This window comes from Arthrobacter sp. 92, from assembly GCF_050260325.1.
Classification (GTDB): domain Bacteria; phylum Actinomycetota; class Actinomycetes; order Actinomycetales; family Micrococcaceae; genus Arthrobacter.
This window is the reverse complement of record NZ_CP189863.1, coordinates 1,875,606-2,106,291: the sequence shown is the minus strand read 5'-3', so window position 1 is coordinate 2,106,291 and position 230,686 is coordinate 1,875,606. Positions and strand designations below refer to the sequence as shown.

Annotated in this window: 186 protein-coding genes, 1 tRNA gene, 11 pseudogenes and 3 riboswitches (2 of these 201 only partly in view); of the genes and pseudogenes, 102 read left to right on the top strand and 96 right to left on the bottom strand. The window is 64.1% G+C overall.

The genetic code is table 11. The features are described from left to right. Nucleotides 1-546 carry the 5' portion of an IS21-like element helper ATPase IstB gene (istB, locus tag ACP4XC_RS09635; protein ID WP_427173932.1) on the bottom strand. Its footprint begins 243 nt before the window's first position, so only the first 546 of its 789 coding nucleotides appear in the window; it begins with the start codon at nt 544-546; its stop codon lies beyond the left edge, outside the window. Continuing rightward, complete coding sequence (gene istA, locus ACP4XC_RS09630) at nt 543-1,775, bottom strand: IS21 family transposase (protein ID WP_427170600.1); 1,233 nt, start codon at nt 1,773-1,775, stop codon at nt 543-545. Before istA (ACP4XC_RS09630) ends, istB (ACP4XC_RS09635) begins: the two co-directional genes overlap by 4 nt. Before the next feature lie 1,063 nt (nt 1,776-2,838). On the opposite strand from istA (ACP4XC_RS09630), the gene ACP4XC_RS09625 reads away from it, so the two are divergent. After that, a complete protein-coding gene (locus tag ACP4XC_RS09625) occupies nt 2,839-2,973 on the top strand; it encodes a hypothetical protein (RefSeq protein WP_427174711.1) in 135 nt (44 codons plus the stop codon). A gap of 652 nt (nt 2,974-3,625) precedes the next feature. Here ACP4XC_RS09625 and ACP4XC_RS09620 read toward each other — a convergent pair. After that, on the bottom strand, nt 3,626-4,300 hold the full coding sequence (locus ACP4XC_RS09620) for a SulP family inorganic anion transporter (RefSeq protein WP_427175073.1): 675 nt from the start codon (nt 4,298-4,300) through the stop codon (nt 3,626-3,628). A gap of 1,380 nt (nt 4,301-5,680) precedes the next feature. After that, a complete protein-coding gene (locus ACP4XC_RS09615; RefSeq protein WP_427174710.1) occupies nt 5,681-6,073 on the bottom strand; it encodes a nuclear transport factor 2 family protein in 393 nt (130 codons plus the stop codon). A gap of 922 nt (nt 6,074-6,995) precedes the next feature. Between ACP4XC_RS09615 and ACP4XC_RS09610 the strand changes: the two genes are divergently transcribed. The 8 genes from ACP4XC_RS09610 to ACP4XC_RS09575 all read left to right on the top strand — a co-directional run bounded on the left by ACP4XC_RS09610 (nt 6,996) and on the right by ACP4XC_RS09575 (nt 15,064). Then, nucleotides 6,996-7,451, top strand: a complete 456-nt coding sequence (locus ACP4XC_RS09610; RefSeq protein WP_427174708.1) for a hypothetical protein — start codon at nt 6,996-6,998, stop codon at nt 7,449-7,451. Nucleotides 7,452-7,532: 81 nt separating this feature from the next. Further along, nucleotides 7,533-8,669, top strand: coding sequence for a hypothetical protein (locus ACP4XC_RS09605; protein WP_427174707.1), 1,137 nt, complete (start codon nt 7,533-7,535; stop codon nt 8,667-8,669). Between the two features lies 1 nt (nt 8,670). Beyond that, nucleotides 8,671-9,180, top strand: a complete 510-nt coding sequence (locus ACP4XC_RS09600) for a hypothetical protein (protein WP_427174706.1) — start codon at nt 8,671-8,673, stop codon at nt 9,178-9,180. Then, nucleotides 9,177-11,354: a beta strand repeat-containing protein gene (locus tag ACP4XC_RS09595; protein ID WP_427174705.1), complete on the top strand. Its 2,178-nt coding sequence runs from the start codon at nt 9,177-9,179 to the stop codon at nt 11,352-11,354. The genes ACP4XC_RS09600 and ACP4XC_RS09595 overlap by 4 nt, the downstream gene beginning before the upstream one ends. 300 nt (nt 11,355-11,654) lie before the next feature. Further along, entirely contained in the window at nt 11,655-12,125 is a 471-nt protein-coding gene (locus ACP4XC_RS09590) for a hypothetical protein (protein ID WP_427174704.1), read from the top strand. A 380-nt stretch (nt 12,126-12,505) separates the two neighbouring features. Further along, entirely contained in the window at nt 12,506-12,724 is a 219-nt protein-coding gene (locus tag ACP4XC_RS09585; RefSeq protein ID WP_427174703.1) for a hypothetical protein, read from the top strand. 464 nt (nt 12,725-13,188) lie between these two features. Then, nucleotides 13,189-13,380 (top strand): hypothetical protein, encoded by a 192-nt coding sequence (locus ACP4XC_RS09580; protein WP_427174702.1) that lies wholly within the window; start codon nt 13,189-13,191, stop codon nt 13,378-13,380. A 901-nt stretch (nt 13,381-14,281) separates the two neighbouring features. After that, nucleotides 14,282-15,064, top strand: a complete 783-nt coding sequence (locus ACP4XC_RS09575) for a response regulator transcription factor (protein ID WP_427174701.1) — start codon at nt 14,282-14,284, stop codon at nt 15,062-15,064. A gap of 16 nt (nt 15,065-15,080) precedes the next feature. On the opposite strand, the gene ACP4XC_RS09570 is transcribed toward ACP4XC_RS09575, so the two are convergent. The 4 genes from ACP4XC_RS09570 to ACP4XC_RS09555 all read right to left on the bottom strand — a co-directional run bounded on the left by ACP4XC_RS09570 (nt 15,081) and on the right by ACP4XC_RS09555 (nt 19,415). Then, entirely contained in the window at nt 15,081-15,524 is a 444-nt protein-coding gene (locus tag ACP4XC_RS09570) for an Hpt domain-containing protein (RefSeq protein ID WP_427174700.1), read from the bottom strand. Nucleotides 15,525-16,117: 593 nt separating this feature from the next. Continuing rightward, entirely contained in the window at nt 16,118-17,527 is a 1,410-nt protein-coding gene (locus ACP4XC_RS09565) for a sensor domain-containing phosphodiesterase (protein WP_427174699.1), read from the bottom strand. Nucleotides 17,528-17,696: 169 nt separating this feature from the next. Further along, nucleotides 17,697-18,767 carry a hypothetical protein gene (locus ACP4XC_RS09560; protein ID WP_427174698.1) on the bottom strand — a complete coding sequence of 357 codons (1,071 nt, stop codon included), beginning with the start codon at nt 18,765-18,767 and terminating at the stop codon, nt 17,697-17,699. 132 nt (nt 18,768-18,899) lie between these two features. Then, a complete protein-coding gene (locus ACP4XC_RS09555; protein ID WP_427174697.1) occupies nt 18,900-19,415 on the bottom strand; it encodes a hypothetical protein in 516 nt (171 codons plus the stop codon). A 302-nt stretch (nt 19,416-19,717) separates the two neighbouring features. Between ACP4XC_RS09555 and ACP4XC_RS09550 the strand changes: the two genes are divergently transcribed. From ACP4XC_RS09550 to ACP4XC_RS09500, 11 genes are all read left to right on the top strand, one after another. Beyond that, entirely contained in the window at nt 19,718-19,960 is a 243-nt protein-coding gene (locus tag ACP4XC_RS09550) for a histone-like nucleoid-structuring protein Lsr2 (RefSeq protein WP_427174695.1), read from the top strand. Nucleotides 19,961-20,554: 594 nt separating this feature from the next. After that, complete coding sequence (locus ACP4XC_RS09545; protein ID WP_427174694.1) at nt 20,555-20,776, top strand: Flp family type IVb pilin; 222 nt, start codon at nt 20,555-20,557, stop codon at nt 20,774-20,776. 1,015 nt (nt 20,777-21,791) lie between these two features. Then, nucleotides 21,792-22,013, top strand: a complete 222-nt coding sequence (locus tag ACP4XC_RS09540; protein WP_427174692.1) for a Flp family type IVb pilin — start codon at nt 21,792-21,794, stop codon at nt 22,011-22,013. 116 nt (nt 22,014-22,129) lie between these two features. Then, nucleotides 22,130-22,504: a TadE/TadG family type IV pilus assembly protein gene (locus tag ACP4XC_RS09535; protein WP_427174691.1), complete on the top strand. Its 375-nt coding sequence runs from the start codon at nt 22,130-22,132 to the stop codon at nt 22,502-22,504. Further along, the gene (locus ACP4XC_RS09530) at nt 22,501-23,517 is read left to right on the top strand and encodes a pilus assembly protein TadG-related protein (protein ID WP_427174690.1); all 1,017 of its coding nucleotides are present in this window, start codon (nt 22,501-22,503) and stop codon (nt 23,515-23,517) included. Before ACP4XC_RS09535 ends, ACP4XC_RS09530 begins: the two co-directional genes overlap by 4 nt. Before the next feature lie 40 nt (nt 23,518-23,557). Next, entirely contained in the window at nt 23,558-24,328 is a 771-nt protein-coding gene (cpaB, locus tag ACP4XC_RS09525; RefSeq protein ID WP_427174688.1) for a Flp pilus assembly protein CpaB, read from the top strand. After that, the gene (locus ACP4XC_RS09520; RefSeq protein ID WP_427174686.1) at nt 24,325-25,518 is read left to right on the top strand and encodes an AAA family ATPase; all 1,194 of its coding nucleotides are present in this window, start codon (nt 24,325-24,327) and stop codon (nt 25,516-25,518) included. The genes cpaB and ACP4XC_RS09520 overlap by 4 nt, the downstream gene beginning before the upstream one ends. Before the next feature lie 252 nt (nt 25,519-25,770). Further along, a complete protein-coding gene (locus ACP4XC_RS09515; protein WP_427175072.1) occupies nt 25,771-27,042 on the top strand; it encodes a CpaF family protein in 1,272 nt (423 codons plus the stop codon). A 2-nt stretch (nt 27,043-27,044) separates the two neighbouring features. Further along, nucleotides 27,045-27,977, top strand: coding sequence for a type II secretion system F family protein (locus tag ACP4XC_RS09510; protein WP_427174685.1), 933 nt, complete (start codon nt 27,045-27,047; stop codon nt 27,975-27,977). Nucleotides 27,978-27,985: 8 nt separating this feature from the next. After that, the gene (locus ACP4XC_RS09505) at nt 27,986-28,873 is read left to right on the top strand and encodes a type II secretion system F family protein (protein WP_427174683.1); all 888 of its coding nucleotides are present in this window, start codon (nt 27,986-27,988) and stop codon (nt 28,871-28,873) included. A 105-nt stretch (nt 28,874-28,978) separates the two neighbouring features. Beyond that, nucleotides 28,979-29,443, top strand: coding sequence for an Hpt domain-containing protein (locus ACP4XC_RS09500; RefSeq protein WP_427174681.1), 465 nt, complete (start codon nt 28,979-28,981; stop codon nt 29,441-29,443). A 209-nt stretch (nt 29,444-29,652) separates the two neighbouring features. Here the strand turns inward: ACP4XC_RS09500 and ACP4XC_RS09495 are convergent, their stop codons facing one another. The 3 genes from ACP4XC_RS09495 to ACP4XC_RS09485 all read right to left on the bottom strand — a co-directional run bounded on the left by ACP4XC_RS09495 (nt 29,653) and on the right by ACP4XC_RS09485 (nt 35,775). Further along, nucleotides 29,653-31,449, bottom strand: coding sequence for a S8 family serine peptidase (locus ACP4XC_RS09495; protein ID WP_427174679.1), 1,797 nt, complete (start codon nt 31,447-31,449; stop codon nt 29,653-29,655). 536 nt (nt 31,450-31,985) lie between these two features. Then, complete coding sequence (locus ACP4XC_RS09490) at nt 31,986-34,439, bottom strand: sensor domain-containing protein (protein WP_427174677.1); 2,454 nt, start codon at nt 34,437-34,439, stop codon at nt 31,986-31,988. A 415-nt stretch (nt 34,440-34,854) separates the two neighbouring features. Further along, nucleotides 34,855-35,775, bottom strand: a complete 921-nt coding sequence (locus tag ACP4XC_RS09485; protein WP_427174676.1) for a TM2 domain-containing protein — start codon at nt 35,773-35,775, stop codon at nt 34,855-34,857. A gap of 465 nt (nt 35,776-36,240) precedes the next feature. Between ACP4XC_RS09485 and ACP4XC_RS09480 the strand changes: the two genes are divergently transcribed. The 15 genes and pseudogenes from ACP4XC_RS09480 to pdxS all read left to right on the top strand — a co-directional run bounded on the left by ACP4XC_RS09480 (nt 36,241) and on the right by pdxS (nt 53,652). Next, nucleotides 36,241-36,501 (top strand): DUF6282 family protein, encoded by a 261-nt coding sequence (locus ACP4XC_RS09480; RefSeq protein WP_427174674.1) that lies wholly within the window; start codon nt 36,241-36,243, stop codon nt 36,499-36,501. A 32-nt stretch (nt 36,502-36,533) separates the two neighbouring features. After that, a complete protein-coding gene (locus ACP4XC_RS09475; RefSeq protein ID WP_427175071.1) occupies nt 36,534-36,815 on the top strand; it encodes a hypothetical protein in 282 nt (93 codons plus the stop codon). Between the two features lie 342 nt (nt 36,816-37,157). After that, nucleotides 37,158-37,316, top strand: coding sequence for a hypothetical protein (locus ACP4XC_RS09470; RefSeq protein ID WP_427174673.1), 159 nt, complete (start codon nt 37,158-37,160; stop codon nt 37,314-37,316). A gap of 102 nt (nt 37,317-37,418) precedes the next feature. After that, nucleotides 37,419-38,714, top strand: a complete 1,296-nt coding sequence (locus ACP4XC_RS09465) for a Vps62-related protein (protein ID WP_427174672.1) — start codon at nt 37,419-37,421, stop codon at nt 38,712-38,714. A gap of 275 nt (nt 38,715-38,989) precedes the next feature. Next, nucleotides 38,990-40,111, top strand: coding sequence for an EAL domain-containing protein (locus ACP4XC_RS09460; RefSeq protein WP_427174670.1), 1,122 nt, complete (start codon nt 38,990-38,992; stop codon nt 40,109-40,111). Nucleotides 40,112-40,879: 768 nt separating this feature from the next. Further along, a riboswitch (glycine riboswitch) is annotated at nt 40,880-40,977 on the top strand. 1 nt (nt 40,978) lies between these two features. Continuing rightward, nucleotides 40,979-41,084, top strand: a riboswitch (glycine riboswitch). Nucleotides 41,085-41,122: 38 nt separating this feature from the next. Beyond that, nucleotides 41,123-43,987 (top strand): aminomethyl-transferring glycine dehydrogenase, encoded by a 2,865-nt coding sequence (gene gcvP / locus ACP4XC_RS09455; protein ID WP_427174669.1) that lies wholly within the window; start codon nt 41,123-41,125, stop codon nt 43,985-43,987. Between the two features lie 9 nt (nt 43,988-43,996). Further along, the gene (gene gcvT, locus ACP4XC_RS09450) at nt 43,997-45,145 is read left to right on the top strand and encodes a glycine cleavage system aminomethyltransferase GcvT (RefSeq protein WP_427174667.1); all 1,149 of its coding nucleotides are present in this window, start codon (nt 43,997-43,999) and stop codon (nt 45,143-45,145) included. Nucleotides 45,146-45,235: 90 nt separating this feature from the next. After that, nucleotides 45,236-45,619 (top strand): glycine cleavage system protein GcvH, encoded by a 384-nt coding sequence (gcvH, locus tag ACP4XC_RS09445; protein WP_427174666.1) that lies wholly within the window; start codon nt 45,236-45,238, stop codon nt 45,617-45,619. Continuing rightward, entirely contained in the window at nt 45,616-46,926 is a 1,311-nt protein-coding gene (gene glyA / locus ACP4XC_RS09440) for a serine hydroxymethyltransferase (RefSeq protein ID WP_427174664.1), read from the top strand. Before gcvH ends, glyA begins: the two co-directional genes overlap by 4 nt. Nucleotides 46,927-47,024: 98 nt before the next feature. Next, on the top strand, nt 47,025-48,422 hold the full coding sequence (locus tag ACP4XC_RS09435) for an L-serine ammonia-lyase (RefSeq protein ID WP_427174663.1): 1,398 nt from the start codon (nt 47,025-47,027) through the stop codon (nt 48,420-48,422). A 13-nt stretch (nt 48,423-48,435) separates the two neighbouring features. After that, nucleotides 48,436-49,443: a lipoyl synthase gene (gene lipA, locus ACP4XC_RS09430; RefSeq protein WP_427174661.1), complete on the top strand. Its 1,008-nt coding sequence runs from the start codon at nt 48,436-48,438 to the stop codon at nt 49,441-49,443. Nucleotides 49,444-49,477: 34 nt separating this feature from the next. Next, complete coding sequence (locus tag ACP4XC_RS09425) at nt 49,478-50,308, top strand: methylenetetrahydrofolate reductase (RefSeq protein WP_427174660.1); 831 nt, start codon at nt 49,478-49,480, stop codon at nt 50,306-50,308. Next, nucleotides 50,298-51,797, top strand: a complete 1,500-nt coding sequence (cycA, locus tag ACP4XC_RS09420) for a D-serine/D-alanine/glycine transporter (protein ID WP_427174659.1) — start codon at nt 50,298-50,300, stop codon at nt 51,795-51,797. Before ACP4XC_RS09425 ends, cycA begins: the two co-directional genes overlap by 11 nt. Then, nucleotides 51,798-52,651: pseudogene (gene purU / locus ACP4XC_RS09415) on the top strand (formyltetrahydrofolate deformylase). Between the two features lie 68 nt (nt 52,652-52,719). Continuing rightward, nucleotides 52,720-53,652, top strand: coding sequence for a pyridoxal 5'-phosphate synthase lyase subunit PdxS (gene pdxS, locus ACP4XC_RS09410; protein WP_427174658.1), 933 nt, complete (start codon nt 52,720-52,722; stop codon nt 53,650-53,652). 265 nt (nt 53,653-53,917) lie between these two features. On the opposite strand, the gene ACP4XC_RS09405 is transcribed toward pdxS, so the two are convergent. Further along, the gene (locus ACP4XC_RS09405; protein WP_427174657.1) at nt 53,918-55,405 is read right to left on the bottom strand and encodes a PucR family transcriptional regulator; all 1,488 of its coding nucleotides are present in this window, start codon (nt 55,403-55,405) and stop codon (nt 53,918-53,920) included. 219 nt (nt 55,406-55,624) lie between these two features. Here ACP4XC_RS09405 and speB point away from each other — a divergent pair, with 219 nt between their 5' ends. The 4 genes from speB to ACP4XC_RS09385 all read left to right on the top strand — a co-directional run bounded on the left by speB (nt 55,625) and on the right by ACP4XC_RS09385 (nt 60,937). Beyond that, nucleotides 55,625-56,626 carry an agmatinase gene (gene speB, locus ACP4XC_RS09400; RefSeq protein WP_427174656.1) on the top strand — a complete coding sequence of 334 codons (1,002 nt, stop codon included), beginning with the start codon at nt 55,625-55,627 and terminating at the stop codon, nt 56,624-56,626. Further along, on the top strand, nt 56,626-58,083 hold the full coding sequence (locus ACP4XC_RS09395) for a purine-cytosine permease family protein (RefSeq protein ID WP_427174655.1): 1,458 nt from the start codon (nt 56,626-56,628) through the stop codon (nt 58,081-58,083). The genes speB and ACP4XC_RS09395 overlap by 1 nt, the downstream gene beginning before the upstream one ends. A 96-nt stretch (nt 58,084-58,179) precedes the next feature. Further along, entirely contained in the window at nt 58,180-59,613 is a 1,434-nt protein-coding gene (locus ACP4XC_RS09390) for an aminobutyraldehyde dehydrogenase (protein ID WP_427175070.1), read from the top strand. Between the two features lie 28 nt (nt 59,614-59,641). Further along, nucleotides 59,642-60,937 carry a D-arabinono-1,4-lactone oxidase gene (locus tag ACP4XC_RS09385; protein ID WP_427174654.1) on the top strand — a complete coding sequence of 432 codons (1,296 nt, stop codon included), beginning with the start codon at nt 59,642-59,644 and terminating at the stop codon, nt 60,935-60,937. Between the two features lie 261 nt (nt 60,938-61,198). On the opposite strand, the gene ACP4XC_RS09380 is transcribed toward ACP4XC_RS09385, so the two are convergent. The 4 genes and pseudogenes from ACP4XC_RS09380 to ACP4XC_RS09365 all read right to left on the bottom strand — a co-directional run. Then, nucleotides 61,199-62,536: an FAD-binding oxidoreductase gene (locus tag ACP4XC_RS09380; protein WP_427175069.1), complete on the bottom strand. Its 1,338-nt coding sequence runs from the start codon at nt 62,534-62,536 to the stop codon at nt 61,199-61,201. Between the two features lie 720 nt (nt 62,537-63,256). Beyond that, nucleotides 63,257-63,769, bottom strand: a pseudogene (locus tag ACP4XC_RS09375) (transposase); the annotation flags it as partial. Between the two features lie 288 nt (nt 63,770-64,057). After that, a pseudogene (locus tag ACP4XC_RS09370) lies at nt 64,058-65,191 on the bottom strand (IS110 family transposase); the annotation flags it as partial. A gap of 238 nt (nt 65,192-65,429) precedes the next feature. Beyond that, a pseudogene (locus ACP4XC_RS09365) lies at nt 65,430-66,226 on the bottom strand (IS256 family transposase); the annotation flags it as partial. Between the two features lie 310 nt (nt 66,227-66,536). Here ACP4XC_RS09365 and egtA point away from each other — a divergent pair. Genes egtA through egtD form a run of 4 tightly spaced genes read left to right on the top strand, consistent with a single transcriptional unit; the run spans nt 66,537 to nt 70,919 of the window. Next, nucleotides 66,537-67,829 (top strand): ergothioneine biosynthesis glutamate--cysteine ligase EgtA, encoded by a 1,293-nt coding sequence (gene egtA / locus ACP4XC_RS09360; protein ID WP_427174653.1) that lies wholly within the window; start codon nt 66,537-66,539, stop codon nt 67,827-67,829. Then, nucleotides 67,819-69,168, top strand: coding sequence for an ergothioneine biosynthesis protein EgtB (egtB, locus tag ACP4XC_RS09355; RefSeq protein WP_427174652.1), 1,350 nt, complete (start codon nt 67,819-67,821; stop codon nt 69,166-69,168). Before egtA ends, egtB begins: the two co-directional genes overlap by 11 nt. Nucleotides 69,169-69,171: 3 nt before the next feature. Continuing rightward, nucleotides 69,172-69,936: an ergothioneine biosynthesis protein EgtC gene (gene egtC, locus ACP4XC_RS09350; RefSeq protein WP_427174650.1), complete on the top strand. Its 765-nt coding sequence runs from the start codon at nt 69,172-69,174 to the stop codon at nt 69,934-69,936. After that, entirely contained in the window at nt 69,933-70,919 is a 987-nt protein-coding gene (gene egtD, locus ACP4XC_RS09345) for an L-histidine N(alpha)-methyltransferase (RefSeq protein ID WP_427174648.1), read from the top strand. The genes egtC and egtD overlap by 4 nt, the downstream gene beginning before the upstream one ends. Here egtD and ACP4XC_RS09340 read toward each other — a convergent pair. From ACP4XC_RS09340 to ACP4XC_RS09305, 8 genes and pseudogenes are all read right to left on the bottom strand, one after another. Further along, nucleotides 70,916-71,515, bottom strand: a pseudogene (locus tag ACP4XC_RS09340) (IS481 family transposase); the annotation flags it as partial. The gene egtD and the pseudogene ACP4XC_RS09340 overlap by 4 nt on opposite strands. Nucleotides 71,516-71,539: 24 nt before the next feature. After that, nucleotides 71,540-72,157, bottom strand: a complete 618-nt coding sequence (locus ACP4XC_RS09335; RefSeq protein ID WP_427174647.1) for an ROK family protein — start codon at nt 72,155-72,157, stop codon at nt 71,540-71,542. A 223-nt stretch (nt 72,158-72,380) separates the two neighbouring features. Further along, nucleotides 72,381-73,340: a hypothetical protein gene (locus tag ACP4XC_RS09330; RefSeq protein ID WP_427174646.1), complete on the bottom strand. Its 960-nt coding sequence runs from the start codon at nt 73,338-73,340 to the stop codon at nt 72,381-72,383. 161 nt (nt 73,341-73,501) lie between these two features. Further along, complete coding sequence (locus tag ACP4XC_RS09325) at nt 73,502-73,996, bottom strand: GAF and ANTAR domain-containing protein (RefSeq protein WP_427175068.1); 495 nt, start codon at nt 73,994-73,996, stop codon at nt 73,502-73,504. 303 nt (nt 73,997-74,299) lie between these two features. Further along, nucleotides 74,300-74,785 carry a hypothetical protein gene (locus ACP4XC_RS09320; RefSeq protein WP_427174645.1) on the bottom strand — a complete coding sequence of 162 codons (486 nt, stop codon included), beginning with the start codon at nt 74,783-74,785 and terminating at the stop codon, nt 74,300-74,302. Between the two features lie 271 nt (nt 74,786-75,056). After that, nucleotides 75,057-76,244: an IS30 family transposase gene (locus ACP4XC_RS09315; RefSeq protein WP_427175067.1), complete on the bottom strand. Its 1,188-nt coding sequence runs from the start codon at nt 76,242-76,244 to the stop codon at nt 75,057-75,059. A gap of 155 nt (nt 76,245-76,399) precedes the next feature. Beyond that, entirely contained in the window at nt 76,400-76,831 is a 432-nt protein-coding gene (locus ACP4XC_RS09310; protein ID WP_427174644.1) for a chromate resistance protein ChrB domain-containing protein, read from the bottom strand. Next, nucleotides 76,828-77,340, bottom strand: a complete 513-nt coding sequence (locus tag ACP4XC_RS09305) for a Chromate resistance protein ChrB (RefSeq protein WP_427174643.1) — start codon at nt 77,338-77,340, stop codon at nt 76,828-76,830. The genes ACP4XC_RS09310 and ACP4XC_RS09305 overlap by 4 nt, the downstream gene beginning before the upstream one ends. An 88-nt stretch (nt 77,341-77,428) precedes the next feature. Between ACP4XC_RS09305 and ACP4XC_RS09300 the strand changes: the two genes are divergently transcribed. Genes ACP4XC_RS09300 through chrA form a run of 3 tightly spaced genes read left to right on the top strand, consistent with a single transcriptional unit; the run spans nt 77,429 to nt 80,039 of the window. Continuing rightward, nucleotides 77,429-77,761, top strand: a complete 333-nt coding sequence (locus ACP4XC_RS09300; RefSeq protein WP_427174642.1) for a hypothetical protein — start codon at nt 77,429-77,431, stop codon at nt 77,759-77,761. A 17-nt stretch (nt 77,762-77,778) separates the two neighbouring features. Next, the gene (locus ACP4XC_RS09295; RefSeq protein ID WP_427174641.1) at nt 77,779-78,810 is read left to right on the top strand and encodes a YncE family protein; all 1,032 of its coding nucleotides are present in this window, start codon (nt 77,779-77,781) and stop codon (nt 78,808-78,810) included. Then, nucleotides 78,807-80,039, top strand: a complete 1,233-nt coding sequence (gene chrA, locus ACP4XC_RS09290; protein ID WP_427174640.1) for a chromate efflux transporter — start codon at nt 78,807-78,809, stop codon at nt 80,037-80,039. Before ACP4XC_RS09295 ends, chrA begins: the two co-directional genes overlap by 4 nt. A gap of 33 nt (nt 80,040-80,072) precedes the next feature. Here the strand turns inward: chrA and ACP4XC_RS09285 are convergent, their stop codons facing one another. The 3 genes from ACP4XC_RS09285 to ACP4XC_RS09275 all read right to left on the bottom strand — a co-directional run bounded on the left by ACP4XC_RS09285 (nt 80,073) and on the right by ACP4XC_RS09275 (nt 82,909). After that, complete coding sequence (locus ACP4XC_RS09285; protein WP_427174638.1) at nt 80,073-80,432, bottom strand: ArsR/SmtB family transcription factor; 360 nt, start codon at nt 80,430-80,432, stop codon at nt 80,073-80,075. Nucleotides 80,433-80,436: 4 nt separating this feature from the next. Further along, the gene (locus ACP4XC_RS09280) at nt 80,437-81,453 is read right to left on the bottom strand and encodes an MFS transporter (RefSeq protein WP_427174637.1); all 1,017 of its coding nucleotides are present in this window, start codon (nt 81,451-81,453) and stop codon (nt 80,437-80,439) included. A 679-nt stretch (nt 81,454-82,132) separates the two neighbouring features. Next, nucleotides 82,133-82,909: an IS30 family transposase gene (locus tag ACP4XC_RS09275; protein ID WP_427174635.1), complete on the bottom strand. Its 777-nt coding sequence runs from the start codon at nt 82,907-82,909 to the stop codon at nt 82,133-82,135. A 114-nt stretch (nt 82,910-83,023) separates the two neighbouring features. On the opposite strand from ACP4XC_RS09275, the gene ACP4XC_RS09270 reads away from it, so the two are divergent. The 7 genes from ACP4XC_RS09270 (at nt 83,024) to ACP4XC_RS09240 (ending at nt 86,077) form a co-directional block, all read left to right on the top strand. Then, nucleotides 83,024-83,530: a hypothetical protein gene (locus tag ACP4XC_RS09270; protein ID WP_427174634.1), complete on the top strand. Its 507-nt coding sequence runs from the start codon at nt 83,024-83,026 to the stop codon at nt 83,528-83,530. Beyond that, complete coding sequence (locus tag ACP4XC_RS09265) at nt 83,527-83,850, top strand: hypothetical protein (protein WP_427174633.1); 324 nt, start codon at nt 83,527-83,529, stop codon at nt 83,848-83,850. Before ACP4XC_RS09270 ends, ACP4XC_RS09265 begins: the two co-directional genes overlap by 4 nt. Before the next feature lie 39 nt (nt 83,851-83,889). After that, entirely contained in the window at nt 83,890-84,378 is a 489-nt protein-coding gene (locus ACP4XC_RS09260) for a hypothetical protein (protein WP_427174631.1), read from the top strand. Nucleotides 84,379-84,394: 16 nt separating this feature from the next. Next, nucleotides 84,395-84,892, top strand: a complete 498-nt coding sequence (locus tag ACP4XC_RS09255) for a hypothetical protein (protein ID WP_427174629.1) — start codon at nt 84,395-84,397, stop codon at nt 84,890-84,892. Between the two features lie 60 nt (nt 84,893-84,952). Next, nucleotides 84,953-85,204 (top strand): hypothetical protein, encoded by a 252-nt coding sequence (locus ACP4XC_RS09250; protein WP_427174628.1) that lies wholly within the window; start codon nt 84,953-84,955, stop codon nt 85,202-85,204. A 48-nt stretch (nt 85,205-85,252) separates the two neighbouring features. Beyond that, nucleotides 85,253-85,585 carry a hypothetical protein gene (locus tag ACP4XC_RS09245; RefSeq protein WP_427174627.1) on the top strand — a complete coding sequence of 111 codons (333 nt, stop codon included), beginning with the start codon at nt 85,253-85,255 and terminating at the stop codon, nt 85,583-85,585. 180 nt (nt 85,586-85,765) lie between these two features. Further along, nucleotides 85,766-86,077 (top strand): hypothetical protein, encoded by a 312-nt coding sequence (locus ACP4XC_RS09240; RefSeq protein ID WP_427174626.1) that lies wholly within the window; start codon nt 85,766-85,768, stop codon nt 86,075-86,077. Between the two features lie 441 nt (nt 86,078-86,518). On the opposite strand, the gene ACP4XC_RS09235 is transcribed toward ACP4XC_RS09240, so the two are convergent. Further along, nucleotides 86,519-87,430, bottom strand: coding sequence for an undecaprenyl-diphosphate phosphatase (locus ACP4XC_RS09235; protein WP_427174624.1), 912 nt, complete (start codon nt 87,428-87,430; stop codon nt 86,519-86,521). A gap of 273 nt (nt 87,431-87,703) precedes the next feature. Between ACP4XC_RS09235 and ACP4XC_RS09230 the strand changes: the two genes are divergently transcribed. Then, nucleotides 87,704-88,351: a DedA family protein gene (locus ACP4XC_RS09230; protein ID WP_427174623.1), complete on the top strand. Its 648-nt coding sequence runs from the start codon at nt 87,704-87,706 to the stop codon at nt 88,349-88,351. A gap of 454 nt (nt 88,352-88,805) precedes the next feature. Here the strand turns inward: ACP4XC_RS09230 and ACP4XC_RS09225 are convergent, their stop codons facing one another. Then, nucleotides 88,806-89,462 (bottom strand): DUF1345 domain-containing protein, encoded by a 657-nt coding sequence (locus ACP4XC_RS09225; RefSeq protein ID WP_427174622.1) that lies wholly within the window; start codon nt 89,460-89,462, stop codon nt 88,806-88,808. A gap of 1,124 nt (nt 89,463-90,586) precedes the next feature. Here ACP4XC_RS09225 and ACP4XC_RS09220 point away from each other — a divergent pair. Continuing rightward, entirely contained in the window at nt 90,587-90,790 is a 204-nt protein-coding gene (locus ACP4XC_RS09220; protein WP_427174621.1) for an ANTAR domain-containing protein, read from the top strand. 43 nt (nt 90,791-90,833) lie between these two features. Here ACP4XC_RS09220 and ACP4XC_RS09215 read toward each other — a convergent pair whose 3' ends face one another. Together ACP4XC_RS09215 and ACP4XC_RS09210 are read right to left on the bottom strand one after the other, a co-directional pair. Next, nucleotides 90,834-91,112, bottom strand: a complete 279-nt coding sequence (locus ACP4XC_RS09215) for a hypothetical protein (protein WP_427174620.1) — start codon at nt 91,110-91,112, stop codon at nt 90,834-90,836. Continuing rightward, nucleotides 91,109-91,435, bottom strand: coding sequence for a hypothetical protein (locus ACP4XC_RS09210; protein ID WP_427174619.1), 327 nt, complete (start codon nt 91,433-91,435; stop codon nt 91,109-91,111). The genes ACP4XC_RS09215 and ACP4XC_RS09210 overlap by 4 nt, the downstream gene beginning before the upstream one ends. A gap of 225 nt (nt 91,436-91,660) precedes the next feature. Here ACP4XC_RS09210 and ACP4XC_RS09205 point away from each other — a divergent pair, with 225 nt between their 5' ends. The 4 genes from ACP4XC_RS09205 to ACP4XC_RS09190 all read left to right on the top strand — a co-directional run bounded on the left by ACP4XC_RS09205 (nt 91,661) and on the right by ACP4XC_RS09190 (nt 97,678). After that, nucleotides 91,661-92,146, top strand: coding sequence for an Hsp20/alpha crystallin family protein (locus ACP4XC_RS09205; RefSeq protein ID WP_427174617.1), 486 nt, complete (start codon nt 91,661-91,663; stop codon nt 92,144-92,146). A 769-nt stretch (nt 92,147-92,915) separates the two neighbouring features. Beyond that, nucleotides 92,916-95,711, top strand: a complete 2,796-nt coding sequence (locus ACP4XC_RS09200) for a cation-translocating P-type ATPase (protein ID WP_427174616.1) — start codon at nt 92,916-92,918, stop codon at nt 95,709-95,711. A gap of 376 nt (nt 95,712-96,087) precedes the next feature. After that, on the top strand, nt 96,088-96,444 hold the full coding sequence (locus ACP4XC_RS09195) for an SPW repeat protein (RefSeq protein WP_427174615.1): 357 nt from the start codon (nt 96,088-96,090) through the stop codon (nt 96,442-96,444). A 175-nt stretch (nt 96,445-96,619) separates the two neighbouring features. Then, on the top strand, nt 96,620-97,678 hold the full coding sequence (locus ACP4XC_RS09190) for a sodium:calcium antiporter (protein WP_427174614.1): 1,059 nt from the start codon (nt 96,620-96,622) through the stop codon (nt 97,676-97,678). A 235-nt stretch (nt 97,679-97,913) separates the two neighbouring features. Here ACP4XC_RS09190 and ACP4XC_RS09185 read toward each other — a convergent pair whose 3' ends face one another. Further along, nucleotides 97,914-98,678 (bottom strand): GAF and ANTAR domain-containing protein, encoded by a 765-nt coding sequence (locus ACP4XC_RS09185; protein ID WP_427174612.1) that lies wholly within the window; start codon nt 98,676-98,678, stop codon nt 97,914-97,916. A gap of 619 nt (nt 98,679-99,297) precedes the next feature. After that, entirely contained in the window at nt 99,298-99,873 is a 576-nt protein-coding gene (locus ACP4XC_RS09180) for a hypothetical protein (protein ID WP_427174611.1), read from the bottom strand. A 279-nt stretch (nt 99,874-100,152) separates the two neighbouring features. Here ACP4XC_RS09180 and ACP4XC_RS09175 point away from each other — a divergent pair, with 279 nt between their 5' ends. The 5 genes from ACP4XC_RS09175 to ACP4XC_RS09155 all read left to right on the top strand — a co-directional run bounded on the left by ACP4XC_RS09175 (nt 100,153) and on the right by ACP4XC_RS09155 (nt 104,204). Next, nucleotides 100,153-100,443: a twin-arginine translocase TatA/TatE family subunit gene (locus ACP4XC_RS09175; protein WP_427174610.1), complete on the top strand. Its 291-nt coding sequence runs from the start codon at nt 100,153-100,155 to the stop codon at nt 100,441-100,443. Nucleotides 100,444-100,537: 94 nt separating this feature from the next. Then, a complete protein-coding gene (gene tatC, locus ACP4XC_RS09170) occupies nt 100,538-101,332 on the top strand; it encodes a twin-arginine translocase subunit TatC (RefSeq protein WP_427175066.1) in 795 nt (264 codons plus the stop codon). 236 nt (nt 101,333-101,568) lie between these two features. Beyond that, nucleotides 101,569-103,095 carry an LCP family protein gene (locus ACP4XC_RS09165; protein ID WP_427174609.1) on the top strand — a complete coding sequence of 509 codons (1,527 nt, stop codon included), beginning with the start codon at nt 101,569-101,571 and terminating at the stop codon, nt 103,093-103,095. A 64-nt stretch (nt 103,096-103,159) separates the two neighbouring features. Next, nucleotides 103,160-103,528, top strand: a complete 369-nt coding sequence (locus tag ACP4XC_RS09160; RefSeq protein WP_427174608.1) for a hypothetical protein — start codon at nt 103,160-103,162, stop codon at nt 103,526-103,528. Beyond that, nucleotides 103,476-104,204, top strand: a complete 729-nt coding sequence (locus tag ACP4XC_RS09155; protein WP_427174607.1) for an MIP/aquaporin family protein — start codon at nt 103,476-103,478, stop codon at nt 104,202-104,204. The genes ACP4XC_RS09160 and ACP4XC_RS09155 overlap by 53 nt, the downstream gene beginning before the upstream one ends. A gap of 64 nt (nt 104,205-104,268) precedes the next feature. On the opposite strand, the gene ftsW is transcribed toward ACP4XC_RS09155, so the two are convergent. Beyond that, entirely contained in the window at nt 104,269-105,525 is a 1,257-nt protein-coding gene (ftsW, locus tag ACP4XC_RS09150) for a putative lipid II flippase FtsW (protein WP_427174606.1), read from the bottom strand. A 265-nt stretch (nt 105,526-105,790) separates the two neighbouring features. Between ftsW and ACP4XC_RS09145 the strand changes: the two genes are divergently transcribed. After that, nucleotides 105,791-107,167 (top strand): FtsW/RodA/SpoVE family cell cycle protein, encoded by a 1,377-nt coding sequence (locus tag ACP4XC_RS09145; RefSeq protein ID WP_427174605.1) that lies wholly within the window; start codon nt 105,791-105,793, stop codon nt 107,165-107,167. Between the two features lie 153 nt (nt 107,168-107,320). On the opposite strand, the gene ACP4XC_RS09140 is transcribed toward ACP4XC_RS09145, so the two are convergent. From ACP4XC_RS09140 to ACP4XC_RS09115, 6 genes are all read right to left on the bottom strand, one after another. Continuing rightward, the gene (locus ACP4XC_RS09140) at nt 107,321-107,698 is read right to left on the bottom strand and encodes a Sec-independent protein translocase TatB (RefSeq protein ID WP_427174604.1); all 378 of its coding nucleotides are present in this window, start codon (nt 107,696-107,698) and stop codon (nt 107,321-107,323) included. After that, entirely contained in the window at nt 107,685-108,302 is a 618-nt protein-coding gene (locus ACP4XC_RS09135; protein ID WP_427174603.1) for a hypothetical protein, read from the bottom strand. The genes ACP4XC_RS09140 and ACP4XC_RS09135 overlap by 14 nt, the downstream gene beginning before the upstream one ends. A 29-nt stretch (nt 108,303-108,331) precedes the next feature. Next, nucleotides 108,332-109,627 (bottom strand): magnesium transporter MgtE N-terminal domain-containing protein, encoded by a 1,296-nt coding sequence (locus tag ACP4XC_RS09130; protein WP_427174602.1) that lies wholly within the window; start codon nt 109,625-109,627, stop codon nt 108,332-108,334. Nucleotides 109,628-109,700: 73 nt separating this feature from the next. Beyond that, nucleotides 109,701-111,446 carry an Nramp family divalent metal transporter gene (locus ACP4XC_RS09125; RefSeq protein WP_427174601.1) on the bottom strand — a complete coding sequence of 582 codons (1,746 nt, stop codon included), beginning with the start codon at nt 111,444-111,446 and terminating at the stop codon, nt 109,701-109,703. Nucleotides 111,447-111,706: 260 nt separating this feature from the next. Next, a riboswitch (M-box (ykoK) riboswitch) is annotated at nt 111,707-111,877 on the bottom strand. Between the two features lie 300 nt (nt 111,878-112,177). Further along, nucleotides 112,178-112,804 (bottom strand): mechanosensitive ion channel family protein, encoded by a 627-nt coding sequence (locus ACP4XC_RS09120; protein ID WP_427175065.1) that lies wholly within the window; start codon nt 112,802-112,804, stop codon nt 112,178-112,180. Nucleotides 112,805-113,167: 363 nt separating this feature from the next. Then, the gene (locus tag ACP4XC_RS09115) at nt 113,168-113,701 is read right to left on the bottom strand and encodes a hypothetical protein (protein WP_427174600.1); all 534 of its coding nucleotides are present in this window, start codon (nt 113,699-113,701) and stop codon (nt 113,168-113,170) included. Between the two features lie 57 nt (nt 113,702-113,758). On the opposite strand from ACP4XC_RS09115, the gene ACP4XC_RS09110 reads away from it, so the two are divergent. Beyond that, nucleotides 113,759-114,037, top strand: a complete 279-nt coding sequence (locus tag ACP4XC_RS09110) for a hypothetical protein (protein ID WP_427174599.1) — start codon at nt 113,759-113,761, stop codon at nt 114,035-114,037. Nucleotides 114,038-114,416: 379 nt separating this feature from the next. On the opposite strand, the gene ACP4XC_RS09105 is transcribed toward ACP4XC_RS09110, so the two are convergent. The 5 genes from ACP4XC_RS09105 to ACP4XC_RS09085 form a co-directional block, all read right to left on the bottom strand. Continuing rightward, a complete protein-coding gene (locus ACP4XC_RS09105; protein WP_427174598.1) occupies nt 114,417-114,635 on the bottom strand; it encodes a GMC oxidoreductase in 219 nt (72 codons plus the stop codon). A gap of 269 nt (nt 114,636-114,904) precedes the next feature. Beyond that, nucleotides 114,905-115,663, bottom strand: coding sequence for a GTP cyclohydrolase II (locus tag ACP4XC_RS09100; protein ID WP_427174596.1), 759 nt, complete (start codon nt 115,661-115,663; stop codon nt 114,905-114,907). An 860-nt stretch (nt 115,664-116,523) separates the two neighbouring features. Continuing rightward, entirely contained in the window at nt 116,524-117,570 is a 1,047-nt protein-coding gene (locus tag ACP4XC_RS09095; protein ID WP_427174595.1) for an iron ABC transporter substrate-binding protein, read from the bottom strand. 926 nt (nt 117,571-118,496) lie between these two features. After that, nucleotides 118,497-118,904 carry a hypothetical protein gene (locus ACP4XC_RS09090; protein WP_427174594.1) on the bottom strand — a complete coding sequence of 136 codons (408 nt, stop codon included), beginning with the start codon at nt 118,902-118,904 and terminating at the stop codon, nt 118,497-118,499. Nucleotides 118,905-118,908: 4 nt separating this feature from the next. Next, nucleotides 118,909-119,415 (bottom strand): DUF2231 domain-containing protein, encoded by a 507-nt coding sequence (locus ACP4XC_RS09085; RefSeq protein ID WP_427174593.1) that lies wholly within the window; start codon nt 119,413-119,415, stop codon nt 118,909-118,911. Nucleotides 119,416-120,155: 740 nt separating this feature from the next. On the opposite strand from ACP4XC_RS09085, the gene istA (ACP4XC_RS09080) reads away from it, so the two are divergent. The 8 genes from istA (ACP4XC_RS09080) (at nt 120,156) to ACP4XC_RS09045 (ending at nt 130,063) form a co-directional block, all read left to right on the top strand. After that, a complete protein-coding gene (istA, locus tag ACP4XC_RS09080) occupies nt 120,156-121,679 on the top strand; it encodes an IS21 family transposase (RefSeq protein ID WP_427170799.1) in 1,524 nt (507 codons plus the stop codon). 28 nt (nt 121,680-121,707) lie between these two features. Then, nucleotides 121,708-122,481 carry an IS21-like element helper ATPase IstB gene (gene istB, locus ACP4XC_RS09075; protein ID WP_427170801.1) on the top strand — a complete coding sequence of 258 codons (774 nt, stop codon included), beginning with the start codon at nt 121,708-121,710 and terminating at the stop codon, nt 122,479-122,481. Between the two features lie 110 nt (nt 122,482-122,591). After that, entirely contained in the window at nt 122,592-122,861 is a 270-nt protein-coding gene (locus ACP4XC_RS09070) for a hypothetical protein (protein WP_427174592.1), read from the top strand. Beyond that, the gene (gene istB, locus ACP4XC_RS09065; protein ID WP_427174591.1) at nt 122,858-123,646 is read left to right on the top strand and encodes an IS21-like element helper ATPase IstB; all 789 of its coding nucleotides are present in this window, start codon (nt 122,858-122,860) and stop codon (nt 123,644-123,646) included. The genes ACP4XC_RS09070 and istB (ACP4XC_RS09065) overlap by 4 nt, the downstream gene beginning before the upstream one ends. A 741-nt stretch (nt 123,647-124,387) precedes the next feature. Then, the gene (locus tag ACP4XC_RS09060; protein WP_427175064.1) at nt 124,388-125,662 is read left to right on the top strand and encodes an IS30 family transposase; all 1,275 of its coding nucleotides are present in this window, start codon (nt 124,388-124,390) and stop codon (nt 125,660-125,662) included. 676 nt (nt 125,663-126,338) lie between these two features. Beyond that, nucleotides 126,339-127,829 carry a group II intron reverse transcriptase/maturase gene (gene ltrA, locus ACP4XC_RS09055; protein ID WP_427174590.1) on the top strand — a complete coding sequence of 497 codons (1,491 nt, stop codon included), beginning with the start codon at nt 126,339-126,341 and terminating at the stop codon, nt 127,827-127,829. 116 nt (nt 127,830-127,945) lie between these two features. After that, complete coding sequence (locus tag ACP4XC_RS09050) at nt 127,946-128,998, top strand: IS110 family transposase (RefSeq protein WP_427174588.1); 1,053 nt, start codon at nt 127,946-127,948, stop codon at nt 128,996-128,998. An 816-nt stretch (nt 128,999-129,814) separates the two neighbouring features. Further along, on the top strand, nt 129,815-130,063 hold the full coding sequence (locus tag ACP4XC_RS09045; RefSeq protein WP_427174587.1) for a hypothetical protein: 249 nt from the start codon (nt 129,815-129,817) through the stop codon (nt 130,061-130,063). A gap of 955 nt (nt 130,064-131,018) precedes the next feature. Here the strand turns inward: ACP4XC_RS09045 and ACP4XC_RS09040 are convergent. Continuing rightward, complete coding sequence (locus ACP4XC_RS09040) at nt 131,019-131,447, bottom strand: GlcG/HbpS family heme-binding protein (protein WP_427174586.1); 429 nt, start codon at nt 131,445-131,447, stop codon at nt 131,019-131,021. Next, nucleotides 131,444-133,633: a malate synthase G gene (locus tag ACP4XC_RS09035; protein ID WP_427174585.1), complete on the bottom strand. Its 2,190-nt coding sequence runs from the start codon at nt 133,631-133,633 to the stop codon at nt 131,444-131,446. Before ACP4XC_RS09035 ends, ACP4XC_RS09040 begins: the two co-directional genes overlap by 4 nt. A gap of 316 nt (nt 133,634-133,949) precedes the next feature. On the opposite strand from ACP4XC_RS09035, the gene ACP4XC_RS09030 reads away from it, so the two are divergent. Together ACP4XC_RS09030 and ACP4XC_RS09025 are read left to right on the top strand one after the other, a co-directional pair. After that, entirely contained in the window at nt 133,950-135,713 is a 1,764-nt protein-coding gene (locus tag ACP4XC_RS09030) for an L-lactate permease (protein ID WP_427174584.1), read from the top strand. Between the two features lie 58 nt (nt 135,714-135,771). Further along, nucleotides 135,772-137,154, top strand: a complete 1,383-nt coding sequence (locus tag ACP4XC_RS09025; protein WP_427174583.1) for an FAD-binding oxidoreductase — start codon at nt 135,772-135,774, stop codon at nt 137,152-137,154. A 792-nt stretch (nt 137,155-137,946) separates the two neighbouring features. Here the strand turns inward: ACP4XC_RS09025 and ACP4XC_RS09020 are convergent. Continuing rightward, complete coding sequence (locus ACP4XC_RS09020) at nt 137,947-138,288, bottom strand: hypothetical protein (RefSeq protein WP_427174581.1); 342 nt, start codon at nt 138,286-138,288, stop codon at nt 137,947-137,949. A gap of 652 nt (nt 138,289-138,940) precedes the next feature. Between ACP4XC_RS09020 and ACP4XC_RS09015 the strand changes: the two genes are divergently transcribed. The 9 genes from ACP4XC_RS09015 (at nt 138,941) to ACP4XC_RS08975 (ending at nt 150,819) form a co-directional block, all read left to right on the top strand. Continuing rightward, nucleotides 138,941-140,581 (top strand): sensor histidine kinase, encoded by a 1,641-nt coding sequence (locus tag ACP4XC_RS09015; protein WP_427174579.1) that lies wholly within the window; start codon nt 138,941-138,943, stop codon nt 140,579-140,581. Then, entirely contained in the window at nt 140,578-141,243 is a 666-nt protein-coding gene (locus tag ACP4XC_RS09010; RefSeq protein ID WP_427174578.1) for a response regulator transcription factor, read from the top strand. The genes ACP4XC_RS09015 and ACP4XC_RS09010 overlap by 4 nt, the downstream gene beginning before the upstream one ends. 115 nt (nt 141,244-141,358) lie before the next feature. Continuing rightward, on the top strand, nt 141,359-142,573 hold the full coding sequence (locus ACP4XC_RS09005; RefSeq protein ID WP_427174577.1) for a glycosyltransferase family protein: 1,215 nt from the start codon (nt 141,359-141,361) through the stop codon (nt 142,571-142,573). Beyond that, a complete protein-coding gene (locus tag ACP4XC_RS09000; protein ID WP_427174576.1) occupies nt 142,560-143,780 on the top strand; it encodes a glycosyltransferase family 4 protein in 1,221 nt (406 codons plus the stop codon). The genes ACP4XC_RS09005 and ACP4XC_RS09000 overlap by 14 nt, the downstream gene beginning before the upstream one ends. Further along, nucleotides 143,780-144,952, top strand: coding sequence for a glycosyltransferase family 4 protein (locus ACP4XC_RS08995; RefSeq protein WP_427174575.1), 1,173 nt, complete (start codon nt 143,780-143,782; stop codon nt 144,950-144,952). Before ACP4XC_RS09000 ends, ACP4XC_RS08995 begins: the two co-directional genes overlap by 1 nt. Nucleotides 144,953-145,095: 143 nt before the next feature. Next, nucleotides 145,096-146,832 carry an ABC transporter ATP-binding protein gene (locus tag ACP4XC_RS08990; protein WP_427174574.1) on the top strand — a complete coding sequence of 579 codons (1,737 nt, stop codon included), beginning with the start codon at nt 145,096-145,098 and terminating at the stop codon, nt 146,830-146,832. Continuing rightward, nucleotides 146,829-148,103 carry a phosphotransferase family protein gene (locus ACP4XC_RS08985; protein ID WP_427174573.1) on the top strand — a complete coding sequence of 425 codons (1,275 nt, stop codon included), beginning with the start codon at nt 146,829-146,831 and terminating at the stop codon, nt 148,101-148,103. Before ACP4XC_RS08990 ends, ACP4XC_RS08985 begins: the two co-directional genes overlap by 4 nt. After that, nucleotides 148,100-149,293, top strand: a complete 1,194-nt coding sequence (locus tag ACP4XC_RS08980; RefSeq protein WP_427174571.1) for a phosphotransferase — start codon at nt 148,100-148,102, stop codon at nt 149,291-149,293. Before ACP4XC_RS08985 ends, ACP4XC_RS08980 begins: the two co-directional genes overlap by 4 nt. A 53-nt stretch (nt 149,294-149,346) precedes the next feature. Further along, entirely contained in the window at nt 149,347-150,819 is a 1,473-nt protein-coding gene (locus ACP4XC_RS08975) for a UDP-glucose dehydrogenase family protein (RefSeq protein ID WP_427174570.1), read from the top strand. Between the two features lie 38 nt (nt 150,820-150,857). Here ACP4XC_RS08975 and ACP4XC_RS08970 read toward each other — a convergent pair whose 3' ends face one another. Continuing rightward, nucleotides 150,858-151,643 carry an alkaline phosphatase family protein gene (locus ACP4XC_RS08970; RefSeq protein WP_427174569.1) on the bottom strand — a complete coding sequence of 262 codons (786 nt, stop codon included), beginning with the start codon at nt 151,641-151,643 and terminating at the stop codon, nt 150,858-150,860. 445 nt (nt 151,644-152,088) lie between these two features. Here ACP4XC_RS08970 and ACP4XC_RS08965 point away from each other — a divergent pair, with 445 nt between their 5' ends. After that, complete coding sequence (locus ACP4XC_RS08965) at nt 152,089-152,874, top strand: polysaccharide deacetylase family protein (protein ID WP_427174568.1); 786 nt, start codon at nt 152,089-152,091, stop codon at nt 152,872-152,874. A gap of 839 nt (nt 152,875-153,713) precedes the next feature. Here ACP4XC_RS08965 and ACP4XC_RS08960 read toward each other — a convergent pair. The 3 genes from ACP4XC_RS08960 to ACP4XC_RS08950 form a co-directional block, all read right to left on the bottom strand. Further along, nucleotides 153,714-154,016, bottom strand: coding sequence for a cupredoxin domain-containing protein (locus ACP4XC_RS08960; protein ID WP_427174567.1), 303 nt, complete (start codon nt 154,014-154,016; stop codon nt 153,714-153,716). 346 nt (nt 154,017-154,362) lie between these two features. Next, nucleotides 154,363-155,469, bottom strand: coding sequence for a VIT1/CCC1 transporter family protein (locus ACP4XC_RS08955; RefSeq protein ID WP_427174566.1), 1,107 nt, complete (start codon nt 155,467-155,469; stop codon nt 154,363-154,365). A 348-nt stretch (nt 155,470-155,817) separates the two neighbouring features. Next, nucleotides 155,818-158,190, bottom strand: coding sequence for a heavy metal translocating P-type ATPase (locus ACP4XC_RS08950; RefSeq protein ID WP_427174565.1), 2,373 nt, complete (start codon nt 158,188-158,190; stop codon nt 155,818-155,820). A 176-nt stretch (nt 158,191-158,366) separates the two neighbouring features. On the opposite strand from ACP4XC_RS08950, the gene ACP4XC_RS08945 reads away from it, so the two are divergent. Both ACP4XC_RS08945 and ACP4XC_RS08940 read left to right on the top strand, forming a co-directional pair. Then, a complete protein-coding gene (locus ACP4XC_RS08945) occupies nt 158,367-159,443 on the top strand; it encodes a LacI family DNA-binding transcriptional regulator (RefSeq protein WP_427174563.1) in 1,077 nt (358 codons plus the stop codon). Between the two features lie 11 nt (nt 159,444-159,454). Beyond that, nucleotides 159,455-160,450, top strand: coding sequence for an aldo/keto reductase family protein (locus ACP4XC_RS08940; protein ID WP_427174562.1), 996 nt, complete (start codon nt 159,455-159,457; stop codon nt 160,448-160,450). Between the two features lie 668 nt (nt 160,451-161,118). On the opposite strand, the gene ACP4XC_RS08935 is transcribed toward ACP4XC_RS08940, so the two are convergent. The 4 genes and pseudogenes from ACP4XC_RS08935 to ACP4XC_RS08920 all read right to left on the bottom strand — a co-directional run. After that, nucleotides 161,119-162,471, bottom strand: coding sequence for an FAD-binding oxidoreductase (locus tag ACP4XC_RS08935; RefSeq protein WP_427175063.1), 1,353 nt, complete (start codon nt 162,469-162,471; stop codon nt 161,119-161,121). Nucleotides 162,472-163,191: 720 nt separating this feature from the next. Further along, a pseudogene (locus ACP4XC_RS08930) lies at nt 163,192-163,704 on the bottom strand (transposase); the annotation flags it as partial. A gap of 288 nt (nt 163,705-163,992) precedes the next feature. After that, nucleotides 163,993-165,126 (bottom strand): annotated as a pseudogene (locus ACP4XC_RS08925) (IS110 family transposase); the annotation flags it as partial. Nucleotides 165,127-165,364: 238 nt separating this feature from the next. Next, nucleotides 165,365-166,201: pseudogene (locus ACP4XC_RS08920) on the bottom strand (IS256 family transposase); the annotation flags it as partial. 104 nt (nt 166,202-166,305) lie between these two features. On the opposite strand from ACP4XC_RS08920, the gene ACP4XC_RS08915 reads away from it, so the two are divergent. Beyond that, nucleotides 166,306-166,740: a DUF4192 family protein gene (locus ACP4XC_RS08915; protein ID WP_427174561.1), complete on the top strand. Its 435-nt coding sequence runs from the start codon at nt 166,306-166,308 to the stop codon at nt 166,738-166,740. A gap of 1,128 nt (nt 166,741-167,868) precedes the next feature. Here ACP4XC_RS08915 and ACP4XC_RS08910 read toward each other — a convergent pair. After that, nucleotides 167,869-168,177: an antibiotic biosynthesis monooxygenase family protein gene (locus ACP4XC_RS08910; protein WP_427174558.1), complete on the bottom strand. Its 309-nt coding sequence runs from the start codon at nt 168,175-168,177 to the stop codon at nt 167,869-167,871. Nucleotides 168,178-168,736: 559 nt separating this feature from the next. Here ACP4XC_RS08910 and ACP4XC_RS08905 point away from each other — a divergent pair. After that, nucleotides 168,737-169,174, top strand: a complete 438-nt coding sequence (locus tag ACP4XC_RS08905) for a hypothetical protein (RefSeq protein WP_427174557.1) — start codon at nt 168,737-168,739, stop codon at nt 169,172-169,174. A gap of 511 nt (nt 169,175-169,685) precedes the next feature. Here the strand turns inward: ACP4XC_RS08905 and ACP4XC_RS08900 are convergent. The 7 genes from ACP4XC_RS08900 to ACP4XC_RS08870 all read right to left on the bottom strand — a co-directional run bounded on the left by ACP4XC_RS08900 (nt 169,686) and on the right by ACP4XC_RS08870 (nt 176,186). Then, nucleotides 169,686-170,264, bottom strand: coding sequence for an adenylate kinase (locus ACP4XC_RS08900; protein ID WP_427175062.1), 579 nt, complete (start codon nt 170,262-170,264; stop codon nt 169,686-169,688). Nucleotides 170,265-170,693: 429 nt separating this feature from the next. Beyond that, entirely contained in the window at nt 170,694-171,320 is a 627-nt protein-coding gene (locus ACP4XC_RS08895) for a UbiX family flavin prenyltransferase (RefSeq protein ID WP_427174554.1), read from the bottom strand. Beyond that, nucleotides 171,313-172,272 carry a LysR family transcriptional regulator gene (locus ACP4XC_RS08890; protein ID WP_427174553.1) on the bottom strand — a complete coding sequence of 320 codons (960 nt, stop codon included), beginning with the start codon at nt 172,270-172,272 and terminating at the stop codon, nt 171,313-171,315. The genes ACP4XC_RS08895 and ACP4XC_RS08890 overlap by 8 nt, the downstream gene beginning before the upstream one ends. 12 nt (nt 172,273-172,284) lie before the next feature. Then, nucleotides 172,285-173,730: a UbiD family decarboxylase gene (locus tag ACP4XC_RS08885; RefSeq protein ID WP_427174552.1), complete on the bottom strand. Its 1,446-nt coding sequence runs from the start codon at nt 173,728-173,730 to the stop codon at nt 172,285-172,287. Between the two features lie 160 nt (nt 173,731-173,890). Then, nucleotides 173,891-175,354, bottom strand: coding sequence for a sodium:solute symporter family protein (locus tag ACP4XC_RS08880; protein ID WP_427174550.1), 1,464 nt, complete (start codon nt 175,352-175,354; stop codon nt 173,891-173,893). 359 nt (nt 175,355-175,713) lie between these two features. Next, complete coding sequence (locus ACP4XC_RS08875) at nt 175,714-175,977, bottom strand: molybdenum cofactor biosynthesis protein MoaE (RefSeq protein ID WP_427174549.1); 264 nt, start codon at nt 175,975-175,977, stop codon at nt 175,714-175,716. Between the two features lie 29 nt (nt 175,978-176,006). Then, a complete protein-coding gene (locus ACP4XC_RS08870; RefSeq protein ID WP_427174548.1) occupies nt 176,007-176,186 on the bottom strand; it encodes a molybdenum cofactor biosynthesis protein MoaE in 180 nt (59 codons plus the stop codon). Between the two features lie 284 nt (nt 176,187-176,470). Between ACP4XC_RS08870 and moaA the strand changes: the two genes are divergently transcribed. Both moaA and ACP4XC_RS08860 read left to right on the top strand, forming a co-directional pair. After that, a complete protein-coding gene (gene moaA / locus ACP4XC_RS08865) occupies nt 176,471-177,541 on the top strand; it encodes a GTP 3',8-cyclase MoaA (RefSeq protein ID WP_427174547.1) in 1,071 nt (356 codons plus the stop codon). After that, nucleotides 177,542-177,835 carry a MoaD/ThiS family protein gene (locus tag ACP4XC_RS08860; RefSeq protein ID WP_427174546.1) on the top strand — a complete coding sequence of 98 codons (294 nt, stop codon included), beginning with the start codon at nt 177,542-177,544 and terminating at the stop codon, nt 177,833-177,835. It begins immediately after the preceding gene. A 198-nt stretch (nt 177,836-178,033) separates the two neighbouring features. Here the strand turns inward: ACP4XC_RS08860 and ACP4XC_RS08855 are convergent, their stop codons facing one another. The 7 genes and pseudogenes from ACP4XC_RS08855 to ACP4XC_RS08825 form a co-directional block, all read right to left on the bottom strand. Then, the gene (locus ACP4XC_RS08855; RefSeq protein ID WP_427174545.1) at nt 178,034-178,927 is read right to left on the bottom strand and encodes an alpha/beta hydrolase family protein; all 894 of its coding nucleotides are present in this window, start codon (nt 178,925-178,927) and stop codon (nt 178,034-178,036) included. 378 nt (nt 178,928-179,305) lie between these two features. Next, nucleotides 179,306-180,310, bottom strand: a pseudogene (locus ACP4XC_RS08850) (MFS transporter); the annotation flags it as partial. A 395-nt stretch (nt 180,311-180,705) separates the two neighbouring features. Next, nucleotides 180,706-181,941: a 2Fe-2S iron-sulfur cluster-binding protein gene (locus ACP4XC_RS08845; protein WP_427174544.1), complete on the bottom strand. Its 1,236-nt coding sequence runs from the start codon at nt 181,939-181,941 to the stop codon at nt 180,706-180,708. After that, nucleotides 181,938-182,831 carry an FAD binding domain-containing protein gene (locus ACP4XC_RS08840; RefSeq protein WP_427175061.1) on the bottom strand — a complete coding sequence of 298 codons (894 nt, stop codon included), beginning with the start codon at nt 182,829-182,831 and terminating at the stop codon, nt 181,938-181,940. Before ACP4XC_RS08840 ends, ACP4XC_RS08845 begins: the two co-directional genes overlap by 4 nt. 35 nt (nt 182,832-182,866) lie before the next feature. Then, nucleotides 182,867-183,646 carry an enoyl-CoA hydratase/isomerase family protein gene (locus ACP4XC_RS08835; protein WP_427174543.1) on the bottom strand — a complete coding sequence of 260 codons (780 nt, stop codon included), beginning with the start codon at nt 183,644-183,646 and terminating at the stop codon, nt 182,867-182,869. 2 nt (nt 183,647-183,648) lie between these two features. Continuing rightward, on the bottom strand, nt 183,649-186,057 hold the full coding sequence (locus ACP4XC_RS08830) for a xanthine dehydrogenase family protein molybdopterin-binding subunit (protein ID WP_427174542.1): 2,409 nt from the start codon (nt 186,055-186,057) through the stop codon (nt 183,649-183,651). Further along, nucleotides 186,054-187,610, bottom strand: coding sequence for a class I adenylate-forming enzyme family protein (locus ACP4XC_RS08825; protein WP_427174540.1), 1,557 nt, complete (start codon nt 187,608-187,610; stop codon nt 186,054-186,056). Before ACP4XC_RS08825 ends, ACP4XC_RS08830 begins: the two co-directional genes overlap by 4 nt. Before the next feature lie 95 nt (nt 187,611-187,705). On the opposite strand from ACP4XC_RS08825, the gene ACP4XC_RS08820 reads away from it, so the two are divergent. Together ACP4XC_RS08820 and ACP4XC_RS08815 are read left to right on the top strand one after the other, a co-directional pair. After that, the gene (locus ACP4XC_RS08820; protein ID WP_427174539.1) at nt 187,706-188,242 is read left to right on the top strand and encodes a PadR family transcriptional regulator; all 537 of its coding nucleotides are present in this window, start codon (nt 187,706-187,708) and stop codon (nt 188,240-188,242) included. Between the two features lie 151 nt (nt 188,243-188,393). Beyond that, nucleotides 188,394-189,542: an XdhC family protein gene (locus ACP4XC_RS08815; protein ID WP_427174537.1), complete on the top strand. Its 1,149-nt coding sequence runs from the start codon at nt 188,394-188,396 to the stop codon at nt 189,540-189,542. Nucleotides 189,543-190,440: 898 nt separating this feature from the next. Here the strand turns inward: ACP4XC_RS08815 and ACP4XC_RS08810 are convergent. The 5 genes from ACP4XC_RS08810 to ACP4XC_RS08790 all read right to left on the bottom strand — a co-directional run bounded on the left by ACP4XC_RS08810 (nt 190,441) and on the right by ACP4XC_RS08790 (nt 196,279). After that, complete coding sequence (locus ACP4XC_RS08810; protein WP_427174535.1) at nt 190,441-191,445, bottom strand: PDR/VanB family oxidoreductase; 1,005 nt, start codon at nt 191,443-191,445, stop codon at nt 190,441-190,443. Between the two features lie 47 nt (nt 191,446-191,492). After that, nucleotides 191,493-192,587 (bottom strand): aromatic ring-hydroxylating dioxygenase subunit alpha, encoded by a 1,095-nt coding sequence (locus tag ACP4XC_RS08805; protein WP_427174533.1) that lies wholly within the window; start codon nt 192,585-192,587, stop codon nt 191,493-191,495. 73 nt (nt 192,588-192,660) lie between these two features. Then, the gene (locus ACP4XC_RS08800) at nt 192,661-194,043 is read right to left on the bottom strand and encodes an aldehyde dehydrogenase family protein (RefSeq protein ID WP_427174532.1); all 1,383 of its coding nucleotides are present in this window, start codon (nt 194,041-194,043) and stop codon (nt 192,661-192,663) included. Beyond that, nucleotides 194,043-194,825, bottom strand: coding sequence for an SDR family NAD(P)-dependent oxidoreductase (locus ACP4XC_RS08795; protein WP_427174531.1), 783 nt, complete (start codon nt 194,823-194,825; stop codon nt 194,043-194,045). Before ACP4XC_RS08795 ends, ACP4XC_RS08800 begins: the two co-directional genes overlap by 1 nt. 53 nt (nt 194,826-194,878) lie before the next feature. Further along, complete coding sequence (locus tag ACP4XC_RS08790) at nt 194,879-196,279, bottom strand: MFS transporter (protein ID WP_427174530.1); 1,401 nt, start codon at nt 196,277-196,279, stop codon at nt 194,879-194,881. Between the two features lie 752 nt (nt 196,280-197,031). Between ACP4XC_RS08790 and ACP4XC_RS08785 the strand changes: the two genes are divergently transcribed. Then, entirely contained in the window at nt 197,032-197,172 is a 141-nt protein-coding gene (locus tag ACP4XC_RS08785; RefSeq protein WP_427170712.1) for a hypothetical protein, read from the top strand. A 561-nt stretch (nt 197,173-197,733) separates the two neighbouring features. Here the strand turns inward: ACP4XC_RS08785 and ACP4XC_RS08780 are convergent. After that, on the bottom strand, nt 197,734-198,213 hold the full coding sequence (locus ACP4XC_RS08780; protein ID WP_427174529.1) for a GNAT family N-acetyltransferase: 480 nt from the start codon (nt 198,211-198,213) through the stop codon (nt 197,734-197,736). Between the two features lie 956 nt (nt 198,214-199,169). Between ACP4XC_RS08780 and ACP4XC_RS08775 the strand changes: the two are divergent. The 3 genes and pseudogenes from ACP4XC_RS08775 to ACP4XC_RS08765 form a co-directional block, all read left to right on the top strand. Beyond that, nucleotides 199,170-200,315, top strand: a pseudogene (locus ACP4XC_RS08775) (IS3 family transposase). A gap of 188 nt (nt 200,316-200,503) precedes the next feature. Continuing rightward, the gene (locus tag ACP4XC_RS08770; RefSeq protein WP_427174526.1) at nt 200,504-201,283 is read left to right on the top strand and encodes an alpha/beta fold hydrolase; all 780 of its coding nucleotides are present in this window, start codon (nt 200,504-200,506) and stop codon (nt 201,281-201,283) included. Nucleotides 201,284-201,683: 400 nt separating this feature from the next. Further along, nucleotides 201,684-201,836, top strand: a pseudogene (locus ACP4XC_RS08765) (IS481 family transposase); the annotation flags it as partial. Nucleotides 201,837-203,044: 1,208 nt separating this feature from the next. On the opposite strand, the gene ACP4XC_RS08760 reads toward ACP4XC_RS08765, so the two are convergent. From ACP4XC_RS08760 to ACP4XC_RS08720, 9 genes are all read right to left on the bottom strand, one after another. Next, on the bottom strand, nt 203,045-204,367 hold the full coding sequence (locus tag ACP4XC_RS08760; protein ID WP_427173022.1) for an ISL3 family transposase: 1,323 nt from the start codon (nt 204,365-204,367) through the stop codon (nt 203,045-203,047). A gap of 235 nt (nt 204,368-204,602) precedes the next feature. Continuing rightward, entirely contained in the window at nt 204,603-205,718 is a 1,116-nt protein-coding gene (locus ACP4XC_RS08755; RefSeq protein WP_427174524.1) for a DUF2130 domain-containing protein, read from the bottom strand. A 7-nt stretch (nt 205,719-205,725) separates the two neighbouring features. After that, nucleotides 205,726-206,295, bottom strand: coding sequence for an RdgB/HAM1 family non-canonical purine NTP pyrophosphatase (gene rdgB, locus ACP4XC_RS08750; protein ID WP_427174523.1), 570 nt, complete (start codon nt 206,293-206,295; stop codon nt 205,726-205,728). A 6-nt stretch (nt 206,296-206,301) separates the two neighbouring features. Continuing rightward, nucleotides 206,302-206,871, bottom strand: a complete 570-nt coding sequence (locus tag ACP4XC_RS08745; protein ID WP_427174522.1) for an endonuclease V — start codon at nt 206,869-206,871, stop codon at nt 206,302-206,304. Nucleotides 206,872-206,974: 103 nt separating this feature from the next. Beyond that, nucleotides 206,975-208,285, bottom strand: a complete 1,311-nt coding sequence (locus tag ACP4XC_RS08740; RefSeq protein WP_427174521.1) for a hypothetical protein — start codon at nt 208,283-208,285, stop codon at nt 206,975-206,977. A gap of 1 nt (nt 208,286) precedes the next feature. Further along, nucleotides 208,287-208,961, bottom strand: coding sequence for a cytidylate kinase family protein (locus ACP4XC_RS08735; RefSeq protein WP_427174520.1), 675 nt, complete (start codon nt 208,959-208,961; stop codon nt 208,287-208,289). 827 nt (nt 208,962-209,788) lie between these two features. Beyond that, nucleotides 209,789-210,082 carry a hypothetical protein gene (locus ACP4XC_RS08730; RefSeq protein WP_427174519.1) on the bottom strand — a complete coding sequence of 98 codons (294 nt, stop codon included), beginning with the start codon at nt 210,080-210,082 and terminating at the stop codon, nt 209,789-209,791. 382 nt (nt 210,083-210,464) lie between these two features. Beyond that, nucleotides 210,465-210,722 (bottom strand): hypothetical protein, encoded by a 258-nt coding sequence (locus tag ACP4XC_RS08725; RefSeq protein ID WP_427174517.1) that lies wholly within the window; start codon nt 210,720-210,722, stop codon nt 210,465-210,467. Between the two features lie 19 nt (nt 210,723-210,741). Continuing rightward, a complete protein-coding gene (locus ACP4XC_RS08720; protein ID WP_427174516.1) occupies nt 210,742-211,173 on the bottom strand; it encodes a GrpB family protein in 432 nt (143 codons plus the stop codon). A gap of 1,553 nt (nt 211,174-212,726) precedes the next feature. Between ACP4XC_RS08720 and ACP4XC_RS08715 the strand changes: the two genes are divergently transcribed. From ACP4XC_RS08715 to ACP4XC_RS08705, 3 genes are all read left to right on the top strand, one after another. Further along, the gene (locus ACP4XC_RS08715; RefSeq protein ID WP_427174514.1) at nt 212,727-213,596 is read left to right on the top strand and encodes a hypothetical protein; all 870 of its coding nucleotides are present in this window, start codon (nt 212,727-212,729) and stop codon (nt 213,594-213,596) included. A gap of 195 nt (nt 213,597-213,791) precedes the next feature. Beyond that, nucleotides 213,792-213,962, top strand: coding sequence for a hypothetical protein (locus ACP4XC_RS08710; protein ID WP_427174512.1), 171 nt, complete (start codon nt 213,792-213,794; stop codon nt 213,960-213,962). A gap of 171 nt (nt 213,963-214,133) precedes the next feature. Then, the gene (locus ACP4XC_RS08705; RefSeq protein WP_427174511.1) at nt 214,134-214,613 is read left to right on the top strand and encodes a hypothetical protein; all 480 of its coding nucleotides are present in this window, start codon (nt 214,134-214,136) and stop codon (nt 214,611-214,613) included. Nucleotides 214,614-214,779: 166 nt separating this feature from the next. On the opposite strand, the gene ACP4XC_RS08700 is transcribed toward ACP4XC_RS08705, so the two are convergent. The 4 genes from ACP4XC_RS08700 to ACP4XC_RS08685 form a co-directional block, all read right to left on the bottom strand. Next, on the bottom strand, nt 214,780-217,086 hold the full coding sequence (locus tag ACP4XC_RS08700) for a S8 family peptidase (protein WP_427174510.1): 2,307 nt from the start codon (nt 217,084-217,086) through the stop codon (nt 214,780-214,782). Nucleotides 217,087-217,309: 223 nt separating this feature from the next. Beyond that, entirely contained in the window at nt 217,310-218,278 is a 969-nt protein-coding gene (locus tag ACP4XC_RS08695) for an AAA family ATPase (RefSeq protein ID WP_427174508.1), read from the bottom strand. A 372-nt stretch (nt 218,279-218,650) separates the two neighbouring features. After that, nucleotides 218,651-218,779, bottom strand: coding sequence for a hypothetical protein (locus ACP4XC_RS08690; protein WP_427174507.1), 129 nt, complete (start codon nt 218,777-218,779; stop codon nt 218,651-218,653). A gap of 492 nt (nt 218,780-219,271) precedes the next feature. After that, nucleotides 219,272-219,353: transfer RNA gene (locus tag ACP4XC_RS08685), tRNA-Leu, on the bottom strand. A 208-nt stretch (nt 219,354-219,561) separates the two neighbouring features. Between ACP4XC_RS08685 and ACP4XC_RS08680 the strand changes: the two genes are divergently transcribed. Beyond that, complete coding sequence (locus ACP4XC_RS08680) at nt 219,562-220,167, top strand: ANTAR domain-containing response regulator (RefSeq protein WP_427174506.1); 606 nt, start codon at nt 219,562-219,564, stop codon at nt 220,165-220,167. 181 nt (nt 220,168-220,348) lie between these two features. On the opposite strand, the gene pyk is transcribed toward ACP4XC_RS08680, so the two are convergent. The 6 genes from pyk to trpB all read right to left on the bottom strand — a co-directional run. Then, entirely contained in the window at nt 220,349-221,839 is a 1,491-nt protein-coding gene (gene pyk, locus ACP4XC_RS08675) for a pyruvate kinase (protein ID WP_427174505.1), read from the bottom strand. Nucleotides 221,840-221,911: 72 nt separating this feature from the next. Beyond that, nucleotides 221,912-223,369: a glutamate synthase subunit beta gene (locus ACP4XC_RS08670; protein WP_427174504.1), complete on the bottom strand. Its 1,458-nt coding sequence runs from the start codon at nt 223,367-223,369 to the stop codon at nt 221,912-221,914. Next, nucleotides 223,362-227,978: a glutamate synthase large subunit gene (gltB, locus tag ACP4XC_RS08665; RefSeq protein WP_427174503.1), complete on the bottom strand. Its 4,617-nt coding sequence runs from the start codon at nt 227,976-227,978 to the stop codon at nt 223,362-223,364. Before gltB ends, ACP4XC_RS08670 begins: the two co-directional genes overlap by 8 nt. Nucleotides 227,979-228,241: 263 nt before the next feature. Next, nucleotides 228,242-229,537: a prolipoprotein diacylglyceryl transferase gene (gene lgt, locus ACP4XC_RS08660; RefSeq protein ID WP_427174502.1), complete on the bottom strand. Its 1,296-nt coding sequence runs from the start codon at nt 229,535-229,537 to the stop codon at nt 228,242-228,244. Nucleotides 229,538-229,540: 3 nt separating this feature from the next. Next, on the bottom strand, nt 229,541-230,350 hold the full coding sequence (gene trpA / locus ACP4XC_RS08655) for a tryptophan synthase subunit alpha (protein ID WP_427174501.1): 810 nt from the start codon (nt 230,348-230,350) through the stop codon (nt 229,541-229,543). After that, nucleotides 230,347-230,686: the final stretch of a tryptophan synthase subunit beta gene (gene trpB, locus ACP4XC_RS08650; protein WP_427174500.1), read on the bottom strand. 980 nt of this gene lie beyond the right edge of the window; the window shows 340 of its 1,320 coding nt (coding positions 981-1,320); the start codon falls outside the window, past its right edge; the stop codon is at nt 230,347-230,349. The genes trpA and trpB overlap by 4 nt, the downstream gene beginning before the upstream one ends.

The following is a 230,686-nucleotide window of genomic DNA, read 5'->3' as shown; positions in this document are numbered from 1 at the left end:
GTCCTGTTCGAACGGGATATAGCCGACCTCGTCGACGATGATCAAACCGTAGCGCCGGAGCCGGATGAGTTCTGAGGGCAGACGGCCGGCCTGGTGCGCGCCCTGCAGCCGGGTCACCCATCCTGTTGCGGTGGCGAACAGGACGCGGTGGCCAAGCTGGGTGGCCCGCAGGCCGAGCGCGGTGGCCAGATGGGTTTTCCCGGTCCCTGGCGGTCCCAGGAGCACCACGTTGGAGGCCTCGGCCAGGAACGCGCCGGTCGCCAGGTGGGCGATCAGTTCCCGTTTCAGCCCGGGTTGGTGGTCGAAGTTGAAGTCCTCCAGTGACTTCCTGGCCGGGAATCCTGCAGCCCGGGCCCGGGTTTCCGCGCCGGAGGCTTCCCTGGCCGCAACTTCCCGGGAGAGCACGGCGGCCAGGTATTCCTCGTGGGACCAGCCGGCCTCGCGCGCCTGGTCGGCCAGGCGGGCCGCTGACTCGCGGATCCGCGGTGCCTTCATGGCCCGGGCGTAGTACTCGATCTGCCCGGAAATCTCCCTGTCCCCGGTCATGGGAGGACCTGCCCGTCTTCGAAGACCACACCGAACGCCCGGTCGTAGTCGGCCAGATCGCGGAGCTCGGCGTCCAGGCCGGATTCTTCCGGCGCCGCGGCGGCGTTCTGGAAGGCTGTCCGTTGCACCCTTGCCGCCTCGACGTGGGCCGGGTCGGTGATGGTCTGGCCCCTGCCCCAGGACCGCCGGTGAATCCCGGCGTCCCGTCCCTCGAAACTGATCCGCACCGTCTCCAGATCCGCATGGACCTCCACGAAACGTCCGATGGCCTGCGGGTTCACCGAGTAGTCGTTGGACGCGACCCGGACGTAGTAGTCCCGGGGCAGACGGACCCGGGAGGAGAATCCCGTCAGCGGTGGCACCGGCGGCAGCGCCAGCATCGCGGCCCGGTCGGCGCCGATCAGCTCCGCAGGACGTCCTCCGGTGTTCCGGACCAGCCGGCGGTTCGCCCCGGGCAGCCATCCACTGAGCTGGGCGTTGAAATCCTCCGGGGAGGCGAAGGTCCGGCCGGGCAGGAAGGAGGTTTCCAGGTAACCGTTGGCCCGCTCCACGATGCCTTTGCTCTCCGGATCATAGGGTTTGAGCTGCACGATCCTGGTCGCGAGGACCCCGGCGAACGCCGGGACGCCGGCCGCAAGCCGGCGGCCGCGGCCGATGCCCGTTTCGTTGTCCCAGACCAGCCGCCGCGGCACCGCGCCCAGGCCCTCCAGCAGTTCCCACATCCCCGCCAGCAGGTCCCCGGTAGTGCGGGATGGAATCATCCGGGCCATGATGAACCGCGAGTGTGAACAGACCATCACGAGCACGGGGAACACCCGCTCCCTGCCGGGCCCGCAGGGAATCCTTCCCTCCGGGAACACCAGGTCGCACTGGATCTGGTCTCCGGGCTCGTAACTGATCCGGTCGGCAGGATCCGCCGGTGCGTACTCGGGGCGGATCCGTGCCACGTTCTCCCGAAACCACGCCGGGGAACCGGACCAGCCCACCCGCTCGGCGATCACCGTCGCCGGCATCCTGGGATTGTCCTTCAACAGCGCCCGGATCTTCGGCTCGATGGCCCGGATCGCGGAGTCCCCGGCCGCCCGCTCATACTTCGGCGGACTCCCGGACGCCACCGCCTTCGCGATGGTATTCCGCGAGACACCCAGCCGAGCCGCTATCGACCTCATCGATTCACCCTCGGCCAGATGCAACCGCCGTATCAGTGCCCAATCTTCCACTGTGATCACCCATCCAATCGTTCGGACCGGGTGGCTCAGTTTTCAACCGTCAGAATGGCTCACTTTTCGACCGTCACCGACAGGCGGGCCAACTTTTGGGAAAGCCATGGCAGCAAAGCCCACCAGCTCCTGCAAATCGCCCTCGAGACCGGCCCCTCCTACCGACTGACCAGGCTCAGAGAGCTCATGATCAGCTCCGGATCAGTGGCCATGTCATGCCGTTCCCCCTGCAATCCTGCATGAACAGGCATCAGAGCGGAAACTCCGGACCGGCCGCAACCCTTGGTCGATCCAAAGAATAATCAGCAAATCATGTTGTACCCGGCCCTGGCCACCATGAAGTAGTGAACGCGAAAACCCAACGGAAGGACGAATGAGGATGAACCCCAAGAAGAGGCCCCGCAGGGCGGTACCCGGTCCGCCGTAGGCAGCCGCTCCCCTACACAACCACATAGGTTCATCTGGGGCCCCACACACCCGGAACATCAGATCAGAGGCGAGAGTGTGGACACTGTCCACACGAAAATAGCACCAAGAAGCCCCTGACCTGCGGAAACACTGTGCCCGAGGTGGGACTCGAACTGCATTCCCGCCCTTGCGAACACTGGGCTCCCGCGGAAACATGCGGAATCCGGGCCAGTCCGCCCCACATACGACCCGATCCGAAGCCCCAAGTGTGGACATTGTCCACACTTCCTTTTTGCCCGATTCCGAGCACCTCCGAGGAACAGCAGGGCGGCAAAGTCCAGGCCAAGGCACCATGTTCCTACCAGGCAAGGATGCATCAAATTCCATCATCCGATCCATATCCGGGACTGCCCCGGGTTTACTCGACTCCTTGCCCTGCCCCAGGGATTGGTTACCTCGTCAACAAGACCAGGGGCAGTCAGGAACCGACTTACAGGCAGTGTTGGTTCGGACCGATGGCATCGTTAGCCTTGGTTGCGAGACCAGCCTCGCAGAATTGCCGACGCTTCGCGGCCGAGGGTCGGATCGTTCGCGTACTGTGCAGCGAACGCTTTGCCTCGGTCTCGCCCAGCCGGTTGATCGGCCTAAGAAAGTAAGCGCGATCTTGGCCGAATTCAGGATCCTCTACGAGGGCCATCATTTGCTTGAGATGTTTGGAACGAGCGCAGGTGGGCAGCGCCGCCGCGAGACCGTCACGCTCGTCGCTGCCTTCAGGGGCGGCACGGAAAAGGGCTTCTAATTCGCTCCAGTATGGTTCCGCTGCCCGCGTCTCGCACATCCGGGCAATCCATCCGCGGGTCTCGCCGTCAAGTGCCAAAGAGCGAGTTCGAATAACCGTGAGTCCTCGGTTCTCCTCCCAGTTAGTTGGTCGTAGGTTTCAGTGATACCTGCTGCCGCCGCTTCGTTGAAGGGTTCCCTGTTTCGGCGTCGTTGTTCTGCACACGCTTCTACAAATTGGTTGTATGTCTGGAATCGGTCGCGTTGAAACCGGCGGCGCTTGCGCGTGCTCTCTAGTTGTCATCTTCCACGTCCTGAGCATCACAGGTCTATCGCCTTCGGACAAGCGACCCAGTCGCCGATGATCTGCGAGCTGTTGCCGTGGAGACTGCTCGGCCCAAGTGTCCGTTGAGGGATCCCGGTACGTGCTGAAGGGTGACAAATAGCGCTGCGAAAAGACCGCCATTTATCGCTGCGAGTCACACTCTCGGCCGGCTCATCCGGCCGTGGGTCAGTGTCTTGGAAAGCTGTACTTTTATCAGACGTGTGTGAAACCTGCCATGACGCAGGCCTTGCGTGGCGCACCGGATCGGGAAGGCCTCCGGGATCTGGCACAAACGGGCGACCTTCATGGTACCGCCGACGGCATGGGAGAATCCGTGGCTTGGGCCTGATCAGACGCCCAAATGACCGGTGAGGCGGCGGCGGAAGCCGGTGCTGCGCTCATCGAGACCTTCAATCGTCACCGTTGCGCCATGGTCGCGGTATTTCGTTTCCATGGAGTCGAGGGCGGCAACGCTTGAGGCGTCCCAGATCTGGGCCCGACTGAGATCGATGGTCACAGATGTCGGGTCGTCGGCGTAAGAGAACTGCTCGACGAGGTCATTGCTGCTCCCGAAAAACAGCGGCCCCACCACCTCATAGCGGACGCTCTCGCCGGCGCCTGCCAGGGTCCGGTCGACAGTGATGACGTGGGCCACTCGGCGTGCGAAGAGCACCATCGCGAGGATGACACCGACGAGGACGCCATAGGCGAGGTTCCCGGTTATGACGACAACGGCGACGGTGATGCCCATCACGAGTGTCTCCGGGACCGGCATCCTTTTCAGGGTGGACGGTTTTACGCTGTGCCAGTCGACGGTGGTGATAGCAACGACCATCATGACCGCGGCGAGGGCGACCATCGGGATCTGTCCCATAGTCGAGCTGAGCCCGGTTACCAAGGCCAGAAGAAGCCGCCCGGTCACGAGAGTCGAAATGCGGGTGCGGGCCTGGCCGGTCTTCACGTTTAGGACGGTTTGGCCGATCATTGCGCAGCCGGCGATGCCGCCGTAGAACCCGGCGAGGATGTTCGAGACGCCGAGCGCCCAGGACTCGCGGCCCTTGTGTGAGGGGTTTCGGTGATGTCGTCGACGAGTTTCGCGGTGAGGAGGGTTTCCATGAGGCCAACGAATGCCACGCTCAGCGCAGTCCGCAAAATCAGCTGGAAGGTTGCCAGGTCCATCGGAACGAGGAACGGGGTGATCCCAGGCATTTTGCCCGTCAGGGGGCCGTCACCGTCTCCCGGCCAACTTCCGGAGGGGCCGGACAGCCGGTGGATCGCCGGCTGCGTGTAGGCGTGTAGCTGTTGAGTTCAACTCCATGTGCCTGACTGTCGGTGGGTTTTGTTCCTGTTGTCAAATATTGATACTGGTGGGAACGTTGAACCATGAAGTTCAGGGGGTGGCTCCGGCCCGCCGGACGTGGAGAACACTGCTACTGCAACACCTGCGGGCAGCCGGCGGGCGCTTCCCTGTGCCGTTCTTGCCGGGAGCGCTCCGCGCTGCTGGACGGCGTACGACTCGCACTGGGTGCTGACGCTCTGGCCTGCGTCGGGGGGAGGCCAGAGCGTCACCGGACTGCCGAGCAGGGAGGCGGGATCCCTGAACGCGCGCAGCAACAGGAGGAATCAAGGTCATGCCTATCATCATCGTATGCAGCACCTGCGGCTCCGCCGTGGTGATGGCCCAATCAAGCACCGGCCCGTGGCAGCCCCACCTGCAGCACAGAGGCGTCCCGTCGCATTGCAGCAACCGAAACTGCGGCAACAGCTTCAAGGGCGCGAAGCTCGCTCCCCACTGGTACCACCAGATAACACTCAGTAGGAACCCGCGAAACTAACGGAAGATCCATTACCTGGCTTGCTCCCAGGCGGGAACCGTTCACATAGGTGCCGTGGAGTCCGCAATTGTCTGGGAGCAACCTCCACGGTTTCCCAATTGCGGAGCGGCCCCGCACGTACGCGGCACCCGCGCCGGCCCTCGGGCGGCCGACCTGAGGCGCGGCCTTGGCGGACGGCACACGCCAAGTACGTTCCCGATCCGATTGGACGAACCCGGTCTCAGGTCAGTAGGGTGGACGGGGCGTCTCCGCATTCCCCCATTTGCGGAGCCGCTGACCGTAAGAATTGCCCTCGCGCTTGAGTTGCCCCCAACTCGCGCGGGGGCTTTTCATCGTGACCGCCCCGCCGGTTCCAAAGTTTTGAGACTGGGGCCAGGCCCTACGGGGGATATCCCCGGCAGCGACGAAGGTCGTGTTCCCCTCCAGCCACGTTGGCGAACGCCCCCGGTCACAGGCCAAGCGGATCGCTGCGGCGATGCAATGGGACGCATCGCATTTGACTCATGGAAGGCCCGTGGACGCGGATACATTCCCCCACCACTATTGTCGGGTCTGGGTCATGCCGGAACTTAGGCCCAGAACTCGTCCGCTTTGGCCGTGTCCTCGAAGAACTCCCGGCCCTCGATGACCTTTCCGTCACGGACAACGAACACGATGGCCGTGGCCAGGTCCAGGGTCTTTCTGTTGCTTTCGGCCCGGCTTTGCTGGATCCCCACGGTATGGTCCTCTCCGCCGACGACGTCCCGGACGACCGCTTGGAAGGAACCCTGGGAACGGGCTCCCAGTTCGCCGAAATAGGCAAGGATGGCGTCGCGTCCCTGCTTCGTCCCGGACAGCACACCGCTTCCCGCGGCATACCAGACGGCGTCCTCCGCGAAGAGTAGTCCAAGAGTTTCCAGATCCCCCGCGTTGAAGGCCTCATACCCCCGCCGAACCAGTTCAGCGTTTTCTGTGGCTCCCATGTCGGACACCTCTCTGTCATCCTTTCCGGTCATGCTCGGACAGCATAAGGCTATTCCCGGCCCCGCCCCCCTGTCGATGGAAAAACCTCCGGACCCGGACCCCGGACGCGGTTCGCGAATGAAGAGACCGCACGCCGTGGTCCTGCCACGCTCAGCCTGGCAGCGACGACAGACCATCTCCGGCCGCGCGTAATTCGATAAGTTCGGTCGCGAGGGCAGGCGCCAGCTCTGCAAGGAAGACGCACCAAGGAACTCTCGAAGGAATAACCGTATCCACGCATTCCTCATCCGTGTCCGCACGCTCCCAAAGCCGGCCACCCGCAGGTGCAGCCACTGCTAAGGAACAGACCTGCGGGGCACGGATTGAGCCCGAGCCAAAGGTCCCTTCAGCCTGGATTCGGACCGGCCCCGGCCCACTGGCGGAAGCCGTCCCGTCGACCGAGGCCGGCGCTTCCGGTGCCTGCCCGCCATCCGGGCGCCTCTCAATTTGAGCAGGCAGGGCTCAACCAGTGTCACCGCTTACTGACCGCCGGCAAGGCCGAAAGCCGCCCGGGGAAAATATTGCCCGACCGCGGGCGGCCGGTCCCGACATGACACTACGGCTACTTGCTTTGGCCGAACGGGAGACGGAGACCTCTACGCGACGGCATGTCATCCAGCGGATTTACGTGTCTGCAGCGGGCTTGCAGGGACCCTGTGACAGAAGTCAATTAAATTGCCAGTCGTTAATCAAGTGAGTATCGATAAGAAGAATCAAGTAGTGAGCTCTACCAAGGCGGAGAAATTAGAGTACCGGCACGTGTTGTTGCGCCGGTATTTTCCCGCAAATATTGGGGTCATCGATCCACCGACCGGCGCCTGCAGGGCTGGGGCCATCCTGGGGGAACGCGTTTCCAGTCTCATTAACTCGAGGAGTCTTTCCATGCGCACAATGTCGAAGAAGAGCAAAGTGGCCGCAGTGGCGGCATCCGTGGCCCTGGTGGCTGTCGGCGGCGGAGCGGCCTACGCCTACTGGAGCACCACCGGCTCCGGCACAGGGTCCGCCACCACCTCAGCCGGCACCGCCCCGGTGGTTCTGCACGCGGCTTTCGCGCAGGGCCTTGCCCCGGGCGGTCAGGAGGACGTGACTTACACCGCGGATAACCCGAACTCCTCCAGCACCATGGTCGGATCGCTCGCCACGACGGTGACCACCAGTGACCCGGGCTGTCTCCCCGAATGGTTCATCTCCACGCCCCCGGCGACCAACACCGCCGTGGCCGCCAACGCCACGGCCACGGCGCTCGGCACCGGCACGCTCAGCTTCACCGACAACGCCAGCGTCAATCAGGATCCCTGCAAGAACGCGACGATCACCCTGACCGTCACCAGCAAGTAGGCCCGAACGGCCGGGGGGCCGGCTTCAACACCCGGTCCCCCCGGTTTCGCCGCCATCCAGAACACGCCGAAGGGGTACGAGGTGCAGAACCGATCCGGGCAGCCGCGGCTGTCCCTGCGGGCAGCCATCAAAGCACTGTTGATTGGGCTGGTCGTGATGCTGGTCCCCTCCGGCGCGCTGTACGCGGCCACTCAGAACCCCAAACCCGGCATCACTGTCCAAGTCTCCCCAGCAAGCCAATCCGTCCAGCAGGGCCAGGGGGCCGGATACATGGTTTCCGTGACGTCCACCGGCGGCTTCACCGGCACGGTGGGACTCGCCGTCGCCGGGCTGCCCGCCGGCGCGGCCGCCACGTTCTCACCGGCCGCGGTCACGCTGGGATCGGGCGGCACCTCGACGGCCGCCATGACCATCACCACCGCCCCGACCACTCCCGCGGGTGCCGTAACCCTGACGATCACCGGCACGGGCGGCAAGGTCAGCGGCAGCGTCACGGCCGGTCTGACCGTGAACTACAAGATGTCCACAGCATTTTCCCTCAGCGCCGCACCGGCCACCGTCACCGTCCCGCCCGGAGCCACCGCCGCCTACACCCTGGCGCTGACCCGGAACACCTTCGCCAGCCCGGTCACCCTCAGCGTCCTGGGCGGATTGCCGGCCGGCGCGACGGCGTCCTTCTCCCCCAACCCGGTCACCGGCGGCTCCGCCACGCTGCAGATCGCCACGACGGCCGGCGCCCCGGATGGAAGCTACAACCTCTACCTGGTCGGCTCCGCACCGGACGCCGCCGGCAGGATGCAGTACGCCTACGCGAACACCCAGCTGGTCCTGGACTCCACGAAAAGGCAGTTCACGCTCTCGGGAAACACGCCCGGCTCCCTGTCCCCCGGTGCATCCGCGGGTCTGGATCTGCAGATCACCAACCCCAACACCAAACCCCTGTCGCTGACCAACATCTCCGTTTCCCTGGCAGGGGTGACCCGGACCGCGGATGCCATCAGCCGGAACCTGCCCTGCACCGTGGCGGATTACACCCTCACCCAATACAGCGGCCCCTACCCGCTCACCGTGCCGCCCGGCACCAGCTCCCTCTCCGGACTCGGGGTCGCACCGTCCGGCCTTCCCCGCGTCGGGATGCTCGAGACCGGCACCAACCAGGACGGCTGCAAAGGCGCAACCCTCCAGCTCACGTACTCAGGATCAGGACAGGGGAACTGAGATGACCACCACCGGAACGACGGTCCGCGCCGGCCGCCGACCCCTGACAGCCGCCTCGCTGGCCGCCGCCCTCACCCTCACGCTCGGGGCCGGGGCCGCCTACGCCTACTTCACCAGCACCGGCACCGGCACCGGCTCCGCAACCGCAGCCACGATGCAGACCGTGACCGTGGACGCCTTCGTTTCCGGTGATAACCCGCAGTCGGCACTCATCCCCGGGGGAACGGCGGATGTCATTCTCCGGGTCACCAACCCCAACCCCTACCCGGTGCAGGTCTACAGCGTCTCCCCCAATGGTCCCGCCACCGCGGACACCTCACACCCGGACTGCACCACCACCGGTGTCACGTTCGCCGGGACTGGCTCCCCGCTCTCCCCGGCAACCTCTGTCCCGGCGAACTCGACAACGCTGCTCACCCTTCCCGGAACAGCGGCCATGGACCCAACCTCACACTCGGCCTGCCAGGGCGCCACCTTCCACCTCCCAGTCACCATGGCGGTCCGCAAATGAGCCACGAACCCCAGCCCAAGCCCACAGCAAACCGCGGCCCCCGGCGCCGCACGCGGCTGCCCTGGATCATGGGGATGGTCCTGGTGCTGCTGGGCACCGGCTCGGCCGCCTACGCCTTCTGGGAATCGGTGAGCAGCACCAACTACGCGGCCGCTGCCGCGGACACCGTCACTCCCGGAACCAAACCGGCCGTCACCGCCAACGGCACCGCCCTGGCCATCTCGTGGGCCGCAGGCTCCACCGCCGCCGGACACCCCGCCACCGGATACACGGTGACCCGGTACAACACGGCGACCGGCGGCACGGGAATCCCGGCCACCGGCGGCTGCGCCGGGACCGTCACGGGACTGACCTGCACCGAACAAAACGTTCAAGGCGGCATCTGGTACTACACCGTCACCCCGGCCATCGCGCTCTGGAAGGGGGCGGAAAGTCCCCGCAGCGACGGCGTAAGCAACGACACCACCGCCCCCGTAGCCACCGCCTTGATCGCACCTGCCCCCAACACGGCGGGCTGGAACAACACCAGCCCCGTCACCGTGACCATCAGCGCCCAGGACGGGCCCGCGGGCTCCGGCGTCGCCTCCATCACCTACACCATCGACTCCGGTACCCCGGTCACCGTCAACGCGGCAACGACCGCGTTCCCGGTCAGCGGCGACGGGACCCACACCGTGTCCTACTCCGCGACCGACAACGCCGGCAATGCCAGCACCACTCAGACCCAGACCGTGAAGATCGACACCGCGGCCCCGGCCGTCCCGGTTCTGAGCGTTCCGGCGTATGTCAACGCCGCCAACGCCTCAGCGGTCCCGGTCACAGGCAGCGCCGAACCCGGCGTAACCCTCTCCCTGACCATCCGGGACGCCGGCTCCGCCCACACCGTCACAACTCTCACAACCGCCTCCGCCGCCGGCTCCTGGTCCCTCAGCCCGAACCTGACCGCCCTCGCCGAGGGAACCATCACCTACTCGGCCACGGCGACGGACCCCGCCGGCAACACCGGCCCCGCCACCACGGCAACCGATACCAAAGACACCACTCCACCTGCGATCCAGATCTTGAGCGTCCCCGCGTACGTCAACACCGCCAACGTCACCGCCGTCCCGGTCACCGGCACCGCCGAGCCCGGAACCACCATCACCCTCACCGCCACAGACACCGTCCCCGCCCACACCGTCACCGCCGTAACAACAGCCTCCGGCACCGGCGCGTGGTCCTTCACCACCCTGAACCTCGCCGGCCCCGACCAGGGCACCCTGACCTACACGGCCACAGCGAAAGATGCCGCCGGGAACAATGGGACGCCCGCCACGGCCACGGACACCAAGGACACCATCGCCCCCGCAGCCCCCACGCTGACGACCCCGCAGACCTACGTCTACGGCGGAAACCTCACCAGCTTCCCCGTCAACGGCACGGCCGAGGCCGGCTCGTCCGTGACCCTCACCGTCACCGACCCGGGATCGGCCAATACTGTCTCCCGCACCGTCACCGCATCAGGGACCGGCGCCTGGACCCTGGGAGCGGATCTGAGCTCCCTGAACGACGGCGCGCTCACATTCAAGGCCGCCGCACGCGACGCCGCCGGAAACACCGGTCCGACCTACACCTCACCGGGTCCGAACATCAAGGATGTCGTTCCCCCCACGCTGAGCACCACCGCCAACGCCGTCAGACTTTTGAACGGCGGCACGGCCGGCACCGCCGACGCCGGGGACACTCTGACCATCCAGTATTCCGAGGCCATGGACGCCAGCAAGTTCTGCTCCACCTGGACCAATAACGGCCCCCAAACACTCAACGCCAACAACGACGTCTCCGTGACACTCAGTCACAGCGCCACCGCTAACACCCTGGCGGTGGCCAGCAAGACCTGCACGCTGAACATCGGGACCATATCGCTCGGGGCCACCGCCAACTACGCCGCGACCACCACACCCGTCGTCTTCGTCGGCGTCAACGCCAACGTGAGCACCGTCAGCTGGAACCCGGCCACAAATTCACTGATCATCAAACTCGGAGGCACGAAAAACGGCACCGGAACCCTCGGCACCGGCGCCACCGACTACCCCGCGTACACACCGCCGTCAGGGACCGCGCCCCTCACCGACCTCGCCGGCAACCCCCTCGGCGCCGCCACCTACACCTCCGGCATCAAAACCGGGTTCTGAGATGGCGACCCCGGCCACCGTCCGAGGACGCGTGGGAGACGAACCACACGTGAGGAGCCGAAAAGCGGCAACGAAGAAAGGAGCATCGCCGTGGGATTATTCGCCCGCCTGGCTCCGGCCATGACTGCCCGGGCAACGCCGGTCGCCGTGCGTCCAGCCTCCACGAGCCGTGGATTTAATGAAGCAATCGGTCATGCGGTCCCACGAAACGTGAGTGCCGGTCCAGACTGCTTTCAGCACGGCCGCCCGTCCGTAAGCACAATACGCAGCGCCGCGTTTATTATTCTCTGCTCGGCGGCCTTGACCGGGGGAAGCGCGCTGTCGGCCTCCGCATCGGACACCGTGGCCACAGTAGTGGTTCCGTCCGGTTCGCTTGAGCTCGGTTCCGGAACCACGGCTGTTGTCCTCGGCACGGTCACCCCGGGAACCTCTACGATGACTGCCCTGCCCGGCTTAACGGTCAAGGACAATCGCGCAGGCACCGCCGGATGGACCGCCTCGGTCGTGGTCACAGACTTCACGGGCAGGGCAACCGGAACGTCTCTTTCCGCAGCAGGCGCCACCTATGCACCGCTGCAGGCCTCCACCGCGGGAACCGCGACCGTAACGCCATCCTCTGCAACCGATCTCCGTGCACCCAAGGTCGTTCAGACAGCCACGGGCGTCTCCGGCAACAACAGCGCGACCTGGACAGCGAGCCTGATAGTTTCCGTGCCACCCGACACAATTGCGGACACCTACAACGCCACGCTGACATACTCCCTTTCATGACAATGCCAGCCGGGAGACGGCCCAAGGCGCGCATAATCCCGGAGGAATTTCAGCTCTCGAAGAGCCGCCCCCGGCAGTAGCAACCGGATCGGATGCTCACGCGCCGACAGCCCCGCCTCCCGGCCGATCGATGACGCACAGGATTTCCGGTGCAACAATCGCGGCAGCCCGTATACAGAGGACACCGAACCTTGAAAATGCCATGGTGGGGCGGGATTGGCCGCCTGGTGTGAGACTCGTTCCAATCCTCAATATGACTAAAAATCAAGATAACGTGACAACAAATGTCAACTATGATTGCGCTCAGGGGGATTTGCGAGAAGGTCAGGGCATGATTCCCCCGCTCTAAGCGGCACCATCTGGATGACAGGAATAAGCTCATGGCAGGAATCTTCGAACTCGTCGCAGCCGGAAACGGCGTGCGGATCCGCATTGTCAACGGCGCAGGGGAAGTCCTGGCCGTCTCGGAATCGTTGCGGGACACCGCCGCCGCCGTGGGCGGCGTCAGCGAGATCCGCGACCTCGCAGCCTCCGCTCATATCTCCGACAGGACCAGGACCCCGGCCGCCGAGATCAGTTCACGACGCGCGGATCCCTGAACCGGGCCGTTGTGGGCGAGCGGCTGATCCATCCGGCGAGAAGCCCTCCAGCTGCCCTGAGCGTGGCCAGAGCAGCGGATTCCAAGCAGATCGACGGAACCGTTGCCATTCGGAATCCACTTCGTTCAAAGTGTCCTTGAGCTGGCTGGGAAGCTGCCTCCCTGAACGCTGATTGGGATACGTTATGCATGGCGGGCTGCCGTCAGCTCCATTGAGGGAAGGAATGGTCGGGGATCATGATGACGTTGTGATTGACGGCTCCAAGGCCTCGGTGAAGCTGTCGGACGGGATCATATGCTTGCGCTGGGTCCGCGGCGCGGTGATTGAAGAGCGGGACGCACTCGCCGCACTGGCGGCGTTGAACCGACTGTGTGGTGGGAGGGCCTATCCGGTGTTGGTGGAGATGGCCGCGCCCGCATGGTTGAGTTGCAAGGCCCGCAAAAGTCCTTGGCCGACAATGCCCGGTGACACGTGTGGCGCTGCTCGGAGCTTCCCCGGTGGACCGGGTGATCGTGAACTTCTTCGTGGGAGAGCGCACTCCCCCTCGACCGACCCGTTTCTTCACCTCGCGCGAGGACGCCCTGGCCTGGCTGAGAAGCTCAGCCTTGGCGGAGGCCGACGCTGGTGCCGAGGGCATCCAGGACGGGAACCGGTGAGGTCCTTGGGGCGATGTCCTCACGAGTGCAGCACGCATACGAACGCGGCATCTTTCCTGGTCGGTGGCGCGGGCTGACCAAGTCAGATGCCGGGGGCTGCGCCAGATCGAATGTGCGTGCACTCATCGAGGTGGAGGCGGCACTGACTGACCGGCGCGGATTTCCGGCCAGGCGTCCGGAAAATCCGGCTGGCGCGCCGGTGTCCGGCGGCGCGTCTGTCCAGGGGGTCTATGGTCCCGACAGGGCGAGGATGACTACCACCGCGGTGGCGAGGGCCAAGACCGCCAGCATGAGGTAGGAACGCCATCTCGGGCCCTTGCGGTTCGGATTGATGTCAATGTAGGGCATGGCTGCTATTCCTCGGGGGGCGAAGCCACCGCTTTATTCCTCGTATGTCGCCGTATGACCAGATGAGTGCACAGCATGACTATCAGCAATGCGCCCAGGAAGATTGCGAGCGAGGTGACATAGCGGAGGAAATCCACGAGGGCCTTTCGGTGGGGGAACGCTCCGATCCTATCCGCGAAATTCCTCCATACACATTCAAGCTCAGGATGGGCCTATGAAAAGACTCAAGATTGGCTCAAAATTCAATATTGGCGCCCGGAGACCAGGAAAAGACATGGGCCCAGGTTCCGTTGTGTCTGCCGCTGGCCAGGGAATTCGACTCGGCGGGGTGGCCAGGGCGGACGGTACGGTCTTCCAATCGGAAGCGAGTGCGCCTTGATATTGGCCGGGGATTATGTTTACAAACTCGTCATTGGGATTGACTGTCTGCTCTCACATGTCAATAAAAGATATGCGATGCGCACTTTAGCGCGGTAGCTTGGAACGTGTGACAGTGTGAATTGCCGGATCGGTGCTGGGCTGATGCGGATTGTTCGGGCAAATAAGGGGGGCCATGAGCGATTTAGGCGTGGCTGTGGTAATCGAGGATGACGAGGACATGCGCGGACTTCTGCAGGCTGTTCTTGGTCAGGCCGGGTTTGACGTCCATACGGCGGCGGACGGACGTGAAGGTGTTGAAGTGGTGCGGAATAAGGGGGCGCATGTGGTGACCCTGGATCTGGGGTTGCCCGATATTGACGGGTTTGAGGTCCTGCGGAGGATCCGCCTGTTCAGTGACGCCTATGTTGTGATGTTAACCGGCAGGACGGAGGAGCCGGATATGCTGACCGCCCTTCATGGCGGAGCCGACGACTACATCACCAAACCGTTCCGGCCCCTGGAGCTACGGGCCAGAATAGGGGCGATGATGCGTCGCCCGCGGCCATCCGCCCTGGCCGCACACCCGCCCGCACTTCACCAAGTGGCGCAACGAGCGCTTCCCCGGGACGAGACCATCATCCGGCACAACGGACTGGCACTGAACTATCAGACACGGACCGCCGAGGTGGGCGGTGCGGCGATTGAGTTGACGCGCAGCGAGTTTGACCTGCTCCTTGAGTTACTTCGGGCAGGCGGGGCGGTCCGCTCCAGGGTCGAACTGGTTCGTGTGGTCAGGGGCGAGCATTACCCTGACGATGCCTACATCAGTGAATCCGATGAAAGATCCGTGGAGGTGCACATCGCCAACCTGCGCCGCAAACTTCGGGAAAACCCTGAGGCGCCCCGCTGGTTGCAGACGGTTCGCGGGGTTGGCTACCGGCTCGCACCGGACAGGGCGGCGGACACGCGCCACTAGCGGCCTGCCCAGCAGGTCAACGGCTTCCGGCCCCAGGCGGTGTGGCGGGGGAAATGTAGCTGGCCTGCAGCTCGTTCATGGTGGCAATGCCACTGCCGGCGACGAGGCTTAGCAGGGCGCCCGCCGCGTTGAGATTTCCGCTGCGGATGGTGGACTCTAACGTCGCGGTCTGGTGGGCAAGCCTGACTGCCCCGACCATGGAGGACGAGACTTTCAGGCTGATTGCGGCGTCAAGGGCGGCCTCCCGGTCCTGACGCTGCATCGATTCGACCAGATGACGGCGGCGTTTCTCCCACATGTTGGCGTATTCCCTGGCGAAATCCAAGGCGATGTCCGCACGGCCCAACTGTTCCTCCAAGTCGCGAAGGACTGCCGGATCAAACAAGGGCAGCTCTTCATCCCCGGACGCCGGGGCGGCGAACCAGTCTGCGTCGTGGACGCCGGGGCTTGATATGGACATTTATTAAGGCTACGTCGGTCTTTTAGCGAATGGTCAGTGTTCGGCTGATCCTGTGGAAACCTTGTGGCTTTCTTGAGACTGTGCCCCGGTGGGGCCCGCTAAAGAGGCAAGATCATGACACAACAGAGAGGAGGCATACCCCGCCGCGCGCCCGCTTACACCGGCGGGCTCCAATGTTGGCTCTGCCTCTCGAAGGTAACTTTGCGGGATGCGACCGGCGGGACTGCGGGTCCGGGACCTGACGGGCAGGCGGCACCGGCGACGATGACCAGGAACGGTGGGGACAAGGTGAGACCCGTCGTCGCGGCCATTTGGTCAAGACCTTATTTCCCCGGTTTTGGCGAGGTCTTTGGCCGTAGCCCGCGACCGCAGTTGAAGGATCAGGTGGGCGCCGATCATGAGGACCAGTGATAGGACCAGGAAGATCGCGAGAGAGACGCGACGTAGCGGAGAAGATCCATGAAGGGTGGACCCTTTCAGTTCGGGGGTAAACGATTCCGGCATGGGCGTGCCATCTCGGGTGCAGCTGCGGCCGCACGAGCCAGCGGCGCGCTGCGGGGATTCGGGGACGTCGGCGGTAATCGTGCGAAGGTTTATTCGGACGGGTCGCCCCCGGCGGCCCCGGCATACGGCGTCGCGATGTCATTCCGGGAGCGGCCGGGGTTCGCTGTGCCGGGGGAGGCAGTTTCTGCGGGCAGCCAGGTCGCCCAGTCTTTGGGTTGAATCGATGGCCGGCCCAGGAGGTAGCCCTGGGCTGCGGTCATTCCAAGTTCGGTAACGGCGGCGAGTTCGGCGTGGGTTTCGATGCCTTCGGCGACGAGGACGGCATTGATTTGTTTCGCGAATTCGACCATGACGGCGCCCAGGGCGTGCTGGCCGGTGTCGTCCTGGATTCCGGCGATGAGGCTTCGGTCCAGCTTGATGATGTCCGGGCGCAGGTGCAGGATGTGCCGCATGGATGCGAACCCGGATCCGGCGTCATCCACGGCGACGCGAAGGCCCTGGCGCCGCAGGGGTCCCAAGGCGGATCTGAGTGGCTCGTAGTCCTCAACGGAGAGCCGTTCGGTCAGTTCCAAGACGATCCTGTGCAGCGGCACGTTCGAACGGTCCAGCAGCACGGGTAGATATGGGTCCAGGCAGGAGGCAGGTGAAATGTTCAGGGCAACGTACAGGCAGGACGGCAGATCCGCGGCGGACTCGAGAGCCGTTTCCAGTGCCGCGAATTCCAGCTCTGTCCCGAGTCCGACAGCGGCGGCCTCTTCAAACCAGTAGTCCGCGCCGCTGCCGTTGTCGGTGACGAACCGTGACAGTGCCTCGACACCGGCGACGCGGCCGCTGCTCAGGTCGCGGACGGGCTGAAAGGCCGTCAGTAGCCGTTTGGCGCCGATGATCTCCCGGATACGCGCCCGGCTGTGTTGGGCGTCGGCTTCCCGGGCGGTCCGAGGCGCCAGAAGTCGGATGGTTCCTTCGAATCCCTCCGGTGTTCCGTCGTTGGCGCAGCGGACCCTGCCCGACACGTCGACCCAGACCGGCCTGCCGTCGCGGTGTCGGCAGCGGATGATGACTCCGGTCCACACGGCACCATCCGGACTTGGCGACGTGCTCAGGACGTCCTGCCGCGCCCGGGCCAGATCTTCGGCATCCATCACGAGGGCGCACGGTTCTCCGATCAATTCCCCGGGTCTATAGCCAAGGAGAGCGTGGCTTGCAGCGCTGGAGAAGGTGAAAAGGCCTTGCTGGTCGACCGCCCACAGCCATTCCCGGCTGGTGCGCAGAACGACGTCGATGAGATCGGCAGCATGTTCGGCCTGGAGTCTGTGGCGTCGCTGACCGCGGATGTAATGCAGGGTTCCCAGGGTGGCCGCGGCGACGAGCAGCAGCGCAAGACAGCCGACAAAAATCTGCAGCCCGGGATGGTGGAACATTGTCGAGGGAACGAGGACCAAGGCGGCCGCGGCGCTCAGTGCGAACACCACCTGGGCCATGAAAAGGCTCACCAGCACGCGGCGTCCCGCAGGCGTGTCTAATCCTTCCCCCGGGGGGTGTTGCGGTGATGACAGGGCGGTGGACATCCCGTATTCGGTGTGGGGGATACTGTCGATCCCGGTCGTACAGGTGTAGTCGGGAGATATTGGTGGGGGGGCCGGACGGTGTGAGCGGCGGGGGCCTCCCTTATCGTTGGGCACCGGTGTCCTGACGGCTGGCGCGGCGGGTGCCGGCGGCAGCGGGCGCGACTGCCGCCCGGCGACGAGTCCGGCTGCGACGGATCAGCAGGAGTGCGGCGGCAACGATGAGGAGGGCCACACAGGCGGCAGCAAGAAGGGGGAACCAGTGGCCGCTGTCGTCCTGGGCGGGGGTTACCGTTTCGCCGGGGCCTGCGTCGGGGAAGGTGACCGGGGCGGAAGCGTGGCGTTCGAGCAGGCCGCTCTTCAGGCTGATCTGGGCGGTCCAGGGACCGTTGGGGAGTTCGCGTGGCAGCCTGAAGGTGATGTTTTGGGCCTTGCCGGGTGCGATGGTGATCGCCTGCTGGATGGCGAAGGGGCCTGCGGAGAGTCCGCCCGGGCCGGCGGTCAGGCGGAGTTCACCGGTCGCGTCGACGGCGCGGCCGCCGGTGTTGGTGACCAGGGCATTAAGTTGGGGGGTTCCCTTCCCGTCACGGGAGGGGGTCAGTGAGGTGATGGTGAAGTCAGCGGGCTTGCCGTTGCCGGGCCCGACGGAGAGGTAGATCCGGATTCCGACCCGGTTGGCCTGAGCAACGGCGCCCTTGTCCGTGGCGCTGCGTACTTCGGCCCAGACGGCACCGTATTGCTCGCTTTCGGCCGCGTCAGCCGGGACTTTGATCGTCACGGGGATGTCCGCCGAGGCACCCGAGGCGAGGTCGACCTGCGGCCGGGTCACGCTCGTCCAGGTGCTGAGATCGTTCCTGGAGCCGGCTTCCTCACCAACGAAGGAACCGCCCTCGATGTGTGCCGCGCCGGAGTAGACGCGCACCGTTTGTGCGGACCCGGTGTTGTTTTCGATGCGGATACGGCGGGTGATTTCGGCCCCCGGTGCCAGCCGGTCGATGATATAGGTCCTCGCCCGGGGGTCATCCTGGGTGCTGGCCGGTATATCAAGGAGCCTGATGCCAATGCCGGCGGGCGCGGCTGGCGGTGTGGCCGTCGCACCCGGGACCACAGCCGTTGCGGCGGTCGCCGGAACCGTCTGGGAGTCCGCGAGCAGGATCATCAGGAACAGTGTCATCAGGAAACGCAAAGCGGGGACCTCGGTCTACTCGTAGACGTTCATTGTGCAGCCAGTGGGGGCATGGTTCCGGGGTGGCCGCCGTGCGGCAGGCACCCCGGAACCCGGGTGGTAATTTCGTAATGCAGGGGCTTAGAGGACCGAGTGGGTCAGGACTGCCGTGTAGGTGTCGGCCAGTGCGTCGCTGGGCGCGGTGACGCTAAGGACCGCGTCCCAGGTGGCCGTGTTGTTACCGACCACAGCGGTCGCGGACTGAACGGTCTTGGCAGTGGACAGATCCGCCTGCGTGGTCGGAACAACGGTGACGGTTCCGGTCTTTCCGGCGGTGGCGGGAGTGTAGGTTGCCGCCGTTGCAGGAATGATGTTGGTCGGCGTCGTTCCGGTGAAGTTGGTCAGGGAGACGTTGGCGGTCCAGTCGGCCGTGCCTGCGCGGGAGTCGGTGACGTTTACGCCGGTCAGGTTTGCTGATGCGGAGCCGCCAGGGGTGAGCGCGGTGAGGGCCGTGGATGCCGGAGCCGAGATGCCCAGGGATCCTGCCGCAACCTGAACCGTGGCGGTCGTGTCGGCGGCCGAAGCCGGAAGGGCAAGGGAGGCAATCAGAGCGGCGGAAGCGGCTGCTGCAAGTGAAACACGGGAAATGCTGCGCATGGGTTGAGACCTTTGCTGAGAGTGGATGTGTAAGAAAACCCCGGTTGATATCCCGCTGCGGCGCCTGCGACCGCGTTGCGATGTCTATGTCCGCAACAGGTTCCCCGGTGATTCGAAGCTAACAGCGGCTCATGCCCAATTTATCCATCTTATGGATAATCTGGGGAAAGATTCAGGTCCACATGGAGAAAGCTGCGTGGATCCTGTGGGAATTCTGTGACAAGGACTTCCCTTGGACGTTGCCCCGGGCGCTCAGGCGGCCGGTTCCTATCGTGACGGGTTTCCGCTGTTAGCCTCATGGGATGGCAATGCAGCGAATCACTTTCCTGGTGGACGACATCAATGGCTCCGACGCCGGCGAAACGGTTACCTTCGCCCTTGACGGGCTGTCCTATGAAATCGACCTGAACGGAGCACACGCCTCTGAGCTGCGTGCGGGCTTGCGCCCATACCTGGATGCCGGCCGTAAGATGGCGTCCGCGCGGACAAAGGTGCGCAGGGTCAGGCAAAGCGGAGGGAGCCCGGGCGCTCGAATCCAGGGTTGAGCCGCGCTGCCTCCCCCACCGGGAAGGACAGAAGGACCTTTAGGGCCCGCTCCTGATCCGTGGCTGATGGGGATGGGAAACCTGTCTGGCAGATCAATCGCTCCGCCGGGCTGACCGCGGGGTTTCGATCACGCACGCTGTCGCACCCACTCCGGATCCCCGGCCCGATCACGGTATCGGACCTACATCAAAAGAACAGTTGCGAATATTCACCCAAGGCTCCCTTCGCAGGGGAACGCACCCCAGGAAGGACTACCTCCTTGTGGCCGGACCGCTGCCCGTCTGGAAGGCGCGGCGCCCGGACTCGTTCCATGTTTTAGACCCTCGGAACGCGCCCGCCGCTCCTGCTTCTAAGTCCGAGATGCTGGAGTCTTAATGTTTCCCCTAGCACTAGCAATCCATCCGCGGCCGTGATGCGAATGCTGACCATTGACTCGAAGACGGCGCTTAACGCAGGTTTTCCGCAGGAAAAGCGCAGCATGCCTGAAGGCTTGGCACAGGAGACTCCTCATCCGGACCATGCCCCGTGCCCCGCTTGGTACTTTTTATGAAGTTGGTGAAGTGCCAGCCCTCAACTCGCTCAGGAGTTTCCACATGCTTTCTCTCTACACAAACTTTGCTGTCCGCCTCCGCTGCGATGAGAAAGGTGCCACGGCCGTTGAATACGGCATCATGGTCGCCTTGATCGCCGTCGTGATCATCATCGCCGTCACCGCCCTGGGCGGGACCCTTCACGACATGTTCGTCAGCGTGAAATGTTCGATGACCGCCGGCACCGTCACCGGAACCGGTGGGGCTGCGGTCTGTTCAAACTAGGACATTTGACTCCGGGGCTCCGTCCAGCCGCGACGCAGCCCCGGGTCAACGGCGCCGCGCACTAAGGGAACAACTTCTAAGCTTTTCCCGATGGACGGGACCGAGAAGTGCCCTTCGCGTTGTCAAAGGCTCGAGGACCCTGCCGGTCACGTATCGGCCTGCACTTCAGCCATGTCCCCGCTGACGAAATCGCAGCCCTGACGCGGTGGCGTCCTCATTCGAGAAATGAACCGAAACATCGGCTGAGCCCCAACCCTCTACCAGATTCTCTGCGGGCCTTCGACCGCTTCAAAGATCGACGACTGGAATCATCGCCTCGGCGAGAGTTGGGCATGAGGAGAGGCATGGCCGGCGTCTGCACCAGCGGGCCCTGGCCGGCCGCTCCAGGATCCTTCCGTATGGGAAGGGGAACCTGTCGCGGCTCTCCGATTTGGCATCCACGTATCAGAGAGGGCCAATCGACTCTTGGTGTCACCAGCCCGGAAGCACCAGGGTCCAAGGTCCCTCCCGCCGTCGGCGGACCTTAGCGAAAGGAGCCCCCGTCAAACGTTGAGTTATCGACGGTGTCAGATGCCGTCGCACCGAAGGACGTAGTGCACGGCGCCTCGCGGCCGTGGCTTCCACGCTAGCTCTCTCCGCGCCATCTCAATGGGGCGACCCGGCCCTGGCCTTCGACGCGTGCAAGCTGCTCGACGGAACACAGGGCGAAACATCAAAGGCAGACAGCCGTGCCGCAGTGCCCGCGGAGCAACATTTCGGTGCCGTATTTCTCTTTGAGGGCCTTGCCACCGTGGACAGGGCACGAATGCCCTGAGGAGATGGCACGATTTTCGCGGTCCGAAGCCCTCGTTTATGGCTTTCCGCAGTTTTAACGCAGGAAAATCGCAGCCTGCCAGAAGGCTTGACGCAGGTTATTCCGTTTCTGTAAATAACCCGGGTTTGCCTTGCTACTTTTTATGAAGCTGGTGAAGTACCAGCTCCCAACCGCTCCCTCAACTCGCTCAGGAGTTTCCAAATGCTTTCTCTTTACACAAACTTTGCTGTCCGCCTCCGCCGCGATGAGAAAGGTGCCACGGCCGTTGAATACGGCATCATGGTCGCCCTGATCGCCGTCGTGATCATCATCGCCGTCACCGCCCTGGGCGGAACCCTCCACGACATGTTCGTCAACGTGAAATGTTCGATGGTCCAGGGCACCGTCACCGGCGCCAGCGGCGCTGCCGTCTGCTCCAAGTAAGGCGATCGCCCTGAGCCTCGATCCGCGACGGGCAAGCCAACACGTGAACGGCGGCGGCAGATCAGCCGCCGCCGCCACGTTTCCATCCATCCATGTTTCCTTCGAAAGGCCACGTCATGTCCAGGGCATCGGAACGTGGTGCCGTGGCTGTCGAATTTGCGCTTCTGGCCCCCATTCTGGTGATGCTGCTTCTTGGCATCATGGAATTCGGACGGGCCTACAACGTGCAGGTTGCGCTGTCGAATGCGGGTCGTGAAGGTGTCCGCGTGATGGCGATCTCCAACGATCAGACGGCGGCGCGGACGGCAGCGAAGAACGCGGCCGTTTCGCTGAGTCCGGCTCTTGCGGACACGAATTTCACCTTCAGCGCCCCGGCTTGCACCGCTGGCGCGCAGATGACGGTCACCATCAACTACACGTTAAGCACCCTGACCGGGATTGCGGGGCCTTTCGCACTGCAGGGCGTCGGGACCATGGTGTGCGGAGGATGAGGTCCCGGAATGACGGCGAGTCCGGGGCTGTGGCGATCATCGTGGCGCTGGTCCTGGTCGTCTTGCTTGGCTTTGCCGCGATGGCGGTTGATGCCGGAATGCTCTATGCGGAAAAGGCCCAGGTGCAGAACGGTTCCGACGCCGCTGCTCTCGCCGTGGCCCAGAAATGCGCGGCGAACCCCGCCGACACAAACTGTTCCACTACCTCCGCGGTTGCGGCGGACGTGGCGAACAAGAACGCCAACGACGGACTAAACAACATCAAATCCATCGCCCTTGACCTGTCCAACCGGAAGGTCACGGTGTCCGTGGGCTCCCAGCAGTCGGGCGGATCAGCCAATACTGTTTCCCTGTTCTTCGCCCGCGCCCTTGGTATCCCGAGCACGCAGCTCTATACCAGTTCGACGGTGAAGTGGGGGAGCCCCGTGAAGGGCATTGCACCGTTTCCGATCACCGTTTCGATCTGCCAGGTACGCGGCCAAACCGGCGTCATGCAGCTCCTCCAGCTGCACGGGACCAGCACAGCCAATCCCAGCTGTAATTATGGTCCGTCCGGTGCCGCTGTTGACGGCGGGTTCGGCGGCCTCAAGCAGGACACCGGCGTCTGCGGGGCAACAATTGACATCTCGACAAGCGAGGCCGGCGGCGACACGGGCAACAATCCCCCGCCCTACTGCCAGGACACACTAAACGGCTGGGCGGCGAACATGACGGCAGGCAAGGACGTCATCGTGCTGCTGCCCATCTTCAACTCGGTTACCGGCACCGGAACCGGCGCCATCTTCGGCCTGACAACCTTCGCCGCGTTCAAGGTGGCCGGCTGGAAATTTGGCCCCACAGGCCTGCCCTACACATTCCGGAACCGGTCACCGGACGTGCCCGCCGCGTTGGAGTGCAGGGAACCGTGCCGCGGCATCATCGGCACGTTCGTCAAGTACGTTTCCCTGGCGAACGGCTACACCCTTGGACCAGTGAATCCGGACGGGGCCACCGTCGTCGCATTCAGCAGTTAGCCACGCAGCCCATGATTTTTGATCTATCCAGGAGCAGTCAGTGAAGTCACGTTTGTTGGCCGGTGTGTTGGCAGTCCTGCTGGCCGTCGTCGGGGCGGTGCTCGTTCTCACCTACGCCCAGGGCGCTGACCAGCGGGCCGTCCGCAACCTTGATCCGGTGGGAGTCCTCGTGGTGAACAAGGCAGTGCCGGCCGGGTCATCGATTGAGACGCTGAAGGCCGCCGTTGCGCTGCAGCAACTTCCGGGCACCGCTGTGGCAAAAACCGCTCTCAACACCCTCGATGGAGCCGCCGGAAAAGTCACGTCCGCGGACTTGCTCCCCGGCGAGCAGCTGCTTGCTGAACGCCTTGTCTCCCCCGAGGAATTGAAGACTTCCGGTTCCGTCGCCGTGCCTGCAGGTCTTCAGGAAATCTCCTTCCAGCTTGAGCCGCAGCGTGTAGTGGGCGGCCGGCTCGAGGCCGGTGACCATGTGGGCATCTTTGTCTCCATGAAAGGGGGCGGGATGGAAGCCAAACCGGACAAGGAAACGAGCCAGCTGTCCATCCACAAGGTGCTGGTCACCGCCGTGCAGCGCGCCCCGGATGCCGCAGCTGCAAAACCGACGCCTGCCGCGACCGATGGGCCCCAGACCAACCCGCGTGACGTAAACCTTCCCACCGGGACTCTGATGGTGACTGTCGCGGTGAACGACGTCAACGCCGACAAGATCGTGTTCGCATCCGAATTCGCCTCCCTCTGGCTGAGCAAGGAACCGCTGGATGCGCAGGACAGCGGACCCCGCATCATGGTCCGGCCGGATGTCTACAAATGAGCCGCTTCGTCCTGATCACTCCCGACACCGACTTCGACGGCCGCCTCCGCCGGGCGGTGGCGGGGGGCCTGCCGGGAAATGTCCACACCTTCTTCTCCAGCATTCTGCCCGCCGACCCCGGCGAGTTGTTCGCCGCGCTGGGCCAGGAACAGCCTGAAGTCCTGATCCTGGGCCCGGAAGTGGCGATGGAGGACGCGCTTCGCCTGGCAACGGTCTTTAACGTGCAGGCCCCGGAACTGAGCGTGATCCTGGTCAGCGACCCGGACCCGGATTTCCTCCTGCAGGCGATGCGGGCCGGTATCCGGGACATCATGAGCCCGGGGGCCGACGCGGCCCAGATCCGCGTCTTGCTCGAGCGGGCCTGTCAGTCCTTCGCCAGCCGGCACAGGACCCAGGAGCCCAAGCAGACCGACACCAAAAAAGGCCTGGTGATAGGGGTTTTCTCGCCCAAAGGCGGGGTGGGAAAAACGACCATCGCGACCAACATCGCCATCGGGTTGGGCAGGATCGCCCCGATGAGCGTGGTGATCGTGGACCTGGACCTGCAGTTCGGCGACGTCGCATCAGGGCTTTACCTGAAACCCGAGCACACGGTCATCGACGCCGTGTCATCCTCGGCCAGCCAGGACTCCCTGGTCCTGAAGGCCTTCCTGACAGTGCACCCCGGCAGCATCTATGCCCTCTGCGCTCCCAAGAGCCCGGCGGACGGGGACGAGATCACTCCCGGGCAAATAACCCGTCTTCTGGAGCAGCTGGCCGAAGAGTTCCAGTACGTCATCGTCGACACCGCTCCCGGGCTGCCAGAGGTGGGCCTGGCTGCCATGGAGCAATGCACGGACGTGGTGTGGGTCAGCGCCATGGACATCCCCAGCGTCCGCGGACTTCGTTCAGGACTTGAGATCCTGCGGCGGCTGGATTTGCTGCCCGAGACACGGCACGTGGTGCTGAACATGGCGGACCCCCGGTCCGGTCTCACAGTCCAGGACGTCGAGTCCACGATCGGTTCACCTGTGGATGTGAGCATCCCCCGTTCCCGTGCCGTGGCGCTGTCCACCAACCGCGGAATACCCGTCCTGCAGGAATCCCGGAAGGATCCCGCGATCAAGGGACTTCAGCGGCTGGTTGAACGCTTCGATCCCGCATGGCGCGCAAAAGCCCAACGAAAACTGCACCGAAGGGTAGTTCTCTAGATGAAACTTTCAGAACGGCTCCGCGCCTCGGAGGGGCGGACCGAAAACTCCACCCGGCCTCCCGCGACAGTGCCGCCTCCCTCCAGGCCCGCTTTCTCCGCGGCCGCGCGGACGAAGTCCGTTACTACGGGTCCCCCGGCCGTGCCCAAGTCGCCCAGCGTCCTCAAGCCGGTCTCCCCCGCCCTCCCGGGCCAACAGGCCGATCCCACCGTCTCCGCCAAAGTACAAAGGCCCGTTGACGTCTTCGCAGCCATGAAGCAACGGGCCGCGACGTCGCTGTTTGAACGCCTGGGCGCCCGGTTCAACGATTCGGCAGTCACCGAACTCGAGCTGCGGACCATTGCCCGGGACGAGCTCACCCGCATCATCGATGCCGAGCAGGTGCCCCTCTCCGCCGAGGAGCGCGCCAGACTCGTGCGGGACGTCGCCGATGACGTCCTCGGCTACGGGCCGCTCCAGCGTCTCCTGGACGACGAGGCGGTCACCGAAATCATGGTCAACCGTATGGACCAGATCTACGTCGAACGCAAAGGCCAGCTCACCCTGACAGATTCCCGTTTCAGTTCCGAGGAGCACCTCCGGAAAGTCATCGAACGCATTGTGTCCAAGGTGGGCCGGCGCATTGACGAGTCCTCTCCCCTGGTGGACGCACGCCTTGAAGATGGCTCCCGCGTCAATGCGGTGATTCCGCCCCTGGCCGTGGGCGGTTCTTCGCTGACCATCCGTAAGTTCAGCAAGGTTCCCCTCACGGTCCGCAATCTCATTGACTTCGGGACGCTGACGCCGGAGATGGCCGAACTCCTGGACGCATGTGTGAAGGCGAAGCTGAACATTATCGTCTCCGGCGGCACGGGGACGGGAAAGACCACTCTGTTGAATGTCCTGTCCTCCTTCCTGCCCGCCAATGAACGGATCGTCACCATCGAGGACGCCGTGGAGCTCCAGATCCAGCAGGAACACGTGGTGCGGCTGGAAAGCCGCCCTCCCAACACCGAGGGCAAGGGCGAGGTGACGATCCGTGAACTGCTGAGGAACTCGCTGCGTATGCGTCCGGACCGGATCGTGGTGGGCGAGGTCCGTGGTGGGGAATCGCTGGACATGCTGCAGGCCATGAACACCGGCCACGACGGCTCGCTGTCCACCGTTCACTCCAATTCACCCCGCGACGCCGTGGCCCGCCTTGAGACGCTGGTGCTGATGGCGGGGATGGACCTTCCCCTGCGGGCCATCCGCGAGCAGATTGCCTCCGCCGTGAACCTGATCGTCCAGATCTCCCGCCTGCGCGACGGCAGCCGCCGCATCACGCACGTCACCGAGGTACAGGGCATGGAGGGCGATATCGTCACGCTCCAGGATGCGTTCGTGTTCGACTACTCGGCCGGGGTGGACGCCCATGGTCGCTTCCTCGGCACCCCGGTGCCCACGGGCATCCGCCCCCGGTTCATCGACCGTTTCGAGGATCTGGGTATCCACGTCTCCCCAGGCGTTTTCGGCGCAACCCCGGCGCGGAACCAGAAAGCCTAATCATGATGCTCTCCGCCGGAATGGGCCTGCTGCTGGCCGCGGCCCTCCTGACGGGGGTCGCGCTGTTCATGCCGCGGTCCCCGAAAATCGCCCTGGACCGCCGCCAGCCCTACCGCGAAGAGTCCGATTCCCAACTGGCCCGTTTTGCCGGGTCGGCCGTCGGAATCATCGAAGGCTTCCTGTCCCGAAGGAATATCCGCCTCTTCAGCCGGGACGCCCTCGAAAACGCCGGACTCCGCTTCAGCCAGGCTGACTTCCTCATCCTCGTGATGGCCGGCGGCAGCGTCGGAGCACTGATCGGACTGCTGGTCGGCGGCCTGGGGCTGGCCCTGCTCATGCTCATACTGGCCCCGGCCGCCGCGCATTTCACCCTGGGCTTCCTGGCCGGTAAGAGGCGCGGAAAATTCTCCGACCAACTCGGGGACACCCTTCAACTGCTCTCCGGCAGCCTCCGGGCCGGACACAGCATCCTCCGCGCCATCGAGGCGGCATCCTCGGAATCACAGACTCCAACCTCAGAGGAGATGCGCAGGGTGATCACCGAGACCAGCCTGGGCAAAGACCTCCTCACCTCGCTGAACGACACCGCAACGCGCATGCAAAGCGAGGACTTCGTCTGGATAGCCCAGGCGATCCAGATCAACCGCGAAGTGGGCGGAAACCTGGCGGAAGTCCTGGACCAGGTGAACGAAACCATCCGGGAACGCAATGAAATCAAGGGCCACATCCGGTCACTGGCCGCGGAAGGAAAATTCTCCGCCTACATCCTGATCGCCATGCCCTTCGGCATCGTCATCATGCTCACTATCGTCAACCCCGGATACATGGATCCCATGTTCAACCATCCCCTCGGCTGGGTCATGATGGGCGCCTCCGCAGTCATGATGACCATCGGCAGCCTGTGGATGCGCAAAATCATCGACCTGAAGTTCTGACCCGGCACATGGAACTCATCCCGCTCATCTCCCCGTTTCTCGTGGCCCTCCCCATCGGATACCTCACCTGGTCCTTGCTCTCGACAGACCGGAAAGGCCGCACGGCTGTCCAGGAACTCCTGAGCACCGGCCGCGAGGCAGTCGAGGTCGCTGACGTTCAACAGGACGGATTCCTGGCCCTGATCGGATACCGCCTTACCCCACCGGCCTACGTCAAAAAGCTCGACAGGCTGTTGTCTCTGGCCGGCAGACCCCCGTCACTCCCCCTGGGCCGGGTGCTGGCGGCAAAGCCCGTGCTCGGGCTGATCGGGGTGTTGTTGGGTTTCTACATTGGCAGCATGGGAACCACACCGGTCATGAAACTGGTCGGGGTGTTCGTCGCGGTCCTCGGGTACCTCATTCCGGATCTGCTGCTGTACAGCAAAGGCCTTGAACGGCAGAAAGCCATGCAGCTGGAGCTGGCCAACACCTTGGATCAGATGCTGATCTCCGTCGAGGCCGGGCTCGGCTTCGAGGGGGCCATGGCCCGCGCCGGGGAGAACGGCAACGGCCCGCTCGCGGAGGAACTGGTCCGCACCCTTCAGGACATGCAGGTAGGCCGCAGCCGACGGGAGTCTTACCTTGCCCTGGCCGAGCGCACCAGCCTGCCCGAGCTCCGCAGCTTCGTCCAAGCCGTGGTGCAGGCGGACACCTACGGCATCGCCATCAGCCGCGTCCTGCGCGTCCAGGCCAAAGTCATGAGAGTCAAACGCCGCCAACGCGCCGAAGAGAAAGCCATGAAACTTCCCGTTTCCATACTGTTTCCGCTGCTCTTCTTCATCTTTCCGGTTCTTTTCATCGCCATCCTCGGTCCCGCCGCCATCAATGCCATCGATACGTTCAGCGGCGGCAAATGAGCACGCCAGCCGCTGTCGAATCCTTTCCGCAGGGACACCCAAGGTTTCCCGCAGGATCTGCACATCACCGGCCCGCGACGCACCGACAGAACGTAGCCTGACATCATGTCCGATAGAGTCCCAAACCCGCCTGGCGGTGCGAACCACCTCAACGCCCCCGACCCCGACGAAACGACTGCGGGGGTCGCGGCCGCACGTACCGGAGATGATCTTCCCTTGATGGATCCACGCGTCTTGGCAGATCTGGAACTAAAAGTGGGAGGACCCGTGGTCGCCCAACGTTTTGCCCGGGACTATGCGGAAATGTGGGAGGACCGGTACCGGCGGCTGGCCGACGCGTTCAAGGCCAGCGACCGCGACACCGCTCTGGAAGCCGTCATCAGCCTCAAGACCTCTGCGGCCATGATCGGTGGACTGCGTCTGGCGCGCCTGGCGGAGGATTTGGAACACATCATCCGAAACGGGGAACTCAGCGACGGCCACCAACTCGTCGCCATGGTGGCTGACCGCGGCATCAGGACGGTACAGGAGCTGCAGGAGACGTATATCGTCCACGACCGGCGGCCCTGAGTCCCGGAACCCCCGGGCTGCTGGCTAGCCGCCAAACAGCAGCCCGTCGTCCGATCGAAATGCTAGAGGCGCAGACTGCCCAACGCAAGCGCATCCGCCCGGAATCGTGACGGGCCTGCAGAGGGCAGCGAAATGGAGGTCCCGCCGGTCAGCGGGCGCCGTCGAAGGCTTCTACACACCCAATGACCCCCGTCAGCATAAGGTCAGCCTTACATGTAGGTGATGACGGTGCCGGCACCGGCGGACCAGGTGATGCGTCCGCCTTGGTAGTCCTGGGCCACACCGGCGCCGGAGGCGTACTCATTGGTGATCGGATAGCCCAAGCGGCCGTTCTCCCAGCCCTGCGATGCATATGCCGCGCGGATGGCGCCCGCGTTGGCGTGGGCCCCCGAACCGGCGGACCAGTAGATGACGCCGAACTGGAAGTTCTGGTACACGCCTCCGTTCTTCAGCCCGGTGATCTCATTGCTGGTGGGGTAGCCGAGGAAGCCGTTCTCCCAGTTGAGCCCCGCCCAGGCCGCGTCAATGGCTCCCTTGGTGATGTGGGCTCCGGTGGCCGGGGACCAGTGGATCACGCCGCCCTGGAACGTCTGGTAGACGCCCCCGTTCTTCAGGTTCCCGATTTCATTGCTGGTGGGGTAGCCGAGTCCGCCATTCTCCCAGTTTTGCGCCGCCCAGGCCGCATCGACGGCTCCCTTGGTGACATGGGCTCCGGTGGCCGGGGACCAGTGGATGACTCCGCCCTGAAACGTTTGGTAGCACCCTCCGCCGGCCAGGCCGCAGGTCACGGCCCCCGTAGCGGTGCCGATCTCCGGGGACGCGGCCGCCGCGGCGGATATTGCCGATGAGGCGCCTGCGGGAAGACCCGACCCGGGATTCGAAAACAGCAATCGGTTCGGCGTGCCCGCCCCGGCGGCGGTGACCACCCCCGCGGTCGCATCGGAGTCCAGCTTGGACGCCACCGCCGAGGGGGTCATTGTCTGGTCTTCGGAGAGCAGGACCGCCGCAGCCCCCGCGGCGTGGGGTGCGGCCATGGACGTTCCGCTCATGGTGGCGGTTGCGGTGCCCGAGGTGTACCAGGCGGAAGTAATTCCAACACCCGGTGCGTACATGTCGACGCAGGAGCCGAAATCAGAGAAGGAGGCCTGCCGGTCCGAGGTGTCGGTGGCGGCCACGGTAATCGCCTCCGGGACTCTGGCAGGGGAACCGTTGCAGGCATCCACGGCTGAATTGCCGGCAGAGACCGTCGTGGTGACGCCGTCGGCGATAAGGCTTTGCACGGCGGAGTCAACCATGGCACTGGCGGACCCGCCAAGGCTCATATTGGCCACGGCGGGTGTCCCGGCAGCGTGGTTCGAGGCCACCCAGTCCAGGCCCGCGACCACATCCGAGGTGTAGGCGGAGCCCGTGCAGTCCAGCACACGAACGGGAATGATGGTGGCGGCTTTGGCCACACCGTAGGTCTTGCCCGCGATGATGCCGGCCACGTGGGTGCCGTGGCCGTTGCAGTCAGTTGTCCCGTTTCCGTCGGCGATGGCGGACCATCCCGCCGCAACGCGTCCGCCAAATTCCGTATGGGTTGCCAGCACTCCCGTATCGATCACGTAGGCGTTCACCCCGGCACCGGAAGCCGGGGAGGTGTAGGAGCCCGAGAGCGGCAACGCGCGCTGGTCGATCCGGTCCAATCCCCAGGGCGACGGCTGTTCCGTGTCTGTTGCAGTCATCTTCGTATCAAGTTCGACGGCGGCAACCTGTGCCGAGTTCTTAAGCTCGTTGGCTTGGGCTTCAGTCGCGGTCACCACGGCTCCGCGCAACGCTTTCGAGAATGTCCGTCCGATGGCGAGATTCCGGGACTGCAGTCCTTTCAGCCCCGCCGCGGCGTCGGTTTGATCGGCATACTTCACGATATAGCGCGCTGTTTCACCTCTTTCCACACCGTCCACAGCGTGCGCGGGGGCCGGCGAAGCGTTCCCGGCGGCCACCCCGGCGGAGGTCACCGCCAGCATGGTCAGCAGCAGGAGCAGGGCGGGGCGTCGAACAAATGAGGAAAGAATTTCGGGGTTCCTTCGGAGTCAGGACCATCGGGTGAGGACCGGAATCTGGCTGAATCAGTTTATTTCCGGCCGGCCCAGGACCGCTGAATGCTGCCCTAATCCTGCGCCAAAACTTGGACTTCGGGGTAAACCTGCGCCAATTGTGGGCCCCAGCCATCCTTTGACGCAGGGCGGTGGTGGACGGGAACTCCACGGGATCTTCAGCGCGTCGGATCCTCAGAGGCAGGAGACGGAACTGCAACCCTTTTCGATTACCCGTGGCGTGCGAGATCTGCTCCGTGTCGACAATGCTGCCCTCCCGGAATTCCCGGAGCCGCTACAGGTGAGTCCTGTGGACCAGTACTCCGGCATCCCGGCGCGGCGGACTTTCGAACCCGCGGCGGGTCCTGCCGCGGTTTGATCGGGGGCAAAGGCAAAGCATTCTGTTGGACGCCAGGGTTGCTGCGGCTGGCCCTCGCGTAGCCGGTGGTCCTACCGTGCCTCCGTTGTCAGTTCCGCCCATGGAGAGCTGGGCTTCCGTGCAGCCAGACCGGGATGCGCTCAGGGGGCAGGGGTTTGCTCCAAAAGTAGCCTTGGGCGTGGCGCACGCCCAGCCGGCGCAGTTCGGCGAGCTGGCCGCTGGTTTCCACGCCTTCCGCGATGACGTCGAGGTTCAGGCTCTCGGCCATGCCCAGGACGAGCTCGATGATGGTCGCCCCGTGCGGGTCGCTTCCGAGTTCCTCCACGAAGGTCCGGTCAATTTTCAGGGTCCGGGCTGAAAGCCACTTGAGGTAGCTCAGCGATGAGTAGCCGGTGCCGAAGTCGTCGATGGAGAGCCCGACCCCGAGCGCGGAGAGCCGCTGCAGGGTTTCTTTGGGAAGATCGGGCTGATCCATCAGGATGGTTTCGGTAATTTCCAGGTTGACTGCGGCCGGGTCGATGCCCGAACCGGTGATGGCCGACTCAACGACCAGGGGGAAGTCTCCGGCCACGAGTTGGCGTCCTGAAATGTTCACAGCGGCGGAAACGTTCTCCGCACCGGGGAGTGCCCGCCGCCATTGCTGGATCTGGCGCAGTGCATCGTGGAGCACCCAGGTGCCGATGGGGACGATGAGGCCTGTTTCCTCGGCTATGGGAATGAAGGTGTCGGGCATGATCAGACCGAGTTCGCTATGGTGCCACCGCAGCAATGCCTCGAAACCCACGGTGGCCTCCGTGGCGACGTCGATGATCGGCTGGTAGTTCAGGCATAGCTCGCCGCGGTCCAGGGCGAGCCTCAGATCCGATTCCAGGTCCAGGCGTCCGGTCGCGCTCCCGGTCATTCGCGCATCGTAAACCGCGGACGAATCCCCGCCCGCGGCCTTGGCCCGGTACATGGCCGCGTCCGCCCCGCGCAGCATTGATTCGGCCGTATCGTGGAGCCGCGCCAGGGCGATGCCGACGCTGACGTTGAGGTAAATCTGCCGCCCTTCGACCTCGAATGGGTCCCGGGTGCATGCCCTGATCCGCTCGGCGAGCGTCCTCGCCCCGCGCATCAGCAGGTTCTCGCAGACCACGACGAACTCATCGCCGCCGAACCTGCCCACCGTGTCGCGGTCCCTGACGGCGCTCCTGAGCCGTTCCCCCAGGATCGTCAGAATCGTGTCGCCGGCTCCGTGTCCGATGCCGTCATTGATCAGTTTGAACCGGTCGATGTCCACGAACATCACCACCGGATGCGCCTCCCGGTCCAGGAGGCCCTGGAGGACCTCGGTGATCAGGTACCTGTTGGGCAGACCCGTTAATGCATCATGGCGGGCCTGGTGCTCCAGTACTTCTGCGGCGTTCTTGCGCTCGGTGATGTCCAGCACCGTGTCCAGGAATCGACGGGATTGCCCGTCGGTGCTGGTCACGCTCCGAATCCGGGAATGCAGCCACCGCTGTTCCCCGTCAGGCCTGATGATCCGGTACTCGAAATCCGCGGATTCCAGCCCATCCTCCAGGTTCTTCCAGATGTGGCGGACGAGATCGCGGTCCTCCGGATGCGTCAGCTCGGGCATTGAGTCACGGGTGGCCGGGTGGCCCGGAGGCAGGCCGAGGATCCGGCAATACTCTTCCGAGTACCACGTTTCCCCGGTGACGGGGGTGTGTTCAATGCTTCCGACGTGGGCCATCTCCTGGGCGGCCAGGAGACGTGCGCGCTCTGCCGCCGCCTCCGCTTTCAGCCGCTGGATCTCCGTGATGTCCCGTGCAATGGCGGATGCTCCGACCTGCGCCCCGTCCTGGCCGTACACCGGGGAGACCGTCAGTTCCACGTCGATCACCGACCCGTCCTTGCACCGCCACCGCGTCACCAGCCCGGTCACGAACGTACCCTGCCCGGTGCGGGCCATGACTTCATCGCCGAAGTCCACCGCGTCACCGGTGGCCAGAAGGCGGTAGCTTTGCCCGACCGCTTCCGGGGAACTCCAGCCGAACATCCGGGCGGCGCCGGCATTCCAGCTGGTGATCCTCCCGCCCAGGTCCGCACCAATGATGGCATCCCCTGAGGATTCCACCATCGCGGAGAGCCGGCGCAGGATGGCCTCGCCGTGCTTACGGTCGGTGATGTCCTTGGAGATCGCCACCACGGCCACGGGCACCGTATGCCGCCCACGGATGGGGCTGACCGTGGCATGTACCGGGAACTCCCTGCCCGTACGGTCACGCATCCAGAACTCACCGGCCCAGTCCCCGCCATTGGCCAGCCGGTGCGCTATCTCCCGCCCCGTCGCACCCTGCCCCTGCGCCTCGGGGGCAGCGAAAATGCCCAGATCCGCGATCTTCACACCCAGCACTTCGGCCGGGCTGAACCCGTACAGGCGTTCGGACGCGCGGTTCCAGTACGTGATCCGCCACTCACCATCCATACCAATGACGGACTGCCCGATCTCATCCAGCAGCAACGACTGCATGACCAGATCATCATGATGTTCCTCAGCCATTGATCCCCCCGACAGGCCAGCCTCCGCACAACGCTGTGTCCGAAGCTAATCAGTGGACTGACTATTCCGCAAGCGCACACTCTCACGGCGCCAAGCATCCCCACGGTGACCTGCCGCGGGCGGAGGATTTCCAGTTCTGCACGGTCGGTCGAGGTGTGCGACCTCCGGGTCCGGTCAGGGCTGCAACGTCCCCGATCATCGCGGCCACGAGTTTCGTGCCCTGCTTGGGTCAGGCGTGCGTGACGTTGCATGTTGCAGGGCTTTCTGGCAGGTCAAGATCGTTCATGGCTCGGTGCACGGCGGCGACCATACCGAATTTCTCTGTTGTTCGTTCTGGCCGCCAATCCGGGGTGCAAGTAGGGCCCCCAACGCTCAACGCGCTGGAGGCCCTGATTAGGCGGATTAGGCGCCGCTATTAGCCCGCGTTGACCTGGAAGCGAGCAGCCTCCTGCAACATCGTGTTCGTGATGATAACCGTGTCAGCACCAGAAGCGATGTCAAACGCGACAGCGCCGCGGGTCTTATCGCCCGGCAGAACCGTGCTGGCACCCAAAGGACCCTCGACACTGATGTCAGTGTTCGACTGGTGGCCGGCGGCATCCTTCGCCTCAAAGTACATCGGGTTCGAGGAAGTCTTGCCCGACTGGGTCTCCCACAGGACGTCCAGGACCAGGTAGCCGCCGTTCTTCGGGGTGGAGTACTGGCTGATCGACTTCTTGTACACAGCAGACTCAATCGTGACCTTCGCGACGTTCCCGTTGCCCATGTCCACAGTCATAGCCTCGCCGATCTTGCCAGCAGCGGCAGCGGCCGGAGCGGCAGAAGCGGCCGCCGGAGCGGCAGCAGAAGCGACAATCGGGGCAGGTGCCGGAGTAGCAGAAGAAGTCGAAGAGGAACCGCCGGTGGACACCTTGATAATGAGGCCCAGGACGAAGAGCGCAACAGTCACAATGAGAGCGATCTTCTTGTGCTGCTCATAGCCCGCGAGCTTGTTGCCCGCCTTGTCGGTCTGCTTGTTCGTCAGCAGGAGAATCAGGTCGATCAAGGTCCAGATCCCCAGGCCGCCGAAGGTGACCAGCTTCAGGATACCGGTGCCGATCTTGCCCAGGTAGAAACGGTCCACGCCGAGTCCACCCAGCAAGAGGGACAGCAGCCAGGCCGTCAGGAACGACCTGCTTCCCGTCTGCGGGCCGTTCTGTGCGGCGCTCGGGAAGCCGGACGGTGCTCCCGGGTAGGCACCAGCTGTTCCCTGGTAACCAGCGCCCTGAGAGGAGGCGTGAGCAGGAGGAGCCTCCGGGTAGGAAGGGGGGCCTGCAGGAGGGTTGTTCTGACTCATTGAGTTCCTTTCACGGGCGTCCGTCATCGGACGCTAAGAATGTGTGGGTGATGTCCCGTGGGGGCCGGGGCCGTAACGAAAGCCTGACGGGTCTCGCGGCCTGAGCTTCTCTGCTGCCGATGGCAGTACGCGCTATGGCATGCTCATGTGTTGACCGCTTCCCCCAAGAAAACTAGCGCGGAGCTGTCGCCGCTTCTCAGAGGCTACACAGAGCCGGTCCTGGCGGCAACGGCGGCGCGCGCAGGGTTTCTATGTGACGCAAGCCGGGGAAAGGGGTCCAAGGGGATGCATGAGATGCTGCGTGGCTCAGGGGACCGGGAATGGTGCGGTGCCCAAGGCAACGAACTGTTAAACGAACAGGTAGATGATCATCCTGCACTCCGCGAGGGCCTCCGTCGGAGTCGCGACGACTGCCGAGGACCTCATGGGGACACCCGGTGAGCGTCCATCGCCGTCGCTGTGTTGGTGACCTGCAACCGGCGCCGCGTCTTTTCCGACGACCGCATCCCCGAACTCCTCGTGGGCGCCGTCGACCTCCACGTCCACCCCGCACCATCACCGTTCCCGCGCAACATCGGCATCCGCGGCGTCGCCTTCCAGGCCCACGCCGCCGGCTTCCGCGCCATCCTGGTCAAGTCCCACCACCACAGCATGGTCACCGACATCGCCGCCGTCGACGATGCCATCGACGGCCTCCCGATCCGGTCCACAGCGGTGTGGCACTGAACAACTCCGTCGGCGGCATCAACCCCTACGCCATGGAACTCAGTCTCCAGATGGGCGGCCGGATGGTCTGGACCGCAGCGGCAGTCGCTGCCGCTGCCGCTGCGGCGGGAAAGATAATCTCAGTCCCAAGGCTGATGCCGGTGAGCTCGTGGTTTCATCGGTCCCTTCTCCCGCTCCGGACTCGCGGCAGTTCCCTCACCGCGTCGAAGTGGTGGCGGCAGGCAGAACGTTTCCAGTCCTGCTCTTGTCCTGCTCTTGACAGGTTTCGGGCTTCCGGAGCACAGTGGTCTTGCACACCACGTATCAGATGGTGACCGTTCATGGCAGGGGGCTACAGAACGGTTCTTCAGGCACAGCTCTCACGCGCTGAATTTGTGCCATATACGGCAGACCGGAACCACAGGACCGGCGGCATCGCCGCGGCCACGCTTCCGATCCACATTCTTATCCGGGCGGTTGCGAAGAGGGCTCATTCCCGGTGGTCATGCGTTGGCTGCAGCATCTTCTGAGATCAACCGCATTACCCTGCCCTGCCTCGGGCCGGGGGTGCCCGACGGGGACTTCTGGTCCGCCCGGATAAGGTCCGCCCGGCCCTATGACGGGCGGACGGGAGTCACAGGCCGACCGTAAAAAGCCGGCCGTAAAAAGGGGGAAGAATGCAAAATTCCACCACGGTTGAACACGCCATCCCTGAACCGGCTCCCAGGGCCGCGCCCCAGGGGCGCAACATGGTTGCCCATGCCATAGCAGGGGCCATCGCTGAGGCAGACTTCGCCGGGAACGGGGCGGTATTCATCCCGCCGGCCACCAGGTGAGATCCGGACAGGTCTCAACTCCGGACCAGTGAACCTCTGTCCCGGGGACCGGGCAGCAGGATCACAAACGCAAACTCGTAAACACCGAATCAAGGGGGAAAGATGGTCAATACATCCAGCACAGCTGAACGGATAACCACGCGGACCAACGACGCGCCGGTCAATCCCCGCCGCCTCGTGACGGCGGCCATGACAGCGATGAACTACGCCTCCGACGGCGCACCGTTCAACCCGTTGCTGATCAAGTTCGCCGACACCGGAGACTTCCACAACTGCTGGTCATCCCAGCGCGGAGATACACCGATCCGGTTCTACCGGTACAACGGCGACGACGTCGATAACTTCCGGCCGCTAGGGGACTTCGCCGTTGTGGCCAACAAGACCATCGCCGAAACGCCGGTCATGCTCATCGCCCCCGTACAGGCTCACGAGGACGCGGTAGCGCACCCGACCGGTTTCGAGTGGATTCTCGATCTCGATGACAAGGGCTCGGGAAACCAGGATGACCTCACCTATTTCTGGCCGCAGGCACCCGATGGCTACCAGGCGCTGGGCCTCTGTGTCGGAGTCAACGGACAGGCCCCGGTCCCCGGGGACTACTGGTGCATCCGCAACGACTACCTCCAAAGTATTCCAACAGAAGAGCTTTGGACCGACGCCGGACAGGGCTGGACCGGTCACAACGGTGATCTGAGCACACCTTCGCTGGCCAATGTCCTCCCCGGCCGGGACCTGATGCTCGCCCCGACCACGATCCTCAGCGATCAATATAGGGAGAACCATCGAGGGAACCCCGGCTCGTACTGCCTGGTGCTGGAGAAACTGCTGCTGCCGGTGCCCGGGGCCGCGGGAGCTCCCGCACCCGAATGCGCCCCGGACTACGGTGAGGGCACCGAAACCGTCCAGGGGCTGGGGAAGGTGGCCGTGCTTCCCTGCCTTGTGGTCGATGACCCCGCCACGGGGGGTGACCCTTCCTCCAGCCCCTTCTATTACCTGGCAGCCCAGCCGTATTGGGTGTGCACGGGAAGCTTCCCGTCACAGGATCGAGGCCTCCACACCAAGAAGTGCACCATTGGAACCAGCCAGGACGCCGCCGCTGCGTTCCGGGCCGCCACCTCGCTGGCCGTTGGTGCGGACACCGGGGTGCAGGCCGCTCCGCTCAGCCCGAAGATCTCGGTCAGCTACACCCGGGAGATGCAGGTGAGCCCCGCGACGACCACCGGGACCGGCAGCCGGACCTCCACCAGGGTCGAACTCCATCTGGAACCGGCCGACAGGATACTGATCTGGCAAAAACAGACCGATTTCCTCGTGTACCGCACTGGCGGTGACGTCCTAAGCCAGGTGACCTATCAAGTGGCCGAGCTTCTAGCCACGGACAGCAGCGGCCCGGCCTGACACCGGCACCGGGGGACCGCCGGCGTGCCCACACACCGGCGGCCCCCCCGGGACCAACCTGCCGTCCATCGGCGGATGGTTGATAAGAGCTCCTCTTCGGGGCGGCCGCCGCCGGCGGAGCAGGGCCAATTCCCTCACAGTCCCCCCGCCGAGGACTGCAACAGCGGTTACCAGAACCTGCGAATACTCATAGTCCCCTGATCGAAGAGCCGGGCTTCAGGAAAGAGGCGGGCCGGTTCCGGGCTCAGCCTGAACGGGGAACAAAGGAATAACCCATGTCCACGAACCCCTCAGCCTTGCCCGCATGCTCCCAAAGCCAGGCCTCCGCAGACCCGGCGCCCGAGTCTGACCGCACTGACCCTTCGGTCATACGCCGCCAGGCCTCGACCATTATCTACACCGTGCTCTCAGACCCCGCGCCGGAACTGGCCCATGTCAGGGACCAGCTTCGCGAACGCCTTGCCTCCCATCCCGGTCACCCGGAAACAGCACTGATCGAACACCTGTTTTCCCTCCGGACCCCCACCGGCCCCGCGAAGCCGACACCCACGGCCGCCGGATCCGCCCTTCCCCCCGGCACCCTGGCCCCGGCAGTTGCGGTGGAGAGTGAGGCTGAGCGTGCTTCCCGGATCGAGGCGGTCCTTGAAGGCAGGATGCTGCTGACCGCTTTTCAGCCCATCCACGACCTTTCCCTTGGCTCTGTTACCGGAGCGGAGGCGTTCACTCGGTTCGTCACCGACGGCAGCGATGACGCTGGCTACTGGTTCGCTGAAGCCGCCGAGGCCCGGATGGGAAGCGAACTTGAATTCATGGCCCTGGAGTCCGCACTCGCCGCAGCGCAGCGCCTTCCCCCACATCTGTACGTGGCGCTGAAGCTCTCCCCCGCCACTTGTCTGGACCCGCTGCTACCGGGCCTGCTGGAGGAATCCCTGCTGGCCCCGGACCGCATCGTCCTTGAACTCACCGAAGCGCTGAGCCCGGAGCAGGCCCGCGCCCTGAACGAGGCACTGGCACCACTGCGAGGGCGCGGGGTCCGGCTCGCGTTCGACCATGCCGGCTCATACTTCGACTCGCTCCACCGGATTAAAGAACTTCAACCCGAAATCATCAAACTCGACCGCAGCCTCATCGCCGGAATCGACACGGACACCCTCCGCCACGCCTTCGTCGAGGCCATGGTCGGCTTCGCCGAACAGCTCGGAGCAGCGCTCATCGCCGAAGGAATCGAAACCAAAGACGAACTCGCCGCTGTCGGAGCACTCGGCGTGAGCGGCGCCCAAGGCTACTTCCTCGCCCGACCCACCACCCGCCCCCAGGACTGGGCCGACTGGGACCACCCCGCCCACGCACAGGCAGGACCGCAGGCTCCTCCCCCTACAGCCTCCATATGGTTTTGACCACAACCACACCGCAAGAACCCGCCACAGGGGCACCGGCAGGCAACCAGCCGAAACCGAACCCTGCACGCGCTGTCCCGGATTTGACCACCGGTACCGGCTCTCCAGCGCCTGAGACGTGCGCCCTGTGCAGGCTATTCAGGGGGCCGCAGGGAAAGCGGGCTAACGTCTCAGAGGTCCTTCAACCTGATCGCCGATGTGCGGTCCGTCGCGGTCCATCCAGTAGCGCCGCGTGACGGCGATGGCCACCTTGGTGTCCATGGGCTGAATGCCGGGAGTGCGCCGATGTCCTTGGTGATGAAATCGGCCGGACTCCTGGGATCATGAAAGACTCCGTGAAAGACCACGGGGGCCTGACCAGTAACCATCGTGACCATGGGGGCTGATTCGTGACCGCTGAGCCGGTCCAGCACATCCGAAATGGATTTGGGTCTGACCTGCAGGGAGACCACGGCGGTGAGGGGAAAGCCTACGGCGTTTGCGCAAGTGGGCCGGCATGTCATTGGTTCAGGTAGGGGGTAGTTCAGGACCAAGATTCCGAGGGCTTCGCTCTATCCCTGAGTGGCGGTGCCTTCGATGAGTTTGTAGACGCCCCCTACCGGCGCGCGGTCGGAGCCAAGGGTCATCTCCCCACCGAGCAGACGGCCCTGCCGACTCCTTGGTCAGTTGACTGCAGGGCAGCGAATGACATTTTGAAGCGGGCTCTTGCGTTGCTGCCCGAGCGCAAGCTACAGTGTGAGCCGTGTCACCGACAAGTGGCACAGCTTATGATCTGCGGCGGGAGAGTCCTGCCGGTACGTTCAGCAGGCGCCGTAGGAGCAAATCCTCCCCAGGAATCTCTCAGGCCCACGTACCGCCGCGGCAAGGCAACTCTGGAAAGCAGTCCGGGAAACCGGGCTCACCGACGGTGCAAGTGGCGCCTGCTAACAGCAGGCAACGCGGAAACTCTCAGGTCCAATACAGAGCGGGGAGGAACCCGAATCATCGTGGCACTCCGGCGCCACCTGAATTATGGAGTTCCTCATGACGATTCAGTCGACCCCGTCCACGTTCGCAGACCGCCACATCGGCGCGCGCCGCCAAACAGACATCGACACCATGCTCAAGGCCGTCGGCTACGACACCGTAGACGGCCTCGTTGACAACGCAGTACCCGCCTCCATCCGCCAGGAAAAGCCGCTCAGCCTCGACAGCGCCCTCAGCGAAGTTGAGGTGCTGGCCGAGCTGCGCAAGCTCGCTTCCAAGAACAAGACGGCCGTGCAGATGATCGGCCAGGGCTACTACGACACCGTCACGCCGCCGGTGATCCGCCGCAACATCCTCGAAGCCCCCGCCTGGTACACCGCCTACACGCCCTACCAGCCGGAGATTTCCCAGGGCCGGCTCGAGGCGCTGCTGAACTTCCAGACCATGGTCCAGGACCTCACCGCGCTTCCGGTGGCCAACGCGTCGCTCCTCGACGAGGCCACCGCCGTGGCCGAAGCCGTGCTCCTGATGCGCCGCGCCAACAAGAACAAAGAGGCCCGTGACGGCAAGACCGTCCTGGACGCCGACTGCCTCCCGCAGACCATCGCCATCGTCAAGGGCCGCGCCGAAGCGCTCGGCTTCGATGTGGAGATAGCGGACCTGTCCCAGGGACTGCCCGACGGCGACATCAACGGTGTGGTCCTGCAGCAGCCCGGCGTTTCCGGCCAGGTCTGGGACCAGACGGCCGTGATCGCAGAGGCCAAAGACCGCGGCGCGCTCGTCACCGTGGCAGCGGACCTCCTGGCCCTGACCCTGCTCACCCCTCCGGGCGAGCAGGGCGCGGACGTCGCCGTCGGCTCCACGCAGCGCCTGGGCGTGCCGCTGTTCTTCGGCGGCCCGCACGCGGCCTACATGGCGGTGCGCGAAGGCATGGAACGCACGCTTCCCGGCCGCATTGTCGGCGTCTCCAAGGACAACGCCGGCGTCCCGGCCTACCGGCTGGCCCTGCAGACCCGCGAGCAGCACATCCGCCGTGAAAAGGCCACGTCCAACATCTGCACCGCTCAGGCGCTGCTGGCCATCGTCTCCTCGATGTACGCCGTCTACCACGGACCTGACGGTCTGAAGGCGATCGCCGAGACCGTCCACAACAACGCCCGCGCCCTCGCCGCCACGCTGAAGATCGCGGGCCGGGAACTGGTGAGCGAGTCCTTCTTCGACACCGTCACAGTCCGCGTGCCGGGCAAAGCCCGGAAGGTCATCACCGCCGCCGAGGCCCGCGGCATCAACCTACGCTTCATCGATGCGGACACGGTTGGCGTGTCAGTCGATGAAACCACGACGGCGGAGGTTCTCTCCGCGGTGGTCGTCGCCTTTGGCGCCGGTCCCGTGGTGGCGGCCCAGGGCTTCGAGCTGCCCGAGACGGTGCAGCGCACCTCCGAATTCCTGCAGCACCCGGTGTTCAACACCCACCGCTCCGAAACCCAGCTGCTGCGCTACATCCGGAAGCTCTCGGACCGGGACCTCTCGCTGGACCGCACCATGATCCCGCTGGGCTCGTGCACCATGAAGCTGAACGCCACCGCCGAGATGGAGGCCATTTCCTGGCCGGAGTTCGCCTCCATCCACCCCTTCGCGCCGGACTCCCAGACCGCGGGCTGGCGGGAACTGATCGAGGGCCTGGAAGCGGACCTCACCGAGATCACCGGCTACGACCAGGTGTCCATCCAGCCGAACGCCGGTTCCCAGGGCGAGCTCGCGGGCCTGCTGGCCATCCGCGGCTACCACCTCCCGCGCGGCGATGCCCAGCGCAACGTCTGCCTGATCCCGGCTTCGGCGCACGGCACCAACGCGGCCTCCGCGGTCCTGGCGGGCATGAAGGTTGTTGTGGTGGCGACCGCTTCTGACGGCACGATCGACCACGCGGACCTGAACGCCAAGGTCGAGCTGCACCAGGACGTCCTGTCCGCGATCATGATCACGTACCCGTCCACGCACGGGGTGTACGACGCCGACGTGCGCGAGGTCTGCGACGCGGTCCACGCCGCCGGCGGCCAGGTCTACGTGGACGGCGCCAACCTCAACGCCCTGGTGGGTCTGGCCCAGCCCGGCAAGTTCGGCGGCGACGTGTCCCACCTGAATCTGCACAAGACCTTCTGCATTCCGCACGGCGGCGGCGGCCCCGGGGTAGGCCCGGTCGCTGCCAAGGCGCACCTGGCACCGTTCATGCCGGGTGATGCCAACAAGGCCGCGCACGAGGCCGGGCACGGCGTGGCGATCTCTGCCTCGCGGTACGGATCCGCCGGCGTCCTGCCGATTTCCTGGGCCTACGTGAAGCTCATGGGCGGTGCGGGCCTGACCGAGGCCACCAAGTCGGCGCTGCTGGCGGCGAACTACATCGCCTCCCGCCTGAACGAGTTCTTCCCGGTCCTGTACACGGGCGAAGGCGGACTCGTGGCGCACGAGTGCATCCTGGACCTGCGTGAACTCACGGCCCGGACCGGCGTCACCGCCGAGGACGTGGCCAAGCGCCTCATCGATTTCGGCTTCCACGCCCCCACGCTGGCGTTCCCGGTGGCCGGCACCCTCATGGTGGAGCCCACCGAGTCGGAGGACCTCGCGGAGATCGACCGGTTCATCGACGCGATGATCACCATCCACGCCGAGATCGAGCAGGTCGCCGCCGGGGACTTCACCCTGGAGGGTTCCCCGCTGCGCAACGCACCGCACACCGCGGCGGCCGTCGTCTCTTCCGACTGGGCCCGCCAGTACCCGCGCGAGCAGGCTGCGTTCCCCGTCCACTCCCTCAGGCAGGACAAGTACTTCCCGCCGGTTGGCCGCATCGACGGCGCTGCCGGTGACCGGAACCTGGTCTGCTCGTGCCCGCCCATCGCCGAGTTTGAAAACTAAGGATTCCTGATGCCTGAGAACTACACCGCGCTCTATGAAGAGCACAAGAAGGCCGGCGCCTCCTTCACCGACTTCGGCGGCTGGCAGATGCCCCTGAAATACCACTCCGAGCTGTCCGAGCACCACGCCGTGCGCAACGCCGCGGGCCTGTTCGACCTCTCCCACATGGGCGAAGTCTGGGTCACCGGTCCCGACGCCGCACCCTTCCTGGACTACGCCCTGGCCGGCAAGCTGTCAGCGGTGGCGGTCGGCAAGGCCAAGTACTCGCTGATCTGCCAGGAAGACGGCGGCATCATCGATGACCTGATTTCCTACCGCCGTCCGGCGGGGGCCGACGGCACTGACAAGTACCTCGTGGTTCCGAACGCGGGCAACGCCGCGGTGGTGGCCGCTGCACTGGCCGAAAGGGCTGCGGGTTTCGACGTCACGGTGGAGGACGTTTCCGCCGAGACGTCCCTGATCGCCGTCCAGGGACCGAACGCAGAGGCCATCCTGCTGACGCTGGTCCCGGCAGAGCAGCACTCGCTGGTTACGGAGCTCAAGTATTACGCCGCCGTCGAGGTAGGGCTCACCGTCAACGCCACCGTGCAGGAGCTGCTGCTGGCCCGCACCGGCTACACCGGCGAGGACGGCTTCGAGATCTACATTCCCAACGAGGACGCAGCCGGCCTGTGGGAAGCATTGCTGGAAACCGGCGCCGGCCGCGGGCTCATTCCGGCCGGCCTGGCCTGCCGCGACTCGCTCCGCCTGGAAGCCGGCATGCCGCTCTACGGCAACGAGCTTTCCCGCGAAGGCAACCCTTACGCAGCAAACCTGGGCCCGGTTGTCTCGCTCGCCAAGGAGTCGGATTTCATCGGCAAGGCGGCCCTGAGTGAGCTCAAGGCAGCAGGCGCAGGCTCCACTACCGGCCGCAAGCTGGTGGGCCTCAAGGGCCTCGGCCGCCGTGCCGGCCGCAGCCATTACCCCGTCCTGAAGGACGGCAACGTTGTTGGCGAAGTGACCTCCGGCCAGCCGAGCCCCACCCTGGGGTACCCCGTCGCCATGGCTTATGTCGACGTCGAACACGCCGCACCAGGCACGGTCCTGGACATCGACCTGCGCGGCAAGGCCGAGCCGTTCGAAGTCGTGGCCCTGCCTTTCTACAAGCACGAAAAGTAGCCCGGCCCGGTCGGGTCACCCTGAGCCTGTGGGGGCCCGACAGCTGGCCCCCTTCGACCACCATAGATTTCACAACGTAAAGGAAAAAACATGAGCAAGGTTGTTGCTGAACTGAAGTACTCCGCGGAGCACGAGTGGGTTGCTGCTGACGGATCTGGCACTGCGGGGATCGGCATCTCGGCGGTCGCCGCCGATGCGCTCGGCGACATCGTCTATGTGGACCTGCCCGAGGCTGGCGCCACCGTGACCGCGGGGGAGACCTGCGGCGAGGTGGAGTCGACCAAGTCCGTCTCCGACCTGTACGCCCCCGTCACGGGCGAGGTCACCGAAATCAACCCGGCCGTCGTCGATGACCCCGCGCTGATCAACAGCGACCCCTACGGTGCCGGCTGGCTCTTCAAAGTCGCCGTGACCGAAGAAGGTCCGTTGATGTCCGCTGAAGAGTACGCAGCAGCCAACGGCGGCGAACTGTGAGCGCGGCCGGGGCAACCACCAGCTTCCCGCAGGTCGTCTCCGCATCCCTGGACGCGGACCTGTCCGCGCTGGACCCGGAGATCGCCGCAAAGATCGACGACGAGCTCACCCGCCAGCGCGACGGTTTGGAGATGATCGCCTCGGAGAACCACACCGCCAGGGCCGTCATGCAGGCGCAGGGTTCCGTCCTGACGAACAAGTACGCCGAGGGCTACCCGGGCAAGCGCTACTATGGCGGCTGCGAGCACGTCGACGTGATCGAGCAGCTCGCGATCGACCGGGTCAAGGCCCTGTTCGGCGCCGAATACGCGAACGTCCAGCCGCACTCCGGCGCACAGGCCAACGCCTCCGTGATGCACGCCCTGATCCGCCCGGGTGACACCATCATGGGCCTGAACCTGGCGCACGGCGGCCACCTCACCCACGGCATGAAGATCAACTTCTCCGGCCGCCTGTACAACGTCATCCCGTACCAGGTCCGCGAAGATGACCACCGGATTGATATGGCCGAGGTCGAACGCCTCGCCCAGGAGCACCAGCCGGCCCTGATCGTCGCCGGCTGGTCCGCATACGCCCGGCAGCTGGACTTCGCCGAGTTCCGCCGGATCGCCGATTCCGTGGGCGCCTACCTGATGGTGGACATGGCACACTTCGCCGGGCTCGTCGCGGCCGGGCTGCACCCCTCACCGGTGCCGCACGCCCACGTCACCACCTCCACCACGCACAAGACCCTCGCCGGTCCGCGCGGCGGCATCATCCTGAGCAACGACGCCGACATCGCCAAGAAGATCAATTCCGCCGTGTTCCCCGGCCAGCAGGGCGGCCCGCTGGAGCACGTGATCGCCGGAAAGGCCGTGGCCTTCAAGATCGCCGCGTCCCCGGAGTTCAAGGAACGCCAGGAACGTGTCCTCGCCGGCGCACGGATCCTCGCCGAGCGTCTGGTCCAACCTGACGTCACCGCACAGGGCATCAACGTGATCTCCGGCGGCACGGACGTGCACCTGGTCCTGGTGGACCTGCGCAACTGCGAGCTCAACGGCCAGGAAGCCGAGGACCGCCTCGCGGAAATCGACATCACCGTGAACCGCAACGCCGTGCCGTTCGACCCTCGCCCGCCGATGGTCACCTCCGGGCTCCGCATCGGCACCCCCGCCCTGGCCACCCGCGGCTTCGGCGAGGCGGCGTTCGCCGAGGTAGCGGACATCATCGCGGAGGCACTGACCGCCGACGCCGGCGCGGACCTCTCCGGCCTGCGCCACCGGGTGGAGGCCCTCGCCGCCGCCCACCCGCTCTACCCCTCGCTGTAATCCGTGGTAAATGAGCCTGTCGAAAAATTGGGGATTTCGACAGGCTCACCCACCGGACCCCGGGACCTGTAACACCCATACTTAGTAAGGAACCGACAATGGCTGTTGGAGTCTTTGACCTCTTTTCCATCGGAATAGGCCCATCCAGTTCGCACACCGTGGGCCCCATGCGGGCCGCCGCCGTCTTCGCCGAAGAACTCAAGGCCTTCGGCGACCTGCAGCAGGTGGCCGGACTGCGGGTGGACCTCTACGGTTCACTTGCCGCCACGGGCCACGGCCACGGCACCATGACCGCGATCCTGCTTGGCCTTGAGGGCCTCCACCCGGAGCTGATCCTGCCCGACGAGGTGGAGGAACGACTGGCCGCCATCGCTGAAACAGGAACGCTTCAGCTGGCCGGTGCTGTGTCCCTGCCCTACGGGGTGACGGACATGGTTCTGCGTCCCTTGACGATCCTGCCGCGGCACACCAACGGCATGACGTTCACCGTTACGGGCTCCGATGGCGAGGTCCTGCACACTGCTACCTTCTTCTCCGTCGGTGGCGGATTCATCGTTCGTGAGGGCGAGGAGGTCGCGGCGCAGCAGGAGTTGGAGGAGTCCAGGAAGGAACTGCCGCTGCCCTTCCGTACCTCCGCCGAACTGATGGACCATTGCCGGAAGACCTCGCTGAGCATCAGCGAGGTGATGCGGATCAACGAAGAGGACAGCCGCACGGAAGAGGAGATCCGCGACGGGCTGCTGCATATCTACTCCGTGATGGAGGGTTGTGTGGCGGTCAGCCTCAAGCGAGAAGGCCTCCTGCCGGGCGGCCTGAAGGTCCGCCGCCGTGCGCCTGACTGGCATGATCGCCTACTCAAGGAGGACAAGGACCGGGACCCGAAGTACTGGCAGGAATGGGTGAACCTGATCGCTTTGGCCGTGAACGAGGAAAACGCCTCCGGCGGCCGGGTTGTCACCGCCCCCACCAACGGCGCCGCCGGAATTATCCCCGCGGTCCTGTATTACGCGCTGCACTTCGCCCCCGGCATGGACCAGGCCACCCAACAGGACCGCGACGATGCGGTCGTGAAGTTCCTGCTGACCGCGGCCGCCATCGGTGTGCTGTACAAGGAGCAGGCCTCGATCTCCGGGGCGGAGGTGGGCTGCCAGGGCGAGGTGGGCTCGGCGTCCTCGATGGCCGCCGCCGGATTGGCCGAGGTCATGGGCGGCACGCCCCAGCAGGTGGAAAACGCCGCGGAAATCGCCATGGAACACAACCTCGGCCTGACCTGCGATCCGATCGGCGGCCTGGTGCAGATCCCGTGCATCGAACGCAATGCCATCGCCGCCGCGAAGGCCATCAACGCCGCCAAGATGGCACTCTGGGGCGACGGCTCGCACCGGGTCTCCCTGGACGAGGTCATCGTCACCATGCGCGAGACAGGACGCGACATGAGCTCCAAATACAAGGAAACGGCTATGGGCGGCCTCGCCGTCAACGTCGTTGAATGCTGAAGGAAAGAGAACAATGACACTGGCACCAGAAGGCCGGAAAATGCTGCGCATCGAGCAGCGAAATGCGGCCACACCGGTGGAACGCAAGCCGGAATGGATCAAGGCCAAGGTCCAGATGGGCCCCGAGTTCGTGCAGCTCAAGAAGCTGGTCAAAAAGGAAGGCCTGCACACCGTGTGCGAGGAGGCCGGCTGCCCCAACATCTTTGAGTGCTGGGAAGACAAGGAGGCCACCTTCCTGATCGGCGGCTCCGAATGCACCCGCCGCTGCGACTTCTGCCAGATCGACACCGGCAAGCCCTCCCCCGTGGACGTCTTCGAGCCCACCAAGGTGGCCCGCTCCGTCCAGGCCATGCAGCTGCGCTACGCCACGGTGACCGGCGTGGCCCGCGACGACCTCGAAGACGAGGGAGTCTGGCTCTACGCCGAAACGGTCCGCAAGATCCACGAGCTGAACCCGGGCACCGGCGTCGAACTGCTGATCCCGGACTTCTCCGGCAAACCCGAACACATCCAGGCCATCTGCGACTCCAAGCCCGAGGTGTTCGCCCACAACGTGGAGACCGTGCCCCGGATCTTCAAGCGCATCCGTCCCGCGTTCCGCTACGAGCGGTCCCTGGACGTCATCACGCAGGGGCGAAAACTCGGCATGGTCACCAAGTCCAACCTGATCCTGGGCATGGGCGAGACCCGCGAGGAGATCTCCGAGGCGCTGCGGGACCTGCACGAGGCCGGCTGCGACCTGATCACCATCACCCAGTACCTTCGCCCGTCCGAGCGGCACCTGCCGGTGGACCGCTGGGTCAAGCCGCAGGAGTTCCTGGATCTCCAGCAGGAAGCGGACGAGATCGGCTTCCTCGGTGTCATGTCCGGCCCGCTGGTGCGTTCCTCCTACCGGGCCGGCCGGCTCTGGGCCACCGCGATGCGCAAGAAGGGCTGGGAAATACCGGCCGAGCTCGCGCACATCGAAAGCTCCGGGACCACCCGCCAGGAAGCCAGCTCACTAATGGCGGCTACGGCCTGAACAACCCAACCCTGATGCCCGGAGAGGACCAAAGATGTTCCCCATCAGAATCGAAATAATCCCTTCAGAAGGAATCGTTGAGCGGGTCACGGCCCTGGTGCCGCTGACCACCTCGCTTACGGTGACGTGCCTGCCGCATCACGGCATTGAGCGGACCATGGGCGCCGCGGTGCAGTTAAGCATGCTCGGCTACACCGTCATCCCGCACCTCGCCGCGCGCAGCATCCACGACCGTGCCGAGCTCACCGGAATCCTCCGCGACTGCAACGCGGCCGGCATCCGCGAGGTGTTTGTGATCGGCGGAGACCGGAAGCAACCGGCCGGTCCGTACGAGTCCGCCCTTCCGGTGCTCGAAGACATCGCGCAGTACACCGGAGGCATGATGCGGACGGGCGTTGCCGGCTACCCGGAGGGCCACCCCGCCGTCGGTCCCGTGGACTTGCTGGACGCTTTGCTGGCCAAACAGCACCTGGCATCGCACGTCGTCACGCAGATGTGCTTCTCAGCCCCGAAAATCCTTGATTATGCGACGCTCCTGCGCAACGAAGGTGTGCGGCTGCCCGTCTGGGCCGGCGTGGCCGGTTCCGTGCCGCGGACCAAGCTGGTCTCCCTGGCGACGCAGATCGGGGTCGGAAGTTCCCTGAAGTTCCTCAGCCGCAAGGGCCCGCTGGCCCGCAAACTCCTGAGCGGCGACCACTCCTCGCCACAGGCTCTTTGGTCCGGGCTGGAAAGCCGCCCGGGCAACATCGCGGGCATCCATCTCTACAGCTTCAACAGCCTTGATTCGGTTCCCGGCGGCCCGGGCCAGGGGTCAACCTCAGCACTCCAAACAGCATTGATTCGAGGAGCAGCACGTGACCACTAAGACCCTAACCTCCCACCAGGAGCCGCACCTTGAGCGGCAGCTCAGCAACCGGCACATCCAGCTGATCGCCATTGGCGGCGCAATCGGCACCGGGCTGTTCATGGGCTCCGGCAAAACCATCTCAGCGGCGGGCCCGTCCGTCATCTTCGTCTACATGATCATCGGCTTCATGCTGTTCTTCGTAATGCGGGCCATGGGCGAGCTCCTGCTGTCCAACCTGAACTACAAGTCCTTCAGCGATTTTGCGGCAGACCTTCTGGGCCCGTGGGCCGGGTTCTTCACCGGTTGGACGTACTGGTTCTGCTGGGTGATCACCGGAATCGCGGACGTCATTGCCATTGCCGGCTATTCGAAGGAACTCTGGCCGGACGTGCCGCTGTGGATCCCGGGCCTGGCCACCATCGCCATCCTGCTGCTCCTGAACCTGACCACCGTGAAGGCGTTCGGCGAGACGGAGTTTTGGTTTGCCCTGGTCAAGATCATTGCCATCGCGGCGCTGATCATCGTGGGCCTGTTCATGATCTTCAGCGGGTTCCAGTCCGAGGCCGGACCGGCCAGCTTCACCAACCTGTGGAGCCACGGCGGCTTCTTCCCGAACGAGTTCATGGGCTTTGTGGCCGGCTTCCAGATTGCGGTGTTCGCCTTCGTGGGCATTGAACTGGTGGGCACCACGGCCGCAGAGGCCAAGGATCCGGAAACAAACCTGCCCAAGGCCATCAACTCCATCCCCATCCGCGTGCTGCTGTTCTACGTGGGCGCGCTTATCATCCTGATGTCCGTCACGCCCTGGACCCAGTTCCAGGCCGGCCACAGCCCCTTCATCGCCATGTTCTCCCTGGCCGGTCTCGGCGCCGCCGCCACTGTAGTGAACCTGGTGGTGCTCAGCTCGGCCATGTCCTCGGCCAACTCGGGCATCTACTCCACCTCCCGCATGGTCTACGGCCTGGCCCAGGAGGGTGACGCGCCGTCAGTTTTCGGCGCCCTGTCCCGCCGCAAAGTCCCGCAGAACGCCCTGTTTCTCTCCTGCGTCCTGCTGCTCTCCGGCGTGGTGCTGATGTACGCGGGCAAGGACATCGGCAAAGCGTTCGATATGGTCACGACTGTTTCCGCCGTCTGCTTCGTCTTTGTCTGGTCCATCATCCTGGCCAGCTACCTGAAGTTCCGTTCACGCCGTCCGCACCTGCACGACGGCTCCAAATACAAGATGCCCGGCGGTATCCCCATGGTATGGGTGGTCTTCGCGTTCTTCGCCTTCGTCCTGTGGGCGCTGACCACGCAACCGGACACCTTCCTGGCGCTGTTGATCACACCGATCTGGTTCATCGTTCTCGGCGCCGCCTGGTTCGTCCTGCGCAAGCGACCGTCCCACTTGGCCCGCTATGCCCAGTTCCAAGAGGACCTCGCTCGGGAGAAGGTGGCGGCCGACGAGAAGGCCGCCGCAGCCGAGGAGCAGGGCCTCGCCGAGGCGAAGGCAGCTGGGGAGAGCTAAGTGGAAACCGAACACGTTCTGACCGTCCACTGTGCTGAGTCCCCGGGCATCGTCCACGCAATCACCGGGTACTTGCTGGACCACAACTGCGACATCATCGACACCAAGCACTTCGGTGACCGCCAAGCCAAGCAGTTCTTCATGCGCGTGCACTTCGCGTCAGGGAACAGGTTCTTCAGCACTGGGGAACTGCGCCGGGACTTCGAGCCGCTGGCCGAAAGCCGGGCGATGAAATGGCAGCTCGAGCCCCACGGACGCAAGCGCCGGGTGATGGTGATGGTGTCCCGATTCGGGCACTGCCTGAACGACCTGCTGTACCGGGCCGCACCGGCGACCTGCCGGTGGAAATCGTGGCCGTGGTCTCCAATCACACGGACCACGAGGAACTGGTGACGTGGCACGACGTCCCGTTCTTCCACTTGCCGGTCACTAAGGAGACCAAACCGGCGCAGGAAGCGCGCCTGCTGGAACTTGTGGACGAGTTCGATGTGGAACTGGTGGTCCTGGCCCGCTACATGCAGGTCCTCAGCGATGAGCTGTCGGCCGCGCTGACAGGAAAAGCCATCAACATCCACCACTCGTTCCTCCCCAGCTTCAAAGGTGCCAAACCCTATCACCAGGCGTATGACCGTGGAGTGAAGACCGTGGGGGCCACGGCGCACTACGTCAACGCCGAACTGGATGAGGGACCTATCATCTCCCAGCAGGTCATCGATGTGGACCACACGTACACCCCCGAGGACCTGGTGCAGGTAGGTCGGGATGCCGAATGCGCAGCCCTGCGCAACGCTGTCCGGTGGCACTGCGAGGGCAGAATCCTGGTCCTAGGAAATCGCACCGTTATTTTGCGCTAGAGCGGTGTCCACCCCAGTCCGCGACCTCCGAGCCGGATACAGAGAACCCCACGACGAAAAGGAACCACATGTTTGAACCCCAACCCACAGATCCGCTCGAAGCCGGCTCGACCGCCAGCAGCGTCACGGGCAGCAAGCGCGTCAAGCGGGGCATGGCGGAGATGCTCAAGGGCGGCGTCATCATGGACGTCGTCAACGTCGAGCAGGCGCGCATCGCCGAAGACGCCGGTGCCGTTGCCGTGATGGCGCTCGAACGCGTTCCCGCCGATATCCGCGCCCAGGGCGGCGTGTCCCGGATGTCCGACCCGGACATGATCGAGGCGATCATCGACGCCGTCTCCGTGCCGGTCATGGCCAAGGCCCGGATCGGCCACTTCGTGGAGGCGCAGATCCTGCAGTCCCTCGGCGTGGACTACATCGACGAGTCCGAGGTCCTGACCCCGGCCGACTACACCAACCACATCGACAAGTGGAACTTCACCGTCCCCTTCGTCTGTGGCGCCACCAACCTCGGTGAGGCACTGCGCCGCATCAACGAGGGCGCTGCCATGATCCGCTCCAAGGGCGAGGCAGGCACGGGAGACGTCTCCAACGCCACCACGCACATGCGCCAGATCCGCGCGGAGATCCTGAAGCTTGCCTCCCTCCCGGAAGACGAACTGTACGTTGCCGCCAAGGAACTGCAGGCCCCGTATGAACTGGTCAAGGAAATCGCCACCACCGGCAAGCTCCCCGTGGTCCTGTTCACCGCCGGCGGCATCGCCACCCCGGCCGACGCCGCCATGATGATGCAGCTCGGCGCCGACGGCGTGTTCGTCGGCTCGGGCATCTTCAAGTCCGGCAACCCGGCCCAGCGTGCCGCCGCCGTCGTAAAGGCCACCACCTTCCACGACGACCCGGACATCATCGCCAAGGCCTCCCGCGGCCTGGGCGAAGCCATGGTCGGCATCAACGTCGACGAAATCCCCCAACCCCACCGCCTCGCCGAGCGCGGCTGGTAGCAGCAGCGTGAAGACGAACAAGCCCGGCGCGCGCAGTCCTTAGACCGGCACCTGCTCGCGCTGGCACCCGGCGTCGTGAAACTCCTTGCCCAAGGGCACGAGGTGTGACTCCCTCTCCGACACGCAAGATAAATCGGCCATGCCAGGGTAATTTCCAAGGCCTAGGTACAAGCGGATCGATGCATTGGCCCCCATTCCCCGCCGGCGGAATTTTCTACAACTGAGCCTGGTGTCCGATATCAGGGGAAGAGTTTGCAGCGCGTGCCTACTCGTGCATGGCTTCATGAATCTTCAACGCAAACCACAACTGGGCGAGAGTTGACGTTTCAGTCATGTCCAAGCCTGTTAGTTCACCAATTTTTCGAATTCGATAAATGATGGTCTGCCTATGGGTGAAGAGCGCGGCGGCGGTCTTCTGCCACGATCGCTGTGAATTCAGATACGTCCGCAGGGTCACAAGTAGATCGCCTTCCTGGCTCTGTTCGTAGTCGAAAATCGGTCCCAAAAGACGCCGGGCCACCGCTGTTCCTTCTTCAAAGCTCGTCAGGCCCAGCCATGTGGGGCCCTGCTGGTACCGCGCAAGGCTCAGCTTGTTGGCCTTGGCCGACCCCAGTGCCCAGAGGGACTCCTGCAATGCTCGTTGAACGCCCGCCACGGCAGCCGTAGAACTGATACCGATAGAGGCGCCGGGTCGCGCACAATGCCTGAGCACGTCGTCGGCAACATCTGCAGAGACGACGAGGTGCAACCTTTTGTTGCGCCTCACGGACGCGGCATCGACCCCGTGACGCCAGAGCTCAATGTATAAATCGTCCAGAACCCCACCATCCTCGACCGAGATCGAGGCGATCACGAACCCCTCCATGGGCACGCCGAAACCGGCCAGCCGGCTTTCTATTTCCGCCGCCCCTAGGCGGCCTTCAAATACCTGCAGCAAGAACTCGCTCGCCAGCCTGTGCCGGCCCGTCAAGGACAAGATGATGCGCGAGAGCTGCAGTCCCAGCACTGTCGCCGCATGAAGAAGAACCACGGGATCCGGATGCTGCTCGCCGAGGGGCAGCACCACCAGGAGTGCGTCGGAGTGGGTCGGTATGTCCATCGTCAAGACATGCCTGCCCCCAATCCGGTGCCACTGGAAGTTCCTTCCACCGACAGACGCCTTTGACAACTGGGCCCAATCCTCCGCAATCAACGCAGGAAGTGGTCGGCCCTGGGGATTCCATGGATGGAGGCAGCGCCGATCCACCACGAAAAGATCAGCGTCGAGTTCCGCGGCCAGCCTCTGGACGAGGCTCTGCCAGCGGTCCTCGGCCCCCGCCGTTCGGAGCAGATCATATACCCGTGCCGTCTGGCGCAGCCGGCGGGACTCTTCGAGCAGCGATGCCTCAGCTACCGAGCGAGCGATGGCTATGAAAGGAAGCGGGTAGGGGACATTGATCAAGGGCAGCGGCAGCCGATTGCAAGCGTCCAGGAACTCCGGCAGGAGCTCGGGCGCATGCATCTTTTCGCCTATGGCCAGGGCGCTGGCCCCTGAATTCACGAGGGCTTCTGCCAATGCCACCTGCCCTGCAGGGTCTGCGGGTATGGAAAGCCCGTTGGTCATCATGAGCTCACCCCCGGTGACCCATTCCCAGAGTTTCGGAAGGTCCGACGTATGTGCCCAAGTGATGCCGTTGCCGCTGCCCGCCTCTCCAGCCAGCAGTGTCAGCCCCAGCTGCGGTTCAGCGACCAGTTCGGCCACGGTGATTGCCATCTGGAGAGGTGCCCCCGTCCCGTTCCGTGGAATCTCTGCAATTAGAAGATTTATACGAATGTCTAATGCGCTCGGTCATTTGTAGTCACTATAGCCCTATGCGCCGTGACGCGGGTCACTAACAATTGAATTACCTACTTCCCGCTCGGGTGAGCATCCCGAAATCCCCTTACGCAACCGGGTCCGCAGCCCGGGAGCAATGCAAGCGAAGGATCCCGCATGACAACGCACAAGCCCATCGGTCCCGTAGATGCGACCAGAATCCCCCGATATGCAGGCCTCGGCACCTTCGCCCGGCTGCCCCAGATTGACCGAGTTCCGGACTACGACATTGCGATCGTCGGCGTGCCGTTCGACGGCGGAGCCTCCTTCCGGCCCGGCGCCCGTTTCGGTCCTGCCGCAGTCCGCGAGGCCTCCCGGCTTCTGCGCCCGGGCTACCACCCCGAGCTCGACTGTGAGCCAGTTTATGAAGTCCAGGTCGTGGACGCCGGGGATATTGCCTGCACCCCCTACGACATCCTGCAGGCAGTCCGCGAAATCGAAGAGCAGGCGCTTGCCTTGATCAGTGAAGAAAAGAAACTCATCGCGATCGGCGGGGACCATACCATTGCTCTCCCCATGCTGAGGGCCTTGAACAAGGTCCACGGATCGGTTGCCTTGCTTCACTTCGACGCTCATCTGGACACGTGGGATACCTACTTTGACCAGCCAGTGACGCACGGCACCATCTTCCGCCGCGCCTTCGAGGAAGGGCTCTTGGTAGAGGACAGGTCCATGCACGTCGGCATCCGGGGCCCCGTCTATGACCGCAACGACTTCCTCCGCGACCACGAATTCGGTTTCCAAATCATCCGGTGCTCGGATTTGGACGTCATCGGCGTTCCTGCAGCGATCAAGAGGGTCAAGGAGCGACTCGGCGACACCCCGGTTTACGTCTCAATCGACATTGACGTATTGGACCCCTCATACGCACCAGGCACGGGAACGCCCGAGATGGGCGGACTCCACTCCCGCGAACTCCTGGCACTGCTCCGCGGACTCGACGGTATTAACATCATCGGCGCGGACGTCGTCGAGGTCGCCCCCGCCTACGACCATGCAGACATCACGACCGTTGCCGCTGCCACACTGGTCTTCGACCTTCTCGCGCTGATGGTAAACCGCGACAAGGCTACGACCAACGCCCCCCGCCAACTGCAAACGACCTCTTGGACCGCATAATGAGCAATCGAAACACTCCCGCCGTAACCGCCGAAGTGCCGCGGCTCGAGGACAAGACCATTCAACCCATCCCCCTGCACGAACGCCATGGCAAGGCCCGGGACCTCTTCACCATCTGGTTTGGGTCCAACATCATGATCATGACCATCGTGACGGGCGGTCTCGCCACAACGGTGTTCGGCCTCGGATTCGTGCCTGCAGTCGTGGGTATCATCATTGGGAACGTCGTGGGCGGTGTCTTCATGGCATTGCATTCGGCCCAGGGACCGCAGCTCGGCGTGGCACAAATGATCCAAACCCGCGGCCAGTTCGGCTCGTTCGGAGCACTGCTGATCGTGGTGATCGTGGTAGTCATGTACGTCGGGTTTTTCGCCGCGAACCTTGTCTTTGGCGGCGAAGCTATGGCCGCAGTAAGCCCAGGAATCTCCGTGGATGGCGGCGTCATCATCATCGGCGTTGTCAGCGTGATTGCGACAATCTTCGGCTACCGCCTCATCCACGCGTACGCCCGCACCTTGAGCGTCGTTGCGGGACTGGCCCTGCTTGTGGCATTTGTCTGGATCCTGGTTGTTCACGGCCTGCCGGCCGACTTCCTGGACCAAGGCGACTTCAACTGGGTCGGGTTCATGGGCACCATCTCTGTCTCGGCACTGTGGCAGCTCGCTTATGCCCCCTACGTTTCCGACTACTCCCGCTATATGCCCCACGGCACTGGCGCACGCCCGGCATTCTGGGCGTCTTACTCAGGGTGCGTCCTGGGGACACTCTTCCCGATGATCCTGGGCGCTCTGGTGGGCACGCTCGCGGTGACCATGAGCGGCGATGCCGGTAACGTCGACATCGTTGGCAGCCTCGGTGCGTTGTTGGGGCCCTGGACACTCGTCATCGTAGGAATCTTTTGCCTCGGTGTCGCCGCATCGAACGCCATGAACCTCTACTGCGGGGTCTTATGCAGCCTCACCATCGGGCAAACGTTCCGGCCCAGCTGGATGCCGCGCGCCAAGACCCGAAGCATCGGGGCGGTCGTCCTCTTTGCCTTCGCGCTGTTGATAGCCGTGTTCGCCCGAGACAATTTCGTTGTCTTCTACACGAATTTCCTCTCCTTCCTGATGTACGTCCTGGTGCCCTGGACGGCCATCAACCTGGTGGACTACTATCTGCTCCGTCATGGCGACTACAAGGTCGAAGACTTCTTCAAACGTGACGGCGGAGTGTACGGACGGTTCAATTGGGTCGCTATGGGTTCATACGTCGCCGGCGCCCTGATCCAGGTTCCCTTCACGTCAACGGCGATCTACACGGGCCCACTTGCCGCCGCGATGGGCGGCGTAGACATCTCCTGGATCGTCGGCTTGGCGGTTGTTGCCCCGCTCTACTACGTTGCGGCACGCGTGCTTCGGGAAAAGCCGGAAGCCGAAACCGTTCCATCCCCCGCATTTGCATCTGACCTCATCTGAAAGCGAAAGATCATGACACTCACTGAAGCCGAACGATTCGCCATCCGACGCTCCCCCGCGGAACACAGCCCCGTGGGTCACAACCTCGCAGACGTAATGCCTCCTCCCGGGCACTTCATCGGAAGCTCCTTCGTTCCAGGCTCCTCGACCCAACTCATCGACGTCATCGATCCCGCCACTGAGGAGGTCATCGCGTCCATGCAGGCCGGCACAGCGGCCGATGTCGACGCCGCTGTTGCTACCGCCGTAGCGGCGCAGAAGTCCTGGGGTGCCACAACGCCAAAGGAACGTGCAGACGTCCTTTTCCTGATCGCCAACATTATTGAAGCCAACCGGGACATCTTTGAAGTCATCGAGTCCGCCAACACCGGCAAGCCGCGGGCAGTGGCCGAAGATGACGTCTCCAGCACCATCGACACATTCCGTTTCATGGCCGGAGCGGCTCGCACGCTGACATCGATGGCCGGCGGCGATTACGCAACCGGACACACCTCCGTGATCCTTAGGGAGCCGGTGGGTGTGGTCGGCGTCATCACTCCGTGGAACTATCCGTTGTTGATGGCTGCTTGGAAGATCGCGCCCATCCTGGCTGCGGGGAACAGTGTCGTCCTCAAGCCATCCGAGCAGACGCCGCTCTCCACACTGAAGCTGGCGGAACTGCTGGCCGGACGCATTCCGGATGGCATCCTCAATGTCGTGACGGGACAGGGCCGCATCGTTGGACAGCGGCTTTCCGAGCACCCCGACGTTGCCCTCGTCGCCTTGACGGGGAGCGTTGTCAGCGGGCAGGCAGTGGCGGAGACTGCAGCCAAATCGGTCAAGCGTGTCCACCTTGAGCTCGGCGGCAAGGCCCCAGTTGTTGTCTTTCCGGACGCCGACCTCCGCGCTGCCGCAGCTGGAGTGCGAAACGCCGGTTACTGGAATGCCGGTCAAGACTGCGGCGCTGCCTGCCGCGTGCTCGTGCATGAGTCGGTGGCTGCCGAGTTCACCGAGCATTTGGTGCGGGAAGTCGGCACGCTGGTGGTCGGTGCTCCAGGGGCGGGAGATGACGTTGAAATCGGTCCCATGATCTCGCGTCCGCACTTCGAACGGGTCAAGGATGCGCTGGCCGCGGCAAAGGCTGCAGGGCTAAAAATAGCCGTGGGCGGTTCGGCCCTGGAGGGCCCCGGCTATTTCATCGAACCTACCGTTATCAGTGGCGTCCCCGCCGGCGCACACATCGCTACCCACGAGATCTTCGGCCCCGTGGTCACGGTAGAAACGTTCACCACCACAGAAGAAGCCATAAACCGTGCCAACGAGACACCCTACGGCCTGTCCGCCTCTGTATGGACCCGCGACGTAAGCCTTTCCCTCAAGGTTCCTAAGCAGCTCGACTTCGGCACGGTCTGGGTCAATTCGCACCTCGTGCTCGCCTGCGAGGTCCCCTGGGGCGGATTCAAGGGATCAGGCTATGGCCGTGACCTCTCCCTTTACGCCTTGGACGACTACTCCCGCACCAAACACGTCATGATCAACCACGGCGCATAAGCGTTCAGAAAACGACCGGAGCTTAGCGATGACCACTTCAAGCCTTCCCCGCCCCTCTTCCTCGGCGCGTGCCGCCACTCCGTCCGCCCCCTTCGGGACTGACGTCACGTGGACCAACTGGGGCGGGAACCAGAGCGCCACGCCGGCCTTTACCGTGCGACCGCGGACTGAGCAGGAAGCGCTCGACGCCGTTCGTTTCGCCATCCGCGAAAGCTTGCCCGTTCGGGCGGTCGGCTCGGGGCATTCGTCCTCGCCGCTGGTCCAGACGGGCGGGGTCCTGATGGACATGTCCGCGCTATCGGCGATCACCGGAACCGATCCTGTCCGGCGTCGCGCCAGGGCGCTTGCCGGTACTACGATCAATGCCTTCGGCGATCCATTGTGGGAGCAGGGGCTGGCACTTAGCAACCAGGGTGACATCGACAAACAACAGATTGCGGGTGCGCTCTCAACCAGCACTCACGGTTCGGGCAGGGATCTGGGGAGCTTCTCGTCAAGCCTCCGTTGGGTAAAGCTAATCAATGGTTACGGTGAAATCGTCGAAATCGGCGAGGGGCAGCTCCGGGAGCTCAGGGCCGCCCAGGTCGCGCTGGGCACGCTCGGGGTTTTCCTTGAAGTGGAGTTGGCGGTTGAGGACCGCTACTACCTGCAGGAACGGATCACTTATCCCACGTGGGCCGAGACCAAGGCAACGTGGCAGTCCGACATCGACGGGAACAGGCACTATTCGTTCCTCTGGTGCCCGGATAACGACTCATGCGAGCTCCTCGACCTCCCGGGATCCCCAAGCGAGAACATGGCGAACCGCAGCTACACCAAGCGGTACAACAAGGCGCAGATCCAGGACGAACGCGAAATTTCGGGCAAGGAAGGAGCCCGGCTGGACCGCTCGTACCGCATCTACCCCGACGGATTCACCACGCCGTTCCACGAGCTCGAGTATTTTGTGCGCAGCTCGGATGGCTTAGCAGCTGTCGAGACTATCCAGAACCTGATCCGCACCAAGTACCCCGACCAGAAATACCCGGTGGAGGTCCGGTGGGTGAAAGCCGACGAAGGCTTTATGTCCCAGTTCCAGGGACGTGACACCACCGTCATCACCCTGACCACCAAACCCGGAACCGATTACTGGCAGTTCTTCAGGGACGCCGACGCCCTCCTGCAGGAATACGAACCCCGGGCGCACTGGGGAAAGATCCACTTCATGACCAGGGGCCGTTTGGAGCGCCTGTACCCGGAGCTGGACACCTTCATCCAGGTGCGCCGTGAGTTCGATCCTCGCGGGATCTTCCTGAACGACCACACACGCGCCCTGCTTGGCTGATCCAACCAGATTTCTCCCGTTAGGCCGCGAGAGTCCGCCTCGACGTCAACCCCTACCGAACTCGGAATCACCGGCCTCCCCTGTAAGGCATGTTTCACCTACCGAGGTACTGCACCCGGATGGGACGAAGCTCCCGACGAGAAAGGTGCCTGAGCTCCGCCGAGTCGTCGGCTCGGCGGAGATGTTGACCATAAGAGCCGTGAGGACCGAAGCCTCGTGACGAATTGGCTGGCGACCGTCCCTCGATGGGCGCTTGGACCTCTATATTTGCCCAGCTGGTTTCTGGTTGGAGCTGAAGATATTGTCGGGGTCGTAGTCGGCCTTGATCTGCGCCAATCGTCCGTAGCCCTTGCCGTATGCAGCCCGGATCCGGGCTTCCCCCTCGTCATCGTGCAGGAAGTTCACATACACACCGCCGGTGGCGTGCGGTTCCATCGCGGCGAAGTACTCCCGGCACCAGGAAATGTCAGCATGTTCCGGGCCCCCTGCCGTCCACGCAGCGCTGATGTTCATCGCATGCGCCGCGTCCCTTCCCGATGCCGCAGAGCCGCCCTCAGGCCCGTTTGCCATGGCGCCACCCATATGAAACAGCAGCGTGTAGGACGCGGGCGAGTTCTTGGCCCAGGAGCGCTCGAGCAGGACCTCAATGGCGTCTTCGGTCAGCGGGGGAAGGTAGTGCGACTTCCAGTAATAACCCCAGTGGTGCGGCACACCGGCGTCGAACATCGACTGATGCTCCATATACGGTTTACGCCTGACCAGATCCGCCGCGGGAGGCCCGAAGTCCCGAAGCGGCCGCAACAAGGCCTCTCCCTCATCAAGGTCACCGGAATAACACGGAAGCACCAGCAACACATCGGTTCCGCGCAGGTCCTCGGGAACCCACTCAAGCGCAGGCGCGGTCCGCAGGTTCAGGTACACCGCGAGCTCCTCCGGGGCCGCGGCAATGAACTCACGATAGAAGGAAAGGACCTCACGCGCCCGCTCGGCCCTGAAAAGAATCGGACCGGCCAGCACAGTGCTGCCCAGTTGGTGGAGTCCGAACTCGAACTCGGTCACAATCCCGAAGTTCCCGCCGCCGCCCCGGACCGCCCAGAAGAGATCCGCGTTCTCATCCGGCGCCGCCCGCACCCTACTCCCGTCCGCCAGCAGCATCCGCGCCGAGAACAGGTTATCCGAGGTCAGGCCCCACCGGCGGCTTAGCCAGCCGAACCCTCCACCCACGGTCAGTCCGGCAACGCCCGTATGGGTGACGATGCCGCCAGGCGTAACCAGACCATGCGCCTGCGTGGCCGTGTCAACATCACTCCACAGCGCTCCCGGCTGGACCCGCGCGACACGGGCACCCGCGTCGACCTCGACACCACGCAGCCCGGAGAAATCGATCACCACCCCGCCCTCACACAAAGCCGAGCCCGAGACGTTGTGCCCCCCACCCCTGACAGCCACCGGCAGGCCCTCCCGGCGCGCATACGCCAACGCCATGGCCGCGTCTTCTACCCCGACGCACCGCGCGATCAGGGCAGGCCTCCGGTCAATCGCACCATTCCAAATCCGCCGCGCTTCCGCATAGTCAGGATCCCCCGGCAGTAAAACCATGCCCTGAAAACCCTCCAGAACAGCACTCATAAACGCATCATGCCTCCACACAGCCGCCGCTGGCAACGATAAATCCGCCCCAGCACCGCCCCCCCCCACGACTCAATCCCCACCTCAGCCCCCGCTGTCTTGGAATACTCCGCAAGCGCCTACTTCGGTACGATCGAATTGGAACAATGGCAACGGACCGGTGAAACCAACACCGAGCCCGTCCTTGGCCGCGCGCTCGAAGCCAGAACAGCATTCTGGACCCCGTGACTATCGGCCCCCGAGAGATCGACCGGCAACTGCACCGGACCTGCCAAGGAATCTCCTGGGCAGCCGAATACGCCCGGGAAGGCAACATGGACATCTTCGAGCACCGCGACTCTCGCGCATCCGGTCTGACCGAACTCCTCATCATCGACGAGGCCGACAGACTCAATAGAATTACGGCTGCGGCGAACGGATGGCCTCGTCGGCTATGGCCCTGGGGCCATGCTTCAAGATCGTGGAGTATTCGAAGCCATCGCCGACGAACGCTGCAGATGACTTCTCACAATCCGATGTCAGCAGTCCTGCCACCCGGACCGGTTTCCGCGTGAAGGGGGCACGCCGCTTCTGAAGGGCGCTGGCACTTCCTCCTGACATGTGTCAGTTTCAGAAGACGTCTGCACTAAGTGTCAGAAGCCGCCTGCACTCCTCATCCAACAGGAGCAACGAGAGCGCGACGTTGATGCCCTACCCGGTGAGGTCCTGCGGTCGGTGGGACTGTCCGTTTTTCGGTGGATCCACGGTTGGCATTTGGTTGATTCTTCCGTCGAAGGTGGTTGCGAAGGCATTCAGTGCCGGCTTCCACCGTGAGGCCCATCGTGCCCTGCCTTTGCCCGTCGGGTCCAGTGCCCTGGTTGCCAGGTACAGGCACTTCAGGGCCGCCTGCTCGGTGGGGAAATGACCCCTGGCCCTGACCCCACGCCGGTACGGGGCATTGAAGGACTCGATGGCGTTCGTGCTGCAGATGACCCGCCGGATTTCCACGTCGTAGTCCAGGAACGACACGACCTCGCTCCAGGCGTTCTCCCACAGCCGGGTGATCGCCGGGTACTGCCGGCCCCACCTGGTCGAGAACTCAACGAAGCGCTCCCTGGCTGCGCCCTCGGACGGTGCCGTGTAGACCGGGCGCAGATCACGGGACATTTCGTCCCAGTACTGCCGGGCGGCATAGCGGAAGGTGTTCCGGATCAGGTGCACGATAAGACTCCCGCCGTCAACCTGGTGGCGGCTTCCTAGGGTTGTTTGCGGGCAGGAGTGTGGGTGGTGGACGAGCCGGCCGGGCTTGTCCACTACGCGGAGGGTGTGGGGTTAGCCTGCCATCTGAATTGCTGGTTGGCGGGCGGGGGTTGTGATGGGGCCCGCGCCTTCTGGTAGTGCGGCTGCGGGAAGGGCCTCTCTCCGGTGGGGGTGCAGGCTCGGGTCGTATTCGGTGTGTTCGTGCCAGCATTTCCAGAGGATGCGGAGCCAGCGGGCAGCGATGCCGCGCAGTGCCCTGTGGTGGCCCTGTCCGGCGGCGCGGGCGTGCTGGTAGAGGCTGCCGGACCAATGCGGGTCGTCGCGGACGGCGACGAAGGCCCACCAGTCGATGGCGTGGCGCATGCGTTTGTTCGCTGCGTAGCGGAAGCGGACCTGGCGGGTGCGTCCGGAGGCGCGAGTGACCGGGGCCAGCCCGGTCTCGGCCAGCAGGGCTGCCGGGGAGGGGAACCGGGCCCGGTCTTCTCCCATGCCGGCCAGCAGAGTCGCCGCGGTGACGGGCCCGATACCGGGGAAGCTGTTGAAGATCCGGGTGTCAGGGTGCAAGGCCAGGATCCTGTCGATTTCGGTGTCGTAGTCTCGCAGGTGCCGGTTGAGCAGGGCCAGCTGTTCCGCGAAGCGGACGGCTGTGAAGGCTTTGCCGTGACTGGTTCCGGTTCCGGCGGCCAGCAGGTGAGGGCGGAGCCGTTCGATCAGCGTTTCCGGCGGCGTCCTGCCGGAGTAGTGCTGGGCCCTGATGAACGATTCCATGCGTTTGACGCTGATCCGCGCGGTCTGAGCGGGCAGCGGGTAGCGGCGGATGAACTCCAGCGAAATGTCCCGGTCCAGGCTGGAGAACAGGTGCAGCACCGCCGGGTTATAGGCTTCCATCACCGCCCGGAGCTGGTTTTCGGTATCGCGCTGATTCCAGACGACGCGTTCGCGGTCGCGGATCAGTGCGCGCAACTGCATGAGCGTGTCCGAAGCCGGTAGCAGCGGCCGCCAATGGGGGTGTTCGTGGCGGAGGGTGTCGGCCAGGACGAAGGCGTCAAACGCGTCGGACTTCTTTGCGGAGAGCCGGTAGCGTTCCCGGGCTCGGGCAGAGATCTTAGGCGATATGCAGAACAGGTCGATTCCAAGGCCGAGCAGCCGCTCGACCAGCAGTCCTTCGGCCCGTTCGATCGCTGCGCGTAGCGGGCCGACATGCGCCGTGAGTGCATGGCACAGGGCATCGAGGCCTTCGACAGTGTGCTGAAATCGTTTCTGCAGCAGCACGGTTCCGTTGGCGTCGAGAAGGCAGAGCTGGTGGAACGCGGCGCCCCAGTCGATCCCGGCGTACACGTCCGGGGGTTCTGTGGTGTGATCCTGGTAATGATGTGGCTGGGCCATGCGGCACAGTGTCCTTCCGTTAAGAGGAGATCCACCTGGTGCCGGTGCGTGGCAGAGACGTGTCAGAACCTTATCTCGGCAATCAGCGTAATGACGTTGCTGCTCCCGCTGGCTGATTCACGCATCCGCCCCGCGGCGGTCGGACTTGGTCTGCATGGGGAACTCGAAGGTAACGCGTCTGCATAGGTCCTGACCGCCACGGCGCAGGTGGTGGCCGGAAGCCCCGGCCACCACCATTGTGAATAGATAAGGTCTGGACCACGGCCAACTCCCACACGGTGTTGATGGCCTCCGGCAGGCCCTTGAGCCCGTCACAGACCGTGATGCAGACATCATCCACGCCCCGGTTCTTGATCTCGGTCAGCACCGAGAGCCAGAACTTCGCACCCTCCCCGCCGTCCCCGGCCCACACCCCGAGGATGTCGCGTTCGCCGTTGACGCTGACGCCGATCCCGACATAGACCGGCCGGTTCGTGACCTGCCCGTCGCGGACCAAGACGAAAGATCGCGTCGATGAACACCACGGGGTAGACCCTGTCCAGGGGCCGGTTCTGCCATTCGGTCATCTCCCCGATGACCTTCTCCGTGATAGGCGAGATGGTGTCTTTGGAGACCCTGGCGCCGAATACCTCGGCGAAGTGCGCCGCGATCTCCCCGGTCGTAAGGCCCTCCGCTCAGCGACAACACGATCTCATCCACACCCGTCAGCCGGCGCTGCCGTTTCTTCACGATCTGCGGATCGAACGTCGATCCGGTGTCCCGCGGCACATCGATCTCCACCGGCCCGATCTCAGTCATGACGGTCTTGGTGCGGGTGCCGTTGCGGGAATTCCCGCTCCCGCGACCGGACACGTCGTGCTTGCCGTAGCCGAGGTGCTCGTCTATCTCCGCTTCCAGCGCGGTTTCCAGGACGTTCTTCGTCAACCGGTTCAACAGCCAATCCGGGCCGACGAGCGCGGTCCCCTGTTCCCTGGCCTGGGCCAGGAGCTGCTGCGCCAACTCTTGCTGATCCAATTCAGTCGCCATGGGATCCATGGTTTCGCCCATGATCAGTCCTCCCCGCCAGGCAACGCCCGGCGTGTCAGGCCAACCCCGGATCCACCGTTATTCAGACACTCCCGACGCTTCTCAATAACGAAAGATTCCGAGACGGGTCCGAAAGGAGAATCGACAGTTGCGCCCTTTTCGCTGCTCGGGCTTTTCGGCTGCGGCACAAGGGAGACGTTCATCCCGGAGACACTTCTGCTGTGGACATGCTTGCAGTTTGGCTTGGCCGTTGACAGAGCCGAGCGGGGACTGTTTAGCTTGCGGTTTGGGGTAGCCACTGTGGAAGGAGCGGCGCTGCATGATTTCTTTTTTGCAGCCCGGGAGTGACATTGGTCCGCTCTCCGAGTCCGATGCCGAGGTTTATGTAGCCTCGGTGTGCTTTAAGACTGGGCCGCCGGGTGCTGCGGGGGTGGAGGTCGAGCGGCTGGTCCACGATGTCTCGAACCCCAGGCTCCCGGTGCCCGTTGCACGGGCCAGGGGCGCCATGGCGGCATCGGAGAAACCGTTGCCCGGCGGAGGGGTGATCACCTTTGAGCCGGGCGGTCAGCTGGAAATCAGCTCAGCCTGCGCAACTGATCTTGCGGCCCTCATCTCAGCAACCCGCGCAGACCTTGACGCCGTTGAGGGTCTGCTGACGGCCGCAGGCCTTTGCTTCGGCACCGTGGCGCTGGATCCCAACCGGCCGCCTGCGCGGTCATCGGATCATCCACGGTACGCCGCCATGGAGCAGCATTTCGACCGCCTCGGCCCTGCCGGGCGAATCATGATGTGTTCCGCAGCCTCTCTGCAGATTTCACTGGACGCCGGATTCGACAGCCCCGGCTCCGCCGGCGCAACGCAACGGTGGGCACGCCTGCACAATCTCCTGCCGGTCCTCGTTGCCATGTTTGCCAATTCCCCGTTCCTTCACGGCGTCCCGAGCGGCTGGCGGAGCAACCGCCAACGTATCTGGCTGGCCACGGACCCGACCCGGACCGCCGCGGTCCCTCGCGCCGCGGACCCCCGTCTGGCCTGGGCCCGCTACGCGCTCGACGCTCTGGTGCTGTGCATTCCCTCGGAGACGGCTAACTGGAAAGCCCCGCCCGGGCTGACCATGCGGAACTGGCTCCGCGGGGAAGGCCCGAGGCCCGTCACACCGGCTGACCTGAAATACCACCTGACAACCCTGTTTCCGCCTGTCCGGCCACGGGGGTTCATGGAGATCAGGGTGATCGACGCGCAGGCAGGCAGCGATTGGGAGCCTGTCACGGCGATGGTGACCGCGCTCATGGACGATGAACGCGCCGCCGACCTCGCCGCGGAGGCCTGCGCCCCTCTTGCTTCCCTGTCCGATCCGCTCCGGACGGCCGCCCGTGACGCACTGGCGGATCCCTTGCTCGCCTCGGCGGCTCTCGGCTGCGCCGAGGGCGCACTGATGGCATTGCCCCGTTTGGGAGCTGACGCCGCCACGAGATACCGGGCGGAGGATTTCGTGGACCGCTATACCGCGCGGGGCCGGAGCCCTGCGGACGAGCAGCTGGATCGGTGGGAACGAACCGGCAGCTATTTAGATTCGGCAGAGTATGAGGAAAGTTCCGAAAATGCCAGATAACCTTCCCGGAACCGATATTGATCCGGAGACCCTTAGGGCTTTCATCGCCGACGAGCTGGAAAGGGCCCGGCACCGGACGCATACGCTGACGGAGTGCGATGAGGAAGACTTGCTGAAGCAGCACTCACCGCTGATGTCGCCGCTGGTCTGGGACCTCGCGCACGTTGGCAGCCAGGAAGAAATCTGGCTGGTGCGCGACGTTGGCAAAATGGAGCCGGTGCGGTGCGACATCGACCGGATGTATGACGCCTTCGAGCATCCCCGCAGCGCCCGGCCCTCGCTGCCGCTGCTTTCGCCGGAGGAGTCCCGAAAGTACCTTGCCCAGGTGCGTGTCAAAGCACTCGACATCCTGGACCGGACCCCTTTGGAAGGGCCGCCGTTGCTGGATCGTGGCTTCGCCTTCGGCATGATCATCCAGCACGAGCAGCAGCACGACGAGACGATGCTGGCCACGCATCAGCTCCGCGTCGGCGTGCCCGTCCTGCAGGCCCGGACATTGCCGTCCGATGTCCTGTCCCCGGACTGGCACGCCCTGGCGAATGAGGTGCTGGTCCCTTCCGGGCCTTTCATGATGGGGACATCGGTGGAGCCGTGGGCATTGGACAACGAACGCCCGGCCCATGCGGTGGATGTGCCTGCCTACTGGATCGACACCGTTCCGGTGACCAACGGTGCCTACCGGTCCTTCATCGATGACGGCGGCTACCGAAACCCTCGCTGGTGGACAGCCCAGGGATGGAACCACGTCAGGGAAGCCGGGCTGGTGGCGCCCCAGTACTGGGAACGCGACGGTGACCGATGGATCAGGACCAGGTTCGGCGTCGTTGAACCGGTGCCGGAGGACGAGCCGGTGCAGCACGTGTGCTGGTTTGAAGCGGAAGCCTACGCCCGCTGGGCCGGACGTCGGCTTCCGACCGAGGCAGAGTGGGAAAAGGCCGCGCGCCATGATCCCCGGTCAGGGCGTTCGCGCCGCTACCCCTGGGGAAATGAAGATCCTTCACCCCATCACGCGAACCTTGGCGGGTCGGCCCTGCGGCCGTCCCCTGCCGGCTCTTACCCGGGCGGAACATCACCGCTGGGAGTGCGCCAGCTCATCGGTGATGTCTGGGAATGGGTCTCCAGCGACTTCCGCCCGTACCCCGGATTCAACGCCTTCCCGTATCAGGAATACAGCGAAGCGTTCTTCGGGTCGGACTACAAGGTGCTCCGCGGAGGGTCCTGGGCGGCGGACCCGGCCGCATCCCGGGGGACCTTCCGGAACTGGGACTACCCGATCCGCCGGCAGATCTTTGCCGGGTTCCGCACCGCGCGCGACACCGCACCGGACGAGGCGCGTTAGCCCATGTGTCGCCACCTCGCCTACATCGGATCCCCGATGCCGCTCGCGGAGCTGCTGCTCACCCCCGACCATGGGTTGCTAACACAGTCCTGGGCGCCCAGGCGTCAGCGCAACGGGACCGTAAACGCTGACGGTTTCGGCGTCGGATGGTATGCCCCGGGCGATCCTCTGCCTGCCCGTTACCGCCGCGCCATACCGATCTGGGCGGACAGGTCATTCGCCGACGTCGCAAGAGTTACCTCCAGCCGGGCCGTTCTAGCGGCCGTCCGGTCCGCGACATCAGGGATGACGCAGGAGGAGTCAGCTGCCGCCCCGTATACGAACGGCCCCTGGCTCTTCAGCCACAACGGACGCGTCGAGGGCTGGCCGGACGCATTGGAAGGTCTGGCCGCGGCGCTTCCGACGGCCCGTCTGTTGGCACTTGAAGCCCAGGTCGACTCCGCCCTGCTCTGGGCACTCGTTCTGGAACAGCTCACCGCCGGGGACACCGCCGGCGATGCGCTGACGCACGTGGTCCGCAATGTCACCGCCGCCACCGGTGCGCGGCTGAACTTTCTACTCACCGACGGCAAGCACATCGCGGCCACAGCCGTCGGGGATACCCTTTTTTGGCGGATCGGCCCCGGGAGCGTCGTGGTGGCCAGCGAACCATCCGACGACGGCCCCGGCTGGCACGAGGTGCCGGACAACTGCCTCCTGACCACCACCGCCGACCACGTCGACATACGTCCGATTCCCAACCTCACGAAGGAACAGGTGGCCCCATGAGCCTCTCCACCGAAGGCTCCGACATCATTCACCATCTGCCTCCGGACCACTTGGGGCGCAGCCTGCGCGGCGATGTGCGCGCCGGACTCACCGCATCGCCGAAAACGCTGCCGCCCAAGTGGTTCTATGACAAGCTCGGCAGCGAACTGTTTGAGCGGATCACCGAACTGCCGGAGTACTACCCGACACGGGCTGAACGTGAAGTGCTGGAACTCTACTCAGCGCAGATGGCGGCCGCGAGCCCTGCAGAGACGCTGATCGAGCTCGGGTCCGGATCTTCACGGAAGACCCCGCTGCTGCTCAACGCCCTCAGGAAGACCGGGTCCCTCCGCCGTTACGTTGCCGTCGATGTCAGCGACACCGCACTGCTGGATGCCCAAAACGAATTGGCCCCCGCCTTTCCCGACCTTGAACTGCAGGCCGTGGCCGCGGATTTCGAGACCCAGCTGCACCTGCTGCCGCGGGCGGGACGCCGAATGATCGCGTTCCTGGGCGGCACCATCGGCAATTTTGAGCCTGAGGCCAGGGCCCGCTTCCTCTCCGACGTCCGCGAGTTGCTCGGCGACGACGGCGGCTCGCTGCTGCTCGGCACGGATCTGGTGAAGTCACCACACGTCCTGATTCCGGCGTACGCAGACGCGGAGGGGGTCACCGCCGAGTTTAACCGGAACGTGCTGCGCGTCCTCAACACCGAGCTGGGCGCCGACTTCGACGTGATGGCCTTTGAACACGTGGCGGTATGGAAGCCAGAGGAGGAGTGGATCGAGATGCGGCTACGCGCCAGCAGACCAATGCTGGTCCGCCTGCCGGGAGTGGACATGGACGTCCAATTCCAAGAGGGTGAGGAGCTCCGAACGGAGATTTCGGCCAAGTTCCGCCTTGGTGGCGTGGTCGAAGAGATCGAGGCAGCGGGGTTCTCCGCCGTAGGGCAGTGGACCGACCGGCAGAACCGTTACGCCATGACCCTGGCTGAAGCCATCTAGGTGTATTGACCTGAGAGGTTGGTAACACGGCTGGCCGGTGGCTGACCTTTGAGTGAAGTGTGGCCTCGGTGATGATTGTAATGATGGAGCCAGTCAGCGAAAGCGGCAGCACGCTCGGTTTCTGATCCATAGGGTTTGGCGTAGGCCCATTCGTCGAGCATGGTGCGGTTGTAGCGTTCGACTTTGCCATTGGTTTGGGGCCTGTAGGGGCGGGTGCGTTTGTGGCTGATGTCCGGGCCCAGCGCGTCCTTGAAGGCGTGGGCGCGGTAGCAGGAGCCGTTGTCCGTCAACACCCTTTTGACTACGATTCCGCACGATTCGAAATAGGCGTTGGCGCGTTCCCAGAACCCCGCTGCGGTGTCCTTCTTCTCATCGGCCAGGATCTCGGTATAGGCAAGCCGAGAGTGGTCATCAACGGCATTGTGCAAGAAGGCGTAGCCCGGTCGCCGGTTCGCCGTCGTGCCGGTCTTGTTTTTATTACCCGCGGCCCGGCCGGTGACGCGGTGGCCGCCGCCGTCCGGGATCCGTCCGAGCTTCTTGATGTCCACGTGGACCAGCTCCCCGGGGCTGTGGTGCTCGTACCGGCGGATCACCCGGTTATGGGTGGCCCCACTCAGCCTCTACGGTGAGCTAGTCAGGTTCGCCTGTATTGCGGCGGGTGAAAGCACGTGCTGGATGGCGCTGGCGCTTGCCCCGTAGATGGCGGCATAGTTGCCAGCCGAGGAGGCCGCTACTTGCCGGCCTGATGTGGCCAGTGGCGGGCACCGCCGATATATAACTTCGCGAATACCTGCCACCACTTGCTCACCGAGTTCGGTAAGGAGGCCGCCGACGACGATGACTGCGGGGTTGAGCAGATTCACCACCGTGGCCAGAACGTCTCCGATGTCCCGTCCGGCTTGGCGGGCGGTCTGGATCGCGTGGGTATTGCCGGCGGCCATGAGTTGGCAGATGTCGGTTTCTTCTTTGACGTCCAGCCCGTTGCTTCGTAGTTGACAAGTGATTGCAGGTACGGAGGCCAGGGCTTCCAAACAGCCGTGATTGCCGCAGCTGCATAAGGTGTCACCGCTGCGGGAGAGCTGGATGTGGCCCAGGTCCCCTGCTGCGCCGTCCGCGCCGCGTTGTAGGTGCCCGCTGCTGATGATTCCGGAACTGATCTGTTCCGCGACGTTAAGAATGAAGAAGTCCTCATGCCCGGGCCAGTGCCTGGTTCGTTCTCCGACCGCCATCATGTTCACGGTGTTATCCACCAGGCCCTGGCCACGCAACGCCCACCCCTGCGAGCTGGGTACTCCCGTGCCGGGAGGCGGCTGACCGAGGAATGACCCACCCACCCCGGTCCAGCGTTTCTCAACCGCGAAGACGCGCTGGTCCGGGGTGTGCCGCCGATCTGCAGCATCCCTCCAGCGGGCTGCTAGGTGCGTTGAGTGATCGGCGCAGCGAAAAGCCCGCCACTAATCGCTACGAATCACAGAAAGGTGCCGGAAAATAGGACCGCCCCGTGTCCGCAAGCGGACCGGCATCGGGGCCGGTTCGCGTTCGGGCTGCTACAGGTTTGGGTCCGAGTCGCTCAGCTCCACTATCCATTGGCTCGGCTCGCTCCGTAACACCACGCCAGCGATTTCGGTCCTCGTTCTCGACTCCGAAATGGTCGATCATCTTGTTCAGGACGAGCCTGCACGTGGCGAAGAGCATGCCCGCGTAGGGGAGAAGGACATCCCGCCTTTGAACAACCCGGAGTCCTTCGTTGAGGTCCGACTCGATGAACATTGCCACCCCGGAAGTCTCTCCATGAGCTACCCCGGAGAGCTGTGAGTAGAATGCCCGGCCGGGTGCGCCCGGAGAGCTTTCGCTCAGCAAATCCGATGCCAGCCCTGTCACGCTTACTTGGTCCGGCTTGCCGATCCCCAACTGAACCACCAATTCCTTGATCCCCTCAAGGTGGCCTTTGCCGTCCACCTTCGTCCCGTCGTGGTAGGCGAACTCACTATGTTTCACCGAATTGCCCAGCTCGAGGGTTGCCAGGCCCACATGCCGCCGGATGAGATCCCCGGCAGATTCGGCGCCGAGAAGGTAATTGGCTTTGCCGAATGCTTCAACTGAGCCACGGGTCAAAGTAGCCAGCGGCATGATGTGACGTCTTGTTTTGAGCAGCGGTACGAATGCCCGCATGTGGTCCAATGCAGCCAAAGTGTGGAGACCGATCGCGAGATGAGCGTGGCGGACATGCGAGCTGCCTCTCGAAGTCGGCTGGTTTACCGCGTCCTCCAGAAACTGAAGGGCCACAGAACCCTTGCCTGGTGCCGGGCCGACTGACAGGTGCGTCAATTCCTCCGCCGTGGGTGCAATACCGACGACGATTTGCCTCATCAGCAGGACGTCGCGGGTAGTCAGCAGTTCCGAGCGTGGGGCATTTGACATACTTCAGATGCTAAGACGCCCTCGACCAACCCGACCGCTCTTGCGACGTGTCGGACGTACTCATGCCGTCGACAGTATGCATCCATCCGGCTCGAGAGCCTGCGAAGGGCCGGCGGGCATCATCGGGCAGGTCCTGCGATTTCCCCTGGAGATGACCGTCGTTAGTTCCGACGCGGATGTTTTGCGGTGGTGATTTCTCCGCTGCTGGTCAGATCTTGTGCGACCTTACGCAGTTTGGAGTTGGAGCTGGAGCTGGCCTTGGTGAGGACCAGAAAGGCCTGCTGGGCGGTGATTTTGTAGCGCTCCATCAGGATGCCTTCCGCCTGACCGATGATTTGCCGGGTGATCAGGGCCTCGTTGAGCTGGCTGATCTTCTGGGAGTCAGCGAAAGCCACGGCCGCGTGGGCGGCGACGAGCAGCCCAATCTGCTCGGACTCAAGGTCGAAGGCGTCCGGCCGGCCCCCGTACAGGTTCAACGCACCCAGCCGGTCCCCCTCGACGAACAACTGGATCGAGAGCATGCTGCGCGCCCCCAGCTCAACCGCGCCACGGCAGAACGCCGGCCAACGGGACTCGGTGCACAGGTCCGGCACCCGCACAATCCGGTCATGGTACGCCGCATCCAGGCACGGGCCCTGCCCGGAGGAACTCTGCAGGGCGTCAACCCTGCGGGAAAGGTCTCCCCAACGATCTGTGGATTGGCTTTCTTCCGCCCGGTGACCATGCTGATGGACGCATCGGCCGCCCCGGGGATCAGCTGGACCGCGGCCTCGACTATCCCGGAAAGGACGGTGTCGAGGTCATGTTCGTGCTGCAACTCCCTGGCCAGGTCCCCAAGCCGGGTGGCCACCTCTCCGCTGACGCTCCCGCTTTTTTCGGGCGTCACTGAGGAACCATCCATTTTTGACACGTCGATATTCATCGACTCACCCCGGTTCTTTCGCCTTACACCGTAGTCATCAGGCTTCGGGAAACTCGTCAGAGGCATCCGGAATCTGGTCGTAGGCGTCGCCGTCAATGAGTCCTTCATCGGAGGCCTGGCCGACTTCCGCAAACGATCCGGGAGTGTCCGGGTACGGCGTGGAGTCCCATTCTTCCTGCGCTGCGGCCTGCCCTTCATTCCTCACGTACGGCCACGCGGACAGTTCGCGGATCATGGTTTCCCGGTCGATGTCTCCGGCCGCGTAGCGCTCCGCGATTTCGTAGGGGCTGGCTCCGCTGAAACCTTCCGGGATCGGCTTCACTCCCCTGGCGTCCGCCTGGGTCAGTAGCTGGCTGACGGATGGCTGGGCGATTCCCAGGGCCCGGGCAATCTCGCGCTGCGCCACTCCGGCCTCAACGGCGGCACGAACGGCCCTGATATAGTCCAGGCCGCCCAGTTCACGGCGTGCCCGGGCTCGCCGGGCGTTGACCAAGGCAGCCTCTGGGCTGATGGTGATCGTCATATCAACCTCCCATATAGGAAAGGCTATCAGCGATAGGTAGGACACGTCATTGGCCCCGAATTCTTTCGATGAAGCGCAGCCGAAGCCAGCGCCCCTGCCACGGGTTGTGCCCACTGGGGGCCAGGTGGAGCCCTCCGCACAGCTCAAAGCTGGGCGGTTTCGCACCATCGTCGCAACAGTCAGTTTTTTGACCCTAGCAGCATGGCTTGTCTGCTATTTCTGGCCCAGGCGTGACGTGGTGGATTCTAACCATCGGTGCAACACTTATCGGTTACGTGTGGGTGTTTAGGAGCCTAGCAAAGCGTTCTGCCGGGGTGTCGTCCCCGAGTATCGCGCGGGGTCTGTCATTGAGCGCAGCAGCCACTGACGCGAGCTTCGCAGGTGGGTGAAGTGCCAAATTGGTCCTCTTGGGGAAGTACTGCCTGAGCAGGCCGTTTGTGTTCTCGTTGGTGCCGCGCTGCCAAGGTGATCGGGGTTCGCAGAAGTAGACGGGAACACCGGTAGCGGCGGTGAAGTCTGCGTGAAGGCTCATCTCGGTGCCCTGGTCCCAGGTCAGTGATCGTGCCATCGATGCCGGCAGTTGTCCGAACGCTTGGATTAGGCCGTCGCGGAGGTCGCGGGCCCGCTGGTTTCCGGGTAGGTGGATGAGCATCAGGTAGCGGGTGCTGCGTTCGACCAGTGTGGCGATTGCGGATCGGTTCTGGGTTCCCATGATGAGGTCGCCCTCCCAATGGCCTGTCGTGGCGCGGTCTGCAGGGTCGAACGGCCGGTCATTGATCATCAGCACGTCCCCGGGGAAACGAATGGCCCGCCGTGGCACGGCTCGGTTGGGCCGACGACGGCTTCGGCGCGTGCGCAAGCACTGGACCAGCTCCCGCCGAAGACCGCCCCTGCCCTCGATATAGAGGGCCTGGTAGATCGTCTCGTGCACCAGGTGCAGCTCGGGCCGGTCCGGGAACAGAGCTTTGAGACGACGGCAGATCAGGCCCGGACTCCACCACTTGTTCAGGTGGTTCTGGATGAATTCCCGCAATTCGGGAGTCCGGGCGATCTTGCCCTGCCGGGGGCGTTGACGGCGGGTGCGAGCTAGCTTCTGCGCGTGGTGTGGGCGGTAAATGCCGCTCTGGTGCCGGTTCCGCCGGACTTCCCGGCTGATGGTCGACGGCGACCTTCCCAGCTCTTCAGCGATAGAGCGAAGACTATGCCCGGCGCGGTAACGGTCCGCGATCGTGATCCGTTCGTCCTCCGACAGATAACGCGCAGAAACCGCCTCTGCCGGTTCCCTGACCAGCGACACGGCCGGATACTGATAGATCCGACCGGTCATCGGGTCCTTCACGGCACGACCGTAGCGCCAGCGGGTGCCGGTCCTCCGGTTGATACCCAGCGTCCGGCAGATCTCTGTGTTACTGAACCCTTGCTTCATGAGCCGAACATAACTGGCCCGCTCCGCGGTCATTCCGGAGGGACCCGGCTTCAGCCCCAACTTTCCATCCTTGGCCAAAACAACTCCTGAAAATATCAGGTGTTGCAACGATGGTTAGAATCCACCCGTGTATATGTGGCCCCATCGCCTCTTAGTCGTGTGGGGTCTTATGGTGACGGTGAGGCTCGTCAGGCGGGTTCGCGGCCGAGGATGAGGGATCGTTTGAGGTAGTCGTAGAGTCCGTCCATGATGGGTCCGCACACGGCCAGGGTCTGGTCGTCGTTCAGGGTCATGGATAGTCCGCGGATGATGATGTCCAGGCCGGGGGCGGCGGGGGCGTCGAAGCGTTCGTCGTCGATGTCGGCTTCGTGGATGATTTCGGCGAGTTTCCACAGCACGGGATCCTGGATTTCGTAGCGTCGCAGCATGGTTTCGAAGGTGCAGTCGTGGCCGTGGTGGGTCAGCTCCACCCCGGGCATGTCGAAGGGCACGGCATCGTCGGGGACCTCGGCGGGGTCTGCCACGAAGATGAATTCGCAGGCGTGGTCGATGTTCCTGCGGATCAGCCATGCGCACGCGGCCCGGTCAACGTGGACGCCGGTGCGGGTGGCCCAGTTCATGGCTGTCCCGCCGACGCGCTTGTGGTGCGGGCGGGAAGCTCGGCGGTGGCGAGGGCGGTGACGGCGGCGTGGGCGGCGTCGCGTTCGAGGGGCGGGAAGTAGTCGCGCCGGCCGATCCGGCGCAGCTCGGCCCGGAGCCGCTTCACGGCCCTGGCGCGTTCCGGCGCATCGAGTGCCGCTGCGGCGTGGGCGGCGGCGGTGATGTCCTGGTATTCCCGGGCCCGGTCCGCGGCCATTCCCGCGGCGAGCTCCCGCTCCTGCCCCAGGGAGGCGGGCCGGCTCAGCCAGAGGCCGGCGGTGCCGCCGGCCTGCCGGACCTGGTCCGCGATCCAGTCCAGGTGCTCCCTGGTGCGGGCATCGGCCGGGAGGGCGACGAGCCCGTCTCCGAGCTGGGCGGCGCCCAGGGCCTGCAGCCGCCGCCAGACCGCGACCCTCGGCCCGGACGGGACGCGGGGCATCCGGTAGGTCAATAGGACCCAGCCCCCGGGTATCAGCGCTTCACTCTTCACATTTGTATTGTAACCGTGGTTACCTTGAATTGGTGTGGTTCAGGCCCCACGTGCGGCGCACGCGGCTTTCGAGGTTTCAGGAGAAGACATGATTTCGCTCGTGCTCATTGTGATCTCCGCGATCATCGCCGCGGCCGCGGTGGTCCTTGCCTGCCGGTTTGCCCGCTGGCCGACGGCGGATCTTGCCGCCGCCGCGGCGGGCACGCTGGTGGCCGTCATCGCCTGGCGGGTCCTGGCCAACGCGCTGTTCCTGAACGAGGACTTCATGCCTGCCGTCAGCGTGGGGGACGCGGTGTGCCTGATCGCCGGGGCCCTGCCGCCGGCCGTCGTCGCCTCCGTCGACCGGGAGCTCCCGCGCCGGGCCCTCCCGGCGTTGGCGGGCGGGCTGGTCGCCTTCATCGCCAATGTCATCATCCTCTGAACGGAACGGAGACAGCTATGGAATCCACCCCGCCGCGCAGGCCGGCGAAGGCCGCGCTGATCGCCGCAGGGCTGCTGGCCCTCCTGCCGGGGTCCGTGACCGGCTGCTCAAGTCCGGCCCCGGCGTCCTCGCTGCCGCTGACCCGGGTCCAGGACATCGCCCTGCCCGGGGCGGCGAGCAGGCTCGACTACCAGGCCCTCGACGAGGCAGGGAAGCGGCTTTACATCGCCCACCTCGGCGACGGCACCGTGCATGCGGTGGATCTGGCCAAGGGCACGGTGGCCGGGACCGTGCCGGGAACACCCTCGGTGCACGGGGTCACCCTCGCGCCCGACCGGCATCTCCTCCTGGCCGCGGTCTCGGGAACGAACCAGGTGGCGATCATCGACACCAGCACCCTGACGGTGACCGCCCGGGTCCCGGCCGGGAACACCCCTGACGGGATCGCCTACGACCCCGTCCACGGCAAGGCCTACGTCTCGAACGAACACGACCACGCCGAAACGGTGATCGACCTCGCCACGAACACGGCCAAAGCCCCGATCGAGATCGGCGGGGAGGCCGGCAACAGCGTCTACGACCCCGCCAGCGGAACCGTGATGGTCAATGTCCAGGACCGCAACGAACTGGTCACCATCGACCCGGCGACCGACACGGTCACCGGCAGGATCCCGGTCCCGGACTGCGCCAGCAACCACGGCCTCTACCTCGACGGGGCAAACAAGCTCGCGTTCATCGCCTGCGAGGGCAACGCGAAGCTCCTGGTCCTGGACCTGGACACCAAGCAGGTCACCGCACGGTTCGACACCGGCGAGGGCCCGGACGTGCTGGCCTTCGATACGGGCCTGCACCGGCTCTACCTCGCCTCGGAGTCCGGGGTCGTGAGCGTCTTCGACGAACAAAACCGCACCCTGGTGCCCAAGGCGTCCGGCAAACTTGCCCACAACGCCCACACCGTCGCCGTGGACCAGGGCACCCACCGGGTCTACTTCCCGCTGGAAAACATCGACGGACACCCCGTGCTGCGCATCATGGAGCCCAGGCCATGACCTCCGGCGGCGGACCCGCCCGTGACGGCCCCGGGGACGATGCCCCGGAACCGGCCATAGCGGCCGTGCCGTTCCGCCGCATCGTGCTGTACTTCCTGCATCTGGGAACGACAGGGTTTGGCGGCCCGATCGCCACCGTGGGCTACATGCAGCGGGACCTGGTCGAGAAGCGGCGCTGGATCGGGAGAAAGGATTTCCTCGACGGCGTCGCCCTGGGCCAGACCATGCCCGGGCCCCTCGCCGCCCAGGTCGCCATGTGGGTCGGCTACCTGAACCGCGGCCCCTGGGGCGCCCTGGCAGTCGCGGCCGCGTTCATCGGCCCCGCCTTCATCATCGTCGTGGCGGTCGGCGCCCTCTACATCCGGTTCTCCGGCCTGCCCCTGGTCCAGTCCCTGTTCTACGGAATCGCCCCGGCGGTCATGGCCATCATCACCATCGCCGGCTACAAACTCCTCAAACTCACCGACCGGCATGATCTGCGGCTCTGGGCCATCAGCGCCGCGGTCTTCGCCGTCACCGCGCTGACCGGATCCGAACCGGTGCCCATGATCCTCGCCGCCGGGATCATGATGCTCATCCTCGACGCCCCGCCCACCCTGCGCCGGCCCCGGGGGCGCAAACCCAAACCACCCCCGAACGCCGGTGGAGGCGTCCTGCATTCCTTGTCCCCGGCGCTTCTCCTGCCGGCCCTCCTCGGTCCGGCCGCGGCGGGCGGAACCCTGCTGGCCCTGGGACTGTTCTTCCTCCAGACCGGCGCCCTGGTGTTCGGTTCGGGCCTGGCCATCGTTCCGCTGCTGCGCGACGGCGTCGTGGCCCAGCACCACTGGCTCACCCAGGGCCAATTCCTGGACGCCGTCGCGATGGGCCTGATCACCCCCGGCCCGGTCGTCATCACCGCCGGCTTCATCGGCTACCTCATCGCCGGATTCCCCGGCGCCCTCACCGCCACGGTGGCGATCTTCACCCCGATCTACCTCGCCGTGGTCATCCCGGGCCGGTGGTTCATCCGCCACCGGGACAACAAACAGGTCAAGGCCTTCGTCGCCGGGGCCACCGCCGCGGCCGCCGGCGCCCTCTGCGGCGCCGTGGTCGTCCTGACCCGCGAAGCCGTCACCGACTGGACCACCACAGCCATCGCAATAGTGTCCCTGGGACTGTTGTGGCGCTTCAAAATCAACGAACCCTACATCGTCATCGCCGCCGGAATCCTCGGCATCCTCCTGCACTGAGAAGGTTTCGGGCAGCGCCGGGACCAGGGTCGGTCAGTCGTGGGAGGGTTCGCCGGTGACTTTGTGGTCCGCGTGGTTCAGGCCTTCCATGACGAGCCGGGTGAGGTGCCCGTCCGTGAGGCTGTAGATGACGTGGCGGCTGTGCTTTTGCGTGGTGACCATGCCGCTGAAGCGCAGTTTGGCCAGGTGCTGGCTGACCGAGGTGCGGGATGCCCCGGTGTGCTCCACCAGGGTGCCGACGTCGGAGGGCTCCTGGGCCAGGAGCCAGAGCAGGTGCAGCCGCGTGGGGTCCGAGAGCATCCGGAACGTGGCCGTGGCCGCGTCCAGCCTGCGGGAGTCCGGCGCGTCGGGGTGGTGAAGACTGGGCCACGGTATGCGTTGAGCGTTTTCCACAGGCTCAGCCTTTCACGGTCTCCGGTACGAGACTGGTCCTGGATGCCGCAGGCCAGAACCGGAACGCCGCAACTGTACTGATCGTGGCCATGATGGCCAGAACGGCGGCTGCCACGGGCTGGCCGGCGGCGGCGCCGATCCAGCCGGCAACGGGGTAGGTGATGATGAAGCAGGCATGGGAGAGGGAGAACTGGGCGGTGAAGATGTAGGACCGGGTGCCGTCCGTTGCCGCCCGGCGCAGCAGCCTGGCCGAGGGGGTGTTAATCATCGAGGTTCCGGCGCCGAGCACCACCCACAGACCCAGCAGCACCGGCCAGGTCCCCGGCACGGCCAGCAGGGCGAATGCCCCGGCCAGCCCGAACGAAAGCAGCACGGCACCGGCACGCATGAGGACCCGGTCCGGCACCCGGTCCAGGATCCTGGGCGCGGTCAGCGCGACGAGCATCGACCCGGCACCGAAACAGGCCAGCGCGATCGCGACGTCGGCATTGGAACCGCCGAACATGTCCCGCGCATAGACGACCGTGTTCACCAGCACCAGGGCTGTGGCGGCCGCCACGGCAAGATTCAGAGCCATCAGGGCCCGCAGCTCCCTGGTTTTCGCGAAAATCCGTGTGCCCAGGGTGGTTCTATGCCAGAGCGTCCCGTCCTGCTTCACGGCAGCGGCCCGCGGCAGCCTGGTCGTGACCACCAGGGCCGCGGAGAACAGGAACCCGGCCACGGTCCCGAGGAACAGATCGTGGAAGGACAAAACAGTCAGGAGAGCCGCGGCCAGGGCCGGGCTGACCAGTGACTCCAGGTCGTAGGCCAGACGCGAGAGCGAAAGGCCCCGGGTGTACTGGCGCTCGTCAGGGAGGATCACCGGGATCAGGGACTGGAACGCCGGGGTGAAGGTAGCCGACGCGCTCTGCAGCACGAACACCAGGACGTAGATCTGCCACGCCTGATCCACCATCGGCAGCATCAGTGCGATACCCGCGCGGATCAGGTCCGCCCCGACCAGCACCGCCTTCCTCGGCATCCGGGTCGCAGACGAGGTTAAACACATCGTCAAAAAGGCGGTCGGAATCTTTGACCGCCCAGTGGTGCAGTTTCGTCTGCATCGCACGTACCCGCACGGCCGCTCCCTCAGCGGAAGGCCATATCAGTTCACCGGTATTCACCAGTGCCTCCGTTCCTGCAGTAGCTACTGCGTCATATCCGCTGGGGCCCTTCGCCATGTGCGGGGCTTTCCCCCGCTCGGACTACTACGACCCCTCCGCCCCACCGTGCCGCCGTCGACGGACAACGCTTCAACCCGGACCTTGCCGTCTCTGGCCGAGACGCCGAAGCCGGGAGCCGCACGGTGGTTCCCACGTTCACTGTCAACCGATTGGCGGGTTAGGTGCCCAGCTATGCCCCTGCGATATCGCCACGGCTACGCCGCAGGCCTTCACCGTGGCCTCCACTGCCAACGACCTTAACCAACAGCGGAGTTTCCAACACCCAGCGGGTATTGGTGCGCATCGCAGACCAGCCCATATCCACCGGATTTGAGCTGGCGGGAGACTTGAGAAGCTTTTAGCACTGGTTCCTCGCGTACACCTTCCCGCCTTGCTTGCCGGACCCGGACCATCCGGTAGCACTGGCCCGTCCCGGCGTTGTCGGGGCTGCTTGCCACCCTCACCGGCGTTTCCCGGTTCAGGCTGCCCCCAGCTTCGTCATGCTGCTGCGACAGCACAACGGCGAAGGTCTTCCACCTCCGCTCGGTAAAACAGCGCCTCGTGGCGCACGAGGTCCCCCTCCCAATGACCCCCTTCCTCCCGGGTGGCAATATGGGCCGGCCGATCGCCGATCTTGAGGGCACCGCTCATGTAGTTGGGCGGCTTGACCTTGGTACGCGACCGCGGCCGCCTATTGAACTTTCCGGAACGCAACAGCCGGGCGGAGCCCGACGGAACAGGCTGGATGTTCAGTTTGTAGAGCGCACGATAGATCGTTTCGTGAGCCAGATGCCGGTGGGACTCCCCCGGAAACCGCTTCCTCAAAGCTTGGCAGACCTGTTGCGGACTCCACCGCCATGCCAGGCGTTCGACGACGAACTCGCGTAGCTCTTCGTCGCCGGCCAACTTGGAGAGCCGGGTTCTTGGGCGTCTGCCCTGGGCCATCTTCTGAGCCCGAAACGGGTGATAGCGTCTCGCGTCCGGGCGGTTGCGGGCCAACTCCCGGCTGATCGTTGACGGGGACCGCCCCAGCTCCCGGGCAATGGACCGAAGGCTTGACCGTGCCAACAAGCGGTCCGCGATAAAAACCCGCTCATCTTCGGACAGATAGCGGCTGGATCCATTAGAAACAGGGACAGGAAGCCGACGGCGCGGATCCAGACCCTGCTGCCGCAACCCGGGCACGCCATTGCGACCGTTCAGCCAACGGCTCCCTGTATTCCGGCTGATCCCGAGAATCCTGCATGCCGCTAAGTTCGAATGCCCGTCTTTCATGAGCTGAACATAGCCGGGCCGCTTATCAACCAGGCCCGCAGGCCCCATTTTCCGCAAACGACGCGCCGAACGTCCCATAAACAGCACCCTTTTCAGTCAGGAGTTGCGACGTTGATGAGAAACCGCGCAGTCCGCACCGATGTGCAGCTACTCAAGAATTCCGTCCTGGACCGCGTTGAGCGCCTTCGCGCCGTCTGGAAAGCCGTCGAGTGGACCGTTTCCTGCGACTGGGGGCCAGACTCTGTCGCGGAAGCCGTTCAGGAACTCGGCCAGATAAGGACCATCACGATGACTACGGATGCCGGACTCACCCGGATGCAAGGCGTCTTCGTGCCCCTGCAGCGGCACTGGATTGCCACCGTCATGGACACGCCCGAGGATGTCCTCTACCTGTATGAGCGGACTGGACGGAAGCCCGATTTCACCGGATTCTTCGACCGCGGTCTCAGCTCCATCCGACTGGCCGGGTCGGTGTTCTTTGAAGAGCTCAACGCCGTCGGCAGGCCCACCGGAATGTGGAAGCTGCTGCTCAAGAACGAAATGAACGACGGCTTTGCCCACGCCGATGACCTCGCCGCCCGCCTGGCCGTCGGAGACCTGTCACGGAACGGAACAGAATGAGTCCCCGCGCCTATGACCTGATCGGCGACATCACCGCACCCGCTGAGATCTTCCCACGCCTCGATGCCCTGGCCTCAATGGTGGGAAACCTCCGGGAGCGCGGACTCCACGATGCCGCCGAGGAGACCGCTGAACTCCTCGATGAAGCCCGGGCCTTCGCAGCGACCATGCAGGCGCGGTCCTGCCGCTTGCGCCGGGCCTGGAAGGCCGTCGAAGTAGCGTCCGGGCCCGTCACGGATACTGCCGCCGCCTCCCGGAATATCGCCATGGCGGCGTTGGAGTACCGCTCCATCCGGGAGCACGGAGCCCGGAAGCCCTGACCGGGAAGCTTTCGCACCTGTGCCTCACACATGAGGTGCATGGAACCCTTCCGCATCATCACCTCCCCCGACGAGCTAGCTGCCCTGCGCGTTAATTCGATCGTCTGTCCTTCCCGCCGGCCGGCCTCCGCGTACCGGAAGGCCTGGGGCGGGTACCCATCCGAGGGCAAGGCCGACATCTTCGTCACGTTCGAATCCACGCGGGAGTCGGATCTCGACGAGGTGTGGGCGATCCTGACCACCCACTGCCCCGAGGACGCTCCCGAGATCTGGGTCCTCTGGGATGCCGCCGCCCAAGCGCCGGAGCCGCTGAAGCCAGCCTCCTGGACATCCATCATCCCGTCACGCCGCCCGGTGACGAAGGCGCACACGTCCCTGGGATACGCCAAAGCAGCGGTCTCCCACCGGGTGCACAACTCCAAAGGTGCCGCCGTAGACATGGCGATCCAGGAGCTGAATCCTGCCACAGGCACGTTTGAACCCCTGTTCGACATCCCTGCGGGGACCCCAAAAGCACAGCTGCCCTGATAGCGGAAAGAACGCCATGAACCCATACCGTATTGTCCGCTCCGAGGCCGGACTCGAAGCCGTCGCCCCCGGTTCCCTGGTCTGCCCCGCCTATTCACTGCGGACCATCTTTGAGAAGGAAGACACCAACGCCTGGGTCGAGCCCGGGTCGGAGGAGGCATTCCCGACCGCAGCTGTCTGGGAGCTGATGACCGGCGCCTACGAGACGATCATCCTGGATGAGGACCGGGAGGTCTGGGTCCTCATTGATGCCGCAGCGCCCCAACCAGTCCGTCCGCCGCGCGCCGACGACTCCCCCGACTACCTCACCCGGGCCCGGCCCGGTGACCGCAACACCGAATGGATCACCCATGCCACCCTGGCGATGGCCCGTGCCGAGATCGAATCCCTGATCGGCGCCGGGCCGGCCGCGGACAACATGCTGATCTACGCCCGCGAGGACAAGAACCGCATCGACTTCTACCCCGTCGAGCACATCAATGCAGGCGCCTCAGCCGAGACCTTGCCTTGGTAGCCAGCATCGCTATTATGTAGCCACAGCATCTGCGCTGTGCCCGTGACCGGAGGTTCAGCGATGCCTCAACACCCCGATGACGTTATCCGCCACACCCGCGAGGATCTGATCCAGGCGCTGGCCGAGGAGCTCGGCTCCACGCCTGGTGACGACAGGATCCAGGACGCCTACGAACAGGTGATCGACGACCTGGCCTTTGCTTCCTTTGATCCCGACGCGGTGTACGCCCGGTATTTCCGCGACGGGCCGGTAGCCACCGACCTGGACCTGGCCGCCGTGCGGGGCTGGGCCAGGGGCCGGATGCTGCTGTAGACCCACAGCACGGGGAGGAAAGCCCCGGTCTCCGCACACATGGGTCCCATGCCTGCGCTGAAACTCAAACCCGTTGCCCCCGGCAAGCTGAACAAGCCCGCCTGGTTCCGCACCCGCACCGCCGAACTCGGCCCGGACCATAAGGCCGGCGAGGGCGCCGCGTCGCTGGTGACCACCGGGGTCTACCTTGACGGGGAGCGCATCGGTTCCGTCACGGGGTCCCTCAAAGCCAACAGCCTGGTCCGTGACTGGATCCCTGACCGTCTCGGCGACGGCATTACGCAGCACAGCACCGCCCGGTTCCATGCCGTCGATGGGCTCGTCCGCACCCACCTGACAGACCTGCAGCAGCACCCGATCGCCCACCTGGCCGCCGCGTAACTGCACTCACGCCTTCACCGCCCGGGCCACTCTTTCGGCGCTCGGCATAATACGGGCATATTCCGGACATGGATCTGGCAAGAACCGGGTTTTCCGGCGTATCCTGGCGCCTTCGAAAGGAAGGCGAGGCATATGTCGATTGCACCAGGAGGTCCAAGACATCGGGCGCGGTCTGTCTTCATGGAAACTTCCGAGGTCGTTCAGGAACTTCGCGATGTCCTTACATCCAAGCTCGTGGCCACCCTTGCCGGCGTCAAGGACCCGGGCCAGATCCGCAAGTGGGCCCGAGGCGGCCTTGAACCGACCCAGCCAGCCCAGCAGCGACTCCGTTTCGCCCATGATGTCCTGCATGAGATTGAGAATGCCCAGGGAAAGAAGGTCGCCCAGGCCTGGGCTCTTTCCGTCAACCCCCGCCTCGGATACGAGTCGCCCATCAAGGCGATCCGTGAGGACCGGTTCCAGGAAACAGCGGCGGCTGCCAAGGCCCCTTGAGGCAGGCCGCCAGCTGCGTCCGGTCGTCCTTCTTCCCGCTGCGCACCCTGCAGCAGGGCCAGCGGCGTCCGAGGGCAACTGCATCGGTCACCCCAACATCGACGGTACACAGACCCCACGTCCAGCCCCCCGCACCCCCGCACCCCCGGGCAATCAGCCTCCTCCCCAAACGGGTCCGGGACCTGCCGGCCCAAAGGCCGAGGTCGCCACCGTCACGCGACGAACCCCCGCGGATAAGACACGGCTGCCGTTCACAGCAGGGCAGCCGTGAGGCTTAGTGACATCGCCCCCGGCGCCGGTCCCCGCACGATCATCGACGCCGGATCACCTAGCGCCGCCGTCCGCAACCAACCAGCACGCGCCTGTCAGAAGATCAGGTCGGATCAGTCGCGCGCCTCCTGAAACCACGGTCATCCGCGGCCACTCCCCTGTCACTGGCCTTTAGCCGGTGATGAGCATCGCCGTGAAGTAGACGGCGCCGGCGGCCACGCAATAGATCGCGAACGGCGTTAGTGTCCTGGTCTCAAAGAACCTGAGCAGGAATTTTGTCGCGAACCACGCCGCGACCGCGGAGCAGAGCGCTCCGACGAGGAAGGCGCCACGCTCATCCGCCATCGCGGGGCTGAGCAACTCGGGGAGTTTAAGGACAGCGGCCGCACCGATGACGGGAGTGGCGAGCAGGAAACTGAACCGTGCGGCGTTTTCGTTGTTCAGCCCCGACAGCAGGCCCCCGACCATGGACGATCCGGACCGGGAAATACCCGGCACGAGGGCCGCGGCCTGCGCCGCACCAACGCCCAGCGCCTCTTTCCAGGAAAGCGTCGTCGCGATCCGGGCGTCCGAGCCCGGACCGTCGACGGCGGCACCGCCCGGGTCCGGGCCGGTCGCCGAATGCGCTCCGACGCGCGGCCGCGCGCGCCGCCGCAGGCGTTCGGCCGTGAACAGGATGAGCCCGTTCACGATCAGGAAGGCGGCCGCAGTCAGCGGGGATGCAAACAGCGCGCGGATGGGCTTCTCCAGCACCAGGCCGAGGATGCCGGCGGGGATCGTCCCGGTGACGAGCAGCCAGCCAAGTTGCGCGTACGTGTCCGACGGGCTGACCTTCCGGTCCCGGACGGACCGGCCCAGGCCCTTGAAGATCTCGATCCAGTCTTTGAGAAAGAAGATGAACAGCACGATGGCGGTGGCCAGGTGGGTGGCAATGAGGAAGGTCAGAAACGAGGGCGCGTTCTGATCCAGATTCCAGCCGAAGAGCTTCGGGAGGATGACACTGTGGCCCAGGCTGGAAATGGGAAAAAGCTCGGTCAGGCCCTGCAGGAAGCCAAGAACCGCAGCCTGGATCATATTTATCATCGTCCGAGCCTATCCGGGGCGGTGTCAGGCAGAAAAATCCCGGTGGACTTTCGCTCATCCTCTGCGGAGGGTGCTTCGCCCTGCCGGCATGGGGGTGACTTACCTCCGCGGGTGCCGGGACGGGTCAGTGCGGGCGGCGTTTGCGCCGGCACCATCCCTTGCCGGGAATTTGTCGGGTTCGCACAGCAACGGCGGGTGAGCGGGTTTGCAGGGCCACAATGTGTAGGATCACGGTTTTCACACCCGGGAAGACCGGAAGGGAAGGAGGACCGGATGGATCATCTCAGTGGTTTTCTGGTGCATGCCGCCGCCGCGTGGTGGATCTTCCCCGCCCTGTTTCTCTTCTGTCTCGTTGATGGCTTCCTTCCGGTCCTGCCCAACGCAACGCTGCTGGTGGCGCTGGCGGCCCTGTCGGAGGCCTCCGGTGAGCCAAACCTGTGGATATTGGGCGCGGCCGCTGCCGGAGGCGCCCTTGCAGGAGACAACATCGCGTACCGGGTCAGCGCGCGCATCGGCACCACCAAATACCGGTGGATGGAGCAGCCAGGAATGGACCGGGTCCTGCGCCGGGCACGGGCCGAACTGGACAAACGCGGTGCGGCCCTGATTCTCGCCGGCCGCTACCTTCCCGGAGGCCGCACCGCCGTGAATTTCACCGCCGGCGCCACCGCCTACCCGCTCACACGATTCATCTGGCTGGACGCGGGCTCCTGCCTCGCCTGGACCGCGTACTGCATCGGAGTCGGGGTCATCGCCGGAACCTGGGCACATCATCACCCCCTGCCCGCGGCGGCAGTCGCCATCGCCCTGTCCCTGACGATCGGCGCCGCCACCGATCACCTTCTCCAACGCCTCGGCCGCAAACGGCGCAATCCGACGACCGGACCCGGAACCGGTGACCAGGCCGGGACGTCAGACTGAAGCGGAGGTGCCCTATCGCCCCGGGCGCATCCCGGCGGCCGGCCCCACGTCGGGGTGGCGGGCAGGGGAACCCACTCTCATCCTCCCCCAACGGACCGGTCCGGCATTGACCTGCACCTGTCAGGCGCACCCAGCGCAGCGGCCCGTAGGGGCGACAAAACCCCAATCGGCGCCGTCAACGGCAGGCAGGTCCAGGATCACCATCACGGGACCCCTGGCACCGTCACGGAACCCACGCCCGCGGCCTTCTCCGCGGCGGAACCACACCGGGCGCTGGGCTGGGAGCCGCACACCTCTCAGGCTCAACCGCCGGAACATCAGAAATCTCCGAAGAGCCGCTAGCCGGAGTCCGGGAGATTCCGAACGGCCACGGATCCATGTGGCCGTAGCTGAGCTGCAAAAAACCCGGGGCTGGCGCCGCCACTGTCCGGGCAGCACGGAAACCGTCTTTCCCTCAGTGGACGAGGCCCGAGACGAGGTTGATGACGGTGGCGAGGACGATGGCGCCAAGGACGTAGGAGAGCAGCGCCTGACGCAGGGCGGTGTACCGGATGGCGTCGGTTGTCAGGTCCGTGTCCGAGACCTGGAAGGTCATGCCGATGGTGAAGGAAAGGTAGGCGAAGTCCAGGTAACGGGGCGGTTTCTTTTCGTTGAAGTCCACGCCGTCGCTTTCCCGGTGATAGATGGTGGCATAGCGGAGGGTGAAGAGCGTCTGCACCAGAAGCCATGACAAGGTGACGCTGCCCAGGGCCAGGGCAATGATGGCCGCTTTCAGACCGCCTTGGGCCGAACCTGCTTCCAGCAGGATCAACGCGACACCGCCGAAACTCCCGAAAGTGGCTGCCAGCACCAGCAGATCCGAGACCACCCGGCCCGGATCCTCTCCCCGCGCGCGGGCGTGAGCGGCGGTGCCCGCGGCATCCAGGCGACCAATGACGGACCACACCCAGATCAGATAAGTCAGCGACGCGGCCGCCCAGCCCAGCGCCGGGGCATAGGCCCAGGCACCGAAATTGCCAACGGCAAGCGCGACGACCAGTCCGACAGCGGCCATGGCGGCCAGCCGCACTCCGGAACGATGGACAGGGGACTTGAACTTAGAAATGCTCATTGACCGATCATGACATTTCGAGGGCGGCGCTAGGCGTCCCATGCGGTGTGTCCCGGACCCGTCTCCTAATTACCGCTAGCCACGCCCTGAGGGCGACGGGGAACGATGAAGCACACCAACGGCCCGCTCCTGGGCCCGGTCCGGAACCAGGGCGCGCGGCTACCGGGGTCCTGACAAGCTACCTCGCAGCGGCGGCCCTGATTGTGGTGGTTTATAAGAATCACCTCGGAGGTGTCCAGAGACGCCCGTTCAACACAGCCAAGGACCTAAGGCCCCTGTTGAATCGTGGTGGCCCGGCAGGCCGATAGCCTTTAAGACCCGTGCCTGGGCCCACCCATCACCGAAGATGCCAGCCGCGTGGCCACAAGGCTTCGATGAGCCGCGTGGGGCAGGATGAAATAATTCTAATTCTGTATTAGTGGTTCCAGATTGCGACTTGGAGCTGCTGCATCGACGGGTTACAACCCGGTGCGGGTGGACTCCTGAGATTTCCTCGGCCGACAGAGGCCTATGCAAAAGACCGGCCGCCACCGGTGCCGATGGTTTCTGCGGAACTCGTCCCTCACACTGCGCTGCTGCGGAGCGGCCCCTATTGATCAGCGGCGAGGTGTGTGAGTTTGCAACTCCCCGGAGTGTCTCGGCCCGCCCTGCGTTGCGCTAGGGTCATTCTCTTTGTGGTGCGAGCCCGCCGCAGGGACATCTCACACTTGTTCCCGGGCCTCTGAGCCCTTTGATAAGACTGGGACCCCCGCGGTGAGCCGGTGTCACGAACGGCTAGTGAGATGGGCGGACCGATGAGTCCGGAGGAAGGCTGAGGCGACCGCAGCGGGCACCCATGAGGCGCTGGACATGGATGAAATCCAGAGCAGAGCCGGGGAAGGGCCCCGCATTGCCGCGGTGGGTGAGGCCGCCACGGTATATCTTCATATCTTCAGGATCTGGAACGCGGGGAGCGGTGGCCGCTCTACGCACAGGCAGGAGCGCCCGCGGATTCCGTTGCGTTCTCGTTGTCCGGGTGCTCCTGGAAGACAGTGCCCTCGGCGCGTTGACTTTCTATTCCCCCGCTGCCGTCGGCTTTCGGGCCCGATGATCTTGCCAGGTTAGAGGCCTTCGTCGGGCAGGTCTTGACATCGCTGCGGCTCGCCATGAGGATCGCCAGGCTCCAGGACGCACGGGAGGACCTTTCGGCCGCACGGGAATCACGGACGGTGATTGGTCTGGCCGCGGGTGCGGTCATGGCGCAAAACCAGTGTTCGCCGGAGGAGGCGTTCAGGATACTCCGCGAGGCATCCAACGCCACCGAGGTCCGCGCCCATTTCGATGAGTGAGGGCATGTAGCCATGGATTCCCTTGGCCGGGACCGGGGCGTCCTTAGGCGTGGCCGGGCCGGCGACGGGACCCGTGCGTGCCTGAATGCACGGCCCGGACGGACCGGTGGGGCAGATTCGTTTCCGCAGTGCGGCGCTCCAGTTCATCTGTGACGAGTGTGAGCAGTTCATTGGCGGAATCGGAGCCTGCGAGTTCCACGCACTGGCTGAGAATGGTCTGGAGCCGGTACAGCTCGGCCGAGGGCACGAGGGGCCAGCGGCGGAAGCGGACGAAGACCCGTGGAACCGGGGACTCGTGCACCTCCCTACGGTAGACGGTCATGCCGCCGCCCTCTGCGCGGCGGCGCGCCGGATCCCTGGAAGCCGGTGCCTGCCGGACCTTGGCTGTGCCGTGTCGGGGACGCCCGGGCCGAGGAACCGGGTGTTCTGCGGGCACCCGGACCTGAGCACTTGGACGGCGGCCGGGTCGGCGGCAGCCAGTGCGCTCGGGTCCACAGTGAGGCTGGAGTCCGGTTCGAGGGACGTTGCCCGGTGTGCGACCGGGAGGAGTCCGTGGACGTTACGGAGGGTGAGCTTCCCGTCGGGGGCGGTGATGGTGCCGGAATCCATGTCCACGGCGACGGTGACATCGAGTTTGCTCGTCATAGACACTATCTCTCTACGAATCACGAGCGGCCGGCTGCCTGACCACTTCCAGAATACGGACTCCTGTATGGGCGCCGTCACATTCCCGTCGTGGCTGCTTCCCTCCGCCGGGCTCCCCCGGGGGCAAAGGGACTTTCGCCCCTGCCGGGCCGCGGCGGACGGGCGTCTACTGGAGTCATCCGCCCGTACCGGGCTCCCGTTCCGTGCTCCACGAAAGGTACCGTCATGTCGGATTTGCTCAAGTGGTCCCCTTTCCAGACCAACCGTTGGCTGGACACATTCCGCACCAACCCCTTTGACCTGCTGCGCCGGACACCATCTGAACTGATGGATGCCATGGACCGGGTCTTCCAGCACCAGGACCAGCCGATGCCGATCCGTGTCGAGGAGCTTGTTGACGGCGACACGCTTGTTGTCCGGGCCGAAGCGCCCGGACTGGATCCGGAGAAGGACGTCGATGTCTCCGTGGTTGATGGGGCACTCCAGATCCGCGCCGAACGCAAGGAAGAGAAGGAGGAGAAGGGCAAGGACAGCTACCGGTCCGAATTCCGCTACGGTTCCTTCTTCCGCTCCCTGCCGCTGCCCCAGGACGTGAAAGAGGAAGACATCAAGGCCAGCTACAAGGACGGGGTTCTGGAAGTCCGCGCACCCCTGCCCCAGAGCGCCCTGACCGAATCCAAGAGGACCAAGCTCCCCATCACCCGCGGCTAACTCCGAGCGCTTGACACCTCGCGGCACGGGGTCGCGGACTGCCCCGGGAAGCGGTGTTTCCGGCCGTTCGGGGTCCATGCGGCGGAGATTGCCGTTGTGCAGGATCGTCTCTTTTCACCCCGTGACCCTGTGGGATCATGCCTGTATGGGCGAAACTGTTGAACCGCGCCTGGAATTTCCCGCCAATCCGCGGCCCCGGAAGATCGTGCCCGGCCGGGGCGCTGATGGCTACGGGATTCCGATCACCGAGCAGCTTCGGATTGTTGGCCAAAGGCGCCGGGAAACCGAAGAGAAACTCGACCGTCACCTGAAGGACGCCGGCACAAGACACCGATCGGGCAGGCCCGCATTAACCCGGCGGCGGGATCCGGGCCGGCCCTGACACGTAGTCATCCGGACCCGAATGCCGCCGGTTTGGCCTTCAACACCTGGTCCCGCCGCATCGGATAGGCCAGGGTAGGGAGGCCGCGGACCTGTTCTATCCGGCAGGGGACGAGCTCTTTTTCGTCGCGGGCACGTAGTTCGATACCCCCGGCGCGTCGAACCGCCGGAATTTACTCCGTCGTTACGGGCGCTGCCTTGGCGGTGCAGCTGCCGCGATGCTGATCTTCTCCCTCCGTTTTCCTGTTCGCGACGGGCAGACCATCACTGCGGCAGCCTGAGAGGTTGCCGGTCGTGGCGTGTGCGGGCCGTTGGTCTCTATCGGCAGATGGCCCGGGGCGGTGGAATGTCTTGCATGAGCCCGGATCCTCCAGTCCCGGATAATGACATGTCTGTGCCCGGGGAGGCTCTGATCGACGCCGGTCTGGGCGGTGCCGGGGTGCTGGTTCCGGATCCGCTGGAACCTCTTGAGAGGTTGCTGAGGGATCTTCGTGGGCGCCCTGAGGGTCTGTCGGAGCGGGAGGCAGCCCGGCGTCGCGTGGTCTTTGGTCCTAATGAGTTGAGCCGGCGCGGGAAACGGAGCTGGGTCCGGGAACTGGGGCGGCAGTTTGTATATCCGTTGGCGTTGTTGTTGTGGGTCGCGGCGGTGCTGGCATTTGTGACGGGCACGGTGGCGTTGGCGGCCGCCATCGTGGCGGTGATCGTTTTGAACGCGTTGTTTGCCTTCGTCCAGGAACGGCATGCAGAGCGGGCGGTGGAGGCCTTGTCGGCATATCTTCCGGTCCGGGCCAGGGTTCTTCGTGAGGGTGTGGAAGTCCTGGTGGACGCGGTCGGGCTGGTTCCCGGGGACGTGATGGTGGTCCGGGAGGGGGACCGGGTCTCGGCCGATGCCCGGCTGCTTTCAGGGTCGGTTGAAATGGACATCTCCACGCTCACCGGTGAGTCCCTTCCGGTGTTCAGGAGTGCGGACGGCCGTCCGTTCGTGAAGGGGCCGCTGCTGCAGGCCAGGGATGTGGTGTTCAGCGGAAGCAGCTGCACCGGAGGTGAGGGGACCGCAGTGGTCTATGCGACCGGGATGCGGACTGAGCTGGGCCGGATTGCGGCGCTTTCCCAGCGGGTGGTCAAGGAGCCGAGTCCTCTGGAGCAGCAGGTTGCGCGGGTTGCGCGGCTGATCGCCATCATTGCAGTCGGCATGGGTGTGGCGTTCATCCCGGTGGGTATGGTGTTGGCCGGACTCTCCTTCCCCGACACGCTGAACTTCGCCATCGGGCTGCTGGTCGCCAATGTGCCCGAGGGCCTGCTTCCCACCATCACCCTGGCCCTGGCCGTCGGTGTCAGGATCCTGGCCCGCCGCGGGGCGCTGGTGAAGAGGATTTCGGCCGTCGAGACTCTTGGCTCCACGAGCGTGATCTGCACGGATAAGACCGGGACGCTGACGATGAACCGCATGCAGGTCATCAACTTCTGGACCGCGGACGGGTACCAGAGCCTCCTTGAGGGCAGGCTCCCGCCGGCCCCGGACTCCGCAGCGGGCCGGGTTGCGGTGGCGGCGGTGGCGTGCAGCAATGCCCGGCTTTCAGACCAGCCGGGGGAGGAGGACACCGGCGACCCGACCGAACTGGCACTGCTTCATCTGGCCGTGGATCTCGGCGCGGATCCGGACAGGTCCGGGGTTGAACGGCTGACCCAGTTCCATTTCGATCCGGTCCTGCGGCGGATGTCCACCCTGGACCGGGCCGGTTTCGGGGTGGTCCTCCATGCCAAGGGCGCGCCCGAGGAAATCCTCCCTCTCTGCACTCGCATCGCGGCTGACGGGACAGATCGTCCCCTGACGGAGGCGGACCGGATAACCATCTCCGCGGTGGTGGATGAGTGGGCGGGGCAGGGACTCCGTCTGCTCGCGGTTGCGGACCGGACGGTGCACGATCAGAGCCCTGCGGGGATCTCGCGCGAGGATGCCGAGAAGAACCTGACCTTCCTTGGGCTGGTGGCGATGTTCGACCCGCCCAGGCCCCAGGTGGCCGAGGCCGTGGCGCAGTGCCATTCGGCCGGTATTAGGCTGATCGTGGTCACGGGCGATAACGGGCTGACCGCGGCGGGCATTGCGCGGCGTGTGGGCATCGGCGGCGGGGAGCTCCCGATCATCAACGGTGCCGAGCTGGACCGGATGAGCGAAGCGGAACTGGACCGGCTGCTGGGAAGCGGGGCCGAGCTCATCTTTGCCAGAAGCTCCCCCGAGGCGAAGCTCCGGATCGCCGATGCCCTGCAGGACCTGGGTCATGTGGTGGCGATGACCGGAGACGGCGTGAATGATGCGCCGGCCCTCCGCCGTGCGGACATCGGCGTCGCCATGGGGAAATCTGGAACAGACGTGGCACGCGAAGCGGCGACCATGGTCCTCACCGACGACGATTTTGCGTCCATCGTCAGTGCCGTCGAAGCAGGCCGACGGGTCTACGACAACGTCCGGAAATTCATCGTCTACATCTTCGCCCACGCCACCCCGGAAGTCATCCCGTTCCTGATCTACGCCGCCTCCGGCGGGAAAATGCCGCTGCCCCTGACAGTCATGCAGATCCTCGCCATCGACCTCTTCACCGAAACCCTGCCTGCCCTCGCCCTGGGCCGCGAAGCCCCGGAACCAGGCCTGATGCAACGCCCGCCCCGGCCCCGGGCCGAGAACGTCATCAGCTCCCTGATGCTGGTCCGCGCCTGGGGCGTGATGGGCGGCGTATCCGCCGTACTGGTCACTGGCGCCTTCCTGGTTACCCTCTTAGCCGGAGGCTGGACCTCCGGCGCCGACGTCGGGACAGGGCCCCTGCACCTGGTCTGGCAACAGGCGACCACGATGACATTCCTCGGGATCGTTGCCTGCCAAATCGGGACAGCAATGGCCGCCCGCACCCAGACCGTGTCGCTCTTCCGGATAGGCCTGACCACCAACAGGCTGCTGCTCTGGGGCATCGCCTTCGAACTGACTTTCGCCGCAGGCATCGTCGCCATCGGACCACTGCAGAGCCTATTCGGCACCGCCGTCCCCGAAGCCTGGGAGCTGCTGCTGTTGCTTCCCTTCCCCTTCCTGGTCTGGGGAAGCGATGAAATCCTGAAAAGCTTCTTGCGGCGGCGACAGAAAAGTCCAGCGGCACCGGCCGGAACTGCACACCCTGCGGAAACAGGCCGGTAAGCCCCGCCGGTCGCCGTGACCGGAGACCACGCTGAATCACTCCAAACAAGACTCCCAGAAACCGGCCGGGGACATCCGGGGCATTTCCCGTTGCAGCCCGGCGCCTCCGCAAACATGCCCGTTCTCCTGCATGAGCTTGAGGGTTGCGGCGTGCATTGTCGGCTCTGGCCATGAGTTGAAAGGGCCTGCACAAGTATCGGTGGATGATGCGCTCCACCTCGGACCTGGCGGCCCCGGAAATTTCGGGGCTGTAGGCCCTGAGGGTCTTTATCCTCTGGAGGGTGCCGGGGGCGAGGCGTTGAATGAGAAGTGTGGGAGAGGGAGGCAGAACGCATCCCCGCCGCACAGGATGAACCAGCAATGGAGAGTGGTCCTGATGAAAAAATGGAACCGATGGCAGGACTGGGTAACCGTTGCCGCCGGGATCTTCGCCGCGGTTTCGGTGCTCTGGACGAAGCAGCAAGGTATGTCCACGACCCTGATGGTCGTCTTCGGCGTACTCCTGGTTGTCAGCGGACTCGTTAATTTGGCCATGCCCGGAACACCGGTCATGGAATGGGTGCAGGCCGTCCTGGCCGCAGGACTCATCCTCTCGCCATGGATGGGGTCCTACGCGGGTACTACCGGTGCCGCCTGGATCTCCTGGATCGCCGGGGCCGTGGCGCTGATCGTCACCGCGGCTGCCATCAAGCCCAGCACCGAAGGCCATCACCGCATCCGCATCTCCCACTAGAGGAACGCGCCCGAACGCAAAGTGGCTTGACGTAATCGAAAAGCAGTAATCGACGGGCGCCCGGAGAGCCTGGGAGCTCCCGGACACTGTTGCCTGACATCGATGAAGTGCCGATGCGATACAGGCGTCCGCGTGCCGTGGCCTGGCGGTGTGTCCGGGAGCGGCGGGATATGAGGTGCTGGTGTTGCCGCTGTGGGTGCTGGGAACGATCTTCGCGGCCGCATCCGCTGCGGTCTGGCTGGCGGGGGTGCAGCTGTCACGGACTGCGGCTGTCCTGGACAAGCGCTTCGGCTGGGGCTCGGCCCTTGGCGGCCTCATTCTGCTGGCGGTCGCGACAAACCTGCCCGAACTGGCGATTACCGTCACGGCTGCGGCAACCGGGAATCTGGAGATCGCTGTAGGCAATATTCTGGGAGGCATCGCCCTGCAAACGGTGGTCCTGGTGTTGGTGGACGCCGTCGGCGTTCGGGGCGAACGTCCGCTGACTTACAGGGCAGCCTCCCAGGCTCTGATAGTCGAAGCGGTCATTGTCGTCGCGGCCCTGGCCGCCGTGATGGCTGGCAGCCAGATGCCCTCAGGGCTGGTCATTGCCCGGCTGACCCCGGACGGTGCGCTCATTGCCGGGATCTGGGTAAGTGGGCTGTTTCTGGTCCGCCGTGCGCAGACGGGCCAGTCCTGGTCTGAACTAGACCGACAGCCAGACGCGCAGGCCAATCCCAAAGCCCGCGCCGTACGCGCTACCGGCGTTGCTGCCGGTAGCGGCACAGGGGCGTCTGTTGTTGTTTTCGCCACCGCGGCGGCTGCGACACTGGCCGCTGGCGTCGCACTCGAGGAAAGCGGCAGCGCAATCGCGGACAGAACGGGCCTCTCCGGCGTCCTGTTCGGGGCGACAGTACTGGCCCTTGTCACGTCGCTGCCCGAGATTTCCACTGGCCTGGCCGCGGCCAGGGAGGGTGAGTACGAACTCGCCGTCAGCGACATCCTCGGCGGCAACGCCTTCCTGCCCGTCCTGTTCCCGGTAGCAGTCCTCATCTCCGGAAACTCGGTCCTGCCGCAGGCGCGGCCTGCGGATAACTACCTCACCGCACTCGCCATCCTCCTCACCGTGATCTACCTCCTGGGTCTGCTCTTCCGCCCCGGGCACCGCTACGCCCGTCTGGGCATTGATTCACTTGCGGTCTTGGTCCTCTACGTCCTGGGCATGGCCGGGCTCAGCTTCGTCTCAACCGGATAGGTAACCGGTACAGAGCGTCGAAACCCGATGAGGAGTACGTGCTGCCGCGCCTCCGGTCCCCCACAGCGGGGGCGAGGACCCCGTCCCAGACCCCGCCCCGGGACGGTCCGGACTCGGATCCGGGGCGGGCGGTCTGCAGTAGGCTGGCCGTCCGGGCCGTGGCGGGGTTCTTTGGGCTGGACCGCGCCGAAGAAGCGTTCGGCGCCGTGGGGCCGCGCGGGGTCCGATGCCTCGTTCAGCTCGGGCCGCGGAGATTTCTTGCGGTGGGGATTTCTCCGCTGCTGGTCAGATGCTCTGCCACCTCACGCAGTTTCGTGTTGGAGCTGGAGCTGGCTTTGGTGAGGACAAGAAAGGCCTGCTGGGCGGTGATTTTGTAGCGTTCCATCAGGATGCCTTCTGCTTGGCCGATGATTTGGCGGGTGATCAGGGCCTCGTTGAGTTGGCTGATTTTCTGGGAGTCGGCGAAAGCCACGGCTGCGTGGGCGGCGACGAGCAGCCCGATCTGCTCGGACTCAAGGTCGAAGGCGTCCGGCCGGGCCCCGTACAGGTTCAACGCACCCAGCCGGTCCCCCTCGACGAACAACTGGATCGAGAGCATGCTGCGCGCCCCCAGCTCAACCGCGCCACGGCAGAAGGCCGGCCAACGGGACTCGGTGCTCAGGTCCGGTACCCGCACAATCCGGTCGTGGTAGGCCGCATCCAGGCACGGGCCCTGCCCGGTGGAACTTTGCAGGGCATCGACCCTGCGGGGCAGGTCTCCCGACGCGATTTTTGAATCAATTTTCTTCCGACCGGTGACCAGGCTAATGGATGCCTCGGCGGCGCCGGGGATGAGCTGGACCGCGGCCTGGACTATCCCGGAAAGGACGGTGTCGAGGTCATCTTCGTGCTGCAGCTCCCTGGCCAGCTCGCCCAGACTTGTGGCCAGCTCGCCGCTGACACTCTCACCATGTTCTGATGCCCCGGAGGGGCCATCCATTTTTGACGCGTCGATGTTCATCGACTCACCTCGGTTCTTTCGATACCGCTGACCCTACATCCAGTATCTGCACGCAGAGCCATCCAGTCCTGGAGCTGATCTCCCCATCAACGACTCGCTGATCGAAAACGGAACCGTGACTCGTAAGGCGGAAAGTGATCATCAACTTCCCGCTTGCGGTCCGTTCCTTCTTCAGTTCCCCGAGCCGGGGCCGGTAGAGATTCCTTTAGCAGGACCTCAGGACCGCCTCGAAGTTGCGATCTCAGAAGCGGGTCAGTAGTGGGTCGCGTCCGAACCGTCACCAATGGTCCTGATTCAGGCCGGGTGGTCCTGAATCGGGTTGACATACTCAGCCAGATCTCTCGACTTGACGTCTTAGCACAGCGAGATGTCTATGCTTCCTGTGGGCCATCTTTCTGCAGCGCCTTGGACTTTTCCCCGGCGGTATCTACGGGATCCTGGTCATCACCACGAGCGACCGCAAACACTAACCCCAATTCGCACGGCTCCGTGACGGAGGACGTGTCCCTTCCGGGGCTGAACCAGCCCATCGTGAAGTGCTGCTGTGGGTGCCTGCCGCTGGCCGCCCGCGCCGGCCGGATCCATCCGCCACGCCGTCCACGGTTTACCCAGTGGGATCTTAGAAGCTGCCGTCGTCCCCTCCGCCAAAGCCGCCTGTATCTCCTCCGAAACCGTCGTCTCCGCCCATCGCTTCGAAGCCGTGTCCCTCCCCGCCGTCCCGGTCCTCGAGGAGGCCGCCGAAGAGCATATTGCCCGCGATCCCGCCCAGAACTCCGGCGCCGAGGCCGCGGGCGAACCCGCCGCCGTTGCCGCCGCCAGCGACTCCGATGGGTCCACCTGCATAGCCGCGCATGTTGGCGTTGGCCTCGGCCTGCGCCAGTTGACCGGCCTGAGAGGCCAGATCCGCGGCCCACCGGGCATGGGCCAGCGCGTTGACCGGATCACCGGCCTGCGCAGAGATTGCTGACCGGAGGCTGCCCTCAGCCTCGGCGATTCGTTGATGCACGCCCGGCCCGACAGCAGCCGGAAGGGACGCAACGAAGTTTTTGGTCCCGTCGAGGCGGGCCTGAGCGGTCGACATGGCCTGCGGCAGCTCCGACCTTGCCTCGCGGGCCTGCTGCTGCGGGTCCGCGGAACTGTTGAACGCGCTGATGCCAGCGGTGATCCGCTGCTTCAGACTTTGGATGAATCGCATATGTAAATCCTCCGGAACGATGCTCAGTGCAGGGAATGAAGTCGACCCGCTCCGCCAGACTACAACGGGGCCCGTCCCGACGCAGGACGGGATCCATCGGGGCCTTCCGCACCGCCCGCCGCCGCCTTCCGGCAGAGCCCACCGACCCGCACGGAAAAGAGTACGGCCGCCCCTGCCAGGACAGGACCCCGTGGCGGCTGCCCCTGGACCGGCGCCATACTTGCATTGGCTAAGTATTCATGTCTTGGTTGGTCGGGCGGAAGCGATGATGCCGTCGGGATGAACGCCGGTGGTCCCCTACCCTTGGACGAGGACTTATTTTGGAGGAAGGGACTTCGCGTGGGACGGCTTTTGGATGGACCTTGGCCCATCGTGATTATTTGCGTCGTGGGTTTTCAGCTCTTTGCGGCGCCGAAGCTTCCCTCGATTGCCCGCAGCCTCGGGCAGTCGGTGCGGATCATCAGGTCCGAGGTCAGGGAAATGAAGAATGACGGCAACCCCGGACCCGGTACGGGAAGCCCCACACCAGACGACAGCGCCAGCCAGGCCAGGGCCAAGGACCCGGCGTGACGGGGCCGGGGTTCGCACCCGGATTCCTCCGTTGAGCAGGGACTGATCCGTGGTGGGGCAGAAAAACGGCGGCCGGTCCAACCCCGAGGGGCGCATGCCCCTGCTGGATCACCTTGTGGAGTTGAAGAACCGGCTGATCAAGTCGGTTATCGGCGTGGTTCTCGGCGGTGTGGGCGGCTGGATCCTCTATGACCCCCTGCTGAGAGCGCTCAAGGAGCCGGTGGACAGGATTGCCGAGCACACCGGCGGTGTCTCATCGGTCAATTTTTCGAGCATCGCTTCTCCTTTTGATTTCAAGCTTCAGCTCTCACTCCTGATCGGCGCCGTGATTTCCAGCCCGGTCTGGATCTACCAACTCTGGGCCTTCATCACTCCGGGCTTGACAAGGAGGGAGCGGCGGTACACGCTCGGTTTCATGGCGGCGGCCGTGCCGTTATTCCTCGCCGGCATCTGGGTGGGCTGGATGGTAGTCCCGCAGGTGGTCCGGGCACTGACGCAATTCACCCCCTCCGGTTTCTCCAACATGGTCGATGCCCGCGACTATATTGATTTCGTCACCCGCATGGTCCTCTTCCTGGGACTGGCGTTCCTGGTCCCGGTGGTACTTGTGGGCGTGAACATGGCAGGGATCATCAGGGGGCGCACCATCCTCAAGGCCTGGCGCATCACCGTCTTCCTGGTCTTTGTCCTGGCCGCCGTCGCGGCCCCGGGCGCCGACGCCTTCTCGATGTTCCTGCTGGCCGGTCCGCTGCTGGTCTTGTTCTTCGCGGCCATCGGCATCTGCATCCTTAACGACCGCCGGCGGGACAGGCGTTTGTCCAGGACAGCAGCCGAAACCGAAGCGACCGCGGACCAGGCAACTCCCGGGTCCGACCTGGAGAATCTCTAACCCTGATCCCCCAAGCCCTTGGGGCGGTCCGGGGCGGCGAGCTTAAGGATGGGAAGTATGCCCACCGCCCGCGCCGTGGCCCAGTTGCCCTCCGACCGAAGACTCTCCGAGGGACTCAAAACGGAGAGCCCGCACCGGCAGAGAGACACGTGAATTGCGCCGTCGCGTCTAAAGGGGGTTTCCGGCGACAGTCAGTATCATGGGCGGGTCAGAATTTCCCCGGAGAGGTCGCCGAAATGCCCGGTCGTTACGATAATCCCGGCCCGGAATCAGGCCAACATGCGCCCGTCCCCTATCCGGGGCAGGGCACGCTGGTTGATACCAGTCGCGGTCTTCCGGGGCGCCGGCGGCCGCGCTGGCTCAAAATCACCGGCCTCGCCATCGGTGTGCTGGTGCTCGGGGTCCTTGCTTTCGGCGGGTACTGGTTCTGGCGGCTCCAGTCGAACATCGCCACCTCCGCTCTCGGGGCCGGCGGCCTCCGGACCGAGGGGCCCGTCAATGACAGCAAAGACCGCCTGCAGATCCTCGTCCTGGGCAGCGACACACGAAGCGGAAAGAACGGACAGTACGGGACCGTCGACCAATCGTCAGGGTACGGGCAGTCGGATGTGATGATGCTGCTGGACATCTCCGCGGACAACAATCACGTCAACGTCATCAGTTTCCCGCGGGATCTGCTGGTGGATGTTCCTGCCTGCAAGGACCCCGCAACGAATCAGCAGCACGAGCCGCGCCAAAACGTGATGATCAATAGCGCGATGGCCGACGCCGGCATCGGCTGCGCCGTGGACACCGTGAACAAGGTCACCGGAATGGAAGTGGACCACTTTATGATGGCCGATTTCAACGCCGTGAAGGAACTCTCCAATACCGTCGGCGGCGTCGATGTCTGTGTCAACGCCGCCGTCTTCGACCCCGAATCCGGCCTCCGTCTGCCCAAAGGGACCTCCCAGGTCCAGGGCGACCAGGCTCTGGCCTTCCTGCGGACCCGCCACGCTTTCGCCGACGGCGGAGACCTGGGCCGGATCAAGGCCCAACAGTCGTTCCTGGCCTCCCTCACCCGAAAGCTGAAGGCGGACGGGACTCTGGGCGATCCGCAGAAAATGCTGAGCATTGCCGACACGATGACGAAGAACCTGACCGTCGATGACGGCCTCGCCTCGGTCCCGACGATGCTGACCCTCGCCGGACGGCTCAAGAACATCGACCCGGCCAAGGTCAACTTCATCACCGCCCCGACCGTGCCGGCCCCCACGGATCCCAACAGGCTCACTCTCGATGAACCCGCGGCCACGGACCTCTTCGCGGCCCTGCGCCGCAGCGCCGACCTGACCCAGGCCGCCCCCGCGGCGTCCCCGTCAGCTGACCCGTCCGCCACGGCCGCGAAGCCGGACTATGACAAGGCACTCCAGCCCGTCACCGTCGCCAACGGCACTAACGTGGCCTCCAGAAGCACCGAGATCGGGGCACTCATTACCGGTGCCGGATTTACCAAACTTGCCCGGATCCAGGCCCAGCCCCGGGCCCAGAGCATGGTCTACTACGGCCCCGGCTTCGCCGACGTCGCGGCCGACGTCGCCGCCCTGTTCGCGCTCCCGCCCGCGAGCGTTCAGCAGGTGACCGGCGTCCAGGGCGTGCAGTTCTACGCGGGCGAAGACTTCGCCACCGGCACAAAACCCGTCCCGGCCGCCCAAGCCCCCGGCAACGTCGTCGCTCAGACAGCCAACGACCAGACCTGCCAGGCCGCCAACCCGGGCGGCTAGAGCCAATGCCCATGGAGTGCGCGAGGGCCGGGGCCGTCCTCAACCAGCGGATCAGAAGGAAGCAATGATGACCAAGCAAAGCAGCCCGTCCAAGTCAAAAGACACCCGCAAGCCGACGGTCACGTGGATGGAGGAGCCGCAGGCCCACGATTATCCGGCAGCTGCCTCCTACCTGTCCCTGATCGCCGGCCCCAAGGCTGTTGCCAAGGCGGTCACAGCCCTCCAGGGGGCGCCGACGATGACGTTCAAGGCCAAGGACCTGCTCCGCGCAGCGGGCCTGCCGCTGCTGCCGGCTGATGATCCGGATGTCGCCAAGGAACTCGGCCGGGTCAAGGCCAGGACCACGGACCCACCCGGGACTATCAGCCCAGGACCACCGCATGATCCGCGACTTCGACAAGCCCGGCAACGGCTCCCGCCGGCTGTTCGGTGAGGTGCTGGGAACGTATCTGCTGGTGGTGGCCGCTGCCGGAGCCGACATGGTAAACACCGCAACCCGCGGGGGACTTGGTCACACCGCGCTGGTGATGGCACCGGCGCTGACGATCATCGCTGCGGTTCTGTTCATCGGCCCCGTGTCCGGGGCGCACCTGAACCCTGTGGTGACCCTGGCGTTCGCCCTGCGCCGGGACTTTCCCTGGCGCAGATTCCCCGGCTACGTCCTCGCCCAGGGCGCCGGTGCCGCACTCGCGGCGGCCACCCTCGTGACCCTGCTCGGCCATCAGGGCAACGACGGGATGACCCTGCCCGGGGCAGGGTTCACCGATCCGCAGGCGTTCGTAGTGGAAGTGCTGCTGACCGCCGGGCTCGTCAGCACCGTCCTCGGAGTCGCCTCGGGGGCGCAGAATGTTGGCGCTCTCTCAGCATTCGGGGTCGCCGCGTACGTCGTCACGGCCGGGCTCTGGGGCGGCCCTGTCAGTGGAGCCTCCATGAACCCGGCCAGGACGTTCGGGCCGGACCTTCTCGCGGGCGATTTCAGCCGGCTCTGGATCTACGTCGCCGGCCCCGTCACCGGCAGCCTCCTCGCGGTGGCCATTGCCCTGGTCCTGCGCGGGAAGGGCGGTCACGCCGCCGCCGAAAAGGCCGCACAGGGATCACTGCCGAACTGAGGCCCCTACCAGAAGCCTCCGGCGGGATCGAAGTGGCATGCCGCCCGGCAACCTGCGGACCGGCTCAGGGGGTGCGTGCCGGTTCGGGGACGGGAGGCTTCCGGATCGTTCCCCGGCCCCTGAGGGAGGGGCGGTCGCTCTGGTTGGTGCGGGTGACGGCGAGGATCATGCCGATCCCGGCCAGCGAGGAAACCATGGCCGAACCGCCGTAGGAGATGAAGGGCAACGGGACGCCGATGACCGGGAGCAGTCCGCTGACCATGGCAATGTTGATGATGGCCTGGCCGATGATCCAGGTGATGATGCCACACGAGACGATACGCGCGAAAGTGTCCTCTGTCCGGGTGATGGTCTTGAACACCGCCACGGCCAGAATGGCGAACAGTCCCAGGACCAGGAGAGTCCCTGCGAGGCCGAGTTCCTCCCCGAGGATGGTGAAGATGAAGTCGTTGTGGGCCTCGGGAATCCAGTTCCATTTCTGCCGGCTTTGCCCGAGCCCCACGCCGAACCACCCGCCAGAGGCCAGCGCGTATTGGCCGTTCAGGGCCTGATAGCCCAGCCCCTGGGAATCTTCAGTGGATCCCATGCCAAGCCAGGAAAAGATCCGGCCCATTCTGTTCCCGCTGGTGGCAGCGAGGACCAACGCTGCTCCGGCGCCGATGCCGCCCGCCACGCCGAGGACTTTCATCGGTACCCCGCCGTAAAACAGGGTGGCCGCGATGATCATCATGATGATCAATGTTGTGCCGAGGTCATGGCCCAGGGCCACGAGAGCGGCGATGACCGCACCGGCGGGCAGCAACGGGACGACGGCGTGTTTCCACTGACTGAGCAGCGCCTCCTTGCGGGAGAGCACGGCCGCGCCCCACACGATGAGGGCGAGCTTGGCGAACTCGGAGGGTTGGGCGGTGAACCCGCCCGCGTTCAGCCAGTTCCTGTTGCCATTGACTGTCATGCCCAGAGGTGTGAAAACGAGCCCAAGCCCAATGAGCGAAATGATCAGCATCGGCCACGCCAGTTTCCGGATATGCCGGACCGGCAGCCCAGCCAGGACGAACATGATGACCACCCCGGCCAGGGTCCATAATCCCTGTTTCAGGGGCAGGTCGTAAGGATTGATCCCCGCCGCGACGGATTCCACCGATGATGCCGAGGCCACCTCGACCAGTCCGATCCCGGCCAGCGTCAGAACGACGGCGAAGATGACCGGCCGCGTGCGGCCTCCGGATTCGTCGGCCAGCCACCGCGGGAACCGCCCCGCCAAGGGGTTCCGGGGTTTCCTGGGTGTCCTGAGCGCCAGCGGTTTCCGTGCTGCGGCCATCGTTCCCACCACTCCTTATACTTCTGGTCCCCTTCCCCCTGCCCGCTCCGGTCCGGGGCTGGGACAGGCGGCACTCAAAAACAATACGTCTTCCGGCCTTTCCGACGCCGCTGCCGGCGGGCACGTGTCGCCCAGCGGCTCCCCGGACATGACCGTGTCACGGAATAGTAGACTGGCGGCGTCCTGCCGGAAGGTCCAACCTGGATCACACAGGTCCGGCCAGGTACGGTCCGGAGCCCGCCCCACCCCCCGAAAGAAGCGATCGATGAGTGAGCAGCAGGGACTCGCGAGGCCGCGCAGGAATCTCGAGGCTCTTCTCTTGCTGGTGGCCCTGGGCATCGGGATTGGCGCCAGCGCGTTGGTCAGCCTGGACAGAAACGAGGCGCTTGGCCAGGGGTTCTGGCTCCAGGCCGGGACCCTGACGGTTCTCGCCGCGGGATTCCACGTCGTTCTGCGGCTGCGTGCGAGTTACGCGGATCCGGTGATGCTGCCGATCGTGGTGGCGTTGAACGGTCTGGGCATCGCCATGATCCAAAGCCTGGATGCGGCCACCGGCAACGATGCCGGGGCAAACCAGCTCAAATGGACGGCCGTGTCCGTCCTCATTGCGGCCGCAGTGCTGTGGTTCCTGAAGGACCATCGGGTGCTGCGCCGATATACGTTCATCTCCCTTGCCGTGAGCACCGTTCTGCTGATCCTCCCCCTGGTCCCCGGCGTTTCCGCAGGAGACATCAACGGCGCCAGCGTCTGGATCCGCCTTGGCCCGGTCCAATTCCAGCCCGGGGAAATCGTCAAAATAACGCTCGGTGTCTTTTTCGCCGGATACCTCTCCACCAACCGGGACCTGATCCTTTTGGCCGGCAGGAAAATCGGGCCCCTGCAGTTCCCGCGGGTAAAGGACATGGGCCCCATGGTGACGGCGTGGGCCGCCAGCGTGGGCGTGCTGGTCTTCCAGCACGACCTGGGCATGTCCATCCTGTTCTTCGGTCTGTTCATGGTCATGATCTACGTCGCCACCAGCCGGGGCAGCTGGCTCATACTCGGCCTGCTCCTCATGGGAGCCGGCGGCTACGCCGCGGCCAAAATCTTCCCCCACGTGCGGCTGCGCATCGACGCCTGGATCAACGCCTTCGACCCGGTCGTCTACGAACGATTCCCCGGCGGGAGCGCCCAGATAGTCGAAGGACTCTTCGGCATGGCCTCCGGCGGCCTGGCCGGCGAGGGGCTCGGACTCGGACGCCCGGACCTTGTCCCCTTCGCCAACAGCGACATGATCATCGCCTCCCTCGGCGAAGCACTGGGCCTGATCGGGGTCTTCGCCATTCTCACGCTCTACCTGATGCTCTTCACCCGCGGATTCCGGGCCGCCCTCGGGACCCGTGACTCCTTCGGGAAACTCCTGGCCTGCGGACTGTCCTTCGCCATGGCGCTCCAATGCTTCATCATCATAGGCGGCGTCACCCGCCTGATCCCCCTGACCGGCCTGACCACACCGTTCCTCTCCGCCGGAGGATCCTCCCTGCTCGCGAACTGGATCATCGTGGCCCTGCTGCTCCGCATCAGCGACGCCGCGCGCAGACCCCAGACCACCGGCCCCCTCCCCACCGGAATAGGCAAAGAAGCACCCGCACCGGCCCGATAGATCCCGGACGGCCCCGGCATTGACCGGCTGGTGCCGGCCGGTCCGGCCTGCCTTCTCCGGTCCGTCGAGTCCCCCCCCCCATGACCCGCTGGCGCCCAGGGCAGGAGCGGACCGAGCCGGCGGGCGCACGCCATTCCGGACGCTGGTGCTGGTTTAGGTTGCCTCGGAATCGAACGGCACCGGCCCCACCGCCAGGACACGGTCAACCCCTTGCGGAGCAGTGCCGCCAGCCGGAGTCACCGGCCTCAAAGTGTCCGGCTCCGTGTACTCCGCTCGAGGAAGGTCCGTGAACGCTTCCCGGATGATCCGCCGGGGGTCATACTGCCGCGGGTCCAGCCTGTCCCAGTTCACGTCCTCGAAGTCCGGGCCGAGTTCATCACGCAGCCGATCCTGGGCACCGGCGGCCAGCCGCCGCACCTCCATCACGATGCGGGCCAGCTTCGCGGCGCACCCGGGCAACTTGTCAGGTCCCAGAACCAAGCTCCCAAGGAGAAGCAGAACGAAGAGCTTTTCAGCATCAATACCGAACACGCTCTCTATCGTACGGGCCGTGGAAACCTCCCAAGCAGTCCGGCCGCGCGCAGACGCCCCGCGCCCGGACCCCAGTGGGGGTACCGTTATGGGCGCCCCTGAACGGGGGCCTTGCCAGATAGTGTGCTGGCGATTCCCGGAAGCCGCCTGAAATAAACGACGACCAAACGGGTTCAGGGCCGTGCCGCGTGCCGGCGTCCGGCCGGGAGGTGCTCCCGAGGCTGTCGCCAGCCAGGCACCCTGCGGTGACCAGGAGGGGTTCGTGCCGGAGGATGCTGCCGGCGCAGCCGGCCGTGATGGCGGCGATGAACAACGGCCCCGCCCTGGTTGCGTTTTTTCGCCCCCGCATCGGGCCGGGCATGGCAGCAGGCCTTGTTCCCCGGGCCGCGGTCGGCGTCAGGGAGGGTGCCGGGGTGCCGGGTTCGGGCCCGGCGATGAGCGTAACGAGGGGCATGGGTACGCCGGTGGCGCGGGCGGCCTGGGCCGGGGTGAGGCCGCGGGAGATCAGCCGGGGCACCAGGAGGGTGCGCAGCCCGGGGCGGTGGTCCCGGTCAGGCCGGGCACCGTGGCCAGGGGCTGGGTCCGGTGCCGCGGGGGGGGTCATTCATGACGCCTCACTTTGGAGTGGTCCGGTTAGTGTTCGGTTCCGGGGTGGTTGTTCTTCGTCGTGTTCCTGTTCGGTTCCCGGTGTGCCCAGTCCGGGGGGATGGCCGCTTCAAGGGCGTCATCGACGGTGATGACACCCAGGATGTGGCCGTGTTCGTCCAGGACGGGAAGGGTCAGGAGGTTGTAGTCGGCCATGGTGGTGGTGACGTCGATGATGTCATCCCCTGCGGTCGCGCTGACCGGTTCGGGGTCGGCGGTGTCCCCGAGTAGGGCGGCGGGATCGGCCTGCAGGGCCTGGACCAGGCCGATCACCCCGGCGAGGGTTCCGTCCGGGTGCAGGCTGTAGATAGTGGTGAGGGCTTCGGGTTGTTCGGTGGTGGCGGTGCGGATGGACTCGAGTGCTTCGGCGATCGTGGCGGTCGCCGGCAGCGCCACGTAGTCGGTGCCCATCAGGCCCCCGGCGGTGGCGTCATGATAGCCCAACAGGGCCATAACCTTGGTGTACTGGGGGGCCGGAAGGAGGGCGATAATCCCTGTCCGGCGCTCCTGCGGGAGATCCATGACGGCGTCGGCGGCGTCGTCGGCCCGCATGTGCGAGAGCACGTCCGCGACTTCGGCGTCGGTGCGGTCCTTGAGGATCCTGGACTGACGGTCCTCATCGAGTTCTTCAAAGACGTCGGCTTCAAGTTCGGGGTCGCTGTGAACCCGGGCGAGGAGTTCGTCCTGTTCCTTTTCCGAGGAGTCCTCGATCAGGTCCGCGATCTGGGCCGGTTTCAGCTGCCGGAACCGGGCGGAGAGGGACCGGGCCTTGCTGGATGCCTCGTGGCCGATCAGGGGCAGAAACCTATTCCAGTCCAGGAATGGGTGGGCCTCATGCCGCCGGTTGATGGCGAACCAGCGCGGCTTATGCACGTCCAGACCCGTCAGGGTCCATCCGGTGGCCGTGCCGTTGAGTTCAATGTCGTATGCCTTGACCATGACGGTGTGCTCGGTGTCGATCAGCCGGTGACCTAGGACGTCTTCCTTGAGCAGCACCTCGCCCTCGCGCCGGGTGAACGGTCGCAGGTCCAGTGTCGCGGTGTGCAGCCGGATGCCACCGGGCTCGATCCCGGAGAGCTTCTCCAGCGGGGCGAAGACCCGGTTTGATCCGACGGCGAGGACCAGGCCGGTCAGCCGCGGGTAGCCACCTTCCTGGAGCCGGACGATGGCGTCGGCGAGGGTGCCGATCTGGTTGCCTTTGGTGTCCAGGACGGGGCGGCGCAGCAGGGCCGAGAGCCGGATGGCCGGTGTTCCCGTGGGTGCGATGGTGCCTGGGGTGCTCATCTTCGGAGATGCCTTTCGAGGAAACGGGGTATAGAAGGAGAACTGTCCTGTCTGGAATCTACGCTGTGCCGGATCAGCCGCCAAGGGCGAGCTGGACCACCCGGACGATCACCAGGATCATGGCGATCAACAGGTAAGTCCGCAACACGGTCAGCCCGGTACGGCCGGCGGTGGAAAGTTTCGGGGCCGTCAGCAGCGCCAGGGGTGGCATGCGCCAGTCCTGCCTTCCGGTGCGGTCGATCGGCGCCGCGCCCGGGCCGGGCCGGAACCTTGCATAGAGCAGGTAGGCTGCTGTGCCCAGGACGCAGACGGCTGCCCCGCCGGCGAGGATGCCGATGATCGCCCCGCTGCCCATGTCGGGGAAGAGCACCCCTGTGGTCAGGACGAGGGAGAGGATCACCAGGACGGCGATGATGAGCGCGGTGAAGGCGTTCGTGGCCCTGCTGTTCACCCATGGGCCAAGGACCTGTTTGTCGTTGCACAGCAACAGCAGGAACACGGTGGCCGAGGGCAGCAGGACACCGGCGAGGACCTGGACGCCGACGGTCATCAGCCCCAGCGGGGCCCCCGGGATCAGGACGATGACCGCTGAGATGATCAGGATTCCGGCGAACACGGCATAGAAGCCCTTCGCGTCGGAGATTTTCCGGTGCAGGGAATGCTTCAGCCCGAGCACGTCCCCCAGCGCATAGGAGGTGGAGAGCCCGACCGCGGCCGCGCCGATGATGGAGGCGTCGATCAACGCCACAGCGAACAGCACTCCGGCGAGCTTCCCGACGTACTTTTCCAGCCCGTCCGCGACCCCGCCGGCGTCGGTGAAGTTCCCGAATTCAGGGTGCCCGGCGAACGTGGCCGCGGTGAATCCCATGATGGCTCCCGCACCGATGATCACGATCACGATCCCGAGCCACAGGTCAACCTTCTCGTACTTCATGTACCGGGGGGTGATGCGTTTATCGATGAGGTACGACTGCTGGAAGAACAGCTGCCATGGGGCGATGGTCGTACCCACGATGCCGATGATCAGCAGCGTGACCGTGGACAGGTCCGAACCGGCAGGGAGACCGGGGATGAAGAAATCATGGGTCACCTGCCCCAGATCCGGGTGGACCATGACGATGATGGGCACCAGCAGCAAGGACCCGGCCACCAGGGTCATGCACACCCGCTCGAACCGTTTGAACGACCCGGTCGAGGCCGCGCCGATGATGACCACGGCGGCCACGAGCACCCCTGCGGCCTTGGGGATGCCCAGATAATCCAGGCCCAGGCTGATGCCGATGAATTCGGTGACAATGGTCAGGGCGTTCAGGATGAACAGATCGATCACGCTGAACGCGCCCCAGAACTTCCCGAACCGTTCCAGGATCAGCCGGGCATGCCCGACCCCCGTAACCACCCCCAGGCGAAGGACCATTTCCTGGTTCACATACAGCACCGGAACCAGCAGCAGAAGCGTCCACAGCAACGACGTGCCGTAGTTTTGCCCGGCCTCGGTATAGGTCCCGAACGCGCCGGCATCATTGTCCCCGACCATCACGATCAGACCCGGCCCGATAATGGCCAGCAGTGTCTTCAGCCGGGTCTTCCAGCCGCTGCCCGGGGACTCCTCACCGAGGCGGATGGTGCCGAAGGCACCCTTAATGTCGCCGATGTGGGCGCTGTCCAGGACGGCCGCAGGGGCAGGGGCCGGGCCAGCCGCTACTGCCGGCCCCGGAGCCGTGACTGGCGACGGCGCTGGTGCCGGTGATGGAGCAGTTCGGGGTGCGGGGCCGGAATTGGTGCTCGGTTCGGGGCCGCTGTGGGTGTTGGCGGGCATGGGAATGTCCTCCCGGAACGTAGAGACCTTTTGGATGCCGAACGCGGACATCACAGAAATCGGCGCGGCAGGAAGAGGTCCCGGAATTGGCTAAGCGGTCAGGATGCCGGCCTGCGCAGAGACGGGGCCGGCGGGGGAAGAATTGTGGTCAGGACCGCGCGGGGGCGGTACCGGTAGACGGACTATGACCATCGTTCACGGGTGACCACCTCCATCAGGGTCCTGCGGCGCCACGGAGGAGGCCGGACATGAGAGCCGGCGGTGCCCCTCCTCGTAAGACCTTTGGCACTTCACGGCGTGAACCCGGCGTTCCGGGAGCCAATCGGGGCAACCCCTTAGACCGGGGGAACCTGTCCTGACCCGGGGCGTCTCTCGACGTTGGGGGTCGCTGGCATGTATCCGCGAAGGAGCCTCAGCTAACGAACGACACCTTGCAACCACCAATATATACCAACGCCAGGCCCCACATGCCCGCCCCGCACGGCACCTCATACAAAGCCCCGCACGGGCGGGTCCCTCCAGTGTGGATCCAGTCTCCGATCAGGCCTTGGCGCGGAAGGGAACAGAGGGCTTCGGAACGGAACCGCCGATGTCCGCCGTCAGGACTGACTGCGCGTCCGGGCAGCACCTGCCAGCTGGCATCCGGCCAATGCAGGGAGCCCTCGGGCCGCTGGCCGAACCGACCTTCGGCACGTCCGCGGGCCCGAAGCGGTCCCGGCAGGTGGTATGTCCTACTTTCCTGCGCCGGTCAGCGCCTCGTCTGGCGAGGATCCCTCGGTGGAGTCTGTGTAGCTGCCCTGTGAGCGGTTGCCGACACGGAGTATTTCTCCGTTACGCAGGTACCAGATCGTGCCGTCCCCTGCGCGGACGCGGGTGATGCGCAGGCCCACGGACTCGACGGTTCCGACAACTTCGCTGGTCTCGATCACGTCGCCGATGCCGTACTGGTCCTCCAGAGTGATAAAGATTCCTGCTAGGAAGTCACGGATCAGCTGCTGGGCGCCGAAACCGATCGCGATGCCCAGGATCCCGACGCTGGTCAGCAGTGGCGCGACGTTGACCTCGAGCGCGCCAAGGGTGTACGTGATCACGGTCACTACGACAAGGACCGCGACTATGCTGGTCAGGAGGGATCCGATGGTCTCTGCCCGCTGTACCCGGCGTTCGTGATCCAGGGTCCGCAGCACGGGCTGCGCCCACCGGAAATGAGGCTTCTTGAGCAACGCGTAGCCATTGCTGACACGGCCGACAATGCGTGAGATGACGGACCGGGAAACAGCCCACGCCCCGGCCCCCAGGCCGATCGTGATCACGACCTGGAGAAGGACACCGAGCCATTTTTCACCCGTAAAAACCATTTGTGGCACCCGCCGTCCTTTCGCGGGAACCACCCCGCCCTCTGATAAAAACTACGGCTTCCAGCATAACGATCCCCTCAGGACACGTCCGACCGCTCTCCCGCCGCTCCCCCCGAACAACCTTTACCAATCACCAAGAGGTCCGATCTTTTCAGCCTTGAACCGGGCGAACCAGCGGGGAAACGGATAACACACCGGCCCGCCGGCGCTGGGCGCCGCCCACGGCAGGCAAAGCCCTGACGTGCTGAAGCGAGACCGCCGCCCACCACTTACAACGACTGGATCGGAACCTGGCAGGCCGGCGGAGATCCTTGCGTCAAGTAGGGAGCCGCCTTGGTGCCGGCTCGGCGGTCGGGCCTGGGTCTAGGAGATGGCGTAGAACGCGACGGCGAGGCCCGCCGTCATCAACGCCTCACGGATCCCCGTCAAGCGGGGCACCGCCAGTGACTTGCTCTCCGCCGGGGTCGCGAACGTACCCAGCAACCAACTGGCGGCTGCGAAGACCATGAGCACGGCGCCTCCCAGATCAATAATGATGAGGCCGAGCTGATGGCCCGGATGAACCGAAACTGATCCGAATCCCCGCGCTGCGAAGAAAAGCACCCAACCCGTTAGGGCCGTCACCGCCGCGCCATGGATTGCCGTGAACCGCGCTGGCCCTTCCGGGCCGCCTTTCCGGTGAACGGCTCCGACGGCGAACCAGGCGAAAACAGAAGCAAGCACCAACGCCAGGGGTATTGCCGCCGCTGGTGCCCGGCCCAGCGCCACAGTGGTCATGACCACCGCTAGGACTGCTGCGGCGCCGGCGTCCATCCGGGCCGCGATAACCTTGGCCCGGAACATTGCGAGGAGGCCCAACACGGCGGTCGACGCGAAAAACACGAGCATGGCGCTCACCACAAACCAGCCTCGGAACATGATCCGCCCAGCCCTCCGTTCTGAAAGGGTTTCCGGATGAAACCCATCCGCAGTCATACCACTTCTGAATCCGAAAACGCTGTTGCCTGGAATGAATCCAGTACCGGTTACGTCGCGGCCTGCCCGCGGCTGGCAGGGCAGGCGCACAACTTCCGAAGGCTATTCATCACCTGTGCGGTCCCCAGTGGGCTGGCGGCACACATCGCGCAAGTTATTGCCGGACATCGCGACATCACGGTCGCCATGGGCTACGAGGCTGCCTTTCCCACCGAGGCTGTCGACGCCCGCATGGCGTTCCTCGCCCGCAGACGATGACTACGGTCCGGCGGGGAGGACCGCATCTCCGCGGACGAGGAATTGGAAGAGTTGCTCGGGCACTTCGAGAAACGCAAGGTCGCGACCGGGAGCTGCCGGTGAGCCTTCGGGACCCCTGCATTCACGACCGCGCCTGCATCCCTGCCCGATGCTGGGACCCGACTGTGCCAGCATGGCCGGGTCCTCGAGATCCGCGGCAACCTCCTCGCCCGCATGGCTTACTCGTAGGTATCGCGAAACAGTAGACGCCGCCGTCTGCCACACTGTGGAGAGCGAAGGGTGTCAGCGTCCCGGTCTAGAAGAACCTGAGGAGGAATTATATGGCGAACCATACCGGGACCGCTCGAGGTGTCTTTGCCCTATCGGGCGGCGGCGTCGGTTAGAGAACACGGTCGGCGATCCGGTCAGCGACGCGCAGGGCATTGGCGATGATGGTCAGGGTCGGGTTCACCGCGCCGATGGAAGGCATGAAACTGCCATCGACGACGTAGAGGTTGTCCAGGTCGAAGGCCTTGCAGTCCGGATCCAGGGCTGCAGAGGCCGGATCGGTTCCAAAACGGACGGTTCCTGCCTGGTGTGCGGTGGCTGCGACGTCCATGTCACCCTGGGGGAAGAGCCTCGCGCCGATCAGTGCCCGTCAGTGGCGTCGATCAGACGCCTGAGTTCGGCGCGCCCAGCGCCAGTTTGGGCTTGCCACGGACATCAGGGACCGGCGTGGATGCAGCTACGCCCCGGTCCGGGCCGGAGTCGGTGGCCCGTGGACGGTGGTGGGGCTTAACTGGTGTGGCGGCCCGTCCGGGGAATGCGGGTGAACTCCGGAGCGCCGTAATGGACGGCGCACGGTGGGTCAAAGGGGCGGTCGCCGGGTCAGTGGTCGGGCATCCCGGTCGGAATCGGCCCCAGGACGATCGTGTGGGCGGTGTGGTCGCGCTTGGTGGCCAGGTACCGCGCATTCGTCGGGGAGAGATGGACCCAGGTGGGCACACGTTCGGCCACAGCGACACCGTTGGCCTCTAGCTGGAGTGCCTTGTCGGGGTTGTTGCTCAGCAGCCGGATCCGTTCCACTCCGAGGGCGAGCAGCATCTGGGCCGCTGCTCGATAGTCGCGCTCGTCCTCACCGTGGCCGAGGGCGACGTTCGCAGCGTAGGTGTCGAGCCCGCGGTCCTGGAGGGAGTAGGCGTCGAGCTTCTCGTAGAGTCCAATGCCCCGGCCTTCCTGCCTCAGATACAGCAGGAAGCCGCCCTCGCCGACGATCCGTTCGGCCGCCTCGCGGATCTGTGGCCCGCAGTCGCACCGCTGTGATCCCAGGACGTCCCCGGTGAGGCATTCGCTATGGGGGCGCACCAAGGGGGCGGCCGCTCCGGCGAGGCTGCCCTCCCAATCGCCGAGCGCCAGTAGTAAGTGCTCCTTGCCGTCCACCAGACCCCGGAAAGTGAATGCATCGGCCGTCGCGGTGAAGCCGTCGGCGAACCTGAGCGGGATGCGCACCCGGGTGCGCATCGTAGCCCGAGGGGGCCCCGAACGCGCCCGTCCAACGGGTCCAACCGCGGCTGAATCGGCGGACACCGTGCCGATGCCGCCCGTTCCGGCGCCCGGTCCTGCTGCAATGACATGTTCCTCGGGCATTGGTCCCCTCCTTCTGAGATTCGGGCCTGCTCGGTTTCAAACTGCTGGCATCGCCGAATCTCTAAAATAACGTAACACGTTTTTAGATTGGTGCTCTGTCGATGGGACGGAACAAGGAGGTCGGCGACGGCGGCTTCTGCGATGACAGTTGGCGAGGTGCCGGTAGTTTGTTATGGCTTACCACGACCCCGACGTCGCGCTATCCGCAGCTCAACGGCGTCTTCGGGGCCTACGGGGTATCGCGGCTCACGGTCGCCCTAATGCTTTACGGTCGCGCTCCCGGAAGCCGGCCGGGCCGGCAGCGGGGGCGCCGGGAGCACTACAGGAAAGCTCACGTCGCTTCACCGCCTCGTGTGGACGGAGCTCGCTGACCGGTACGGCCGCGGCGTCGCCACGGCGAACGTTGGTATGGGCGCGGGTTTCCGGATCGGTGCAATGCCTGTGGCGGCCCCGGTGCCGTGGTTGGTGGTGCCGGAGATGACTCCGGGGCTTCCCGCCTCGGACCCTGCCGGGCGTAACGGTCAACGATCCGGCGGTGGCAAGTTTGCGGGCTATGTCCGCTGGCGCGCCGTGGTGCGGGTGAAGAGGATCGGGCCGGATCCCGCGGTTAGGTTGATCGCCGCGGGAAGAGTCTCGGCGGCGAGAAATGGTGGCGGGAGGACAGAGGGAGGATTATTCATTGTGAGGACGGGCGGGCCTTGGTGGGAGTCTCCCGGCATTTCCAATGTATCGGCGCGATGGGGGATCTGGGTGCCGGGCCTCCGGGGTTTGCGCATTGCCGGGCCGCATTCCCGGCGGGAAGTGCGGTCCGGCGGGCGCAGGGAGAGTCCTTGGTGGTCCCAGGGTGCGGGGTCTGCGGTTTAGAGGAGTCCGGCCTGGGTCATGAGGTCGGTGACTTTGGTGCTGTTGAGTTTGGCAGGATCGATTGCGGGGGCCTGAAGCTGGTCAAGGGGGACGAGTTTGGCGTTGGCGGGCACCTCGCTGCCGACCGTGTACTCGTACGAGTCCCCGGTCTGCAGGACCTGCTGGCCTGTTTTACCGGTGATGAATTTCAGGAACTGCTGGGCCTGGGCCTGCTTCTTGCTCGAGGCCAGGACCGCGCCGCCGGAGACGCTGACGAACGCGCCGGGGTCCTGGTTCCTGAAGTAGTGAAGGTCAACGTTTTGGCTGTTTTCTCCGGTCTGGGCCTGGTCCACGAAGGAGTAGTAGTGATAAAGGACGCCGGCGTCGACCTCGCCGGAGTTGACGGCAGCGAGCACGGGGGTGTCGTCTTTGTAGGCTTTGACGTTCGTTTTGGCTGCCTCCAGCCATGCCTTTGTGGCGTCCTCGCCTTTGAGTTCGAGAATGGCGCTGATGATGGCCTGGAAGTCCGCGCCGCCGGTCGAGGCTCCAATGCGCCCCTTCCATTCTGGTTCAGCCAGGTCCATCAGGGATTTGGGGAGCTGGGCGGGGGTGAGTTTGGTTTTGTTGTAGGCCAGCACGGTGGAGCGGGCGGCGATGCCGGTCCAGTCCCCGGTGGAGGGCCGGTACCGGGCCGGGACCTGGCCGAGCGTGGCCGTCTCGACCGGCGCGAGGAGGCCTGCCCCGGCGATGCGAACCATGGCGGGAGAGTTTTCGGTGAGGAAGACATCCGCCGGGGAGTTCTTGCCTTCTTCGCTGAGCTGGTTGCTCATCTCCAGGTCATCGCCGTTGCGGAGGGTGACTTTGATCCCCGTTTCCTTCGTGAACGCGGCCACCCAGGCGGAGGTGAGGTTCTCGTGCTGGGCGTTGTAGACGATAATCCCGTCCCCGCCGGATGCGCCGGAATCCGGGGTGCCGGGGGCGGAAGCGCCGCCGCAGGCGGAGAGAGCCAGCAGCATGGCCGTGGCGGAGGCGAGGACGGCGGCGGGTTTGATGCGGAGCTTCATCAGGGCCTTTCAAGGATCCCTTCCCTGAAGGAAGGGGCGGGGGAAGACGACGGAACCTTAAGTTCGACTTTGCTGGAGCTAGTTTAGGTAAGGCTCACCTAAGATAACGCAGGGGCAGCCGTTTTGCGAATTAGGTCAATGATTTGTTTCGCAATTCGATGGCTGCTGTCGCCGATCTTTTGACCTTTGCGAAGGCCGACGGTTTCGCGCGTATGGCGCGGCAATTGAGTCAAGTATTTCCAGCGGCACGCCTAGGTCGGGGGCCGGCCCGTTTGAGCTTCTCAACCGTTCGATGACCGGAGGCCGCACGAATGTGTGTCCTGCCTTCAGGCCGCCCTCATCTGGGCAGAAACGGCTTCCGGCCGGGACGGTGGAACGCTGTACCTCCCGCTCAGCACGCCTTGCGTCAGCGGCGGCCAGCGCACCTGGGCGCTCCCCGGGCTCCTCGCAGGCCGAGTTGGAACCGTCATGTGGGGTGTGGGGAAAGCGGTTCTCTCCGTTCGGCCAAGCGGGCGGGGCGCTCGGGATGGCGGGAAACAAGTGGCGTTACTCTTCCGGACCGTTATGGCGGCTGACAGACTGTGGCGATTGGAGCCTGGGCCCGATAAGCCGCCGACGGCGGGCTATGGGTGTGCGGGCCGACACGACTTCGGATACGAGAGCAGAGGGCCGCCCGTGTACATTCCGATGGCTGACCGCAGTGTGGCCCGCGCGTTTGAGCGCCAACGCCGCGGTCAGCCCGGGAATGCCGGCCCCGATGACCGCCACGACGACCCCAAATCCCGCGCAGGACAGGATAATCGGTGGTTCCGCCGGTGGCGACCCAGAGGGAGACCGGTTCACCTTCGGGCCGTTCAGTGTTCGATGCGGCGTTCACTGCCTCACCTCAGGATCACCCGGCCATACTCTGCGGCCTTCAGGCACGGTCACGAGCCGATTCCCAGGGCGGTCAGCAACACCAGCACCACGGTGACGGCCGCGAACAGTCCGTGCCCGTATACGACAGCGACCGGGAACCGGGCTTCCGGGGTGGCCTCGGTGCGGCTATGCCTCCAGCGCAGGAACATCGTCTCCCCGAGGATCGCGACGATGATCAGGAGTCCCAAAGCGATCCAGGCCAGGATGTCCTTGTCGATGATGACATACACGATCCACACGATCAGTCCGGCCGCGGCGAGGAGGAAGTGGCTGAAGATCAGCAGGGGCACGAGCCGGGTCGGGATGGCTGCGTCGCTCCGGGCGGCGCGCATGCCGCCTTTGCTCAGCCACATTCCGAGCATGGTGAATCCGAGGCCTGCGGCGACGATCCAGGTGATGAGTGCGGCAATAGCCATGGGATTAGTCCTTCGCTGTGGTCGGGTTGAAACCGGTGGATTGAGTTTCCTCGCCGGCAACACGGACACCGTATTCGAAGGCGAGTTTGCCGCCGAGGTATCCGGAGACACCGAGGCCGGCGAGGCTGACGCCGGACACGATGATCAGTGCTGTGGGAACCGGCCCCTCCTGACCGGTTCTGAAAAGGAAATTGACCAGGTAAGCGGCGGTCACGGCGAGGTTGAGGCTCATGTGCACCAGGGCCGTGCGGAAGGCCCGGCTTCCGGTGGGGATGGCGAACATATCCAGGAACCCAATCAGCGCGGCCGCTCCCGCGCCGAGAACGCCGATCGCGATCAGCCAACGCGAACCCGTGGCCAGCGCGGCCGCGTCGCCGATGGCCAGTCGGGAACCGAAATCGAAGATGAAGCTGGCCACCCACGCCCCGATCGGCACGGTCACCAGGATCGGGTGGAACGGGTGTCCATAGGGGCCCGCCAGGACGGTGACCGGTTCCTTTCCCCGGCTCATGGCCTCCATCGAAACCTCCCCCGTAACCCGAACGCACGGCGATATGCGCTGATCATCCCGCTTTGGCAGAGGATTATCAACGGTCCCGGAGTTCCCCTTCAGCGGCGACAGCCACGGGGCCGGCGGCCGGAGGGTACGGAGTCATCGACGGACCTGAAACTCAGGGCAGGACCCCGGGCACTGAGGAGCGCTCCTGACGGCGTACGCGCGGGGTAAGTAGTTGCCCGGCCCGGTGAACCTGACCGCCCCCGGCCAGGAGTTGACATTACGGCCGGAGGCGAGCTCCTCGGCAAGCGCCTGGATCAGATCCTCGCGGGTGTGGCGGACAACGTCATCGGGGTATTGAGGCATCGCTGAACCTCTGGTCACGGCCACAGCGCAGATGCTGTGGCTACATGAAAGCGATACTGGCTACCAAGGCAAGGCGTCGGCTAAGGTGCCTGCCTGGATGTGCTCGACGGGTTAGAAGTCGATGCGGTTCTTGTGCTCACGGGCGTAGATCAGCATGTTCTCCGCGGCGCTCCCGGCACCGACAAGGGATCCGTGTCGTCCGCCACGTAATTCCCCACTCGTAGGTGGGTTTCGCCACGTAATTCCCCACCTTGAGCGGCGGTTCGCCACGTAATTCCCATGGGGACGACGTCACGCACCGCTGGTGCCTTGTCCGAGAGTCTTGCCTCGGGTCCGATGGTCGGGCCGGAGGCGGGGTTCGTGGTTTGGCGCGTAGGAGTGTGGCACCGATGGATCTGATCGAACTGTTCATGCATTGGGACGCTGGCCGCTCGAAGAGCGAGCTTGCGGTGTCGTTGGGCATGGACCGAAAGACCGTGCAGAAGTACTTGGCCCCGGCCGAGGCCGAGGGCCTTGTCCCGGGTCTCGGGCTCGCTGCCGAGGAGTGGCGGGACCTGGTCTCGGGCTGGTTCCCGACGGTCGTGGACGGCAGGCTGCGACAGATTACCTGGCCGGAGTTTGACGCCCGGATCGAGTGGGTGAGGGAGCAGCTGGACGCCGGGGTCGCCGGGGCCGTGGTCCACCAGCGCCTGGTCGACGAGCACGGGGTCAGAGCCTCCCAGCGTTCGTTTTACCGGTGGCTGGCCGCGACCCTGCCCGATGCCGGGCGGGCGGGACGGGCCCTGACGGTGCTCAAGCCGCCGTCCGCGCCGGGAGAGCTCGGCGAGGTCGATTACGGCATGCTTGGGCACTGGCGCGACCCGGCCACGGGCAAGGGCCACAGGGTCTGGGCGTTCGTGCTCACGCTGCCGTTCTCCAAGCAGGTCTTCGTCTTTCCCACGACCCGGATGGACCAGATGGCATGGACGAACGCGCACGTTGCCGCGTTCGAGCTCTTCGGCGGGGTCCCGCGCCGGCTCACCCCGGACAACCTCAAGACCGGGGTCATCACCCCGGACCTTTACGACCCGAGGATCAACCGGGCCTACGCCGAGCTGGCCGTGCACTACGGGACTTTGATTGACCCCGCACGAGGCTACAGGCCCAAGGACAAGCCGCACGTGGAGCGGATGGTCCAGTACGTGCGCGGCTCGTTTTGGGCCGGACGGTCCTTCACCTCGCTGGCCCAGATGCGTGCTGAGGCTGCGCGGTGGTGCCGGGAGGTCGCCGGCGCCCGCAGGCCGCGTGCCCTGGCCGGGCAGACATCCTGGGAGGTCTTCGCCGCCGTGGAGCGCCCGGCCCTGGTTCCCCTGCCGGCAAGGAGGCTCGAACCGGCGGAATGGCGCACGGCCACGGTCGGGTCGGACTGCCACGCTTCGGTCCGGGGTGTGCTCTACTCGGTGCCCTACCAGCTCGTGGGGACCCGTCTGGACGTGCGGGTCAGCGCCACGATGGTCGAGTTCCACCTCGACGGGGCGATCACGAAGGTCCACCCCAGGATCACCAAGGGGCGCCAGACCGACCTGTCCGACTACCCGCCGGCAGCGGCGGGGTTCTTCACCCGCGATGCGGCATGGTGCCGCGAGCACGCGTCCCTGATCGGCCCCGCCGCCGCAGCACTCGTCCAAGGCCTGCTGGAGGAACCGGCGGTCCACCGGATCCGCGCGGCGCAGGGCATCATCCGCCTCGCCGGCACCCACTTCCCCGAAGCGGTGGAGACCGCCTGCGCGGCCGCGGAAGCGGCCGGGGACCCGACCCTGAAGACCGTCAGGGGACTGCTCGCCGCCGGAGTCACCGTCCTGCCCGTACGACCCAACGGCGACAACGGCGCGGGGGCCTACCTCCGCGGCCCCGGCGCCTTCACCGCCAGCTGAACCCGGCCGAAAAACAAAGGAGATCATCATGACCACCACGATCAGCACCGGCCCGGGGCCTTCGGGCGCGGACCGCACCCAGCTCGCTGCTTCCCTCCGAGCCCTGCGCCTGTCCGGGATGCTCGACTCCCTCGAGAACCGTCTCGCCCAAGCCGCCGACGGTCAACTCGGATTCCTCGACTTCCTCCAGGCTCTGTGCCTGGACGAGATCAACCGCCGCGACTCCACGGCACTGGAGCGACGCACCCGGGCCGCGAAATTCGAATCCGACGGAAGGATCGAGAACTTCGACTTCACCGCGGACCCCGGCATCCCCGCCGCCCGCATCCGCGATCTCGCCAACACCGAATGGGTCCGCACCGGCCAGCACGTGATCATCAGCGGACCCGTCGGCACCGGCAAGACCCACATCGCCACAGCGTTCGGGCACCAAGCCATCAGGGCAGGACACACCGTCCGGTTCGTCCCTACCTCCCGGATCCTGGCCGATCTCGCCGGCGGCCACGCCGACGGGAGCTGGCCACGGCGCCTGCGCGCCTACACCAAACCCGACCTGCTCATCCTGGACGACTTCGCAATGCGCGAGTTCACCCCCGCCCAAGGAGATGACCTCTACGAGATCGTCAACGAACGCCCCGCCCGCTCCATCATCGTCACCACCAACCGCGCCCCCGAGGAGTGGTACCCCCTCTTCCCGAACCAGGTCGTCGCCGAGTCCCTCCTGGACCGGCTCGTGAACAACGCCCACCAGATCACCATTCAGACCGGCTCCTACCGGGCCCGCAGCCGCCCCAACAATTGACCCTCAGCGGTGCGAAGGCAGCAGGCGAGGACCAAACGAAAAACGGGCATAACCTCCGGACCAGCCACCGCAAAAAAGGACTACCATGTCACCAGGCACTGAGGAATTACGTGACGAAAGCCCTGGGGAATTACGTGGCGGGCGACACCGTCACGCTGGCCAAAATCGCCGGCACCGACCAGGTGGATCGGGCCCTGGGCGACGCGGCCCTCCATGGCCGTTTCGCGCACCCGGACCTCGCCTCGATCCTGAACGCCAACATCCGCCGCACCACCACCCACGCCGCCAACGAAGCCACCTCACTGACCCAGGGCACCGGCGCGTGGGCAGCGATCGGCAACCCCACCGCCAGCAATGCCACCGCGGAGGATGTTCGATGAGCCCCGTCACGACGGCCAACACCGGAGCCCCGCCGCTGCCGGCGGACCTGGAGGCCCTGATGCGGTCCCTGAAGATGCCCCATGCACGGGCGCTGGCGCCGGAACTGATCGCGACCGCCCGAGCGCAGCGCTGGGAACCGGCCGAAGTGATCAAGGCCCTCTTCGTCGAGGAAGCCGCCGGTCGGGCCCGGTCCATGCTTGCCTCCCGCCGGAAGGCCGCGGGCTTCCCGACCGGGAAAACCTTCGACGCCTGGGACCCGGCCGCGTCCTCCATCCCGGCCCCGACCCAGCAGGCGCTGCGGACGCTGGAATGGATCAACCGACGGGAGAACCTGGTCGTCTGCGGGCCGTCCGGGACCGGCAAGACGTTCTTCCTCGAAGCCCTCGGCCAGCAAGCGGTGGAAGCTGGGATGCGGGTGGCGTGGTTCAAACTCGAGGACCTCGGCGTCCTGATCCGCGCGCACCGCACCGATGACAGCGTCACCCGGTCCGTGGCCCGGATTCTCCGCGCCGAGCTCGTGGTGATCGATGACATCGGCCTGTTGCCGGTGGCCACGGACGCCGCCGAAGGCCTCTACCGGGTGGTGGACGCCGCCTACGAAAAGCGGTCCGTCGCGATCAGCTCCAACCTCCACCCCGCCGGCTTCGATGAGCTCATGCCCAAGACACTCGCCACCGCCACCGTTGACCGCCTGCTGCACCACGCCCACGTCTGCCAGACCAGCGGCGATTCCGTCCGCCTCACCCAGGCCCTCGCTGGAAAAGGAGTAACCCGACTGAACTGACCAAACCAACGATGGCCAACCCCGCCGAACCAATCAGTGGGCAGATCTGCTGGCCATCACCGGGCAGTTTTACTGGCCACCAGGGCGAGTTCTAGTGAACGTTGCAACACCCCCGAATAATCGGGAGTCGCAACACCCATGGAATCACCATCAGAAAATAGTCCTTCCTTAAGGGAAAAATCTCCTTTACCGGAAGAACCGGCGCCTTGGTCTGGGGCTGCCGTGAAGCGTCAGCAGCAGTCTCATACCGGTGCGCAAAGACAGGATTTCCTGTCCGCCGTGGCGCGGTTGGGAACTGTCGCCGAGGCGGCTCAGGAGCTCGGCATCAATAGGAGTACCTGCCAGAAGTGGGCGAACGCTGCCGGGATCAGGCCGCAGCGCCAGTACAGCCAGGCGGACAAGGACCACTTCTATGCCGTTCTGGACAGGACCGGCACCATCACTGCGGCGGCCCAGGAGCTGGGATTGAACATCAGCACCGCGCATAACTGGGCCGGCAAGGTCAATCCTGCCGCGAGAAAACCACGGGCCACGAGGACTGTGAAGCCTGTTCCGGCGCAGCGCCACCCGACGGCGGTGATTGAGGAGTTCCTGGGTCTGTTGCGCGAAGTCGGCAACGTGAGCGCGGCAGCCCGGCAACTGGGCCTGAACCACTCCACCTGCCACAACTGGGCCAAGGCCGCCGGTCTGGTCTCCGTCGGTACGCGAGGCCCATCGGCGAAGCAGATTCACTACCTGCGCCTGCGCCGGGAAGGAACCGGCCGGAGGGACGCCGCCCTCGCCGTCGGCGCCAGCAAACAGAGCTCCTACGTGTGGGACCGGCAACAGGCTGCAAAGGACACGGCCGCGGCCCAAGGTCAAGCAGCTGATCTGCCGTATAAACAGGAAGTGAGAACTACATTCGCGGAACCGCCGGCCCCTGCAGCGGCACCAGAGCGGACGGCAGCGGCAGCGCCGGAGCTGCCAGCCTCAGCGACGGAGCCAGCACCCGCCGCGGTGGCGCTGGAAGCTCTGGAGCAGCCCATCAGCGCCCGCTACCTTTCCTTGCAGGAGCGGGAGAGGATCGCGGATCTGCGCTCCCACGGGACCTCCATGCGGGCGATCGGCAGGGCGCTGGGCCGGTCCATGGGAACCATCAGCCGGGAGATCAAGCGCAACAGCCACCCGGTGCTTGGTTACCGGCCTTACGGTGCTCACCGGGCTGCCACGGCGGCCCGTGCACGGCAGAAGGACAGTAAGCTGGCAGAACCCGGGGAACTGCACGACTACGTGAAGACCAAGCTCCTCACCCGCTGGTCCCCGGAACAGATCTCGAAGGCGCTGATCAAGGACTTCCCCGATGACGAGCAGATGCGCGTGAGCCCCGAAACGATCTACCAGGCCCTGTACTTTCAGGCCCGCGGCGGACTCAAACGCGAGGTCAAAGAGGCCCTGCGCAGCGGCCGGACCCGCCGCAAGCAGCACAGGAAGCCCGAGGAACGCACCAGCCGTTTCCGGGATCCGATGATCAACATTTCCGAACGCCCCGCCGAGGTCGAAGACCGCGCCGTCCCAGGCCATTGGGAAGGGGATTTGGTGACCGGAGCCTACAACCAGTCGGCGATCGCCACCCTGGTCGAACGCACCACCCGCTACGTGATGTTGGTGCACCTACCGGTGGACCATACCGCCGAATCGGTCCGCGACGGGCTGATCAAGACCATGGCCACCCTGCCGGCGCACCTGCGCGGATCCCTGACCTGGGACCAGGGCGCCGAAATGGCCAAACACAAGGCATTCAGCATCGCCACCGACATGGACGTCTACTTCTGCGACCCCGCCAGCCCCTGGCAGCGCGGATCCAACGAAAACACGAACGGGCTGCTGCGCCAATACTTCCCGAAAGGCACGGACCTGAACGCCTACGGGCCAGAGGACCTCGAGCACGTCGCCCAGGAACTCAACGCCCGACCACGCAAGACACTGGACTGGGACACCCCAGCCGAGCGTCTACGTGATTTACTGATAGCCAGCTAAGCACGGGCGTTGCAACGACCCCTAGAATTCAAGCAGCGGGCACATCAACTGGCCGCCCGTGGGCAGAAACCACTGGCCATTGACAGTGGTGGTAATGGAGGCCACCGGCGACTACTGGAAACCGTTCGTGCGCCACGAGGCGCTTGGAATCGAGTGGGGGTGAAAGGACCCCGCCGCTGGTCAGTCGCAGCTGGCCGGTGAAGCTGGGAGGCAGCCTGATCCGGGGAACGCCGGGGAGGGCGGGAGCAGCCTCTGACAACGTACGGGACGGGTTGGGACTGTCAGACGGCCCGGGTCCGGCAAGCAGTGAAGGAAAGGCGTACGAGAGGAACCGCTGTCTGACGCCCCGTAAGTCCAGTGCCGGCTCAAACCTGACGGATATGGGCCGGTGTGCAGTGCGTGGTTGGTCCGTTTCGGCGGGTCGGCCAACTCCGAAGCCGGTTGCATCGGTCCGGTGGGGAGGCCACGGTGAATGCCTGCGGCGTAGGCGTGGCGATGCTGTCGGGGTAAAGGCGGGCGCCTCCTCCTTCGAATCGATTCTTGGTGAACGTGGGAACCATCCGCGGTCGCCCTCCCGCCGGGCAGCCAGTCCGGTGGTGGGCAGGTCCGTTGCCGACTCAGGGCCGTGGGTGGGGCGGAGGCCCCGTAGTAGTCCGAGCACGCGAAAGGCGCGCACATGGCGAAGGGGGCCAGCAAGTCAGCAGCTGAAGAACTGGAAGATCAGGAGGTGTCGCCGGTGAATACCGACGAGCCGGAGCACGCCTTGTATGAGGCGGAGCGCCGGGTACTGCAGATCCAGACCAAGCTGCACCGTTGGGCCGGTGATGATCCTCATCGCAGGTTCGATGATCTGTTCAACCTCGTCGTTGATCCCGCGTTCCTTTTGGTTGCGTGGGATCGGGTGCGGGGGAACAAGGGTGCACGGACGGCAGGGGTCGATGGGCGTACTGCGTCCTCCATCGCGCTGTCGACGGGTGTCGGGAATCTTCTCGGCGGGTTGCGGGCCTCGTTGAAGGACCGTAGCTTCCGTCCACTTCCCGTGCGTGAGCGGATGATCCCCAAGGCTGGCGGCAAGTGGCGCCGTCTGGGGATCGCCACGATCGCCGACCGGGTGGTGCAGGCATCCTTGAAGCTGGTGTTGGAGCCGATTTTCGAGGCGGATTTCCTCCCGTGTTCTTACGGGTTCCGCCCGAATCGCCGGGCTCATGATGCGGTGGCCGAAGTGCGTTTCCTTACGTCCCGCTCATACGAGTGGATCGTCGAGGGTGACATCAAGGCCTGTTTTGACGAGATCTCGCATTCCGCTCTCCTGGACCGGGTGCGCGGTCGTGTCGGAGACAAACGTGTTCTGACCCTGGTCAAGGCTTTCCTGAAGGCGGGCATCCTCGGTGAGGACCGCGTGCTGCGGGAAAACAACGCCGGTACCCCGCAGGGGTCCATTCTCTCGCCGCTGCTGAGTAACGTGGCTCTCTCGGTCCTGGACGAGCACATCGCCCAGGGACCGGGCGGTCCCGCTACCAGTTCCTACCAACGGATGAAGCGACGGTCCCGCGATCTGCCTAACTATAGATTGATCCGTTACGCAGACGACTGGTGCCTGGTGGTCTCGGGCACCAGGGCCGACGCTGAAATGCTGCGGGAGCGGGCAGCCACCGTCCTGTCCACGATGGGATTGCGGCTGTCGCCGGAGAAGACCCTGATCACCCACATCGATGAGGGCCTCGACTTCCTGGGGTGGCGCATCCAGCGCCACCGCAAACGGGGCACCGACCGGTCACATGTCTACACCTACCCGGCACGCAAGGCCGTCCAGGCCGTGACGGGCAAAGTGCGGACGCTGTGCCGCCGAATGGACACCGGGCAGCCACTCGATGCCCTGCTCATCAAGCTCAACTGGATGTTGCGGGGCTGGTGCGCCTACTTCCGGCCCGGGGTGTCCAGCGCGACCTTCAAGTACCTCAGCTCATATACGTGGGCGCGGGTCATCAGATGGTTGCGCCGAAAACACCGCCGGATCACCGTGAAGGACCTGCGCCGCCGCTTTTGCGGCGGGCGCTGGTGGCCGGGCACGGAGGAACGGACACTGTTCAATCCCGCGAAGGTCAGCACCACACGCTACCGGTACCGGGGAACAGCGATCCCGAATCCCTGGCCGTCCATGGGATGAGAGGAACCACCGGGATTCCTGAGGGACTTGTGGAGCGCCCGTTGCGGTGAAAGTCGCACGGCGGGTGCGGGAAGCGGTCCAAGGAAACGGATCGGTCGAAAGACCGGCACCGCGCCTTGGGCCGACTTCACTACTTCCTGCTAGCGGAGTCACTGAACGTACTACTGGTTAATGCCAAAGCTGCGCGGAATATCCCGGGGCGGAAGAGCGATGTTTCAGACGCGACGTGGCTGGCGGAGCTCGCCGCCCATAATCTGCTGCGGGCCAGTTTCGTGCCACCCGAACCGATCCGTCAGTTACGGGATTTGACCCGCACGCGATCGAACCTGACGCATGAGCGGACTCGTGAATTCTCACGACTGGAGAAAGCACTGGAGGACTCGGGCATCAAGTTGTCCTCGGTGGTCAGCACGCTGAGCACCCAATCCGCGCGCAGCATCCTCGGAGCTCTTGTATCCGGAGAACGTGACCCGCAGGCCTTAGCTTCGCTGGCGCACGCCTCGACGGGCCGCAAATCCGCAGCGCTGGTCGAAGCCCTCACCGGCCGCTTCACTGACCACCACGCATTCATGGTGCAGCTGCATCTGGACCGCATTGATCAGATCGAGGCGTCCCTCGCGGCCCTCGATATTCGCATCGATATTGTGATGGAACCCTTTTCCTTGGCCCGGGAGCTGCTGATGACAGTCCCTGGGATTTCGAAGAATGTCGCTAACGTCATCATCGCCGAAGCCGGGGTGGACATGAGCGTCTTTGACACTGCCGGGCACCTGGCTTCGTGGGCCGGAGTATGTCCAAGCCGGAACGAGTCCGCTGGACGGATCAAGTCCACCCAAACCCGGCCCGGCGACCATTACCTCAAAGCCGCACTGGGAATCGCGGCGCTGGCCGTGTCCCGATCAAAAACGACCTATCTCGCCGTGAAATACCGTCGCATTCAGTCCCATGCCGGCGCCCTGCGTGCGGTAGTCGCAATCCAACACACGCTGCTCGTCATCGTCTGGAACATGCTCCACGACGGTGTCGCCTACGACGAACTTGGCATCGATCATTACGACAAAACGAACCCCGAACGTGCCAAGAAACGCCTCCAACGCAGAATGATCTCGCTCGGATTCGAGCCCATCCTCACCCCACTTTCTGCAGGGAGCCCACCTTCGTTTTCTTAGTAGACACTCCAAATCTCGTACGGTGCGTATCCGCGCCTGGTCGGCGGTGCTCCGCGCATCTTGGCATCCCTCGCACCATCACCGCCTGCTGATGCGGCTGCCGTTCATCCCCGCCTCAGGACGACGCAGGGGAAGCTGCCCGTTCGGCGGCTGATCCGGAAGGACTACTACCGGAATCGCTGAGCGCCGCCGAGGCCGGATTAGGTGATGCACGTACGTGGTGACGGGGCGACGGCCGTTCGTCCTCATATGGACTTGGGCCGCCTGTCGGTGCGATTCAGCCATTGGGCGCAAGAATCGTTCCACTGCCCGTTGGGCATCCGGAAGGTTCCCGAGGATGACGTAGCTGTCTGCCGGCGGTCCAGGTGCTTCGTCAGAAGGGGCAGTTGGCGGCCTACACCGTCAGTATCCGGGGCAGGAGCGCGCGGCCTAATTGCGCCTTCGCCCAGTGCCGCGCCGACGGCGCGGCAGGAGCGCGTCCTTAGGAGGAGATCCAACGACGGTTTGAGGCCTGCAAGAGCTGTCGTGGGAGGGCCGGAACGTGAACCGGTATCGAGAGGGCGGCCAGCGTATGGAAAACCCCTGACGGCAGAGGTTCTTTAGGGGTCTCTCCAACCTCCGGGAAATCCTGCGTTGTGCCCACGCCGACATCGAGGAGCTCTCTCAATCCAACGCGATGCGGGACACAGGCCCACTTCTCGGCTATTTGCATATCGCCGACAGCTACCGCGGCCGACTCGGAACTGGCACAGTCGATTGGGCCGGTTTGTTCAAGGCACTCACCTCGTGCGGCTATAAGGATCTGCTGACTTTCGAGTGTTCTCCGCCAGCGTCGTGTCAAGCTCCACCCCCGGTGACATCGGCCTTTGGCGTAACCACTGGACCGACCCCACCGAAACTGAAGAACACGCTGCTGGCTTCCTCCGGGAACTGCTCACCGCATCCGACAACGCTGCAACGGCCGCATCTCGATGGAGTCAGGCGGCCGGGCGGCACGCCGTGATCGCCGGTCTTCCACCTGACAAACGCCCGCTGCCCACCATCGCCGGTATGACCAGCTCCTGAAGAAGCGCAACGTCCACCCGACGAACCGCAGTCGAGCAAGGAGCAGATTTCACGAGCCCTGCCCGCACACGTTGTCGTGTCCAAGACCCTGCGCCGGCGACGCGGGCTGACCTAAAACAAGCCGAGAGGTCGTGTACCACGCCTGTCGTCGACTCGGGCTGCCCACCATCCACGCTGTCCTTGACGAAACCGTTTCCGTCGCTGGAAAAGAGCAACTCTCCTCTATCAGGGCTTCCGGGCCGAACTGCTGTTGGCCAAGTCTGTTGACCGCGACCAACGCTCCTCCCTCCGTGGGTCAAATCCGACGAATTCCAGCGGGACAAGTGGCACGGGACTTCGACGCGAACCCGAACATCAACCCCTCCACGATCCACACGCTCGCTGCCGGGACTCGATCGCAAAGGCCACTCGTTGTGCCTCACCGGCGCTTACGGAACCGGCAAGCCCCACCTGGCGGCGGACGGGAACTGCCCGGGGCGGCGGCAGCGTTTTCTGCTGACCTGCCCGCAAGCACGGACGATCGGCGGGCACGCACGTGCCCGCCATTGCCTAGGGGGTGATGGCAAACGCATTGTGACTCAACGAGGAGTTCACGTCCGCCGTCGACTTGGGGGACGCGGTGTGCCTGATGCCCCGGTGCCTGGCGCCGGCCGTTGTTGTCTCTGTCGATCCGGGCCCGGGACACCGGGACCTTCCGGCGGTGGCCGGAGGCCGGGATGCCCCGGTGCCTGGCGCCGGCCGTTGTTGTCTCTGTCGATCCGGGCCCGGGACACCGGGACCTTCCGGCGGTGGCCGGAGGCCGGGATGCCCCGGTGCCTGGCGCCGGCCGTTGTTGTCTCTGTCGATCCGGGCCCGGGACACCGGGACCTTCCGGCGGTGGCCGGAGGCCTGACCGCATTCCTCGCCGACGCGATCATCCTTTGACCTGACGTGAGTCCTTGGCCGACGGGAACCGTCAGGCCACCTGTGGCGTCAGTCCGGCCGCCTTTATCGCCGTGGACGCTGCGGCCTCGTCGTTGTCGGAGCTGTCACCGCTGATGCCGATCGCGCCCTTGATCGTGCCGTCTGCGTCGCGAACGAGCACGCCGCCTGGAACCGGGATCAGGCGGCCGCCGAGAGCGGCGGTCACGGAGGCGATGAAGTAGCCCTGCTGCTCGGCGCGCTCCATGATCGCCCGCGATCCCATCCCAAGGGCCAGCGCCCCGTATGCCTTACCCTGCGCGATCTCAAAGCGGTTATTTGAGGCGCCGTCCTGGCGCGCGCCGGCGATGACATGGCCGCCCGGGTCGAGCACGACGACGGTCAGCGGCTTGAAGCCATGCTGCTCGCCAGCCGCCAGGGCTTCGCCGATGATAGCTTGGGCGGTTGTCAGATCAATGCTCATGATGCGCTCCCTGCAAGGTGGTGAATGAGCTTCTGCGCAGAACGGTGCCGGTGCAGAATGGGCTCGGTGTACCCGGATGGCTGGGCGACGCCTTCGAGTACGAGTTCGCGGGCTGCCAGGAATGCCTCGCTGTCGAAGGCGGGGGACATGGGCAGATAATCCGGGTCTGAGGCGTTCTGTCCGTCGACGACCTGCGCCATGCGCCGCAGTGATTCTTCTACTTCTTCCCTGGTCACCACACCGTGCAGGACCCAGTTGGAGACGTGCTGTGAACTGATGCGGCAGGTGGCGCGGTCCTCCATCAGGGCTGTGCCGTGGATGTCGGGAACTTTGGAGCATCCGACGCCGTCATTCACCCAGCGCACCACGTACCCCAGTGTGCTCTGGATATTGTTGTCCAGCTCGTTACGCCGGGCTGCGGAGTCCCACTCGGAGGGGTCACCGATCGGGATGGTCAGCAATTGCCGCAGCGTGGACCGGCGGTCGCCGCCGAGTTCCGCCTGCCGGGCGTCCACATCGACCTGGTGGTAGTGGATGGCGTGCAGGGTCGCGGCGGTAGGCGAAGGGACCCAGGCGCAGTTGGCGCCCGCGAGCGGATGGGCGATCTTCTGGGCGAGCATGTCCGCCAGGTTATCCGGAGCTGCCCACATGCCCTTGCCGATCTGGGCTCGCCCGCGGAAGCCGCACTCCAGTCCGACATCAACGTTGGCGTCTTCATAAGCGGCGATCCAACTAGAGTTGCGCATGTCGGCCTTGCGCACCATGGGGCCAGCGAGCATCGAGGTGTGGATCTCGTCCCCGGTGCGGTCCAGGAACCCGGTATTGATGAAGACCACGCGGTCCCGCGCCTCCCAGATGCAGGCCTTGAGGTTTGCCGAGGTGCGGCGCTCCTCGTCCATGATTCCGATCTTCAGGGTGAGCGGCTCGAGGTCCAGCACGGACTCCGTGGCCGCGAGCAGGGCGCAGGCCACGGCCACCTCGCGGGGTCCATGCATCTTCGGTTTCACGATGTACACCGATCCGGTCCGGGAGTTCTGCCGGGCGTTCGGGCCCCGCAGGTCGTGCACGGCGCCGAGGCCGGTGACGAGGGCATCGAGGATCTCCTCGGGCACCGGCTTGCCGGACGCGTCGATTACGGCATCGCTGGTCATCAGGTGACCGACCTGACGGATGAGCAGCAGCGAGCGGCCTGGCAGGGTCAGCTCGGAACCGTCGGCTGCGGTGTAGGCCCGGTCGGAGTTCAGCCCCCGCGTATAGGTCTGGCCACCCTTGGTGACTTCCGCCGTCAGGGTTCCCTGCATCAGCTGCAGCCAGTTGCGGTAACCGGCCACCTTGTCATCGGCGTCGACGGCGGCCACGGAATCTTCGAGGTCCATGATCGTGGTGACCGCGGATTCCATGACGATGTCCTTCACGCCGGCAGCATCACCCGAGCCGATGGGATGGGCACGGTCGACCTGGATCTCCAGGTGGAGTCCGTGATGTGCCAGAAGCACCGCTTCGGGCGCTTCCGCTGTTCCCCGGTAGCCGCGGAATTGGGAAGGTTCGGCGAGCCCCGTCGTGCGGTCCGGGGTTTCGGCGACGAGTGCGCCGTCGTTAATGCGGTAGGTGGTGACGTCGGCATGCGAGCCGGCCGCCAAGGGCACGTTCTCGTCCAGGAATTGCCGCCCGCGGGCGACGACGGCGGCCCCCCGGATCGGGTTGTAAGCGCCGCCCCGGCGCCCGCGGCCGTCCGCTTCGTCGAAAACGTCTGTTCCGTAGAGCGCATCGTAGAGGGAGCCCCAGCGGGCGTTGGCAGCGTTGGCCGCGAACCGGGCATTGAGCAGCGGGACCACCAGCTGGGGTCCCGAGATGGTGGCGATCTCGGGGTCGACACCGCCGGTCGTAATGGTGAAATCCCGCGGCTCATCGACCAGGTAGCCGATCGAGCGAAGGAAATCCTCGTAGGTGTCCGGATCCACAGGCGTATCAGCGCGGGAGCGGTGGAAAGCGTCGATCTGCTGCTGGAGCCGGTCGCGGATGCCCAAGAGCTCATCGACTTGCGGCGAGAACTCCCGGATGAGCTTAGCCGCGCCCGCCCAGAACGCATTCTCCTCAAGGCCGGTGCCTGGCAGCGCCTCGTCACGGACGAACGCATATAATCCCTCGGCGACGCTGAGACCGTTGGTCTCCACATGGTTCGGCATAGCGTGAGCCCTTTCAGATTTCCGTAATATGGAAATAAAATGTCAATTCATAAAACTTAGCCACCTGCTAACACTCTGTCAACGAGGGTCATTGCTTCCACCCAGGGCAGGCCAGCCGGCAGCGGGCACCCCTCAGGGCTTGCGCAACCATTGACGGCAAAACTTTCAGCGAAAGATGCACAGGCGTTGACCGTGACAGGAAACACACCTACAGTTTGTCCACTGGTCAACAATTCAATTCCATATCGCGAAATTTTACTGGTGGCCTGCGAATCGACGCCGATTCGTCCCTCTTCGTTGAAAGCATGGGAGTTTAATGGTGAATTCGTTTCAACAGATCCTTGCCCCGATCGGTGGCTCGTTGCTTTGGTCGGCGCTCTGCGCCGCGGTACCCCTGATAATTCTCTTTGTCTTGCTTGGTGTTTTCCGCGTCAAAGCTGCCAAGGCGGCCCTGGCCAGCCTGCTAGCCTCCATCCTCATGGCAGTAATCGGCTGGCAAATGCCCATCGGCCAGGCCCTCAGCGCTACGGCGGCGGGCGCCGTCTACGGGATATTTCCCATCCTCTGGATTCTCATTAATGCCCTCTGGATCTACAAGCTGACCGTGGCCACCCGCTGGTTCGAGGCTCTGGGCAGCACAATCCGTTCCATCTCCAACGACCAGCGGATCGTGACCATCCTCATCGCGTTCTGTTTCGGTGCGTTGCTGGAGGCGCTTGCAGGATTTGGGGCGCCCGTCGCTGTTTCAGCCGCCATGCTCATGGCCACCGGAATGAAACCTTTGAAGGCAGCAATGGTCTCCCTGCTGGCCAACACTGCACCGGTGGCCTTCGGCGCCATGGCATCACCACTCATTGCGCTCAACGGCGTCACGGGACTGCCGCTGCATGACCTCTCATCCATGGTGGGTCGCCAAACTCCCTTTCTGGCCCTGCTCGTTCCGCTGATGCTGGTCTTCATCGTCGACGGCCGCCGCGGACTGAAGCAGACCTGGCCGGTGGCCCTCCTCGCCGGTGCAGTGTTCGGGCTGTTCCAGTTCCTCACCTCAAATTTCCTGGCTGTGGAACTCACCGATGTTGTTGCATCAGTAGCCGCGATCGGAGCGGTCCTGCTCATGCTGCGCTTCTGGCAGCCCTCACAGATTCTTGCGGCTTCGGGGGAAACAGTTGATGGCCAGGAAGTTGCGGACGCCGTCCTATCCGGCACCCCGGTCCGGCGACTATCAGAGCGTAGCGGGCTCAGGGCACAGAACCAGGCTTCGGCCTCTGTCACCGAAGCGGTATCCGCCTCAGCCTCCGCCGGCGTCGATACCTCGCTGGTTACCCATACACGCCCTGCGCCGCGTTCCGTGTGGATGGCGGTGGCACCCTATCTGGTCATCGTCGTAATATTTTCGATTTCCCAGCTTCCTGCGGTCAAAACATGGCTTGGACAAGTGGGTACCGTCACCTTCCGCTGGCCCGGCCTCGACGTTGTTGACGCGGCCGGTAAGCCGGTGGCCAACGAAATCTTCCACCTGGACCACCTCAAAGCGACCGGGACCCTGCTTCTCTTCGCTGGCGTGGTGACGACGGCCATTTACCGGATCCCGTTCCGGCAGGCGGTACGCATCTACGGGGAAACCTTGGTCCAACTTCGCTGGACCATAGTCACCGTCAGCGCCGTGCTGGCACTGTCCTTTGTCATGACGCTTTCCGGGGAAACGTCCACGCTCGGCGTGGCGCTGGCTTCGGCCGGCGGCTTCTTCACTTTGCTCTCTCCACTCATCGGATGGCTCGGGGTGACTCTGACAGGATCAGATACGTCCTCAAACTCACTGTTTGGCCCCCTGCAGGTTGCTGCCGCAAAACAGATTGGCCTGTCTCCCCTGCTGATGGCCGCTGCCAACTCCTCCGGAGGAGTCCTGGGCAAGATGCTCTCACCCCAGAACCTGGCCGTGGCGGCAGCTGCCATTCAAATGGAAGGGTCCGAAGGAACGTTGCTGCGAAAGCTGGCAGGCTGGAGCCTGGTCCTGCTGCTGCTGATCACCGTCCTCGTCTTTCTACAGTCCACCCCCATCCTCGGATGGATGGTGCCATAGCGGCGTCGTCAGCCCGGCAATAGGAATCCACGAACCCAGCTAAATCGAGGCGATTAGTATGTCCACAAACATTGTTGTTCCGTCAGATTTGACTCCGTCAACTGCGCTTCTCAGCGGCGCGAGGAACGCGTCCAGCACCCGGGAAGCCCGCTCCGCTGCCAACACGGACCGTTCCGGCTACACTCCCCCGACGCTCCCGGACGGAGTCGTTTACGCCGAATCCATCCAGGACGTTGTGGAGGCCATGAAGCTCGCGTCGGCGCACCGGGTTCCCATCGTTCCCCGCGGAGCGGGTACGGGACTGGCCGCCGGGGCTTCCGCGCACGCCGGTGAAGTGGTTCTTGATGTTTCGAGGATGAACCGCATCCTCTCCATAGACCCTGTTGAGCAACTGGCCGTCGTTCAGCCCGGAGTCCTCAACGCTGAGGTTAACGCGGCTGTGGCCGAGCACGGACTCTTCTACGCCCCGGACCCTGCCAGCACTGCGATCTGCTCGATTGGAGGCAACATAGCCACCAATGCAGGCGGCATGTGGTGCGCAAAGTACGGGGTGACCAGGGAGTCTATCCTGGCCCTGAAGGTCGTCCTTCCAGACGGGCGCGTCCTGCAGACGGGACGGAATACGATCAAAGGAGTCTCCGGCTACGATCTCAACGCCCTGATCATCGGGTCTGAAGGAACACTAGGGGTGGTGGTTGAAGCCACCCTCCGCCTTCGGCCGCGGCCCTTCCAGACAGCCACCGTCGCTGCATTCTTCCCGGACGTGGAACACGCCGCCCAGGCTGCCTCAGCCATCATCGCCGCACGTCTGCAGCCTTCTGTCCTGGAACTCATGGACGGCCCCACGGTCGAAGCTGTGGACGCCATGATGGGAACGACCCACCGCTCCCGGGGCGGAGCGTTCCTGCTGGCCCAGACCGATGGCTACGGCGCCTTTTTGGAACAGGATGTACTGATCGAGGCCATCAAGCCATTTGCCACATCCCATGAGCGGGCAACCGACGAGACCCACGCGAACGATTTGGTAACCCTTCGCAGGCAGGCGATTCCCGCATTGGAACGGCAGGGCACGGTCTCCATCGGAGACATCGGTGTCCCCCGCAACCGTCTGGCGGAAGTAGTCGCCGGGCTGGAGGAAATTTCGGCCCGGACCAATGTTCCGATCTATACCGTCGCCCATGCAGCAGACGGGAACCTTCACCCGATGATCGTGATGGAACACGGAGAATCCATCACCTCGGGCCCCGCCAAGAAGGCTCTGGGCGAAATGTTCTACCTCGCCAAAAGCCTTGGCGGGACCCTCACCGGGGAGCACGGCATCGGACTGCTCAAACGCGATTGGCTAAACGATGAACTTGGGCAAATTTCGGTAGATCTGCAGCACAGTATCCGACACGTTTTCGATCCGCTTGGAATTCTCAATCCAGGTAAAGCCATCTAGCACACCGGCGTTCGCCGGAACCTGGAATGAGAGCAAGTCCTCGCGCAGTCTAATGGGCTGGTGCAAAGGCATGAGGAAGAACTCCCTGGCACCCCCTGACGATTCTCGCCATGGCCGCCTCGGTGCGTTACGTGGCGAGGCAGGCTGGACCGGTGAATGGTTGGGGGCCGCCTGGACCTTTGGTCTGGTTCACCAGCCTCCGCCACCGGAACTGGTAAGGAATGATCAGGGATGAGCACTTTGGCCTGGCGTTCAGGCCGGGCTCGGACGGCGTCGGCGATAGTACGTGTCGCATCGGAGACGTCGACGGATGGCGATGTGCTGGTTCACCCGCGCGAGGAACTCCCGTTCGGACAGAACCGCTTTCTGGCAATGGCGCGGTCCGCCGGAGTGGACTGGACCAGCTGTGGCAAGTTGCCAGCTTTACAGAACATGCCCAGGCTTGCGCAGACGCCACCAGGTCCGACGCTGCGCTCCTGACAAGAGCAAGCGCGAGCAGGATCCTGCCCGGCCGGTCCCGGCGTCAGCTGGCGGATCCGCCGATCACGATGGGCCTATTGGGCGTCCCACAGCCTCTGATCCCGAGCATAGTAGGGAGAGGCGGTCGTCTGAACCCAAAGACCCTCGCTGCCGGAGTACGTCCTGTAACGCAACCGTGCGCTCCTTGGTCGAAGCAAGCACCTTAGGCCGCAGTTATTCTTTGGGTGGCCCCCACCTCGCCCCGAAGCGCGACACGCCGGACCCGCAAACGGGGCGCCTTGAGTTCCCGACGAAGCGCGGCGGCGCCCCTTCTCAGTCGATGGCGTTGGTCGCGACGTAGTGCTCTCCGGGGCGCCGACGCCTTCGTTTTTCCCAACACTGCTTCTCGATCCGAAATCCGATCCTGCAGGCACCCCTGAGGGATTGCTTGGCTTCTTTCCTGGCCTGAAGCGCGGTACCGATCGCGGCCCTCAGATCAGGCAGGCCCTCGGCAGCGGGGTGCTCCGCGAGGCGGTCATGGATTGTTTGGAGGAGCCCGTCAATGTCGCTGTCCAAGCCGAGCAGTACGGTCAGGAAAGGGATCACCCATTCCTCAACATTCGGCGCATGTTCTGCGCTGACTTGCAGGTCGCTCAAAGCCCGATCAGCGCTCATTTCGATGTATTGTCGGGCATCGCCGTGTACTGACGGACCGGTCCTCATAATCAGCTCCTCACCCTGTGAGCGGTAGTTATCCTGCGCCCATCGTCGTGGCCCTGCCGTGAACATGTCCGTTAATACTCGGCGGCGGATCTGAAACCCAGATGAGGACATTGTGAGAACTTTCTCATCCACGGCCCTGAAGTCGGACTCAGGGCCGGTAGGAAGCGCCTATTGAGGCGTCGCGGGCTGGGCGGACGGCAAGCGTTGCGGGTAGTGCAGTCCGTTCGCGTGAGTGGAACCCGGGACGGGTGCGGGTAGGAATACTGACGACGCTTGGCGCCGCGTTACTGACGGTGGTGAAATCCAAGTGTTGGCCACTCATGACGGCAGCCCCCGTCACCCATAGCCTTGAATGGGTAATAGTGCATCATCACCACCGAACCAAGCAAAGGTCTCCTCATGGCCCCATGTTCCCCGGTGCGGGCAGGAGGGCGATGGAAGCCTCGCACGTCCGGGGAACCGGACGGGCGTACGGAGGCGCCGCCACCCCACCTGCGGATTCCGAATGCAATGCACCTTGCCGGGCCGGCTGATCGTATTCTCCCCGGATCGACGGCGGCGCGAAGCTCATCCCGTCCAATCCCTGCCGCGGGTGCGGAGAACAATGTCCGGGGCCATTAGGGGCCGCAAGGCCGCCGCCTCGCCGGGACCTGACCCCCCGCCGGGCCGACGCCTATCCGATCTGGCCGTGTTGCGGGGTGCCACCGCGGAGGCGGCGGGCAAGCTGCGGGACCTTGCCAGCCCGTCCGCGTTCGGGGGCAACTTGCGGCTTCTACGCGCTAAGACTCAGTCGGTGCGTTTCCGGGTGCTGGCCACGATGCTTGTTCTGATGTGCGCGGGGCTCGCCCTCGCTGGCTTCATCACCTACGCGCTGGAATTCCGCGATCTGGACAACCGGGTGGATCAGTCTCTTTTGGACAGGACCCGCCAGATCCAAAAGCTTGCCGCCCATCCTGCGGATAAATCCGCCATGCCCGTCCGTGCCGGCAGTGCCGGCACGGTCGTTGAACGTATCAGCGACGCCGTTGACCAGATCGACACCAGCCGGCACGAGGTCATCGCGGTACTGATCGACGGGCGCGTGGCATGGAAGGCCGAAGGCAATCCCGACCAGAGCCTTCTGTCGGGTGATAAGTACGACGGCGCGGCCGCACTCCTGGTTCCGGACCGGACGGTATTAGGCGATCTTTCCGCCGGCCAGCCCCTGCGGATCGCTGTCAGTCCCGTCAGCGGGGCGCCGGAGGGCAGGACCGTCCTCATCGTCGGTAGGTCCAGCGGTGACCAGCGGGACCGCATCCTGGCCTCCATGCGGACCTACATGCTGGTCTCAGGCGGGACGCTGGCGGTCTCCGGGGTCGTGGGTGGCCTCTTGGCCGGTCGGCTGCTTGCGCCCCTGCGCCGCCTCCGCGAGGCGACGGAGATCGTCAGCCACAAGGACCTTACCCGGCGCATCGATGTGCGCAATGGCGTTGATGATGTGGCCCAGTTGGCCCGCACCTTCAACACCATGTTGCAGCGCCTCGATGACGGGGTCCGCGAGCAGCAGCAGTTCATGGACGACGCCGGCCACGAGCTGCGCACACCGCTGACCATCATTCGCGGCCACCTGGAACTGATGTCTGTCCACGACCCGGCTGAGGTGGCCGGGACCAGGGACCTGGTCCTGGAAGAGGCGGACCGTATGCAACGTCTGGTCGATGATCTTCTGCTTCTGGCCAACACCCGCCAGCCGGACTTCCTCCGGAGGGAAAAAATCCGTGTTGTCGATTTCACCGCTCATGTGATGGAGAAGATCCGCGTCCTGGCCGACCGTCGCTGGCAGATCGACGAAACGGCCGACACTGTCATTGTCGCCGACCCGCAGCGGCTGACACAGGCCCTCGTGCAGTTGGCGGCTAACGCGGTGAAGTATACGGATTCGACCTCAACTATTGCGGTGGGCAGCAGGATTGAGCATGCAGCCGCAGCGGTGGTGGCGGGGTCCCCGGCGACCGGCCGGCGCATGCTTGCGCTGTGGATGCGGGACACGGGATCGGGCATCCTGGCCGAGGACCAGCACCGCATCTTCGATCGCTTCGCCCGGGCCGTCCCCGGACGTGGTCCGGACGGGTCCGGCCTCGGTCTGGCCATTGTGAGCGCCATCGCCGAGGCCCACGGGGGCCACGTCAGCCTCAAATCCGCATACGGCAGCGGCTCGACCTTCTCCCTGCTCCTTCCGGCGTCCGACCGGGAGTCTGCGCGATGAGCCGGATCCTGATCGCCGAGGATGAGGAACGCATCTCCCGGTTCCTGGAAAAAGGCCTCCGTGCCGCGGCTCACACCCCCTCGGTCGTCGCGGACGGGATCACCGCCCTTGACTACGCAACTACAGGGGAATTCGACCTGATGTTACTTGACGTCGGGCTGCCAAGGCTCGACGGCTTCACCGTCCTGAGCCTGCTGCGCAAATCCCGGATCAACCTGCCGGTCATTATCCTCACCGCCCGGAACTCCGTGAGTGACACGGTCGCGGGCCTGGACGGCGGGGCCGATGACTACCTGGCCAAGCCCTTCCGCTTCGAAGAGCTCCTGGCACGCATCAAGGTCCGGCTCCGCGAGACCGCCCCGGAGAACCAGGGAAGGTTACTGCGCTGCGGATCCCTGGAGCTGGACCTGCTCACGCGTCTGGCCCGGGCCGGCGGGTCGGAAGTTGAGCTCTCGGCCCGTGAATTCGTTATGACCGAAATGTTTCTGCGTAATCCAGGCCAGGTCCTGACCAGAGATCAGCTCCTCAGCCATGTATGGGGCTATGACTACAACGGCGCGTCGAACGTCGTGGACGTTTACCTGCATTACCTGCGGCAAAAACTGGGCGGGAACCGCTTTGTCACCGTCCGCGGCGCCGGCTACCGCCTGGTGGAGATCTGAGTTCGTGAGAATCCTCTAATCATTGCCCAATCCGGTTCTCATGCCGGGCGTCCAGAATGGTGGTTCCAACAGGTATCCGGACTGGGGCCGGGAGCAGAAGTGCGGGAGGACCGCCGTGGAACCGTTACGCATTGCGCTGTATTCCCATGACTCGCTCGGGCTCGGACATGTCCGCCGCAATCTCGCCCTTGCCCACGCCCTGACCAACCAGCTGCCCGGCCTGACTGGACGGCCGGTAACGGGCCTGCTGATTACGGGTACCGCGGTCGCCCCGGGCTTCCGCGCCCCCGAAGGCTGGGACTGGGTCCTGCTGCCGGGGGTCGATAAAGGCCCCGCCGGCTACAAACCGCGGAACCTGAACATGCGCATGCCCGATCTGGTGTCGCTCCGGGCCGTTGTGCTGGAGGGCTTCCTGACCGGTTTCCGCCCCGACCTGATCGTCATCGACCGCCACGCCACCGGGATCCACCGCGAACTGGACGCCGCCCTGAGCCGGGTGCGTGCCGAGGGCCACGCCAGGATTGTGCTGGGGCTGCGGGAGGTTCTGGATTCCCCCGACACGGCGCGAGATGAATGGGACCGGCTTGGCGGCGCCGGCGTTGTCAGGAAGTTCTTCGATGAGATCTGGGTCTATGGCGACCCCTCCATCCACGACCCCGTGGCCGCGGGCGAGATACCGTTCTCGCTGAGGGGCCTGATCCACTACACCGGATACCTGGCCACGGGCCGGCCTCCGGGCGCGGGCCCGAACTGCATGCCGGGTCCTTACTTCATGACGACGGTTGGCGGAGGATCAGACGGACACGCCCTAGCCAGCATCGCCGCGGCCACACCACTGCCGTCTGGGCTCGGACACCTGATCGTCACCGGGCCGCAAATGCCCGCCGGGGACCTGCGCCAAATACGCCGGCTGGCCACCACGGGCACCACAGTCGTGGCGGCCGTGGACGATGTCATCGGCCACATGCGTCGGGCCGCTGCCGTGGTTTCGATGGGCGGATACAACACCGTGTGCGAGATCATGAGCACCGACGTTCCGGCGTTGATCGTCCCGCGCAGCCAGTCACGCGCCGAACAACTCATCCGCGCCCGGTCGCTGTCCCGCGCCGGGTACCTGGAACACCACCACATCGGCACCCTGACCCCCCAGATCCTGGCAGCCTGGCTGGCTGCCCGCCTCGGGACCCGGGTGGACCGCAGCCGGGTCCTCCTGAACGGCCTGATCCGTGTGCCGCAACTGGCCGCCGGGCTGCTCCAGACCGGTCCCAAGGCCGCAGCACTCCCCCTGCCGGCCCGGGAGAGCGAAAGTGCCGGCCGTGTGGCCGTCTGAGCCGGGGACCGCATACGTCCTGAAAATGTATCCGCGGTTCTCCGAAACTTTCATCGTTTCCGAGATCCTGGCCCGGGAAGCGGCCGGAGACCGGATTGAGATCTTCTCCCTGCGCCCGCCCCGGGACCCCCGGTTCCACGCTGAACTCGCCCGGATCCAGGCACCGGTGACATACATCGACCGCCCGCTCAGGACCGCTGACCTCTGGGAGGCTTTCCGCGCAGCCGAAACGGCCGGGCTCACCGACGCTTTGGCACGGAACTTCGCCGGGCTTGCCGCCGCCGAACCCGATGATGCGGTCCAGGCAATAAATCTTGCCACGGCCCTGTCTCAACGGAACATCCGGCACATGCACGTCCATTTTGCCTCGATTGCCACCAGTGTCGCGCGCCTGGCCTCAGCCATCACCGGCATTCCGTTCTCCTTCACCGCCCACGCCGTGGACATTTTCCATGATTCAGTCCGCAGCGAAGATCTCCGGATCAAGCTCGAACAGGCTCATCACGCCGTCACGATCAGCAGTTATAACCTCCGCCACCTGCGCCGGCGCTTCCCCGCTTCGACCTCCCGGCTGCACCTGGTGCGCAATGGACTTGAACTGGACCGTTTCCCCTACCGGGACCCGCCGCCGGTCCGGGCGACGGTCCGCGTAGCCGCCGTGGGCCGGCTCGTTGAGAAGAAGGGATTCCAGCACCTGCTGCCTGCCGCCGCCGAGCTTGTGGCCCAGGGCTTCCGTCTAGAGGTGCGGATAGCCGGAGCGGGAACCCTGGCCCGGGAGCTGCAGGACAGCCTTGAACGGCTCCGGCTGACCGATCACATCCGGCTCCTCGGGGCGCTGACCCAGGACCAGATCCACGAACTACTCAGGACCTCGGACGTCTTCGTCGCACCTTGCGTCGTCGCTGCCGATGGAAACGCGGACGGCATGCCAACCGTGCTGCTCGAAGCGATGGCCGCGGGGGTACCCTGCATCGGGACCGCCGTCACCGGCCTCCCCGAAGTCGTTCGCGACGGCCACACCGGAATCCTCGCCAGCCCCGGAAGCCCGCACGCCCTGGCACGGGCGATCCAGCGAATTTGCTCGGCGGGCACCGACAGGACCGCGATGGCCCGCAACGCCCGCGCCCTGATCGAACACGACTACGACGCCCGACGGCAGGCGCAAACGCTCCGGGCGTTATGCCAGGATCAAAAGAAGGTCCCCTGATGCACGTGGCCTATGTCTGCGCCGACCCCGGGGTCCCGGTCTTTGGTACCAAAGGCTCCTCGGTCCACGTCCAGGAAATCGTCCGCGCCTGGCGGAACACGGGTGCGGACGTGACGGTCTATTGCGCCCGTCTCGGGACGGCCTGTCCGGCCGACCTTGAGGATCTTCACGTCGTCGAAATCAACCCCGCACCGGCGGACGGCCGGGCCCGGGAGCGGGCCGTCGAAGACGCTGCCGTTGCCCTCACCGACAGAATCCTGCGGGACGGTTGCAGCCTGGCCTACGAACGCTACTCCCTGTTCAGCCCGGCCCTGTCCATCGTCTCCGGCATTCTCGCCGTTCCCACGATCCTGGAGGTCAATGCCCCCCTCATCGAAGAACAACAGCTCTACCGCCAGCTGACCGGGGTGAAAGCAGCCGAAAGTGTCCTGCGCCGTAACGCCGGCGCCGCGGACGTCGTGGCGTGTGTCTCCGAACCCGTCCTGGGATGGGTCCGCCAACGGGTACCTGGGGCCAGCACGGTCCTGGCGCCCAACGGCGTCAACACAGGACGCATCGCGGCGCGGCCCACTGGGCGGGGCAATCCCGATCACCTGACGGTGGCCTTTGTTGGAACCTTAAAACCCTGGCACGGCGTCCCGTTCCTGCTGGAGGCCGCCGCGAGGGCAAACACGACAGCGGGGCGCCCGCAGGACCGCTGGCGTGTGCGGATCATCGGCGACGGTCCGGCCAGGGCCCGTCTCGAACACCTCGCCTCCTTCCTTGGCGTGGACACCGAGTTCACCGGGGCTGTCGCGCCCGCGGCGGTGCCTGGACTGCTCCATGAATGCGACGCGGCCGCGGCTCCCTATCCCCTGGCGGAGACCGGCGGCGATGACTATTTTTCGCCGCTGAAAGTTTATGAATACATGGCCGCGGCTATGCCGGTCATCGCGAGCAACGTGGGCCAGATCCCCACCATCCTGGACCATGGCCGGACCGCAATATTGGTTCCGGCTTCGGAACCGGACGCCCTGGCCTCGGCATTGACCCGGCTGGCGGCCGACCCTGACCTACGCGACCGCCTCGGCATTCAGGCACGCGAGGACGCCGTAAGGCGCTTCAGCTGGGACGGCGTTCTGGCCCGGATCACCGCGGCCCTGCCCGCCCAGCCAAAGGCTGCCCACCCATGAGACCCCACCCCAAACACAGCAACCGGCGCACCGGAAGGCGCCCCGGAGGCCCCCTGTCCCGGGGCCGAAGCGCTAAACCGGAGTCCGGGCTTCGCCGGACCTTGCGGTGCGTACGCCCGCATCTTCAAGGGCACCGGCTCCTGATGGCAGGTGGATTCGCCGCACTGGCGGCGGATGTCCTGTTTCGGCTCCTTGAACCATGGCCCGTGAAACTGGTCATCGACGCCGTGTCCCGTTCGCTGGGAGCCACCCTGCGCAGACCCGGGCCGAGCATGAACGCGAGCCTGGAGACCCTGCTGCTGTGCGGCGCCGCGATCGTGGTCATCAGCATCGTGCGCGCCATCGCCAACTACTGGTCCGCGATCTCCTTCGCGCTTATCGGATCCCGGATCGCCGCCGATCTCAGGGCCCGCGCGTTCCGGCATGTGCAAAGCCTGTCCATGCGACACCATACCCGCGCCTCAACCGGGGACACTGTCCAGCGGCTGGTCGGGGACGTCTCCCGCCTGCAGGAGGTCGCTGTCACCGCCGGACTTCCGCTGCTGGGCAACGTGATCACCCTCCTGGCCATGACGGTGATATTGCTCTGGCTCGATCCGCTGCTGGCCCTGGTCGTCTTCTGCGCGGCAGGGATCTTCGCCCTGCTTTCCCGGAAGAGTTCCGGTCCGATCACCACCGCTGCTGGAAACTCCCGCAGAGGGGAAGGGACCCTGGCGACCACGGCCGCCCAAACCCTGGGCGCTATCCGCGAAGTCCAGGCCTACGGTCTGGAGGACACCATCAGCGCCGGCTTCCGCTCCAGCAACCAGGCGACTCTCGGAACCGGAGTCGTCGCCCTTCGGCTCGCCGCAGGGCTGGAACGCCGCACCGACGTCCTGATCGGCCTGGCCACCGCCATTGTTCTGGCCGGAGGGGGGTGGCGGGTGCTGGACCACTCGATCACCCCCGGAGACCTGGTCGTCTTCCTGACCTATCTGAAAACCGGGATGAAACCGTTGAAGGACCTGGCCAAGCAGACCGGACGCATCGCCCGGGCCACGGCCTCCGGCGAACGGGTCGCGGACCTCCTCGACGCCCAAACCGACCTGCCCGAAACCCCCAACGCACGCGCACTCGATAGCCGGAACCCAGACATCGTCTTCGAGAACGTCTATGCCGGCCACGGGGAAGGAACAGTGCTGCACGGGATCAACCTCAGTATCCCCGCCGGAGAACATCTGGCCATCCTCGGACCGTCCGGGGCCGGAAAATCCACCCTCGCCAGCCTCATCCTGCGCATGATCGACCCCATCTCCGGCACGGTCCGGGTCGGAGGCAAGGACCTGAAAGACCTGCAAATATCCTCCGTCCGTTCGCACGTCTCCATCCTGCTCCAGGACTCCGTCCTGTTCGGCACCACAGTCAAGGAAAACATCAGGTTCGGACGCCTGAATGCCTCCGACGAGGAAATCCGGTCAGCTGCGTCACTGGCCCAGGCCGATACGTTCATCCAGGCTCTGCCCCGCGGCTACGACACCGTCCTGGGAGAGGCCGCCAAGGACCTTTCCGGCGGACAACGCCAACGCCTTGCCATTGCCCGCGCCATCCTCAGGCAGGCACCCATCGTCATCCTGGATGAAGCGACCGCAGGCCTGGATCCTGCCTCCCGCGAAGCTGTCCTGGACGCCCTGGACGCACTGACGAGGGAGCGGACTTCCATCACCATCACCCACGACGATTCCTCCGCCCGCTCATGCGACCGCATCATCTGGCTCGAGAACGGCCACATCGTCGAGGAGGGCCGCCCGGCCGATCTGCTGCGCGACCCCGACACCCGCTTCGCCGTATGGGTGGGAAAACAACGCCACCCCTACCGGAACCCCTTGGAAGTGAGAGCATGACACCGATCCCAAGCGGCCGCGCCCAGGCGGACCAGGCCCTCGCCCACCGCGACACCGCCCTTCCCTGCCTGGCCGATCTGCTCGACAACGACCGCCTGTCCGGGCTGTTAGGCGAGCCTGTCCACATCACCAGGGTCCGCTACAAGCCGCGCACCTCGGTGCTCGTCGCTTTTCGCCGCACCCGCAACGGCAGACACCATTACGGCTGGGCCATGAACCGAACCCCCGAGGGCACTACCAAACTCCACCATCGGGAACACTTCTCCAGCACCCACGGCGGGGACATCCGGCTCCTGCGCCCAGACCAGTCCCGGCCCGATGTGATCATTGCCGTCGGAAGTTTCGAAGACGATTGGGAGCTGGCAGGAAACCTGCTGTGGCTCCGCGACCACGGCCTCCAGCGGCTCGGCGCCCGGCACCGCCCCGGAAGCGGCAGCTTCGGGGATGTCGGAACCATACTGCGCTACAAGCCCGAACGGCGCCTGGTACTGATGGACGCCGGCCCCGGCGGGTCCATCGTCATCAAAACCGCCGCGCAGCCCTACGACGCCCAAATGCAACGGCGTTTCTGGGAACGACTGAACCAGCATGGGGTCCCAGTGCTCCCACTTCTGGCGGATGAAGAATGCTCGAAGCACGGCATCAGCGCCAGCCCGGCCTGGGGCGGGGGGGACCTGGCGGCAGTCGACGGAGACAACGGGGCCCACCGCGCCGGTGAGGCCCTGGCCAGGCTCCACAGCATCCCTGTCGACTCCGGTGTCACCACCGCCGCCCGGTCGGGGAATCTTTTGGCCCAACTCCTCGCCGCCCGCTCCATGATCGCCGCGCTCGTGCCCGCGTTCGAAGACGTCGCAAACCTGCTCGCGGCAGACCTCAGCCATCGGCTGCCAGGACACAGAGGCCCGCGCGATCGTGTGCTGGTCCACGGCGACTTCTCCCCCGACCAGGTGCTCATCACCGGCCAGGAGGTCCGAATTATCGACTTTGACCGGACCCACACCAGCGCACCGGAAGCGGACCTCGGCTCTTTCGCCGCGGTCGAGGAAATCACCGCTCCCACCCAGGAGACGCGTACCACGGGCGGGTCAAAAACGGCACAGCTCACCGAAGGCTACGTCCAGGCCGGGGGCGTTTACTCCCCCGGAAACCTGGAGCTGTGGACCGCCTTTCGTCTGTTCACCGGCAGCGTCGACCCTTTCCGGGACCGGGCCCCGGAGTGGGCCGCCAACATGGCCTGGCACCTGGACCGGGCCCGGGAGCTGATGAGATGAACTGGCGCCCTCCCGTGCCATCGCAGGTCACCGACACCAGTGGCACCACCTGGCTCGTGCGCCGGGCCTGGCCCGGGCCCGTAGCAGGCGAGTACGTCCTGGAAGTACGGGACGCTGCAGGATCGGGCGTCCTGGCCGCCCACCTCCGACAGGGAAACTTCGAACCTGTCCCGAGCAACGACCCGATGATGCCCTCGCTCGCCCAGGAAGCACCCAGGGGCACGATCCTCGTCCACCGCGCCCACAAACGCGCGGTGATCCACGCCGGAGGCCAATACATCAAAGTGTTCCGGCCCGGGCGCGCCCTGGACGCCGCCATCCGACACACCCTCGCGACTATCCCTGCCGGTGACGGACCTTTCCTCACCCCGCGGATCCTTGCCGCAGACCCCGATGTCATTGTCTTTAGCAGCCTCCCCGGACGTTCCTACTACGAACTCGGGCACGACCATACGACCGTCACCGACGAATCCTTTAGCCACACATGGACACAATGGTCACGCGCCTGGGCCAGCACCGTGTCCTCCACCAGCAGCGCCGGCCTCCGCGCCGGCCTGGACCACCTGCCAGAACACCCGCCGGAAGCGGAAGCGGTCAATCTCCGGCGCTGGATCAATCACTGGCTCAGGCACAGCGAGGGCATCCCCGAGGCCGCCACGGGCCGCGCCGCCCTGCTCGAACAAGCGCAAATAGCCCTGACCAGGCTGACGGAGACGCCAACGGATCCACTGGGATGGGCCCACGGGGATCTGCACGACAAGCAAATCCTCGGCGCAGGTCCCGCCGCCGCGCCCGGGCTTCTGGACTTTGACGAAACCTGTCTCGCCGAGGCCGCCCTCGATCTGGCCAACCTCGACGTCCATCTGGAACTGCGCCTGCGCCAACATCTGCTGACAACCAGACGCTACGTCATCGCCCATCGCAGCATTCTCGCCACCGCGCAGAAACTGCACGTCAGCCCCGACCGGTTCGCCGCCTACGCCGCCTGCACGCGGCTCCGACTGGCATGCCTGTATTCCTTCCGGCCGCCCTGGGGAGCCGACGCCTCGCAATACCTCAATGACGGCGGAAACCCTGACACCACAGGACCCCGGGAAGGCATGTCATCCAGCACCACGCCACGGACTGCTGCCCGGAGACCCGCTGCCGCAGGGGGACGTCCGGTGACAGGACGCCGGCCCCGGCCCTGAGCACGTCACCGCTGCCTCCATGCACCATCCCGCAGTTGTATAAGGAGAACCCCATGAAAGCGATCACCACCACGGAGCTTTCAGGTGCCACGGCGGCACCCCCGCGGCCCCGACCCCTCACCATCACCGTCATCGGAACCGGGTATCTGGGCGCCACCCATGCGGTCTGCATGGCCCTTCTTGGCCATAACGTCACGGGGATAGACGTGGACGAGATCAAAATCGAGGCCCTCTCCCAAGGCCTGCTGCCATTCTTCGAACCGGGCCTGGTCGAGCTCCTTGGGCAGGCCCTGGAAACAGGACGGCTCGGGTTCACCACCGATTTCGCCACCGCAGCGGAGGCCGATATTCATTTCATCTGCGTTGGAACACCCCAGTCCCCCGACTCCGACGCCGCCGATCTTCGCTTCGTCCACGCCGCCGTACGCCGCCTTGCCGGTCATCTGCACCGCAGATGCCTGATCGTGGGCAAATCGACGGTGCCCATTGGCACCGCCGCCCGGCTGACATCCCTGGTCCATGGTTTATCCCCGGGCGGTGCCGCGGTGGAACTGGCCTGGAACCCCGAATTCCTGCGCGAAGGACACGCCGTCGAAGACACGCTCCGGCCCAACCGCCTCGTCTTCGGCGTGAACAGCGACTGGGCACTGCAACAGCTCAGCGCCTGCTACGCGCCCCTCATCGAGGCTGGAACCCCCGTGGTCACGACGGACCTTCCCACCGCGGAACTGGTCAAATCAGCAGCAAACTCGTTCCTTGCCACCAAAATCTCCTACATCAACGCCATGGCCGAAATCTGCGAAGCCACCGGCGGGGACGTGAACCTCCTGGCCGAGGCACTCTCCTACGACACCAGAATCGGCGGCCAGTTCCTCAAACCCGGACTCGGCTTCGGCGGCGGATGCCTGCCCAAGGACATCCGGGCGTTCGCTCACCGGGCCCGCGAACTCGGCGTCGGACAAGCAGTAAGCTTCCTGCACCAAGTCGATGACATCAACCGGCGCCGCAGACAGCGGACCGTGGACCTCGTCACCGATCTCGCCTACGGCAACCTCGCCGACGTCAAAGTCACCGTCCTGGGGGCCTCGTTCAAACCAGACTCCGACGACATCCGGGACGCTCCCGCCCTGGACGTCGCGCGCATGCTGCACCTAGCCGGGGCACAGGTCACAGTGTTCGACCCCCGGGCGATGGACAACGCCAGAAGGAAATACCCTGAGTTAACCTACGCAGAGAGCCTCGACACGGCCGTAACCGGCGCGGAGGTCCTCGCCCTCCTGACCGAATGGGAGGTCTTCAAACAAGCCGAGCCCACCGAGCTGGGCCGCCTCGTCGCCCGGCGCAACATCGTCGATGGCCGGCACGCCCTGGACGCCGATGCCTACCGCGCAGCCGGCTGGGACTACCGCGCCCTGGGAGTTCCCTCGCCGCTGAGCTCGCTGACCCTGCTGCCCGCCACAAACACCAGCCCCGCACGTGGCGCCGCCCGGCCGGAGCCGGCCGGCGACCCGCACCCGGTCCCGTAAGGGCAAGGCCTGCCGGAACAGGACCCGCCGGTGTCCGGTCACTTCAAAAGCTCGTTCATGACAGGCGCAGCGCGGTCATTCCCGGTCAGCGGCGTCAGTCCCCAAGACGCCTCGATCGTGTGCAGAAGCGAGTAATGACTGTACCGGGCGCCGGACATGTAGCCCTTCCTGGCCGCGGACCCGGTGAATACTGTGCCCACGCCGTTGCTCTCCTCGCTGCCCTCATCCCACGTGATAACCAGGAGGGAATTCTGCGTCGTGAACGCCGGGGATGCCAGGATTTCCGGGACGTTCCGGGAGAGCCACACATCGCCGGTCTCCACCGGACAATCGTGCATGTCGTTGCACATGTCCGGACTGATGAAAACATAGTTGGGAAGCGTGGACGCGGACTTGAGGTCAGTTGTCAGAGCAGTGAACGGCACGACGTGCGCCGCGCAGTTGGCGCCGTTCGCAGTGACGCCGGAGTAATACATGAAGGGATTGTGCTTCACCGCGTACGTACCGGAGTTCCTCGCCCCGCAAGGACCCGGCATGCCTTCGGCATACATCCGCCAGCTTCGCCCCGACTGTTCGACGAGGTCAGCTATGTTCCGGACCCTGGCCGTACAGTCACCCCCCGGAGGATTGCAGTCATCGGTAATCCCGGCGTCGGTGCCGCTCGTCAGAGCAAGATAGTTGGGCAGGCTCGGATGAGCCACAGCCTCGTAGTTGGTCGCCACCGCAGAGGCCGCGGCCAACTGATTGATAAACGGTGCATCAGAATTCCCCAGGATGTCAGCCGCCGGTTTGTTCTCCTCAACGATAATGACAACATGATCCAAGCCGCCCGTGGCGACACCTGAAGTGGTTCCACCCGGCGACGTGTCCGGAATCGCAGCCGATGGCGGGGCCGGGACACTGCTGCCCCGGACCGGCTCCGGCTCAGACGCAGACGGATTTTCGGCGGGGCCCTCCGGCCCGCACCCGGCAATTGGCAGCACCAACGTAAGAAGGCCAACTACGGCTCCAAGACATCGTCTCCGGTTGCCTACCATCACCTGACAATAGGCAAAGCCGACGGATCCGAACATACCTCCCGGTGTAATCCCAGGGGTTCGAATCCGATTGTGGACGCACCGGAGACAGCGGATCAGAGGGGATCCCGGCGAAAGTGCATCGCTCGTATATGCTCAAGACACACCCGGAAACAGGATCCTTATGTGCCTTGAGCATTCACCGCAGTCGCCCTCCTCCCTCAGTAGGCGCACAGCTCTGGGCGCCCTCGGCATGACCCTGATGACAGGATTGAATTCCTGCGCGGCGCCGGATGCAGGCGGCACCGGTCCGTCCAACCCCACGCTCCTCATGGACCCGTCTGCATCGCCGGAAGCACCAACCAGCAGCCCCGCGACAGGTATCCCATCGGACTCGACCAAACGTATCCTCAAAGGATACGTCCCGGACTACCAGATCCCGCCCGTGCAAAACGGCCTTGCACCGGTGATCACCAGGATCGCGACGAAGCACCCCGTCGTATTCCTAACCATCGATGACGGCATCACCAAGAAGCCCGAGATGGCGGCGCTCATGGACCGGTTCGACTACCCAGCGTCCCTGTTCCTGACCCGCGATTTTATACAAAACGACCCCGGTTTCTTCAAAGGCCTCCAGGCCCAGGGCAGCCTTATCGAGAACCACACGACCAGCCACAACGTCAACATGACCACCCAATTCAGCTACGCCCGGCAGCTCGCAGAAATCACCGCCATGCAGGACTACGCCCTCCAACAGTACGGGCGACGGCCCACCCTGTTCCGGCCACCCGGGGGCACCTACTCCAATGTCATGCGCAAAGCAGTCGCCGATGCCGGCCTCAAAGCCATCATCACCTGGGAGGCAAAAGCCAACGCCGGCCACATGGACTACCAAACCGGCCACTCCCTGCGCCCTGGCGACATCGTCCTCATGCATTTCCGCCCCGAATTCGCCACCGACCTGGCAGCCTTCCGGCAGGCACAACTCGACGCCGGACTGGAGGTCGTGCTCCTCGAGAACTTCCTCGGTGCCACCTAGGACAGGCGCAAGAGAGTCGAAACGGGTTCGCCAAGCGCAGCAGGGGCATTGTGAATGGCGTCGGTCTGCAGCGCAATGTCAGGCTCGAATCCTGAACACACAGTCCATCTACTGCCGGGAACGACGACCCAACCCCGGGCCACGAGTTTCGCTCTTGCACCCGTCGCAACGCTGTCATGCAACACGTAGGCGCTTCGTGCAAGAATTGCCGGAGCCCGGCTAGGCACCTGACGCCCCGGCCCAGGACCGGACGACGCCGTCCATCAGGGTGGTAAGTCTGCGGTGGACCCGCGCACTTAACGACGGTTCCACAGGACCTTGAGAGCTCATGGCGTGCCAAGCCGGGTGTGCCTGGTGCTGGCGGATGTCCTGCGGATCACCGCTGGCGCCGTCGCGCTTCGAAAGGACCCTTTGGCCGCACCGGCGACCTCTTCATGGTCGGCACTCCTCCTAGCCAGAAAAGGGGGATCTTGTTCACAGATGGCAAACGCACTGTGACTCAACGAAGACTCCATGCCCGCCGTCGATGTGGGGGACGCGGTGTGCCGTTGTCGGAGCTGTCACCGCTGCTGCCGATTGCACCCTTGATCGTCTCGTCTGCGTCACGCACAAGAGACTCAGGCAATGCCTCAGGCCCTAATTCAAAAGCCCGCGCTGATCACCGACGGTCACCTGTCATCGAATTGCTGATCGTGCTGGGCCTGTACGTCAGTTTGCCCAGCGCCTTCCTTCCCGGACTCCGGTACACCGTGGTCGCCGCCGGCTTCGTGACGCCGATGAAACTGAGGGCCTAGCGCTTCTTCGCACACCCCCGACAGCGCCGGAATGGCTCAACTTGTTCACTTGACCGTGAGCGTCCCGTGCATGTTTGGATGATGCGTGCAATGGAACGCATAAGTCCCCGGCCTTGAAGGGGCGGTAAAGGTGGCCGTGCCCCCGCTGCCCTTGACCTTCGCGTCAAAGGCCTGGCCCTGGTCGGCGGTCACGGTATGGTCCGCGCTGTCCTGGTTAGTCACCGTCACCGTAGCACCAGGGGCCACCGTGATCGGTGTCCCAAAGGCGAAGTCCTTGATGGTGATAGCCGTCGTGGCGGAGTTTGGCCTCGCCTCGGTCGTCGAGGGCATCACGGAGGACGATTCCATGGGCATACTTGCCGAGGCGGTGCCGGTCGCCGCCGACGTCGGGGTGCAGGCGACCCGGTGCCGGGGGCGCACCCAACCACCCCGGTCATTAGTGCTGCCAAAATCAGCGAGGTCCTTACTTTCCCAGTATTCATTGCGTACCGTCCTCGGTCCCGGAGAGAGCGTTGGACTAGCATCCCCTGAGCGCCATTCTGCCCCGGCCGCCACGAAATGACACCCGCAATCCCAAAAGGGGCCCCTGCCGGTCAGAGCAAACTACTGCTGCCGCTTTCATCGTCAACGTCATCATCCTCTGACCAACGGAGGCCCCACTGCCCGAGGCACCGGCCCGGCATTGACGAACCGTCTATGCGGTGCTGGCACCGAAAAGCATTCCGAGCAGGTAGGTCACGGTTGCTGCGCCGTAACCGATTCCGAGCTGGCGCAGTGCCATTTTCAACGGCGCCCCGCCGGAGAGCAGCGCAACGATGGCCCCGGTGGTCAATAGTGCCAGTCCGACGATGATGCCGGCCACGATCAGTGCGGTGATGCCCTGCAACCCGAAGAGATATGGGAGCACGGGCAGGATGGCGCCGGAGGCAAAGAACAGGAAGCTGGAGGTGGCCGCGCCGAGGCCGGTACCGACGACTTCGTGCTTGTCGTGGTCCGGGGATGTCACGACCGGTCTCTCGTGCGGGTTTTGCAGCGTCTCGGCGGCTCGTGCGTTCGCCTCCTCTTCTGTCATGCCCCGTGCACGGTAGAGGAGGGCCAGTTCGTTGGCGTCGACGTTCAGGTGCGGAAGGCGGGCGTGTGCATCCTCGTTCGGGGTGGAGGCTTCGAGGAGTTCGCGCTGGGAGCGGACGGAGACGTATTCTCCGGCACCCATGGACAGGGCGCCGGCGAGCAGCCCTGCCACGCCGCTGAGGAGGACCACTGCGTTGGACGCGCCGCTGGCGCTGATGCCCATCACGAGGGAGAGGTTGCTGACGAGCCCGTCGTTGGCGCCGAAGACGGCGGCACGGAAGCTGCCCGAGAGCCTGTTGCGTCCCCTGGTAGCGAGGGCGCGGACGATTTCCTCGTGGATTTGTTCGTCGGTGGCCATGGTGTCGGTGGCATGGACATCGCGGGCGTACGGCGAACGCGCCTCGACGCGCTGGGCCAGGGCGAGGACGAACACGGATCCGAAGTGGCGGGCCAGGAAGCCAACGAAACGGGTCCGCGGGCTTCCGCTGCGGGCTTTGCCGGCCTGGTCTCCGAGCATGTCCAGCCAGTGCTGTTCGTGCCGGGACTCGGCCTCCGCCAGGGCCAGGAGGATCTCGCGTTCCTCCCCGGTCCGGCGGCCCGCAAGGTCCCGGTAAACGGCCGCTTCGGCCCGTTCGTCGGCCAGGTACCGGCGCCAGCGGCGCAGGTCCGCTGGGCTGGCGCCCCGGGAGGGGGCTGTGGTGTCTGTCTTGGGCAGGTTGTTCATGGTCATCCTCAAGGCAATACCCTTGACCGGACCCGCATGATTTTGAGGGAACCCCGGTCAGAGTGGTGTCTGACCGAAGGTCCCGCTCGCCCGGCACCTATTAGGCCGGGTGGCGCACCGGGCGTCCTGTTGGAGGATGCCAGCATGTCGATGCGCCGCTGTGTCCGCGGCACGCGGGCGGTGGGAACTACTCCCCTTCGATGAAATAAGTCTTTCATAGTTTCCGAGCCTGTGCATGCGTTTGCATGTTTTTCGGGTGGCCGAATTCTTCCCTCCCGGAGCGCCTTCATCCGCTCCTCCGGTGGGCCGTCCGGAAATCCTAGAATCTGCCGGCATCTGGAGCCGGGATCAGGCTCAGTGCGGGTGGAGATTTGTTCGGGGGTCTTTGGCCTTCCGGAGAGTTATTGGTGCAGCGGGCGCCGGGTTCCTTGCCTGGGGCCGGTCATCGGGCACGAGGCTGAAGGCTCCTTCCTCTTCGAGCGCGTTGTGCAGTCGAAGGATGGCGTAGAGCCCGTAGAGCAGGCGGCGGAGTTCTATGATGTCTTCGGGCCGGGCGTCGTTTTCCAGTCCGCCGAGCAGGCGGTGGAGCCGGCTGATGAGGTGTTCGATTTCGGCGTGGGTGCGGCTCATATCTGCTGTGGCGTTGGACCCGCCGAGGGCGCGGGCGACGATCGGCACGAGGAGTTCCTCGTCGGCGCGTTCGTGCGGGAGCAGTTCGGTCTCGAGTCGGTGGAGCAGGAGGCGTGCCGGGGCCAGGTCGTTGTCCCGGGCGCTGAGGGTGTCTGCGACGGCGCGTATTTGTTCGACGACGGCGGCCACGGCGTCGTGCTGGGATTTGAGCCGATGTGCGGTGGCGATGTCCGCCGGTGCCATGTTGATCGTGTGGGATTTTCCGGGGATCACCGCGCGCAGGGCGATTCCTATCGCCAGGACGTCGATGATTTCCTGCAGGATGGCTCCGGCTGCCGGTGCGAGGAACCCGGCGGCTGCTGCGACCATGGCGGCCAGGGACAAGCCCATGCCGACCTGGACGGCCTGCAGGCCGATGCCCATGGACCGGCGGGCGATGAGGATGGCGTCGGCAAGCGCGTCGATGCGGTCCACGGTCAGCACGATGTCGGCAGCCTCCGAGGAGGCGGTGGCGCCGCGGGCGGCCAGGGCCACGCCCACTCCGGCGGCGGCCAGGGCGGGTGCGTCGTTCACTCCGTCCCCGACCATGATCGTCGCCGCGCTGGAGGACTCATCCGTGATCACGCGGAGCTTCTCGCCCGGGTCGCAGTCAGCCCGGACGGAATCGACTCCGACGATCCGGCCCACGGTGTGCGCGATGTCCGCCCGGTCACCTGTCACCAGGACAATTTTACTGATACCCGCGCCGCGCAAGGCGCGGATCATCCGCGGGGCATCGGGCCTGACCGGGTCCTCCAGCAGGAATGCTCCGGCGGGCTCGCCGTCGACGGCGATAAACACCGTCAGTGATCCGTCGAGGTCAGCACGCCGGCGCACCTGGCGCACCCAGCCCGGTTCGGAACCGGGCGCGATCCACGCGGCCTTGCCGAGCCTGACCTCATGGCCTCCGACCGTTCCCAGCAGCCCGTAGCCGTGTTCCTCGCGGACGTTTTCGGGCATATCCAGCTCAAGGTCCCGGCGGGTGGCCGCGGTCACGATCGCACTGGCCAGGACATGGGGTGAGACCTGGTCCAGGGAGGCTGCCAGCCGCAGGATCTCGTCCGCATCGACTGTATCGGCGGCCGTGATGGTGTCCGCCAGGGTCGGCTGCCCCCGGGTCAGGGTGCCCGTCTTATCAAAGAGGGCCACTCTGCCGGCGGCCAGCCGTTCAAGGGCGCCGCCGCCCTTGACCACCACCCCGATACTCGCGGCGCGCGAGAGTCCGGACATGACCGCGATCGGGGCGGCCAGCAGAAGCGGGCACGGTGTCGCGACGACGAGGACCGCCACGGCCCGCACCGGGTCCGAACTGATCGCCCAGGCCGCCCCTGCCAAAACCAGGGTCAGCGGAACGAAGAAGACAGCGAACCGGTCCGCGGTGCGCACGAAAGGAGCTGAGGCCGCCTGGGCCTGCTCCACCAGGCGCACCACGCCCGCATAGGTCGAGTCCGCTGCCGCTGCCGTGGCCATCAGGTCGATCGGCGCACCGGCGTTCACCACGCCGCTGCGGACGTCTTCACCCACAGCTCGCTCCACGGGCAGCGACTCTCCAGTCAGTGCGGACTCATCGAGGATCCCGGCCGAGAGGAGCCGTCCATCCACTGCGAGGACTTCCCCGGTGCCAACCAGAATCAGGTCACCGGCGGCGAGTGCCTCCACGGGAACCGACTCCACGCCGCCCCGAACCCGCCGGCGGGCCGTGCGCGGCGCACGCTCCACGAGCAGGCTCAGCTCCCGCCGGGCACGGGCCTGCGCCCGAGCCTCCAGAAGCCGGCCCGTCCCGAGCATCACCGTGATCATTGCCCCGGCGAACGGCTCGTTCACCCACAGGGCCCCGCCCAGGGCCAGCACCGCAATGACGTCCACGCTCGCCTGACCGCGCCGGAGCGCGCCCGCCACCCAGGCAACGGCGAACACCAGACCGAGAACTGTCCCGAGCGCCCAGACCAGCGCCGCAGCCGGGTACCAGCCCAGCAGCCAGGCTCCGCCGCCCCCTACCAGCAGACCGGCGGAGACAACGAAGAACAGCAACTCAATGCGGTCACGCAGGTACGCCATCCGCCCATCGTCACACGCCGGACGGCCCCGGCAGAAGCATCGAAAGGCCCCTGTCCCCGCCCCGGGGTCCGCGGGGCCCCACCCGCAGCGGGCGGGACGATCACCGCACCATCCTGCGCGTTCACTCGATTGCAAGCGCTTGCGTAAGGAACGAGAGCCGATCTAGCATTGACTCCATGGTCACTAGTGTTGAATCTGTCGCGGCACGGGCCGGCGTCTCAGTGTCCACGGTGTCGCGGGCACTGCGTTCCATCGCTGGCGTCTCAGCAGCAACCCGCAAGCGCGTGCAGGATGCCGCGGATGAATTGGGTTATTCAGCATCCCCCGCCGCGTCGCGCCTCGCGACGGGCCGGACCATGACCGTGGGCATTGTCGTGCCCGTGCTGGCCAAGTGGTTTTTCGGAAAGGTCATCGGCGCGGCCACGCAGACGCTCCGGGACGCCGGATTCGACGTGCTCCTCTACGAACTCGCCACGGCCGGGCAGCGCAGTCGGTTCTTCGGCACCGTGCATCTGCATGGCCGCACGGATGGCGTCATCATCATGGCGTTGCAGCCGAGCCGGGAGGAACTGGAATCGCTTGCCGCCCAGGGCCAGGCGGTGGCTTTGCTTGGGGCACAGGCGCAGGGCGTCGGATCGGTCTCTTCGGTCTCTGTGGACGACATCGGGGCCGGGCGGGCAGCTGCGCGGCATCTGTTGAACCTGGGCCACGAACGGATCGCCTTCATCGGCATCCGCGACGATGAGGACAGCACCTTGGGCGGCGTTCCGCCCCTGCAGCGGCTCCTGGGCTACCGGGAGGCCCTCGCCGAGGCAGGATACGGCCAGGACGACTCCCTTGAACAGTTCGATGAGAACAGTGTCGCCGGAGGCGCGGCGGCCATGTCCCGGCTGCTGGTCGCGGAACACGCCCCGACCGCGGCTTTCGTCGCCTCCGATGAGATGGCCTTCGGTGTGCTCAAAGTCCTTCGCCGGTCAGGACTGGATGTTCCCCGGGACTTCTCCGTGCTCGGGTTCGACAACCACGAACTCTGCGACGTCGTGGACCTGACAACCATGGACCACGAGGTCGCAGCACAAGGCCACGACGCCGCCCGGCTCCTCCTGAACACCCTGCAGGGAGGCAGCCCGGCTGTCCTGGCCCGTCCGGCACGCCTTGTCGTCCGGGAAAGCACCGCCCCGCCCCGTGACCTGCGCGCAACACCGGCCGGCCCGGGCTCTACGCATTCCGCCGGACACCCCGGCAACCTCTGAAAGGAAACTTCATGGATTACCGCAAACTCGGCAACAGCGGCATGTACGTCAGCGCCATTGCCCTGGGCAACTGGGCAACCCACGGCGAAACCGTGGACCAGGACCTCGCCACCGCCTGCGTGCGCAAAGCACTGGACCTGGGCATCACCACCTTCGACACCGCCGATGCCTATGCAGGCACCAAGGCAGAGACCATGCTCGGGGAAGCCCTCAAAAGCGTGCGCCGCGAAGGCATCGAGGTCATGACCAAAACGTTCTTCCCCACCGGGCCCGGCAAAAACGACCGCGGCTTGTCCCGCAAGCACGTCATGGAATCCATCAACGGCTCGCTGCGCCGTCTCCAGATGGACTACGTCGATGTCTACCAGGCGCACCGCTACGACTACGAGACCCCGCTGACCGAAACCATGGGCGCTTTCGCGGACATCGTCCATGCCGGGAAGGCCCACTACATCGGCGTCTCGGAATGGACGGTGGAGGAGATCCGTGCCGGCGCCGCTTTGGCGGACGAGTTGGGAATCCAGCTCGTCTCCAGCCAGCCGCAGTACAACATGGTCTGGCGGGTCATCGAAGCCGAGGTCGTGCCGGCCTGCGAGGAGCTCGGAATCACCCAGGTCTGCTGGTCGCCGCTGGCCCAAGGCGTGCTCAGCGGCAAGTACGGGGCTTCCACCGCCCCGGCCGGAAGCCGTTTCAGCGCCGATGACGGCGGCCTGAAGACAGAACACAAATTCATGCAGCCCGAGGTGCTGGAACGGGTGGAGAAGCTCAAACCCATCGCCGCGGAACTCGGTGTGCCGCTGGCCACCCTCGCCGTGGCCTGGGTGCTGGCCAACCCCAACGTCTCCGCGGCCATCGTCGGGGCCAGCCGCCCCGGCCAGCTCGACGAAACCGTCAAGGCCGCCGACCTGACCCTCGAGCCGGAAACGCTCGAACTGATCGACGGCGCCCTGGGCGACGTCATCGAGCGCGACCCCGCGAAGGTGGAGTCCTTCCCCCAGCGCGTCTAACGGAATTCTGTACCAGCCGGGCCGGATGGCCCTGTTCGAGGTTAGCCATGTTGACGGCGGCGTGGTATTCCTCGTGCGTGAGGTGGGAGAAATGGGGCCTGGGGACTCTCTGCGCGTTCGACGGCAGGTCGCTGAGCTCGATCAGGCGGTGCAGGAAAGCCGGGCTTGGCTCGCCGGTGGGCAGGAACAGGGGGATGGTGACTGTGCCCGGACGTCCTCATCGTAGAGGCGCGGGAAACCGGCACCCAGCATCTGGGCTTTCAGGGCGATAAGATTTTCCTCATCTGTTATTGGCAGGTCGCCGGGACACCATCGAGGCCTTTTTACCGACGCCATGAGTCTCTTCCTCGACGGAGTCACCTACCGGGAGATGAGCTTTTCGCCGTCGGGGCGCAGTTCCCCAGTCGGCGACACGTACCTCTACAGAGTCTGCCTCGTGACGCCGAGTTCCGTACAGAGGTCACTGACTTTGGTTCCGGGTTTGCCCATGGACGCCATTGGCGAGCCGGAGTTTTGCCGGCGTCATCTTATAAGGTCGCCCGCCGTTGCGGCCGTACAGAAAGCTTTCAGCAAGGAGGGAGACGAGGATATGAATGACAGAGGAGGACTCCAATGCTGGTGGGGTAGGGCCCCTGCGACGACCTGGAACCGGGACCGGTCAGGGCGGATCAGCCAGCTTGCTGACCGGTGGAGGGTGTGATGTTCTGGTTGGAGCTGAAGATATTGTCGGGGTCGTAGTCGGCCTTGATCTGCGCCAATCGTCCGTAGCCCTTGCCGTATGCAGCCCGGATCCGGGCTTCCCCCTCGTCATCGTGCAGGAAGTTCACATACACACCGCCGGTGGCGTGCGGTTCCATCGCGGCGAAGTACTCCCGGCACCAGGAAATGTCAGCATGTTCCGGGCCCCCTGCCGTCCACGCAGCGCTGATGTTCATCGCATGCGCCGCGTCCCTTCCCGATGCCGCAGAGCCGCCCTCAGGCCCGTTTGCCATGGCGCCACCCATATGAAACAGCAGCGTGTAGGACGCGGGCGAGTTCTTGGCCCAGGAGCGCTCGAGCAGGACCTCAATGGCGTCTTCGGTCAGCGGGGGAAGGTAGTGCGACTTCCAGTAATAACCCCAGTGGTGCGGCACACCGGCGTCGAACATCGACTGATGCTCCATATACGGTTTACGCCTGACCAGATCCGCCGCGGGAGGCCCGAAGTCCCGAAGCGGCCGCAACAAGGCCTCTCCCTCATCAAGGTCACCGGAATAACACGGAAGCACCAGCAACACATCGGTTCCGCGCAGGTCCTCGGGAACCCACTCAAGCGCAGGCGCGGTCCGCAGGTTCAGGTACACCGCGAGCTCCTCCGGGGCCGCGGCAATGAACTCACGATAGAAGGAAAGGACCTCACGCGCCCGCTCGGCCCTGAAAAGAATCGGACCGGCCAGCACAGTGCTGCCCAGTTGGTGGAGTCCGAACTCGAACTCGGTCACAATCCCGAAGTTCCCGCCGCCGCCCCGGACCGCCCAGAAGAGATCCGCGTTCTCATCCGGCGCCGCCCGCACCCTACTCCCGTCCGCCAGCAGCATCCGCGCCGAGAACAGGTTATCTGAGGTCAGGCCCCACCGGCGGCTTAGCCAGCCGAACCCTCCACCCACGGTCAGTCCGGCAACGCCCGTATGGGTGACGATGCCGCCAGGCGTAACCAGACCATGCGCCTGCGTGGCCGTGTCAACATCACTCCACAGCGCTCCCGGCTGGACCCGCGCGACACGGGCACCCGCGTCGACCTCGACACCACGCAGCCCGGAGAAATCGATCACCACCCCGCCCTCACACAAAGCCGAGCCCGAGACGTTGTGCCCCCCACCCCTGACAGCCACCGGCAGGCCCTCCCGGCGCGCATACGCCAACGCCATGGCCGCGTCTTCTACCCCGACGCACCGCGCGATCAGGGCAGGCCTCCGGTCAATCGCACCATTCCAAATCCGCCGCGCTTCCGCATAGTCAGGATCCCCCGGCAGTAAAACCATGCCCTGAAAACCCTCCAGAACAGCACTCATAAACGCATCATGCCTCCACACAGCCGCCGCTGGCAACGATAAATCCGCCCCAGCACCGCCCCCCCCCACGACTCAATCCCCACCTCAGCCCCCGCTGTCTTGGAATACTCCGCAAGCGCCTACTTCGGTACGATCGAATTGGAACAATGGCAACGGACCGGTGAAACCAACACCGAGCCCGTCCTTGGCCGCGCGCTCGAAGCCAGAACAGCATTCTGGACCCCGTGACTATCGGCCCCCGAGAGATCGACCGGCAACTGCACCGGACCTGCCAAGGAATCTCCTGGGCAGCCGAATACGCCCGGGAAGGCAACATGGACATCTTCGAGCACCGCGACTCTCGCGCATCCGGTCTGACCGAACTCCTCATCATCGACGAGGCCGACAGACTCAATAGAATTACGGCTGCGGCGAACGGATGGCCTCGTCGGCTATGGCCCTGGGGCCATGCTTCAAGATCGTGGAGTATTCGAAGCCATCGCCGACGAACGCTGCAGATGACTTCTCACAATCCGATGTCAGCAGTCCTGCCACCCGGACCGGTTTCCGCGTGAAGGGGGCACGCCGCTTCTGAAGGGCGCTGGCACTTCCTCCTGACATGTGTCAGTTTCAGAAGACGTCTGCACTAAGTGTCAGAAGCCGCCTGCACTCCTCATCCAACAGGAGCAACGAGAGCGCGACGTTGATGCCCTACCCGGTGAGGTCCTGCGGTCGGTGGGACTGTCCGTTTTTCGGTGGATCCACGGTTGGCATTTGGTTGATTCTTCCGTCGAAGGTGGTTGCGAAGGCATTCAGTGCCGGCTTCCACCGTGAGGCCCATCGTGCCCTGCCTTTGCCCGTCGGGTCCAGTGCCCTGGTTGCCAGGTACAGGCACTTCAGGGCCGCCTGCTCGGTGGGGAAATGACCCCTGGCCCTGACCCCACGCCGGTACGGGGCATTGAAGGACTCGATGGCGTTCGTGCTGCAGATGACCCGCCGGATTTCCACGTCGTAGTCCAGGAACGACACGACCTCGCTCCAGGCGTTCTCCCACAGCCGGGTGATCGCCGGGTACTGCCGGCCCCACCTGGTCGAGAACTCAACGAAGCGCTCCCTGGCTGCGCCCTCGGACGGTGCCGTGTAGACCGGGCGCAGATCACGGGACATTTCGTCCCAGTACTGCCGGGCGGCATAGCGGAAGGTGTTCCGGATCAGGTGCACGATAAGACTCCCGCCGTCAACCTGGTGGCGGCTTCCTAGGGTTGTTTGCGGGCAGGAGTGTGGGTGGTGGACGAGCCGGCCGGGCTTGTCCACTACGCGGAGGGTGTGGGGTTAGCCTGCCATCTGAATTGCTGGTTGGCGGGCGGGGGTTGTGATGGGGCCCGCGCCTTCTGGTAGTGCGGCTGCGGGAAGGGCCTCTCTCCGGTGGGGGTGCAGGCTCGGGTCGTATTCGGTGTGTTCGTGCCAGCATTTCCAGAGGATGCGGAGCCAGCGGGCAGCGATGCCGCGCAGTGCCCTGTGGTGGCCCTGTCCGGCGGCGCGGGCGTGCTGGTAGAGGCTGCCGGACCAATGCGGGTCGTCGCGGACGGCGACGAAGGCCCACCAGTCGATGGCGTGGCGCATGCGTTTGTTCGCTGCGTAGCGGAAGCGGACCTGGCGGGTGCGTCCGGAGGCGCGAGTGACCGGGGCCAGCCCGGTCTCGGCCAGCAGGGCTGCCGGGGAGGGGAACCGGGCCCGGTCTTCTCCCATGCCGGCCAGCAGAGTCGCCGCGGTGACGGGCCCGATACCGGGGAAGCTGTTGAAGATCCGGGTGTCAGGGTGCAAGGCCAGGATCCTGTCGATTTCGGTGTCGTAGTCTCGCAGGTGCCGGTTGAGCAGGGCCAGCTGTTCCGCGAAGCGGACGGCTGTGAAGGCTTTGCCGTGACTGGTTCCGGTTCCGGCGGCCAGCAGGTGAGGGCGGAGCCGTTCGATCAGCGTTTCCGGCGGCGTCCTGCCGGAGTAGTGCTGGGCCCTGATGAACGATTCCATGCGTTTGACGCTGATCCGCGCGGTCTGAGCGGGCAGCGGGTAGCGGCGGATGAACTCCAGCGAAATGTCCCGGTCCAGGCTGGAGAACAGGTGCAGCACCGCCGGGTTATAGGCTTCCATCACCGCCCGGAGCTGGTTTTCGGTATCGCGCTGATTCCAGACGACGCGTTCGCGGTCGCGGATCAGTGCGCGCAACTGCATGAGCGTGTCCGAAGCCGGTAGCAGCGGCCGCCAATGGGGGTGTTCGTGGCGGAGGGTGTCGGCCAGGACGAAGGCGTCAAACGCGTCGGACTTCTTTGCGGAGAGCCGGTAGCGTTCCCGGGCTCGGGCAGAGATCTTAGGCGATATGCAGAACAGGTCGATTCCAAGGCCGAGCAGCCGCTCGACCAGCAGTCCTTCGGCCCGTTCGATCGCTGCGCGTAGCGGGCCGACATGCGCCGTGAGTGCATGGCACAGGGCATCGAGGCCTTCGACAGTGTGCTGAAATCGTTTCTGCAGCAGCACGGTTCCGTTGGCGTCGAGAAGGCAGAGCTGGTGGAACGCGGCGCCCCAGTCGATCCCGGCGTACACGTCCGGGGGTTCTGTGGTGTGATCCTGGTAATGATGTGGCTGGGCCATGCTGCACAGTGTCCTTCCGTTAAGAGGAGATCCACCTGGTGCCGGTGCGTGGCAGAGACGTGTCAGAACCTTATCTCGGCAATCATCGTAATGACGTTGCTGCTCCCGCTGGCTGATTCACGCATCCGCCCCGCGGCGGTCGGACTTGGTCTGCATGGGGACCTCGAAGGTAACGCGTCTGCATAGGTCCTGACCGCCACGGCGCAGGTGGTGGCCGGAAGCCCCGGTCACCACCATTGTGAATAGATAAGGTCTGGACCGTCGTCAGCGGCCACACGGTGTTGATGGCCTCCGGAAGGCCCTTGAGCCCGTCACAGACCGTGATGCAGACATCATCCACGCCCCGGTTCTTGATCTCTGTCAGTACCGAGATCAAGAACTTCGCGCCCTCCCCGCCGGTCCCGGCCCAGAGTCCGAGGATGTCCTTCTCGCCGTCGAGAGTGACGCCGATGGCGGCGTAGATGGGCCGGTTGGCGACGTGTCCGTCGCGGATCTTGACCACGATGGCGTCGATGAAGATCGCGGCGTAGACCTCGTCCAGCGGCCGGTTCTGCCAGGCGGCCATCTCCTCGAGCACCCTGTCGGTGATCCGCGAGACCGTCTCCTTCGACACCGAAGCACCGTAGATCTCGGCGAAATGGGCGCTGATTTCCCCGGTCGTCAGGCCCTTGGCGTAGAGCGAAAGGACCATCTCATCAACGCCGCTCAGCCGCCGCTGACGCTTAGCGACGATCTTCGGTTCGAACGTGCCCTCCCGGTCCCGTGGAACGTCGATCTGCACCCGGCCTGTCGTCTCCGTCAGCACGGTCTTGGGCCGCGTGCCGTTGCGCGAGTTGGCAGTATCCTTCGCCGCCGTGTCATGGCGCTCATAACCGAGGTGCTCCGTGAGTTCCTCGTCCAGGGCCGTCTCGATGACCGTCTTGGTCAGCTGTTTGAGCAGACCGTCAGGACCGGTCAGGGACAATCCCTGCTCCCGGGCCAGTTTCACCAGCTCACGGGCCGCCTCAGCCTCGGAGTTTTCATTCAGTTTTGCAGTGGTGTCCGCACTATTCACGGCATCCAGTGTCACCGTCATAACCAGCTCATTCCTGCCAGGCACAACGCCTGGCGTGTCGAGCCGGATACACCGTTAATTCCACAGTCCCGGCACTCGAGAACGCCAGAACGCTCTGGGACGGCATGCTGGACGCGATCTCCTATCCCAACGTCGATGAGACGATCAGTCTGATTGCCAACTTCCAGGCCCCGGCGATCCGCGACCAGCTCATGGCCGATATCCCGGGAATCGACGAACCGATGGACCGGGTTCTCCTGGCACAAACAGACGGCGGCCCACAGTGGTCCCGGGTCGAATGGGCGCAGCAGCTGTTGCTCCATGCGTACACGCACAGCAGCACCAAACATTCGGCGCCTATCCTCACCGCCATCGCCTTCGTCAACTGGTGGGAGGGCCGAGGCAGCAAAGCCCACCAGTTCCTGCAACTCGCCCTCGAAGCTGACCCCGCCTACCGTTTGGCCAGACTCAGCGACCTAATGATCGGCTCCGGAGTGGTCGCAGGCTGGAACATGGACAAGGACCGGGCCTTCCGGCCCCGGGGCCTCGAAACCTCGTAGCCGCGCAGTTACAGGGATACGGACGACGACGCCGGGACGTTCCGGAGCCAGCTCTCCACCGCCGCGTCCCAGCCGTCCGGATCAGCATTCCACTCCTGTGTGTGCTCGGCGGAGGGGAACGTGAGCAGCGCTGCCAGCCCGGGGCGTCAAAGTCAGGCGGATCAACCAAACCACGACCGGCCCCGGAAGAAGAGTCCGGATCCCACACACCTGCACGTTGTCGACGGATCGGACGCCACAGCCGCAGATACCCCAAAGACGTCCCCGCTGAACCCGGGACGTCCAACGACACCGACGATCCGGGCCGCAAAGTCATGCCCCCTGCAACAGAGAACTGCATGAAGTGGTGTCGGCAGAACCAGGAGGATAGGGACCAAAATGCAGGTGGAAATTCCTTCGTGCACAAAGGTGTGCACAATGTGCACACCCCTTTGGCCGGACAAACACGCGAGGAGCGCACTCTGCTTGGCTCACAGCAAGCATCTATCCACGGAGGATCGTCGAAGGCACTTCGGCCTAGTCATGTCGTCACCACAACTCCTGCCCATGAACGAGTGCGGGCCAACAACTGGCTACCGGAAACAGCAGGAAGGGACGGCAAATAACCCCACATCCCAGCAGGCGGAAGGTCCACCAGCCAGGACCCTGACCCCGCCAGCCACACAACCGAACAGGCGACAGCGGCGCCAGGCACAGACCGCGGCCAGCGTCAGAGGGACCCGCGGAGGGTCAATGTCCACACATTAAAGCAAAAACCCCTCTGACGAGGGGTTATGCGTGCCCGAGGTGGGACTCGAAGTGCATTCCAACCCTAGCGAACACTGGGAAGTCCCGAAAACATCCGGAGTCCGGCCCAGCCCGGAATCAGTACGACCCGGTCCGACGCCCAATGTGTGCACAATGTGCACAACCCCAAATTTGCCTTTCTGCGCACTCCAAACGCCAACCGCGTTCCCCACGGAGGGAACGCGGGTTTTCTCGGCACTGGAGCGAGTGGGACTAGCGACGGGTTCGTTCCGTCCTAAGTTGTGGGTGACGCCGTCTGCAAAGGCCGGAGCATGCCGGGAGGCCCAACAATGGTCGACAAAGCAGGCAGTTTGACCGCGGACAAGACCAGTTTGGCCGGGACTAGTGGGCGTTGGCCTGCGCGTCCTCGATGACGTCGTACCAGACAGTCCGGTGGCCTACCTGCTGTAGCTCGTCGAGCCTTGCGCGTGTGGAGAGAAAGGCGGGATCTTCGTGCCAACCCTCCCAGTCCCGTTGGCTTCTCCAGGTCCCGATGATGACCCGAGTGTCGGGTGCGTCAGCAGGGGAGAGCAACTGACCGGAGATCCAGCCCTCCCTGTCGTGGGCTGATCTGAAGCGTTCTCGGATCAGTTGGTCCCACTCTTCCGCGGAGTCGGAACGGAGCTGCATGGTGCTGACGACGGTCATCATGGAACCTCCTCGAAGGATCGGCTGTGCGAGTGCCGTCTGGACAGATTCTCAGGTTTAGATGCCGGCCGTCAACGGGATGGGCTGCTGCACTCTCAGGTCGGTCGACACGGCCATCACGAGTGCCGCCCAGCACTGCCCGATAACCTGCGCGCTACCTAACCGGCGGCACATTGTCTAGAGTTCCCATGACAGCAGTCCCTCCCCCTGGTCTTCCTCGCGAGCGCGATTCGGTGTCTTGGGCGGCATGGTCGGCCTGGGCGGCGCCGAGTTCCGGCTTCCCCTGCTGATCGGGGTGTTCGGCCTTGCCGCGCTGCAGGCCATCATCATGAAGCCTTGGGCTTGATCGTCGTCATCACGGCCCTGCCCGCCAGGCTCTTCGCCGTACCGCCCAGCGAACTCTCCCCGCACCGGTGCATCGTGCTGAACCTGCTCGCAGGAAGCCTCCTCGGCGACTGGATCGGCGCCCACCGGGCCACCAAACTCAAATTCAAAACGCTCTTCCGCATCATCGCCGTCCTGCTCGTCCTGATCGCGGACGCTAGATCCCGCTCCCCGGACGGTGCTCGGCGTCGCAGCCGGGATCCTCATCGGGCCCGCGGCCGCACTGATGGGAGTCGCTGGCGGCGAACTGCTGATCCCCACGATTGTGCTGCTCTACGGCACCGACATCAAGATCGCCGGCAGCCTCTCCCTGGCCGTGTCACTGCTCACCATACTCGTCGCGTTCGCCCGCTTCAGCCGTGACAAGAGCTTCGCCGTGCTCGGGCAAAGCAAGCCCTTCCTCATCACTATGACGCTCGGCTCCACACCGGAACCGGTCCTCGGCGGCCTGCGCATGGGGGCCTGGTATCGAACCTGGTCCTCATCCCCTTGCTCGTCCAGCTCCTGCTGCTGTCCTCCATCAAAGTCTGGAACCACGATTAACCACGGGGCCGTCACACCCCAACCGACACCGGGTATAAGCCGGTACGCATGGTGCCAGAAATCACGGAAATGAGAGCATCAGCACCACTGGCACAGTCTGCGAGAATAATACGGAACTGCCAACTCAAGTGAGACGCCTGGTGCGGGATCTGTCTCACTAAACCTGGCAAGACCCCAGGCCGGCGGTACACCAACTTAACTGAGACCGGACAGACGGACTTTGATACCGCCGCCCGCCGGTTATTCCCCGCTCCGGGGATTGCCATGGGTTTAGGGCTCGCAGCGAGGCCAGTCCGTCGCACGCGCAGCCCTCCACCCACCTAAACCAGCCCACACAACAGTCGTCGGCAGACCCAGGACTCACCAACCCAAGGCGCCCCACGGCTAATTCCATTGAACGAAATCAGCCCCAGTTGTAGGGCCTCGATTACGCCGGGTCACCGGCAGAGCAGGGAATATTGCATTGACGCAGTTTGCCCGTGCGGCGGGTCCTCCTCGTAGTGCGGAGACTATAGTCTCCCGGTCTGCGCTGAACCTGCGCAGGTACTACCCCTGAGCGCGCGCAATCAGCAGCATCCATCAAATTAGATCGCGTCAAAAAGGTCGCGCGCGCCAATGGCAACCATGGCGCGGTCGGTGACCTCGTCAATGCCGCCGATGCCGTCCACCTTGGTGAGGATCCGACGGTCGCCGTACTTGGCCACAACGGCTTCGGTCTGCGCGTGGTAAAGATCCAGGCGGTGACGGATGACGGCCTCATTGTCGTCGCTGCGGCCGGTTTCTTTGGCACGGCCCAGCAGCCGCGCAACAAGCTCCTCGTCGTTAGCGGTCAGTTGCAGGACGATGTCGAACTTCTGGTCACCATCGGCCAGGATCTCGTCCAGGTAGTCAACCTGCGCCGTGGTGCGGGGGTAGCCGTCCAGGAGGAAGCCGCCCTCGACATCGCCCTCGCTCAGCCGGTCGCGGACCATCTTGTTGGTCACGCTGTCCGGAACAAAGTCTCCCGCGTCCAGGTATTTCTTGGCCTCGACGCCCAGCGGCGTTTCACCCTTGACGTTCGCGCGGAAGATGTCGCCGGTGGAGATCGCAACGACGCCCAGGCGCCCGGAAATGCGTTCCGCCTGCGTACCCTTGCCGGAACCAGGAGGTCCGACAATTAGCATTCTTGTCATGAATTGTCCTGTCATTGATTCTGTTCTTGGTCCGCGCTCGGGACCGTCAGACCAGGGAGTGTCCCCAGCTGAACGCGATCCGTTGACGGAGGGATTGCTTCGCGTGGGCAATCCCATGGGGTGGTTGCAGCGATATGGTTTCTCGGTATTCTGTCCCTTCTGCAGGGTCTGGGGATCCCAGCACCGGTGATCGCTATGGCCCTGGAGCTCAAGAGTTGGGAAACATGGGCCAAACGGCACTCATTGCCTGCTTTGTCCTCGGCCTGCTTGCTGTCCTAGGTTAGGTCTTGTGGATCTGAGCGAATAGGAAAGAGTGACGGACTCACATGAAGCTCGCAGACTCCCTCAACCGACCAACCGATCCAGACAGGCGGCTTCTCCCCCAGAGTGATATGCCGGCGGGAACACCGATAGGGAAGATTACGCCAGCCCAGGTCCCACTGGGTTTGCCTGTCGTTGTCTGGTGCGCTCGTTCGTGACTCCGTCCCACCGCTTCACCAGACCGGACTCAATTTCGAAGAGGTCTAGGACGCGGCCCACGGTGTGGTTGATTATGTCGTCGATCGACTGCGGCCGCGTGTAGAGCGCAGGCACGGGCGGAGCGATGACCGCTCCCAGCTCGCTCAGATCGGCCATCGTCCTCAGGTGGTTGCGATGCAGCGGGGTCTCCCGCACCATCAGGACCAGCCTTCGGCGTTCCTTCAACACGACGTCGGCTGAACGCGCCAGTAGCGATGAGGTCATTCCCGAGGCGATCTCGGACATTGTCTTGATCGAGCACGGTGCGACAATCATGCCCATCGTGCGGAACGATCCGCTTGCGATGGTCGCCCCGATGTCCTGGTTTGGGTGGACGACGTCGGCAAGCGCCTCAAGGTCAGTCATGCGGAGGTCGGTCTCCTGGGCCAGCGTTAGGCGTCCGGCCTTGCTGACGATGAGATGCGTCTCGATTGGGGTATCACGGAGCAGCTCGAGGAGCCGGACGCCGTATGCGGCGCCCGAGGCTCCGGACATCCCAACTATCAGGCGGGGGGTCAGGTCAGGCATCTTCATTTTGATCCTCCAGTGGTTTTTGTATTGGGACGGTGGTGAATGCGGTAGTGGACAACTGCAGCGCTCGAAGCTTCCCGGCAAGTACATCAATAAATGTCGTTTCGGCCAGGGTGCTTGGACGTCTGGGGTTACTCAGACACAACATGCGTCTTGAGACCCCCGGCGCCGCCAGTCCGTACACGCGGAGTGTCCCCTGCACGAGTCCGCGGTTGACCATGCCGGCGGGAAGGATTGAGACCCAGTTGGTCCGTTGAATGAGTTCCTCGATGACGCTCGTGTCATCGATCTCGAGCTGCGGACGCACCTCGATTGAGTGAGCGCGAAGTACATCTTCGATGGCCTTCCGCAGGCCGTGGCGTCGTGAGGGCAGAACGAGGTTGAGCGAAGCCAGGGCGTGGAGCGGCACAGGGGTCGGGACCAACATTGCCGTTCTTGCTCCGGTAGTGACCACCAACTCCTCGTCCAGGATTTCGCAGGCGACGAAGTCATCCTGGCCGAAGGTCTGGTTGATGACCACACAGTCGAGTTCGCCCGTGCGGAGCTTCTCGACCAGCTCACTACTGAACCCAGTGGTCACGTAGATCTGGACCTCCGGATAGTGTTCCACGAAGTGTGCCAGCGTGTCCGACAACGCTGCGTTGGCCGCCGATGCGATCAGTCCGACACGGATCGAGCCCGTCATCTCCGGACCATTTCCCAGAAGTTCCTGGCGCGCGCGGACGAGTTGGTCCAGCAGTGGTGAGAAGAGCTCGAAGGCGTGCTCTCCGGCCGCTGTGGGCGTCATGCCCTTGGGCGTCCGCTCGAACAGCGTCTGGCCGAGCTCGCTCTCGAGCTTCGCGATCTGCATGGACAAGGCCGGCTGGACAATATTGAGGCGCTGTGCCGCACGGGTGACGCTCCCCTCGCGGTACAGGCAAGCGAAATACGTGAGCTGTCTCAGTTCCACCGCCGCCCCCTATCAGACATTGCCTACACGTTGTTCCCAGTCGACGGGGGCAGACGTCACTATCTGGTCGAGATCGAGTTCTTCCTGGCCCGGCACGCGGATCCGCGTGAACTTCATCGGGGGTGCGTCCACCGGGACGGTAGCATCAAGGCCCATCTTCGAACCGAACCCGTCGTCAGTTGAAGGGTCCAGCTTGGAGCCCTGTGCCCCGTGGACGACGATCAGATCACGGTCGGCCTGGAACCTTGTGGCGACAGCCCATTCCACCTCGGCAGGGTTGTGAACGTCGACATCGGTGTCGACAACAGTGACATGTTTGATGTCATAGTGCATTCCGAGTGCTCCGAGGATGACGTTCTTCGCCTCGCCCGCCTTGGGCCGGTCGACCTGTACGGAGAGGTGGTATCGGCACGTGCCGCCCCGGGAGAGATGGACGTCCTTGACGCACGGGAAGCTGCGCCGGAGGTGGGACAGGAAGGACGCCTCTCGCGGGATCCCTCCGAGCAGGAGATGCTCGAGGCTTCCTCCGACGATCGTGTGGTAGATGGGTGACGTCCGGTGGGTAAGCGCGTCCACCTCGATGACATGGCGCTCCGCCCGCTCGCCGTAGTACTGCGGGAACTCGCCGAACGGTCCCTCGGGCTCGCGGGTATTGGCAAGCAGTCGGCCCTCGAGGACGAACTCGGCATCGGCGGGGACGCGCACCTCGTTGGTGACGCATTTGGTCACCGGGAGGGGAGATCCGCGCAGCGCACCGGAGATCTCGAGCTCGTCGTGGTCAATCGGCACAATCGCCTGTGAGGCCATAAGGGTCAGGGGGTCCACCCCGACGACGATGGCGATGTCCAGGTCCGCGCCCTCTCGTTCCTGCTGGTGGAAGAAGGCGAGTGTGTGGCGTGGCAGGAGCAAGGCACCCAGCCGGTCGGGGCCGCTGACCTGAAGGCGGTGGATTGAAACGTTCTGCACACCAGTGTCTGGCCGTCGCGCGATGAGCAGCCCGGCTGTGATGTAGGCCCCGTGATCGTGCTCGTTGTGGGTAGGGATCGGAAGCTGCTTCTCCAGATCGACATCGTGGTGGACGACTTGCTGGCAGGGCGCGTCCGCCACTTCGATCCACGGCACCGGGCTGAGACAGGCATTCTCGAAGTTGGAGATCAGCTCTTCCTGTCCAACGCCTGCCGCCTCGGCCATCCAAGACCGCTGGGACAGCAGTCCGGAGACAACGGGCACGACATGTGCGCTGGGTTTGGGGAAGATCGAGGCACTCGTACCGTCCAGACGGTTGGCGACCCCGGCGACGCCGAAACGCAGATCAATGCCCGGCTCGGTCAGAGACAGGCGCCCGGAGGCCTGCAGATGGTCGAGCCAGCCGCGCAGGCTTGCGCCGACGGGTACGTCGGTGGTGCTCATAGGCTTCTTCGCTGCGTCCTGCAAAGCCTGCTCTGGTGACGGACTCATCTTCCTGCTCCTTCAGTTGGCCGGTTGCGCTCCAGGCCATGTCTCGTTTTCGGTTGGTACTGATCTCGATGCCCGCACGTCCTCCCAGACGATGCTCGCGGTGCCGGTCCCCTCTCGGTGCCGATGCCAGGGATGAGCTGGCGGGGCCATGGCTCGCGGGTTACGTGCGTCCGTTGGCCTGCAAGGTTGCGCCCGGCTCGACGTCATCACCGGTACGCGGGTCTTGCTGATTCTTTGGTGACAGCTCGAGGGTGTCGGTTCCTCGGGGTTTGAAGATCTGGCAAATCGTCATAATCACTATCGGTGTTGCAACCGCGACGTATGCATTGTCGATGCCGTAGGGGTTGCCGGCCAGGAACCAGCCAATGGTGGTCACCAGTGATGCGATGATCGAGGCGAATGCACCGGCCCGGGTGCCGTAGCCGGGCTTGAAGAACATCAGAACGACGAGCACAGCAAGCGATGCGCGTAATGACTTCGCGAGGAACGTAATGGTCAGGACGTTGGATGCGGTGAGGGCGAGGGAGATCGGGATGACGCCGGTGACGACGGTGGCTATCCGGATGAACACGAGGTTTTTCCGCGCGTCCTGTCCCGGGTTGAAGAAGCGTTGGTAGAAGTCTTTTAGCAGCAGGGTTGACGAGCCGATCGTCAGTGCAGCGATCGTGCCGAACATCGCCCCTGCCAGACCCGCAATGACGAAGCCGGCGAGCAGCGGGTCGATATCGGCAGTGAGGGCCGGCAGGGCTTGGATGGAGTTGATCTTCGGATAGAGCACAGCACTGCACATACCCACGACGGCGGCAAGGAGTCCGAACGGGATGAGGACCAGCGACGAGTAAAAGGCGGCGCGGCGTGCCTTGTTCGGGTCCTCGACGGTAGTGATGGCCTGGACGACGTACTGGGTGGCGAAGATCGCTCCGATCCCTGCAATGAGCCATGCGAAGATTTGGGGCCAACCGACTCCGTCGATGGAAAACATATTTTCCGGAAGTTTGGCCCTGAGTCCGCTGATGCCACCTACGCGCGACATGCCGATTACCGCGAGGAGGACGACGCTTCCGAGCTTCACGATCGTGTGGACCACGTTAGTGTAGATGACCGACCGCATCCCGCCGATGCTGACGTAGAGCGTGGCGAGGACCCCGACCAGGACGATCGCCAGCGATTTGTCGATCTGGAGGAGGTTGGCCAGAATGGCACCGCCGCTTGCATAGACCGAAACCGCTACGATCAGCAGGGCGCAGACCATGATCACTGAGGTGGCTGTGCGCACCCGTTCACCATAGGTGCGGGCCAGCGCTCCTGAGATCGTGATCTCGCCGAGCGTCTTGAAGCGCTTGGCGAGCAGCCAGGAGAACAGGATGAAGCCGAGGCCCAGGGCGACTATGTTCCATGCCGCGGAGATTCCGACTTTATACGCCTCCTGGGCGGTGCCGATGCTGGCGGAGGTCCCGATGAATTCCGAGGCTAGGAGGACGCCGATCAGTACGGCGGGAAATGCCTTGCCGCCGCTGGTGAAGCTTTCCGAGGTCCGGGAAGAGCGGCGGACGAAGTAACTGATCGCTGCGAGCACCGCCATATAGGCAACGACGACGAGCATGACTAACCAAACGGATTTCATCCATGTCTCCTAGTTCCGGGGCCCATAACGTGAGCCACGCCACAACGACCGTATGTCTTGGACCATTGCACGTCTAATACCGTTTAGCTATCCGCCGTATCACTCCCCCTGATAGGTCCTGAGGTGATCGGTGCCCGGGGCAGCGCCTGACGCGCTTGTCGGGACCAAGCCCGTGGCAGCGGTCGGGAACCTCATTGAGCAGCGTGCCGCTGCGGCGGGCTGATCCGGGGTGCCAAAGACCCTAGGGCGTCCCTCTGGCTTTAAGCAGGGCAGAGACCCGCCGTGCGACCATCCGCGGAATAGTCCCGCCGCTTTGAACCGTGCGACGCCTACCAAGCAAGGAGGCGCCGAATGGCAGTTTAACTATCAGCCTGTCCGTTAACTCCGATGCCAACCCATTCCACGTCTCCGTCCTCAAAGAACTGCTCTTTCCAAATCGGCAGCGGGAATTTCACACCTTCCACGAGATCCCGGCAGGCATCGAAGGCGTCGCCGCGGTGGGCCGCGTACACCGCTGCGACAAGGGCCGCGTCCCCGACCTTCAGCTCGCCTACACGGTGAGCGGCCCAGAGCCTGACGCCGTCGTACTTTCCAGCGACCTCGGCAGCAATATCCTCGATCACACGATTCGAGCTCGGGTGTGCGCTGTAGTTCAGACGCGGCCGCCGCGGCGGCCGTCGTGGTTGCGGACCACGCCGCTGAAGCTCACGACGGCACCGCACTCCTCCTCTGCCACCGCGGCGAGGGCCGTGTCCAGGCTGATAGCGGTGTTACTGACCACGGGGGTAACCACTTTGCTGATCCGGGGACTCTTCGCTTCATCGCCGACCATGTTTGTTTACCCCTTCCAGTTGGCTGTAAAAACTTGAACCTAACGGCAACCACCCTGTCGACTGGGAGGAGATTGCTGCTCAAGGTGGCCTAGTCCTCGTGGTCGTCCTCGTTGAAGTACAACAGCAGGCTGGCCGTGACACAGGGGTTCTCCCTCACGTGTTCCAATGCGACGTTCAAATCCTGCTGTGCTTGTGCAAGGTACCTAAAGGTCTTAATAAGAAATATACGTCTGATTCGGACCATATACAAAGGATGGTCGAGAAAGGGGCGTAACCTCGAGACATGAGTGTTTCAATGCGTCCGCCGCCTGCGGGCTCCCGGTCCCCGGCAGGAGGTCTCGCGGACCGGTACGGCCGGCGAGCGACTGATATGCGATTGTCCCTCACGGACAAGTGCAATCTGCGCTGCACCTACTGCATGCCGGAAGAGGGCCTGGCGTGGCTGAGCAAGAACCAGATCATGACGGCCGATGAGATCGTGCGTCTGGTGGGCATCGGTGTGGACTTTCTGGGCATTCGTGAGTTGCGGCTTACCGGGGGTGAGCCCCTTGTGCGGCGGGACCTGGTCGAGATCCTTGTCCGGTTGCGGCACAATCACCCTGAGCTGCCGATCTCCATGACGACCAATGGGATCGGTCTGGCCAAGAAGGCTCGGGCGCTTAAGGATGCTGGCCTCAGCCGGATCAACGTCTCATTGGATTCGCTGCACGCTGAAACCTTCAGGGCCCTGACCCGCCGCCCCTTCTTGGATCAGGTGTTGGCCGGCGTCACGGAGGCCGCCAGGGTGCAAATCGGCTTGGTGAAGGTCAATGCAGTGCTGATGCGAGGCATCAACGACCATGAGGCTGTGCACCTACTGTCCTGGGCCGTGGCCAGCGGCTTCGAATTGCGATTCATCGAGCAGATGCCGCTGGACGCGGACCATGGCTGGACCCGGGAGAACATGATTACGGCAGCCGAAATCCGGGTCCGGTTGGAGGAATCCTTCTTGCTCACGCCGGACCTGAGGCAACGCGACGGCGCCCCTGCCGAGCGCTGGCAGGTTCGTGCCAAGGACGCACCCGATGTCGTACTGGGCACCGTGGGGATAATCGCCTCAGTTACCGAGCCGTTTTGCTCCGATTGCAAACGCACTCGGGTCACCGCAGAGGGCAAGATCATGAGCTGCCTGTTCTCGCGTGAGGAAACCGACCTTCTGGGTCTGTTCCGCACGGGCGCCACAGACACGGACATCGCCCAGCGCTGGTCAGAGGCGATGTGGCTCAAGCCGAAGGCCCACGGTATGGACCACACCGGGCTCGGCGGCGTTGACTTCGTCCAGTCAGACCGCTCTATGAGTGCGATAGGCGGCTGAATGCTGGTCAGATACTTTGCGGCCGCGATGCATGCCGCGCAGGTGGCGGAGGAAACGATATCGTGCGGCGACGTCAACTCCAACAGCTGGGCTGCAGGCGGTGTGTCCCTCGGCGCACTGCTGGATCGGATTTTGGAACTCCATCCCCCTTCCGATGACCCCACGAGGCCGTCCCTGGCTCAGGTGCTGGACCTGAGCAGCTTCCTGGTGGACGAAGTCAGCGTCCGCGACAGGAATACCTCACTGGCCGAGTCTGCAACCGTGGACATTCTGCCGCCATTCGCCGGAGGATAAGGCTCCGCGCCTCCGGGCGCTGTCCCCCGGCGCGGCGGCGGAAGTGGTGCGCCGGGGTCGGCATCCTGGGCTCTGGTGAGGAACCGAAACCCGACAAAGTGTCCAGTGGCAACTTCGAGACCGAGGACCGCTCGGAGCTAAAAGCGCACGCGGGCACCGGCGCTTCTGGACGTGCGGGCAGCGCAGTAACAGCGTGTGTTATTTTAGGGCCCACGGATTCACGCCGTCTCGAAGCCACCGGATGGTACCCATCCAGAACGTGTCGCGAAAGCTGCTGTGGAAAGGCGAGAAGTGCCCAATCTCTGCTCTCCCGAAGTCCTGCGGTTTCAGCTGCACCAGGATGGCGGAGCTGTTGGGGTAGTAGTAGCTCAGGCCCCGGAGGACAGCAGTTTCTGTTGCGAACGGATCATCTGTGGCGGCCACGGCAAGCGTCGGGGCAGTGAATGAAGCCCGATGCGCCCGCATCATCTCGCGGGCATGACCTGCTCCCCCGGTGGTGAAGTCCCTCGGGCTCCGTGCCCAGTCCATGGCTACGCCCTGCGGTAAATCCTCGAGCCAGCCGAGTCGCTTGCCCGGAAAGTAGCCGTTCCAGATCGCCAAAGCAGGCATCAGGATGTGCCAGCGCCACCAGAGTCCTAGCCGATGACCGGGGCGGTAGTCCCGCCAGTAGGCATGTTGAGCGCCCACTGTCAGCAGCCGGTTAATCCGTCGACCATTGCGCGCTAATCCGACGCTAAACCCACCAAAACTGTGGCCGACGACATGCAGATGCTTTTCAGCGCAGTTGATCTGAGCCCATTCCAGAACCGCATCAAGGTCCTTCAGAGCCCAGTCGTACCAGCTGGCCTGCAGATTCTTTAAAGTGGATTCCCTGGACTCACCGATACCCCGGTAGTCGAAGGTGATCGACGTGAACCCGTTCTCCGCAAGAAAAGCTGCATAGCGGTGATAGTAGGTTGCTTTGACTCCGGTGGCGCCGGCAATAACAACGACTGCCCCAAGTCCTCCTTCTTCCGAGGAACCGGGCTCCCATAGATGTCCTCGCAGTACATAGCCGTCGTCACAGGAAATTGCCAGAGAGACAGGTTCCATCGCAGAACGTCCTTTCGCTTGGTCTCAGCCCGGCCACGCATGGCAAAGTTGGTCGTTCCTCACCGGCCTGGCCTTCCGATGGTTCCGCTCGGCCGTTTCAGGGAGGCCGATGGCCTGATCAGGTCCAGGGATGTTCGCTATGGTCTGCGTGGACTTTTGCGAGCACTGTAGCGCAGCTGGTTCAACGGCTCACAGGATTGCCCAGCGCGGCCGGGGGCGGCCCGGAATCAGCTCCAATGCTGTTGGGCGTGCCTGTGGATGCGACCGATGTTTGGAGCGGTGTAGGGGCAGGCTGATGAATTCGGGCCGGTGTGGACTGTGGGCAGCGCCGGCTGAGTCCGTTCCCGAAAACGGGCCGGTCGCGTTGCGCTCACAGCATTAGGCATGTGGGGTCCTGTTGATCGTGCCCTTGCCGTTTTTCGCTGGCGGCGGACCGACATCGTGCGCATGGGATCTTTCCAAACGGCCACGGGTTTCCGGGCTTGTCAGGACCACCGCGATGAAGACGAGCGTCGATGCCGCGAGGAAGATCGCCAGCCTGATTGGAATATCCCCCACGGTCGGGCTCAGCAGATTCACGAACGTCGGCAGCAGGCCGCCGAGCATGAAGCCGGTGTTCCAGGTGATGGCCGTTCCCCGCGACCTGATTGCGGTCGGATAGCGTTCGTTCAGGAAGACCATCAATGGTGCGTAAGCCGCGTTGGCGAAGCACGCCAGCAGGCAGCTCAGCGCCAGAATCGTCCCTGTGGAGGATGGATCCGACCCGGCGATTGCGATCGTGAGCAGCGGGAGCGCGACGATGTTGATGACGCCGAAGATCAGCATGGTCTTGCGGCGGCCGATCCGTTGGCTCAGCTCGCCAGCGCCGGTGGCCGCAACAATGACCACGAGACTCGCGCCGAGCAGAATCCAGCCGCGTTCAACTGTGGGCACCTTGACGACCGGTCCGAGCAGGGTGGGCAGGAATCCCGAGGTGAGGTAGTACTGCGCGCCGGCACCTGCCGCCAGAGCGATGTTGAGCAGGGTGATGGCCCGGTATTTGCCGGTCAGCAGGTCTTTGAACCGCAAATTCTGGGCGGGGGCAGCTGCCGGTGAAGTCTTGGCGGCTTCCTGGGCCTCGAGCCACATCGGGGACTCCTCGACCTTGCTGAGCACGAACAGGCTCAGGAGCGCGCCCAGCAGCCCGGTGAAGAACATCACACGCCAGCCCCATTCATCGAACGCGTCCCCCGGGTAGAGGTGGCCGACCACAATGAACGTGACACTGGCCATGGTCGCGCCGACGCCGGCGCCGCCTCCGCCGATCAGGCCGCTCATCAGGCCGCGCCATCGTTCCGGCACGCTCTCTGTGCCAAGCGTGTGCGTCGTGGCTGTCACGCCGCCGACGAAAAGGCCCTGCCCCCCTCAGGATCAGGAAGATGATAGGTGCCCCGACACCGATGGCGGCGTACGTCGGGACGAGCCCCATTGCCGCTGTTGAGAGTCCGACGCCGGCGAGTACGGTGACCATGATCTTCTTACGGCCGATACGGTCGGCCAGTTCCCCGAAAAGTGCCGCCCCGCCGGGGCGCAGCAGAATGCTGACCGCAAACGAGGCAAAGACCAGGGCAAGGCTGAGTGTCTCGCTCTCGGCCGGAAATATCTGCCGGCCGATCGGGCCTGCGACGTACAGCAACAGAAACAGGTCAAACAGGTCAAAGGACCAGCCCATCACCGACGCGAACGCGGCCGGCAGCGGCGAATGAGTTCCGGAACCACGGGTGCTGGGCGGCATCAGATCACCCTTCTTCGTGGGTGTTCTTGGCTTGAGAACCGGGAGCCTTGCGACGGAGTTCCCGAACGCTGCGGATCCGGTCACGCATGGCGCCGACGAGGATTCCGAACGCGCTGGGCGGTTTGGAGCCGACTTCAGGTTCCTCGCCGCGCGCGGCCTGGTCCACCGCCTTGGCAAAGTCTTCGAACATTCGCCGGCTGACATCTCCTGCCAGCGACCGTCCGAACCCGGCGATGCGACCGACGAGGTACACCCGGGCTTCGGCCTGCAGGCGGGTGCCTGTCCCCTCCGGGACCGCCAAGAGATGGATCTCAGCCTGGGCGCGGCCGCCGCCGGTGTCCTTAGCTTGGCCGAGCACGTGCATCCGGTCCGATTCATGTTCGAGAAGATGGGCAAAGCCGTTGAACGAAAGCTTGATGGGCCCCAAGGCAACGCGTGCCCGGCCCCGGTACCAATTGCCGCCAAGCTCCTCCGTGAGCTCCGCCCCCGGCAGGCACCGGGCCAGCAACTGTATGTCTTCGAAAACCCGGGCGACGTCCTGCGGCGGGGATTCGAGAACGGTCGTGACGTCAATGGCGATTGTCGGTTCACCGCTGGGCAAGCTGATCTTTTCGGGTGCACTGTCCTGAACAGCTTCGGACACTGCGGTGGATTCATCCGCTGCAGCCGTCGATCCGACGGGAGAACGGCCGGTCAGGGTTCGTTGTCCGCAGTTCTTCGGTCCCGGGAGGCCGTCGCGGTGGTTTGTTGCAACGTCATCGACGGCATCGATGATATTGCGGTAACCGGTGCACCGGCAGATCACCCCGGAAAGCTCCTCCGGAAGGTCCTCCCGCCGGATGTCGGGCTCGTGGTCGAGAAGGTCGTATGAACTCATCAGAAAACCCGGAGTACAGAACCCGCACTGCAGGCCGTGGTGGCGGCCGAAGGACTCCTGTAGCGGGTGCAGGTCGTCGGGTTTGCCGAGGCCCTCGACTGTGGTGATCTGCGCGCCGTCCAGCTGGCAGGCGAAGAGCAGGCATGCACGGCTGGCATCACCATCGATCAGAATGGTGCACATCCCGCAGACACCGTGTTCACATCCGATATGTGTGCCGGTGAGGCCAAGGTTGTCGCGCAGGGCATCCGAGAGGGTCATGCGCGCAGGAACCCTCAGCGAAACGGGAGTCCCGTTGACGGTGAACTCGACAGCCACCAGGTCTTCATGTCCGGTATGGGCAACAGTGCGCGGCGTGCTCATGCTTTCTCCTCATCAGTGTGGCTGGATGCGCGGACTGCCTTGGCATAGGCTCGAGCAAGTTCGCGGCTGGCGAGAGCGGTAATCAGCTGGCGCCGGTACGCCTGGCTGCCATGTTCATCGCCACCGGTGTCGACAACATCGGCGGCCAATTCTTTCGCAGCAGCAGCCAAGACCGTGCGCAGGCGTGCTTCCGGCGCGTCCGGCCCGTCCCTGCCCACAGCAGCCGACAGTTGCTCTGAAACGTCCCGCACCCGTGGAATGTCCGAAATGCCAAAACACGTGATCCGGGCAGAAGGCCTCATCCGGTCTTTCGCGTCAACGCGTATCGCTACTCCGGAGAGCGCAAAGTCACCATGCCTTCGGGCAATTTCGGCGAAACCGAAGCCTTGGGTTTCGGTGGCACGCGGGAAGAAGACGGAAGTGATTAGTTCTTCCGGCTGCACCGTCGTCGTCATAGCCGCGGTGAAGAAATCCACCGCATCGACGGTCCGCTCGCCTTTAGGGCCTGCAATCGTTAAGGTTGCTTCCATGCAAATTGCCACGGCCGGCAGCTCCGCCGCAGGGTCCGCGTGCGCGAGACTGCCGCAGACGGTTCCGCGGCTGCGAATCTCCCGGTGCCCGATCCACGGCAGAGCCATTCCGAGCAAGGGCACTTCTGCGATGGCCGGGTCTCGCTGTGCTGTGCGTTGCCGCACCGCGGCCCCAAGCCGCACGCCGCCAGGCTCCGTTCTCAGCGTATGAAGCTCTTCGACAGCGTTAATGTCCACCAATGTTGTCGGCTGCGCCAGTCGCATAGCCAGGACGGGGACGAGCGACTGTCCGCCTGCGATAACCTTGGCGCCGTCCCGGCGGAGTTCACTGAGCACGTCAGTAACGTTGCCTGGGCGCACATATGCGAAGGGGGCTGCTTTCACGACTGGATACCTCAGCGTCCTTGGAATTGAGGGGTGCGTTTCTCGCCGAAAGCAGCAACCCCTTCGGCGAAATCGTGACTGGCCCGAAGCATCGAATATGCCTTGCGTTCAAGCTCGATGCCGGTGTAAAGAGGGCCGTCAATCCCCTTGTCCAGGACCTCCTTCGCCGTGCGCATTGCGATAGGGGAGTATCCGAGCATCTTGTCGACAAGCGCCTGGGTTTCCTTTTCGAGTGCTTCTGCGTCGGGAGCCAGGATGTTGACAAGGCCCCAGTCGAGGGCCTGCTGGCCCGTAATGCGCTCCCCGGTGAGAATGTGGAACTTAGCGCGGGACAGGCCAATCAGCCTTGCAAGCCGCTGCGTGCCGCCGCTCCCGGGAATCATGCCTAGCTTCATCTCCGGCAGGGCGAACCTGGCAGCGGTAGTGGCGATCCGGATGTCGACGGACAGGACCAGCTCGAGGCCGACTCCGAAGCAGTAGCCGTCGATGGCTGCGATGACCGGCTTGGGGCTTCGGGAAGGGGCGGTGACGTTTTGCCCAAGATCAGTGAGGTCAATGGGGTCGACCTCCATGAAGCCCGCGATGTCGCCTCCGGAGGTGAAATGTTCGCCTTCGGCACGTATCACCACGAGTTTGATGTCCCGATCGGCATCTATCTCAGCGAATCGGTCGGCCATCACTTGCCGGGTCTCCATGGTGATGATGTTGAAGCGCCCGTGGTCGAGCGTGAGGTTTGCGACGCGGCCTTCGTGGCTGCGTTCGAGTCGGATTTCGCCTCCGGTAAGTGGCATTGTCAGTTTCCTTCCTTGGTGGCATTTGCCTGGATGAGTTTGTGGATAACGTTCGGGTGCAGAGGCAGCGAGTCGATGGAGATCCCGAGCGGGGACAGGGCGTCGGCGACTGCGTTGGCAATGGCCACAGGGAAACTCATGGAGCTGCCCTCGCCGGATCCCTTGGCGCCCAACGTGGTCAGCGGAGACGGTGTCTCGAGGTGGTTGCTGATCAATGGAAACGACGATTCGGCGCTGGTGGGGCAAAGGTAATCCATGAACGTCGTCGCTGTCGGCTGGCCGGAGTCCGAATAGGTCATCTCCTCGTAGAGCGCGCCGCCGAGTGCCTGGACGAGGGCTCCGTGGATCTGGCCATCGAGGAGGGTGGCGTTGAGGATTGTTCCTGCGTCGTGCACCGAGGACAGCGTCTCGATTTTTATTTGCAGGGTCTCAGGATCTATCCGGCAGGCTACGAGCTCGGCGACGAATCCGTAGCACAGGCTCGAATTGATCTGATCGGTGCGTGAAGGCGCCTTCGACTGCGGCGGAGTGAACGCAGCTTCCTCGTACATCCGTGCGGAGGTACCCTCTGGCAGGGAACCGGGATCCCAGTGAATGAGACCCGCTGCTTGCCGGAAGGAAACACTGCGACCGGGGTCGGCAATGACATGGATTTGTCCGTCGGCGAATTCGAGGTCCGCAGGGTCGGCCTGGAGCAGCACACCTCCGGCGATCCGGATGGACTCGCCCAGACGGTCCGTGGCCTCAATCAGCGCGCTTGTCAACAGCGGAGCAAACCGTGACGAGTAGCTTCCAGTGCTGATCGTCCACGGCGTGGTCGCCGTATCCATCTCCACCCTGGGGCGCACCTGCTTCAAGGGAAGACCCAGCCGGTCCGCTACTATCTGCCGGGCGACGGTGGCGTGCCCCTGGCCTTGCGGAACAGTTCCGAGCAGAACGGTGACGATGCCTTGTGGATCGACACTGACCCGGACGTGCTCAGTCGAGCCGGATTTGCCCCGACCCCGGTTGTGGATCGGGGTGGCGAGTCCGACATATCCGATGTTGGTCGCCGAAGGATCGGTAATTGTGGCCACGCCAATTCCGAACAACTCGCCCCGTTCACGCGCTGCCCGTTGCTCCTCCCGCAGCCCTCCATAGTCGGCGGCGTCGAGGACCATCTGCAGGGCAGTCTGATAATCGCCGGAGTCATATATGCCCCCGCTTGGAGTCGAGTACGGGAACTCATCTTTCCCAATGAGGTTGACACGGCGGATCTCCACGGGGTCCAAGCCCAGTTCGAGGGCGATGTCATCTATCAGCCGCTCGAGTCCGAAGTACAGCTGTTGTCCGCCGAATCCCCGGTTGAGGCCCGTGGGACATTTGTTCGTGACCACTGCCCGGGCGCGGATCTGGACTTGCTCGATCCGGTAGGAGCCGGTGATGTTGCTGAAGCACCGGTACAGGGTACTGGGTTCGGGAGGGCGCATGTAGGCTCCGACATTGTCGATCAGGTCTACGCGCAGGGCCGAAATAACGCCTTGGTCATCGAATGCGGCCTCAAACGTCATTTCCCGGTCCGATCCGGCGGAACTCGAGAGCATGTGTTCAAGGCGGTCTTCAGTCCATCTCACCGGCCTGCCGGCGTGCTTGCTGGCAAGAGCCATCAATGCAACGTAGGGGTAGATCGCTGCCTTAATGCCGAAGCTGCCGCCGATGTCAGCAGGCACGATCAGCCGCAACCGGGACGTCGGGATGTTGAGCGCACCCGCGACGACCTGGACCATTGAGAACGGGCCGTGGAAGTTGGCCCATGTTGTCACCTCCGGCCCGTCTGCGGTTTCCCGCCACTCTGCGATCACGCTGGAGCACTCCATGGGCGTGGAGGAGTAGCGGGGGAAGGAGTAACGCTTGGAGACGGTGTGCCGGGCCTGGGCGAAACTTTCGTCCACCTCCCCGAAGGTGAACGTGCGGTCCGTGGCCACGTTGCTGTAGGCGGAATCGTGCAGGCGCGGCGCGTTCGCCTCCATGGCCTCGTACGTGCGCACGACGGCTTCCAGCGGTTCGTAGTCAATCTCGACGAGCTCGGCGGCGTCTTCGGCGGTGTACCTGTCGGTGGCGACCACCACGGCGACCGGTTCGCCGACGTAGCGGGTCTTATCCGTCCCTGTTGGGTAGTAGGGCATCGGGGTCTTCACGGAGAGCGGGAAAGGTTTCAGGGTTTGGAGAACCTCCTCCGGGCCGATCACGGCAGCGACGCCGGGGTGGCGCCGAGCGCGCTCGAAGTTGACACTGCGGATCCGGGCGTGCGGGTGCGGGCTACGAACTACAGCGGCCACCAACGTTCCGGGTAGGGGGTCGAGGTCATCAAGGAAGCGGCCCTGGCCGGTGAGGAGCTGGGGATCCTCGATGCGTGCGAGATCATCGGTCATTGGGAGCTCCTGGCGGGTGGTGGGGACTGGTTGCTCTCTGTATCGGCGAGGACTTTGTAGTCGCCGTCGACGAGCCTGCGGCGCAGGATTTTGCCGACCCCAGAGGTCGGGATAGCGTCAATCGCGACGAGTCGTTTCGGTCGTTGAAGCGAGGGCAGGCCGGATTTCTCGCGTACCCATGTCTCGACCTGGGCGAGGGTGAGGCGGGGGTCGGTCCGGTCCGCCGGGACGAAGAAGGCTGTGACGGCTGACCCCCATTTGTCGTGGGGGGTGCCGGCGACCACCACATTCTCCATATAGGGGCAGCCGGCAAGGCTGCGCTCGATCTCCTCGGGATAGAGGTTTTCGCCGCCGGAGTTGATCATGTCATCGACGCGCCCCGAAACCCACAGGTCACCGTCCTCATCCTCTGTGGCGAGATCCCCCGGAAAATACCAGCCGTCCCGAATGGATTTTGCGTCGGCGTCGGGGCGGTTCCAGTAGCCGGTAAATGCTTCAGGGCTGTCCATGCTGACCGCGATTTGCCCCTGCTCACCTTTGGCAACAATCTGGTCGGGATGCGCCCCCGGAACAGGATCTACGAGGCGGACGTTGGAGAAGACTCCGGCGCGGCCTGCGCACCCGGGCTTTCGCGCACTGTCAGGGCCGATCGTAAACGTGTAGATCTCGGTGCTGCCGAAGTGGTTAACGAACCGTTCGGGCTGCACAGCCTCCACAAGCTGCTGGGCAAGTGTGGAGGTCATGGCCGCCCCGGCATAGGCGAGACGCCGCACGCTGCGTGCCTCCGGGAACCGACCGGTCTGGTACAGCGACCAATAGATTGTGGGAACCAGATAAAGAGTGTCAATGTCGTTGTCGATGATCAGCTCCATCGACTCATCAGCGCTGAATTTGGCCTGCGGGACCCAGGTCCCGGCAGAAACGACACTTGCCAGGAGGGACCGCAGCCCCATCGTGTGGAACATTGGCATGACGCCCAGGGACACGGCCCCGGTCGGTTGGCCCGTTTGGATCAGGTGGGCCACGGCCGCCGAATGTTCCGCCTTATGCGTGCGCGGCACGCCCTTGGGCTTTCCCGTGGTACCGGAAGTGTAGAGCATCACACTCAAATCAGACTCCTCCGGCGCGCTCGGCAGCGAACGGGCATACTGCATCGGGGCGCGAAGGTCATTGGCATGAATGATGGCCGCCGGCGTCTGGAGGAAAGTACAAGCCTCGGACACCAGGTCCGCGGTGGTGTCATCGACCACAATCAGGGCTGGTGAGCAATCCCCTATACAATGAGCCAATTCGTGGGCGCCAAACCGTGTTGACAGAGGAACCGATGTCAAATTGGCTTTCTGGGCGGCCAGATGGAGCGAGGCCAGCGGCTCGCCCCCTTGAAGCATGAGGACGACCCGGTCGCCGGGGACCGGTCCGGTTGAAAGCAGCGCCATGGCCACTTGATCCGTACGCTGGTCCCACTCTGCGTACGTCAGAGGATGCGCGCCCCCAACGCCCAACCGCTGTGGATAGCGCTCGGCAGCCCATCTTAAAGTGGTGGCAAAATCCACGCAGCTTCTCCTGACCGATCGACATTGATCACCTTTACCATCCGCTTCGGACGGTATATTGAATACGGTAAGGACACTACGGTATGCTTTGAATCATGTCAACGGCTAAACTGACCCCTACCGCGTACGTTATCCTCGGCATGGTCGCAATGCGGGGGCCCAGCACCTCATATGACCTGAAGCGCGCCATCGGTCATTCGGTGGGCTATTTTTGGCCCTTTCCACACGCACAGCTCTATTCCGAACCAAAGACCCTCGTGAAGGCCGGACTACTGACTGTCTCCACCGAGCCTGACGGGCGCCGGCGCCAGACGTACTCAATCACTGATGAGGGAACGCGTGAACTGCGTGTCTGGCTCGCAGAGCCCACGGGTGAGCAGATGCAGGTCAGGGACATCGCGCAGATGAAACTGTTCTTCGGCGAGCTGGCGCAGCCTGAGAATCTTCTGCTACTCGCGAAGGAACAAATTGTCCAGCACCATGACCGAATCAGGACATACACCGCCATGCAGGACCGGTTCAGTGGCCGGGACGACGTAGCACACCGGATGGTCCCGTTGCGCCTTGGGCTCGCGCTCGAGCACGCAGCGCTGAAGTTCTGGGAAGAGTTCGAACTTGAGCGCGGAAGTTAGCATCGCCGGCGTTGGCGCAGTGATGGGAACACTGGCCCAAGCGTGGCTCGGCCTATTGAGAGCCGAACGCCCGCATCCATGAGCTTGAATTACCAATACCGATAGGCGGTTTGAAGATGGCAAACAGACATGATCCTGGAATTCCCTGCTCATGAGGGACATTGTTGGCCAGCTGCAGTCCTGGTTCGAGGATGGAACTGCTTTCGCCCTGGCGACGGTGACCCGGACCTGGGAGTCCTCACCGCGGCCGCCTGGCGCTGCCATGGCAGTGTCAACGTCGGGGGAAGCCGTCGGAAGCGTTTCCGGCGGGTGCGTAGAAGGTGCTGTATACGAGCTCGGGAAGCAGGTCCTGGCGACGGGCGAGCCGGTTTCGGTGGTTTACGGCGTCGCAGACGGTGACGCTTTCGCTGCAGGGCTCACATGCGGCGGAACCATAGAAGTCTTTATCGAGCCGGTCACCAGGGAGACTTTTCCTGAATTTCTTCGCGTAGCCCAGGCAGTTGAGGATTGTCAGGCTCTCAGCGTGGCCACAGTCACCGGAGGCAGCTCAAACGTCGGCCGCCATTTGGTGATCGGAAGTGATTTCGTTTCAGGGTCCCTTGGATCGATAGGCCTGGACCTGGGCGTCTCTATCCAAGCGCGTGGTTTTTTGGAAGCTGGCCGCACGGGGACCGTACACCTCGGACAAGACGGCGAACAGAGAGTTGATGACGTGGCCGTGTTCGTTGCCTCCTTCACACCTCCGCCCCGGATGTTTGTGTTTGGTGCCATAGATTTCGCAGCAGCGGTAGTACGGATGGGAAAGTTCCTCGGTTACCGAGTCACCCTGTGCGACGCGCGCCCGGTGTTCGCGACACCGCGGCGCTTCCCGGAAGCTGATGAGGTTGTTGTGCAGTGGCCGCACAAATTCCTGGCAAACGCCGCCGTTGACGCCCGGGCCGTCATCTGCGTTCTGACCCACGACCCGAAATTCGACGTTCCGTTGCTAGAGGCCGCATTGCAGACCGATGCCGCCTACATTGGAGCCATGGGTAGCCGGCGTACGCACGAGGACCGCATGGTCCGTTTGCGGGAAGCCGGTGTCGAAGAGCACGCCCTGGCAAGGCTTTCCTCACCCATTGGACTGGATCTGGGTGCCCGAACCCCGGAAGAAACAGCGGTGTCGATTGCCGCTGAGATCGTTGCGTCTGCCTGGGGAGGCACCGGCCGCCGACTCAGCTTTATGTCGACGCCGATCCATGGCGGGCAGAGCCGCTATCAGCCAAACGCCCAGGAGCGCTCCGAGAAGGTTCCTTCTTAGGGAAGCTGCCATACTGGCTGCCGGCAAGACGGCCCCTTGCGGAGGCGCCGGCGGATGAACCGCTGTCTCCAATCAAGTCATTACAACGGAATCGACGACGATTCTAAGGGCCTGTCTGCGCTAACCCGGGATTTGCAGCGGGATGCGGGCCGAGGCTGCCTGTCAGCTAGGGAAAGTGCGCTCCTGGATGGAAAACGATGGTATTCCGCATATTTTCCGTGGCACTCCGGCAGGCCGGGGCCCAGGTCTCCGCGTCTTATCGGTCCGAGTGGCCAGCGCAGACATGGTCGGCTTGTCAGCTGCAAAAGTACTGGCCGCCGGCCCTGGGCCGGACGGCAACGTAAGCACCGACGCGTGCGCGTGTCAGCAACGCCCGCCTTACGCCTGACCGGTTACCCGCCGTACACACAGAACTACACTTGCGCGCCGAACCGCCTTACGCCGGCAGGCCCCGACACTGCGGGACGCGGACGGGAACTGGATCACCGCGTTCGTGCCCGGACGCACGATACGGCCGTTGCAGGGCCGGGAACCGCATCAAATGCACCAGAAAAAGACCTCACACCCAGCTATTGGAAATAGCTACACACTGCCAGCCCCTCGACACTGACGCGACGGTCCATTAACAATCGAGGCTGACGCGAATGATGCTGTCCGGAGACGGGTGTTCGCGCCTCCTCCGCAGTTCCGGCCCCAGGGCTTACCGGTCCTGTCTGATGGCGAACAGGTCCAGAGCTCTGTCAACTGTGTGATCAACTACATCTTTCACTGCCGGGCTTCGTGTGGAAGGCCGGCAGTGGCGGAGCAATGATTGCGCCGAGTTCCGAGAACCCATCATCAGTGGCTATACAGGCACTGCCCCGGCCCGACTGCCCGGCCCGATTTGTTGATACCGGTCCTAGGACACGCTGACGGTAACGACTGCCAGGCCGTCAATTGAAGCGCTCGCACCTGATTTCGGAGGAATCGCACGGGAAACGCAACAGCATATCTTCTTCGTGGCCTGCTGCTGGCGTTCACTGTAAAAGACATCGCGGTGGTCAATGGCTCCATCGAGCTCAACTATCTTGACCTCGCAGAGCCCGCACTCCCCCTTGCGGCAGTCGGACATCATTTCAACGCCCGCCGCTTCCAAGGCTTCTAGCATTGACTGGTCCTTGCCGACCTTGGTCTCGACACCCAGTCCGGGGATCCGGACGATGAACTCCTCCGGGTCATACCAACCGCTGTTGCCGAAAGTTTCGTAGCGCAGGTTCGTAAAGTTCAGCTCGCGCTCGATCCACGCTCGCCGTACGACGTCCATCAGCCGGATCGGCCCGCACATATACAGTTCCGTATCCATGTGCGCGCTGTCGACCAGCTCCTCGACCCTGAGCGATGTCCCCTCGTCATCCACATGAACCACCAGGTTCTCACCATGAAGATCCTGCAGCTCTGACAGGTACCCCATAGCCTCGCGGTTACGGCCGGCATAAACGAACGTGTAATTCGCCTTCAGGTTTTTCAGCACCCGCGCCATGTTCACGACGGCCGTGACTCCAATGCCGCCTGCAAGTAACAAGTAGTGCTTGGCACCGACCCGCAGCGGGAAGTTCTGCAGCGGCTGCGTGATCTCGAGGGAGTCACCAACTTCCAGATCATGCATAAAGATGGAGCCACCGCGCGACTGCGGTGCCTTAAGGACGCTAATAGCTAATCGTTGGCCGTTCGGCTCGGATTCCACGACCGAATAGGACCGCTTGCGCTCTTCCCCGCCGATGGTGACCATCACGTCTAAATGCGAACCAGGATCGGCCGTCTTTGGCCGGGACGGCTCTAATACGATCCGTTGAATATCGGTGGCGATACGCCGGCTCTCTACGACAGTCCCCACCTGCCAGACCTCATTGTTCGTTGATGCCATGTTTTCTTACCTGCCTCAGCTTCCTGTAATGACCCATGCACGCCGTGCTAGACGGTCGCCACGAGGCGTCGTTCTGCCTCCAACTGGCGTTCGATCAGTCGCCGGACCCACATGCCGCCGGCATCAATGTTGAGGTTGTAGAACTCATAGTCCGGATTAGCGTCGATCGCGACCTGCTGGGCCTCCAAAACCACCTGATCCTCACCGAAGACTTGGTCGATGCTCTGGCGAATCTGGGTGGTGATCAACTGGCTTTCAAGACGGTAATTGCGCATGAATCCCCAGAAGTAATGGCACGTCCGGTCCGTCTCCGGGGAGATGGTATTCATGACGTAGAGGTTCACGCCCTGGCTGCGGTCTCCCTCCGGCGCTCCGGTGCCGGCTTTGGCTACGCCGACGTCGATGCACAGCGTCGAAGGTGATTCGAATCGGATGATCTGCCAGCGATCGACCTTGCCCTCAAACCCTGGAAACTTGTCCCGCATGTTCTTCAGATAGAAAGGCGGCGGATCGATGTTCCGCATCCAACGGCTCAGTGTGACCGTATTCTCCTCGTGGGATACATCGAAGCCCGCAGCGCTCATGTTGTCCATGCCGATGCTGGACGTGTGGATGAACTCCTCATGTGTGAGGTCCATCAGGTTATCCAGGACCAGCTGGTAATTGCACTTCAGCGAAATTGTCAGGCCATCGCCGGCCCAGTCCGGATGATCCATCTGGTGCATGTCCGGTACATGGTCCGGGTCGGCCAGTGCCGGATCGCCAAGCCAAACCCACACATACCGGTGACGCTCCACGACCGGAAACGACGGCACCGTGGCGCTGGGATTGATGGTTTCCTGGGCTGGCATGGATACGCAGCGTCCCGCAGAATTATAGACGATGCCGTGATAGGGACACTGAATTCCTTCCCTGCCAACCAGCTTCCCCATGGACAGCGGTGCCAGCCGGTGCCAGCAGGCGTCGGCAAGAGCGACTGCCCTGCCGTCTTCTGTGCGGTACAGCGCCAGCGGACGGTTGGCGATCTTGCGCGATATCGGCTGGCGGGTCACCTCATGGTCCCAGGCCGCGACGTACCAGGCATTCAGAGGGTGGCCCAGCGTCTTATTCGTTGTTGAAGTCTTTGATCCGGTAGCAGTCATCGTCTTTCCTTCTGATTGTTGGCTTTCCCTCGCCGGCTAATACCGGCTTACGAACGCCTCCAAAATTGTCGGCTCACAGTGAGAAATGAATGTGCTTAAGCTCGGTGAACTGCTCAATGCCTTCGACGCCGCGGGTACGCCCAAGTCCCGACATGCGAACTCCCCCTGAAGGCATTTCCGCGTACGAATGGTTGTAACCATTCACCCACACGGTGCCAGCCTTGATCCCGCGCGCCAGGCTCAGGCCTCGGGAAAGGTCTGAGGTCCAGACCGCGGCCGCTAGGCCGAAGGGCGTGCCGTTGGCAAGCGCCACCGCGTCGGATTCATCGGCAAATGTCTCCAGGGACAGGACCGGGCCGAAGATGTCTTCCTGAATAACCGGCGAGGCCAACTCAAGATCAGTCACGAGCGCCGGCGAGAGGAAGTGGCCATCAAGTCCTTCAGGATGCACGATGTCGCCGCCCACCACCACGCGTCCGGCCCCGCGCGCAAGGTCCACGAACCCGGACACCTTTTCGAGGGCAGCGGCAGATATGAGCGGACCGAGATGGGCTCCCGCTGTCCGCGGGTCTCCAGGACGAAGCGTGCCGAGGATGCTCCGCAGAAACTCCTCGGCCTGTGAAGCCTGGTCCTGGTGGACCAGAACCCGGGTACAGGCCATGCACATCTGGCCGCTCGTAGTGATGGACGCACGCGCAGCCCGCTCCAACGCGGTCGTTAAATCGGCGTCAGGAAGGATCACCATCGTGGCCTTGCCGCCGAGCTCGAGCAGCGGCCGGGTCATGGTCTCGGCGGCGTCACGCATGACTGCCTGGCCAGCGGCCGTTGACCCAGTTATCGCAACCGCCCGTGTGCCCGGGTGACGTACGAGCGCAGAACCGACATCGGCTTCGCCGATGACGACGACGAGGACATCGCGCGGAACACCGGCCTGATGGCCGAGTTCAAGCACCCGGGACGTCACATGTGCCGTTTGTGAGGACGGCTTGACGATCGCGGTGACCCCCGCTGCAAACGCGGGCGCAAGGTCGCGCAGGAGTAGCAGGACCGGCCAGTTCCAGGGAGTGATGAAGACTGTGGGACCCACGGGCTCTCGAACCAGATGCGCCTCCGAGCCATCAGAGAGGCTCCCCGCACGACCAAGCGAAAGCCGGGCGAGTCCGGCGTTGAACCGGAGCGAGTCGGCCGCACCTGCGATCTCGATCCTCGCCTCAGCGACGGTCTTGCCGGTCTCGTTAACCAGATCCGCACACAGCTCATCGGCCTCACGCTCCAACAGGTCCGCCCAACGCTGCATTACGGCCGCCCGCAATTTGTTATCCCTGGGCCACGTCCCAGTCATGCCCTGCGTGACTGCCGCAACGGCTTCATCGACGTCGGCCACGTCCGCAGAGCGGAGGACCGGCAGTGGGGCAAGCGTGGTCGGATTGATTGGCTGGAACTCCGTTGCCATCATCAGACAAAAACCCCTCCGCCGTCGACTACAAGGTTCTGACCTGTGACAAACCCGGATTGCGGCCCGGCCAGCCACATCACCGCGCCAACCAGGTCTTCTGGCACCATCGCGCGGGGGATGGCCCGGGAGGCAGCGGCAGTTTTGAGGTATGCATCGGTGTTCAGCTCCCGTGTCGCAGCGTCATCAACCAATCCGGGAGATACGGAGTTGACGGTGATTCCATCGACGCCCAGCTCCCTGGCCGCCGACCGGGTGAGTCCTTCAACCGCGGCTTTCGACGCTACATAGTGGGCGAATCCGGGCGCGCCGGTGCGGGACACCACCGAAGCAATGTTGACGATACGCCCCTGACCGCTGACGGCCAGATAGGGGGCAGCGGCCTTGATCACCTGCCACGAGCCAACGACATTAACCCGTAGAACCAGATCCCAATCGGCCTGAGTCAGCTCAACGAGGGGTCGTTTGCCACCCAAAGTCCGGTAGATGGCTGCGTTGTTCACGACGCTGTCCAACTGGCCGAATTCTTTGATCGCGGTGTGGACCGCATGCTGGACCCCGGCCTCATCGGTGATGTCACAGTCGGCAAAGACCGCCCGGCCGGGACCGTTCCGGGTGGCGTTGATAGCAAGCTCTTTTCCGGCTTCGCTAAGAGCGGGCAGGTCGGTGGCCACCACGTTCGCTCCGGCAGCGACCAAGGCTGACAAATATGTGGACCCGATGTCCCCGCAGACGCCGGTGAGAAGAACGGTACGGTCGGTGAACGGGGATGCGTACTGAGTCATGTGAATTCCTTCTGTGAGCTACGAGTTTTCTGTGAGCAAGGAGTTTCTGTGAGTTAGGAGCGCGGGGGCATATTCTGAGAAGCTTCGTCGTGAACGACGGCGGGGCTATCAGCTTGCTCCGAATCCGCGAGGGCACCGCGGGTCTCGGGGCTGATCAGGACCACACCGATGAAGACAACCGTGGAGGCAACGAGGAAGATCGCCAGTTTGCCCGGGACGTCGCCGACGGTCGGGCTGAGCAGATTGACGAAGGTCGGCAGCAGCCCGCCGAGCATGAAACCGGTGTTCCAGGTAATGGCCGTGCCCCGTGACCTGATGGCGGTCGGATAGCGCTCGTTCAGGAAGACCATCAAGGGCGCGTACGCAGCGTTGGCGAAGAACGCCAGCAAACAGCTGAGCATCAGGATCGTTCCGGTCTCAGAGGGCTTCGTACCGGCTATTGCCAGGGTGAACAGCGGAAGTGCGATGACATTAATGCCCCCGATGATGAGCATGGTCTTGCGGCGGCCGAACCGTTGGCTCAGCTCACCAGTGGCTGTAGCCGAAATAGCCACAACAAGGCTCGCTACAAGCAGAATCCAGCCGCGTTCGACTGTCGGCACGGCCACCACGGGTCCGAGCAGGGTCGGAAGGAAGCCCGACGTCAGGTAGTACTGGGCCCCGGCACCGGCCGCGAGGGCGATGTTGAGAAGGGTGATGGTGCGGTACTTGCCTGTCAGCAGATCCTTGATCCGCATCTTCTGCACAGGCGCTGCCGCTCCTGAGGCCCTGGCTGCCTTGGCCGCTTCCTGCGCTTCCAACCACATCGGGGACTCCTCGACCTTGGTGAGCACAAACAGGCTGAGCAGCGCCCCCATTAGTCCGGTGAAGAACATGACGCGCCAGCCCCACTCATCAAAGGCGGCTCCCGGATAGAACTGTCCGACCACAATGAACGTGACACTGGCCATGGCCGCACCGATCCCAGCCCCGCCACCACCGATGAGCCCGCTCATCAGGCCCCGCCAGCGCTCCGGGACGCTCTCTGTGCCAAGCGTGTGTGTCGTGGCGGTCACGCCGCCGACAAAAAGTCCCTGAATGACCCTCAGGATCAGGAAGATGATGGGTGCCGCGGCCCCGATCGCCGCGTACGTCGGGACCAGACCCATCGCGGCAGTCGAAAGGCCCACACCGGCGAGTACGGTCACCATGATCTTCTTCCGGCCAATACGGTCAGCCAGCTCACCGAAGACCGCCGCCCCGCCCGGACGCATAATGATGCTGACCGCAAACGAAGCAAAAACCAGGGCGAGACTGAACGTCTCGCTCTGAGCCGGAAAAATCTGCCGGCCAACCGGCCCTGCGACATACAGCAACAAAAACAAGTCAAACAGGTCAAAGGACCAGCCCATCACTGACGCGAACGCAGCAGGAAACGGCGAATGGGCCTTCGGGCTAGTGGCAACATGGGGCATTTGATTACCCTTTCTCTCGGTTCAGTTTCGGGGGAGTTCCCGGGACGGGGTTCCGGGAACTGCCCGGACACGGTAGAGCAGCGTCCTGATGAAGGCTTCAAACCTCCTAATCAGCGGGCGCCAACAGCAATGGGTGTAGGGGTTCTGGGGTCTCCCTCTGCGCGGCGGCGAGTTGGCGAGTCGAAGGCACTGCGTGCCTCACGGCGCGCGTCTGTTGAAGGCCTGAGCCCGGCTGCAGGGCACTCGTCCTCCCAGCTCTGGCACACGATCGGTCCAGGAATTCTGCACGCCGGGCCGCTGCCGAATACCCATCTGCCGACCACTGAGGGAAGGTGAGAACGCCCGCGGACTTCTCCTGACTGATACGTCGTTGGATCCTTCTGGACAGTCCTTGTAGTATGGTCTGATTCGGATGTTACCGAGCATATGATATGACTTGGATCACGTCAACGGTCAATTCCATCTCGTCGGGAAATGGACGCCCTGGACGGGGGGCGTGAATAATCTGCCCCTCGACGCCCAGGCCCTCCTGGACATAATTCGCCAGCGAGGCAAGCAAGGCAGTCCAGAAGCCGAAGCGCTAGAAGCCTTCGCGGCCCCCCTGGGGGCCGGAGTCGTCCCGGCCGACCTCCGCGCTGCACTTTACAAAGCGGCCGCGCTCATTCCCGGAGCCACCGTCGTAGACAGGCAAGCGAACCTTGACGGCAAGCAGGCACAGCGATCGGGATCGAGCGTCCGGATAGAGAAACCCGGTGGACATCATTATTAATCCCGCAACCGGGCTGCTGATCGGAGAACGGGAGGTCACGCTGACAGCTGGCAAGACCTTCCCAGCCGGAACAGCGACCGACTGGACGTCAGTCCAGACCTCGGTGGTTAATTCAGCGCCATAACCAACCGAGCAACCGCGGGAAAAGGCTGAGCCTGCCGACCACACTTTGGGTGGTCGGCCGTCTATGTCCTCTAACAAGGCCGCAAAACCGCCATTCCCGGCTAACAGTTACATGAGAACGGGACTCAGCCTCCGGTTCCTGTGTCCAGTCCACCCGCGGTACGGTTGCCAGCGTCTGGAAGATCGGGACGGACGGGCAGACGGCAGCGTGCCCGAAGTGCACCTCACAGATCAGATCCTGACGATATCTGTGGTCTGCCGGGGACGCTGTCGTTCTCAAGGCAATGCTTTATGAGCCTTAGACAGATGCTAGCCCCGGCCGGAATGTGAGTTCCATGCCGCTCATCGACAGCGCTTTGGACAAATTGGCATGGGTCAATGGCCCGGGCGGACCTTGACGACCATGACCGTTGCATCCAGGAGGTCCGCCAGATCGTGGCCACCCTGCTCGGCAGACGCACGATCCTGCCATCCGCGGAGCATGAACTCTTGAAACAGCTTTTTGAGCCCAGAAGTGGTCCCGTTGTCATCAGAAAGCGTCAGGCAATTCTCGGGCTGAGCTTCAGAGCTCCCGGTAGTAGTACAGCATCGGGTCAGTGCGGTTAGGTTCGGTGTTGGTGAACCCCCGCGCTTCATAGAATCGTCGTGCCCCTGTGTCCTCGCCAGCGACGTTGGTTTCCATGAGCGTGCAGGCCCGATCGCGCAACAGATCACATGAAGCGTCCAGGAGAGCGCTGCCCAGACCACGACCACGCAGGTCGGGGCTGACATAGAGTTCGTCAAGGATAGCTACCGGACCTTCGTACCAGACGTTCGGCCGGAAACTCAGCACCGCGAGGCCACTCGCTGGCTCGCCGACCAGCAGCACGACCACGTCGCCTCCCGCCAATAGGAGCGTCAGCCGCGACCTGAGCGCGTCAGGGCCTGGGCTCGGCGTCGAAAACTCGACGTTGAAGTCGTGAAGCAGCTGCGCAACCACAGCTGCATCAGCCGTTGTTGCCCGTCGCGGCCTCGCCCCGCTTACAGAATCATCAGTCGTCACGGCTTCATCATGCCGGGCAGGTGAGCCGCGGTCCACACGACCCCTCAAATGCACAAACAGGCACGCCACGACCCCCTGAGCGCCAGGCGCTGTGGCCGCCGCGGAAGAAGTCCGGATCCCACACACTTGGACTCTGTCGACGGATCGTACGCCAGCCACAGATCACCCCAAAGACGTTCCCGCTGAACCGGAACGTTGGCCTGGGCCGCAAAGTCACGTCGCCTGCAACAGGGACCTGCATGAAGGGGTAAAGGCAGAACCAGGAGCAGGAGGAAGGGATCAAAATGCGGGTCGAAAAGCCGGCTGTGGACAAAGTGTGGACATTGTCCACACCCCTTTGGCCGGACAAACACGTGATGAGCGCACTCTGCCAGGTTCGCAGAAAGCAGCTATCCGACGGCGATCCTCGAAGAGAATTCGTCTTCGTCATGTCGTCACCACAACTCTTGGCCATGAATGAGTGAGGGCCAACAACTGGCCGCCGGTATAACCAGATAGGACGACCCATCACGCTAGATTCCAGCAGGTCGAGGGGCCGCGAGCCAGGACCCTGATCCCGCCACTCACACAACCGAACAGGCCGCCGCGGCGCCGGGCACAGACCGCGGCCAGCGCCAGAGGGACCCGCCGAGGGTCAATGTCCACACATTAAAGCAAAAACCCCTCTGACGAGGGGTCATGCTGTGCCCGAGGTGGGACTCGAACCGGATTCCGGCCCTTGAGTTTCCGCCACTCCCCCGCAAACCTCCGCAATCCGGCCCGGTCCGGCACCAGTAAGACTCAATCCGAACGCTAGGGTGTGCACATTGTGCACACCCTCGCTTTTGCCCAGTTCGGCGTCCCAAACCAGGCTGCCTCGGCGCCGGTTACGTCCTGGAATTGAGGGCCCTGGGACTGCCCCCGGTTTTGTTGACTCCTTGACCTAGCGAGCGAGTGCTCGTGGAAGGATGTTGACCATGCCCACGGCTTATGGGGCGGAGTTCCGCCAGGATGTTATTGATGTGGCCCGCAAGGGCGAAGCGCCGCTGGCGCAGATTGCCAAGGATTTCGGGCTGTCGGTCACGACGCTGAAGCGGTGGATTGCCATCGCCGAGCGTAAGGATTCGGGAGCCGGCCCGGCAGCGGCCGAGTCGGCCGAGATGCGGGAGCTGAAGAAGCGCAACCGTCTGTTGGAGCAGGAGAATGAGATTCTGCGCCGGGCTGCTGCGTATCTGGCGAGGGACATCAACCCAAAATGATGTACCCGCTGGTCACGGATCTTGCCGCCGACGGTGTTTCCGTGGCGGTGACCTGCAGGGTGTTGGGATTCAGCAAGCAAGGCTATTACCGGTGGAGGTCCAGCCCGGTTACGGAACGGGACTGGGCGGATGCGCACCTGGTCAACGCCGCTCGGGACATCCACGATGACGATCCCGCCTTCGGGGTACCGTTTCATCGCCGACGAACTCCCCGAAAAGGGCATCACGGCGGGCGAGAACAGAGTGCAGCGTCTGTGCCGGGACCACGGCATCTGGTCCGTGTTCTCCAAGAAGCGTGGCCTGAGCCGGAAGCCCGGACCACCGGTCCACGATGACCTGGTGGAGCGGGACTTCACCGCTGAGGCGCCAAACGAGCTGTGGCTGACCGACATCACCGAGCACCCCACCGCGGAGGGGAAGCTCTACCTCTGCGCGGTGAAGGACGTCTATTCCGGGAGGATCGTCGGCTACTCGATGGACTCGCGGATGAAATCCTCGCTGGCGGTGGCCGCACTGGAGAACGCGGTGCGCTCACGCCGCCCGGAAGGGACGGTGGTGCATTCGGACCGTGGGTCCCAGTTCCGGTCCCGCCGCTTCGTTGAATCGCTCCGGCACCACGGGCTCGCAGGGTCGATGGGCCGGGTGGGTGCGTGCGCGGACAACGCCGCAATGGAGTCGTTCTTCTCGCTGCTTCAGAAGAACGTCCTGGACCGTCACCGGTGGCTCACACGCCAGGAACTCCGGCTGGCGATCACGACCTGGATCGAGCGGACCTACCACCGCCGGCGACGGCAACGACGGCTGGGGAAACGCACGCCAATCGAATATGAAACAATCAACCGGACCGCGCTCACAGCGGCCTAAGACCCCGAGTCAACAAAAGCCGGGGCAGTCCCCCTCGACAACGTGGCGGTTGGACTCTTCGCCCTGCCTGAGATGTGTTCGACCTGAGGCGTTTGGATGCGCTGCCTGACCGCGTATCGCTGCACCGTCGGGCCTTTCGACAGGTGACCCCTGGCCAGAGATGTTGCACCGCCCACTACAGTGAAGTCATGTTGCACTCAACCCGGCAAGGCTCCGGTAAGCCACTCCTCCTGATCCATGGGCTCGGTTCCAGTATTGGTAACTGGAACCCGGTAATCCCGGCGCTGGCCGCTGAACGGGATGTCATCGCCGTCGACCTCCCCGGTTGCGGCGAATCCGCGCCGCTGGCCGGGGAGACCACCATTGCCACGCTGACCGATGCCGTCGAAGCCTTTATCCGCGACGCGGAACTGGGTGACGTTGACCTGGTCGGCAGCTCCATGGGCGCACGGATGGCGATGGAGATGGCACGGCGGGGACACGCTGGAACCACGATCGCACTGGACCCCGGGGGATTCTGGAATGACCGCCAGGCGGCGATCTTTGGTGCAACCATCAAGGCCTCCGTCGCACTGGTGCGCCGCATCCAGCCGGCGCTCCCCTTCCTCACGGGCAACCCCGTGGGCCGCACGGCGCTCTTGGCTCAGTTCTCCGCCCACCCCTGGAAGCTGCCCCAGGATCTTGTCGTGCATGAGCTTCGCGGGTTCAAGACATCGACCAGTCTGGACCCGGCCCTCAACGCGCTGATTCACGGACCCCGCCAGGAAGGCGCGCCGGCCGGTTCGCTCAAGGGCAAAGTGGTCGTTGGATGGGGGCGAAAGGACAAGGTCACCGCTCCCAGTGAGGCGGCGCGGGCCATGGAGCTGTTCCCGGATGCAACGCTCCACTGGTTCGACAACTGCGGTCATTTCCCGCACTGGGACCAACCAATGGAGACGGCGCGCCTGATCCTCGATAGTACCGCCTGAGCCGCGGCTGAACGCCGGTGCGGAGCTCTGGTGGAGCCCGCGCCGGCTGGGGATTCCGCTGTCTCGGGAGGCATCGACGTCGCCGGTCCCGAATTGGGGGAACCGCCTTCACCTGGACGGCCGCCGCTAGGAGACTGCTGAACTATGTGCACTATAGGGCTGGTCCGGGGCGTTCACGTTTCGGGGCCAGGCAATTCCTCTTGTGGGTTGGGGTGTTGGCCGGATGAGGGGTGGTATCTTGGCTGGCTGTCAGGCCGGGTCCTGGTTCATGGTTTCAAGCGTTGGCCCAGGATCCCTGTTTACTGGTGAGTCCGAGCGTCAATAGTCGCCGGAGCTTCGGTCCGGCGGTCCGTAGTTGGAGCCAGGCGTTGTTTGCTGCTGCGGTACGTGAAGCAACTCCGGGAATATCCCCCAGGGAGGCGGCTGGCGGGTCCACGGCCGCAGCGAAACCGTGAAAGGCCACGGCCTCGGTCTCGACAACGTCCATGTCGCCGTCGATGACCACTCCCGCTGTGCCTACGTCGAGGTCCTGCCGGACGAGAAAGGCCCCACCTGAGCCCGCTTCCTATCCAACGCCGCAGCGTTCATGGCCGCCACCGGGTCACCCGTGCGATAAGTCACGAAGGAAAACGCGGGAACTCCCGCGTTGAAACGACCAATGGACGCCAAGCCTTCACTATGGCTCAGTTTTCGACCGTCTCCGACAGTCGGTGAATAATGGACAAGATGCCGGGTTCAGTCGATGACTGCAGCTACCGCACCTCGGAAGACCCAATTTGCACAGCGTCATGCCGTAGACGCCAGAGGTAACGATGAAGAAGCAGAAAGACACCACGAACCGGTTAGGAGGAAGGCAGTGAAGGACCAACGACGCGGAAAAGGAATCACCGCAGACTTTTGTCAGATCATGTTGTCCAGGCCTCTGAGGTCCATGAACAGGTAACGGAGCACGCATCTTCGAGTCAGGTCGAGTCAGAAAGGCACGAACGCACCCCGCCAAGAAATGAAAAAGGCCCCGGAAGGGACCTTCACACCTCGACTTGTGCACACTCAGAGGCCCACAAGCCCCTGACCAAGGGAAACACTGTGCCCGAGGTGGGACTCGAACCGGGTTCCGGCCCTTGAGTTTCCGCCACTCCCCCGAAAGCCTCCGCAATCCGGCCCGGTCCGGCACCAGTAAGACTCAATCCGAACGCTAGGGTGTGCACATTGTGCACACCCTCTCTTTTCCCACTTCGGCGCTCGCTGCCGAGCCTGCTAGACGGCCAAACGGGCGAAGGCCCGACTTCGCTGGGCCAGCAGCAGGAACGCCAACTGCACCCTGAAAGAACACCATGAAGCAGACACACAGCCAAGTAACGTCGCGACCCCAGGCCCCAAACCCGCCTTGTCAGCTATCACAACTGGATCCGTTCAAACCCCTGGCTACAGAGTCAGCGTCAAACGAGCCGGATGTGCACCCGAACATTGCACCGTACACGACGTCGGCGAAGTTGCCTCATACTCGTGGGTCTGGATTGACGGCAAAGGGGAGTTCTCATCTTTCACGGCGACGGATCAGTCATTCACAAACTCCCCCTAGCCTCAGCAGGCATAACTACTACGAGACCCACATAGGTGCCTCGAAACCCTAGGCTTTCGAGACGCATAGGTTTCAAGACACCGGTGGGATTAGCCGAAGGAGGGGACTGCCCCAGGATTGCCTCCCTCCTTGCGTCAACGAAGGCCGGGGCAGTCCCATCCTTTAGTGGCTCTTCGCATTTAGGCATGGTTGGTCTGTTTGATCCGGTAGGGGCGGTGACCGCCTGCGGCGAGCAGGCATCTGAGTCTGTAGTTGGTGAAGTTACGGAAGCCGCGGGCGATTCTGCGGGTGGTTTCGATGACGCCATTGATCGCTTCGGTAGGGCCGTTGGACGCGCCGAAGGTGTCGAAGTAGGCCATGATTGCTGCCTTCCATTGTTTGAGCGTCCGGCCCAGTCGTGAGACCTCCGGGATCGGGCAGGACGGGAACGAGGAGATCACCTCGTTGACGAGTTCCCTGCCCCGTTCCGGCCTGGCGTGGTAGATGTTCCGGAGCTTCTGGTAGCACTGCCAGGCCAGGGTGACTTCGTGGTCCGGGTCCCCGAGGGTGAGTTTCGCATCGAGCCTGGCGGATTGCTTGTCCGTGAGGTGTTCGGCGCCGATCTGCAGGGTCCGGCGGATCCCGTAGAGCGGGTCGCCCTTGCGGCCGCGGTGCCCGAGGGTGTCCTGCTGGACCCTGCGGCGGACTTCATCGACCATGGCCGATCCCAGTTTCACGACATGGAACGCGTCCAACACGGTGATCGCTTCGGGCAGCTCGTCGCGGATAGCGTTCGCGTAGCCGCGGAACGGATCCAAAGCGGCGGTCTTGATGCCGGCAGTGAATTCCTCGCCGCGGGCTTTGAGCCAGTCCGCGTAGGCCTTCCCCGACCGGCCCGGAACAAGGTCCAGCAACCGGGCGTGAACCACGCCCTTCGCGTCGCGGGTGTGGTCCACGATCCCGGTGACCATCCCGGAACCCGGCGGGCCCGTATGGGACCAGACATGCTCATCCACGCCTAGCGCGTTCACCCCAGTCAGACGGCCGGCCGCTGCGATTCGTCGGGCGGCCTCTGCCTTGATGGCGTCCCAGGCCGTATGCCAGGAGACGCCGAGCTGATGGGCCAGGGCGGAGACCGAGGTGTCGAAACGCTGCAGGCCGTCGGTCGCCCACGCCACGGCCCTGGCAGTCAGTTTCGCCCGGGGCCCGGCCAACTCATGCTCTTCGGTGAAGGTGGTTCTGGGACAGTCAGGGTCCGGGCAGCGCCAGACACGCTTGGCCCACAGCAGCCGCACCGGCCGCCCGAAACACGGGGTGTCATGGAGCCGGACCTGCCGGCGGCCGTGCCCGACCGCGACGACACCGCAGTCCGGACAACCGCTAACAGTTTCCTCTGTCTCAACGTGCAGAACCAGGCCGGTCCCGGCCGCCGTGACAGAGCAGACGTGGATGCCGTGGACACCAAGAAGCGCGTCTGCCCGCTCGCACCAGCGACCGCCCGGGCAGGAAGTAGCATTAGGCATATCAGGGTCTCTTTTTTATTTGGAAGCTTGGTCGCTACCAATTCAAAGAGGCCCTGACCTCTCTCCTCCCGCACCACGCCGCAGCGGCATCAGGACACGCTCCCGCCCTCGGCGCCAGACAGCCCTAACCACGCTCATCTGCGAAGGGCCCCTTTAGTTCAACTTCAAGCGTGTGGGTCGCTTTGTCGTAGCCGACCGTAGCCCCATTGCTGCTTGCAACCGGAAAATCGCATCATCAGTTGACTTCCCACTCTTCTGCCTGAGCTTGCTCTAGCGCGGCAAACCTGGCGGCCATTGTTGCGTTGCCTCGTGTGAGCTTCCTAATGGTGAGGTCTTCTGCCTTGTTGTTCGCAAGCCGCAGGTTGTTGGCCGACTTGTGCAGCGCCGCCTTCGTCTTTTCCAAGTCTTTGATTGCTTCGTCGATGCGCTTGATCGCCTCCTCGAATCCCTCGGAAGCGAGTCGCCAGTTGCGGCCGAATGCGTCCTTGAACTCATCAATGTGCTGCTCGAAGTTCGTGATGTCGATGTTCTGCGCCTTTACCAGCGCGAGCTCAGCCTTGTACTTGAGTGAGTTCATGGCTGCGTTCCGCAGCAGCGCAATCAACTGGATGAAGAACTGCGGCCGGATGACATACATCTTCGGGTAGCGGTGAGAGACATCGACGATCCCGGTGTTGTAGAGCTCGCTGTCGGGCTCGAGCAGAGAGACCAGCACGGCGTACTCGCATCCCTTCTCAGTTCGGTCTTTGTCGAGCTCTTTCAAAAAGTCTTCATTCTTGTGCTTGGTCGCGGTGCCGTCGTTCTCGTTCTTCATCTCGAACATGACCGAGACAATCTCAGTACCAGCGTCGTCGGAGTCGCGGAATATGTAGTCGCCCTTGCTACCAGTCCGGGCATCGTTGTCCTTCTCGAAGTAGGCGCGCGGGAAGGCTGTGGCACGGATGCGGTTGAACTCGATCTCGCAGTGTTGTTCAAGGGTTTCACCGACCATCTTGGTCGACAGCTTCGCCTTCAGATCTCGCAGCCGCTCAATCTGTTCCTCGCGGTCCTTGATTTGGGTTTCGTACTTGTCTTTCAAGGACTTCTCGACGAGCTGCTTCTCGAGCTCCGCGCGTTTGAGACCGCTCTTGAGTTCGTCCCGCTCCTTTTCGACGGTGCTGACAGCCTCGGTGATCTCAAGCCTCTGCGCGATCTCAATAGCGTCGAGCTTCGCCTTGAGGTCTTGGATCGTGGAGTCCTTTGTCGAGGCGGCCTTCTGGAGTTCATTGACGAGCTTCGCTTCGGCAAGCTCCAGTGATGACTGCTTCTCACACCGACTGGATGAACTCGACGGCGTTGAACCATGTGTCATGAATGAGTTATACGATATTCAAAATTTCGGATAGCTTCGATGCGGCAATTGCGCGCATTGAGACTGCATCCTTCTCCGGGAGCGTCATTTCTGCAAACGTCTTGTGGGACCCGTGAGGCATGAAAATGGGATCGTACCCGAAACCCGAGTCGCCGCGCGCTGACTCGGATACCAGACCAACCACTTCACCTGAAACAACCCGCACACCTTGCTCGTCGCAGTAACCCAAGGCCGTTACGACCTTCGCCGTTCGGTCATCGAAGCCTTGAAGCATTCGCAGCAGCCCCTCATTGCCAACCGAGTCCATAAACCAGGAAGTGAGCGCGCCCGGCAATCCACCCCAAGCAGAGAATTCGATTCCTGAGTCGTCCACGAACACAGGACCGCCGATCTGGTTAAAAGCTGCCTGCGCTTTAACATGAGCCACTTCGCGCACATCAATTCCTTGCACCTCAGGCAAGTTAATCTTCTTGGCGAGGACTTGAACCCCAAGGAGCCTGGAAAACTCAGCGGCCTTTCCCGCATTTCCGGTAATCAGAACTAGTGGCCCATTCATATATTCCTCCAAATTTGGCATATGACGTTACTTAGTGAAAGCTCTTCTGTTGGCGGCCTCCTGCGCCAACGCAAGGCTTTCAGGCAATCCAGCTCTAAGAGCACTGATGGAACTAAGGAATTCCAAAACGCTCTCTATGTCTGTCCGATGGCCCGGCGAAGCATGTATGACTTCTCCCCCCTTTGATAGACGCATGGCCACTCCAACGAGATTCGATCGGTTGTCTCGTAAAAGTACGGGCTCAGTGGTGTCGGGGGCGGGCTCTGGTCCTTTTCCCCAGAGCCGTTTCCTAGTTACACCGATCGTCGGAACATCGGCCAGCACACCTATGTGTGAGGCCATACCAAATCCACGCGGGTGAGCGATACCCTGCCCAAATATCACCAGGAGCTCAAGCACTGGCGGCAAACTATTGAGTAGTGCGTGAACCGCTGGGCCCTCCCGGTATACAAACAGTCCTGAAACATACGGGAATTCAGAAGGGGATTCCGCTACGTACTGGGACCCCCGTTCGAGAGGCGACCCTCCGTGAAGCATAGGCACACCTACAGCAACAGCCAACCCCCTTCGTTCGGAATACGAGACCCCTATCGCCATGCAGTCACGCACCCCGTTCAACTCGAGACGACCAAGCCGCAGCTGCGCGTGTCGCAGCTTCTGATCGCGAAGGGCCTCCACGGGGGACGACGGCCAGCTTGCTTCAATCGGCCGCATTGGGCTCCTCGTATACCGTCGCAGCCTCGATACGCCGGCGCTCAGGCGATACGGTTATTACTCTAATTCGCACTGTTTCTCCCGGTGCCAAGAAATCCTCCAGAGAGATTCGACGATTGCCCCTTTCAAGATGACGAGCAGAAACGACCGCCTGGGCGCCCGAAGTTAGCTGGCAAACTGCGAACCGCGGAGCCACCCTCATGACCGTCGCCATATGCAGTGTGCCAGGACGATACAAGTCTGCAAATGCATTCATATCGCCCAAACGCCGGGTCTCATTCTGATGTTCTCGTAGTACAACAGTTTCGGCGTCAACTGATTCGGATACAACATCCAGAATAATCTGCAGCATCTTTGCATCACTTACAAGAACCCCCTGCGATTTTGAGGGGTCTTTGGTCGCAGCGTAGACCCTCTCAAAGATTGCCTGGACATGCTCACTGGAATCCAGATTACTTGCGCTTAAAGATGCAGCCGTCTCACGAATATTTTGATTTGGCGCACTGAGAACTCTTCCAAATACGGCTTCATAGAGCGTCCGGACATCCTGAGTAGTTACAACTACTCCCTGAACGTTCTCATCAGCGGATTCTTCTGGCGCAACCTTATTAGCCGTCCCTTTCTCAATTTTATTCAACTCGTCTCGAAGATCTTGCGCGATCTCATCGAGAACGGCTAGCGCCGTTGCAAGGCGCTTACTCAATGATGAAACGAGAGGAGGCACAGCGATCTCGGGCTTGAACGTGTCTTCATGGGTAAGCTCTCCCCAAGCGTGCTGAAGGAGGGTCCTAATTTGCACTTCGCAAGGTATCGCGATGAAGTTTGCCCCAAGTGGAACATCAACTTCAACGAGTAGGTGAACTGCTCTATACCCGGAAGGTTTTGGGTCCAGCAAGTAATCCTCGTGAACTTTTGAAGCCTCCACAGCCCCAAAAAGACGAAGTGTATTTGATTCGAGAATTGCCGATTCAATGCGCCGAACATCTTCATATGTATTGCAGGTAATGCGAATGCCAGCGATATCCGTGATAACATTAAAGACGGATTCCGGCGAAACTATCCGCTGTGTATATTTTGGCAGAGCCGCCTTAACGAGCAGACGATTGGCTTCCTTGACCCTGCCGAATTCAACCCGCATCCGCCTCTGCTCCGCTACGGTGTGTCTCCCCCTGTCGTGAAGAATGGCTTCGAGCGACTCTTTCACTCTCGAGAGGGCGCTGGAATAAAGCGGTTTTCGATCCTCGTAGATACGATAGAGTGCGCTTTCGAATTCTTCATCTTCCACCTGTGCGTTCATCTCATTTCTCCCTATTTTCTCTGACAGGGTCAATGGGATGACCTTTCTGGCGGCCAGCCCCAAGAACAGCTTTGAGGAGCGTCGGCGAAAACACGCGAATACCCTCCGCAGCTGCCATGTGAGTTGCTTTGGGGATCAAGTGGGAATTTGTGATAACGCGGTCGTACTTATGTCGGTCTTGCCGAAGATCGTAACCGTGACGTCTCAGGAAGCTTTGTCGCGTACTCTCATCTTTGGCGTCTGCGAGTGTCTTACACTGCTCTATGGATAGGACAGGGTCGCACTGAGATACGTAGCATTTCCGAGCACGGGAATCCAAGTCGAACTCTATCCAGATACGAACCATCGGCTCCTCGGCGATCCATGCCAACGCCCAAGTGTCGAATACGATGCCCGATTCGGTCTTTGCAAGTCTAACGAGTTGAGTCTCGAGCTCTTGGTCGGCCCAATCGCCCTGCCGGGCCGCTGCTACTTCGTCAGATCGCTCGAACCAGACCCTGTCAGGATTGTGATCGATATTCAAAATCTTGAGCAACAGCTCCGTGGCTGAGACGTAACGATAGCCCAAAGATTCGGCAAGTATGCGCGCATGAGTCGTCTTGCCAGCGGCAGTCAGCCCGGCAAAGGCTACATTTATTCTCAAAGGCACCTCCGCCCTAGAGGGGCAGAGCCCCATGCTAATGAGGAGGCTATGACCTCAGCCACTAAGGGTCAAGTATCGCGCAATTTGTTTCACCACCGGCAGCTCTGGGAGAACGGTCCTGGTCACTCCGGGCGCCTCTGTGGAGACCAACTGCTCGACTGCTCTGCATTCCACGCTTCGGGCCAATCCATAGGCTTTGATCCCCGACGGCCGATCCACGACATCGAGGCATCGTGCTCTCGCCATTCCGCATCAGCCTGACGGCACAGGCGAAAAACACCTACGACAGCCGGAAGTCCGTGGCCATACCTGTGACTGCCCACATTCCACTGGCTGATGAGAACCTGGCACAGGTCCATCGGTGCGCAGACGAGGTCACGGACCATGCGGCCGGGACACTCCAGAGAGCCGGCAGCCGACGAGTGACGGGCACATACCCAGCCAACACGAGCGCAGGGGAAGGGCTCTTGAAAATCAGGGCACCGGAATGATGAAAAGAATCCTCGAACGGTACGTCGCGACTCCGTGTGGCCGGACCGGAGGCGGCATACGGACAACGGCAGGCAGAGTGAAAGAAAGGGTCCATAATCACCTGGAACAAGCACCGTACACCCCACCCGCACCACAATGAACAAAAAGGGAAGACACGAAGAACGGACCACAGGGTTACGAGGAACGAAGACGACGCAGGAAAGAAACTTTGTGGCCATTCGCCGCACCACCCTGCCACGATTGATGGTTTCGTGTCTTGGGTAGGCTCCTGGCGGTCATGTGTCCACTGGAAGCCGGCCTTTTGAGCTACACGGATTGATGCGGTATTGCGTCTATCGGCTTCAAGGATGATTCTTTCGACGCTTAGCTCATGGAGCCCCAAGCGACAGCGAGCTGAACGGCTCGCGGCGTGGCGCCCTGGCCGCGCGCGGCCGCGAAAATGCTGTACGCGATATGGCCACCTTGTCATCGATGAACTTGAGATTGATCAGGCCGATGGCATTAGCTGATTGAGCGCCGGCAACAACAAAGGGAGTGCCTCTGCTTGATTGCCACTGCTCAGCAGCTCGGAGAACAGCACCGGCAGGCGTGTCATCATCAATGGGGCGGTCGGACAGCCAGCGCAGTAGTTGCACATCTTCGGCCGGCGAAGATCTTCTCAAAGTCAGATTCTCGACGCAGTCGTAGGGACACGACTCCGTCGCTGAGGGGAAGAGCTGGAGGTGTGGCGGGACGGGATCGCATAGGCGGACTGTTGACCCCACACGCACATCGACGCCGCTGGCGTTGCCTCCGCTGAGTATTTCCTCCTCTGTCACAGTTAAAGGCAAGGTCTCGACAGATGGGTGTCCGGACGCTGACACTCGGCGGGCACGATGTCGGATGTTGTGTGCCGTTGGCGGCTAAGGACTGAATCCGCGATCCGCTGCGCGGCTTGGCCCGCCGTGATGCGCGTGGTATCGATGACATCGGCTTCATTGTGGAGCCAGGCATGGGCTGCTTCTGCGTACGGTTCCAGGTACGCGAAGCGGAACGTCGAAGGGCCTAGGTCCTTATCGTTCTGTATACGGTCGCGGAGCGTGGCCTGGTCGGCGTAGAGTACAAATGCTGGATCGGTATGCCGTGAGCGCTCAACCCGTCGCTGATCTCCCGCCAGTAGCTCTGCACAAGGACAGTCATCGGCATCACGAGTGTGCCGCCGGTGTACTCGAGCACGCGCCTGGCGGTTTCGACGACGAGCGTCCGCCACGGGTCCCAGTGCTGGAAGTTATCCGTCGCCGGAAGCCCGGGCTTAATGTCCATGAGCACCTCACCGACCTTTTCAGCATCGAAGACTCGGGAGCCGGGGACCAACCGCTGTACGAGCGCGCTCGTCGTTGTTTTTCCAGCCTAGCGCCAAAGACGTTTCCTTCCCCGCATCGCGCTGCCCGTATGCCAGTGGGCGAACGGGCGCCCCAGCGTTCGTAAGGGGATCCCCTACCGGGCGCCGTCCGGGGCTAGCCGGGTTCTCAGGCGCTTTGAGAATGGCAGCCACCACGCCGGCTTTCTGTGAGGTGTAAGCACCCAAGTCTTTGGTGCTGGCGGCGGCTTCGCGCTTGACGCTTAGATAGCGTGCTCTGGTGTCTCTCTGCAAGATGTCGCGAAACTTGATGCGTCGGTGCCATTGACGTCCGCGGAAATGGACAAGGTGGACGACGACCTCTCTGTTACTCCTGTCGGGCAAGCCCTCTTTGCCAGAACAGCAGCGCCGCACGGCGTGCGCAGACGTTCCTAGGGAACAACCTCCCGGTGCCCACGCCCTATGGCGCAATCGTCACAGTCATGTAGTTCCCGCTCCCCCGGTCCATGAATAGGTGTAGGTCACCACTGCCTACAACGGCGAAACCGAAACGAGGAACCGCATAATCGCAATCACAGCACGCGGAAGACCCACCAGCCAGGGACTAGAGTGCGGACAATGTCCACACTCTGCGCCGCGGATCGGGTGTTACTGCCTTCGAACTGCTCCGGATTCCGCATGTTTTCGTGGATTCCGAGTGTTTGCAAGGGCTGGAATGTAGTTCGAGTCCCACCTCGGGCACAGCATAACCCCTCGTCAGAGGGGTTTTTTGCTTTAAAGTGTGCACAAACCTTGTGGTCGCGTCGCTCTGCTTCGTGAGATTTAGAGGGTGATGAACGCCCCATTCTAAAGTGAAGCCACTACAGATGACGGAATCTCTAACATCGGCAATTTGCGACACGGTGGAGCGCCTGCAAATGGAGCTCTTCCTTCCACCCTTCGTTGCGCCCCTTCCAGGCCCGGACGGGAAACGACCTCGAGCCGTTAGCCAACCGTCACCAAAGTCGTATTCACAGGACGCTTTGCCTGAACCCGGCACGGCCTGTCGCCTGGCTCTTCGCACTTTTGCTGGGAAAGGCAATAGCGTGCCTCCGGATAAGCACCGTCGACCTGCCGCAGCAACGCGAAAGGATCATCCGTTGTGAACCTGTGCAGGTGGGCGTCCTCCCAGTCGAAGGCTGACTGCAGTACCTGGGGTGGCTAATTGAGATCCACCGAACTTGGGAGTTCAAACAGACGCCAAACGGCAGGCTCCCTGTCGACCAGCTCGACGCGAAACTCCCAGAATCGAGTCCCGTCCGACCCCAGCTTCGATCTCCTGGTAGCGACTCCAGGAACTCAGCCATTGACGCCTCCCACTTATCGCTGTCACCGTTCCACTCCAGCGAATGTCTGGCATAGTTCGGGGGTAACGAGCTGAACGAGGTCGGCTGGGATTTTCGCGAATTGCTCCGAGGCTTCAATTGGGGGTCGGGCGGTCCTCAGCGCCACGGAGGATGAGGGCTGGAGTCGCGAGGTCGCCGACACGGGCCACCCATTTAGGCTCGAGTGGTCGATGGGATGCACTAGCTCAATAACCCACCGGTCTACTTTGCTACCCAGCATACGCAGCCCTACACTGAGAGCCATTTCTGGAAGAACGCTGGAGCTCCCATAGGTCCTCAAAGTTTGAGTCCAGTCAAGGACAGGCGCTGCGAGTATTGCACCTACCATTTGGTCAGCGTGCGCTAAGAGGCTTGCTGGCCGCGAGGCCATTTGTGCACGTAGCCCTCCCGAACTGGAACCGGGCCATGCGTTCATCGCCGTGGACCGGGGCAAACTGGATGGCCGCGTCCAGATCGGGCCACTCACTCCGGCCCTGTCAGTAAAGCGGGTCGTTCAACGGCAGCGGCCTGGGTCCAATGCCTCTGCCCATGAAGCGGCCAGCGGGGTGGAATGGAGACAGGAAGCGAGCGATCGGAGATGCAGTGTCCTCATGGGCGGAAGACGTGGACGCCCGAATCAGCGAGCTCACGGCGGAGAGGGCGGGCTTCGTCAAGGCTGGCCGAACGGACCAGGATCTGCAGCCTTTTGACCTGCTGTTGACGGATGCCAAGAAGGCGCGGGACAGCCACAATCCCTTCAGCGGTATCACCCCGAGAGCGTCCAAGACATGGGTCCTGCTCCAGGACGCCGAGCAGAAGCTCGATGAGCTTGAGACGGATCTTGACCACCTGGTCGAGCGCGCCAAAAGGCATGCGGACCGAAGTCTTAACGAGAGGCTAACTGCATGGCAGCGCGAGTTCGATACAGCCGCCGACAACGCGAGGAAGCTCGAGCTGGCGCGGCAACTCATCCGTGAGGCGCACGAAGCCGACTCGTCGAAGCACTCCTCAGAGCGGAACAATGCGCGGGGCCTAGTGGTCTCGTCGGTACTCGTCATGGCAATTCTCGCGATCCTGTTCCTCGTCCAAGCCAACGTGCCGTCGCTCGTGATCCTGCCAGCGCCCACCGAGACACCGGTCGACGGCCTTCCTCTGCTGGGGCTCGTTTACATTTTCGGGGCGCTTGGCGGTCTCATGAGCGGCTTCGTGGGCCTCTACCTGGTGGGCGCTGGTTTCACTGACACGAGATGGCACGACCCGCGCCCGCCACTGATGCTCGCGAAGGTTGCCCTAGGGATGGCAACCGCCCTCATCGGCTGCCTCATCATCGGCACCAAGCTCCTGGTCGGCACCTACACGTCTCTGGCTGCCGTCCTGCTCCTGGCGCTCATGTTCGGCTTTGGACAGCTCGCGGTGACCACCTTCCTGGACAAGAGCGTGAAGAAGATCCTCTCCACGGAAAGCAAGAAGTAGCAGTGACCCTCCAGACGAGGAGATCCCACTCATGCCAGCAGGGCCACGCCCCTTTGTCTTCAACGACACGAACTGAATTTCCCACCAACCGCCAAGTGATCGCGCGGCCCGTTCCAGAGTGCGTTGCCGGGAATGTGGCGGTGTCGATCAGGGCACCCGTTGAGGCATGAACCGCGGTAAATGTATGGTGTGGGCATGGGCGTCGACTCCGACGACGAACTCGAATTCTTCAGCGATGATGGCCATAATGCGTTCTCCTTCTTGAACCGGGACGCCCTTCCGGGCCGCATCAATAACATCCTGGCCGAACTCCGCCCCATAAGCCGGGGTATGGTCAAAATCCTTCCAGGACCACCAGCTCGCTAGGTCAAGCAGTCAACAAAACCGGGGGCAGTCCCGACCCAGTTCATCGTTGGGTGGTGCCGAGCAGCATTTGCGCAGAGCCAAGTCGTCGGGCAACTTGCCATCAGCGGCACATCTTCGGCTTGTGCGCCGAACAGGAGGCTTTTCGCAGAGCTAGCCATCCGGCTCCAGTGGATGCTTGACCTCCCAAAGGAGGTGCGTCCCAGCGCCGTGGATGAGATTCTCAAAGTCGCTCGTGAGACCAGACTTGGCACCCATAAGCACCTACGTGACATGGGCTGGGATATGGAGTTCGACCCGACGGAGATGAACGCCTTCGTTCTCGCAGACGCCAACGGGGACGTCAAGAACCAAGCGCGCAAGTTCGCGCCAGCAGCGCACGCGACCGCCGTGAAAAACGGCCCAGTGTTCGCGATGTGGCGGGAGGATTCCTACCTTGCGCATCCCACAGGTCCTCTTGCGGGAGAATATGCCCCTGCCATCGACAACGAGATACTCGGACAGGGTTTACCCAGTGTTCTCGATCAAGACCTAAGCGGGCATCGGGACATTTCGATGCTGGTCATCATGACGACCTGCTCGCTCCTCACAGATGAGGGAGTGGGGGATGCAGCGGTCACTCGGCTGAGTAGTGCATTCTTCTTGGTCTGTTAGCTGATATTAGTGCTGACGATGCGAAGGAGTCGAAAATGGCATGACCCTTTCGGTTCAATTGCTCTCGATCGCTGTCGTACGACCGCGTCGGACCATGGGGAAACTTTTGACAAGTTGTTGGAGACACAAGCGACTCCGGTCGACTTGCGCCGGAACTCCAAGTTGATCAGGTGCCAGAGATTTCAGTCGCAATAGGAATGCGTAACTGAGTGGCAATCGGCGTATACAGATCGATGTCCTGTTCTGCGGTCGTCAAGGACAGGAGTAGTCCATACCGGACAGGGAAGTCGCGTCTGTCGGCGCGGTTATTGTTCTTCCACCAACCCCCAACAGGATAGACAGCGACGGAGTTACACATGGCAAGCTCGCTGCCGGTGCCGTGCCATTCATCCTGATGGAGAGATCCGAGCTTCCGCTGATTCTCGCCGAGGAGCCAGCGGTCGGACGTGGTACCGCTCCGTGACGCGCCGCCGTCTTCATCCGACTGAGCCTCTCGGTTGATCCGCGATATGAACCCCTGCTGTGTCTCAAGGGGACCTTGGAGATCGAAGCGAAGCGAGTGTGACGCGTAGGCGTAACGCTGTCGCCACCCACGGCGAGAGGCCGTGGGCTCAATGAAATACGACAATGTTATGCGCAGTCGCACATCGTTCGCCCCGAGTTCTTGGAGTACTTCGGTGGGCCAAGGGAGTTTGTGGAGCCGGAAGCGCCTCATTGCGAAACTTTGGCCGTCGAACGGCACGAACTGATCCTGTGTCACCAAGGTGACCGCTCGGTTCGAGGAGTTGAGGACGGCTTCCTCGGTAGGAACGCCCCATCCGTAGTTCCGGAGAAGCTGGAGCCGGGCAGTCTTTGAGGAATTCGACTCGACTTCGGCGTTCATCGCAGGGCTCCACTCGGCTGAGTGCGTGAGGAGTCCACGAACGGTTTCGGGCCAGTACTCGGGGTACCGGCCCATGGCCAGGGCCGCGAGTCTCGAGGCCTGGGCGGTGGCGGCGCTCGTGGCGTTCGCAGAGGTAAGGGCGCTGTCGTTCGCGTTGCTGGTGGAGCGCAGCGAGAGGCTTGGTAGCTTCGGCTCGAACATCTGATTGCCGTCGCTGAGAACGTTCCCGCCTTCCATGCAGATGTCGGGCTTGATGGGCCATTTACGTTGGCCAAACAAATGAGAGGTGCGGCTGTGCGGTGACAGTTCTCCGGCGTTGGCGAGCGGAACCCAGCCGGCATACTGAGGGTGTTGCGGGGTGTCTGTCAGTTCGGTGTACGCACCCACGGTTAGGGCATTCCAGGACTGACCGGGGTCGTCCACAGCCGAGACCTCGGAATTGGCGCGGTAGTCGGACTTGTAGTCATCGACGTTGCCCGCCGCGACGAGGATCAACCGAGCCGCATCGGGGTCGGGAGCCGAAATCAGTTCGAACTGGTCGCCATCGCGGGCTGAGTCGGTGCCGACGGCGAGAGCGTCGACAGCCGCTGACCAGAGAGTCGGCTCACCCGGGTTATCCGGTCGGGTGCTGAGAGTGAGGCAGAAGACACGACGTCGCGAATGTGCGATTTCCGGGAGGGCCACGGCTTGAACGGTGGCGCTTCCGTAATCGAGCGGATCGATGTCGGCTTCTTCGGACGCCGGCGACATCCTCACAGATTCAAGGCGGTGGAGCAGATTCACCGGTTGGGCGCCTTGGAGGTACTGGTCGAGGTCGCCGAAGAGAGCCAGGCCCGCCATTGAGGTTCCGTGGCCGCTTTTGTGGACGTCATTGCCCGAGACGCCAATGATCGTGTGGTGGTCGGACTCTGCGAGGGATGAGTTCAGGAGGATATGGGTGCGCAGCACCCCGGTATCGAGATGGCAGACTGCCGGGGCGTCATCACGGGCTTGAACGATCCGGTCGGCAAGATCGACGACGTACTCGTTCTGCTCGTCTAGGGGAAGGTCTTCAACCGTCTCGATGAACTCCGGTCGTCGGATCTCCGCAAGCGGTACGGCGGTGAACGGCAGGATTTCGAGCTGCGCCCAGGTAGCTTCAATCCAGAACACGACCCGATCCCGCAGCCGGATGGATCGAGGTAGGGCACGAAGATTGTAGGCGGCAGCGTATCCATGGATCGTATCGACGTGCTGACTTGTCGCGTCGAGCCAGACTTCCCACCAGTGCTTCCCGTGAACAGGGGGTTCGCCATCGGACGTCCAAAGATCAGTAAGAACGGCCGTCCGGATGCGTGAGATGTTCGCAATCAGCTCTCGGTTCTTCGGGTTTCCAAGGGCGGTCGAGACATCGAGGTAGTCCTGGAAGAGCTTGAGGAAGACCGCGCGATGTTCGTCGGCAACCCATACGGTTGCCTGCTCTGGGCTGGTGTCCGTGGGTGGGCGTACCGATAGCAGCATCCAACGGGGCTTCTTTGGTTGCCTTGTGTGCGTGGTCAGTCTGTTGAGCGAGTCGAGCTTTAATGGGTAGGCGGCGTCGTTGCCCTCCAATACGAGGACAGTTCCGAGGGCGCGGAGATCGTCTTCAGAAAGCTGCAGGGACAGTCGTTCTGCGTCGCTTGTCGCAAAGGTGCTGTCTGCTTCTCCTACAAGCTTCGTTCCATGGCCGCCGCGGTCTACCAGCTTCAGCTTCGCCGGTCCCCCGCCGGAGCAGTGGAAGTCTTGAGTTGCGGCATGACCCTGCACATAGAGGTGGTCATGGTGTCGAGACGGATCAGTCAAGGCTAGCCGTTCGCCGTGCGTTCAGCGCAGTGACAATGTCCTCGCGATAAACTTTGGTTTCGCCGCGCATGAGCACTGACTTGGCCGCGGACTCCGCTGCTTTCACGAGGTCCGCATGACTGAGGCCGTCGGTGTACTCACCAAGCTTGGCCATATTTGTTCCGGCAGCGAGCGATCCCAGACGAGCCTTGATCACTGCGACCGCCTGACGTGCGTCTGGGAGTGAATATGTCATGACCGCGTCGAATCGGCGGAATAATGCTCGGTCGAGGATTGAGCGGTGATTTGTTGCGGCGATCAAAATTGACTCCGAGCTTGCCTCTTCCAGGAAGACGAGGAAGGAATTCAGGATGCGACGAGCCTCACCGACATCGTTTCCGGACCGGTCGGCGCCGAGGGCGTCGAACTCGTCGAAGAAGTAAACCGCTCGGCGTTGGGCGACCGCTTCGAACACGAGGCGGAGCTTGCCCGCGGTCTCTCCCATGAATTTGCTCAGAAGACCGTCCAGTCGCACCGTGAACATTGGCAGGGCGAGTTCCGTAGCCAGCACTGATGCAGTCATCGTTTTTCCAGTACCGGGCGGCCCTTCGAGCAGCAGCCGATGTGCTGGCGCGAATCCATGATCAAGTAGGTTCTTGCGCTGACGTTGTTCGGCTAGCACCTGCTTGATCTGCCCCACCAATTCAACGGGCGCGACCAACTCACGGAGGTGGACTTCGGGATTTGACGCCTCAACAATCTCGGCCAGCTCGCCACGTGGTTGAGTAAGCGTGGTGACGTTGGTTAGCGGAGTGCGCTCACGTGAGGAGTCGACAGCCTTCTTGATGTCGCCGGCAAGCACATGGTGACCTTGTTTGGCTTCACGCGCCGCAATTTGGAGGGCTACTGAATAGAAGGCGGCGTCGTCGCCCGAGGCATGGCTACGGACCATCGCGGTAATGTGCTCCCCGAGCCCAGCCATGCCTCCCCCTTCCTCTAGTGATGGACATTGTCCTCGACAATCCTACGATGCGCCCAACTGCCGCCAGGGAAAGCCTCGCCTACAAAGTGAGTTGAAGCGCAGGCGTCGTTGCTCACACCTTCCGGTCTCGGCGATCCAGAAATGGTGCACTGCGGGCTTCGTGCAGATCCCAACAACCCTCAATGATCCCACCTGTCGGCTGAAGCCCGCGTTCTTGATCAAGAAGTCCCATTGCCAAGTCCCGGAACAAGGATGAAAAGCAAAAGGCTGGGAAGCGCCGCAAACAACGCAAGCCGACGGACATTTATTAGGACACCTGGCCGGCGGGAGCAGGGCCACCCAACGTCCGCTGATCACGTCCTTACACTCGCGTCAGGCGTCCGCCGCGTCGATCCAGTCCTTCAGCGCCCGATTCATCACCAGGTGCCGGTCGGACTCGGACTTATGCTCGATGACGCATTCGACGGAAGGGTAGTGCTCAAAGAATTGCCAGCCCTTCACGTGACAAGACGGCCCCCCGCAGCCTACCAACACCAGGTCCCTGAAGCCCAGGGTCATTCATCATGTCACGCCACGGCTCGTGGGCCCTCTGAGTCGCGTCGACCAGCTCACCGTTCAAGTGCGCCACCAACTGCACAGAAGCTCCCCCATCTCATCCACACACCCCTAGCGGTCAATCTACCTCTCAGCCACCGTCACCGCTGTCAAGGAACACCCCGCCGTGGCGGCTGTCCGGGGCGGGCCACCCTGGTCGTCACCGAACTCGATCGGGTCGCCCGGTCCACTCGCAGCAAGTCATGCAGTTTCAAGCACTCCCCCGCCATGAAGGAGTACGAAGCAACACCGCCGTTCAAACGAGGACGCTGTCCAAGCAAAGAGAGGAGCCACGCGGCCACAGCAACGGCCACCAGTAAAAATGGGCCCCGACGGGGCCCATCAGAGAAGATTTGTGCACACTCAGAGGCCCACAAGCCCCTGAACAGGGAAAACACGTGCCCGAGGTGGGACTCGAACCCACACACCTTTCGATACCGCATTTTGAGTGCGGCGCGTCTGCCAATTCCGCCACTCGGGCGCGGATAACACAGGAGCAACAATCCTAAACCCACAAGGCAGTTGTGAGCAACGCGATTGCTTCCAGTGCGCGGAATTACTCTACATGCAGATAGGCTGAATTCCAGAATCGCGCCAGCGCCGCCGCAACGAACCCATGCAGTTCCAAGTACATCAGCGGGCACAACTAAGATGGTCTAGTTCCCGCCGTACCTTTTCAAGGAGTTCCCGTGTCAGAATCGACGGAGTCAAACCCCACATCCCAGCCGGCCCGCCGCGTCATCGTTGCCGAAGACGAAACACTGATCCGCCTGGACATCATCGAAATCCTCCGGGGCGAAGGCTATGACGTCGTCGGCGAAGCGGACAACGGCGAGAAGGCCGTCCAGCTTGCCGAAGAACTGAAGCCCGACCTCGTTCTCATGGACGTCAAAATGCCGGTTATGGACGGCATCTCAGCAGCCGAAAAGATCGTCAAGGCCCGCATCGCCCCCGTGGTGCTCCTGACGGCGTTCAGCCAGAAGGAACTGGTGGAGCGTGCCCGCGACGCCGGCGCCATGGCCTACGTTGTTAAGCCTTTCACCCCTGCGGATCTGATCCCCGCCCTGGAGATCGCGTTGTCCCGCCACGAGGAGATCAAGGCGCTCGAAAACGAGGTGTCCGACCTTCAGGAACAGTTCGCCACCCGCAAGCTCGTGGAGCGCGCCAAGAGCCTGCTGACCACCAAGATGGGCCTCACCGAGCCGGAGGCCTTCCGCTGGATCCAGAAGACCTCCATGGACCGCCGCCTCAGCATGCGCGAGGTCGCCGAAACCATCATCAACCAGGTCAACTAACACGTAGCGCCCGACGACGGCCGGCCGCCTCGATGAACGACTCGCCGGCCGCCGTCGGAATGAGGGCGGCCCTCAAAAGCCCGCGTCTAAGCCCCGTCTCACTTGGATGAACACAAAAAGGGAGCTTCCCGCCAACCGGCGGGAAGCTCCGTTTTTCAGTGCGGCTTACGCCGGACCGTTATCAGGCCTTCTTCTTCTTTTCGGGCCACGGTCCGAGCTTTTCCCTGTTGCTGACCCCTTCGCCGGAGCGGCCGGAGTCGGTAAGGTCCCCCACCTTGTGGACCTTGAGCGAATTCGTGGAACCGGCCTTTCCGGGAGGGGAACCGGCGGCGATGACCACCAGGTCGCCATCTTCCACGAGGTCCAGTTCCAGCAGGCTGCGGTCCACCTGGGCCGTCATTTCGTCGGTGTGGTCCACCATGGGAACCAGGACCGGCTGAATTCCCCACGTCAGGGACAGCTGGTTCCAGACGTGCTCCACCGGAGTGAAGGCAAAAACGGGCTTGACGGGACGCAGGCGCGAGAGGCGGCGTGCCGAATCACCGGACTGGGTGAAAGCACAAATGTACTTCGCATCCAGCTGGTCGGCGATTTCGACGGCGGCACGGGTGATGGCGCCACCGCGGGTCTTGGGCTTGGTGCCCAGCGGAGGAACGCGCTCAAGGCCGTGCACTTCGGTGGACTCGATGATCCGGGCCATCACCTTGACGGTTTCGATCGGGTACTTGCCCACGCTGGTCTCGCCCGAGAGCATGACTGCGTCGGCGCCGTCGAGCACCGCGTTGGCGCAGTCCGAAGCCTCCGCACGGGTGGGGCGCGGGTTGTCGATCATCGACTCAAGGACCTGGGTGGCCACGATGACCGGCTTGGCCCAGCGGCGTGCCAGTTCAATGGCGCGCTTCTGGACAATCGGAACCTCTTCGAGCGGCAGCTCCACACCGAGGTCGCCACGGGCCACCATGATGGCGTCGAAGGCGTCGATGATCTCGTGCAGCTGCTCCACGGCCTGCGGCTTCTCGATCTTGGCGATCACCGGCACTCGGCGACCCTCCTCGTCCATGATTTCGTGGACGCGCTTGATGTCCGTGGCATCGCGGACGAACGAGAGGGCAACCATGTCAACGCCACGGCGCATGGCCCAGCGAAGATCGTCCTCGTCCTTTTCGCTCAGCGCGGGAACGTTCACGGCAACGCCGGGAAGGTTGATTCCCTTGTTGTTGGAGACCATGCCGCCCACAGTCACCTGGGCCACCACCTTGACGTCGTCCACCTCGATGGCGCGCATGGCCACCTTGCCGTCGTCGATCAGGAGGGCATCGCCGACGTTGACGTCCTCGGTGAGGCTCTTCAGCGTGGTGGAGCAGATCTCCTTAGTGCCGGGCACATCCTCGGTGGTGATGGTGAAGATGTCACCGACGGCCAGGAGATGCGGACCGTCCACGAAGCGGCCCAGACGGATCTTGGGCCCCTGGAGGTCGGCCATGATGCCCACGGGCTTGCCAAGCTGCTTGGAAGCCTTCCGGACGTTCTCATAGGTGATGTCATGCACGGAATAGTCACCGTGGCTCATGTTCATGCGTGCCACGTCCACGCCGGCTTCCACTACTGCGAGAGTGTTCTCGAAGCTGGAAATAGCCGGTCCGAATGTTGCCACGATCTTAGCGCGTCTCATATACCTACCCTATTGGTCTGTTTCTGGATTGGAGTTGTACCGCAGGTGAACTTCCGAGGCCCCCGAATATGACTAAAGAACGGCGATGGCGCGGTCCGTTGGGGCCACAGGTGCGGGAAGGATGGTTGTTCCCATCAGGAACTTGTCCACAGCCGCCGCGCAGGCCCGCCCTTCGGCGATGGCCCATACAATGAGGGACTGGCCGCGGCCGGCGTCGCCCGCCACAAACACGCCCTCGGTGTTGGTCATGTAATAGCCGTCCCGGGCCACGTTTCCGCGGCCGTCGAACTCGGCATGCACCTGTTCGGTGATGCCGGCCGGTTCCGCTCCCGTGAAGCCGAGTGAGAGGAGCACCAGGTCCGCGGGGATGATGCGCTCGGTGCCGGCCTTGGGGAGCCGCTTGCCGTCCACGAATTCAGTCTCGGCCACCTTCACGCCCGTGAGTTTGCCGTTTTCGCCGACGAACTCCACGGTGGAGGCAAGGTAGGTACGCTCGCCGCCTTCCTCGTGCGCACTCGCCACCTCAAAGAGAGTGGGGAATGTGGGCCAGGGCTGGTTCGGGGTGCGCTCGGCCGAAGGCTGCTTGCCAATGGCCAGCGTGGTTACGGAGGCGGCTCCATGCCGGTGGGCTGTGCCGAGGCAGTCCGCGCCGGTGTCGCCGCCGCCGAGGATGATGACGTGCTTGCCCTTGGCGTTGATCTGGTTCTCGACGGTCTCCCCCGCCACCACACGGTTGGCCGGAACGAGGTAGTCCATGGCGAAATGGACGCCATCGAGTCCACGGCCGGGGATCTTCAGGTCCCGCGGCACGGTGGCGCCAGTGGCAACCACCACTGCGTCGTAACGCCTGCGCAGCTGCTCCCAGGTCACGTCCGTTCCAACGGCCACCCCGGTCCGGAATCGCGTGCCCTCGGCCCTCATCTGCTCAAGGCGGCGGTCAACCTGTTCCTTTTCCATCTTGAAGTCCGGAATGCCGTAACGCAGCAGCCCGCCGATTTTGTCGTCGCGCTCGTAGACGGCAACAGTGTGGCCCACCCGGGTCAGCTGCTGGGCAACGGCCAGGCCGGCGGGGCCGGAGCCCACAACAGCCACGGTCTTTCCCGTCAAGCGGGTCGGCGGCAAGGGATTGACCCACCCGTTGTCGAAGGCCTCATCGATGATGGAGACTTCCACCTGCTTGATGGTGACGGCCGGCTGGTTGATGCCGAGCACGCAGGATGCCTCGCACGGGGCCGGGCAGAGCCGTCCGGTGAACTCGGGGAAGTTGTTGGTGGCGTGCAGCCGCTCAACCGCTTCCTCGCCGCGGTCCCGCCAGACCAGGTCGTTCCATTCGGGAATCAGGTTGCCCAGCGGGCAGCCCTGATGGCAGAACGGCACGCCGCAATCCATGCATCGGCCGGCCTGGGCCTTCAGGACGCCCTTCTCCTGCGATTCGTAAACTTCCTTCCAGTCCATGATGCGGACGGGAACGGGACGGCGTGGCTGGGTTTCACGCTGACGTACTTTCAGAAATCCGCGTGGATCAGCCACCGGTCACCTCCAGGATTCGAGACCAAACTTCTTCGCCATCGGGGTCAAGGCCCTCTTCGATGGCGTCGAGACGGGTTTGCTGCACAGCCGCGTAGTCCCGCGGCAGCACTTTGGTAATGCGGGCTGCAGTGTCGTCGAAGTTCTCCAACAGCTGCGCCGCGAGCAGGGATTCAGTCTCCTCGAGGTGCTTGACCAGGAGCCCGTGAACGATGTCACGGTCCTCGGCGTCGAGCTCGCGGAGCTGGAGTTCGCCGGACTGGAGCGCCTCCTTGTTGACACGGGAGACCTGCAGGTCAAGCACGTAGGCCGTGCCTCCGGACATGCCCGCGCCGAAGTTGCGGCCGGTGCGGCCGAGGATCAGCGTCTGGCCGCCGGTCATGTACTCACAGCCGTGGTCGCCGATGCCCTCAACCACCGCGGTGGCGCCAGAGTTGCGGACCAGGAAGCGTTCGCCCACCTGGCCGCGGAGGAACATCTCGCCGCTGGTTGCTCCGTAGCCGATCACGTTTCCGGCGATCACGTTGCTTTCAGCCTTGAACACATTGGTCCGGTCGGGGCGGACGATGATGCGTCCGCCGGACAGGCCCTTGCCCACGTAGTCGTTGGAATCGCCGAACATGCGCAGCGTGATGCCGGCAGGCAGGAAGGCGCCCAAGGACTGGCCGGCGGTTCCGGTCAGGGTGATGTCGATGGTGTCCGTTGCCAGCACATCGGTGCTGAACGTCTTGGTCACCACGTGACCCAGCATGGTGCCCACGGAACGATCGGTGTTGATCACGTTGACGCTGATCTTCACCGGGCTGCGGTCCGTCAGGGCCTCGGCCGCCATGGTGATCAGCCGCTGGTCGAAGTGCTTGTCCAGCTCGTGGTTCTGCGTGGTGAGGTTCCGCATGGGAGCGTCGTCATCGAATTCGAGGCCGTGCAGGATGGGATCCAGGTCCAGCCCTTCAGCTTTCCAGTGGTTGATCGCCTCCCGGGTGTCCAGCATTTCGGCGTGGCCGATTGCCTCTTCCAGGCTGCGGAAGCCAAGCTCCGCGAGGATTTCCCGGACTTCCTCGGCGAGGAATTCGAAGAAGTTCACCACGAATTCAGGCTTGCCGGTGAAGCGGGACCGGAGTTCCGGATTCTGCGTGGCAACGCCCACAGGGCAGGTGTCCAGGTGGCAGACGCGCATCATGATGCAGCCGGAAACCACCAGCGGAGCGGTGGCAAAGCCAAACTCCTCGCCGCCGAGCAGCGCGGCGATGACCACGTCGCGGCCGGTCTTGAGCTGGCCGTCCACCTGCACCACCACGCGGTCGCGCAGGCCGTTGAGCATCAGGGTCTGCTGGGTCTCTGCGAGCCCCAGCTCCCACGGCACACCGGCGTGCTTGAGCGAGTTCAGCGGCGAGGCGCCGGTACCGCCGTCGTGACCGGAAACCAGCACGACGTCGGCCTTCGCCTTGGTGACGCCGGCGGCAACCGTGCCGATCCCCACTTCGGAAACGAGCTTGACGTGGACCCGGGCCGAGGGGTTCGCACGCTTCGCATCGTAGATGAGCTGCGCGAGGTCCTCGATCGAGTAGATGTCATGGTGCGGGGGCGGTGAGATGAGTCCCACGCCGGGGGTCGAGTGACGTGTCCGGGCCACCCACGGGTAGACCTTCTGCGCCATCAACTGGCCGCCTTCGCCGGGCTTCGCGCCCTGCGCCATCTTGATCTGGATGTCATCGGCGTTGCTGAGGTACAGGCTGGTGACGCCGAACCGTCCGGAGGCGATCTGCTTGACCGCCGAGCGGCGCTCGGGATCGAGCAGGCGGTCCACGTCCTCGCCGCCCTCACCGGTGTTGGACTTGCCGCCCAGCCGGTTCATGGCAATGGCCAGGGTTTCGTGGGCTTCCTTGGAGATGGAGCCGTAGCTCATGGCCCCGGTGGAGAACCGCTTGACGATGCTGGAGACGGACTCCACTTCCTCAAGCGGGACCGCCGGCCGCAGTCCGGCCTTGAACTTCAGCAGCCCCCGGAGGGTCATGAGGTTCTCGGACTGGTCGTCCACCCCGCGGGTGTACGCCTTGAAGATGTCATACCGGCGTTCACGCGTGGCGTGCTGGAGCCGGAAGACGGTCTCGGGGTTGAAAAGGTGCGGTTCGCCGTCGCGGCGCCACTGATACTCGCCGCCGCCAAGGAGCGGGCGGTGCGGCAGTTCAATGCCGCCCTCGGGGTAGGCCATCTGGTGCCGGGCCGAAACCTCGGCGGCGATGACGTCCAGGCCCACGCCGCCGAGCTGGGAGTGCGTTCCCGCGAAGAACTCATCCACGAGCTCCTGGCCGAGGCCCAGGGCCTCAAACGTCTGGGCGCCGGTGTAGGAAGCCACCGTGGAGATGCCCATCTTGGACATGATTTTCAGCACGCCCTTGCCCAGGCCCTTGATGAGGTTGTAGACGCCGTCCTGCGGCGTAACACCCACCACGTCGCCGTTGCTGATCAGCTGTTCCACGGATTCCATGGCCAGGTAAGGGTTCACGGCGGATGCGCCGTAACCGATCAGGACCGCGACGTGGTGCGTTTCGCGGACGTCGCCGGCCTCGACCACCAGCGCGGTCTTGGTCCGGTTGGCGCTGCGCAGCAGGTGGTGGTGCACGGCGCTGACGAGCAGCAGCGAAGGAATGGGCGCCCACTGGGCGTTCGAGTCACGGTCCGAGAGGACCACGTACTGCACCCCGCGGTTGATGGCACCCGAAACCTGTTCGCAGATCTCCGTCAGCCGCGCACGCAGGGCGTTCTCGCCCCCTTCGGGGCGGTAGAGACCACGGACCTTCATGGCGACCCGGTCGCCGTCAGGGCTTTCGATGTTGGCGATCTTGGCCAGTTGGTCATTGTTGATCACCGGGAACGGCAGCGAAACCTGCGGCTGACGGACCTGCTTGGTATCCAGCAGGTTCCCGTTCGGGCCGATGGCGCACATGAGGGACGTGACCAGTTCTTCGCGGATGGCGTCCAGCGGCGGGTTGGTCACCTGCGCGAAGGATTGCACGAAGTAGTCGAACAGGAGCCGGGGCCGCTTGGAAAGCACGGCAACCGGTGTGTCCGAACCCATCGCACCGAGGGGCTCGGCACCGGTGCGGGCCATGGGGCCCAACAGGATCTTGAGTTCTTCGGTGGTGTAGCCGAAGGTCCGCTGGCGGATGTTCACGGAGGCGGCCGTGTGCACCACGTGCTCGCGTTCTGGCAGGTTCTTGAGGTCGATCAGGTTGTCCTTGACCCACTCGGCCCAGGGGTTCGCCGCGGCGACCTCGGCCTTGACCTCTTCATCGCCGATGATGCGGCCGGCCTCGGTATCCACAAGGAACATCTTCCCGGGTGACACCCGGCCCTTTTTGACCACCTTGGAGGGCTCGACGTCGATGACGCCCACCTCCGAGGCGAAGACGACCAGGCCGTCCTCGGTGATCCAGTAACGGCCCGGACGCAGGCCATTGCGGTCCAGGGTTGCACCCACAAGGTTGCCGTCGGTGAAGGAGACGGCGGCGGGGCCGTCCCACGGTTCCATCAGTAGCGAGTGGTATTCGTAGAAGGCACGGCGGGCCGGATCCATGGTGGCGTGGTTTTCCCACGCCTCGGGGATCATCATCATGATGGAGTGCGTGATGGGCCGGCCGGAAAGCCAGAGGAGCTCCGCTACCTCATCGAAGGACGCCGAGTCGGAAGCGCCCGGGGTGCAGATCGGGTACAGCTCTTCCGGCGAGTCCCCCAGCAGCGGGTTGGCCAGCTGCGACTGCCGTGCGCGCATCCAGTTCCGGTTGCCCTTGACGGTGTTGATTTCACCGTTGTGGGCGATGGTGCGGAACGGCTGGGCCAACGGCCAGGACGGGAACGTGTTGGTGGAGAAGCGCGAGTGGACGATTGCGAGCTTGGTCTTGAAGCGTTTGTCCGACAGGTCCGGGTAGAACGGCTCCAGCTGGGCGGTGGTCAGCATGCCCTTATAGACGATGGTCCGCGAGGACAGCGACGGGAAGTACACGCCGAACTTGTTCTGCGCACGCTTGCGGATGCGCCAGGCGCGTGAGTCGAGTTCATTGCGCTCCAGCTGTTCGCCCGTGCTCGAGGCGAAGAACGGCTGGGCGAAGTACGGCATGCAGGCCCGCGCCATGGCACCGACGAGATCGGCGACAATAGGGACTTCGCGCCAGCCGAGGACGGTGAGGCCCTCGTCGGCTGCGAGTGCCTCGATGCCGGCCTTGGCGGCGTCGGATTCGCGCTGTTCGGCAGGCAGGAAGGCGGTGCCCACCACGTACTGCCCGGGTGCGGGGAGCTCGAACTCGGCGACTGCGCGGAAGAACTCGTCCGGCACCTGCATCAGCAGGCCGGCGCCATCGCCCGTTCCTTCATCGGCTCCAACGGCACCGCGGTGCTCGAGGTTGCGCAGTGCGGTCAGGGCGGCATCGACGATGTCGTAGCCGGGCTCACCCCGGAGGGTGGCAATGATGGCGAGGCCGCAGGCGTCCTTCTCGTGCTCCGGGTTGTACAGTCCGGCTGCCTCCGGGAGCGCGGCGAAGCGCTTGAACGGCGACAAGACGTCCCCGGACTGGTTTGGCTCGGACCAACTGGGGCTGTGAAGAGTTTGGGTCATGGGAGACGTCCTTCCTCCTGATCGTGCGTATGGAAGGGACAACGTTGGCCCCACTCGCGGTGCCGGTGTGATGGGCACAACAAAGTGTTACTTACTGGAAATTGTAGGCCAGACAGGCCTGCTGAACTAACAGTTACGCAGGTCCCTGACCCGGGCTTGACCCACCGGCAGCTCTGTGCTGATGGAGAAAGCCCTGGTGCCACGACGCTGTGGATACGGGCGCTGCGGGCGGTGACCCTGCTGCCCGGTTTTGCCGGTGCCGACTACTTGGTTCGGTCGGCGTCCGACGCGGATCCGGTGTCCTGGCGAGCGGATCCCGAGGCTGCCGGCGAAGCCTTGGCGGGCTTGGTGCCTTCAGTCGAATCCGTCACCGCTTCAGCTGGGGCAGAAGCCTGGCCCGGACCGCTTTGGTTATCAGGGAGATTATCACGGGATTCACTATCTGAGACACCCGCGTCCGAATGGCGGATTCTTTTGCCGCCAGCGGGAACGGCCGCTAGCCTCTCGTCGTCGGTGACGACGTCGGCTGGAACGCGTGCGTCGACCGCCCCGACGGAGTCGGCGTCATCCACGGAGGTGCGGCCCCGGGCCACGGCACCACCGCCGGCGGCACTCTCAGCGGCCAGGTCAGCCGTGTCCGGCGCAGCATCAGCGTCAGGCCCGCGGCCCGGCAGGTAGGCGGTGTCCGGTTCGGTGCGCTTCCTGAGGCCCAGCACGATGAACGCAGCCAGTGCCGCCACGAAGACGATGATGCTGGTCCAGACGTTGAGCCGGGTGGTGATGCCCAGGAGAGTGATCTGCTGCGCGTCGTCGATGCGCATGGCCTCGATCCACACGCGGCCCAGCGTGTAATACATGGCGTACAGCCAGAAAAGGCGGCTGCGGCGGAAGGTGAACTTCCGATCCAGGGCAATCAGGATCACCACGCCCACGAGGTTCCACAATGATTCGTAGAGGAACGTGGGGTGGAAGAGGGTATCCGCGGGCAGTCCGGCAGGGAAGTTCGCGTTATTGGGATCGATCTGCAGACCCCAGGGAAGAGTGGTGGGTCCGCCGAAAAGTTCCTGGTTGAAATAGTTTCCCCAGCGGCCGATCGCCTGGGCCAGCAGCAGTCCGGGAGCGGCTGCATCCAGGAACGCCGTCAGCTTGACTCCGGCCCGGCGGCAGCCGATCCACGCGCCGAAGGCGCCCAGGACCACGGCTCCCCAGATTCCCAGGCCGCCGCGCTGGATCTGCGGAATCAGGGAGAGGTCCCCCGTGCCATCGAAGCCCGGGCCAAAGTAGGCATCGGGAGAGGAGAACACGTGGTAGAGACGTCCGCCGACGATGCCGAAGGGGATGGCCCAGATGGCGATGTCCCACAGGCTGCCCTCAGGCGTTCCGCGCTTGGTCCAGCGGACGGATGTCAGCCACAGGCCAGCGATGATGCCGGCCAGGATGCACAGGGCATAGGCATGGATGCGGAGCGACCCCCACGGCAGCGGAATGTCGAAACCGGACCAGGCCGGGCTCGGAATGCTGGCGGGAACCATGGCCACTGCGTGGAGGACACTCTGCATTGCTTAGGCTTCTTCCCTGGTCAGGCCGGTGCTGAGATCTTTGGTCAATGCCGCCACCGCATCCACGCCGCCGTCGCGGATAGCGGCCACGAGGGCCGTTCCCACGATGACGCCGTCGGCATAGGCCGCGATTTCGCGGACCTGCTCCGCGTTGGAGACGCCGAGGCCCACACAAACCCGTTCCGCTCCTGCCGCGTGCGCGGCAGCCACAACGCCTTCCGCGGCGCTGCTGACGGAGGTGCGTGCACCCGTGACACCCATGATGGACACGGCGTAAACAAAGCCGCGACTGGCATCGACGGTCCGGCGCATGCGCTCGGGCGTGGAGGACGGCGCCACGAGGAATACGCGGTCCAGCCCGTACTTGTCGGAGGCTGCCATCCATTCGGAGGCCTCGTCCGGAATCAGGTCGGGGGTGATGAGCCCGGCTCCCCCGGCTTCGGCGAGACGGCGGGAGAACTCGTCAACCCCCATCCGGACCACGGGGTTCCAGTAGGTCATGACCAGGACGGCGGCATCGGTCTTGCCGGTGATGCCGGCCACCACGTCAAAGACCTGGCTGACGTGGAAGCCCTTGGCCAGGGCCTCGGTCGTGGCGGCCTGGATGACCTGGCCGTCCATGACGGGGTCGGAGTACGGGATGCCGATTTCGATCAGGTCGGCACCGTTCTCGGCCAGCGCGATGCCGGCTGCGATGGTCTGCTCCACGCTGGGGTAGCCGGCGGGCAGGTAGCCGATGAGGGCCGCCCTGCCTTCTGCGCGGGCCTTGTCAATGGCGGCTGCCGATTTGCTGGTGGTCTGGGCGATGCTCACAGCTGTTCCCCCTCTTTGGCGATGACGGCTTCGGGCGAATCCTTGTCCAGCAGGTCGAACCATTCCGCGGCGGTGGCAACGTCCTTGTCGCCGCGCCCGGACAGGTTGACGACCACGATCTTCTCTGCTGCGTTTCCGCCCTCGGCGGCGAGCCGCTGGCCCACCTTGATGGCCCCAGCCAGTGCATGCGCGGACTCGATGGCGGGGATGATCCCTTCGGTGCGGCACAGGAGCCGGAAAGCCTCCATGGCTTCGCTGTCGGTGATGGGCTCGTACGTCACACGCCCGATGTCGGCAAGGTAGGAGTGTTCCGGGCCAACGCCGGGGTAGTCCAGT

Excerpts from the sequence above, each read along its gene's own strand:
- ACP4XC_RS08845 (WP_427174544.1), bottom strand. The coding sequence starts at position 181,941 with ATGAGCACGCCGCGCACTGTTGCCCATACCGGACATGAAGACCTGGTG.
- ACP4XC_RS09195 (WP_427174615.1), top strand. The coding sequence starts at position 96,088 with ATGAAAAAATGGAACCGATGGCAGGACTGGGTAACCGTTGCCGCCGGG.
- ACP4XC_RS09295 (WP_427174641.1), top strand. The coding sequence starts at position 77,779 with ATGGAATCCACCCCGCCGCGCAGGCCGGCGAAGGCCGCGCTGATCGCC.
- ACP4XC_RS09125 (WP_427174601.1), bottom strand. The coding sequence starts at position 111,446 with ATGCCCGCCAACACCCACAGCGGCCCCGAACCGAGCACCAATTCCGGC.
- ACP4XC_RS08910 (WP_427174558.1), bottom strand. The coding sequence starts at position 168,177 with ATGATGACCGTCGTCAGCACCATGCAGCTCCGTTCCGACTCCGCGGAA.
- ACP4XC_RS08880 (WP_427174550.1), bottom strand. The coding sequence starts at position 175,354 with ATGAAATCCGTTTGGTTAGTCATGCTCGTCGTCGTTGCCTATATGGCG.
- ACP4XC_RS09530 (WP_427174690.1), top strand. The coding sequence starts at position 22,501 with ATGAGGTCCCGGAATGACGGCGAGTCCGGGGCTGTGGCGATCATCGTG.
- ACP4XC_RS09030 (WP_427174584.1), top strand. The coding sequence starts at position 133,950 with ATGGTGAATTCGTTTCAACAGATCCTTGCCCCGATCGGTGGCTCGTTG.
- ACP4XC_RS09330 (WP_427174646.1), bottom strand. The coding sequence starts at position 73,340 with ATGTCAAATGCCCCACGCTCGGAACTGCTGACTACCCGCGACGTCCTG.
- ACP4XC_RS08900 (WP_427175062.1), bottom strand. The coding sequence starts at position 170,264 with ATGCTAATTGTCGGACCTCCTGGTTCCGGCAAGGGTACGCAGGCGGAA.
- rdgB (WP_427174523.1), bottom strand. The coding sequence starts at position 206,295 with ATGCCAAATTTGGAGGAATATATGAATGGGCCACTAGTTCTGATTACC.
- ACP4XC_RS08965 (WP_427174568.1), top strand. The coding sequence starts at position 152,089 with ATGACCCTGATGACAGGATTGAATTCCTGCGCGGCGCCGGATGCAGGC.
- ACP4XC_RS09485 (WP_427174676.1), bottom strand. The coding sequence starts at position 35,775 with ATGAGTCAGAACAACCCTCCTGCAGGCCCCCCTTCCTACCCGGAGGCT.
- egtA (WP_427174653.1), top strand. The coding sequence starts at position 66,537 with ATGATTTCTTTTTTGCAGCCCGGGAGTGACATTGGTCCGCTCTCCGAG.
- moaA (WP_427174547.1), top strand. The coding sequence starts at position 176,471 with ATGAGTGTTTCAATGCGTCCGCCGCCTGCGGGCTCCCGGTCCCCGGCA.
- ACP4XC_RS08915 (WP_427174561.1), top strand. The coding sequence starts at position 166,306 with ATGCTGGACGCGATCTCCTATCCCAACGTCGATGAGACGATCAGTCTG.
- ACP4XC_RS08790 (WP_427174530.1), bottom strand. The coding sequence starts at position 196,279 with ATGCCCCATGTTGCCACTAGCCCGAAGGCCCATTCGCCGTTTCCTGCT.
- ACP4XC_RS09465 (WP_427174672.1), top strand. The coding sequence starts at position 37,419 with ATGGTCAATACATCCAGCACAGCTGAACGGATAACCACGCGGACCAAC.
- ACP4XC_RS08985 (WP_427174573.1), top strand. The coding sequence starts at position 146,829 with ATGACACCGATCCCAAGCGGCCGCGCCCAGGCGGACCAGGCCCTCGCC.
- lgt (WP_427174502.1), bottom strand. The coding sequence starts at position 229,537 with ATGCAGAGTGTCCTCCACGCAGTGGCCATGGTTCCCGCCAGCATTCCG.
- ACP4XC_RS09085 (WP_427174593.1), bottom strand. The coding sequence starts at position 119,415 with ATGAGCCGGGGAAAGGAACCGGTCACCGTCCTGGCGGGCCCCTATGGA.
- ACP4XC_RS08810 (WP_427174535.1), bottom strand. The coding sequence starts at position 191,445 with ATGGCATCAACGAACAATGAGGTCTGGCAGGTGGGGACTGTCGTAGAG.
- ACP4XC_RS09405 (WP_427174657.1), bottom strand. The coding sequence starts at position 55,405 with ATGGCAATCACCGTGGCCGAACTGGTCGCTGAACCGCAGCTGGGGCTG.
- ACP4XC_RS09570 (WP_427174700.1), bottom strand. The coding sequence starts at position 15,524 with ATGTCCATATCAAGCCCCGGCGTCCACGACGCAGACTGGTTCGCCGCC.
- gcvT (WP_427174667.1), top strand. The coding sequence starts at position 43,997 with ATGCCTGAGAACTACACCGCGCTCTATGAAGAGCACAAGAAGGCCGGC.
- ACP4XC_RS09490 (WP_427174677.1), bottom strand. The coding sequence starts at position 34,439 with ATGGCTGAGGAACATCATGATGATCTGGTCATGCAGTCGTTGCTGCTG.
- ACP4XC_RS09615 (WP_427174710.1), bottom strand. The coding sequence starts at position 6,073 with ATGGGAGCCACAGAAAACGCTGAACTGGTTCGGCGGGGGTATGAGGCC.
- ACP4XC_RS09145 (WP_427174605.1), top strand. The coding sequence starts at position 105,791 with ATGAGTGAGCAGCAGGGACTCGCGAGGCCGCGCAGGAATCTCGAGGCT.
- ACP4XC_RS09595 (WP_427174705.1), top strand. The coding sequence starts at position 9,177 with ATGAGCCACGAACCCCAGCCCAAGCCCACAGCAAACCGCGGCCCCCGG.
- ACP4XC_RS09040 (WP_427174586.1), bottom strand. The coding sequence starts at position 131,447 with ATGAGCATTGATCTGACAACCGCCCAAGCTATCATCGGCGAAGCCCTG.
- istA (WP_427170799.1), top strand. The coding sequence starts at position 120,156 with ATGGATCTGATCGAACTGTTCATGCATTGGGACGCTGGCCGCTCGAAG.
- lipA (WP_427174661.1), top strand. The coding sequence starts at position 48,436 with ATGACACTGGCACCAGAAGGCCGGAAAATGCTGCGCATCGAGCAGCGA.
- ACP4XC_RS09585 (WP_427174703.1), top strand. The coding sequence starts at position 12,506 with ATGGCAGGAATCTTCGAACTCGTCGCAGCCGGAAACGGCGTGCGGATC.
- ACP4XC_RS08795 (WP_427174531.1), bottom strand. The coding sequence starts at position 194,825 with ATGACTCAGTACGCATCCCCGTTCACCGACCGTACCGTTCTTCTCACC.
- ACP4XC_RS09130 (WP_427174602.1), bottom strand. The coding sequence starts at position 109,627 with ATGAGCACCCCAGGCACCATCGCACCCACGGGAACACCGGCCATCCGG.
- ACP4XC_RS08940 (WP_427174562.1), top strand. The coding sequence starts at position 159,455 with ATGGATTACCGCAAACTCGGCAACAGCGGCATGTACGTCAGCGCCATT.
- ACP4XC_RS08820 (WP_427174539.1), top strand. The coding sequence starts at position 187,706 with ATGTCAACGGCTAAACTGACCCCTACCGCGTACGTTATCCTCGGCATG.
- istB (WP_427174591.1), top strand. The coding sequence starts at position 122,858 with ATGAGCCCCGTCACGACGGCCAACACCGGAGCCCCGCCGCTGCCGGCG.
- ACP4XC_RS08805 (WP_427174533.1), bottom strand. The coding sequence starts at position 192,587 with ATGACTGCTACCGGATCAAAGACTTCAACAACGAATAAGACGCTGGGC.
- ACP4XC_RS08835 (WP_427174543.1), bottom strand. The coding sequence starts at position 183,646 with ATGCCACTTACCGGAGGCGAAATCCGACTCGAACGCAGCCACGAAGGC.
- ACP4XC_RS08725 (WP_427174517.1), bottom strand. The coding sequence starts at position 210,722 with ATGGACATTAAGCCCGGGCTTCCGGCGACGGATAACTTCCAGCACTGG.
- ltrA (WP_427174590.1), top strand. The coding sequence starts at position 126,339 with ATGGCGAAGGGGGCCAGCAAGTCAGCAGCTGAAGAACTGGAAGATCAG.
- ACP4XC_RS08895 (WP_427174554.1), bottom strand. The coding sequence starts at position 171,320 with ATGCCTGACCTGACCCCCCGCCTGATAGTTGGGATGTCCGGAGCCTCG.
- ACP4XC_RS08740 (WP_427174521.1), bottom strand. The coding sequence starts at position 208,285 with ATGAACGCACAGGTGGAAGATGAAGAATTCGAAAGCGCACTCTATCGT.
- ACP4XC_RS08975 (WP_427174570.1), top strand. The coding sequence starts at position 149,347 with ATGAAAGCGATCACCACCACGGAGCTTTCAGGTGCCACGGCGGCACCC.
- ACP4XC_RS09105 (WP_427174598.1), bottom strand. The coding sequence starts at position 114,635 with ATGGACGTCGCAGCCACCGCACACCAGGCAGGAACCGTCCGTTTTGGA.
- ACP4XC_RS09100 (WP_427174596.1), bottom strand. The coding sequence starts at position 115,663 with ATGCCCGAGGAACATGTCATTGCAGCAGGACCGGGCGCCGGAACGGGC.
- ACP4XC_RS09460 (WP_427174670.1), top strand. The coding sequence starts at position 38,990 with ATGTCCACGAACCCCTCAGCCTTGCCCGCATGCTCCCAAAGCCAGGCC.
- ACP4XC_RS08995 (WP_427174575.1), top strand. The coding sequence starts at position 143,780 with ATGCACGTGGCCTATGTCTGCGCCGACCCCGGGGTCCCGGTCTTTGGT.
- egtB (WP_427174652.1), top strand. The coding sequence starts at position 67,819 with ATGCCAGATAACCTTCCCGGAACCGATATTGATCCGGAGACCCTTAGG.
- ACP4XC_RS08705 (WP_427174511.1), top strand. The coding sequence starts at position 214,134 with ATGCTTGACCTCCCAAAGGAGGTGCGTCCCAGCGCCGTGGATGAGATT.
- ACP4XC_RS09090 (WP_427174594.1), bottom strand. The coding sequence starts at position 118,904 with ATGGCTATTGCCGCACTCATCACCTGGATCGTCGCCGCAGGCCTCGGA.
- ACP4XC_RS09495 (WP_427174679.1), bottom strand. The coding sequence starts at position 31,449 with ATGCTGGCGGTGACCTCCGCCGGGGTGGCCGCCGGGAACGCTTCGCCG.
- ACP4XC_RS08860 (WP_427174546.1), top strand. The coding sequence starts at position 177,542 with ATGCTGGTCAGATACTTTGCGGCCGCGATGCATGCCGCGCAGGTGGCG.
- ACP4XC_RS09470 (WP_427174673.1), top strand. The coding sequence starts at position 37,158 with ATGCAAAATTCCACCACGGTTGAACACGCCATCCCTGAACCGGCTCCC.
- ACP4XC_RS08855 (WP_427174545.1), bottom strand. The coding sequence starts at position 178,927 with ATGGAACCTGTCTCTCTGGCAATTTCCTGTGACGACGGCTATGTACTG.
- ACP4XC_RS09020 (WP_427174581.1), bottom strand. The coding sequence starts at position 138,288 with ATGAGCGCTGATCGGGCTTTGAGCGACCTGCAAGTCAGCGCAGAACAT.
- ACP4XC_RS09435 (WP_427174663.1), top strand. The coding sequence starts at position 47,025 with ATGGCTGTTGGAGTCTTTGACCTCTTTTCCATCGGAATAGGCCCATCC.
- ACP4XC_RS09320 (WP_427174645.1), bottom strand. The coding sequence starts at position 74,785 with ATGACGATCACCATCAGCCCAGAGGCTGCCTTGGTCAACGCCCGGCGA.
- pdxS (WP_427174658.1), top strand. The coding sequence starts at position 52,720 with ATGTTTGAACCCCAACCCACAGATCCGCTCGAAGCCGGCTCGACCGCC.
- ACP4XC_RS08990 (WP_427174574.1), top strand. The coding sequence starts at position 145,096 with ATGGCAGGTGGATTCGCCGCACTGGCGGCGGATGTCCTGTTTCGGCTC.
- ACP4XC_RS09300 (WP_427174642.1), top strand. The coding sequence starts at position 77,429 with ATGATTTCGCTCGTGCTCATTGTGATCTCCGCGATCATCGCCGCGGCC.
- ACP4XC_RS08745 (WP_427174522.1), bottom strand. The coding sequence starts at position 206,871 with ATGGCGATAGGGGTCTCGTATTCCGAACGAAGGGGGTTGGCTGTTGCT.
- ACP4XC_RS09200 (WP_427174616.1), top strand. The coding sequence starts at position 92,916 with ATGTCTGTGCCCGGGGAGGCTCTGATCGACGCCGGTCTGGGCGGTGCC.
- ACP4XC_RS09550 (WP_427174695.1), top strand. The coding sequence starts at position 19,718 with ATGGCAATGCAGCGAATCACTTTCCTGGTGGACGACATCAATGGCTCC.
- ACP4XC_RS08695 (WP_427174508.1), bottom strand. The coding sequence starts at position 218,278 with ATGGCTGGGCTCGGGGAGCACATTACCGCGATGGTCCGTAGCCATGCC.
- ACP4XC_RS09500 (WP_427174681.1), top strand. The coding sequence starts at position 28,979 with ATGTCCGATAGAGTCCCAAACCCGCCTGGCGGTGCGAACCACCTCAAC.
- ACP4XC_RS09095 (WP_427174595.1), bottom strand. The coding sequence starts at position 117,570 with ATGAAGCTCCGCATCAAACCCGCCGCCGTCCTCGCCTCCGCCACGGCC.
- ACP4XC_RS09515 (WP_427175072.1), top strand. The coding sequence starts at position 25,771 with ATGAAGCAACGGGCCGCGACGTCGCTGTTTGAACGCCTGGGCGCCCGG.
- ACP4XC_RS08885 (WP_427174552.1), bottom strand. The coding sequence starts at position 173,730 with ATGAGTCCGTCACCAGAGCAGGCTTTGCAGGACGCAGCGAAGAAGCCT.
- ACP4XC_RS08955 (WP_427174566.1), bottom strand. The coding sequence starts at position 155,469 with ATGACCATGAACAACCTGCCCAAGACAGACACCACAGCCCCCTCCCGG.
- ACP4XC_RS09185 (WP_427174612.1), bottom strand. The coding sequence starts at position 98,678 with ATGAACATCGACGCGTCAAAAATGGATGGCCCCTCCGGGGCATCAGAA.
- ACP4XC_RS08710 (WP_427174512.1), top strand. The coding sequence starts at position 213,792 with ATGGGCGTCGACTCCGACGACGAACTCGAATTCTTCAGCGATGATGGC.
- gltB (WP_427174503.1), bottom strand. The coding sequence starts at position 227,978 with ATGACCCAAACTCTTCACAGCCCCAGTTGGTCCGAGCCAAACCAGTCC.
- ACP4XC_RS09545 (WP_427174694.1), top strand. The coding sequence starts at position 20,555 with ATGCTTTCTCTCTACACAAACTTTGCTGTCCGCCTCCGCTGCGATGAG.
- ACP4XC_RS09255 (WP_427174629.1), top strand. The coding sequence starts at position 84,395 with ATGAACCCATACCGTATTGTCCGCTCCGAGGCCGGACTCGAAGCCGTC.
- ACP4XC_RS09240 (WP_427174626.1), top strand. The coding sequence starts at position 85,766 with ATGGAAACTTCCGAGGTCGTTCAGGAACTTCGCGATGTCCTTACATCC.
- ACP4XC_RS09575 (WP_427174701.1), top strand. The coding sequence starts at position 14,282 with ATGAGCGATTTAGGCGTGGCTGTGGTAATCGAGGATGACGAGGACATG.
- ACP4XC_RS08755 (WP_427174524.1), bottom strand. The coding sequence starts at position 205,718 with ATGACACATGGTTCAACGCCGTCGAGTTCATCCAGTCGGTGTGAGAAG.
- ACP4XC_RS08950 (WP_427174565.1), bottom strand. The coding sequence starts at position 158,190 with ATGGCGTACCTGCGTGACCGCATTGAGTTGCTGTTCTTCGTTGTCTCC.
- ACP4XC_RS09205 (WP_427174617.1), top strand. The coding sequence starts at position 91,661 with ATGTCGGATTTGCTCAAGTGGTCCCCTTTCCAGACCAACCGTTGGCTG.
- ACP4XC_RS09160 (WP_427174608.1), top strand. The coding sequence starts at position 103,160 with ATGATGACCAAGCAAAGCAGCCCGTCCAAGTCAAAAGACACCCGCAAG.
- ACP4XC_RS08770 (WP_427174526.1), top strand. The coding sequence starts at position 200,504 with ATGTTGCACTCAACCCGGCAAGGCTCCGGTAAGCCACTCCTCCTGATC.
- ACP4XC_RS09180 (WP_427174611.1), bottom strand. The coding sequence starts at position 99,873 with ATGCGATTCATCCAAAGTCTGAAGCAGCGGATCACCGCTGGCATCAGC.
- ACP4XC_RS09245 (WP_427174627.1), top strand. The coding sequence starts at position 85,253 with ATGCCTGCGCTGAAACTCAAACCCGTTGCCCCCGGCAAGCTGAACAAG.
- ACP4XC_RS08935 (WP_427175063.1), bottom strand. The coding sequence starts at position 162,471 with ATGGTTTTACTGCCGGGGGATCCTGACTATGCGGAAGCGCGGCGGATT.
- ACP4XC_RS09395 (WP_427174655.1), top strand. The coding sequence starts at position 56,626 with ATGAGCAATCGAAACACTCCCGCCGTAACCGCCGAAGTGCCGCGGCTC.
- gcvP (WP_427174669.1), top strand. The coding sequence starts at position 41,123 with ATGGAGTTCCTCATGACGATTCAGTCGACCCCGTCCACGTTCGCAGAC.
- ACP4XC_RS09260 (WP_427174631.1), top strand. The coding sequence starts at position 83,890 with ATGGAACCCTTCCGCATCATCACCTCCCCCGACGAGCTAGCTGCCCTG.
- ACP4XC_RS09535 (WP_427174691.1), top strand. The coding sequence starts at position 22,130 with ATGTCCAGGGCATCGGAACGTGGTGCCGTGGCTGTCGAATTTGCGCTT.
- ACP4XC_RS08830 (WP_427174542.1), bottom strand. The coding sequence starts at position 186,057 with ATGACCGATGATCTCGCACGCATCGAGGATCCCCAGCTCCTCACCGGC.
- ACP4XC_RS08945 (WP_427174563.1), top strand. The coding sequence starts at position 158,367 with ATGGTCACTAGTGTTGAATCTGTCGCGGCACGGGCCGGCGTCTCAGTG.
- ACP4XC_RS09475 (WP_427175071.1), top strand. The coding sequence starts at position 36,534 with ATGGAACTCAGTCTCCAGATGGGCGGCCGGATGGTCTGGACCGCAGCG.
- tatC (WP_427175066.1), top strand. The coding sequence starts at position 100,538 with ATGCCCCTGCTGGATCACCTTGTGGAGTTGAAGAACCGGCTGATCAAG.
- ACP4XC_RS09315 (WP_427175067.1), bottom strand. The coding sequence starts at position 76,244 with ATGACCGCGGAGCGGGCCAGTTATGTTCGGCTCATGAAGCAAGGGTTC.
- ACP4XC_RS09210 (WP_427174619.1), bottom strand. The coding sequence starts at position 91,435 with ATGACGAGCAAACTCGATGTCACCGTCGCCGTGGACATGGATTCCGGC.
- ACP4XC_RS09120 (WP_427175065.1), bottom strand. The coding sequence starts at position 112,804 with ATGGTTTTTACGGGTGAAAAATGGCTCGGTGTCCTTCTCCAGGTCGTG.
- ACP4XC_RS08760 (WP_427173022.1), bottom strand. The coding sequence starts at position 204,367 with ATGCCTAATGCTACTTCCTGCCCGGGCGGTCGCTGGTGCGAGCGGGCA.
- pyk (WP_427174505.1), bottom strand. The coding sequence starts at position 221,839 with ATGAGACGCGCTAAGATCGTGGCAACATTCGGACCGGCTATTTCCAGC.
- ACP4XC_RS09230 (WP_427174623.1), top strand. The coding sequence starts at position 87,704 with ATGGATCATCTCAGTGGTTTTCTGGTGCATGCCGCCGCCGCGTGGTGG.
- ACP4XC_RS09035 (WP_427174585.1), bottom strand. The coding sequence starts at position 133,633 with ATGCCGAACCATGTGGAGACCAACGGTCTCAGCGTCGCCGAGGGATTA.
- ACP4XC_RS09235 (WP_427174624.1), bottom strand. The coding sequence starts at position 87,430 with ATGATAAATATGATCCAGGCTGCGGTTCTTGGCTTCCTGCAGGGCCTG.
- ACP4XC_RS09380 (WP_427175069.1), bottom strand. The coding sequence starts at position 62,536 with ATGGTTTTACTGCCGGGGGATCCTGACTATGCGGAAGCGCGGCGGATT.
- ACP4XC_RS09600 (WP_427174706.1), top strand. The coding sequence starts at position 8,671 with ATGACCACCACCGGAACGACGGTCCGCGCCGGCCGCCGACCCCTGACA.
- ACP4XC_RS09555 (WP_427174697.1), bottom strand. The coding sequence starts at position 19,415 with ATGCGCAGCATTTCCCGTGTTTCACTTGCAGCAGCCGCTTCCGCCGCT.
- ACP4XC_RS09275 (WP_427174635.1), bottom strand. The coding sequence starts at position 82,909 with ATGAAAGACGGGCATTCGAACTTAGCGGCATGCAGGATTCTCGGGATC.
- ACP4XC_RS08870 (WP_427174548.1), bottom strand. The coding sequence starts at position 176,186 with ATGGTCGGCGATGAAGCGAAGAGTCCCCGGATCAGCAAAGTGGTTACC.
- ACP4XC_RS08815 (WP_427174537.1), top strand. The coding sequence starts at position 188,394 with ATGAGGGACATTGTTGGCCAGCTGCAGTCCTGGTTCGAGGATGGAACT.
- ACP4XC_RS09425 (WP_427174660.1), top strand. The coding sequence starts at position 49,478 with ATGTTCCCCATCAGAATCGAAATAATCCCTTCAGAAGGAATCGTTGAG.
- ACP4XC_RS09250 (WP_427174628.1), top strand. The coding sequence starts at position 84,953 with ATGCCTCAACACCCCGATGACGTTATCCGCCACACCCGCGAGGATCTG.
- ACP4XC_RS09560 (WP_427174698.1), bottom strand. The coding sequence starts at position 18,767 with ATGACACTGTTCCTGATGATCCTGCTCGCGGACTCCCAGACGGTTCCG.
- ACP4XC_RS09505 (WP_427174683.1), top strand. The coding sequence starts at position 27,986 with ATGGAACTCATCCCGCTCATCTCCCCGTTTCTCGTGGCCCTCCCCATC.
- ACP4XC_RS09175 (WP_427174610.1), top strand. The coding sequence starts at position 100,153 with ATGAACGCCGGTGGTCCCCTACCCTTGGACGAGGACTTATTTTGGAGG.
- ACP4XC_RS09135 (WP_427174603.1), bottom strand. The coding sequence starts at position 108,302 with ATGACCCCCCCCGCGGCACCGGACCCAGCCCCTGGCCACGGTGCCCGG.
- chrA (WP_427174640.1), top strand. The coding sequence starts at position 78,807 with ATGACCTCCGGCGGCGGACCCGCCCGTGACGGCCCCGGGGACGATGCC.
- ACP4XC_RS09390 (WP_427175070.1), top strand. The coding sequence starts at position 58,180 with ATGCCTCCTCCCGGGCACTTCATCGGAAGCTCCTTCGTTCCAGGCTCC.
- ACP4XC_RS09025 (WP_427174583.1), top strand. The coding sequence starts at position 135,772 with ATGTCCACAAACATTGTTGTTCCGTCAGATTTGACTCCGTCAACTGCG.
- ACP4XC_RS09385 (WP_427174654.1), top strand. The coding sequence starts at position 59,642 with ATGACCACTTCAAGCCTTCCCCGCCCCTCTTCCTCGGCGCGTGCCGCC.
- egtC (WP_427174650.1), top strand. The coding sequence starts at position 69,172 with ATGTGTCGCCACCTCGCCTACATCGGATCCCCGATGCCGCTCGCGGAG.
- ACP4XC_RS09520 (WP_427174686.1), top strand. The coding sequence starts at position 24,325 with ATGAGCCGCTTCGTCCTGATCACTCCCGACACCGACTTCGACGGCCGC.
- ACP4XC_RS09280 (WP_427174637.1), bottom strand. The coding sequence starts at position 81,453 with ATGCCGAGGAAGGCGGTGCTGGTCGGGGCGGACCTGATCCGCGCGGGT.
- ACP4XC_RS09310 (WP_427174644.1), bottom strand. The coding sequence starts at position 76,831 with ATGAACTGGGCCACCCGCACCGGCGTCCACGTTGACCGGGCCGCGTGC.
- ACP4XC_RS09215 (WP_427174620.1), bottom strand. The coding sequence starts at position 91,112 with ATGACCGTCTACCGTAGGGAGGTGCACGAGTCCCCGGTTCCACGGGTC.
- ACP4XC_RS09265 (WP_427174633.1), top strand. The coding sequence starts at position 83,527 with ATGAGTCCCCGCGCCTATGACCTGATCGGCGACATCACCGCACCCGCT.
- gcvH (WP_427174666.1), top strand. The coding sequence starts at position 45,236 with ATGAGCAAGGTTGTTGCTGAACTGAAGTACTCCGCGGAGCACGAGTGG.
- ACP4XC_RS08960 (WP_427174567.1), bottom strand. The coding sequence starts at position 154,016 with ATGGAATCGTCCTCCGTGATGCCCTCGACGACCGAGGCGAGGCCAAAC.
- ACP4XC_RS09225 (WP_427174622.1), bottom strand. The coding sequence starts at position 89,462 with ATGAGCATTTCTAAGTTCAAGTCCCCTGTCCATCGTTCCGGAGTGCGG.
- ACP4XC_RS09165 (WP_427174609.1), top strand. The coding sequence starts at position 101,569 with ATGCCCGGTCGTTACGATAATCCCGGCCCGGAATCAGGCCAACATGCG.
- ACP4XC_RS09010 (WP_427174578.1), top strand. The coding sequence starts at position 140,578 with ATGAGCCGGATCCTGATCGCCGAGGATGAGGAACGCATCTCCCGGTTC.
- ACP4XC_RS09510 (WP_427174685.1), top strand. The coding sequence starts at position 27,045 with ATGATGCTCTCCGCCGGAATGGGCCTGCTGCTGGCCGCGGCCCTCCTG.
- ftsW (WP_427174606.1), bottom strand. The coding sequence starts at position 105,525 with ATGGCCGCAGCACGGAAACCGCTGGCGCTCAGGACACCCAGGAAACCC.
- ACP4XC_RS09270 (WP_427174634.1), top strand. The coding sequence starts at position 83,024 with ATGAGAAACCGCGCAGTCCGCACCGATGTGCAGCTACTCAAGAATTCC.
- ACP4XC_RS09015 (WP_427174579.1), top strand. The coding sequence starts at position 138,941 with ATGTCCGGGGCCATTAGGGGCCGCAAGGCCGCCGCCTCGCCGGGACCT.
- ACP4XC_RS09610 (WP_427174708.1), top strand. The coding sequence starts at position 6,996 with ATGCGCACAATGTCGAAGAAGAGCAAAGTGGCCGCAGTGGCGGCATCC.
- ACP4XC_RS09110 (WP_427174599.1), top strand. The coding sequence starts at position 113,759 with ATGAAACCCATCCGCAGTCATACCACTTCTGAATCCGAAAACGCTGTT.
- speB (WP_427174656.1), top strand. The coding sequence starts at position 55,625 with ATGACAACGCACAAGCCCATCGGTCCCGTAGATGCGACCAGAATCCCC.
- ACP4XC_RS08800 (WP_427174532.1), bottom strand. The coding sequence starts at position 194,043 with ATGATGGCAACGGAGTTCCAGCCAATCAATCCGACCACGCTTGCCCCA.
- egtD (WP_427174648.1), top strand. The coding sequence starts at position 69,933 with ATGAGCCTCTCCACCGAAGGCTCCGACATCATTCACCATCTGCCTCCG.
- istB (WP_427170801.1), top strand. The coding sequence starts at position 121,708 with ATGACCACCACGATCAGCACCGGCCCGGGGCCTTCGGGCGCGGACCGC.
- ACP4XC_RS08980 (WP_427174571.1), top strand. The coding sequence starts at position 148,100 with ATGAACTGGCGCCCTCCCGTGCCATCGCAGGTCACCGACACCAGTGGC.
- ACP4XC_RS08735 (WP_427174520.1), bottom strand. The coding sequence starts at position 208,961 with ATGGGGCTCTGCCCCTCTAGGGCGGAGGTGCCTTTGAGAATAAATGTA.
- ACP4XC_RS09155 (WP_427174607.1), top strand. The coding sequence starts at position 103,476 with ATGATCCGCGACTTCGACAAGCCCGGCAACGGCTCCCGCCGGCTGTTC.
- ACP4XC_RS09540 (WP_427174692.1), top strand. The coding sequence starts at position 21,792 with ATGCTTTCTCTTTACACAAACTTTGCTGTCCGCCTCCGCCGCGATGAG.